Annotated in this window: 131 protein-coding genes and 11 pseudogenes; 72 read left to right on the top strand and 70 right to left on the bottom strand. The window is 71.6% G+C overall.

What is annotated here, in order from left to right; genetic code table 11:
• Positions 1–216: 216 nt before the first annotated feature.
• The 3 genes from ABZ725_RS28760 (at position 217) to ABZ725_RS28750 (ending at position 3,061) form a co-directional block, all read left to right on the top strand.
• The gene (locus tag ABZ725_RS28760) at positions 217–921 is read left to right on the top strand and encodes a hypothetical protein (RefSeq protein WP_358805437.1); all 705 of its coding nucleotides are present in this window, start codon (positions 217–219) and stop codon (positions 919–921) included.
• Between the two features lie 205 nt (positions 922–1,126).
• Positions 1,127–1,621 (top strand): hypothetical protein, encoded by a 495-nt coding sequence (locus ABZ725_RS28755; RefSeq protein WP_358805436.1) that lies wholly within the window; start codon positions 1,127–1,129, stop codon positions 1,619–1,621.
• Positions 1,622–2,578: 957 nt separating this feature from the next.
• Entirely contained in the window at positions 2,579–3,061 is a 483-nt protein-coding gene (locus ABZ725_RS28750) for a hypothetical protein (protein WP_358805435.1), read from the top strand.
• Positions 3,062–3,564: 503 nt separating this feature from the next.
• Here ABZ725_RS28750 and ABZ725_RS28745 read toward each other — a convergent pair.
• The 3 genes from ABZ725_RS28745 to ABZ725_RS28735 form a co-directional block, all read right to left on the bottom strand.
• Entirely contained in the window at positions 3,565–4,653 is a 1,089-nt protein-coding gene (locus ABZ725_RS28745) for an alkene reductase (protein WP_358805434.1), read from the bottom strand.
• 366 nt (positions 4,654–5,019) lie between these two features.
• Positions 5,020–6,132, bottom strand: coding sequence for an alkene reductase (locus tag ABZ725_RS28740; protein ID WP_358805433.1), 1,113 nt, complete (start codon positions 6,130–6,132; stop codon positions 5,020–5,022).
• A 503-nt stretch (positions 6,133–6,635) separates the two neighbouring features.
• A complete protein-coding gene (locus ABZ725_RS28735; protein WP_358805432.1) occupies positions 6,636–7,982 on the bottom strand; it encodes an aldehyde dehydrogenase family protein in 1,347 nt (448 codons plus the stop codon).
• A gap of 173 nt (positions 7,983–8,155) precedes the next feature.
• On the opposite strand from ABZ725_RS28735, the gene ABZ725_RS28730 reads away from it, so the two are divergent.
• The gene (locus tag ABZ725_RS28730) at positions 8,156–9,079 is read left to right on the top strand and encodes a helix-turn-helix transcriptional regulator (RefSeq protein WP_358805431.1); all 924 of its coding nucleotides are present in this window, start codon (positions 8,156–8,158) and stop codon (positions 9,077–9,079) included.
• 87 nt (positions 9,080–9,166) lie between these two features.
• On the opposite strand, the gene ABZ725_RS28725 is transcribed toward ABZ725_RS28730, so the two are convergent.
• The 4 genes from ABZ725_RS28725 to ABZ725_RS28710 are packed head-to-tail and all read right to left on the bottom strand — an operon-like array spanning position 9,167 to position 14,971.
• Complete coding sequence (locus ABZ725_RS28725; protein ID WP_358805430.1) at positions 9,167–9,577, bottom strand: hypothetical protein; 411 nt, start codon at positions 9,575–9,577, stop codon at positions 9,167–9,169.
• Positions 9,574–11,658, bottom strand: a complete 2,085-nt coding sequence (locus ABZ725_RS28720; protein ID WP_358805429.1) for a hypothetical protein — start codon at positions 11,656–11,658, stop codon at positions 9,574–9,576. Before ABZ725_RS28720 ends, ABZ725_RS28725 begins: the two co-directional genes overlap by 4 nt.
• Positions 11,658–13,472 (bottom strand): hypothetical protein, encoded by a 1,815-nt coding sequence (locus tag ABZ725_RS28715; protein ID WP_358805428.1) that lies wholly within the window; start codon positions 13,470–13,472, stop codon positions 11,658–11,660. The genes ABZ725_RS28720 and ABZ725_RS28715 overlap by 1 nt, the downstream gene beginning before the upstream one ends.
• On the bottom strand, positions 13,469–14,971 hold the full coding sequence (locus ABZ725_RS28710; RefSeq protein ID WP_358805427.1) for a site-specific integrase: 1,503 nt from the start codon (positions 14,969–14,971) through the stop codon (positions 13,469–13,471). Before ABZ725_RS28710 ends, ABZ725_RS28715 begins: the two co-directional genes overlap by 4 nt.
• A gap of 129 nt (positions 14,972–15,100) precedes the next feature.
• Between ABZ725_RS28710 and ABZ725_RS28705 the strand changes: the two genes are divergently transcribed.
• Both ABZ725_RS28705 and ABZ725_RS28700 read left to right on the top strand, forming a co-directional pair.
• Positions 15,101–15,706: an SMI1/KNR4 family protein gene (locus tag ABZ725_RS28705; RefSeq protein WP_358805426.1), complete on the top strand. Its 606-nt coding sequence runs from the start codon at positions 15,101–15,103 to the stop codon at positions 15,704–15,706.
• Between the two features lie 270 nt (positions 15,707–15,976).
• Entirely contained in the window at positions 15,977–16,354 is a 378-nt protein-coding gene (locus tag ABZ725_RS28700; protein WP_358805425.1) for a DUF4259 domain-containing protein, read from the top strand.
• A gap of 234 nt (positions 16,355–16,588) precedes the next feature.
• On the opposite strand, the gene ABZ725_RS28695 is transcribed toward ABZ725_RS28700, so the two are convergent.
• Both ABZ725_RS28695 and ABZ725_RS28690 read right to left on the bottom strand, forming a co-directional pair.
• Positions 16,589–17,779 carry a serine hydrolase domain-containing protein gene (locus ABZ725_RS28695; RefSeq protein WP_358805424.1) on the bottom strand — a complete coding sequence of 397 codons (1,191 nt, stop codon included), beginning with the start codon at positions 17,777–17,779 and terminating at the stop codon, positions 16,589–16,591.
• A gap of 356 nt (positions 17,780–18,135) precedes the next feature.
• Positions 18,136–18,621 (bottom strand): helix-turn-helix domain-containing protein, encoded by a 486-nt coding sequence (locus ABZ725_RS28690; protein ID WP_358805423.1) that lies wholly within the window; start codon positions 18,619–18,621, stop codon positions 18,136–18,138.
• Between the two features lie 123 nt (positions 18,622–18,744).
• Between ABZ725_RS28690 and ABZ725_RS28685 the strand changes: the two genes are divergently transcribed.
• Complete coding sequence (locus tag ABZ725_RS28685; RefSeq protein ID WP_358805422.1) at positions 18,745–19,578, top strand: alpha/beta hydrolase; 834 nt, start codon at positions 18,745–18,747, stop codon at positions 19,576–19,578.
• A gap of 226 nt (positions 19,579–19,804) precedes the next feature.
• Here ABZ725_RS28685 and ABZ725_RS28680 read toward each other — a convergent pair whose 3' ends face one another.
• From ABZ725_RS28680 to glnT, 6 genes are read right to left on the bottom strand one after another with little or no spacing between them, the layout of a single operon-like run.
• Entirely contained in the window at positions 19,805–20,419 is a 615-nt protein-coding gene (locus tag ABZ725_RS28680; RefSeq protein WP_351919687.1) for an XRE family transcriptional regulator, read from the bottom strand.
• Positions 20,420–20,428: 9 nt separating this feature from the next.
• A complete protein-coding gene (gene solA, locus ABZ725_RS28675) occupies positions 20,429–21,517 on the bottom strand; it encodes an N-methyl-L-tryptophan oxidase (protein ID WP_358805421.1) in 1,089 nt (362 codons plus the stop codon).
• On the bottom strand, positions 21,514–22,833 hold the full coding sequence (locus ABZ725_RS28670) for an FMN-binding glutamate synthase family protein (RefSeq protein WP_358805420.1): 1,320 nt from the start codon (positions 22,831–22,833) through the stop codon (positions 21,514–21,516). The genes solA and ABZ725_RS28670 overlap by 4 nt, the downstream gene beginning before the upstream one ends.
• Before the next feature lie 60 nt (positions 22,834–22,893).
• Positions 22,894–23,568 (bottom strand): glutamate synthase, encoded by a 675-nt coding sequence (locus tag ABZ725_RS28665; RefSeq protein WP_358805419.1) that lies wholly within the window; start codon positions 23,566–23,568, stop codon positions 22,894–22,896.
• Positions 23,556–24,413 (bottom strand): glutamine amidotransferase family protein, encoded by an 858-nt coding sequence (locus ABZ725_RS28660; protein ID WP_358805418.1) that lies wholly within the window; start codon positions 24,411–24,413, stop codon positions 23,556–23,558. Before ABZ725_RS28660 ends, ABZ725_RS28665 begins: the two co-directional genes overlap by 13 nt.
• Before the next feature lie 39 nt (positions 24,414–24,452).
• Positions 24,453–25,778: a type III glutamate--ammonia ligase gene (glnT, locus tag ABZ725_RS28655; RefSeq protein WP_358805417.1), complete on the bottom strand. Its 1,326-nt coding sequence runs from the start codon at positions 25,776–25,778 to the stop codon at positions 24,453–24,455.
• 409 nt (positions 25,779–26,187) lie between these two features.
• On the opposite strand from glnT, the gene ABZ725_RS28650 reads away from it, so the two are divergent.
• Entirely contained in the window at positions 26,188–26,910 is a 723-nt protein-coding gene (locus ABZ725_RS28650; protein WP_358805416.1) for an alpha/beta hydrolase, read from the top strand.
• 187 nt (positions 26,911–27,097) lie between these two features.
• Here the strand turns inward: ABZ725_RS28650 and ABZ725_RS28645 are convergent, their stop codons facing one another.
• From ABZ725_RS28645 to ABZ725_RS28635, 3 genes are all read right to left on the bottom strand, one after another.
• Positions 27,098–30,493 carry a S8 family serine peptidase gene (locus ABZ725_RS28645; protein ID WP_358805415.1) on the bottom strand — a complete coding sequence of 1,132 codons (3,396 nt, stop codon included), beginning with the start codon at positions 30,491–30,493 and terminating at the stop codon, positions 27,098–27,100.
• 61 nt (positions 30,494–30,554) lie between these two features.
• Positions 30,555–31,436, bottom strand: coding sequence for a L,D-transpeptidase family protein (locus ABZ725_RS28640; protein WP_358805635.1), 882 nt, complete (start codon positions 31,434–31,436; stop codon positions 30,555–30,557).
• 44 nt (positions 31,437–31,480) lie between these two features.
• Positions 31,481–32,764 (bottom strand): Ig-like domain-containing protein, encoded by a 1,284-nt coding sequence (locus tag ABZ725_RS28635; protein WP_358805414.1) that lies wholly within the window; start codon positions 32,762–32,764, stop codon positions 31,481–31,483.
• A gap of 660 nt (positions 32,765–33,424) precedes the next feature.
• Between ABZ725_RS28635 and ABZ725_RS28630 the strand changes: the two genes are divergently transcribed.
• From ABZ725_RS28630 to ABZ725_RS28605, 6 genes and pseudogenes are all read left to right on the top strand, one after another.
• Entirely contained in the window at positions 33,425–34,624 is a 1,200-nt protein-coding gene (locus ABZ725_RS28630) for an AAA family ATPase (protein ID WP_358805413.1), read from the top strand.
• Positions 34,625–34,643: 19 nt separating this feature from the next.
• A complete protein-coding gene (locus ABZ725_RS28625; RefSeq protein ID WP_358805412.1) occupies positions 34,644–36,254 on the top strand; it encodes a VWA domain-containing protein in 1,611 nt (536 codons plus the stop codon).
• A 272-nt stretch (positions 36,255–36,526) separates the two neighbouring features.
• On the top strand, positions 36,527–37,705 hold the full coding sequence (locus ABZ725_RS28620) for an FAD-dependent oxidoreductase (RefSeq protein ID WP_358805411.1): 1,179 nt from the start codon (positions 36,527–36,529) through the stop codon (positions 37,703–37,705).
• Positions 37,706–37,777: 72 nt separating this feature from the next.
• Positions 37,778–38,671: an RNA polymerase sigma-70 factor gene (locus tag ABZ725_RS28615; protein ID WP_358805410.1), complete on the top strand. Its 894-nt coding sequence runs from the start codon at positions 37,778–37,780 to the stop codon at positions 38,669–38,671.
• A 293-nt stretch (positions 38,672–38,964) separates the two neighbouring features.
• Positions 38,965–39,306, top strand: a pseudogene (locus ABZ725_RS28610) (transposase); the annotation flags it as partial.
• Positions 39,307–39,779: 473 nt separating this feature from the next.
• Positions 39,780–40,754, top strand: coding sequence for a pentapeptide repeat-containing protein (locus ABZ725_RS28605; protein WP_358805409.1), 975 nt, complete (start codon positions 39,780–39,782; stop codon positions 40,752–40,754).
• Between the two features lie 305 nt (positions 40,755–41,059).
• Here ABZ725_RS28605 and infA read toward each other — a convergent pair whose 3' ends face one another.
• Both infA and ABZ725_RS28595 read right to left on the bottom strand, forming a co-directional pair.
• The gene (gene infA, locus ABZ725_RS28600; RefSeq protein ID WP_358805408.1) at positions 41,060–41,284 is read right to left on the bottom strand and encodes a translation initiation factor IF-1; all 225 of its coding nucleotides are present in this window, start codon (positions 41,282–41,284) and stop codon (positions 41,060–41,062) included.
• On the bottom strand, positions 41,281–42,072 hold the full coding sequence (locus ABZ725_RS28595) for a GNAT family N-acetyltransferase (protein ID WP_358805407.1): 792 nt from the start codon (positions 42,070–42,072) through the stop codon (positions 41,281–41,283). Before ABZ725_RS28595 ends, infA begins: the two co-directional genes overlap by 4 nt.
• A gap of 481 nt (positions 42,073–42,553) precedes the next feature.
• On the opposite strand from ABZ725_RS28595, the gene ABZ725_RS28590 reads away from it, so the two are divergent.
• Positions 42,554–43,003, top strand: coding sequence for a spore-associated protein (locus ABZ725_RS28590; protein ID WP_358805406.1), 450 nt, complete (start codon positions 42,554–42,556; stop codon positions 43,001–43,003).
• 274 nt (positions 43,004–43,277) lie between these two features.
• Here ABZ725_RS28590 and ABZ725_RS28585 read toward each other — a convergent pair.
• A pseudogene (locus ABZ725_RS28585) lies at positions 43,278–43,895 on the bottom strand (SMI1/KNR4 family protein); the annotation flags it as partial.
• A gap of 256 nt (positions 43,896–44,151) precedes the next feature.
• On the opposite strand from ABZ725_RS28585, the gene ABZ725_RS28580 reads away from it, so the two are divergent.
• From ABZ725_RS28580 to ABZ725_RS28565, 4 genes are all read left to right on the top strand, one after another.
• On the top strand, positions 44,152–45,015 hold the full coding sequence (locus ABZ725_RS28580; protein WP_358805405.1) for a hypothetical protein: 864 nt from the start codon (positions 44,152–44,154) through the stop codon (positions 45,013–45,015).
• 508 nt (positions 45,016–45,523) lie between these two features.
• Positions 45,524–46,870 (top strand): S8 family serine peptidase, encoded by a 1,347-nt coding sequence (locus ABZ725_RS28575; RefSeq protein ID WP_358805404.1) that lies wholly within the window; start codon positions 45,524–45,526, stop codon positions 46,868–46,870.
• A gap of 9 nt (positions 46,871–46,879) precedes the next feature.
• Positions 46,880–47,161: a hypothetical protein gene (locus ABZ725_RS28570; RefSeq protein WP_358805403.1), complete on the top strand. Its 282-nt coding sequence runs from the start codon at positions 46,880–46,882 to the stop codon at positions 47,159–47,161.
• A 227-nt stretch (positions 47,162–47,388) separates the two neighbouring features.
• Complete coding sequence (locus tag ABZ725_RS28565; RefSeq protein ID WP_358805402.1) at positions 47,389–48,678, top strand: MFS transporter; 1,290 nt, start codon at positions 47,389–47,391, stop codon at positions 48,676–48,678.
• A gap of 573 nt (positions 48,679–49,251) precedes the next feature.
• On the opposite strand, the gene ABZ725_RS28560 is transcribed toward ABZ725_RS28565, so the two are convergent.
• Positions 49,252–50,481, bottom strand: coding sequence for a hypothetical protein (locus ABZ725_RS28560; RefSeq protein ID WP_358805401.1), 1,230 nt, complete (start codon positions 50,479–50,481; stop codon positions 49,252–49,254).
• Between the two features lie 301 nt (positions 50,482–50,782).
• Here ABZ725_RS28560 and ABZ725_RS28555 point away from each other — a divergent pair, with 301 nt between their 5' ends.
• Positions 50,783–51,937: a hypothetical protein gene (locus ABZ725_RS28555; RefSeq protein WP_358805400.1), complete on the top strand. Its 1,155-nt coding sequence runs from the start codon at positions 50,783–50,785 to the stop codon at positions 51,935–51,937.
• A gap of 124 nt (positions 51,938–52,061) precedes the next feature.
• Here ABZ725_RS28555 and ABZ725_RS28550 read toward each other — a convergent pair whose 3' ends face one another.
• Entirely contained in the window at positions 52,062–53,276 is a 1,215-nt protein-coding gene (locus tag ABZ725_RS28550) for an MFS transporter (protein ID WP_358805399.1), read from the bottom strand.
• 394 nt (positions 53,277–53,670) lie between these two features.
• Here ABZ725_RS28550 and ABZ725_RS28545 point away from each other — a divergent pair, with 394 nt between their 5' ends.
• On the top strand, positions 53,671–53,880 hold the full coding sequence (locus ABZ725_RS28545) for a hypothetical protein (protein WP_358805398.1): 210 nt from the start codon (positions 53,671–53,673) through the stop codon (positions 53,878–53,880).
• 301 nt (positions 53,881–54,181) lie between these two features.
• Here the strand turns inward: ABZ725_RS28545 and ABZ725_RS28540 are convergent.
• The 4 genes and pseudogenes from ABZ725_RS28540 to ABZ725_RS28525 all read right to left on the bottom strand — a co-directional run.
• Positions 54,182–54,350, bottom strand: a pseudogene (locus tag ABZ725_RS28540) (ISAzo13 family transposase); the annotation flags it as partial.
• A 63-nt stretch (positions 54,351–54,413) separates the two neighbouring features.
• Positions 54,414–54,791, bottom strand: coding sequence for a fic family toxin-antitoxin system, toxin component (locus tag ABZ725_RS28535; RefSeq protein ID WP_358805397.1), 378 nt, complete (start codon positions 54,789–54,791; stop codon positions 54,414–54,416).
• Entirely contained in the window at positions 54,791–55,030 is a 240-nt protein-coding gene (locus tag ABZ725_RS28530; protein WP_358805396.1) for a hypothetical protein, read from the bottom strand. Before ABZ725_RS28530 ends, ABZ725_RS28535 begins: the two co-directional genes overlap by 1 nt.
• A gap of 430 nt (positions 55,031–55,460) precedes the next feature.
• Positions 55,461–56,084, bottom strand: coding sequence for an NAD(P)H-binding protein (locus ABZ725_RS28525; protein WP_358805395.1), 624 nt, complete (start codon positions 56,082–56,084; stop codon positions 55,461–55,463).
• A gap of 104 nt (positions 56,085–56,188) precedes the next feature.
• On the opposite strand from ABZ725_RS28525, the gene ABZ725_RS28520 reads away from it, so the two are divergent.
• Together ABZ725_RS28520 and ABZ725_RS28515 are read left to right on the top strand one after the other, a co-directional pair.
• A complete protein-coding gene (locus ABZ725_RS28520; protein ID WP_358805394.1) occupies positions 56,189–56,575 on the top strand; it encodes a helix-turn-helix domain-containing protein in 387 nt (128 codons plus the stop codon).
• A gap of 375 nt (positions 56,576–56,950) precedes the next feature.
• The gene (locus ABZ725_RS28515) at positions 56,951–58,132 is read left to right on the top strand and encodes an alpha/beta hydrolase (RefSeq protein ID WP_358805393.1); all 1,182 of its coding nucleotides are present in this window, start codon (positions 56,951–56,953) and stop codon (positions 58,130–58,132) included.
• Here the strand turns inward: ABZ725_RS28515 and ABZ725_RS28510 are convergent.
• Positions 58,058–58,393 carry a hypothetical protein gene (locus ABZ725_RS28510; protein ID WP_358805392.1) on the bottom strand — a complete coding sequence of 112 codons (336 nt, stop codon included), beginning with the start codon at positions 58,391–58,393 and terminating at the stop codon, positions 58,058–58,060. The genes ABZ725_RS28515 and ABZ725_RS28510 overlap by 75 nt on opposite strands.
• Positions 58,394–58,809: 416 nt before the next feature.
• On the opposite strand from ABZ725_RS28510, the pseudogene ABZ725_RS28505 reads away from it, so the two are divergent.
• The 3 genes and pseudogenes from ABZ725_RS28505 to ABZ725_RS28495 all read left to right on the top strand — a co-directional run.
• Positions 58,810–59,184 (top strand): annotated as a pseudogene (locus ABZ725_RS28505) (hypothetical protein); the annotation flags it as partial.
• Between the two features lie 278 nt (positions 59,185–59,462).
• On the top strand, positions 59,463–60,182 hold the full coding sequence (locus tag ABZ725_RS28500) for a MerR family transcriptional regulator (protein ID WP_358805391.1): 720 nt from the start codon (positions 59,463–59,465) through the stop codon (positions 60,180–60,182).
• A 109-nt stretch (positions 60,183–60,291) separates the two neighbouring features.
• On the top strand, positions 60,292–60,627 hold the full coding sequence (locus ABZ725_RS28495) for a YnfA family protein (RefSeq protein ID WP_358805390.1): 336 nt from the start codon (positions 60,292–60,294) through the stop codon (positions 60,625–60,627).
• A gap of 113 nt (positions 60,628–60,740) precedes the next feature.
• Here ABZ725_RS28495 and ABZ725_RS28490 read toward each other — a convergent pair whose 3' ends face one another.
• Complete coding sequence (locus ABZ725_RS28490) at positions 60,741–61,217, bottom strand: DUF5994 family protein (RefSeq protein ID WP_358805389.1); 477 nt, start codon at positions 61,215–61,217, stop codon at positions 60,741–60,743.
• A gap of 285 nt (positions 61,218–61,502) precedes the next feature.
• Here ABZ725_RS28490 and ABZ725_RS28485 point away from each other — a divergent pair, with 285 nt between their 5' ends.
• From ABZ725_RS28485 to ABZ725_RS28470, 4 genes are all read left to right on the top strand, one after another.
• Positions 61,503–62,078, top strand: coding sequence for a DUF5994 family protein (locus ABZ725_RS28485; protein WP_358805388.1), 576 nt, complete (start codon positions 61,503–61,505; stop codon positions 62,076–62,078).
• Positions 62,079–62,083: 5 nt separating this feature from the next.
• Complete coding sequence (locus tag ABZ725_RS28480; RefSeq protein ID WP_358805387.1) at positions 62,084–62,269, top strand: hypothetical protein; 186 nt, start codon at positions 62,084–62,086, stop codon at positions 62,267–62,269.
• Positions 62,270–62,364: 95 nt separating this feature from the next.
• Entirely contained in the window at positions 62,365–62,631 is a 267-nt protein-coding gene (locus tag ABZ725_RS28475; RefSeq protein WP_351919407.1) for a hypothetical protein, read from the top strand.
• 53 nt (positions 62,632–62,684) lie between these two features.
• A complete protein-coding gene (locus ABZ725_RS28470; protein WP_358805386.1) occupies positions 62,685–62,852 on the top strand; it encodes a hypothetical protein in 168 nt (55 codons plus the stop codon).
• Between the two features lie 332 nt (positions 62,853–63,184).
• Here the strand turns inward: ABZ725_RS28470 and ABZ725_RS28465 are convergent, their stop codons facing one another.
• Positions 63,185–64,051 (bottom strand): alpha/beta hydrolase, encoded by an 867-nt coding sequence (locus tag ABZ725_RS28465; RefSeq protein ID WP_358805385.1) that lies wholly within the window; start codon positions 64,049–64,051, stop codon positions 63,185–63,187.
• Between the two features lie 768 nt (positions 64,052–64,819).
• Between ABZ725_RS28465 and ABZ725_RS28460 the strand changes: the two genes are divergently transcribed.
• Positions 64,820–65,635, top strand: a complete 816-nt coding sequence (locus tag ABZ725_RS28460) for an oxidoreductase (protein WP_358805384.1) — start codon at positions 64,820–64,822, stop codon at positions 65,633–65,635.
• A 69-nt stretch (positions 65,636–65,704) separates the two neighbouring features.
• On the top strand, positions 65,705–66,556 hold the full coding sequence (locus ABZ725_RS28455; protein ID WP_358805383.1) for an alpha/beta hydrolase: 852 nt from the start codon (positions 65,705–65,707) through the stop codon (positions 66,554–66,556).
• Between the two features lie 255 nt (positions 66,557–66,811).
• Here the strand turns inward: ABZ725_RS28455 and ABZ725_RS28450 are convergent, their stop codons facing one another.
• Complete coding sequence (locus ABZ725_RS28450) at positions 66,812–66,994, bottom strand: hypothetical protein (protein ID WP_358805382.1); 183 nt, start codon at positions 66,992–66,994, stop codon at positions 66,812–66,814.
• 250 nt (positions 66,995–67,244) lie between these two features.
• On the opposite strand from ABZ725_RS28450, the gene ABZ725_RS28445 reads away from it, so the two are divergent.
• Together ABZ725_RS28445 and ABZ725_RS28440 are read left to right on the top strand one after the other, a co-directional pair.
• Complete coding sequence (locus tag ABZ725_RS28445) at positions 67,245–67,808, top strand: sigma-70 family RNA polymerase sigma factor (RefSeq protein ID WP_358805381.1); 564 nt, start codon at positions 67,245–67,247, stop codon at positions 67,806–67,808.
• 5 nt (positions 67,809–67,813) lie between these two features.
• Positions 67,814–68,419, top strand: coding sequence for a hypothetical protein (locus ABZ725_RS28440; RefSeq protein ID WP_358805380.1), 606 nt, complete (start codon positions 67,814–67,816; stop codon positions 68,417–68,419).
• 112 nt (positions 68,420–68,531) lie between these two features.
• Here the strand turns inward: ABZ725_RS28440 and ABZ725_RS28435 are convergent, their stop codons facing one another.
• Both ABZ725_RS28435 and ABZ725_RS28430 read right to left on the bottom strand, forming a co-directional pair.
• Positions 68,532–69,326, bottom strand: coding sequence for a SpoIIE family protein phosphatase (locus tag ABZ725_RS28435; protein ID WP_358805379.1), 795 nt, complete (start codon positions 69,324–69,326; stop codon positions 68,532–68,534).
• Positions 69,229–69,657, bottom strand: a complete 429-nt coding sequence (locus ABZ725_RS28430) for a hypothetical protein (RefSeq protein ID WP_358805378.1) — start codon at positions 69,655–69,657, stop codon at positions 69,229–69,231. Before ABZ725_RS28430 ends, ABZ725_RS28435 begins: the two co-directional genes overlap by 98 nt.
• Positions 69,658–69,724: 67 nt before the next feature.
• On the opposite strand from ABZ725_RS28430, the gene ABZ725_RS28425 reads away from it, so the two are divergent.
• The 4 genes from ABZ725_RS28425 (at position 69,725) to ABZ725_RS28410 (ending at position 72,911) form a co-directional block, all read left to right on the top strand.
• Positions 69,725–70,306, top strand: a complete 582-nt coding sequence (locus ABZ725_RS28425) for a TetR/AcrR family transcriptional regulator (RefSeq protein ID WP_358805377.1) — start codon at positions 69,725–69,727, stop codon at positions 70,304–70,306.
• Between the two features lie 137 nt (positions 70,307–70,443).
• On the top strand, positions 70,444–71,424 hold the full coding sequence (locus ABZ725_RS28420) for an NADP-dependent oxidoreductase (RefSeq protein ID WP_358805376.1): 981 nt from the start codon (positions 70,444–70,446) through the stop codon (positions 71,422–71,424).
• Between the two features lie 153 nt (positions 71,425–71,577).
• On the top strand, positions 71,578–72,276 hold the full coding sequence (locus ABZ725_RS28415) for an SDR family oxidoreductase (protein ID WP_358805375.1): 699 nt from the start codon (positions 71,578–71,580) through the stop codon (positions 72,274–72,276).
• 35 nt (positions 72,277–72,311) lie between these two features.
• Positions 72,312–72,911 carry a CGNR zinc finger domain-containing protein gene (locus ABZ725_RS28410; RefSeq protein WP_358805374.1) on the top strand — a complete coding sequence of 200 codons (600 nt, stop codon included), beginning with the start codon at positions 72,312–72,314 and terminating at the stop codon, positions 72,909–72,911.
• A gap of 35 nt (positions 72,912–72,946) precedes the next feature.
• Here the strand turns inward: ABZ725_RS28410 and ABZ725_RS28405 are convergent, their stop codons facing one another.
• Positions 72,947–73,420, bottom strand: a complete 474-nt coding sequence (locus tag ABZ725_RS28405) for a helix-turn-helix domain-containing protein (protein ID WP_358805634.1) — start codon at positions 73,418–73,420, stop codon at positions 72,947–72,949.
• A gap of 139 nt (positions 73,421–73,559) precedes the next feature.
• On the opposite strand from ABZ725_RS28405, the gene ABZ725_RS28400 reads away from it, so the two are divergent.
• From ABZ725_RS28400 to ABZ725_RS28375, 6 genes are all read left to right on the top strand, one after another.
• Positions 73,560–74,573, top strand: a complete 1,014-nt coding sequence (locus ABZ725_RS28400) for an NADP-dependent oxidoreductase (protein WP_358805633.1) — start codon at positions 73,560–73,562, stop codon at positions 74,571–74,573.
• A 354-nt stretch (positions 74,574–74,927) separates the two neighbouring features.
• Positions 74,928–75,839 carry an alpha/beta hydrolase gene (locus ABZ725_RS28395; protein WP_358805373.1) on the top strand — a complete coding sequence of 304 codons (912 nt, stop codon included), beginning with the start codon at positions 74,928–74,930 and terminating at the stop codon, positions 75,837–75,839.
• 175 nt (positions 75,840–76,014) lie between these two features.
• The gene (locus ABZ725_RS28390; protein ID WP_358805372.1) at positions 76,015–77,904 is read left to right on the top strand and encodes a propionyl-CoA synthetase; all 1,890 of its coding nucleotides are present in this window, start codon (positions 76,015–76,017) and stop codon (positions 77,902–77,904) included.
• Positions 77,905–78,135: 231 nt separating this feature from the next.
• Positions 78,136–79,203: an alkene reductase gene (locus ABZ725_RS28385; protein WP_358805371.1), complete on the top strand. Its 1,068-nt coding sequence runs from the start codon at positions 78,136–78,138 to the stop codon at positions 79,201–79,203.
• 272 nt (positions 79,204–79,475) lie between these two features.
• Positions 79,476–80,048 carry a TetR/AcrR family transcriptional regulator gene (locus tag ABZ725_RS28380; protein WP_358805370.1) on the top strand — a complete coding sequence of 191 codons (573 nt, stop codon included), beginning with the start codon at positions 79,476–79,478 and terminating at the stop codon, positions 80,046–80,048.
• 147 nt (positions 80,049–80,195) lie between these two features.
• Positions 80,196–80,798, top strand: a complete 603-nt coding sequence (locus ABZ725_RS28375; protein ID WP_358805369.1) for a TetR/AcrR family transcriptional regulator — start codon at positions 80,196–80,198, stop codon at positions 80,796–80,798.
• Between the two features lie 125 nt (positions 80,799–80,923).
• Here ABZ725_RS28375 and ABZ725_RS28370 read toward each other — a convergent pair whose 3' ends face one another.
• Positions 80,924–81,763: an alpha/beta hydrolase gene (locus tag ABZ725_RS28370; RefSeq protein ID WP_358805368.1), complete on the bottom strand. Its 840-nt coding sequence runs from the start codon at positions 81,761–81,763 to the stop codon at positions 80,924–80,926.
• Between the two features lie 68 nt (positions 81,764–81,831).
• On the opposite strand from ABZ725_RS28370, the gene ABZ725_RS28365 reads away from it, so the two are divergent.
• Entirely contained in the window at positions 81,832–82,506 is a 675-nt protein-coding gene (locus ABZ725_RS28365; protein ID WP_358805367.1) for a TetR/AcrR family transcriptional regulator, read from the top strand.
• Between the two features lie 33 nt (positions 82,507–82,539).
• Here the strand turns inward: ABZ725_RS28365 and ABZ725_RS28360 are convergent, their stop codons facing one another.
• The 4 genes and pseudogenes from ABZ725_RS28360 to ABZ725_RS28345 form a co-directional block, all read right to left on the bottom strand.
• Complete coding sequence (locus tag ABZ725_RS28360) at positions 82,540–82,968, bottom strand: hypothetical protein (protein ID WP_358805366.1); 429 nt, start codon at positions 82,966–82,968, stop codon at positions 82,540–82,542.
• Between the two features lie 38 nt (positions 82,969–83,006).
• Positions 83,007–83,285 carry a PAS domain-containing protein gene (locus tag ABZ725_RS28355; RefSeq protein ID WP_358805632.1) on the bottom strand — a complete coding sequence of 93 codons (279 nt, stop codon included), beginning with the start codon at positions 83,283–83,285 and terminating at the stop codon, positions 83,007–83,009.
• A 71-nt stretch (positions 83,286–83,356) separates the two neighbouring features.
• Positions 83,357–83,440: pseudogene (locus tag ABZ725_RS28350) on the bottom strand (recombinase family protein); the annotation flags it as partial.
• Positions 83,441–83,730: 290 nt separating this feature from the next.
• Positions 83,731–85,209: an MDR family MFS transporter gene (locus ABZ725_RS28345; protein WP_358805365.1), complete on the bottom strand. Its 1,479-nt coding sequence runs from the start codon at positions 85,207–85,209 to the stop codon at positions 83,731–83,733.
• Between the two features lie 45 nt (positions 85,210–85,254).
• Between ABZ725_RS28345 and ABZ725_RS28340 the strand changes: the two genes are divergently transcribed.
• The 3 genes from ABZ725_RS28340 to ABZ725_RS28330 all read left to right on the top strand — a co-directional run bounded on the left by ABZ725_RS28340 (position 85,255) and on the right by ABZ725_RS28330 (position 87,345).
• The gene (locus ABZ725_RS28340) at positions 85,255–85,809 is read left to right on the top strand and encodes a MarR family transcriptional regulator (protein WP_358805364.1); all 555 of its coding nucleotides are present in this window, start codon (positions 85,255–85,257) and stop codon (positions 85,807–85,809) included.
• On the top strand, positions 85,806–86,366 hold the full coding sequence (locus ABZ725_RS28335; protein ID WP_358805363.1) for an NAD(P)H-dependent oxidoreductase: 561 nt from the start codon (positions 85,806–85,808) through the stop codon (positions 86,364–86,366). Before ABZ725_RS28340 ends, ABZ725_RS28335 begins: the two co-directional genes overlap by 4 nt.
• Positions 86,367–86,445: 79 nt before the next feature.
• Positions 86,446–87,345, top strand: coding sequence for an NADP-dependent oxidoreductase (locus ABZ725_RS28330; protein WP_358805362.1), 900 nt, complete (start codon positions 86,446–86,448; stop codon positions 87,343–87,345).
• Positions 87,346–87,350: 5 nt separating this feature from the next.
• On the opposite strand, the gene ABZ725_RS28325 is transcribed toward ABZ725_RS28330, so the two are convergent.
• The 3 genes from ABZ725_RS28325 to ABZ725_RS28315 form a co-directional block, all read right to left on the bottom strand.
• Complete coding sequence (locus ABZ725_RS28325; RefSeq protein ID WP_358805361.1) at positions 87,351–87,791, bottom strand: Tn3 family transposase; 441 nt, start codon at positions 87,789–87,791, stop codon at positions 87,351–87,353.
• Positions 87,792–87,796: 5 nt separating this feature from the next.
• Entirely contained in the window at positions 87,797–88,564 is a 768-nt protein-coding gene (locus tag ABZ725_RS28320) for a Tn3 family transposase (protein WP_358805631.1), read from the bottom strand.
• Between the two features lie 104 nt (positions 88,565–88,668).
• Complete coding sequence (locus ABZ725_RS28315; RefSeq protein WP_358805630.1) at positions 88,669–88,872, bottom strand: PAS domain-containing protein; 204 nt, start codon at positions 88,870–88,872, stop codon at positions 88,669–88,671.
• Positions 88,873–89,551: 679 nt separating this feature from the next.
• Here ABZ725_RS28315 and ABZ725_RS28310 point away from each other — a divergent pair.
• The 10 genes from ABZ725_RS28310 (at position 89,552) to ABZ725_RS28265 (ending at position 99,804) form a co-directional block, all read left to right on the top strand.
• Positions 89,552–90,349, top strand: a complete 798-nt coding sequence (locus ABZ725_RS28310) for an SDR family oxidoreductase (protein ID WP_358805360.1) — start codon at positions 89,552–89,554, stop codon at positions 90,347–90,349.
• 521 nt (positions 90,350–90,870) lie between these two features.
• On the top strand, positions 90,871–91,635 hold the full coding sequence (locus tag ABZ725_RS28305; protein WP_358805359.1) for an NAD(P)H-dependent oxidoreductase: 765 nt from the start codon (positions 90,871–90,873) through the stop codon (positions 91,633–91,635).
• Positions 91,632–92,093: a VOC family protein gene (locus ABZ725_RS28300; RefSeq protein WP_358805358.1), complete on the top strand. Its 462-nt coding sequence runs from the start codon at positions 91,632–91,634 to the stop codon at positions 92,091–92,093. Before ABZ725_RS28305 ends, ABZ725_RS28300 begins: the two co-directional genes overlap by 4 nt.
• A 198-nt stretch (positions 92,094–92,291) precedes the next feature.
• Entirely contained in the window at positions 92,292–93,440 is a 1,149-nt protein-coding gene (locus ABZ725_RS28295) for an FAD-dependent oxidoreductase (RefSeq protein WP_358805357.1), read from the top strand.
• A complete protein-coding gene (locus ABZ725_RS28290; protein WP_358805356.1) occupies positions 93,440–94,198 on the top strand; it encodes an enoyl-CoA hydratase-related protein in 759 nt (252 codons plus the stop codon). The genes ABZ725_RS28295 and ABZ725_RS28290 overlap by 1 nt, the downstream gene beginning before the upstream one ends.
• A 9-nt stretch (positions 94,199–94,207) precedes the next feature.
• Entirely contained in the window at positions 94,208–95,356 is a 1,149-nt protein-coding gene (locus ABZ725_RS28285; RefSeq protein WP_358805355.1) for an acyl-CoA dehydrogenase family protein, read from the top strand.
• The gene (locus ABZ725_RS28280) at positions 95,353–96,777 is read left to right on the top strand and encodes an AMP-binding protein (protein WP_358805354.1); all 1,425 of its coding nucleotides are present in this window, start codon (positions 95,353–95,355) and stop codon (positions 96,775–96,777) included. Before ABZ725_RS28285 ends, ABZ725_RS28280 begins: the two co-directional genes overlap by 4 nt.
• On the top strand, positions 96,774–97,613 hold the full coding sequence (locus ABZ725_RS28275) for a DUF6282 family protein (protein ID WP_358805353.1): 840 nt from the start codon (positions 96,774–96,776) through the stop codon (positions 97,611–97,613). Before ABZ725_RS28280 ends, ABZ725_RS28275 begins: the two co-directional genes overlap by 4 nt.
• A complete protein-coding gene (locus tag ABZ725_RS28270) occupies positions 97,610–98,650 on the top strand; it encodes an isocitrate/isopropylmalate family dehydrogenase (protein WP_358805352.1) in 1,041 nt (346 codons plus the stop codon). Before ABZ725_RS28275 ends, ABZ725_RS28270 begins: the two co-directional genes overlap by 4 nt.
• A complete protein-coding gene (locus tag ABZ725_RS28265) occupies positions 98,647–99,804 on the top strand; it encodes an aminotransferase class I/II-fold pyridoxal phosphate-dependent enzyme (RefSeq protein WP_358805351.1) in 1,158 nt (385 codons plus the stop codon). The genes ABZ725_RS28270 and ABZ725_RS28265 overlap by 4 nt, the downstream gene beginning before the upstream one ends.
• 16 nt (positions 99,805–99,820) lie before the next feature.
• Here the strand turns inward: ABZ725_RS28265 and ABZ725_RS28260 are convergent, their stop codons facing one another.
• Complete coding sequence (locus ABZ725_RS28260; RefSeq protein ID WP_358805350.1) at positions 99,821–100,678, bottom strand: LysR family transcriptional regulator; 858 nt, start codon at positions 100,676–100,678, stop codon at positions 99,821–99,823.
• Positions 100,679–100,746: 68 nt separating this feature from the next.
• Between ABZ725_RS28260 and ABZ725_RS28255 the strand changes: the two genes are divergently transcribed.
• Complete coding sequence (locus tag ABZ725_RS28255) at positions 100,747–101,676, top strand: EamA family transporter (protein ID WP_358805349.1); 930 nt, start codon at positions 100,747–100,749, stop codon at positions 101,674–101,676.
• A gap of 164 nt (positions 101,677–101,840) precedes the next feature.
• Here the strand turns inward: ABZ725_RS28255 and pruA are convergent, their stop codons facing one another.
• Together pruA and ABZ725_RS28245 are read right to left on the bottom strand one after the other, a co-directional pair.
• Positions 101,841–103,472, bottom strand: a complete 1,632-nt coding sequence (gene pruA, locus ABZ725_RS28250) for an L-glutamate gamma-semialdehyde dehydrogenase (protein WP_358805348.1) — start codon at positions 103,470–103,472, stop codon at positions 101,841–101,843.
• A 104-nt stretch (positions 103,473–103,576) separates the two neighbouring features.
• Positions 103,577–104,317: a GntR family transcriptional regulator gene (locus tag ABZ725_RS28245; RefSeq protein ID WP_358805347.1), complete on the bottom strand. Its 741-nt coding sequence runs from the start codon at positions 104,315–104,317 to the stop codon at positions 103,577–103,579.
• 54 nt (positions 104,318–104,371) lie between these two features.
• Here ABZ725_RS28245 and ABZ725_RS28240 point away from each other — a divergent pair, with 54 nt between their 5' ends.
• Both ABZ725_RS28240 and ABZ725_RS28235 read left to right on the top strand, forming a co-directional pair.
• Positions 104,372–105,397, top strand: a complete 1,026-nt coding sequence (locus tag ABZ725_RS28240; protein WP_358805346.1) for a helix-turn-helix domain-containing protein — start codon at positions 104,372–104,374, stop codon at positions 105,395–105,397.
• 232 nt (positions 105,398–105,629) lie between these two features.
• Positions 105,630–105,812 (top strand): annotated as a pseudogene (locus ABZ725_RS28235) (IS5/IS1182 family transposase); the annotation flags it as partial.
• A 15-nt stretch (positions 105,813–105,827) separates the two neighbouring features.
• Here the strand turns inward: ABZ725_RS28235 and ABZ725_RS28230 are convergent.
• Together ABZ725_RS28230 and ABZ725_RS28225 are read right to left on the bottom strand one after the other, a co-directional pair.
• Complete coding sequence (locus ABZ725_RS28230) at positions 105,828–106,289, bottom strand: GNAT family N-acetyltransferase (RefSeq protein ID WP_358805629.1); 462 nt, start codon at positions 106,287–106,289, stop codon at positions 105,828–105,830.
• A gap of 152 nt (positions 106,290–106,441) precedes the next feature.
• A pseudogene (locus ABZ725_RS28225) lies at positions 106,442–106,693 on the bottom strand (DoxX family protein); the annotation flags it as partial.
• A gap of 281 nt (positions 106,694–106,974) precedes the next feature.
• Between ABZ725_RS28225 and ABZ725_RS28220 the strand changes: the two are divergent.
• The 5 genes from ABZ725_RS28220 (at position 106,975) to ABZ725_RS28200 (ending at position 119,058) form a co-directional block, all read left to right on the top strand.
• Positions 106,975–107,844, top strand: coding sequence for a universal stress protein (locus tag ABZ725_RS28220; RefSeq protein WP_358805628.1), 870 nt, complete (start codon positions 106,975–106,977; stop codon positions 107,842–107,844).
• Between the two features lie 442 nt (positions 107,845–108,286).
• Entirely contained in the window at positions 108,287–116,416 is an 8,130-nt protein-coding gene (locus ABZ725_RS28215) for an SDR family NAD(P)-dependent oxidoreductase (RefSeq protein ID WP_358805345.1), read from the top strand.
• Positions 116,417–116,440: 24 nt separating this feature from the next.
• Complete coding sequence (locus ABZ725_RS28210) at positions 116,441–116,890, top strand: nuclear transport factor 2 family protein (protein WP_358805344.1); 450 nt, start codon at positions 116,441–116,443, stop codon at positions 116,888–116,890.
• Positions 116,891–116,940: 50 nt separating this feature from the next.
• The gene (locus tag ABZ725_RS28205) at positions 116,941–118,356 is read left to right on the top strand and encodes an enterotoxin (protein ID WP_358805343.1); all 1,416 of its coding nucleotides are present in this window, start codon (positions 116,941–116,943) and stop codon (positions 118,354–118,356) included.
• Between the two features lie 228 nt (positions 118,357–118,584).
• The gene (locus ABZ725_RS28200) at positions 118,585–119,058 is read left to right on the top strand and encodes a GNAT family N-acetyltransferase (protein ID WP_358805627.1); all 474 of its coding nucleotides are present in this window, start codon (positions 118,585–118,587) and stop codon (positions 119,056–119,058) included.
• Here the strand turns inward: ABZ725_RS28200 and ABZ725_RS28195 are convergent.
• A pseudogene (locus ABZ725_RS28195) lies at positions 119,056–119,163 on the bottom strand (NmrA family transcriptional regulator); the annotation flags it as partial. The gene ABZ725_RS28200 and the pseudogene ABZ725_RS28195 overlap by 3 nt on opposite strands.
• Between ABZ725_RS28195 and ABZ725_RS28190 the strand changes: the two are divergent.
• Positions 119,160–119,273, top strand: a pseudogene (locus ABZ725_RS28190) (winged helix-turn-helix transcriptional regulator); the annotation flags it as partial. The pseudogenes ABZ725_RS28195 and ABZ725_RS28190 overlap by 4 nt on opposite strands.
• Positions 119,274–119,317: 44 nt before the next feature.
• On the opposite strand, the pseudogene ABZ725_RS28185 reads toward ABZ725_RS28190, so the two are convergent.
• From ABZ725_RS28185 to ABZ725_RS28130, 12 genes and pseudogenes are all read right to left on the bottom strand, one after another.
• Positions 119,318–119,509, bottom strand: a pseudogene (locus tag ABZ725_RS28185) (helix-turn-helix domain-containing protein); the annotation flags it as partial.
• Complete coding sequence (locus ABZ725_RS28180; RefSeq protein WP_358805342.1) at positions 119,502–120,197, bottom strand: alpha/beta hydrolase; 696 nt, start codon at positions 120,195–120,197, stop codon at positions 119,502–119,504. The gene ABZ725_RS28180 and the pseudogene ABZ725_RS28185, both read right to left, overlap by 8 nt.
• A 71-nt stretch (positions 120,198–120,268) precedes the next feature.
• A pseudogene (locus ABZ725_RS28175) lies at positions 120,269–120,379 on the bottom strand (IS5/IS1182 family transposase); the annotation flags it as partial.
• Between the two features lie 127 nt (positions 120,380–120,506).
• A complete protein-coding gene (locus ABZ725_RS28170) occupies positions 120,507–131,762 on the bottom strand; it encodes a type I polyketide synthase (protein ID WP_358805341.1) in 11,256 nt (3,751 codons plus the stop codon).
• A complete protein-coding gene (locus ABZ725_RS28165; protein ID WP_358805340.1) occupies positions 131,759–141,928 on the bottom strand; it encodes an SDR family NAD(P)-dependent oxidoreductase in 10,170 nt (3,389 codons plus the stop codon). The genes ABZ725_RS28170 and ABZ725_RS28165 overlap by 4 nt, the downstream gene beginning before the upstream one ends.
• A 53-nt stretch (positions 141,929–141,981) precedes the next feature.
• Positions 141,982–148,647 carry an SDR family NAD(P)-dependent oxidoreductase gene (locus tag ABZ725_RS28160; protein WP_358805339.1) on the bottom strand — a complete coding sequence of 2,222 codons (6,666 nt, stop codon included), beginning with the start codon at positions 148,645–148,647 and terminating at the stop codon, positions 141,982–141,984.
• Positions 148,648–148,719: 72 nt separating this feature from the next.
• Complete coding sequence (locus tag ABZ725_RS28155) at positions 148,720–163,974, bottom strand: type I polyketide synthase (protein ID WP_358805338.1); 15,255 nt, start codon at positions 163,972–163,974, stop codon at positions 148,720–148,722.
• Positions 163,975–164,043: 69 nt separating this feature from the next.
• Positions 164,044–173,571 carry a type I polyketide synthase gene (locus ABZ725_RS28150; RefSeq protein ID WP_358805337.1) on the bottom strand — a complete coding sequence of 3,176 codons (9,528 nt, stop codon included), beginning with the start codon at positions 173,569–173,571 and terminating at the stop codon, positions 164,044–164,046.
• Between the two features lie 88 nt (positions 173,572–173,659).
• Entirely contained in the window at positions 173,660–212,029 is a 38,370-nt protein-coding gene (locus tag ABZ725_RS28145; RefSeq protein WP_358805336.1) for an SDR family NAD(P)-dependent oxidoreductase, read from the bottom strand.
• A gap of 104 nt (positions 212,030–212,133) precedes the next feature.
• Positions 212,134–212,328 carry a ferredoxin gene (locus tag ABZ725_RS28140; RefSeq protein ID WP_351920765.1) on the bottom strand — a complete coding sequence of 65 codons (195 nt, stop codon included), beginning with the start codon at positions 212,326–212,328 and terminating at the stop codon, positions 212,134–212,136.
• 8 nt (positions 212,329–212,336) lie between these two features.
• On the bottom strand, positions 212,337–213,527 hold the full coding sequence (locus ABZ725_RS28135; protein WP_358805335.1) for a cytochrome P450: 1,191 nt from the start codon (positions 213,525–213,527) through the stop codon (positions 212,337–212,339).
• A 131-nt stretch (positions 213,528–213,658) separates the two neighbouring features.
• Positions 213,659–214,048 carry a nuclear transport factor 2 family protein gene (locus tag ABZ725_RS28130; protein WP_351920761.1) on the bottom strand — a complete coding sequence of 130 codons (390 nt, stop codon included), beginning with the start codon at positions 214,046–214,048 and terminating at the stop codon, positions 213,659–213,661.
• A 648-nt stretch (positions 214,049–214,696) separates the two neighbouring features.
• Between ABZ725_RS28130 and ABZ725_RS28125 the strand changes: the two genes are divergently transcribed.
• On the top strand, positions 214,697–217,480 hold the full coding sequence (locus ABZ725_RS28125; RefSeq protein ID WP_358805334.1) for an AAA family ATPase: 2,784 nt from the start codon (positions 214,697–214,699) through the stop codon (positions 217,478–217,480).
• 276 nt (positions 217,481–217,756) lie between these two features.
• Here ABZ725_RS28125 and ABZ725_RS28120 read toward each other — a convergent pair whose 3' ends face one another.
• Both ABZ725_RS28120 and ABZ725_RS28115 read right to left on the bottom strand, forming a co-directional pair.
• Positions 217,757–219,355, bottom strand: a complete 1,599-nt coding sequence (locus tag ABZ725_RS28120; RefSeq protein WP_358805333.1) for an ABC transporter permease subunit — start codon at positions 219,353–219,355, stop codon at positions 217,757–217,759.
• The gene (locus ABZ725_RS28115; protein ID WP_351920027.1) at positions 219,352–220,254 is read right to left on the bottom strand and encodes an ABC transporter ATP-binding protein; all 903 of its coding nucleotides are present in this window, start codon (positions 220,252–220,254) and stop codon (positions 219,352–219,354) included. The genes ABZ725_RS28120 and ABZ725_RS28115 overlap by 4 nt, the downstream gene beginning before the upstream one ends.
• A 119-nt stretch (positions 220,255–220,373) precedes the next feature.
• On the opposite strand from ABZ725_RS28115, the gene ABZ725_RS28110 reads away from it, so the two are divergent.
• Positions 220,374–220,862 carry a MarR family transcriptional regulator gene (locus ABZ725_RS28110; RefSeq protein WP_351920028.1) on the top strand — a complete coding sequence of 163 codons (489 nt, stop codon included), beginning with the start codon at positions 220,374–220,376 and terminating at the stop codon, positions 220,860–220,862.
• A gap of 93 nt (positions 220,863–220,955) precedes the next feature.
• On the opposite strand, the gene ABZ725_RS28105 is transcribed toward ABZ725_RS28110, so the two are convergent.
• Positions 220,956–221,981, bottom strand: coding sequence for a hypothetical protein (locus ABZ725_RS28105; RefSeq protein WP_358805332.1), 1,026 nt, complete (start codon positions 221,979–221,981; stop codon positions 220,956–220,958).
• 126 nt (positions 221,982–222,107) lie between these two features.
• Here ABZ725_RS28105 and ABZ725_RS28100 point away from each other — a divergent pair, with 126 nt between their 5' ends.
• Positions 222,108–222,755, top strand: coding sequence for a helix-turn-helix domain-containing protein (locus tag ABZ725_RS28100; RefSeq protein ID WP_358805331.1), 648 nt, complete (start codon positions 222,108–222,110; stop codon positions 222,753–222,755).
• A gap of 199 nt (positions 222,756–222,954) precedes the next feature.
• Here ABZ725_RS28100 and ABZ725_RS28095 read toward each other — a convergent pair whose 3' ends face one another.
• From ABZ725_RS28095 to ABZ725_RS28080, 4 genes are all read right to left on the bottom strand, one after another.
• Positions 222,955–223,974 (bottom strand): NADPH:quinone reductase, encoded by a 1,020-nt coding sequence (locus ABZ725_RS28095; protein ID WP_358805330.1) that lies wholly within the window; start codon positions 223,972–223,974, stop codon positions 222,955–222,957.
• A 54-nt stretch (positions 223,975–224,028) separates the two neighbouring features.
• Complete coding sequence (locus ABZ725_RS28090) at positions 224,029–224,922, bottom strand: aldo/keto reductase (RefSeq protein WP_358805329.1); 894 nt, start codon at positions 224,920–224,922, stop codon at positions 224,029–224,031.
• Complete coding sequence (locus ABZ725_RS28085) at positions 224,919–225,476, bottom strand: TetR family transcriptional regulator (RefSeq protein ID WP_358805328.1); 558 nt, start codon at positions 225,474–225,476, stop codon at positions 224,919–224,921. Before ABZ725_RS28085 ends, ABZ725_RS28090 begins: the two co-directional genes overlap by 4 nt.
• A 404-nt stretch (positions 225,477–225,880) precedes the next feature.
• Positions 225,881–226,444, bottom strand: coding sequence for a dihydrofolate reductase family protein (locus ABZ725_RS28080; RefSeq protein WP_358805327.1), 564 nt, complete (start codon positions 226,442–226,444; stop codon positions 225,881–225,883).
• 235 nt (positions 226,445–226,679) lie between these two features.
• On the opposite strand from ABZ725_RS28080, the gene ABZ725_RS28075 reads away from it, so the two are divergent.
• Entirely contained in the window at positions 226,680–226,823 is a 144-nt protein-coding gene (locus tag ABZ725_RS28075; RefSeq protein ID WP_358805326.1) for a hypothetical protein, read from the top strand.
• A gap of 180 nt (positions 226,824–227,003) precedes the next feature.
• Here the strand turns inward: ABZ725_RS28075 and ABZ725_RS28070 are convergent, their stop codons facing one another.
• The 3 genes from ABZ725_RS28070 to ABZ725_RS28060 form a co-directional block, all read right to left on the bottom strand.
• Positions 227,004–228,476 carry a hypothetical protein gene (locus tag ABZ725_RS28070; RefSeq protein ID WP_358805325.1) on the bottom strand — a complete coding sequence of 491 codons (1,473 nt, stop codon included), beginning with the start codon at positions 228,474–228,476 and terminating at the stop codon, positions 227,004–227,006.
• A gap of 59 nt (positions 228,477–228,535) precedes the next feature.
• Positions 228,536–229,027 carry a hypothetical protein gene (locus ABZ725_RS28065; RefSeq protein ID WP_358805324.1) on the bottom strand — a complete coding sequence of 164 codons (492 nt, stop codon included), beginning with the start codon at positions 229,025–229,027 and terminating at the stop codon, positions 228,536–228,538.
• A 471-nt stretch (positions 229,028–229,498) separates the two neighbouring features.
• Positions 229,499–230,125, bottom strand: coding sequence for a TetR/AcrR family transcriptional regulator (locus ABZ725_RS28060; RefSeq protein ID WP_358805323.1), 627 nt, complete (start codon positions 230,123–230,125; stop codon positions 229,499–229,501).
• 80 nt (positions 230,126–230,205) lie between these two features.
• Between ABZ725_RS28060 and ABZ725_RS28055 the strand changes: the two genes are divergently transcribed.
• Entirely contained in the window at positions 230,206–230,595 is a 390-nt protein-coding gene (locus tag ABZ725_RS28055; protein ID WP_358805322.1) for a Dabb family protein, read from the top strand.
• Positions 230,596–230,686 lie beyond the last annotated feature (91 nt).

The raw sequence follows: 230,686 nt of genomic DNA, 5'->3' as shown, positions 1-230,686 counted from the left end.
TCCTGACGCGCAAGTAGGTGCCGGTGCAGCTGGGCGTGCGCAGCGCTGGTAGGGGTCCGGCCTGTGGGCCGAGGCGCGCGGTTTCCACCGCACATGACATGTGGTGCGGTGAAGTCACTCGGCCGAGGGACCGGATCGTCCGACGGGTCGTTCGGACGCTCTGCTTGTGAGGTGCCAGTGACGGCTTGTCGGGCAGGCGTACACCCGCTTCGGGTAGTGGCCGAGCTCACGCTGATCTGTGATCGCCAAGAGCGCTTCCAAGGCGAGATCCCAGGAGCCGTAGCAAACCTTCCCGCACCGGCACTGGCCGGCACCGTTCCCGCGCGAATCCTCGAGGGGGCCCAGGCGGCCCATGGCGAGATGCCGGCACACCTGCGGAAGGGTCCTGAGATCGTCAGGCGCCCGCAGCGACGACTCGGCCGCGCGGTGAAGGGCGGCGAACGTGGGGTGGGTCGCAGGCTCGACGATCTGGACTGCCCGGGAGAGCCGTCGGCTGGTCCACCCCAGCAGGGTCTCGGCGAGAGGGTGCGGCCGAGGAAACTCGCCGATGTCACGGACACGCTGCAGCAATTCACCCTCAGGGCCAGGCGGCAGACAGATCGTCACGTCGTCCGAGTGCTCTGCGGCCGCGATGCCCGCAAGTACGCCCAGCACGGCGGCCTCGTCGACGCTCCGCGCGAACTGACCGGTCCGGAATCCGAAGATCTTCTTGTTGCCCGGGCTGGCCTTCCGGCCGGCGAGAGTCCCGTCCGGCTTCCTCACGTTGACGATGCGACGTATGTGGCAAGTCGCCTCGCCGCCGGTCCACGCGGCCCACACGAAGATGCGGTGTTGCCTGCCGCCGCCCTCAAGAACGTGATCCATCGGATGATCTTCCTCCAAGCGGTGCTGCATCGGTATGGGGGCCGAAGGCGCAACTAGAGGATCTGGCCCCCACCCCGCTCCACCATCCCCCCACTTACGGCTTCCCCGACGTGGGCATGATTCAGCCAGGGACGGTACCGACACACGGGGGCGGCGCATGCTCGACGGCATCAGGGACAACCGCAGGCTCAGAAAGATCACTCAGGCATGGCTCCGGGAAGACACGTTCGACGCGGTGTCCGATTTCATACGGTCCCGCTCCATGTGGATAGTAGTGGGCAACGCGGGCACACTCCTCAGTGCCCTCGCCGGGTTGGCGCACTACTGGTCGCGCCCGCTCTCGTTCGCAGGCTGTGCCGTCGTCCAACTCGCCTGCCTGGTCTGCCAGGCGGTCGCCCTGATCCCGGTCGCGTGGCCGGGACGGACGGCGACGCCACGGGACGTCGCCGGCTTCTCCGATCTCCACCAGGGTCTGACGGTGACCACCCTCTGCGGTTCGTGGATCTTCGGCGTGTTCCCGGGCGCGGGCCTGTTCATCCTCTTCGACGTGGACGTGAACAGCCCGCCGTGGGCAGCCGTGTTCGTCTCGGGGACAACCCTCATGATGGCCTGCATAGCAGGTCTGATCACCGCGACGATCGTCTCCGACAAGGCGAGGACACAGCACCGCGAAACGGCCGGGCCGCCCGGCGGGTCCGACTGGGAGGACAGTGCAGACAGCGCCGGCGCGGACTCGGGCGGCTTCGACGGCGACTGAGCGGCGGCACCGAGCGGCGACGCCGTTCGACCGCCGAAGACACCAGCCCATCTGCACGATGCGCCGATCAAGGCAACCGACAAGCCCTGCCCTGGCCAGGACCTGTCCGGCCGATCATCGGCGCACGCAGCTCGCGCCGTCCCGGCAAGGCCGGGGCCCTGCAGCAGCTACAGGCACGTCGGCGGTGAGGTCACGGAGCGAAGTACCAGCAGTACAGGCTCAGGCCTCTCTCCGCCCGGCTGTCGGCCAGGGCTGACAGACGCTCGAGGAGGTCCACCGCTCTGTCCGGCGAGATCTCATGGTCTGGGCCGGAGGCACTCTCGGCCCACGCAACGCCTGCCGTTCGCAGTTGCTCCCTTTCCGCACCCGCCAAAGCCGTACACAGCGGCTCCGGAACAGCGAAGACGGTGAACCCGTCGTTGGTCATGGGCACCACGTCTCGGAGCGGACTCGCAGGCGCGCCCGTCAGCAGAGTCTCCCAGTTGAGAACCGCCTCATCTGGATAGATGCCCTCACACGGCACGGCAGGAAAATCGTGCCTCTTGCGCGGGCCCACCCGCGCTGTGGACGCATCGTCTCCGGCCAGGAAGAACTCACCTGCAAGCACCATCTGCCGAATCCTGTCACGCCCCGGCACCCGGGAGCCTGTTCAAGTGACTGCTCCGCTCCCAGAGCGTCAATGCAGGCATGGGAGGGGGTGACCCAGCGCACCGTCATCGCGCCCGGGATCTTATGGCGGCCCTGGAGAGGAGCGTCCAGGCCGCGAAGCCGCGGGGCGCGGAGATCAAGGAAGAGGCAGAGGTCAGATAGCACCCGGCTCGCAAGCCGACGAAAATGGCTACCGCCAAGGAGACGGCTGCAGGCAAGGCCACCAAGAAGGCGTTCTGCCTGCCCTGATGGACATCTCGGTCTGAGGCAGTGTCAAACTGCCTCCCGGATCCATGACCAGGGGGACGGATGAGCTACGAACTACGCGCGGTCATCGCAGACGACGACTTGCTCAGGAACGCGACGAGAGAAATCAGCACAGCCCGGCTCGCACCACTGCACCAGAACTTGTCGCTCCTCGCGGTCACAGACGATTTCTTCGATGCCGTCACCGACGGCTCCAGCAACCGGCCTCTGAACTTCCCGAGGATGCCGAGCGGATTCGACCTGCGCCTCGCACTCTGGTCGAGCACCGGCCCTGTCGCCTACGTCGAGGCTGAATACTTCGGCGGCGCAGGCGAGCAACAAGCGGCCCTCTGGAACAACGGCGCACTCGTCCTGGGTCCCCTGCTCCTGCCCGAAGGCTCCGCACATCCAGCGGGCGGCAGCCCGATCTCCCAAGCTCTGCACAGCCTCGGCGTCCGGCGGGCCGGCGCTTACGACGAATTCGAAGCCGCCGGACTGGGCCGACACCGCCACACAGCCGGCTGGGCAGCTTCATCCTCGAAGTGACCCACCACAGGCACCACACCTGTTGCACCGCCTCCAGGGCCATATGCCGCCCTCGACCTGCCGGCATCGATGCTGACCGCCCGACCGCCAACCCCGCCCGGCTGGGCTGCGGAACCGAAGTTATGGTTGGGGTTTTGTTCTGTCCGTTGTCCACTGCGGGCATGGGGCAGGGCCCTCCGGTGTGAAGGGCCCTGGACCAGTGGTGGCGTCGGTTCTGGCACCGTGCTCCGACGCGGTCGCGAACGCGTCGTCCAAGCTTTCGATGGTGCCCTGCGCGGCGATACGCAGGGCACCGTGTCCGGGATCGCCCGCGCCGCGAGCGCCGCCCGTCGCGGCCTCAAGCTCTTCTCTCAGCTGCCGGTTCCCCAAGGTGGCCCGCCAGATGTGGCAGGCGGCGAGTGCCGCCACCAGGCGCATAGGTCAGGACCAGAGGGACGCCGGTGGCCTGCGGCCTGAAACGCCGCGTCCTGCCTCCGCACTCGCCGGCGATGACCTTTTTCGGTTCACGCGCTGTCGGCGGGCAGCGTCGGGTAGTCGGTGTAGCCGCGGTGGTCGCCGCCGTAAAAGGTGGCCGCATCGGGGGTGTTGTAGGGGCCGCCGGCTGCGAGGCGGGCGGGCAGGTCCGGGTTGGCCAGGAACAGCGCGCCGAAGGCGATGATGTCCGCGGTGCCGTCCACGATGTGGTTGAGAGCGCCGGGGCCGGTGGTGGCGGGGTGGGTGAAGGGGTTGAGGATGAACGCCGTCGGCCAGTCCTTGCGCAGCCGGGCGGTCAGGACGCGGTCCGGGCTCTCGACCAGGTGCAGGTAGGCGAGGTCCAGCCGGGCGAGACCGGCGATCAGGCTGGTGTAGGTCTCCAGCACGTTGGCCGGGTCGGTCTCGGCGATGTCGTTGTAGGGGTTGCCCGGAGAGATACGGAAGCCGGTCCGGTGGCCGCCGATCGCCTCCGCGACCGCCGTGGCGACCTCGCTACCGAAGCGGGCCCGGTCTGCGGCACCGCCTCCCCAGCTGTCGGTGCGCAGATTGGTGTTGGGGGCGAGGAACTGGTGGATCAGGTAGCCGTTCGCCCCGTGGATCTCCACGCCGTCGAAACCGGCGGCGATCGCGTTGCGCGCGGCGTCGGCGTAGTCGGCGATCGTCTGGGCGATGCCGTCGGGGTCCAGTTCCTTGGGCGTGACGTAGTCCTGGGGGCCCTGGTAGGTGAACACCTGGCCCGCCGCCGCGACCGGGGAGGGGGCGACGGGGTGGAGTCCGTCGGGCAGCAGGCTGGGGTGGCTGATCCGGCCGGTGTGCATGAGCTGCGCGAAGATCGTGCCGCCCTGGGCGTGGACGGCGTCGGTCACCTTCCGCCAGGCGTCGACCTGCTGGGCGGAGTGCAGGCCGGGGGTGTTGGTGTAGCCCTGGCCGCCCACCGACGGCTGTATGCCCTCGGTGATGATCAGGCCGGCGCTCGCGCGCTGGGCGTAATAGGTGGCCATCAGCTCCGTCGCCGTGGCGGCGGGAGCATCGGCGCGGCTGCGGGTCATCGGCGCCATCGCGATGCGGTTGGCGAGCGTCTTGCCGCCCAGGTCGATCGGGTCGAACGCGGTGGTCATGGCAGCTTCCTTCGAAGAATGGTCAGGTGAAAGAGGCAGGCGGCGGCACGGTCCTGCGGGGTGGCGGAGAACTGGTGATCGGCAAGGCCAGGGTGGGCCGCCGCTGGAAAACAGTCATTGGCGTCAGCTGTGGCCGAAGGCTGCCGCGGTGGCCACGCACGAGAGCAATGTGCTCGCCGAGGTCACCGAACGCAGGCTGCTGACCAGAAATTTGCGGAACGTCAACGCCCTGACGGACCCGACGGTCCTCGAGCCGGTGATCGCCGCTGTGACCGCGCGCTCAAAGGGGGCGGGCACAGTGTCGCCGGTCGGGCGCCTGTCCATGCGTTCGTGGGGCTGCCGCATGGACAGGCGTGACCGTGGGCCTCAAGCCGCTTCGAGGAAGGGGTAGTCGGTGTAGCCCTCGGCGCCCGGCCCGTAGAACAGTTCCGGCCGCGGCTCGTTCTCCGCGTGGCCACCCTGCCAGCGCGCGACCAGGTCGGGGTTGGCGATGAGGGCCCGGCCCACGGCCACGGCGTCGGCGTGGCCGGCCTCGATCTGCTGGAGCGCCTGCTCGCGGGTCGTCTGCCCCCCGAAGGGGCCGTTGTTGACGATCAGCTTGCTGTCGAAGCGCCGCCGCAGCTCCTGTACGAGGTCGCCGCCCGGCTCGGTGTGCAGTACGGAGAGGTAGGCCAGGCCCAGCGGGCGCAGTTGGTCCATCAGGGTGCCGTAGGTGGCCAGGACGTCGTCCCGGTCGGTCTCGAAGACGTCCCCGAGGTCGACCTCCGGCGAGATCCGCAGCCCGACCCGCTCGGCACCGACGGCCTGGGCGACCGCCGTGACGACCTCGACGACGAAGCGGGCGCGGTTGTGCGGCGAGCCGCCGTACTCGTCGGTGCGCTGGTTGGCCGCCGGGGAGAGGAACTCCTGGAGCAGGTAGCCGTTGGCGCCGTGGATTTCCACGCCGTCCGCTCCCGCCTCGATGGCCCGGCGGGCCGCGGCGACGAAGGCCTCCACGGCTGCCCGGATCTCTGCGGTGGTCATCGCTTCTGGTACGGGGTAGGGCTGCTCGCCCTTCTCGGTGAACGTCTTGTTGTCGATGGCGATCGCGCTGGGGGCGAGGATGCGGCGGCCGCCGTTGATGTCGGGGTGGGTGCCGCGGCCGGCGTGCATGATCTGCAGGACGATGCGGCCGCCCTCTGCGTGCACCGCCTCGAACACCCGCTGCCAGCCGGCCGCCTGCTCGTCGGTGGCGATGCCCGGCTCGCCGACATACCCCTGCGACGCGTGGTCGGGGTAGGTGCCCTCGGTGATGATCATTCCGACGCTCGCCCGCTGCCGGTAGTACTCGACCATCAGGTCCCCGGGAATGCCGGAGGAACCGGCCCGGACCCGGGTCAGCGGTGCCATGACGATGCGGTTGGCGAGCTCGATCTTCCCGAGCGAGACGGGAGAGAAAAGCGACGGGACGGGTGAAACTTCTGAAATGTTGACAGTCATGGGTTTCTTTCTTTCTGCAATACGGAGGAGAACGGGATGAAGGCCTGCGACGCAGGGGGTCCACGCTGTCCCGGCAGAGGCGCGGATGCGGTCCTCGGGCATGCGCGGGCCCGCTGACGGTGACGCGGCTGCACGACCGCGATCGGGGTGTGGGCGGTGCTGGCGGCGAACGCGGCGAGAACCGCATGCCGTCGGCGTCGACGCCGGTCAAGCGCAACTTCCCGCCGCAGTAAAGGCGTTCGCTCCTTGCACACGATCAGCAGTCAGCCAGGTGACGAAGTCACGGGTGCCTCCGCCGGAGTCGGTACGGATCGGTGTCTGCAGCCCGCGCCGCGACCGACTCCCTCGACGTGCCCCCGCGAAGGACCGATACACGGCTTCACCTGGAACGCGCTTGCGGCGGTGACGGGAACAGCGATCTCAGCGCTCCTCATGCTCACCGGCCTGAGGCACTTCCGCCGGCCGATCGCCCCTCGGACAGCCTGCTCCACGAAAGCGAGGGCCTAGTTGAGCGGCACGTCCGCGACAGCCTTGAGGTGGCTGAACGTCTCCAGGGAGTACCGGCCGTGGTAGCGGCCCAAGCCGCTTTCGCCGACGCCGCCGAAAGGCAGTCCCGGCATGAGCAGCTGTATCACCGGCTGGCCCCAGGCGACGCCGCCGGAGGACGTCTCCTTCACGAGGCGCGACTTGGTGGCCTCGGAGGTGGTGAAGGCGTAGAGGGCGAGGGGCTTGTCGCGTTCGTTGATGAAGGCGATGGCGGCATCGAGGTCTTCGACTTCGACGACGGGGAGGATCGGACCGAAGATCTCCTCCTGCATGATGGGCGATGCGGGGTCGACATCGGTGAGCACCGTCGGTGCGATGAACAGGTCGTCACGGTCGTGCTGGCCTCCCACCGCCGCCCGGCCGGAATCCAGCAGACGGGCGAGCCGGTCGAAATGCCGCTCGTTGATGATCCGGCCGAAGTCGGCCGCGGTCTGCGGAGTGGAGCCGAACTGGGCGTCGACCGCCGCGCGCAGGGCGGGGACCAGCGCGGCCGCGGTGGCCGGATCGGCCAGCACGTAGTCCGGGGCTATGCACTGCTGCCCCGCGTTGCCGAACTTGGCGCCGACCAGCCGCTTCGCGGTCTCGTCCACATCGGCGTCAGGCGCCACGAAGACCGGCGACTTGCCCCCGAGCTCGAGCGTGACCGGGGTGAGGTACTTGGCTGCCGCGGCCATGACGATCCGGCCGACCGTGCCATTACCCGTGTAGAAGATCTGGTCGAAACGCTGCGCCAGCAGGGCCGTGGTCTCCTCGGCGCCCCCCTCGACCACGGTGAGCACGTCGGCGTCGAAGTACTGGCGCAGCAGGCGTGAAGCGACCGCCGAGGTGTGCACCGACATCTCGCTCGGCTTGGCCACCACAGTGTTCCCGGCGGCCAGCGCGCCGATGATGGGGTCGATGAGAAGGTGCAGCGGGAAATTCCACGGAGCGATCACCAGCACGACCCCGAGCGGGTCGTACGTGGTGTAGGCCGTGGTCGTGGGACCGAAGTGGGCGGGAACCTCGACCGGGCGGGGCTCAAGCCAGCTCTCGAGGTTCGCCAGTGCCTCGTCGATGTCGGCGATGGTGAAGTCGATCTCCTGCATTTTTGCCTCGGCGGCGTTCTTCCTCAGATCCGCCCAGAGCGCATCGAGCAGCTCCTGCTCGTTCTCCACCAGCAGGGCCCGCAGCCGCTGCAGCTGGTCGACGCGCCAGTCCAATGGGCGGGTGACACCGGTGTTGAACGTCGCACGAAGGCGGCCCACCACCTCCGTAGCCGTCTCACTCTGGTGCGTCCTCGACTCGATCCCCTGTGTTGCGCTCATGGGATGTACTCCGTTCTTGATCCAGGCCACGCCCCGGCCGTCTTCCAGCCGGGCACAGTGGCCAGCGTGCTGGACGATCCGGCATCCACCCAGGTCACGGCTTTGCGTACGCGCGCGATGCCTACCACTGGTTGGGTCAGGAAGGTGTGCGTGCGACCGTGGATACTCGAGACATGGACGAATACCCCGAACCGGTGCACGAGCTGGCCGCCGGCGCTCTGGACCCGCGTGCCGAGCTCAGTGAGTTCCTGCGCACCCGACGCGCCCGGCTGAAGCCGGAGGACGTGGGACTGCCGGACTACGGGCGGTACCGGCGGGTGCCGGGGCTGCGCCGCGAGGAGCTGGCGCAGCTGGCCGGGGTGTCCGTGGCGTACTACACACGCCTGGAGCAGGGCAACGGGCGGCACGTGTCGCCGGAGGTCCTCGACGCCATCGCCCGCGCGCTCAGGCTGAGCGACGCCGAGCACGCCCACCTCACACACCTGGCGAAGCCGAAGCAGCACAAGAAGAAGCCGGCCGGCCGCGCCCAGCAGGTGCGGGGCCCCCTGCGGACGCTGCTGGACACCATGGACGGTGTTCCGGCGATCCTCGTGGGGCGGCGCTCGGACATCCTCGTCTGGAACCGGATGGCCGCGGCGGTCTTCGGCGACTGGGCCGAGCTGCCGGCGAGGGAGCGGAACTGGGCGCGGCTGGTCTTCCTGAAGCCCGAGTACCGCGACCTGTTCGTGGACTGGGAGCACAAAGCGAGCGACGTCGTCTCTCAGCTGCGCATGGATGCCGGCTCCCATCCCAACGACCCCCGGCTGTCCGCGCTGGTGGGCGAACTCTCCGTCAAGAGCGAGGAGTTCCGGCGGCTGTGGGCCACCCACGACGTCAAGGAGCGGTGCCACGGTATCCAGCGCCTGCACCACCCGCTCGTCGGCGAACTCGATCTCCGCCTCGAGTCGTTCCACCAGGCCGACGCCCACGAGCAGATGCTGGTGACCTACCACGCCGAACCGAACTCCCCGTCGGCGGAGGCTCTGCGACTGCTGGCCAGCTGGGGCGCGGACGCGACCCGGGCGGGAACGAGCACGCCGTCGGCACGCACGGCTTGATCAACTCCCCTTGACCACCGGTAGTCGGCTGAGCGCCACGCCCAGCGACCTTATCCACGCCAGGCGCCTGCGGGGGGGGTGTCGCATTCAGGACGGCCCGGGTGGCGCGGGCCTGCTGCGGTTGGGCAGTGGAAGAACGGTGCCGCCGCTGCGCAGTGCGTCGTTTTCGAGAGCCAGTTGGCGGATCGCCTCCTCGTACAGAGCGAGAGTGCGGCGCAGGTCGGTGTTCTCCTTCCGTAGCCGACTCAGGTTGGCTTCCGTACGTGCCTCGGATCCGGAGGGTTCCGTCGGCGTCGCAGGCCGGGCCAGCACCGGGATGCGGGGCCGGAAGTGCACGTCGACCAGGTCGGCGTAGTGCCGGTGGAAGGTGGCGTGCGGGATGTCCAGGAGCCGCTCGATCGCGGTCACGGTGGGGTGCCGTCCGCGGGCTGCGGCCTCGGCAAGGACGGTGTCGATGGCGGCTCTGACGGTCTCGGTGCCGGGCAGGGCGCGTTTCACTCGGCGGTCTCCGGGGTGTGGCGGGTAAGGAACGCGGCGGTGGCGCGGTGCTGTTCCTCAAGGCGGTGACGGACGTAGGGGGCGAGGCGGTCGCTGTCGGCGAGGGCGTCCTCCAGGCGGGCGAAGTGACCGGTGAGGGCCTGCCGGTTGGCGGGCGTGAGAGCGGTGTTGCGGCAGACCAGCGGTTTGCAGTCGGCCATGACGGGCTGATCGGCGGGTCCCTCGGACATGCGGCACAGGGCACGGTCGGGGTTGTAGACGCAGGTGATGAAGGTGCCCGGGTACAGGCGGGTGTCGTGGCGGGCCAGGATGCGGCGCAGGCGGGCTTCGTCGGTGACGACCTGGCCGTCGAAGACGGTGTGGCGGGCGAGCTCGGCGAGCCGGGATTCGGCTTCCTCTCCGGCGGGGCCCGTCAGGGACGGCCGGTCGTCGTCGGCGCCCAGCTGGGCGAGGAACTGGCCGCGGGCGAAGGCTTCTTCGGCCTCGACCTCGTCGCGGAAACCGGAGTCGCTGGTGCCGGCGTAGCCCTCGAACATCTGGATGCGCTGGTGGCGGTACTGCAGGGCGCCGGCGATGGTGCCGCCGGGACGGCGGGCGATGAACCAAGCCAGGGTGCGGCGGAACTGCCGAGGTGTCAGTCGCAGCAGGCGTCCGTTGTCCTCGGGGATCGCATCCAGGCGTGAACGGGCAGCGCAGTAGGAGTTGATCCACTTGGCCAGTGCGGTGATGTCCTTGATGGTGGTGGCGCTGGTCCGCACGCGCCCGGCCACGTGGTGGCGTTGATGGTTGGCCGATTTGAGCGGGTGCGCGAACAGGTAGGGCTCGTCGGCCGGCTGGCAGCGTTCAAGGACAGCGACGGCTCGTGCGACGGGAGCGGTGACGACCCAGGTGGCAGCCGCGCCGTGGACGCCTTCGCCCTTGAAAGCCAGTCCGTGAAGCCGGTAGCGGTAGATGCGCCCGTCGGTGTCGCGTTGGGCGCTCACGCAGCCGCGCCGCAGGTGTTTGATCTCGGAGTCGCGCAGGCCGGAGAGGTAGGCGATGACGATCCAGCAGGACACCTGCAGCAGCCGTTCGAACTGGCCGACGTCGTAGTAGGAAATCTGCTCCAGCCACCGCTGCCCGTCCACCTGCGCTTGAGGAACGTGACGCAAGGGAGAGTCGGTGCCTGCGCCGAGGTCGCGGGCTGCTTCCTCGATCAGACGCCGGGGGCGGGCCTTTCTGAGCGGATATGACGGATGGCCTGCGAGCCGGGCCAGGTAGGCGAAGTTCGGGAAGCCCTCTTTGCCGCGCCATCCGGTGGCCAGCCGGGCGGGTGCAGTGGGCAGCCGCTGTCCGCGCCGGCGGAAGTCGTCCAGTACAGCTTGCAGGGCCACGAGCGGATCGGGGTGGGCAGGCGGGCGTGCGTCGATGCTGTCGCGCTCGGCGCGGGCGGCGAGCACGTCGTCGGCGAAGTCGTCCACCCAGCGCAGCGCCCAGGTCAGCAAAGGCCCTATGACATGTTCGGGGATGCGCTCGGTGAGGTTCTCGTCATACCGGCGCGGATTGGCGCGCGCCCATGCCTGCCACAGCGCACGCCGCAGCGGGTCCTGCCCGAGGTGGTCGGCAAGGCGGGAGCGGTAGGCCCACAGCAATCGCACGGCGCGGCGGTGGCGATACACCCCGCTGATCGACAGCCGCAGCGACGTCAGCTCGGCGTGGTAGGCGTCCAGGTCATCGCCCGTCATCTGCGCCAGCGGGAGCTGGCGACCCTGTGCCCACAGCAGGAAGTGGCGTACGCAGGTGAAGTAGGCGCGGATGCTGGAGATCGTGATCGGTTCTTCGCCGGGCGGGGTGTCCTCGATCAGCAGGGAGTAGAACAGGAGCTTGGCGGTGTCCCGGTGAGCGTGTGGGACCTGCGCGAAGTCGAGCCGGTGAGGCTTGCGGTCCGCGCGCAGCCATGCCGGCGTCAGCGTCCAAAGGTCATCGCCGTAGCGGGAGGTCTCTTCCAGCCGGGCCTCGGCGCGCAGCGGACGCGTGGCCAGGACCAGGGCGTCCTCGGGCACTGCGGCGCGGTGTGCGGGGGCTTGGGCCGCTCGCGTCATCACCACTGGGTGGGCCCTTCCAGAAGATCGAGCATCAGGTGGGGCTGCCTCTGCTGGGCAGCGGCGCGCTGGGCCGGGCTGAAGCGGGGCAGGATGTCGCGGGTGAGGATCTGCCAGGTCGTGCCGTACCGGGCCGTCCACTGCGCGGCATCCCGGCGCTGAAGGTCCTCGCGCAGGACCTCGGCCAGGGCAAGCAGGGCGGGCAAGTGGCGTTCCATCACCAGGGCGTTGGGGCAACCGAAGCAGGTCAGGAACGACTGGCGGCATCGTCCACCGCCGGGTGCGTGCTCGATGTCCGTGCACGCACAGGCCAGCGTGTCGAGCGCGCCCCCTGCCGCCTGCTCGCGCACCTGATCGGGCACGGCAGCAGCCGATCCGCCACCGAGGCGGACGACCACCGCGCGGGCGCTCTCCTCCGCGTCGGTGATCGCCTCCGTGAGCACGTCGGCCGCCCACTCGGCGACGAACGGGTCCTTGCTCAGGTAGTGGGTGAAGGAGGTGTCCGCCGTGTTCGTCGCCCGCGCGGACGGAAGATGCCCTCCGACCTGCTTCGCCGTGCGTACCTCGACGGTCTTCTTGATGCGCGTCACCATCATCTGCAGCGGCTTGCCGTCGTCGCCGACCAGGCCGTGGCGCTCGGCCCACGCCCCGAGCTTCAGCTTGCGGGCCAGCTCGGCATCGAAGGGCCCGATGTGCCCGCCGGTGGCGGCATTGAGAACACCGCCTCGGCCGTTGCCCGCCCAGATCGACCACACCGACCCGGTCCCGGAAAACGCCCGGCTGCGGCCCATCAACCGGTGCAGCAGCAGGTAGAGGCTGCCCATCGTCCGCAACGGGCGGTCCTCATCGACGCTCCAATGCACCGTCGTGCGGGAGTTGGCCTTGCCCCGGCGGCGCTTGGTCAGCGTGACCGCCACCGCGCGCTCCTCCAACAGCCGGTACTCGGCGGGCAGTTCCTTCAGTGTCTCCGGGTTGCGGCCGCTCAGCCCGGCCGCGTAGATGAGCAGCGGGGCAAGGTCCGGGTCGACCACGAACAGCTGCTTCGCCTGGGCGTAGCAGGCCGCCGGGTACTCGCCCACCGTCAGCCCGCGGTAGTCGACCTGGACCCGGCCCGTGGCCGCCATCGCCGCCAGCCGCGCCCCCTGTTCCCGCTCGGCCACCGACAGGCTTTCGTCGTTGTCGAGGAAACGCCCCAGCAGCTTCTCGCCTGCCATGATCCGGTCGCGGACGGCGGCCACGTCGGAGCGAGCGGCGGCCATGACGGCCTGGAACTCGCGATCGGAGTACCCCGGCCGCCCGGCCTGCTGGGCGTCCACGCCGTGCCCGGGCTGCCCGGCATAGTCCACCACAGCCCCGTCCAGCCGTTCCTGACCGGGCAGGACACGCACGATCCGCAGCAGGTCCTGTAGGTTCCGGCGGGCGGACTTCTCTCCACACGTCTGCCGCCTCGACATCAGGTACCGCTCCAGGTGACGCACCCGCAGCTCCTCCACCCGCCGCGGCGGTTCCGTAAGCTGGTCCAGGAGCAGCAGGAACCGCTTGATCGTCTGCCACTGGCTGCTCGCCGCCCGCTGTGTGCGGCGGCCGCCGCCGGGTCCGATCCGCACCCCCAGCGCGTGCGCGAAATCCCGGTGCAATCCTGGCAGCGGCAACTCCTCGAACCGGAACACGCACTCGCGGCCGTCTTCACCGGTGAACCGCGCCACCGGTGCCCCGCCGTCCTCAGGGAACTCCACGGTCGGAGGCGGCTCGTAGAAGCCGCCGGGAACAGCCGCGGCACGGCCGCGCCCCGCGCGGGGTGCCTCCTCGTTCACGCGACGACCTCCGACCGCTCCAGCCAGCCCTCGTCGCTGAAGCCCACCGGCTCCCAGGCCCCCTCCGGCACCAGTTCAAGCCGGGTACGCATCTCCAGCTCCTGCAAGGTGTGCAGATAGAGCGCCGTGGTCGTCGCCGACCGGTGACCGAGCCTGATCCGCACCCAGTTCAGCGGATCACCGAACACCCGCTGGTACGTCAGCCGCTGCTGCTCGTTCATCTCGCCCAGCGCCTGCAAATGGCCTCGCCACAGCAACTCCAGCGTGATCACCGCGTACGAGTGCCGCAGCATGTGCGGCGTCGCCCCCACGTCTACGCCCTGGGCACGGCACCGTGCGTTGGCGTCGGCGAAGACCTGCTTCCACCCGGACATCGTCATCGGCAGGCCCCACTGGTTCAGCCACACCATCGCCGGCTCCCACCTGCCATCGGCCGTCGTCACCAGCAGCCGGCGCCGCTCCTCCGCATCCAGGCGGGCCACCGGCACCCACCGGCCACCCACCCGCACCCGGGGCGCGGCCGGGTCCTCCACCAGCAGCGACCGGCGCGTCGGGTTGTAGAAGCCGCGCGAGCGCCCATAGTCGAGCATCTCGGCCCGGTCCCACTCCATGTAGTCGCGCACATCTCGCAGCACCGGCACCGGCCAGTACACCGCCCGGCCCGACCTCCCCTTGGAAATCGCGTGCGGCAGCACCGCTCGCGCGTTGACGATCCCTGACGCCGCAGGCGGCAGCTCCGGTAGATCGAACACCGTCAGCGCCGAGTGCTCGCACAACCGCAGCCCCGTACGGACCATCGAATCCGCGTACGCCGCGTTCCGCGCCGCCCACCTCCCACGGAACCCGCGCCTTGGCACCTCCTTCGAGTCGAAGCCGCATAGCCCGACATTGCGCCAAAGCCGATACGACTTCGGTGGCAGCCACTTCACCTCTCGCCGTGGCCCCATGTGCGACCTCTCGGCTGGCACTTGCCGCACCATCGTGCCGCCAGCCCCGCCCCGCCACGGCGACCACACCGAAGCCGCGCGCTGACGGATCGGATTTGCCCTGACGAGGTCCTGCTCGATCGCCCACAGGTAGAACTGGTTGACCGTGGACACCTCCCGGTCCCAACTCGTGTCTTCCAAACGAGATCCACGCTCATCACGACGCCGCCACCACTCGTACGCCGCCCGGTCGTCCATGGACGCATCACGCCAGTCCCGCCTGCCTCGCGCGAACCACAGGAAGTCGAAGTACGTGCGCAGGTCCCGGGCATGGGCGGCCTGGGTGTTCCACGGCGAAGACGCCAGCCACACCGAGAGATACCGGTTCAGCGCCACGTCGTACACGCCCGCCGGACTGATCAGGAACGGCTGCCCCTCGGGCACCCCCAGATCGTCCAACCCCTCACCGAGGTCGGCGAACAGGGCGCTGAACTCCCGCATGAACGGGGTCTTTTCGCGCGGCCACGCCATGTCTCGACGGGTGAAATGCACTCGCCAACCGGTGATCGACATGACGCTGGACGATAGTCCGTGGACAGCTCAACAGCGCATAACCGAAGTGGGACGGTTCTCCAGACATTCGGAGACGTCCCATTCGGGCGGGCCAGTAGAGTGACGGCGGACGAGAGAAGAGATCCTCCGATGGACTCCCGCATATCGCGCATACGCTCCAAGCTCGCGAAGGTCCCGTACCAGGCGCAGCGCAGCCACTCGATGGGCGCCGAGCGTCACGCGTTTCGCGTTGGCCCGCGCATCAGTTCCGCGCAGGCGAACGTCTTCGAGGGCGAACACCACATCGAGTTGCCGTCGGCCTACCGAAGGTTCCTCGTCGAACTTGGGGGCAGCGGTGCCGGCCCCTTCTACGGTCTGCTTCCGCTGGAGAAGTGCAGGCTGTTCACCATGGACCGGCAGCCGCCGGACGGCACCCCGCGGGGATTCCATCACGTGGACCACCCGGACGCGCTGCAAGGAGACCTGTTCCTCCACATCATCGAGATGGGCTGCACCGACCTGTGCCTCATCGGCGTGACCGGCCCTCTCACCGGCCGCATGCTCACCGGTAACGCGGACGGCTTCTGGTCCCCGAACGTCTCCTCGGCCCAGGACTTCCTCTCCTGGTACGAACGCTGGTTGGACCACATGCGGGACGGCAAGGACAACGACGCTCTGGGACTCACCTCCCCGGCGACCGTCGCAAGCGCCCCCTGGGGCCCCCGGGCCAGGGCTCGCAGAACTCTGCGGTCGTAAGCCGCACAGCGTTGAGGCGACAGGACTCGGAACCGAGATCCTCCCAGCGCCCTTGCCTCATGAGACAAGGCGAGGTCCGGAGAAGGACGGCCACCGTGCCCCGCTCGCCCGCCACCACGACGGTCGCCTACTGCTGCGCTCCCGCCACGGCACCGACATGACGCCGTCGTTCTGGGCATCCCTGCCTGCCGTAGCGGCGGGTGCGGCCCGGTTGTCAGTACACGCTGCTACAACTCTTGCTCTACCGACCCGGCGAGCAGAGGAGACCCCGTGGGCGACTGGGGCACTGGCAACTTCGACAACGACACGGCCGCAGACCACCTGTCGATCCTCACAGACCGGCTCATCACCGAGGTCGCGGACGCGATGACCGGCGACCCGGTCGAGATCGAGCCCGACGAGTACTGGGGAGTTGCGGTGCCGGCCAACCTGGAGCTACTGAGCCTCCTGGCCCGCCAGGGCTACGTGGGGACCTCGCTGCCCGAGGCGGAGACGGTCGAAGGGTGGAAGGAGGCGTACCTGGCGGTGTGGGAAAGCTCCATCGACGCGTTGGAGGCCTCCCCGGAGTACAAGGACGAGCGACGCGCAGTCCTGATCCGTACCTTCGACGAGCTGGCCCAGCTCAGGAGGAAGGAGGACTCGAACTGACGCCGCCCCCGAACAGACACTCGGACGACGTACAGGACACCTACAGCCCGGCTCTGTCACCAGCCCCTGGCGGGCCGTCGCCGTATCCGGAGACGGCCGCACCGCCGTTCACCCCCTTAAGACGCGCATCCGTGGTGCTTCGGAGGCCCGATACAGTCCGCGAGCGTCAGGGAACGTCGCCGTCCTCGCCGAACGCGCCTACGAGAGCCGGCCATGGGTGACAACGCCGTACGCTCACCGCCCGTCGCGCAGCAGCGCGCAGACGAAGTCTTCCTGGACGGCGCGCAGCTGCTCGAGCCGCGCGGGATCGTTGGTCCCGTTGATCTGGCTCGTGACCGAGAACGTCAGTGAGCGCCGGCCGTCGGGAGTGGCGGCCACGAGTTGTGTGTAGCCCGGGAAGTTGCCGGTGTGGCCCAGCACGACGCCGCACCGTGTCGTGTAGCGGAAGATGCCCAGCCCCGCGGTGTTGCGTCCCGGACCGGCGGGTACGGACGCACCCGCGATCCACCGGCGCTGCTCCCAGACGACGCCCTTGCCGTAGAGCGCGCCTGAGGCGTAGCCGCGGATGAAACGGGTCATGTCGACCGGAGTGGAGATGATGCCCCCGGATGCCCATGCACCGGAGGCACTGACGAGCTCGCTGACGTCCTGCGGGGACGCGGGGTCACTCATGTCGTACCCGTGCAGGTAGGGCTCGGGCATGCGGTAACCCTGCGGGAGGCTGGTGTCACGCAGCTCCAGCGGCCGGTAGACCAGTCGCCGCAGGAGTTGTTCGTACGGGGTACCGGTGACTGCTTCGGCCATCAGGGCGACGGCGATGTTGTCGGAGTTGGAGTACTCGTACCGGCTGCCCGGACTGAACCGCAGGGGCTCGTCGGCCACGTAGTCGAGCAGGTGGCGGGAGTCGAAGTGGTGGCGCGGGTCAGCCGCGACCACCGCGGTGAACGCGGGGGCCTGCGAGTAGTCCGGCAGGCCGCTGGTGTGGTTCAGCAGCTGCCGCAGCGTCACCTGGCCCCAGGCGTCCGGGAGCTGCGGGAGGCGCTCGCGCAGGGTGTCGTCCAGACCCAGTGCGCCGCGGTCGACGAGGGACAGTGCCACCGCTCCGCTGAAGGCCTTGGCCGTGCTCGCGATCCGCATATGGTCCTTCACATGCGGCAGGCTGCCCGTTGCCAAGTCGGCGACACCGGCCCGCAACACGCGGGTCTGTCGGCCGTCGCGCAGCACGGCGATGATTCCAGGCGGACCGCCCGGCTCACTCACGAGCCGCTCGATCTGACGCTGCAGCGTACGGTCGTCCGCCGACCCGGCGGCGGTGCCCGCGGTGGCCGGTACCAGTACCGCCAAAGAGGCGGCCGCGATGACGAACACGGGCCCCAGGCGTGATCGCGGGACGGCACGAAGAGGTCGTGCGGGGCGCAGAGGCATCGAGGCTCCTGAAGATGGGCGACGGCAGTGCAGGTCCAGCTTCACCGGCCGCGGATACCGGCGCCGCTTCCTGTTGCTGCAAACAGCCCAGTCGGGCATGGGTGGTCGGGTCGCCGCCTCCGTTCCGCTCCGGACACCGACCCGGCCAGTCCCCCGCCTTCAGCACGTGTTCGCGAATGGTGCCCTCTTCGACCATCCCGACGGCTGGCCAGAGCGGCGGCTGCCATGGGCTCCACCGACGCGACTCCAACTGGCCCGCCGATCCGGAGGGGCGTTCGGGGGTATTCAGGGGTGGTGGCGAGGCCGAGGCGAAGTGATCTCGCCTGAACAAGAAACAACGGAACGAGGTAACGGCCTTACTCTGACGACGGGGCGATGTCTGCACGGCGGGACTCCGGGACCCCCGTTTGCGGCAGGAGGTTCCGGGCGAGTACGTCCAACGCCTCCGAGATCTCCCTCAGCCGGCGCGGGTCATCGGATCCAAGTGCCTTGGCAAGAGCATCCTCGATGCCGGCGGCCCGGACCTGTGCCACTCGCTCGGACACCTCGGCGGCCTGACGCACCAGCACGCGGCGCCGGTCGGCGGGATCCGGCGCCGTCTGCACCGATCCGGCTTCCTTGAGCCGGGCGACGGCCGAGGACACCTGGCTCTGCGGCAGGCCGGTACGGACGGCGATCTCACCGACGGCGGTGTCGGGATGAGCGGCGATGTCACTGGCCACGATCAACACCAGCCGGGCGCTGCCGGCATAGCGGCCGGCGCCGCCCGGAGGCTCCGGCAGGGCCTCCTCGCCGATCTTCATCAGGGCGCGTCCCAGCAGGAACAGCTCGACTCCGTTCACACCGCTCAATATACATCGAACCAGATTCATCGAACTAGATTCATCGAGATTGATGTATCCAGTTCGATGGATTAGGTTGGTCGAAGGACGGCGGAAGGACCGCCGCTCGCAAGGGGGACCACCATGCCCAAGGCCACCGGCACGCTCACCGTTCCCGGCGCAGTCCTGCACTACCAGGTCCGCGGCACCGGCCCGCTGCTGCTCATCTCGCAGAGCGGAGAGGGCGACGCCGACCGCACCACCGACCTCGTCCCCCACCTCACCGATTCCTACACCGTGCTCACCTACGACCGCCGCGGACTGTCCCGCAGCCGAGCCGACGCCCCCGAACGAGGCGCAACACTGGCCGAGCACGCCGACGACGTCCACCGCCTACTGGCCGCTCTCACCGACACCCCCGCCCTCATGCTCGGCTGCAGCCTCGGAGCCGTCATCGGCATGCACGCCGCAGTGCGGCACCCCGAACAGATCCGCACCCTCATCGCCCACGAGCCCGTCGCCCCACGCCTGCTGCCCGACGACGAACGCGCCCGCCACGAGCGCGAACTCGGCGCCCTGCAGGACCTCTACCTCCGAGAGGGCCTGGCCGCCGCGCTCCCGGAGATCGCCAGGACCCTGGGCATCGACCCCGCCGCCACGGACACGGAACCCGATCTGACGCCCCAGCCGATGAACCCCCAGCGCGCCGCCAACTTCGACTACTTCATCCGGCACGACTTCACCGCGGTCGTCCACGACACCCTCGACATCGCCGCGCTCAAGGACGTCAGCACGCACATCGTGCCCGCCGCCGGGCGAACCACTCCGCGGACCGTCTTCGACTACCGGGCCGCGACAGCCCTGGCCGCACTCCTCGACCGCGAACTGCAGGAGCTGCCCGGCGGACACAACGGAAACACCAGCCACCCACGGGCATACGCCGCACGCATCAGGGAGATCCTGAACACCACGGGATGACACTGGCCGGATCCTCACGAATCATCCCCGAACCGGGGCCGGTTGGAGTCGCCCTGATGGAGCCATTGGCAGCCGCCCCAGCCAGGCAGCCCATCCTCGCCGACACCCGCAAGCCCGTCGAACTGCCCGCCGACCGGCTCACGAAGCACCTGATCGCCACCACACCGGAGAGGTGGCCGGAAGGCCGGCGGGTAGAGGCGGCTCCGTGGCTGGTCAGGGCCGGGGTTCAGTGCTGCGGGCTGTCGCCGAAGGCCGTCACGGTCAGGAAGCGGATCGGCAGTTCGACGAGGCGTTCAGGGCCGTGCGGCGCTTCGCCGTCGAACTGGAGGGCGTCGCCGGGCCGGAGGGTGTAGCTGGACTTGCCGTGGCCGTACGCCATGACTCCTTCCAGCATGTAGATGATCTCGGTTCCGGCGTGCTGGAAGAGCGGGAAGACCTCGCTCTGCTCGGTCAGCGTGACCAGCAGGGCGTCCATCCGCTTGTGGGCGCCCCGCAGCGAGCCGAGCTGGGCGTACTCGTGGCCGACCCTGGTGCCGCGCCGGACGATCCGGGCGCCGTGGCCGGCGGGGACGAAGACCGCCTCGCGTTCGTCGTCCATGCCACGGAAGAGGGCCGTCACCGGAACGTCCAGACCGCGGGCGAGCCGGGAGAGAGTGGTGAGGCTGCATGCGGTCTGGGCGTTCTCGATCTTCGAGAGCATGGCCTTGGAGATGCCGACCCGCTGGGCCATCTCACCGACCGAGAGCCCGGCCGCCTGCCGGTACTCGCGGGCCCGGACCGCGATGATGCGCTCCAGGGCCTTGTCGTCGGAGTCCTCTGCGGGGCTGGGGTGCTCGCTCACCGGCGAATTCTAGCCCCGGCGGTCCAGGCGGAAGCGCGGATGGGGCTCGGCGCGGCCGGTGGCGAGGTCAGCGGCCATGGCCCCGATGAGCGGGGCGAACTTGGCGCCATGGCCGCTGCACGCGGAGGCGATGACGAAGGGGCCGTGGCGGTCGAGGATGAAGTCCTCGTCGGGGGTGGTGGTGTAGAGGCAGCTCGCGTCGGCCACCGGGTCGGGTTCGAGACCCGGGAGGCGGTCCCGTACGAAGCCGCTGACCCGCGTCCGCGACGACTCGTCGACGACCCCGTCGCGGGTGCGAGCGGTGGTGGGCGTGCCACGATCGTGCTCGGCGACCTTGACGGCGGGGAACAGGCCGCCGTCGCTGCCCGAAGGCAGGCCGTACAGGTGCAGTGCCCCGTCCCAGATCAGGGTCGGCCACTTCGCGGACGGGTCCCGCTGCCGGAAGTGGAAGACCTGCTGCTGGGTCACCTCCAACGGCGTCAGCGGGACGGGAAGTCGGAGCTCCGGCAGCCAGGCGCCGGCGGCGATCACCACCGTGTCGGCGACGATCTCGCGGCCGTCGTCGGTGCGCAGGAGCACCCTCCCGCCGCCCTGGACGTCGATGCTCGTGACACGCGCGCCGATGATCGCGTCCGCGCCGTGTTCGATCGCCCGCCGGACGCAGGCCGCAACGGTCTGGTCGGCGTCGACCACGCCCGCGTCCGGGTGGTACAGCACCGGACCGGTGATGCGGATGTACGGCCAGCGCTCCGAGGCCTCTTCCGGGCCGAGGAGTTCGTGGGGTACGCCGGCCGCGGCAAGCAGGTCGGCGATCGCCTTCGGGTCGCGATCGTCGCCCATGTCGAGGCCGCCTGTCGTGCGCAGCAAGGGAGTGGAGCTGTCGTGTTCCAGTTCGCGCCACTGCTCGTACGCCTGCCCGGTCAGCCCGACGTAGAAGGGGTCGGCGTAAGCCCGCCGGACGATGCGTGAGCTGCCGTGCGAACTGCCGTGCTTGTGGCCGATGTCGTATGCCTCGATCAACGTGACCTCGTGGCCCTTCCGGGCAAGCTGCCAGGCGGTGGCCGCGCCCATGAGCCCGGCGCCGACGACGGCGATCACAGCCCGCTCCCAGGGATCCAGTCGGTACCGGCGAGGGGGACGCGGGCCATGGCCGCGGACTCGATGGTGAGGGCGACCAGGTCCTCGGGTTCCAGGTGGAGGAGGTGGGCCTTGCCGCAGGCGCGGGCGAGGGTCTGGGCCTCCATGGTCATGACCCGGAGGTAGTTCGCGAGCCGGCGGCCGCCCTCGACGGGGTCGAGGCGGGCGGCGAGTTCCTCGTCCTGGGTGGAGATGCCGGCCGGGTCGCGGCCGTCCTGGTAGTCGTCGAAGTAGCCCGCCGCGGAGCCGAGTTCGCGGTACTCGGCGTCGTACTTGGGGTGGTTGTCGCCGAGTGCGATGAGCGCGGCGGTGCCGATGGCGACGGCGTCCGCGCCCAAGGCGAGGGCCTTGGCCATGTCGGCGCCGGAACGGATGCCGCCGGAGACGATCAGCTGGACCTCTCGGTGGACGCCCAGCTCCTGCAGGGCACGCACCGCCTGGGGCAGGGCGGCCAGAGTCGGGATGCCGACGTGCTCGATGAAGACGTCCTGGGTGGCGGCGGTGCCGCCCTGCATGCCGTCGACGACCACGACATCGGCGCCCGCGTGCACGGCCAGCTTGACGTCGTAGTACGTACGCGTCGCGCCGACCTTGACGTAGATCGGCTTCTCCCAGTCGGTGATCTCGCGCAGTTCGAGGATCTTGATGGCGAGGTCGTCGGGGCCGGTCCAGTCGGGGTGGCGGCAGGCGCTGCGCTGGTCGATGCCGACGGGCAGGGTGCGCATGCCGGCGACCCGTTCGGTGATCTTCTGGCCGAGCAGCATGCCTCCGCCGCCGGGTTTGGCGCCCTGGCCGAGGACCACTTCGATGGCGTCGGCGGCGCGCAGGTCGTCGGGGTTCATGCCGTAGCGGGACGGCAGGTACTGGTGGACGAGGTGCTTGGAGTGCCCGCGCTCCTCGGGGGTCATACCGCCGTCACCGGTGGTCGTCGAGGTCCCGACGTCGGACGCTCCCCGGCCGAGGGCTTCCTTCGCCTGCGCGGAGAGGGCCCCGAAGCTCATGCCGGCGATGGTGACGGGGGTGGCGAGACGGAGGGGGTTCTTGGCGTGCCGGGTGCCGAGGACGACGTCCGTGTCGCAGCGCTCGCGGTAACCCTCGAGCGGGTAGCGGGACATGGAGGCGCCGAGCAGCAGCAGATCGTCGAAGTGCGGGAGCTTGCGCTTGGCGCCCCAGCCCCGGATGTCGTAGATGCCGGTCTCGGCGGCGCGCTGGATGGCGTGGATGGTGGCGCGGTCGAAGGTCGCCGACTCGCGCAGACCGTGGGATGCGGGTTCCAAGGCTGAACTCCTCCGGTAAGAGGTCTGGTACGAGGTCTAGGTCTAGTTCGAGGTCTAGGTCTAGTACGAGGTCGTGTTGTCGACCTTGAAGTGGTACAGCTGCCGGGCCGAGCCATAGCGGCGGAAGTCGGCGGGGGCCTCGTCCCGCTCGGCCGCCTTGAGCAACTCGGCGAGTTCGGCGAGGTGTTCGGCGCGCATTTCCTTCTCCACGCAGTCTGCGCCGAGGGACTTGACCGTGCCACGGACGTAGATCCGGGCCTCGTAGAGGGAGTCGCCGAGGGCGTCGCCCGCGTCGCCGCAGACGACCAGGCGTCCGGCCTGTCCCATGAAGGCGCTCATGTGGCCGACGTTGCCGCCGACCACGATGTCCACGCCCTTCATGGAGATCCCGCAGCGCGCCGAGGCGTCCCCGTCGATCACCAGCAGGCCACCGTGGGCGGTGGCGCCGGCGGACTGGGAGGCGTTGCCGTGCACCCGGACCGTGCCGGACATCATGTTCTCGGCGACGCCGGTACCCGCGTTGCCGTGCACAGTCACCGTGGCGTACTGGTTCATGCCGGCGCAGTAGTAGCCGACGTGGCCCTCGATGTCGACGGTGTGGTCCTCGCGGATCCCGCAGGCCACGGCGTGCGCACCGCGCGGGTTGAGGACCCGCCAGGACGTCGCGTCGGGGGCGTGCAGAGCCTGGTTGAGCTCCCGTACCGGCGTCTCCGCCAGGTCGATCAGCGTCGCCATACGTACACCTCTTCCGGCTCCGGTTCGAAGATGCGGGCGTTCTCGATGCCCGGCAGGACGTCGAGGGCCCGGTACTCGGAGGCCATCGCCACCCACGCGTCGGTCTCGGCGACGAGCGCCGGCTTGCAGGCGATGGCGTCGCGGACCACCGCGAAGGAGTCCCCGGTGGACACCAGCAGCGTGTAGAAGCCGTCGAAGCGTTCGCACAGCAGCTTCAGCGCCTTCTCCAGGTCGGCGCCCTGTTCCAACTGACGGGCGACGAACCGCGCACCCACCTCGGAGTCGTTCTCGCTGTCGAACTCGACGCCCTGGGCGCGCAGTTCACGCCGGATGGTGGCGTGGTTGGCGAAGGAGCCGTTGTGCACCAGGCACTGGCCGGGGCCGACGGAGAACGGGTGCGCACCCTCCGGCGTCACGGCCGACTCGGTGGCCATACGGGTGTGGCCGACGCCCTGCCAGCCGGTGACGTCGGCGAGCCTGAAGAACTCGGCCAGCGCGACGGGATTTCCGGTGCCCTTGAGTACGGCGAATCCGTCGCCGGAGCCGATCACCCTGGCGCCGGGAAGCGCGGCGGCGACCGAGGGGACGTCGGCGTGCACCACGGTCGTGGCGTCGGCATCGTAGGCCTGGACGCCTGGCAGTACAGCTTCCACCTCGGCCTTCGAGGTGCCCAGCAGCGATACGACGGTCCGTCCCGGCGGGGACAGCCGTGGGTCGCCGTAGACCGCGACGCCCGCCGAGTCGGGGCCGCGTTCGACGACCTGGCCGAGCATCGCGGTCAGCAGTTCGCCGAGCCGGGGTTCCAATGAGGGCTCCCGCAGGTGGAGCCCGACGATTCCGCACATCTCAAGTCCCTTCAGAAGGCGGCCAAATGCGGAAGGCGGTCAGAATGCGGTCAGATAGCGGTCGAGCTCCCAGGGGCCGACCGTGGCATGCCAGTCGAAGAACTCCTCGCGCTTGAGGTCGGCGAAGTACCGGCTCACCCCGCTCCCCGCCGCGTCCAGCGCGCCGCTGATCACCTCGTCCGCCTGGAGCGCCTCGACGGCGTGCAGCAGGGTCGGCGGGAGTTCCGGGCCCTTGCCGGCCGCGCCGGGCTCGCCCGGGTCGAGGCCGCGTTCGATGCCGTCGAGGCCTGCGGCGAGGGCGGCGGCAGCGGCGAGGTAGGGGTTGGCGGCGCCGTCTCCGCCGCGCAGTTCGATGCGGTTGCCGTCGGGGACGCGGACGAAGTGGGTGCGGTCGTTGCCGCCGTACCCGGCGACGCGCGGGGACCAGGTGGCGCCGGAGCGGGTGTTGACCGCGCCGGTGCGCTTGTAGGAGTTGACGGTGGGCGCGATGACGGCCTGAAGGGCACGCGCGTGCTCGACGATCCCGGCGACGAAGGAGTAGGCGAGCGGGGAGAGTCCGAGGCCGCGCTCGTCGGCGGCGTCGGGGAAGGCGGGTTGGTCACCCCGCCAGAGCGACATGTGCATGTGCATGCCGGTGCCGGTGCGGTCGGTGAACGGCTTCGGCATGAACGTGGCCGTCATGCCCCGCTGTTCGGCCAGCATCGACACCAGGTAGCGCATGGTGATGACCCGGTCGGCGGTGGTGAGGGCGTCGGCGTGCTTGAAGTTCTGCTCGAACTGGCCGTTGCCGTCCTCGTGGTCGTTGGCGTAGTTGCCCCAGCCGAGGGAGTTCATGGCACTGGAGACGGCGGTGAGGTGGTCGTACATCCGGGTCAACCCGCGTGCGTCGTAACAGGGTTGGGCGGCGGTGTCCCTGGAGTCGGCGACGCTCAGCACGCCGTGCTCGTCCCGGTTGACGAGGAAGTACTCGACCTCGGCGCCCACCGACAGCGACAGCCCCTGAGCAGCCGCCCGCTCCAGCAGCCGGCGCAGGATGACGCGCGGGGCGTAGGGCCAGGGCTCGCCCTCCACGTACGGATCGCAGTGGACGAGGGCGAGGCCGGGCTTGACGAAGGGGACGGGGGTGTACGAGGACGCGTCGGGGCGGGCGATCACATCGGGGTCGCTGGGCTGCTGACCGAGCGCACCGGCCGCGTACCCGGCGAACCCGACGCCCTCGTCCCGGAGTTCCTCGACGGCCTGGGCCGGGACGAGTTTGGCGCAGGGTTTGCCGGTCAGGTCGACGAAGACGGCGAGGACGAACTCGATGCCGTCGGCACGGACCAGTTCGGCGAGATCGGCGCGATCGGGGGCGGCGGTCACCATGGGCCCCTCCTTAGGGTGTCCACTGTGGTGAATCGTTGTTGCATACCAGTAGACCCGGTTGGCGTTACGAGGAAATTTCCGACGTGGAAGCTCCCGGTAAGCCTCCCCGGTGGGTCCCGTAAGCCACCCGTGCCGGCCGTCCGGGCGCTCTGGAACTGGGGGCTCTGGAACTGGGGGCTCTGTCGACGAGCACAGCTTCTGGATCGACGACAGCCTGCCGCACGAGGACAAGCAAAAAACCCGTTGGCGGACCACGGCGACCACTGTTAGCTTTCCGGAGGCCGTGCGAGAGAGCTAGGAGGTGGTACCCGTGAACACAGTGTCGACATGGGTGCTCCCCTCCGGGGTCACGGTCGGGCGATAGGTCGTCCGGGAGCGCCGTTCAAGAGCCCTCCCGAAAGGCACGATCGTGCAATTCACTTCTGAACACCGCCTCGACGACGGCGTCCTCGAGCGCGAATTCACCCTCGGCGAGATCCCCGGCACGCTGTGGACGCCTGAATCCCCCGCGCCGGCCCCGCTGATCCTGATGGCCCACAACAACGGCCTGCCCAAGAGCCAAGCCCGGCTGGTGGCCCGGGGCCGGCACACCGCGGCGTACGGCTACGCGGTGGCCACCATCGACGCCGCCGGGTGCGGTGAGCGGCCCCGTTCCGCCGCCGACGAGCAGGCCCGCGCCGACCTCCGCCGGGCGATGCAGGCCGGCGAGCCGGTCGACGAGATCTTCGAGTCCCTCGTCGGCCCGCTGGTCGAAAACGCGGTCCCGGAATGGCGGACCACCCTGGACGCCCTCCTTGCGCTGCCCGAGATCGGCGGCCCGGTCGGGTACTCGGGGTGGATGGCCCTCGGCATCCGGCTCGCGGTGGTCGAGCCGCGCATCGCCGCCGCCGGTTTCTTCGCCGGGGGATTCGTGCCCCGCGCCCAGCGCGAGGAGGCCCAGCAGGTCGCCGTTCCGCTGCTGATGCTGCTGCAGTGGGACGACGAAGGGAACCCCCGGCAGCGGGCCCTGGACCTGTTCGACGCCTTCGGCACCAAGGAGAAGACGTTGCACGCCAATCTGGGCGGGCACACCGGCACCCCGTGGTTCGAGGGGGAGGACGCGAGCCGGTTCTTCGGCCGACACCTGAAGTAGGGCCGGACCGCCAGGCCGGCACAGTGGGCGCGCGGGCGAGCTGCGGGACGAGCGGCCGCTGTGCCGCTCCGGCGACCGCGGCGGAGGCAGTGGCCTGCGTGGCGTAGGAAGCCGGTGAGACGAACTCGCCCGGGGCGGTGGTCGAACACCGCCCCGGGCGAGACCGGTTGAGAGGTACCGCGTCAGATCACCGGGTGGTGAGGTAGGCGCGCTCGATCGTCTGGACCAGGGTGTTGCCCGAGTCGTCGGTCAGCTCGGCCCGCAGGGAGACGGAGCCGGGCTCGGCCGGGTGCTGCAGCGACAGGTGGGTGCCGTCGACGGCCTCGGCGGACTGCCAGGTGGCGCCTTCGTCGTAGGAGACCTCGAAGGCGAGCTTCGCGGGCTGCCGGCCGGCGGACGCGCCCTCGACGGCGAACGGGACGTCGAACCGCTCGCCCGCCTTCGCCGTGCTGTCCAGGGACAGTTCGGGCGAGAAACGGACCACCGACAGCGGCAGTGCGGTCGGCTCGTCCTCGGGGGTCTTGGCGGAGCGGAAGGTCCACTCCGCCCTGACGCGGGTGCTGACCGGCGACAGTCCCGGATCACGGGAGTTGTCCAGGGTCAGCCTGTACGCGCCCGCCCGTTCGGGAACGGTGAACTCGGTGACGCTGTCGGCCGGGGAGGAGCTGAGGGGGATCTCCTCGCCGTCCAGCTGGAGCGAGCTCTCGGCCGAGGCGGGTCCACCGCCGCTGTCGTAGTGCCCGGCGCCGTCGCCGAACAGCGGCAGAAAGGCCGTGATGACATTCCCGGACCGCTCGACACCGGGTTTCCCCGTCACCACGGAGCCCGCGGAGTCCGCGGTGCCGCCCAAGGCCGGACCGAAGACGCCGACGTTGAACCGCTCGGTGTAGCTCTGGCCGGCCTGCCAGGTCCTGGGCGCCCCGTGGAGCAAGTACTCGAACTCGCCCTCGCCGCTGCTCTGCTGCATGTCGAAGGACCACCTGACGCCGTTGTCGAGGATGTATTCGGTCGTGCGCAGCGGCAGCTTCCCCGTCAGCAGGCTGTAGCGGCCGAAGAGGTCCCCATCGGGCATATGGGGACTGACAGCCACCTGGACGTCCTTGCCCGCGGCGGGTGCGCCTGCCTGGAAGTCGACCTTGGCAAGCTGCTTCTGCTCCACCTTGGCGGCGAAGCCGCCCAGGTCGCCGCGGCGGACCCAGGAAAGGTGGTAGGTGACCGGCCTGCCCTCGTCGTCCTGGGTCGTCCAGTCACCGGAGTACTGGGCGAACGCGGCGTCGGCGGACACCTCGGGGCCGAGTTGCCCGAACCGCATGCCCTGGAAGGTCGGGAGCCAGTACCCGTTCGTGTTCGTGGGCATCCCCGCGGCCTGTGTGTAGCGGTACGCGACTGTGGCCTCGGTGTTCTCGGCCGCTGGGTCGGGCACGGTGATGTCCAACGGCTGTGCCTGCCGGGCGTCGACGGTGACGGTGGTGTCCCGGTCCAGGGTCAGCTTCGGCTGCATCAGTACGGCCTGGGTGGAGGACGTGAAGTCGGGGTGGATCACACCGGTGAGGCCGTAGTCGCCCTTGGGCAGCCGTACCGTGAGTTCGCCGTCCGCCTCGTCGCTGTAGCGGGTGTAGAAGTCCCTGTCGAGGGCCTGCACGGTGGTGACGGCGTCGCTGGTCGGCTCGCCGTTCTCGTCGAGGTGCCTCAACGTCAGGTCGAACGACTCGACCTCGCGCTGCACCCCCACGGCGGTGCGCACCGCCACCTTGTCATCGGCCGAGACGGCCGACACCGAGCCGCCGAACGTGCCGTCGGCGCTGCCGGAACGGGTGTCCGCGGTCACGTCGACACTGGCCTCGCCGCCCACCGGGACGGTGACCCGCTGCGGGGACACGGCGAACATGCCCTCGGCGGCCGACTTGCCGTCCACCGAGAAGGCATCGACGGAGAGGTCCAGGGTGACCGGCTCCGTACCGAAATTCTCGTAGGTGAGCTGTTTGGTCACCGGTTCGTCGTCGTTGTGCGGCCACTGCTGCGCGCCGAAGTTGATCGGCCCCTGCTGGGTGATGACACCCTGCTCCAGCGCCCGCACCAGATCCGTACGGCCGGTGCCCTGCTGGAAGGAGCTGTACGCGCCCGGCTCGGCGGAGCCCGTGAGTACCGCCTTGATGCGCTCGCCGGTCCAGTCGGGGTGCTGCTGGGCGAGGATCGCGGCGGCGCCCGCGACATGCGGGGTCGCCATGGAGGTGCCGCCGATCGTGGTGTAACCGGGTGCCGGGGACGGTTTGGCGCGCTCCAGGACGCTGCCGGCGGCCGCGGCGGCCGTGATGGCGACGCCGGGTGCGGTCAGGTCGGGCTTGACCCCGCCGTCCCCGACGCGCGGGCCACGGCTGGAGAAGTCGCCGAGCGCGTCGGACTTGTCGACCGCGCCGACGGTGAGCGCGGCCTCGGCGCTGCCGGGCGAGCCGACGGTCCCCTCGCCGAACTCGCCCTCGGTACCCTCGTTGCCGGCCGCGATGACGAAGAGCGTGTCGGACTCGGCGGAGAGCCGGTTGACCGTCTCCTCCAACGGGTCGATGCCGGGGGAGTCCGTGCCGCCGAGACTGAGGTTGACGACGTCGGCGCCCTGCGCCACCGCCCACTCCATGCCCGCGATGATCCCGGAGTCCGAGCCCCAGCCGCCGTCGTCGAGGATCTTGCCGTTCAGGAGCTTCGCGCCGGGGGCGACACCCTTGTACGTGCCGCCGGACTTGGCGCCCGTCCCGGCCGTGATGGACGCCACGTGCGTACCGTGGCCGAACTTGTCGGCGGTGCCGGACTCGGAAGCGGTGAAGTCCTGCTCGGCGACGACCTGGCTCGCGAGATCGGGGTGGGTCGTGTCGATCCCGGTGTCCAGCACGGCGATCTTGACGCCGGTGCCGTCGTACCCGGCGGCCCAGGCGGTCGGCGCGCCGATCTGCGGGACGCTCTTGTCGAGGCTCGCCTTGCGCCTGCCGTCCAGCCACACCTTCTCCACCGCGGTCGAGGCGGTGAACGCGTCGGCGCCGGTATCGGTCACGGCGTCCCAGAAGTCGGTGCCGCGCTTCTTGACGGACCGCATCGCCTTCCCGTTGACGGCGGGCAGCGCACGGCCCAGCCGGGCCCCGGCCCCGGTGAACGGGGTCATCGAAGGAGCCTTCTTGCCCTTGAACGTGACGATCAGCGGTACGTCGGTACGGCCCGCGTCGTCGTAGCCGTCGGCGACCAACTGGGTCACGTCGAACAGCCGGGCGTCCAACTTGCCCTGCGCCAGCAGCAGTTCGGCATCACCGGGCACCACCTGGGTGTGTCCGTCGACCACCTGGACGGAGAACGGCACCCGCTCCCGGCCCTCCGCCCGCACCACGCCGGTGACCCTTCCGGCACCGTCCACCATGACCCGGTCACCGGTGACCAGCGTCACCGTCTTCAGCGGACCGGGCTGGGAACTCCCGGTGCCCGATGTACCGGCCGGGGCCCCCTGGGCGACCTCGCCAGGAAGGGCGGTCAGCAGCAGGGCGGTGGTGGCCAGCCCCGCCGCCGCGACCATCGCGCCTTTTCGTCTCGCGCCTAACTCCACCTGAGATTTCCTCTCGGTTCGTGCTCGTTCGTTGGTGCTTGTTCGTTCGGGATATTGGTCGTCACCGTTCGAGGGACGTGCGGTCCCCCATCACGACCACCGGGTGCAGCGCGGGGTCGAGTGCGAGCAGCAGCTCCTTCATGTGCTGCTTCGTCAGGCTCACGCAGCCGTGGGTGGGTCCCCCGTGGTCGACGTGCAGCCAGATGCCGCCGCCGCGACCCGTGCCGAGCGGGCGGGTCCAGTCGAGCGGGGAGGTGCCCGGCTTGCGGTTGTAGTCGATCGCGACCACGTAGTCGAAGGAGCCGGCGAGCGGCTCGCCCTCGAACCCGGTGCCGCCGACGGTGAAGGCCCGGGACCGGTCGTAGGGCAGCTTCGTGCCCGGGTCGGCGAGCAGTCCGCCTGCGTCGCTGAGGGTGAACACACCGATGGGCGAGTGCAGGTCGCCCGCGTAGTGGTCGTCGGTCCAGCCCTCGAGCGCGTTGTGGGCGGCCCAGGTCCGCCCGGCGGTCCAGCCGCTGTCGTCGGTGCGCTGGTACAGCACCACCTGCGACTGCGGGGAGTTCTTGTCCTTCCCGGTGACGACGACGACCTGCCGGGTGTTGTCGGGGATCTGGGCGAGGGTCCGGGGGCCGAGGCCCGGCAGGACGGCCGCCGCGGAAGCGCCCGGGTCCGCGGCTTCGGCGGCCGCGCCCGCTTCGCCGGTTTCACCGGCCGCGCTCGGCCCGGATCCGGCGGGAGCCGTGGCGGGCGCCGTGGCGGGCGCGACAGCCTGGACGTCCTGCGCACCGGCGGCGGCCGAGGGGACGCTCGCCGCCGTCCCGGTGCCGGGGCCGCCGCAACCCGCCAGGGTGATGGCCAGGGCCAAGACCGCGGCGGGAACCGGCAGACGGGAGCCCGCGGAGGAGAAGAGGTGCCACACCGGGGGCTTCACCGGATGCTGCACGAGGTGCTTCGCGGGGTGCTTCACGCGGTGTTTCGCAGGGTGCCTCATCGCGCCGAACCCGCCGTCCACTCGCTCCACGGCATGTTCCAGCCGTTGAGTCCGTTGTCGGCGGCGATCACCTTGTCGTCGGAGTTCTTCACCACGACCACGTCGCCGATGAGGGAGTTGTCGTAGAACCAGGCGGCGTCCTGGCCGGAGTCGCCCCCGCCCTTGGTGTCGTTGAGCCCCACACAGCCGTGGCTGATGTTGGACCGGCCGAAGACGGAGTCGTCCCCCCAGTAGTTGCCGTGGACGAAGGTGCCCGAGGTGGACAGCCGCATGGCGTGCGGGACGTCGGGGATGTCGTACTGCCCGGCGAAACCGACCGTGGCGCCGTTCATCCGCGTCGAGCTCAGCTTCTCGGAGATGACCATCTGCCCGTTCCAGGTGGGCGACGAGGCGGCGCCCGCGGTGATCGGTATGTTCCGCACGGTGGTGCCGTCCCGGACGACCTTCATGGTGTGCGCGGCGGCGTCCACGGTGGACACCTGACTGCGCCCGACCTTGAACCGGAGGGTCTTGTCCTGTTCGCCGTACGCGTCGGCGGCTCCCTTCACTCCGGCGAGGCGGATCCTGACGGTGACCGTGGAGTTGGGCTTCCAGTAGTCCTGCGGACGGAAGTCGAGGCGCTGCCCGCCGAACCAGTGGCCCACGACGGTCTGTCCGCTGTCGGCACTGACCTCGACGGCGGACTCGACGGCCTTCTTGTCCGTGATCGGTTTGTCGAAGGTGATCGAGACCGGCATGCCCACACCGACCGTGGAGCCGTTCTCCGGGGTGTAGGTGCCGGTGAACCGGTCGGCCTCGGCAAGGGTCTTGAACGTCACGGCCTTGGTCGTGCGGTGGCCGTCGGCACCGGTGGCCACGGCGGTCAACCGGTAGGTCGTCCCGTGCTTCAGTTCACCCGAGGGAGCCCAGCTCTTCTTGTCCGGGGACCGTTCGCCCGACACCGCCCGGCCGTCCGCGGTGGACAGGGACACCTCGGTGATCGTGCCCCCTGCGACCGTGACCCGGCCGCCGACCGTGACCGGGACATGCTCCTGCCCGTCGCCTGCATGCAGTTCCAGCCGGGGCCCCGTCGCCGCCCCGGCGGCCTGCACCGGTGTCTTCGCCGGGTCCCCGATGGGGTCCTTCGCGTCCGACGCCCCGGTGCTGCAGCCGACCAGCAGGCACACCGAAACCGACAGCAGCGCCAGGACGGACCGGGACGGGAGGGTGCGGCCCGAGCGCGGCGCGAACGCCGCTGCCGGGGCCGGGCATGTGTGATGTGTGGATGATCCATCGTGCATGGGGCCAGCGTGGAGCGCGGATATCAGGAAGTTGTCAGGGTGTGGGATGAACCGCACGAGGGCCCTGCTCCGTGCTGACGCCGCCTCAGCACCCCTAGGGTCAGCGGCGTGTGCGCGTATTCCTGGTACGGCAAGAGGTCACCGGTGACGGCGTGGCGGCCGGCAGAGGGCTCGAACAACCGCGTTTGTGACGACGAAGTATCCCGGGCTCACCCAACCGTCCTCCTTGCTCACGAGGCCCGGAGCATCGTCGCGGTAATAGCGACGCAACATGCGGTTGAGCAAAGGAGTCCCAGCCACGAGCAGGACTGGAGCGGCAACGACTGCCCCGACCGTCACGGCGAGCCGCACTGCCTGGACCCTGACGACGCTCTCGCTCCGCATCGCTCCAGTCTGCCTGACTTGGGTCTGCACCCGGCCCTGATCACCGCCGTCCACCGCCAGGCCCCCGGCGTCCAACTGGTGCTCGCCCTTCCGGACGCGATCACTCGCGCGGCCCGGAAGTAACTCGGCCTCATCACACTGCCACTGCTACTGCCTGCCATCCCGCTGTCGCGGTGTTCGATCGGACCCTCGGGGAGCTACTTTGTCACTTCGTCATAGCTGGGGTGAGAGGGCCGTCTCGTCAGCCCAACAGGGCGTCGCAGGAAAGGAGTTGAATTGGACCTACAGGACGCGCAGGACACGGCCAAGAGGCTGCGGGCGATCAGCGACGAGTTGTCGGACCGTTTCTACGAGCGGGCTGAAGTGGTGCGGACGCTGGTAGTGACGCTGCTGGCCGGGCAGCATTCGTTGGTGCTCGGCCCGCCCGGAACGGCGAAGTCCGAGATGGCCCGGGAGCTCACGGGCAGAATCGAGGGGGCGGCCTACTGGGAGATCCTCCTGTCGAAGTTCACCGCGCCGACGAGGATGTTCGGTCCCATCGACGTCGCCGCGCTGGCCCGGGGCGAGTACCGCCAGGTCTACGAAGGCCGCGCCACGACCGCGCATGTCGCGTTCATCGACGAGATCTTCAAGTGCTCCACGGCTGCGCTGAACGAGACATTGGGCTACCTCAACGAGCGGATCTACCACCCCGAGAGCGGCGGCGAGCCGATCCGCTGCCCTCTGATCGGGGCCATCACGGCGAGCAACGAACTACCCGGCGGAGAGGATTCGGCCGCGATCTACGACCGGCTGCTCGTACGGATCGAGGTCGGGTACCTGGAAGACCCCTCGAACTTCGCCGCGCTGGTCCGGTCCGCCGTCAGCCGCCCGGCGGCGCCGACACGGACCACCATCGAGCTGGCCGCGTTGCAGCACGCCGTGACCGAAGCCGTCCCGGCCGTGGAAGTCCCCGACCTGATCGTGGATGCGGTGTGTACGCTGCGGGCCGCCCTGCGCCGCAAGGAACTCGTCGCCTCCGACCGCCGCTGGCGGCAGGCGGTGGGCCTGCTCCAGGCGTCCGCGTACCTGGACGGCCGGCCGGCGGTCGCCGAGACCGACCTGTCGGTGCTGACGCACGTGCTGTGGGACTCCCCCGCCGAACGCCCGACCGTCGAGCGTGAGGTGCTGCACCTGGTCAACCCGGACGCCAAGGAGGCGCTCGACCTGGCCGACGCCATCGAGGAGCTGGAGGCCCAGCTCGATGCCATGGCCGGGCAGTCCCGCGAGGCGCTGAGCGAGTGGGTCATCAAGAAGGCCCACAACCAGCTGGCCACAGCGGGGAAGCGGCTGGAGAAGCTGCGCCAGGAGGCGGCGAGCGCCGGCCGCTCCACGGCTGCCATTGACCGAATCACCGGCCGCCAGCGAGCCGTCCGCGCCCGCGTTCTCACCGAGGCCCTCGGCGTCGACGCGAGCATGGTGCAGGCCCAACTCTGAACACCGGGGGATCAGAACCATGGGCACGGCAGACAGCACACCGCGCAGCATCGACGAGCCGGCGAGCCCGGCCGGGACTGGGCCGGGCCTGTCCGCCGCCGCTCCCGAGCGGCACACTGCGGCCGTGGTCGCGGACCGGTTCGACCGGATCACATGGCGCGACACCTACGAGCAGTCGGCCGGACTGCGCGATCTGGCCGAGGAGTTGAACAGACGCGACGACTACACCACCGACCTCCTGACCGACGTGTTCCTGGCTGCCTACAAGGTCAGGCCGCGATTGCGCGAGCGCGAGGAAATGGACCTCTCCCGGCTGGTCAACCACCAGGTCATCACCTCACTGGTCGAGTCACCGGAGTTCGCCGAGCTGCGCCGGGAGACGGCCGGCGACCCCTACGCAGCCGCCATGGCCGTGCTCGCCCAGGCCGCCGCACTGCGCCGGATGCTGGAACGCACCCGGGACGCCCGGCAACGGGCCGAGCAGGCGAAGAAGGCACAGCAGCACGCCGAAGGCGCGGCGACCGCCATGAGCGAGGCTCTTCAGCAGGCCTCCGACGAGGACGGCACCGTGTCGGCCCCGGCCGCCGACGCCGTACAACAGACGATCGAGGCCGCGAAGGCCGCTGCGCGGCACGCCGCCCAGGACGCCGCGCAGGCCCTCGCGGCAGCGACCCCCGGTGTCCGTGCCGCCGCGCGGAACGCGGCGGCGAAGGCCGCCGAGGCCGTGCGGGAGGAGGCCGCCCTGATGCGGGCGTGGGGCGTTGCTCCCGGCCGGCTGGAGCGGATGCCGTTCGACCAGCGTGCCCGGCTCGCCGCGCGCCTGCGCTCCGGCCGTCTCGCACAGTGGGCCGAGCTGATCGGTCGCTTCCGGCAGATGGCCGGCGGTGAGCGCGCCCGCAAGGTGGAGAACGCCGCCGGGGAACTGGTCGGCGTCACGCTCGGCGACGACCTCTCCCGCGTCATCCCCTCCGAGCTGGCCAACCTCGGCCTGCCCGCGCTGCGTGCGGTGTTCGCCGCGCGCTACGCCGCCGGGGAGCTGATGCTCTACGACAGCCAGGGAGAGCAGGCCACCGGCCGGGGCGCCGTCATCGCGTGCGTGGACACCTCGCACTCCATGTACGAGGCAGGGCCCGGCGGCGTCACCCGGGAGGCGTGGGCCAAGGCGTGCGCCCTGGCGCTACTGGATCAGGCCCGCCACGCGGGGCGTGACTTCGTCGGCATCCTGTTCTCCGCTGCTGACAAGATCCAGGTCTTCCGCTTCCCTGCCGACCAGCCTGCGGAGATCGCCCAGGTGCTCGACTTCGCGGAGACCTTCCTCGGGGGCGGAACCAGCTACCAGACGCCGCTGTCGGCGGCCGGGGAGTTGTTGGAAGAGGAGTTCAACGACACCGCCCGTGCGCGCGGCGACATCGTGATGATCACCGACGACGACTGCGGCGTCACCGAGGAGTGGATGCGCGGCTGGAACGACGCCAAGCACCGGTTGGGTTTCCGGGTCTTCGGCGTGGCCGTCGGCACCCCCCGCGTCGCCGAAGCCGACTCGGTCCTTCAGGCGCTGTGCGACAACCTCCGCTCCATCGAGGACCTCACCGACGTCCACGCCGCGGCCGACCTCTTCCGCGTGATCTGACCCGGCCTCCTCTCCCAGCCGGCCGCAGTGAGGGCCGTCGGGGCATCGGATACGTGCTGGCTTGGGCCGCAGTCGGGGACCGTCCTCTTCGGCGTCCTGTTCTGCCTCGGCCGGGCCCGGTACAGGGAGGCAACCGGCGGGTTCTTGCCGGCACATCAACGGCGCATTTGTTGTGACGTGGTTCACATCAACGACCTGTCACGTCCGGTGCGGGTTGCCTGTCCCATGGGCGTCACCGACACCGAAGTCGGTGCTCGACCTTGGGAGTTCCCATGAACAACGGCCACCGCATCGTCGTCCTCGGCGCCGGCTACACGGGCATGTTCAGCGCCATCCGGCTGGCCCACCGCACTCGTCGGACCGGCGTGAAGATCACCCTGGTCAACCCCTCCAGCCGGTTCGTCGAGCGGCTGCGGATGCACCAGATCGCCGCCGGGCAGGAGTTGGCCGACCATCAGATCCCCGACCTGCTCGCCGGGACCGGCGTCACCTTCGTCCAGGGCACCGCCACCGCCATCGACCCCGAGGCCCGGCAGATCACCGTCGACGGCGCCGAGACCCTCGGGTACGACACGCTCGTCTACGCGCTGGGCAGCTCGACCGACACCGGCAAGGTCCCCGGCGCCGACGCCCACGCGTTCACCCTCAACAACCCGGAGATCGCCGGTCGGTTCGCCGCGCGGCTCACCGAGGTCGCCGCGTCCGGCGGCACCGTCACCGTCTGCGGTGGCGGCCTGACCGGCATCGAGGCGGCCACCGAGATCGCCGAGAGCCACCCCGGCCTGCACGTCACGCTGATCAGCCTGGACGAGCCCGGCGGCATGATGGGCGCCAAGGCCCGCGCCTACCTCCACGGCGCGCTTGACCGCCTGGGCGTCACCCTTGAGACCGGCGCCCGCGTCACCAAGGTGCTGCCCGACGCCGTCGAACTGGCCGACGGCCGGCTCGTCCACTCCGACGCCTGCCTGTGGACCACCGGCGTCAAGGTGTCGCCGCTCGCCGCCGACGCCGGGATCGCCACCGACGACCGCGGCCTCATCCTGGTCGACGCCACCCTGCGTTCGGTCTCCCACCCGGAGATCCACGCCATCGGCGACGCCGCCGCCGTCCGGCTGGCCTGGGGACAGATCCACGGCACCTGCCAGAGCGGCCTGCCCACCGCCCAGTACACCGCCGACACCATCGCGCGGCTCGTGCGCGGCAAGGCCGTCAAGCAGTTCCGCTTCGGCTACTTCCACCAGCCGGTCAGCCTCGGCCGCCGTGACGCCGTCATCCAGTTCACCAAGGCCGACGAAACCCCCCGCCGCATGCACCTCACCGGCCGGAGCGCCGTCGCGTACAAGGAGACGGTCAGCGGCAGCCCGCTCACGACCTACCGGTTCAGCAAGCGCATGAACGTCACCACCATCGTCTCCAAGGGCGGCCGCGCGACCCGCAAGCCCACGGCATGACGGGCGCATCGGCTCCCCGCGCCATGTCCTCGGGCCTTGCCGCCCTGGCTACGGCGCTGGCAGCATGATCCGATGGTCGACGCCAGGGACGAGCAGGATCCGTACATCGAACACCGCAGGCTGCTGTTCGCCACCGCCTACCGCATGCTGGGCAGCGTCACCGACGCCGAGGACGTCCTGCAGGACACCTGGCTGCGCTGGCGCACCGCGGACCGCGACACGGTCCGCCACCCCAAGGCCTACCTGGTGCGCACGGTCACCAACCTCTCGTTGAACCGCCTCACCTCCGCACGGGCAACCCGCGAGACCTACGTCGGGCCGTGGCTCCCCGAGCCCCTGCTGACCTCCCCCGACATCGCCGCGGAGACCGAACTGGCCGAAAGCGTGTCCACCGCGATGCTGGTCGTCCTGGAAACCCTCAGCCCCGTCGAACGCGCCGTCTTCCTGCTCCGCGAGGTCTTCGGCTACTCGCACGCCGAGATCGCCGAGACCCTCGAGCGCCCCGAGCCGACGGTCCGCCAGATCGCCCACCGCGCACGCGAGCACGTCCAGGCCCGCCGCCCTCGCTTCGACGCCGACCAGAACCAGCGACGGCAGGTCACCGCCCAGTTCTTGGAGGCCTGCGCTGGTGGCGACCTGAACGCCGTCATGGAGCTGCTCGCCCCCGAGGTCACCGCCTGGTCCGACGGCGGCGGCAAGGTCACCGCGGCCCGCCGCCCGCTCCACGGCACCGACCGCGTCGCACGCTGGCTCGTGGGTTTCCTGGCCAAGCCCGAACTGGCCGACCTGACCATGGAGCCGGCCGTCATCAACGGCGAGCTCGGCGTCCTGGCCACCCTCGGCGGACACACGGTCGGCGCCCTCTCGTTCGACCTCGTCGACGGCCGCATCCAGAACCTGCGCTTCCAGGTCAACCCCGAAAAGCTCAGCGGCCTGACCCCCGACAACGGCTTGGCGCTGCCGTGAAGCGTTCGATCCTGAAGCAGTTCCGGCGGGCCCCTGGACCAAGACAAGACGAGCTGTCCAGGGCGAGCGCAGCCCGTCGCCTACGACGCCGAAAGCGCCCTTGACGAAGCCGAGTCGCCCCGAACCCTTCACTGGCGGGCGAATCGATCCCAGTTGAGGCAGGGCCCGGCATCGGCCTGGCAGAGAAGACCCTTCGGCCGATCTCCGTCTCCGAACAGCACCGCGTCGATGTCGAGCACGCCCCGTTCTACGGGCGCGCCCGCTCCTGGGTCCCGCCCCACGCGAAGACGCGGCCGCCCGCCCAGGTGGTCACGGGCGACAACACCAACGACTGCACACAGTTCGCCACGGTGATGGAAGCGATCCGCGTGCCTCGCATCGGCGGCCCGGGCCGGCCTCGGACCAGGCCGTCTCATGTCATCGGCGACAAGGGCTACAGCGCGAAAGCGATCCGTGCCTGGCTCCGCCGGTGGGGTATCCCGCACACGATCCCCGTGCGGGCCGACCAGGTCCGCAACCGCCTCCGGCGTGGCAGCGGCGGCGGTCGGCCCCCAGCCTTCGATCAGCAGATCTACAAACGGCGCAGCGTGGTGGTGCGGTGCTTCAACCGGCTGAAGCAGTGGCGCGGCATCGCCTGCGGCGAAGCGGCTGTGTGACCTGACGGACCGACTTGCTGTTCCCCCGCCATTCCCCGTGGTTCCCCTCACGACCTGGCACGCATCTGGCACGACTTCTTCGTCCCGAACTTTCGGCTGGAAGGTCTCGGATCCGGGTGTCGTTGCCTTCGTTGTGCCTTTCCCAGACCTGCGAACCCGCCCCGTAGCACTGTGGCCCTGGGCTGCCAACGGACAGGGCCACGTTACAACTGCCGTTCGGTCGATGGTGCACGTCCGTGCTTTGTGGCACGTTGCGGCTTGTGGACGCCCGTTCGTGTGCCCTGGCGGCGTGGTGCCGTAACTGCTTCGACCCTGTGGCGTGCCATGAGGAAGTGACCAGAAACCTTGACGTCGGACGGCTGCGGCGGATCTCAGATCGGCGTGCCGCGGGGCGACGTCGGCGGCGACGGAACCGACGTTTCGCGGCGGATGGTCCCACGGGCGGCAACCGCATGCAGTTGGTCGGACTGGTGGCGGTGAGCTTGCCGGGGTTCGCTGCGCTGACCGCGCTGTTGTTCACCTGGATGCAGGTGGGGCAGGCCAGTACAGAACTACGAATCAGTGAGCAGGGACAGATCACCAACCGGTACAACGCCGCGATCAACAACTTGGGGTCGCAATCCATAGATGTACGCCTGGGGGGAATGTACGCCCTGCAGCGCATCATGCAGGATTCCACGCGCGACCATCCCACGGTCGTTTCGGTCCTGTCCGCGTACGTACGTCAGCACGCCGCTCTTCCGGCCAATGACGCCAAGAAGTCACAGGCCACATCGGAAGAGCACTCGCCAGATGCGGATATTCAGGCGGTCATAAACGTATTGGCTCACCGCCGACCCGCCTTGGACAAGGGGACGACGGTCGATCTGAGTCACACCGATCTGAGCGGGCTGAAGTCCATGGGCACCGGAACCATCAACCTCCGCCAAGCGAACCTGACAGGGGCAGACCTCGGCGAAGCGGACCTGTCAGGGGTGGACCTCCGGGGTGCGGACCTGTCTGATGCGGACCTGAACCTGGCGTCGCTGTTCGGCGCGAACCTCACGCAGGCAACCCTGTTGGGAACGAATCTCGGTGGTGCGCACTTGAACAATGCCATCTTGACCAAGACCGTTGTCTGCGGCACCGACAGGTACCAACTAACTGAGAATGGGCCATATTTGCACTTTTGCCCTGATCTAACCGGTGCGGACTTGGGTGGAGCCAAACTGAGCGGCACGAGCCTGGCACACACGAAACTGATCGGCGCATCCTTGACCCACGCGGATCTGACCGGCGCAAATCTCAGTAACGCGGACCTCACCAACGCTGACCTAACCGGCGCAAACCTTACGAAGGCGAACTTCACTGGCGCACGTCTCAGGGGAGTGACGCTAGACGGAGCAAAGACGGAAGGGGCCCGAGGGCTGCCGTCATCGAGTCGCTAGAGATATTCAGAGATCCCATTGGTTGGGTTACGCGGGTCTGAGGTCGGGCTCGGCTTTCGACGCATCGGTCTGAGCCTCGGCCAACGGCAGTCAGTGGATGGTGGACGATGGCCCGTGGGCGCTGATCGCGCCGCTTCTACCGCCCTGGCCGAGAAGCCTCCAGGCCTGCGGCCGATGCCGGACCGGCTGTGCCTGCGGCTGGAGCGGCGGTCGCCGCGGCCGTGCGAGCCATGATGAGGGCCCCGGTCACGGAGACGTCGTGACCGGGGCCCAGGATCAGCTACCGCGGAGGGCGCCGACCGCCGCTAGTTCCGGTACCGGAACACGATCCGGCCGCGCGTCAGGTCATACGGCGGGAGCTCCAGCAGCACCCGGTCCTCCAACATGATCTTGATGTAGTTCTTGCGGATCTTCCCGCTGATGTGCGCGAGCACATGGTGGCCGTTCTCGAGCTCCACGGTGAACATGGCGCTGCGCAGGCACTCGACGACCTTGCCCTCGACTTCGATGACGTTCCTGTTCTTCGTCATCGCACCAGCTCCAGGTTGCTGCTCATCGGCCGGGCACCGATGCCCTCGAACAGCGCCGAGGCTGCTTGGTTGGACTCGTGGACTTCGGTCCAGGCCGCGGCGAGCCCGGAGCGGTGCAGCGTCCCCAGCGTGTGGGCCAGCAGCGCCCGCGCGATGCCGCGGCGCTGCTCGCCGGCCCGGACCGCGACCAGCCCGATGCGCGGCCGCTTCACCCGCACCACCCGGACCAGACCCAGATAGCGGTCCGGCGCCGCGGCCACCGCATACTTCGACGGATCGACGATGGTGTCGCCTTCGGGGCGGGGAATCACCTCCGCGGGCATCGACTGCCACCCGACGGTCGCCTCGACTTCGTCACGGATCGCGCGGTCCACCGCCCGCAGCAGACTCTCGTCCGCCTGACCGGCGGGCACGATCGTCACGCCCGAAGGCGGCAGGAGCGCGTCGAGCCCTGTGACCCGCGGGTCGGTCGGCACGACGTACTCCCACTCGCGGCGCCGGATCGTGAACCCGGCCCGCCGCCAGCCGGCCGTCAGCTCGACGTCGGCTTCGTCGACGACCGTGTACAGCGGCGCCGGCAGTTCCGCCAGCATCGCCTCGGCGAGCCGGTCGAAGGCGGCCTCGTGCCAGGCGTCGATGCTGACGAACAAACGCCCGTCGGGCCGGTGCTGCGCATGCCCGCGGCCGACCACCAGGTCGTCGTCCAGTGCATGCCATTGCCTGTCCGCGACGCGCGTGATCATCACCGCGTTCTCGCTCAGGCCAGATGTGAAAGGCTTCGTGTTCATCGGAGTCCCCTTCCAGGAGTGCCTCGATCTCAGGCGCTCCTGGCGACACCGAACGTCAGCCGCCGGACCGTGACGGGTTGAGGGAGCACCCACGGGTAACTGTGTTCACGGGGGCTCACCTCCATACGACGACTTCACGGTCCACCGCGAAAGTAGCAACGACAGCCGCCTCGCTCAAATCATTTCCCTGAGCTCGAGCTGTCCTGCTCGCCGCAGTTCCTCTACAGGCCTGCAGCAGGTCCGGCACGGTGCGTCGGCACCGTCACACGGCGCACCACGTCGCCGGGATGCCGGGACGCCGTCAGCCCATGCAGCCCGTACCTGGCGCGCACCGCTCACGCGCCTTCGGTTGCGTCCCAACTCGGCCAACCATGCCGCCAGTTATGACTGAAAACACCAGTAACTCCGACACAACCATCCGAAGGCCCAGCCCGTCACATAAGGCAGGAGCAACCAACTCCTAAGCACACAAGGGGGAAATATGCGCTTTACTCACTCCATGCTGGGCGCAGCCGCACTGGCCGCTCTCTCGGTGGGGGCCACCACCGCCCTCGCGGCGCCCGCCTCCGCCGCACCCAACACCACCCCGCAGAAGGTCTGCGGCAGCGGCTACAAGACCGTGAACTCCGCCGCCGTCGGCACGCTGGGCACCGTCTACCTCGCCTACAACTCCACCAACGGCAACAACTGCGTCGTCACCATCCGCAACAACCCCGGCACCGCCCTGGACATGTCCGCCTGGATCTACGTCCCCGAGACCAACGAAGGCGACGACGACTCCGGGCGCTACACCTCCTACGCAGGACCCTCCTACGTCATCGGCAAGGGCCTCTGCGTCGACTGGGGCGGCTCCATCGCCAACACCTATGTACAGGTGATCGGCTCCAACTGCGGCTCCCGCGCAGAACACCGGACCACCTACACCCGCTGACCCGCCGGGCGGACCGCCGGCCCTCGCCCTGCGACTACCGACCACCGCGCCGGACGCCACCCTGGCCTGCCGGAGGGCGCCCTGGTGGCGCAGGGCACCGCGGAAGGCCGTAACGAACCGAATCGCCCTGGCGGAGCCCACCCGGCTCCGCCAGGGCGACCCTGCACCCTCCGCAGGTCGTGGTCGGACGGCCGGTGTTCGCGCGATCGGCCTGAGCCGAGTCACAGCCCGACGGACGTCTGCAGGCCCGCCTGCCACCGAGGCCCCGCCCGGGTCAGGGCTGGCTCCGCCCGAAGCCGACATAGGCGCAGGCGAACCCCTCGCCCTCGCGCGGCGCCCGGGTCCACGACCGGGTGGTGAAGGTGCGGAGCCTGCCCCAGGTCAGCGCGAACCGGGGAAGCGACAGCCCGAGTTCGGCGTGCAGGGCCTCCAACACACGCAGCTCACCGTCCAGTTCACCTCCCTTTGGACGGAACAGCAGTGCGGGATCCAGGGCTTCGGGGATCGCGCCGGAGCGCTCGATCTGCATAGCCCGCACGGTGAACGCGTAGATCTCCTCCCCCTGTTCGGCCACCGACACGTGGAACGCGGCTGGGCTACCACCCGAGGACGAGCCCCTCGGATCGCGCCACACCACCACCGCACCGCCAGACGCGGAGGCGCCCGCAGCAGGGGAACAGAACAGCTTGCCCATCAGGCGCGAGCAGCCGTCGAAGGCGAAGGCCCACGCCTCGGCGGTACGGCCGACGGCGACCACGGCCCGGTCCTCCCAGAGTTCCACGCCCTCTCGCTCATGAGGCTTGCGCGCACGCCGCGACGCCTCACGCGGATCCGCCGGCGCGCTCAGTTCGGCGCCTTCCTCGCCTATCAGAGCGGGCAGGCAGGCGGGGTCGATCCCTATCTGCAGCAGCTCGTGAGACCTGCGAGTGATCGCAGTAATCTGCACCCTGGCATCAGATTCTGAAATCGCGTGCTGACTCTCGTGCTCCCGGCTCCGGAGCAGCGGGTCGTGACGGATCCGGCTGGCGTGTCTGTGGAGACCGGGCCCGTGGACGCAGTCACGCTGCGACGGCGGTACCAGGCGCGGATCTCGGTGCACGACGAGGAGCATGACGGATCAACTCCCATGTGGCTGGTAAGGATACAAATTGACGGTGGACGACCGCCGTCCGCCGTCAACCAGCGTCCATGTCGCGAACTCGCGTGACCTCCGAGGAGGAATTGTGGTCATTGAGGTCAGAGGGCTCTCCGGAGCCTGTGAGTGGCAGCACTGGTCCACAGTGGACCTCTGGTCCGATCGCCAACGCATGCCTGTCTACGGCGAGCAACCACTGACTGCAGCCGAAGAAAATCGGCTCAACGCCCTGCGCAGTGCCGGGGTGGGGGCGGATATTCCTCTTGCACTCAGCGGAGACTCGGCCCACGTCGCGGCCGGGGCTGCCGAGCATGCTGATCTGCTGGCCTACCTGGCCTCGGCCGACCAATCGAGGTGGTCCTATCACTTGGCGCGACTCGCGTGCTCCTTCAAAAAAGGCAAGGGTGAGTATTTCACCGGGGCTGATCTGACCGTCGAACTCTTTGGCGATGGTGATGACGAACTGCGTCCGACGATCTGGTCACTGACCCCTGCAAAGGTGCTCGACGGAGACGAGCGGAGCCACGAGTTCGGGTTCACGAGCAGTCTGAAGTTTCTCCAGGTCTCAACCACCCGGCACCATAAAGCCCCTCAGGGAAAGCTTGTCCAGGGATACGGCATGCTGACGTCGATGGCGAGATGGGAGTTCACTCCTACGGCAGTCGCACGACTGGAGGGAGATTTCGAACTCGGACTGATTGTGCGGGTCCCCCGAGATGTTCCCGCTCACGCCGTCGTGACGCTGGACATCGTTGTTGAGAAACCCAGGAAGCTGGCCATGAACAGGAAAGCCGAGGTCCGCGGGGCAGCCAGCAGGACCATCGTATTCGAAGGACCTGACCAATCCGCCCGGTCACATTCGGGTCCGCCGAGATGAGCAACCAGCGGCGGGAGAACGGCCTGTGCCGCTGATCAGACGGCTGACTGACGGGGAACCGGCGAGCAGGCTCGAGGGGCCCGATCGGAAGCCGGCCCGACGGCGCCCGCGACGCCCTCGGGCCGGTGGCGACACCGCGCACGCCTGAACCACGGCAAGGCCCCAAGCCCAGTGGGCGGCGATCCAGCGCCGGACTCGGCCGCGGCGCGGAAGCCGTCGTTCTGTACCGCAGGGTGGCGGTGCTGCGGCAGCAGGCGTCGGTCGGGCGGTGATGTGAGGCGCGCGCCGACAGACTGAGTCAATCCTTCTGCCCCTGGCATTTGCCAAAGGTCTTTCGCCTGGTTGGCGGTGCCGACGGGGACTCAAACCTGCCAGGGTGACCTGACCGATGACCGGGGATACGGCCACCGGTGAAGTCCCATCCCCCACAGAGGCGGCGCCAACGCCGGTTCGGTGTTGCCGGCCCCGCGGCTGCCTGCCCGAGCCTCAGGAGTCAACCGTGCGTGTCATGATCCAAATGCGTCCGGCGCCGGATGTGGTGGCCGCCGTCATCGACCCGGCCGTCACCACCACCGCCTCCGACGTCGCCGGCGACGTCCCAGGCGTCGCGCTGGACCCGGACTTCGCTCCGGTACCGGTGCCCCGTCCCCAGGCCGCGGCCCCCGGCGGTGACCCGCTGTCCCTGGAGCAACCGCTCACCTTCTCGATGGCCCCCGAGCACGCCGGTGTCCTCGTGCGTGGTGAGATCCAGGACTATGACGTAGCCAGTCGCTACGCGATGCTGGCCACCGCCCGACCGGACATCGTCGGCATCTCCTCCGACCCGGTCATCGAGTCCATGCCGACCTGCGGCGGCGACGGCCCGGTGGGCGACTGGCACGACGTCCAGGCCAAACTGACCGAACATCTCAAGGCGGAGGGCATGGACGGCGAAGGTGTCGCCCTTGCCATCCTCGACACAGGCATCAACGTCGCTCATGTCTCCGAGGCCCTGGGCCAGGAGGTGACCGTCGACGTGGCCAGAAGCTGGAAACCCTTCGGAGTATCCGGGCACTTCGGCCAGTTCCCCGTGGACCACGGCTCGATGTGCGCCTTCGACAGCAGGATCACCGCTCCGCGCGCCACGCTCCTGGACATCCCCGTCCTCCTGTCGCAGCGCCCCGTCATCCTCGGGCTGCTCTCCGACGCCATCGCGGCCTTCGCGCACCTGTGGACCGTTCTGGCGGCGATGCCGCAGGACCGCCGTGCGCTGGTGGTCAGCAACAGCTGGGGCTCGTTCAAGCCCAGCTGGGACTTCCCGCCCGGGCACCCCGGTAACTACTCGGACAACCCGGCCCACCCCTTCAACCTCGCCGTCAGCGCCCTCGAACAGGCGGGCGCGGACATCCTGTTCGCGGCCGGCAACTGCGGCCGGGAGTGTCCCGACGGCCGCTGCGCCTTCCCCGACCGCCCCATCAACGGCGCGAACTCGCACCCCCGCGCGCTGTCCATCGGAGGCGTGGACGTCCGTGGCGCCCGCGTCGGCTACTCCTCCCAGGGGCCCGGTCGGCTCAGCCGACGCAAGCCGGACGTCTGCACGTTCACGCACTTCGCCGGTTCGAAGGCGTTCGGCCCGAACGAGCCCGACTCCGGAACCTCGGCGGCCTGCCCCGTCGCGGCCGGTGTGGTCGCCGCGGTGCGCTCACAACTGCCCGCCGGTGAACTTTCCCCGGGCCAGCTGCGCACGCTGCTGCGCCGTACGGCGGACGACCTGGGGATGGCCGGCTTCGACTTCGACTTCGGGTACGGCACGATTGATGCGGCCGGCATTGTCGAGGCGGTGCGCCGGCGGAGGAAGAACGGCCGTCACCGCTAGGGAGTAGCCATGGTTTCCCAGGGCCCTGAAGTCCTCGTCACGGTGACGCTGCCGGAGGGGGCGACGCTCCAGGACGCACTACGCCGGTACGAGCTTTCCCCCGACCAGGTCGACGAGGGGTACGGACTCGTGTCCGTGGACCCGGCCCAGGGCCTGTACGCCATGCTGGTCAGCGAGGACGCCGCCGAGCGGATCACTGGCAGCCCCGGCGCGAAGGGGCCGTACGCGAACCCGAAGATCGAGCCCTTCGGGCCCCCGCAACCGGGACCGGAGCGCGGCCACGAAAGCTGACCGCCTCATCGAGGGCCGGGCCGGACTGACCACGGCCCGGCCCTCGACTCATGTGTTTCCTCCTCGGTGGGTGTGGGCACAGACCGGCCGGCTCAGGCACGGCCCCTTCGCCAGGGCCTTGGGCCGTTCTCGCCGACTGACGTCGCACTCGCTGTCGCCAGAAGGACCACGGCAGGTGACTTGTTCCGACATCGTCCGTCGGTGATCTTCACTGGTACGGTCCGGTCATGCCGCGCCTGGTGGAAGTTCCTGGGTACGTACGCTTCTGGACCGCCTCGGCTGTGTCTGCGTTCGGTTCACAGGTCACGGGGCTGGCCTTGCAGATCCTCACCGCTGTGGCGCTGAGCGCATCCGCCACGGAGGTCGGCATCGTCAACGCCGCCCGCTGGGTTCCGTATCTGCTCTTCGGACTCATGGCCGGGGTCGTGGTGGACCGCTGGCGGCGCAAGCCGATGATGGTTGCCACGGATCTCGGGAGGGCAGTCCTGCTCGGTGCGATTCCGGTGCTGTATGCGCTGGATCGGCTCACCATCCCCGCGCTGTGCTTGTTCGTCTTCGTGTTCGGGGTGCTGTCTTTGTTCTTCGAGGCGGCGAACCAGTCGTATGTGCCGCAGCTGGTACCAAGGGAGCTGCTCAACGCGGGGTACGCCCGTGTGCAACAGGCCGACGCGGTGGCCGGCTCGACCGGCCCTCTGATCGCCGGGGTACTGATCAAAATCATGGGCGCACCGCTGGCCGTGCTGGTGGACGCCCTCAGTTATTTGATATCCGGCCTGCTCCTCGCTTCGGTGAAGGCGACCGACCCCATCCCCGATCGAGGCACACGGAGCAGCCTGGGCAGCGAGCTGCGTGAGGGGGTGGCGTGGGTCTACCGGCATCGCACGCTGGCGTCCATCGCTCTGACCTCGCACGCGATGCTCCTCTTCAACAGCATGGTGAGCACGGTCTTCGTGGTCTTCGCCCTGCAGAGCCTCAAGATCGGGGAATTCGGGCTGGGGGTCACCTACGCCTTCGCGAGTGTCGGCGCGTTACTCGGCGGTGCGCTCTCCGGTCGCGTGGCCGGAAGACTGGACGTGGGCGCCACTCTGATCGCCTTCCGCCTGCTCGCCGCCATCGGCTGGCTGCCCCTGGTCCTGGCCGAGCGCGGACCGTGGGCGCTCGCCTCCGTGTCGCTCGGCTTCTTCCTCGTGTCCCTGGCCATCGGCGTCGAAAGCCCGGTGGAGATGAGCTACCGCCAGGCGGTGACACCCGACCGGCTGCGGGGGCGGATGAACGCGACGATCCGCTCGATGAACTGGGGAATGGTGGCGGTGGGGGCACCACTCGGTGGAGTGCTCGCCGACCAGGTCAGCTATCGCTTCGCGCTGTGGATCGGACTGTCGGGAGCGGTCGTCCAGGCGCTCGCGCTGGCGGTTTCTCGTACCCGCAGGGCCCGTACTGCCGACGAACTCGATCCTCCGACAGCTGAGCTGACACGTAGCGGCCCAGAAACCCCTGCCAGGGAAGGCAAAAACTGATCAGTTCACGGCAGCCTCGGTGGGAGGTGGCCGACTTGTGGATGGCAGCGAGGTCGATGTGCGGGTCGGCCTCGAAATCGCAGCCCCGCAGGGAAGCGAGTGCGGCGGCCGGGTGTCGGGCGGCAGGTGGGCCAGCAGCCGCTGGGTCAGGAGCGTCACCGTCGCCCGATCCGACCGGGCAGGGACGGGTGGCTCGTCCACGTCGTCGACCTCGGCTGCCTTCCTCGCCCTCCGGCGCGACCGCGACCGCGACCGCGTCCGCGGGCAATGCGCCGGCCCGCAGAGCGGTGGCGAGCCGGGCGACCATGTGCTCGTGGATGGGGTGGCGGCCCAGCAGCAGGACCTCGATCAGGGCCCGGGTGCCGTCCCGGTCCCCGTGGGCCTTGCAGGCCTCGGCCCACCAGACGTCATGGACCGGGGTGAACTTGTCCGGGGACTTCGCCGGTTCCAGAGGCGGTCGCGGCCGGCAAGACACCGGGCCTTTTGACCAGGGCCTCCGGGCAGTGGTCCAGTACGAGGCGGGCCTGCCCGCACGCGTCGCGTGTCACGTCGGCAGAGAGCACAACGCTGTGCTCACAGGATGCGGAACTCCTTCACGGCCGGGTACGTCACGTCGGTGCAGCCTCGCCGCTTGGTGATGTCGTCGACGTATGCGCGGAACAGGGTGTTCAGCCGCTGGGAGCCGAGGATGTCGTCGTAGGTGTAGCTGGAACTGAGGGTGTGCAGGGCGGGCTTGCCGTCGCAGACGGAGGAGGCCCACCACCCTCCCTTGGTGTGTCCGGTCGTTCCCGGCTCGATGATCGCGTCGTCGGCGCCGAGGAGCTCGTATCCCACCGTGCTCGCTTCCGGGCCGAAGTAGGAGACGGTGCGCAGCCACCAGGGCGAGTGGGTGAGTGCGCTGCGTGCGTAATCGCGCTGGTCGTCGTCGAGGCCGTCGGCGATCCGGCCCACCTGGTCGGGGCTGACGGCCAGGAGGCAGCCTTCGAGGGGATTCGCTTCCTGGACGGGTACCGCGAGGGCGCGGTCGGGCAGCCTGTCCTGTCCCTGCTGCGTGAGGTGTGCGGCGAACCAGCGGCAGGAGCCGTCCGCTGTCTTGGCGGGGCGAAGGGTGGTCGGCACGGAGGCGAGCTGCCTGCTGGGCAGGGCGGCCAGCCGGGCCTTGCAGCCGATCCGGTCGGCTGCCGCTTCGGCGGCGGAGCGTGCGATGCGGGCGAGGCGTTCACGGTCCGCTGCGGAGACGTCGTCGTAGTCGGCGCGGGCGGTGACGTTCAGCAGCTCGGGGGCCGTCGCACGGCTGCCCGGGCCGCATTCGGCGCGGACGGTCGTGTACCAGTTCCCGTACCGGCCCAGGGTGCCGTCGCCGACCGGCCATGATTCGGAGCGCCGGTCTGCGACCGCCGTGACATCGCTCTTGTCGCTGACGCCACTATCGTAGAAGGGCTCGAGTCCGCTGTCGTCACCGATCCAGTTCATCGGCTCGGAGGCGTCGCTGCGCCGTACCGCCAGCGTGAACAGACTCGTGGTCCTGCCGGGGCCGGGCACTTTGTAGACGGTGCAGGAACTGTGCAGTTCGCTCGTATCGATCCGGTACTCGTCGTAGTCGCTGGCCTTCGCCCGGACCGTCCCTCCTTGCAGGTCCATCACCGCGGCTCCCGAGACGAGTCCGTCGCACGCCGCGCTGATGTCGCGCTCGCTGGACGCGCGGTCGCGGATGTCATCGGCCGTCAGCCAGCCCGCATACAGGCTCAGGCCTATCCCGCCCCACGCCGTCCACCGCCACAGCCTGTTCAGTCCCGCGCGCACTGCACACTCCCCCTCGTGAAACCCGTCCGGCGTGATCAATCTGCGCCGGTCGACGAGCGTAGAGGGCCGCCTGCCGGCAGGTTCAGGGCGGGGTCCGCGGCGGTTGTGGAGGGAGAGTCCCCACAGGCCCGCGGGTTCCGCGGCCACGCCGGCCGGAGCGCCTGCGAGATCGACGTCCTGTGTCGCTTTCTCACTCGCCCAGGGGCAGGACACACGTTCCGCGTAGTCCTGCGGGCGCGGAGGCCGCTCGTAGTCTGGTCGGGTCTCGTCGCCCGTGGGAGAGGAGTGTGCTCGTGTCGCCATGCGAGCCAGGGGCTTCCGGCTGGGCTGCGCGATGCCGTCTGCCGTGAACGTCGTCGGTCGCCGGAGCCGTCCGGCGTTCGGCGGGCTGCGTCGGCTGCGTCGGCTGACCGTGCAGGAGGTACGGGGCGGGGCCCGCATGATGGTGTGCGCCACGCTGTCGTGGTACCTGGCGGTCGAGTTGGGCATCAACAGTGCCCCCGTCGCTGCCGTGCTGCCCGCGGTGTTCACCCTGTCCGGGATCCCGCTGTGGGCCCCTCGGCTGGGGCTGTACCGCCTGGGCAGTGTCCTGCTCGGGGTCTGCATTGCGGCGGTTGCGCTGCGCTGGCTGCCCGTGTCCACGCTCTCCCTGGCCGTCGTGGTGAGCGCCGGATATCTCGCCAGTCTCCTGCTGCGCATCGACGGTGTTCCCAGCCAGCAGGTCCTCGTCAGCGCCGTGCTCGTGTTCGGTGTGCCCGTCTCCGGCTACCCGGAGCAGCGCGTCCTGGAGAACCTGGTCGGGATCGCGGTGGTCGTCCTCCTCGGCCCCCTGCTGTGGCCTCCCGACCCCTGCCGTCTCCTCTCCAGCCGGCTCGACGCCTACCGCGACCGCCTCGACGACCTGCTCAAGGACGACCTGCTCAAAGACGTGGGCCGCCACCCCGACCGGTCCCCGCTTCGTCAGGAGGCAGGGCGGACCGAGGGCCTGTGGCAGCAGCCGCACGACCTCGCACGGGATCTGGACCGGGCCCGGGCGGCGCTGCGCTGGAGTGTGACCCACCGCCGTTCGATCTCCGCGCTCGACAAGCTCGGCCACCGCATCCACCTGGCCGACCGCACCGCGGCTCCCCTGCACTGCCTCAGCGCGCAACTGCAAGCCTCAGACGGGCCGTCGGCGGCCGACCCCGCTGCCAGTCTCGCTGCCGGTCCCGCCTCGGACAGCCCCGGCCCCTTCCTGGAGGCCGTACGGCACGCACTCATCGTCGCGCTGGAAGGCGCCGACCCCACAGAGCCGATCAACCGGGCCCGGATGATCAGCCGACGGTACCGGCCTGCCTGTACCAGCCCCGGCCCCGGCCTCGGACCCGGCCCGCACGACAGCTTGCTTCGCGACATCCTGCTGCTCGTCCTCGACAACCTCGACGACTACCGCGCAGCGCATTTCACCGGCCGATGACCTCAAGTGGGCTGTCTGGGTGAAGACGGCGGCCCGGAGGTCATGCTCTGGGCGTGCTCAGGCTGGAGGACCGAAGACACAGGCCGACTGTGCTGCCGTCCCACGGCCATCCGTTCACGCGTCGTCAGACTGTCGGGACCTGTCCGACCTCTGCCGGGGCTTCGGTCCCCGATGAAGTGATGACTTCGGAGCTCCCGTTCCCGCGGTCGGTGAGGCCTCCGAGGAAGGCGAGGCCGAGGCCGGCGGCGGCGAGGGCCGCGCCGACCAGGGCGGGTGAGGCCCAGCCCCAGCCGGCCGAGATGGCCAGGCCGCCGAGCCAGGCGCCGCCGGCGTTGGCCAGGTTGAAGGCGGAGTGATTGGAGGCCGCCGCCATCGTCGGGGCGTTCTTCGCCTTGGCCATGAGCAGCATCTGCACGGGTGTGGTGACCAGGGCGCCCATCGCGCCCATGAAGGCGAGTGTCACCAGGGCAGGAACGGCGCTGTGGACCGTGAAGTAGAACGTCACGAGCGACGCGCCGAGCAGGGCGAGCCCGCCGTACAGCGTCGGACGCAGGGCGCGGTCGGTCAGCGGGCCCGCGATCAGTGTGCCCAGCGTCATTCCGATGCCGTAGAGCGCGAGGACCCAGGTGGTCGAGGAGTCGGAGAAGCCCGTCAGGTGGGTCAGGATCGGAACGAGGTAGCTGTAGACGGCGAAGAAGCCGCCGAATCCCACGACGGCGGTGGCCAGGCCGAGGGCGACCTGCTTGTTGCCCATGGCCCGCAGTTCGTGCCGGATGCCGGCCTGGCTGCTGCGGGGCTGGTGGGGAACGAAGGCGGCCAGTGCGGCCAGCGCGATGAGGCCGATGACGGCGACGGCGCAGTAGGCGTAACGCCAGCCCAGTTGCTGCCCGAGGGCCGTGCCGGCCGGGACGCCGACGATGTTGGCGATGGTGAGTCCGAGGAACATCCTCGACACGGCCCGCCCGGCTCGTTCGGGTGCGACCAGCCGGGAGGCCACGACGGCGCCGACGCCGAACAGCGCTCCGTGGGGCAGGCCCGCCAGGAATCGTGCGGCGAACAGCAGGCCGAAGTTGGGAGCGAGGGCGGACGCGACGTTGCCGACCACGAACAGAGCGGACAGCAGGAGCAGGAGTCGTTTGTGGGCGATGCGCGCGCCGATGCCCGTCAGCACGGGGGCGCCCACGACGACGCCGAGCGCGTAGGCGGAGACGATGTTGCCGGCGTGCGGCACAGATACGCCGACCCCGTCGGCGATCTGGGGCAACAGCCCCATCGTGGCGAACTCGGTCGTACCGATTCCGAACGCAACGAGGGCAAGGGCCAGCAGGGCCAGTGGCATAGAGCGGGAGTACCTTTCACGGGCGGCGATCCGGATGCGGCGGAGCAGACGGAACGATAGGTGTCCTGTGTCCTGCTCCTGTGTCCTGCTCCTGTGGCCAGTCGCGCCGGCCACCATTGCCCGGTGCGCCCCCCCAGGACAGGGAAGGCCCACAACGAGTGCAGCGACTGCACAGGCTCACGCATTCCAAGATCGGCCGACAGAAGCTATGGCCTGCATCACACCCTGAAGCGGCTCACCCGCGTGAGCAGTCGGGTTCGCCGGCCGCGTTCAGGAACTGTTGCAGGCGGGGCGGAGGTGGTGCTGCATGGACTCGGGCGGGTTCTTCGGCACGAGGTCCATCCTGCAGGGACACTCCCCGGGTAAGCCATCATCGTCGCTCTGGGGAGGGCGAGTGGGTGCGCTGGGGACGGACACGATGGTCGCGGTGGGCACGGGCAGGACGGTCGCGGTCGAGCTGGACGAGACGGCGTGCGAGTGCCTGGTCCGCACAGCGGTCTCGCTCAAGGAACAGGTCAGGGCGGTGATGAGGGCGCGGATCGTCCTGGCAGCGGCCGACGGCCTGAGCAACGGGCCATCGCGCGGTAGCCGGCGGTTCACGTGAACACGGTCCCCAAGTACGGTCCCCAAGTGGCGCGGCCGGTTTGCCTCCCAGGGCCCGGACGGGCTGAAGGACGCATCCCTCTCGGGCCGCCCCAAGCCCCATGGACCACGGGTCGCGTTGACGATCGCGGCCACCGCCACCAGCGCGCCCCCGCCCCCGCACCCACCCCCGGAGGCCGCCTGGTCGCATCGGGCGATCGCCGTTCTTGGCTGCGTTGGTGGTGTCGCGAGGTTGAGGGTGGAGGGGGTAGTTCCGGTCGCCGTGGAGCGGTGCCGATGCATGGGCAAGCGTCGATGCCGCTGTCGGTGTCGGTGACCTTGTTGCCGGTGTCGTAGCTGCCCGGGTCGAGTTCGGCGTAGGCCTTCAGCCCGGGTTCGGGTGCTGGTCGCTGCGATGCTGTTGACGATGACGTCGCGGCTGGCCAGCGGGCGGCCGCGCCAGTTCATGGAGATGTGGGAGAAGAGCCGGTGCCCGCTCAATCTTCCAGACGCGGTGCGAAGGTGACGGCGGCGGCCGGGCAGCCCGCCAGGGGTTCAGGTGGCCTTTGGCCAGCCGCGCAGTTGGGTGGCGATCCTCGCAGCGGTGCAGGTGGGGTCTCGCAGCAGGTCACGCAGGGCGACGGCGTCCTCCCGGGCGGGTTTGACCGGGATCCCTGAGGCCTCCAGATACATCACGCCCGTCGCCGCGGCCACAGCCATGTTGGAGCGCTCCAGCCATCGGCAGCGGCCGAGGATATGCACCAGGGCGGCGGCGCGGGCGTAGGGGCCGTCGTAGACGGGCTGGTCCAGCAGTTCGGCCCGGTGACTGGCGACCGCGGCCACCGGCACTCCGTAGTCGTCGGGGGCGGGATCTCCCGCGCCCGCGATCTCCGCGACCTGCAGGATCCAGGGGACGTCGATGTGCAGGTCCATTACGCGGCGTGGGTTCCGCGGGTGCGGCGGTCGGCGTCTTCGGCTTCGTCGAAGACGTCCTGGTGCTCGCTGAGGAAGCGCTCCGCGGCGTCCAGACCCCGCTGCCGCAGTCCTTCGGTGTCTTCCTGTACGAGGACGGCGATGTAGTCGCCGAGGCTCAGGCCCCGGTCCCTGGCCCGGGCTTCCGCCAGTTGCTTGATCTCGCTGTCGACGCGCGCGCCCAGTTGTGTCTTCGCCATACCCTGATGGTAACAGCTGTTACCATCACGCGGGGTCTCTGGAGGACCTCGCGACGCGGGCGGGCACGCGGCCCCGTGCAGCACCCCGGGCGCTGCAATTGCGGGGCGGTCGCTTCCTCCCGCCCGCACCAGGCCGCCGGAACCGGTCGAACTGAGCCCTGGACGCCACGTCAGCCTCGCCGGAGCCGAGGAGGAACTCGCCCGGCTCGGCGCCGGAACTCCTCCGGCCGTAGCGTCGTTGACCGCTCCGGCCGCCGCCAGCCAGACGACACGAAGGGGAGCAGCGACCATCCGTAGCGCTCGCCCGTCTTCTGGGGGGATCCCCAACCTCGCGGAGTTCGTCGCGAGCACCGGCGACGCGGCTCAACCACAGGCGTGATCGCTCCACTGGAGCGGCATCTCAGGCCCCGGGTGTTGTGGACCTCGGGTGTCACGCCTCCCGCACGCTGACAGCGGCGCGGTGATGGCGAGGCGCCTCGATCTCGTCGAGTAGCGCGATCGCCAGGTCCTCATATGTGATTCGGCTGGCCGGGTCGCCATGCTCGGCGATCCGGTACCGGCCGGCGCGCGTGCCCTCATGGTCGAAGTCGCCCGCCGGGGCCATGTACGTCCAGTCCAGGTCACACGTCCGCAACTCGTCGAGGCCCGCCGCGTGGCCGAGAGAGAAGACGCGGTACTCGTCCGGGAAGCCGGGCTCGTCCATCAGGGGAACACCGGACGCACCGGGCATGACCGACGCGAGCCCGACCACCACCAGGCGGCGCACGCCCGCCTTCGCCAGGCCGGTGGCCAGAGCGCGGGACGACACGGGGAAGAACTCGTGCGGTGGCACGGACAGGGTCGCGGCGGCGCTGATGGCGGCGTCATGCCCGGCGGCCGCATGCTCGATGCTCACGGTGTCTGTGACGTCGCCCGCCACGACCGGCACGTCGGTCAGGTCGCTGTAGCTCGCGGGGTCGCGCACCACGGCGGTAACCTGATGGCCGCGGCGGTGCGCCTCAGCGACAGCCTGCCGCCCCGCCCGGCCGCCCGCGCCGAAGACCACGATGTTCATGAGAACCACCTCTCGACAGAGCCGGAGCCCGTGCGCCCCGGCCGGTTCTCGGACGCTAGCGAAGGCCATGGTTACCGCTGGGATATCGGGGCTAGGGTGAAGCCATGAGGGAACCCCTGCCCGCCGACATGTTCGACGAACTGTGCCCTTCCTCGCTCAACCCGATCCGATTCGGCGACAAGTGGGCAGCGTTCATCATCCGTTGCCTTGAGCACGGGCCGCGCCGGTTCTCCGAGCTGCGTGTGCCGCTGAGCCGCGTCACTCCCAAGGTCCTCACTCAGTCGCTGCGGTCCCTCGAGCGAGATGGTCTGGTCAAGCGCACCGTCTACGCCGAGGCCACTCCGCATGTCGAATACGAGCTGACGCCGCTGGGCCGCAGCATGCTCCAACCGATGGCGGTCGCCCGCGCCTGGGCGGAGGAACACTGGGACGAACTACTCAACGCCCGCGAGTCGTACGACGACGCCACCCGCCTCGACCGCGCCGGATAACGCAGCGCGAAGTGGTCCTGCGCTGCAAGAAGTCAGGCTCACACAGACCGCCGCTTACGGACTGCCGGGCAGCGAATCGATCTCGGGTGTCCGTTCCAACGGGTCCGATCGAAGGAGCAGGCGAGGCGGATCGGTCTGGGCCAGATCCGCAGCCTCAGACGACCAGTTCAGAGAAGCCCACCGTGACCAGGACCTCGTCCACCTCTGCCACCGCGGCCTTGCCCACCGTAGTTCCTTCCGCCACGCCGTCGGGAAAGCGGTGCCCGCCGGAGCAGCGCGGGCAAGACCGCGAGACGAGGTCAGACCATCGAGGTACGCCCAAGTACCGCTGTGGATGGACGTGTTGGGGGCAACCGGAGGCCTAGCGTCGGCTGCATGACCACCAGACGTCGCAGAGCCGCTGCAGCTGCTCTGCTCACCCTCGCCCTGTCCGTCCCGCTCCTGGGCGCCGCACCCGCCGCCTCCACCGAGGGCGCGCAGACTCCCTCCCAGGTTCCGTACACGAGCGGGCCGGCGTTGCCGCTTCCCGCCGGTCCGTACTCGGTGGGCCGCCGCGTCCTGCACCTGGTCGACAGGCACCGCACTGACCCGTGGGTGCCGGCGGCCGGGAACCGGGAGCTGATGGTGTCGGTGTCGTACCCAGCGCGCGGGACGAGCGGTTCCCCGGCGGCATACATGACCGATGCGGAGGCGCAGCTCCTGTTGGAGGCCAGAGGGCTCGGCGGCGTGGTGCCCGCCGCAACGGTCGCAGGTGTTCGTACTCATGCTCAGGAAGGCGCACTCCCGGCGTCGGGGCGTTTCCCGTTGGCGCTGCTCTCTCCGGGGTTCTCGATGCCGCGCACCACACTCACGTCGATCGCCGACGATCTTGCGAGTCGCGGTTACGTCGTTGCCGCCGTGGACCACGCGTACGAATCCGTCGGCACGGCCTTTCCTGGGGGTCGGATGCTGACCTGTGTGGCCTGCGAGCGGGTCGACACGTCCGAGGACCGGGCAGCCGTGGTGCGCGGCCGGGCCAAGGACCTGTCCTTCGTGATCGACGAGCTGACGAAGGGCCGACAGGCGGGGGCGCTGTCCCTCGCGATCGACCCGAGCCGGATCGGGATCGCGGGGCATTCGATCGGGGGCGCGAGCGCCGCGGCAACCATGGCCGCCGATCACCGTGTGCGGGCCGGGGTTGACCTGGACGGTGACTTCTTCCTGCACCCTGCTGCTGCAGGGCTCGCCCGGCGCCCGTTCATGATGCTCGGCGCCGCGTCCACGCATCGCCCTGACAGTGAGAACACCGACTGGTCTGAGGCATGGAAGAACCTGAGCGGTTGGAAACGCTGGCTGACGGTGACCGGCGCTGAGCATTTCTCCTTCACGGATCTGCCTTGTCTTGCCGGTCAGTTGGGTCTGTCGGACCCCGCTGTGCCGCTCTCCGGAGAACGCGGTTGGTACATAACTCGCGACTATGTGGCAGCCTTCTTCGACCTTCATCTACAGGGCATACCGCAGCCGATCCTCGACGGGCCCGGGGCCGCGTATCCCGAGGTCGTTGTCCGGCAGCCGTGAGGCGACCGCACGGCGGGTCACGGCGGGCCAGGGCGTCCCGTGCGGCTTCGGCGGCGAGCTCCTTCTGGACGAGGACGACGTCGTCGGCGTCCGGGTCGTGACCGTGCTCAGGGCCACGGTGGCGAGCAGCTGGGCGATGCGCTCCCGCTTCGCGAGCTCCGCCCGACCGCGCTCGTCGTCAGCGAAGTGTTCGAGGTGGGAGTCCGGGCGCGCATCGAAGCAGGCATCCTTGATGGCCGCCGCCACGGTGGCCGCGGTCACCCCCTTCGCCCGTCGGCGCACCCCGCGCCGGCCGATGCGGGCTTGGTCGACCGGCTGGCTCGCGGGGCACGGTCGCGTGGAGGAAACGGGACGGCAGACGGTGCGCCGGGGCGGCCAAGGGCTGCTCGTCACGGCGTCGCAATCGGGGTGCGAATAAGGTGCGGGCCACCGCCAGAGCGCTGTGCGGCGGCCCGCCGAATATGGTTTATAGCAGGCCTAGAATTCCGTGTGGTCAGAACTGGAAATCTATGGACCGCCCGTGCGTGAAATCCACTCGGAGGCCTTCTGAGCTTTTGCGCATTTCGGCGTGTGCCGGGTGAACACCCTTTGCTCCGCCCGCGTCAGGGCCTCCAGGACCTTCCCACGGCGCGGGGCCTGCCGCTCGGCACCCACGTCTCACCCGGCGCCCTCGCCCCGCGATCGGCAGCCGGCTGTGGCTCGCCGACCAGTTGCTCGCCACGGTCGACGTCCCGATACGGCACGCCATTCTGCTCACCGACGACCGCACTGAGCACAAGGCGCGCGGGAGCTGTGGGCCGTGCTCGACGCCTGCGCCGGACGTTTCACCTGTGACGCCCGAGGCGTCGGTACCGGCTGGGAGGTCAAGGAGCTCGCCGGGATCGCCTCGGCGCTGCTGGGCTCCGTCGACATCGTCGCCGACCCCGCCGGCCTGGCCGACGACTTCCGGCAGATGATGGAGAACGCGCTGGGCAAGGGCGTGGCCGATGTGGCGCTGGCGCGTCTGGACCCCGCAGGGCTCCGAGGTCAAGTGGGTCAAGCAGGTCGCCCCCAGGGCTGCGGCCATGAGCACCATCAACGCCGCCAACACCCTGTAGAGGGTGGCACTGCGCATCCGTACCCGCCCAGGACGCCCCCGTCCCGGCGCCCAACAGGCTGCCGGCCAACAGGCTGCCGGCCGCTGACATCGGCCCCGGGCCTCGCCGCGTCGGCACGGACCGCAGGCCTGCGCCCCACCGCGATCGCCGTGGGAGCACACGCCTGCGAGCCGCCGCTGTCGAACCCCCTCGCCTTGACCTTCGAGCCAAGTGGAAGGTCTACCGTCGAGGGCATGAGAGCCATGCGGATCTCCCAGCTGGCCCAACGCAGCGGCGTTCCGGCCACCACCCTGCGCTTCTACGACAGCGCCGGACTGCTGTCCGCCGACCGGACCCCGGCCGGATACCGGTCCTACGCCGAGGACGCCCTGGAGCGTCTGGCCTTCATCGGCGCAGCCAAGAACCTCGGCCTGCCCCTGGAAGAGATCGGCGAACTGCTCGCCGTGTGGGAAAGCGGAGCCTGCCACGAAGTGAAAGCCGACCTGCGCCCCCGGATCGCCGCCCGCCTGGACGAGGCCGGACGCCGCGTCGCGGAACTGACCGCGTTCACCGCCTCCCTGCACTCCACACTGGAACACCTGGACGCACTGCCCGACCGGCTCGGACGATGTGATCCGGAGTGCGGCTTCCTCGCCCCTGCCGCCCACCAGCCCACGGCCACCCCGGTCGATGTGACGCTCGCCCCCGGCCGCAAGGCCGCAGAACAGCAAGTGGAACTCCGGGGAAACGCACCCGTGGCCTGCTCGCTGACCGGCGACGGCATCACCGAGCGGGCCGGCCGATGGCACCAGATCCTCGACGGAGCCGACCGAGTCGCCATCGCTGACGGGCATACGACTGACCTTGCCCGCCGACCGAGCCGCGGCGGCAGCCGAACTCGCCGCCGCCGAGAAGCAGTGCTGCCCGTTCCTCGACTTCCGCCTCCACCTCGACGGCCGGTGCCTCCACCTTGAAGTGCGTTCCCCCGCCGACGGCGCGGACATACTCGCCGACCTGTTCGGCACAGCCCCCTGACCCGGCCCGCACCACCTTCAAAGCCGCCCTGCCAGAAAGACCACTGACGTGCTCGTCGCCCGCTCCATCGCCCTGTTCGTCGTCGCCGCCCTGTTCGAGATCGGAGGAGCCTGGCTGGTCTGGCAGGGCATCCGCGAACACAAGGGATGGATCTGGATCGGCGCCGGCGTGATCGCCCTCGGCCTTTACGGAGTCGTGGCCACCTTCCAGAGCGACGACAACTTCGGGCGCATCCTGGCCGCGTACGGCGGGATCTTCGTCGCAGGGTCGATCGCCTGGGGCATGATCGCCGATGGCTACCGACCCGACCGTTTCGACGCCATCGGCGCCCTGGTCTGCCTCGCCGGAATGGCAGTGATCATGTACGCCCCGCGCGGCAACTGACCCATCAGGCTACCGGCCTTCAGCGCAGGGCGGATTCTCGCCGGCGTGCCACCACCCGAGCGGACCCGGTCTCACCATCCGCTGGTCAGCGAAGCCCAGTTCAACGACCTGGCCTACTCGGGTTCGGGTGTGGTGGCGATGAGGATCTGTGCGGCCTGGGTGACGTTGTCGGCGCGGACGGCGCGGGCCATCGCTTCGCGGGCGGCGTCGGCTGTGGTGTCCGGGGGAACCACCAGCAGGGCGAAGTGGTCGTTGTCGCCGCGGGTGATGAGGACGGTGTCGTCGCCGACCGGGTCGGAGTCGAGGTGCACGACCTGGTCGTCGATGACCAGGCGGGTCGGGAGCTCCTTCCAGGCGGACGCGTCCACGCCCACCCTGGTGATCGGCCCGAGATGCCCGGTCAACACGCTGATCAGCGCGGGCAGTTCGGTCTCGATGTCGCGCGTGCGCGGCCACCACGCGCCGTCCAGGAGCCCCTCCCGGGAGCGTGTGGTCTCCAGCCGCAGCAGGGCCGCACCCGGTTTGACCGCCTGGTGGATCGCATCCGGCAGCAGCAGTGGGGGCGTGTGGGGGAGGTCGGTGTCAGCCATGTGGGTCCGCCCGTCTACGGGGTGCGGCTGTGCGTCGTCGCAGTTCGCAGCCGACGCCGGTACCCGCCCGGCGGCATGCACGAGCCCGCCGTCATTTCACGATACTCCCGCCGGCAGATCCAGCGTCTGCTGGAAAATACCTGGTCACGACGGTCATAGCCCGCCGAACAGGCGTACAGTGAAAGCACCGGAGGTACTTCGCACACCGGCTTTCACGCGGGTGTCATTTCCGGCGACCACGAAAAACCGGGCTGTCGACGGACAGCCCGGGGGCAGGTCCTCATCATGACCACGACCCTCGACCGGACCGCGCCCCGCGACCTCGCCGCAGAGCTTCCGGCACGCTTGTCCCTCACCCCGAAGACCACGCTCGCAGGCCAGCTGGATGGGGCTTGGTGGCCCTACTCCCGCGACCTCGAAGCCGAGCTCCCACCGCTCGCCGCCGCCCTGGAGGAACCCTGGGGGCGCATCACGCGCGTCACCGTGAACCCCACCCGCTGGCCCGTCGTCCCGCACAAGGTTGCCGTGGACGGGCGCATGCTGCACGTGGGCTGGTTCACAGAACAGGACCCCGACAAGCTCATCCTGCTTTCCTACACCGTCGGACGCTGGGACCTCCTCGTCATTCCGCCCGAGACCGCACCCGCAGCTGCGGCCCGCCTGATGGCCGCCGCAGCGATCCCTGGCAGCGTCCTCACCGCGGGCGTCCTGATGACCAACGACGTCGTCACGGGGCGCGGCATCCGTGACGCCGTGCGCCGGGAAGCCACCTGGGAGGGCGAAGGCGGAGCCTGCATGTCCCCGTTCGGGAGCCCGATGAGGCGAAGCGCCCTCCCGCTGCCCGGAAGCGGCTGGAGGTGAGTTCCGTGGAGACCCTCGTCATCATCGCGGTGATCGTCCTCGCGATCGGCATCGGGATGCGCCTGATCCACCTGCTCAATGCCCAGCACGACGCACGGATCGCGGCCCACCACTTCAGCGACCCCCTGCCGAGACCTCCCGGCCTGCCGGACGACACCGGTCGTCGCACCCACCGCACGGATGACCGGTGAGGAACGGAACCTCCTCCGACCGGGGGCAGCGGGCGGGACGCCACGGCGTCCCCACCCCGTCGGCTTCTCGCCCACCCCGAAGGGAACACGCCCACGTGAAGTACATCGAGACCCAGACACTGGCCTCGCTCGGGCACGCCGAGGTACGGATCATCGCGCACACACCCCAAGCCGCCCGAGCGGTCGCGGAGGCGCTTCGCCACTGCTTCGCCGGAACGGAACAGCGCAGCTATCCCGGCTTGGACGGCGCCACCCGCCTCCACCTCACCGTGGACACTGCAACACCCGCCGGCCCCGCCCGCTCCTGGCTGGCCGCCAGCCGGAGCTCCGTCGGCACCGGCGCCCACGCCGACGAGACCTGAGAGCCTCCACGGGCCCCGGAACCGACCCTCGCACACGGAAGGAAGCGGCGGTCATGGCCACACTGCGCGAGCGCAAGACCTACCGCGATCAGGTGCTCCGGGTCCTGAACGACGCCGTCGAAGGCAACCGCCTCCTCGGCATCACCGGAGCACGAGAACGGGGCCTAATCCTCCCGGACCGGCACCACCGGGGAGACCCCCGTTCAACTTCAACACACTGAACTCGACAGGGAACGCACCTGGTCCGACGACACCACCCATGTGATCCACGAATCACAGACCCTGCGCATCGAGCGCGTCCACGAAGCCCCTCACCGACGCCGGTTGGAAACACACCGTCGACGGACGCTGGATCCGCTGGACGAGTCTGTCCACAGACGTCGGCATCCAGCTCGACGCCTTCGCCGCCCTGGGCGAGGGATGGCAGAACCGGCGATCCCCGCAGTTGCCGCGGCGGGGATCATCCGATGTCGGGCAACGCCGGGGAACGACTGGGGCCTGTCTTCAGTCGCTCCTCGGCCTCGGCCGAAGCGATGGCCGCACTTCACCCCCTCTACCGTTCGAGGAACTCTAGAGCCGTCTCCACGAACTGCCGGTGGAACTGGAAGATGCCGCCGTGCCCGGCGTCGGGGTAGATCACCAACTCGGCGTTCGGCAGTCGCCGCGCGAGGTCGGCCGAGTTCTTCGACGGAACCATCCTGTCGTTGTCGCCGTTCGCGACGAGCACGGGCTGGTGGACGACGGAGAGATCCTGGGGCTTTTCCAGGCCCCAGCGGTGTATGGCCTTGAGCTGGTTGTTGTACGCGATGGGGGACATCGTCTTGTCCCGGTCGACGGTGCGCTCCTTCAGGCGGGCCAGGAACTCCTTGCCGGCCCGGCGCCCGCCCGCGGTGCGGGTGAAGAAGAGGAACTGCTTCGGATCCTGGAAGGTGAGCAGGGCTCGGGCGGTGTCGAGATGGGACAACACCGTCACGTTCTTGATGCCCTCGCCCCCTGCGGGACCGGTGCCGCTGAGGATCAGCCTGCGGACGAGCTGCGGATCGGTCTGCACGATCACCTGCGCGATCATGCCGCCCATCGAGAAGCCGTGGATGTCGACGTGCTCCAGCCCGAGCGCCCGGATGAAGGTGACGGCGTCCTTGGCCATCTCCTGGATGGTGCGCGGGGTCGAACCGGTGGAAGTGCCGACGCCCCTGTTGTCGAACGTGATGACCCGGCGCTTGGCGGCGATGCCGTCGACGACCCGGGGGTCCCAGTTGTCGAGGACCCCGTAGAGGTGGTTGAGAAAGACCACCGGGACGCCGGAGCGGGGACCGAGCTCGCGGTAGGCGAACGTCACTCCCCCGGCGGTGACGGTGCGGGTCGGTGCGTTCTTGTACGACGTCACCACGTCGCCTCGTACTTCCTGTGAGTCACTCACGGTCGTGCCCTTCAGCTTGGGGTTTCTGCGACGACGCCGCCCCGCCTCCTCGGATGGCGAGGGCACAGAGCAGACAACCGCGTCTCCCGGCTGCGGCTGCAGGCGCGGGGTCGACGTCACAGGCGTGGGCATCGGAACCCTGAGCGGTCGAGCCTCTCAGCATCACGTCGACGATTAAAGTATGACCGTAATTCTATCGAGCGGCAAGCCGCCTGCTCGGCCGTCCGGACTCGGGAGACCTCGAGACACTCGCCGCTGTTGAGGCTGACCAGCTCACAGTTGGGCCTGTTCCAGGAGGTCAGGCAGGGAGAGGTCGCGGGCCTGCGGCTTCTTGGCGTCCTGGCCCTGTTGGAACAGTCATCGATGGGCATTCGAGAGCGCGACCGCAAGGCGCACCGGCCGCCGCGGCGGACCGACCACGCGGCGCCCCGAACCGGTTGATGTCGGCGGGTCGTTGGATGTCATACCGGCAGGAGAAACCGCAGTCCACCTGGGACAGCCGCCTGGCGCGCCGAGCAACAGCCACCCGCTGAACCACAGACGAGCGGAGACGACCAGCCGGACGGCCGTGCACAGCTCGGCGATCCGACCACCCCATTCCGCGTCCACATCCACGACTCGGAAGTCAAGCAGTCACAGAGCCGCACCGGCCGTCTCCACAGGCACTCGACGCGGTCACTCCTCTCTCGACCACAAGGCCACTTGCCAACAACCGACCCCTCATGCATAAAATTATGAACGTAATTTAATTAACCAGGGAGGCCAGTGATGGCGACAACTCGGCCGGTAGCACTCGTGACGGGTGCGTCCTCCGGTATCGGAAGGGCGGCCGCGCTCGCGCTCGCCGCAGCAGACTTCGAGACGGTGGGAACGAGCCGGAGGTCATCGGTGATCGCCCGTCGCGACGGCGTGACTTTCCTCGCCCTCGATGTGACCGACGACGAATCGGTCGCTGCCGCGGTCGGGGAGGTGATCGATCGGTTCGGGCGGATCGACGTCCTGGTCAACAACGCCGGCATCGGTTCCTCGGGCGCCGACGAGGAGAACTCCGTCGCGCAGGCTCAGCGCGTCTTCGACATCAACGTCTTCGGTGTGATGCGCATGACGAAGGCCGTCCTGCCGCACATGCGCACCCAGGGAAGCGGGCGCGTCATCAACATCTCGTCCATCCTCGGGTTCATCCCCCAGCCCTACATGGCCGCCTACGCGGCCTCCAAGCACGCGATCGAGGGGTACACCGAGTCCCTGGACCACGAGATCCGCGAACACGGGGTCCGAGCCCTTCTCGTCCAGCCTGCCGGCACCAACACCTCGTTCGAGTCGAACGCCGTCGCGCCCGACATGCCCATGCAGATCTACGCGGAGCAGCGGCGCATCGCCGACCAGCTGGCAGCGGCGTTCAACGATGACGGCGACGACCCCGCCACCGTCGCGAAGGCGATCGTCGCGGCCGCCACCGACGCCAAGCCGAAGCTGCGGTACGGCGCCAGCCGGAACGCGCGGCGCATCAGCACAGCGCGCCGCATGATTCCCGCCGGGGCCTTCGACGGACAGATCCGCAAGATCAACAAGCTCGTCACCTGAAAGCAGCGGACAACGCCTCACGGCACCCGCGAAATCTCGCGCACGCCCGTCGAACAGGAGAAGGACTTCATGAGCACGTATCTGGCAGACAACGCCGAGGACCTCACCGTCGAGGGCCCTTCCGCGACGTTCACCTACCGGCGGTTCGGGCCGCGGGGCGGTGTCCCGCTGGTCCTGCTGAACCGCTTCCGCGGCACCATCGACTGGTGGGACCCGGAGTTCCTGGACCGCCTGGCCGGCGGCCACGACGTGATCGTGTTCGACAACGTCGGCGTCGGCTACACCGACGGCGAGCCGCGCGACTCCCTCGATGGATTCGCCCAGGGCGCCGTCGAGTTCATCGACGCCCTCGGCCTCGCGCAGGCCGACCTCCTCGGCTGGTCCCTCGGCGGCATCGTCGCCCAACGGGTGGCCGTGCGCCGCCCCGAACTGGTGCGCAAGCTCGTCGTGGCGGGCAGCGGACCGGCCGGCTGGGTGCCCGACGCACCGCCCTTCAGCGAGAAGGTCCTGGGCATCATGGCCAAGCCCGATGCCGACCTGGAGGACATGCTCTACCTCTTCTACCCCGAGACGGAGACCGCCCGCGCAGCCGGCCGCGAGCACTTCGACCACGTCTCCACCCGGCTCGCCGCAGGCGGCCCCGCGGTCTCCGAGACGGCCGCCCAGGGCATGCTCACCGCCGCCGCCACCCTCCTGGCGGCACCTTTCGACGAGGTGGTGGCGGAACTCGAGGCCATCCAGCAGCCCGTCCTCTACGCCAACGGCCTGCACGACGTGATGATCCCCGCCCACAACTCCTACGTCGCGGTCCAGCACCTCGCCAACGCCACCCTCGTCCTCTACTCCGGTGCCGGCCACGCCTTCCTCTTCCAGTACGCCAAGGCCTTCACCAAGCAGGTCACCGACTTCCTCGCCAACTGACCACGCCCGACGACCCGAGTGACGCCGAGTCGGCGGCCCAGCCAGTGGCACATCTGACGGGGCACCGCTTCACCGGGCCGGCCGAGCCTGCGCCGACCTCCCGGGGCGTCCTACTCACACTTTCGTGCCCTCGCTTCACGGCTCACGCCGCTCTACCCCACCGGCTACCAGATCATGGTCAGGGCAGGGCGCATTGTGCATCCTCCAGCGCTGCGTCAGTCCAGGATCTGCGGGACCTGCACAGAGGCTGCGGAACTACCCCCGCACCCTGAGGCGGACCACGACCCGCCGCGAGCCCAACGGTCTCTCGTCGAGGCTGCGGTGGTACGAACTGTGGACGCGCCTCGCCTGCTTCCGGCAGTCCGGGCACCGGCCCGCACTGCCGGTGGACACCGCCTCGACCACCAGGGCGCCGGAGGAGTCGCTGACACGCTCCACGCACACCGATCCTGGGAAACAGCACATCCTCAACCGTCTTACTCGCCACGGCAGGAAGCACACTGCCGTGGCGATCCCCCGTTCCCGTTCCTGACCTGGGGACTCACCGAACTGCGGCAAGAGGTTTGAAGGGCCCTGTCCTGGCGGCGTGTGACGATTTCGCGGCGGATCGGCAACTAGGGGTGTGAGTAAGTCGACGACACAACCACGACAGAAGCTGATTCAGCCGCGGCATCCACCACGGCCTCCCGTGGGCGATGCCCCCGACAGCGCCAAGGACGGCACCGCTGACTCCGCCGCCGAGTTCGAACGGCTCTACCGGTCGCACGTGGACGCAGTAACCGCGTACTTCGCGCGACGCAGTGTCGATCCGCACACCGTGGCGGATCTGACTGCAGACACTTTCGTCCAGGTGATCACCTCGTTCGGCACCTTCGACCCACGCAAGGGCACTGCGCGGTCCTGGGTCTTCGGCATCGCGCGGAGGATCTACGCCGCGCATTGCCAGGCGCACAGCCAGCAGCGGGAGAAGACCGTGCGCCTGGCCGGGCGCAGGGAACTGGACGGCGATCAGGTGGAGGAACTGCTCGACCGGATCGACGCGGAGCGCGCCGGACGGAGGGTGGTGACCGAGCTGACCGCGCTTCCCGCGCTGGACCGTTCGGTGGTGGAGCTGGTGGACATCGCGGGGCTTCGCCCGAAGGAGGCCGCCGCCGCGCTCGGCATGTCGCCGGGGGCGCTGCGGATGCGGCTGATGCGGGCGCGCAGCCGGTTGCGGAAGACGACGGAAGACGACCGACAGGACCAGGAGTGATGACGATGACCAGGTTCGCAGACCAGCTCTTCGCCGACTTGATGGAGGAGCACGGGCCGACGCTCCAGCGCACGCAGCCGCCCGCGCCCGCGACGCGCCGGGGAAGCCGCCCGATGTGGCTCACCGCCGGCGCTCTGGCCACCGCGGGCGTGGCCGCCGCCGCGATGGTGACGCTGACCGGCAGCAGCCCTGCCTACGCGGTGACGCAGAACGCCGACGGCACGGTGACCGTCCAGGTCGCCCGGCCCTCCGGGATGGCCGGAGCCAACGCCAAGCTCCACACCCTGGGCCTGCCGGTGGTCGCAGTGCCGGTGCGCTCGGGCTGCACGAGCATCGACGCGCTGGCGAAGGCCGCAGCCGGCCACCAGGCGACCAACGTCACGGCCGCCACCGGTGGCGACGGCTCGGTCACCGTCGATGTGAAGGGGGTCCCGACCGGGTACACCGCGGTCGTCGCCTTCGGCAAGTCCTCCAGCGGGATCACCGGCTCGATGGTGCTGGTCAAAGGCAAGGCGCCCCACTGCGTCAGCCTCCCCACCGGCGGCACCGGCACTTCGACCTCCAAGACCGGTGACTCCGGCAACGCCGGCACCGACAGCAGCGCGAACTAGACAGTTGCCACGGAGGACGAAGGATCCCGCCCGATCGGCTCGATCTGACGGGATCTCGTCAACCTCTCCCAAACTGACTCGTGAACCGCCCGACTGTCTCTGAACTGGGGATTCACGGAACTGCGGTCCAGAGCCGGTTTAAAGGCAGCGCTCCCAGGCCGAGTGGCGGGCCGATCGGCAGGTCCGGGAAGACAACCGTATGGGGCGCCGGCGCATCACCAGGAGTCACCACGGCCGGCAGCACGTGTCCGGCGCCGGCCAGGGAGCACACGCGGGAGACGGGGTCGTAGACCGCGTACAGGCAGGTGGCGCTGATCTCGCCCATGGCCCTTTGCTCGGTGCGCTGCAGCCGGATGACCACGTCGTCGAGGTGAGTCAGCAGTTCGTCGGGGGTGAGGTCGATGTCCGCGAGAATGATGTTCACCGCTGCTCTGGAGGCGATCTCCTGGGCGAGGAGCAGATCGTCGTCCTCGAAGGGATCCGCCGTGTGACGGCGACAGAACTGGGCCAGCCCCAGCGGATTTCCACGTGCCCACAGCGGGACCAGAAGCATGGAGTGGATGCCGCCCGCGTCCGACGGATCGCTGTCGTCCGCAGGCATCTCCAGCCATGTCGGAGCGTCGGAGACTTCGATGCCGAGGCGGAGGGGTTGCCCGGTGGCCAGTGCGACGGCCGGCTCCGAGCCTTCCGGATAGATGTGCCGCGGTCCTGGGACGTCGACCGGCTCCGTGCGGTCCGTGCTGCCGTCCGAGGCGGACTGCGCGATCCGACGGACAACGGCCGGACCGTCGTCCGGGTGCGTTCCTTCGTCATGGAGAGCGACGTCGAGAAGGTCGACGGTGACGAGGTCCGCGAGGTGGTCGGTACCGACCTCTGCCAGTTCCTGGGCGGTGCGGGTGGTGTCCACCGACGCCGCGGTCGTCGGGGTGACGCACCGCGACATGATCGGCGCCGGCCTCCACATGGGCGTGGAGCTTCTCGACGATGGTGTCCAGATCGCCCCAGAAGACGAGGTCGTCGACGATGCGGTCGCTGCCGCTGGAGATCTCCTCGGGGTCGGACTCGAACAGCACCGCGTGCTCCACGCCCAGGAACGCGTCCGGCCCCAGGAGGGCTGCGCCGGGAATCCACAGCGCCCGCCAGCCTCTCTCCTCGAGTTCCTGGGCCGATTCGCGTATCCGCGCCGCCGGTTGGGCCTCGAAGCCGAAGGTGCAGAGCCCGAACGTCCCGATGTCCAAGCCGTCGATGCTGCCGATCCGACGCCTCCTCGTTGCCGTAGACAGACCTGTCTGTTAACTTACCGGCATGAGCACCGCGACCGAGCGACGCCCGGCCCGGGACCGCATCCTCGACACCGCCAGCAAGCTGTTCTACGCCCATGGCATCCACGCCGTGGGGGTGGACCGGCTCATCGCCGAGTCGGGGGTCGCCAAGGCCACGCTGTACAAGCACTTCCCCAGCAAGGACGACGTGGTCGCCGCCTATCTGCGACGGATGGACGACAGCTGGCGGCGCCAGTTGCGCTCAGCCGCTCTCGCGGCCGGGGACGACCCGCGCGAGCAGCTCTTCGGCCTCTTCGTCGCACTGGAACAAGCGGCGCGAGCGGGCACGCTGGGCTGTGCGTTCATCAACGCGGTGGCGGAGTACGACCCGGGCAGCACCGCGCACGCCATCACCGTGGAGCACAAGGGCGCCGTCCGCGCCTGGGTGCGCGACCTGGCCGCCGCGGCGGGTGCCGCAGACCCGGACACGCTCGCATTCCAGCTCACCGTTCTCATCGACGGCACACTGGCGGCGACGCGCGTCGACCAGGCCGATACCGCCGCCGAGGCCGCCAAGCGGGCGGCGCGCGACCTGCTCGACGCGGCCTGCCCACAGTCCGACTGAACCCCGCCGGGCCCGCACCGACACTCAACGGGTCGGAGCGGAAGCGCATCGGGAGCGATCCGAACAGACCTTTCTGTTCAGTAGACAGACCTTTCTGTACACGTGAAGTCCGACCCCACTGAAGGGACCTGATCCACATGTCCGAGCAGACTCTGCCCACCACCGCCCGCGCATGGCACCTGGACTCCCGCCCCGAGGGCTGGCCGGCGGCCTCCAACTTCTCGCTGCGCGAGGTCGACCTCCCCGCGCCCGGTCCGGGGCAGCTACTGGTCGCCAACGAGTACCTGTCGGTCGACCCCTACATGCGCGGCCGGATGAGCGACAAGAAGTCCTACATCGAGCCGTACGAGGTGGGCGCGCCGCTGGACGGCCCTGCGGTCGGCCGTGTCCTGGTGTCCAACGCCGAGGGTTTCGCACCCGGCGACCACGTGGTGCACGTGCTCGGCTGGCGCGACCACGCGGTCCTCGACTCGGCCACAGCCCAGAAGGTGGACCCGAACCTGGCGCCGCTCACCGCGTACATCGGACTCGAGCGCTTCGCGAAGATCAAGGAGGGCGACGTCGTCTTCGTCTCCGGGGCGGCGGGCGCGGTCGGCAGCCAGGTCGGCCAGATCGCCAAGCTGAAGGGTGCCGGACGGGTGATCGGCAGCGCGGGCTCGGACGAAAAGGTCAAGGTACTGGTCGAGGAGTACGGGTACGACGCGGCGTTCAACTACAAGAACGGGCCGGTGGCCGAGCAGTTGGCCCTGGCCGCACCGGACGGCATCGACGTCTTCTTCGACAACGTCGGGGGCGAGCACCTGGAGGCGGCGATCGGTGCGCTCAAGCTGCACGCGCGGATCGTCCTGTCCGGCATGGTCTCCCAGTACAACGACGAGAAGGTCGTGGGCCCGCGCAACCTGTGGAATCTGTCCGTGACACGTTCGGACATCCTGGCGTTCATGTTCAGCGAAGAGCTGGACCTCCAGCCGGACTTCGTCCGCGAGGTCGGCGGCTGGCTCGCCGAGGGCAAGCTCCGCTACCGCGAAACCGTGCGGGAAGGCCTCGGCAACACCCTGGACGCCTTCCTCGCGATGATGCGGGGCGAGAACGTCGGAAAGATGATCGTGAAGCTCTGACTCCGTCCCGGCGGACAGCGTGAAGGGCCTGCCGTGCGCACGGCAGGCCCTTCACGCGTCGATCACAGGCAGTGCGCTTGCGATCAACAACCCCAAAGTTTTAATATTACGATCGTAATTTAATGACTCCACACCTACCACCAGGAACTCCCCATGGACTTCTCCACCAGTACCGCCCTTGTCACCGGAGCCAACCGGGGCTTCGGCCGGGCCCTCGCCGCCGAACTGCTCCGCCGCGGCGCCACCGTCTATGCCGGCGCCCGCAACCCCGACCAGGTCGACCTGCCCGGCGCGAAGCCGATCGCCCTCGACATCACCGACCCCGCCTCCGTCGCGGCCGCCACCGAGGCCACCGGCGATGTGACCGTCCTGATCAACAACGCGGGCTCGGCCACCGGCGCCGACCTGCTCACGGCCGACCCGGACGACATCCGGCTGGAGATGGACACGCACTACTTCGGCACCCTCTCGGTGGTCCGAAGCTTCGCGCCCCAGATCGCGGCCAACGGTGGCGGGACGATCCTCAACATTCTGTCCGGCCTGTCCTGGGTCAGCTTCCCGGAGATCGGCGCCTACTGCGCCGCCAAGTCCGCGGAGTGGTCGCTCACCAACGCCCTGCGCGTGCAGCTCGCCGGCGAGGGCATCCGAGTGGCCGGACTGCACGTCGGTTACATGGACACCGACATGGTCCGGGACGTCGACGCGGCCAAGTCCGACCCTGCGGACATCGCCCGGATCGCCGTCGACGGCATCGCCTCGGGCGCTTACGAGATCCTCGCGGACAGCGCTGCCCGCCAGGCCCAGGCCGCGCTGGCCGGAGGCGTCTCCATGCTCTATCCGCAGCTCCCGTGAGAGCCGGCCGCTCCTAGTCAGTGGGGCCGGGCGGGATGTCGCACGCCTTGAGGTTCTGTCCCGGCATCCACATTCATCGCCCCATCGCCAGGTACGTCTGCCAAGGGCGGGCGACGCCTCGAGAGACGCTGCGGAATGCGGGCGACCTGGCCCTCTGGCTCCAGGAAGCCGAGTTGCTCACCCCGGACGCCCAACCCCCCACCACTGCCGCCGCCCTGGCATCGGGCCGACGCCTGCGCGAGACCGTCGACCGGGCCGTGCTCGCGGTCGCCGACGGCCGGCTGCCTTCGTCCGGCGACATCGCGCTGCTCAACCGGTCGACAGCGGAGGCCTTCCGGCCCGCCCCGCAGATCGCCGTGACGGGCGGACGCCTGGAACCCTTGAGGACGACGAACCTCGCCACCGACCCCGCAGCCGCGCTGGCACTCGTCGCCCAGGACGCCGTCGACCTGCTCCTGTCCGCCGAGATCCGGCGCGTACGCGTGTGCGGCGCGGATACGTGCGCCCTCCGCTTCCTGGACCGCTCCCCCGCCCGCAATCGGCGCTGGTGCTCCATGTCCCGCTGCGGCAACCGCACCAAGGTCCGCCTCCACCAGGCCCGCACCAGACAGAGTGGGCACACTCCGCAGGACTGAGACCCTCCCGACTTCCTGGCGCGACGGCACTCAGCTCACTCGGCGGGCCTCATACGGAAAGCGGGGCCGGGGACGCTCTCGATGTCTTCCGCCTGCACGGCGTGGCCTCGTTCGCAGCGGATCTGGGCGTCGACGTGTGCGCCGCATCCGCGATGCCGTGTGAGCATGGCCGGTCCCTCCGGGTCGGCGCGGTAACGGTCGCCCCACTGCAGAAGCCCCATGACGGCCGGGACCAGATCCATCCCCTTGGGAGTGATCACATACTTCGGCCGGCTCCGCGAGCCCGGCTCCCGGTAGGTCTCGGTGGCCAGGATCCCTTCCTCCACCAGCATCTTCAGCCGCGCCGCGAGAAGGTTGCGGGGACAGCCGAGGACACGCTCGAAGTCGCTGAAGCGGGACGAGCCGTACCAGACCTCGCGCAGGATCAGGATCGTCCACTTCTCCCCCACGACCTCAAGGGTCCGGGCGATCGAGCAGTTCGACACGTCCCGGTCCAGACGGGGGTCCATGCCGGTGTCCTGGAGAACTTCGGTCCACGCATCCATGCCGGTGATTCTAACCTCACCTGAGTTTACTTTTCCATACTCAGCACGTAGCGTCATGACCAGCACATCCACCACCGAGGAATCGCACAGAAAGACAGCCGACATGAAGGCATTCGTCGTCGAGAAGTACGGCAAGGACGGCGCACGCGCCGCCGACGTACCCGAGCCCACCCTCGGGGACCGCGACGTCCTGGTCAGAGTGAGCGCCACCAGCATCAACCCGCTGGACAAAATGGTCCGCAACGGGGAGTTCAAGCAGCTCCTGAAGTACAAGGCCCCGTTCGTGCTCGGCCACGACGTGGCCGGCGTCGTGACCCGGGTCGGCTCCGCCGTACACAGCTTCAAGGCCGGCGACGAGGTCTACGCCCGTCCGCGCGACCTGCGGATCGGAACCTTCGCCGAGTCCATCGCCATCGACGTGGACGACGTCGCGCCGAAGCCTGCCTCACTCACCTTCGAAGAGGCGGCCGCGGTCCCGCTGGTGGCCCTGGCCGCCTGGCAGATCCTCGTCGACCGCGCCCACCTGAAGCCGGGCCAGAAGGTCCTCGTCCACGCCGGCGCCGGCGGCCTCGGATCGACCGTCATCCAGCTCGCCCAACACCTCGGCGCCACAGTGGCGACGACGACGAACACCGACACCGAGAAACTGGTCAGAAGCCTCGGCGCAGACATCGTCGTCGACTACACCAAGGAAGACTTCTCCAAGGTCCTGTCCGGCTACGACCTGGTACTGGACTCCGTGGGCGGGGCGAACCTGGAAAAGTCGCTGACCGTACTGAAGCCCGGCGGCCTGGCCATCGGTGTCGTCGGCCCGCCGGACGCCGCGTTCGCCAAGCAGCTCGGCGCGCCCGCATTTCTGGGCCTGGTCATGAACGCGCTCAGCCGCAAGGTCCGCAAGCGGGCAAAGACCCTGGGCGTGCGCTACGAGTTCTTCTTCATGCAGGCCAACGGCTCCCAACTGCGCAAGCTCGGCGCCCTCTACGACAGCGGGCAGCTCCGCCCCGTCATCGACACGACCTTCCCCTTCGATCAGACGCTCGAGGCGATGGCGTACGTCGAACAGGGCCGCACCAAAGCCGGCAAGGTCGTGGTCTCGATGACGCCCGACCGCAACTGAGATCAAGCCGGCCACAGACTTCGGGCCGGCACGAACACTCACGCCGACAGCGTCCGTCCGGACTCTGCGGCGAGGCGGACTCCAAGGCGACGAGCACGCCTGCCGCCCGGGGCGTGTCGAGGCGGAGCAGACGCTTCTCGATCTCACCGAGGGTCGGCGCGCCGAACGCCCGGTCCACGTTCCCGCGTACCTCCGCCAGCTTGCCGTCGGCCACCGGGGAAGGGCCGGCAAGGCCGTTCAGGACCCTCAGCTGAGTTTACTTTCATATACTCAGCAAGTAGCGTCGGCACCGGTACATCGATCCGGCTGCACGCAGGAAGCGGGCGTGGCAGCAACCTGTGAAGGAGCACCACCATGGGAGCAAGCCCAGAGGCACAGCAGTTCGCGCAGTTCCTCGAGAGCGTGAGCGCCAAGTCCGCGACGCCGGGCCTCGATCTGGCCATCGTCCGCGACATAGTCGACTCCAACCACAAGGCGTCGACCGAGCCGGAAGGCGTCACCTACGCCGAGGTGGACGCGAACGGCGTCCCCGCCCTGTGGGCCATCCCCGAGGGCGCCGACCCCGACCGGGCCCTGCTCCACTTCCACTTCGGCGGGTCGGTCACGGCCTCGATGCACTCGGACCGCAAGGCCGCCGGTCACATCGCGAAGGCGGCCGGCGCCCGCTCCCTCGTCGTGGACTTCCGGCTGGCGCCCGAGCACCCCTATCCGGCGCAGCTCGACGACGCGGAGACCGCCTACCGGTGGCTGCTCTCCCAGGGCTACGAGCCGCGGAACATCGGCAGCACGGGCCACTCGATCGGCGGAACACTCGCGGTGCTGCTGCCGTTGCGTCTCCTCGCGAAGGGCGAGGCGACCCCGGGCGCGATCGTGAGCGTCTCTCCGTGGGCCGACCTCACCCTCAAGAACCCCGCGATCGACAGGAACGAAGAGAACGACAAGATGCTCAGCAGGGGCATCCTCGAGCTCTTCCGGGGGGCCTGGCTCCAGCAGCCCGGAGTGGACTTCGCCGACCCGCTGTTCAACCTCGCGAACGCCGACCTGACCGGTCTGCCGCCCACGATCGTCCACTACGGCGAGTACGAGACCCTCGCCGACGACGGCGCCCAGCTCGGCCGCCGCCTCGCGGACTTCAAGGTCACCTCCGAGGTCCACCCGCTCCCGGAGGGACAGCACTCGTTCGTCCTGGGCGCGGGGCGGGTACCCGAGGTGGACCGGGCCATCCAGCAGATGGGTCAGTGGCTCCGCGAGCACCTCGGCGCGTGAGCGGACGCCGCATTTGGTCTACGGGAGGCCTCTGCACCACCGGGATGCCGGAGACCGGGCGCGCCCGGTCTCCGGCATCCTGCTCGACCATGCCGGCCGATATGCGGTACTTGTATCCGGCACCGTTCCGCACGCCGCCACACCCCCGTCCCCCGATGCCACAAAGGAGTGCGCGATGGGAACGTACGAGGACGTCTTCCGCTCAAGTACCGAAGACCCGGAGAGCTTCTGGCTGAAGGCGGCGGAGGGCATCGACTGGGATGTCCCTCCGCGACGCGCCCTGGACTCCTCGGGCGCACCCTTCTACCGCTGGTTTCCCGACGGGCGGCTCAACGTCTGTTTCAACGCGCTCGACCGGCACATCGAAGCCGGTCGCGGCGAGCAGGCCGCGCTCATCCACGACTCACCCGTGACCGACACCCTGCGCACCTACACCTACACGCAGCTGCGGGACGAGGTGGCAGCCTTCGCCGGCGCGCTCGCACAGCTCGGCGTGGGGCGCGGCGACCGGGTGGTGATCTATATGCCGATGGTCCCGGAGGCCGCGATCGCGATGCTGGCCTGCGCGCGCATCGGCGCGGTCCACTCGGTCGTCTTCGGCGGATTCGCACCGCGCGAACTCGCCCTCCGCATCGATGACGCGGCCCCCAAGGTGGTCGTCTCCGCGTCCTGCGGCATCGAGGGCAGGCGGGTCATCGCGTACAAGCCGCTGCTCGACCGGGCGATCGAACTCGCGGTCCACAAGCCCGAGAGGAGCGTGATCCTGCAACGTCCGCAGGAACGTGCCGAGTTGGGGCCCGACGATCTCGACTGGTCCGGCCTGGTCGCCGCCGCGCCTCCAGCCGACTGCGTTCCCGTCTCCGCCACCGACCCCCTCTACATCCTCTACACGTCCGGAACGACCGGAAAGCCCAAGGGAGTCGTGCGTGACTGCGGCGGCTACGCGGTCGCCCTCCGCTGGTCGATGGGAGCCGTCTACGACGTGGGCCCGGGCGAGACGATGTTCACCGGCTCCGACGTCGGCTGGGTGGTCGGGCACTCGTACATCGTGTACGCGCCCCTGCTGGCCGGCGCCACGACGGTCCTGTACGAGGGCAAGCCGGTCGGCACCCCGGACGCGGGCCAGTTCTGGCGCGTGGCCGCCGACCACCGCGTCAAGACCATGTTCACCGCCCCCACCGCCTTCCGGGCCATCCGCAAGGAGGACCCCGAGGGAACACTCGTCGCCGACTACGACCTCACCGACCTGCGCCACCTCTTCCTCGCCGGCGAGCGCCTGGACCCCGAGACGTATCACTGGGCGAGCGACCTGCTGGGCATCCCGGTGATCGACCACTGGTGGCAGACCGAGACCGGCTGGCCCATCGTCGCCAACCCCGTGGGCATCGAGGCCGCTCCTCTCAAGCCCGGCTCCCCGACGCGACCGCTGCCGGGCTGGGACGTCCGCGTTCTCGACGCCTCGGGCGAGCCGGCGCCCGCCGGCGTCGACGGCGCGATCGTCGTGAAGCTGCCCCTGCCTCCCGGCGCGCTCCCCACTCTCTGGCAGGACGACGACCGCTACGTCGCCTCCTACCTCTCGGCCTACGACGGCTACTACCTCACCGGCGACAGCGGGCACATCGACGACGACGGCTATGTCTTCGTCATGGGCCGCACCGACGACGTCATCAACGTCGCCGGACACCGGCTGTCCATCGGCAGCATGGAAGAGGCCCTGGCCGCCCATCCCGACGTCGCCGAATGCGCCGTCATCGGCGTCACCGACGCCCTGAAGGGGCAGGTACCGCGCGGTTTCGTCGTCCTGAAAGCCGGCGTCGACCGCGAGCCGGGCGAGGTCGAGGCCGAACTCGTCCAGCTCGTGCGCGAGCGCATCGGCGCCGTCGCCTCCCTCAAGGACGTCGCGGTCGTGGCCGCCCTGCCCAAGACCCGCTCGGGAAAGATCCTGCGCAGGACGATGCGCGGCATCGCCGACGGCCACGACGAACCCATCCCCTCCACGGTGGACGACGCCGACGTCATCGAGGCCCTGCGCCCTGTTCTCCGCCGTGCCGCCCCTACCCCGTAAGCGGCCGCCGCACAGCCTGACCGGCCTGACCGACAGCGGGTGAGCTCATCCCGCATACGTGGGGTGCGGCGTGTTCGACGTCTCCACAGTCGGTCGCCCACCCCCTTGCGATCACTCGCACGCAAACATAGTATTATGTTCATAATTCTATGGCGCCCCGATCGGTCACGCCCCTACGGCGGTCGCCCTCTCCCTTCAGCGATCCACCGCCCACCATCCGAGGAATCACTCATGCTCAACGCCCTGTGGAACCCGACCACCGTCGGAGAGATCCCCCTGCCGCACCGGCTGGCCATGGCTCCCCTGACCCGCAGCCGCGCCACTCCGGACGGTGTGCCGACCGAGCTGAACGCCGAGTACTACGCCCAGCGCGCCTCGCACGCGCTCATCATCACCGAGGGCACCCAGCCCTCGGCCGACGGTCAGGGCTACCCGGTGACCCCGGGCATCTACACCGAGGAACACATCGCCGGCTGGCGCAAGGTCACCGACGCCGTGCACAGGGCCGAGGGACGCATCGTCATCCAGCTGATGCACGCCGGGCGCATCGCCCACCCGGACAGCACCCCCCACCACCGGCAGCCGGTGGCTCCCTCCGCGATCAAGCCGGCGGGCCAGACGTTCACCCCGTCCGGGCTCCAGGAGATGCCGGAGCCGCGCGAGCTTTCCACCGAGGAGGTCGCCACGACGGTCGACGACTTCCGGCGCGCCGCCGCGGCCGCCATCGCGGCCGGCGCCGACGGCGTCGAGATCCACGGGGCCAACGGCTACCTGGTCAACCAGTTCCTCTTCCCCAGTGCCAACCAGCGCACCGACCGGTACGGCGGGTCGCTCGACAACCGCATACGTTTCGCGGTGGAGGTCGCCACGGCCGTGGCCGACGAGATCGGCGCCGACCGCACCGGTATCCGGCTCTCTCCCGGCAACCCCTACCAGATCAACGACCTCGCGGAGAGCGACCCCCACGAGCTCTACCCGCACCTCCTGCGCGCCCTCGCGCCCCTCAACCTCGCCTACCTGCACATCGGCCACGGCGGCGACGAGGAACTCCTCTTCACCCTCCGCAAGTTGTGGCCGACCACCCTGCTCCTCAACCGGGGCGGCGCCGACATCGCCACCCGCGCAAAGGACGTCGAAGACGGCCTGGCCGACGTCGTCACCGTCGGCACCATGGCCCTCGCCAACCCCGACCTCGTCGAGCGCCTGCGCTCCGGTGCCCCCCTGAACACCCCCGACCCCAACACCTTCTACGGCGGTGGCGCGGCCGGCTACACCGACTACCCCACCTACACCGCCTGACGGAAAATCCGGCGCCCGAGGAGAGGATCGACATCGGGCGCCTCAATGCGGTCACGGCGTAAATACGGTCACGGCGTGCGGCGGTGGCAACCCGAGGATCGGGCCACCGCCGCCGTACGCCGTGGCCTTTCGTCTCGCACCCCTGCGTTCCGCGCCCAGCAGGACCGTGGATCGCCGGCCCAATGGCCTGACGCTCGTAATATTACACGTGTCAGGCCACGGCTTAGGCTTGAACGCGAGGCGACGGCCTTACCGAGCGAATGGAGACGACCGTGGTGCGCTATGCCAAGGAACACAAGCAGGTGACGCGGCAGCGGATCATCGAGAAGGCCGGTCACCGGTTCAAGCAGGACGGCATAGACGGCTCGGGCATCTCCACGCTGATGTCGGATGCCGGACTCACCAACGGGGCCTTCTACGCCCACTTCGCATCCAAGGACGACCTCGTCGCCCATGTCGTGGCCGACGAACTGCGCACGCAGGTCGCGAGGTACGGCACACTGCGGCCCGGCCGCCCGGGGCTTGAGGACCTCATTCGCGAGTATCTGTCGCCCGAGCACCGGGACCACCCCGGTCTCGGCTGCCCGTCCGCCGCCCTCCTCGACGAGATCGGCCGCTGCGAGAACCAAACCAAGCAGGCCTACACCGACGGCGCGCAGGACATCCTGGACGAGATCGCCGCCCGCCTGGAACCCGGGAACCCGCAGTCCGCCCGCGGCAAGGCCATCGGCCTCTTCACCATGCTGGTGGGGACGATGCAGCTGTCCCGAGCCCTCGCCGACCAGAAGTCGGCCGACGACGTCCTTGAGCGGGGCATCGAGAACGCCCTCACCTTCACGCGTTAGCCGTATTGATCACGAGGGCGGTTGACACACCCGCGGCGCTTGATCATGGCGAAGACCTTCGAATATAAAATTATGATCAACATTCAATGTGGGGAGGATGTCGATGGAGGGCGAGCAACTCCCCTGGCAAGCGAAGGAGCATGTGCGGTGCGCTACGGGAAAGAGCACAAGCAGACGACCAGACAACGGATCATCGAGACGGCCGGACGCAGGTTCAAGCGGGACGGCATCGACAGCTCGGGCATCTCGGCACTCATGAAGGACGCGGGGCTGACCAACGGCGCCTTCTACACCCATTTCCCCTCGAAGGACGACCTCGTCGCGAACGCAGTCTCCGACCAACTGCACAGACAGAACGCGAACATCGTGGCGCATGCGGCACCCGGCCGCGCGGGACTCGAACAGATCGTGCGGTGGTACCTGTCCCCCCAGCACCGCAACAGCCCCGTCGACGGCTGCCCCTCCGCCGCCCTGCTCGACGAAATCGGGCGCTGCACAGACCCGACCCGGCAGGCGTACACCGACGGCGTACTGCTTGTCATCGACGGCATCGCCGCCCGCCTGGCGCCCGACAATCCGCACTCGGTCCGCACCAAGGCACTCGGCGCCTACGCCATGATGGCCGGGACGCTACAGCTCTCCCGCGCCCTCACCGACCGGCAACTCTCCGACAACCTCCTCGAGCAGGGCATCCACAACGCCCTCGCCCTGCTGGGCGCCGAGCACGAACCCGCCACGGCATCGAACTGACCCACCCACGGAGCCCGCTCGTTCATGGTCCACCTTCCTTCGACCAGCCCGGACGGCAGCGACGGTTCGCCAGTCGACCTGGCGAACCGTCACGGCATGCAGGGGTGGCACGTGTGCCGTCGACGCTACTCGTCGAGGAACTGGACAGCGTGCTTCAGGAACCGCTCGGGGTACTGGAACTGCGCTCCGTGCCCGGCGTCGGGGTAGATGATCAGCTGGGCGTCGGGGATGTTCTGGGCGAGGTGCCAGGAGTTGATCGAGGGGATCATCACGTCGTTCTCGCCGTTGAGCACCAGCGTCGGCTGGGTGATCGCGTTCAGGTAGACGAAGGGCGTCTCATCCGGCCGCAGCGGCGAGTAGACCGCGACCGCCTCCGCCTGCGCCATCATGAGTTCGGGCGAGCTCGGCGGGTCCTGGTCGACCCGCTGGTGACGCCGCTCCCAGAAGGCCTTGCCCGCTTCCTGCGCAGCCTCCGAAGGGCCGAAGAAGAGGTAGAGGAAGTCCTCCACGGCGGGGACCGGATGCGTCGCGACTTCAGGCACCTTGGGGTCGACGGCCCCCTCCCCGCCCCGCAGGCCGGTGCCGATCAGCAGGAGCTTGCGCACCAGCTCGGGGTGGCGCAGCGCGACCTCCTCGGCCTGGATACCGCCGATCGAGAAGCCGAGCAGATCGACCTGCTCCAGCCTCAGGGCCCGGATGACCGCGGCGATGTCGTCGGCCATGTCCTCGATCCGGTTGCGCGGCGCGCCGGACGACGAGGCGGTGCCACGACCGTTGAACAGGATCACCTCACGGCCCTCCGCCAGGCCGTCGGTGATCAGCGGGTCCCAGTTGTCGAGGCCTCCGCGGAAGTGCTGGACGAAGAAGAGCGGAACGCCGGAGGGCTTTCCCCAGCGCCGGTAGGCGAACCGGTCGCCGTCGACCTCGATGTACTGAGTCGGTGCTGTCACATGCGTGTCACTCATGGCCTGACCCTTTCCGCAGTCGGTGGACTTTACGATGATGGTCATAATCTGAAAAGTCAACTGCTTAGATGTCGATCGACATCTATGTATGCTGGACTGTCGAGCGTCGACAGAGGGGCGGGCAGGACATGCGGGTGACCAGGGCACAGGCAGAGCAGAACCGTGCGCACATCGTCGCGACAGCCGCGAGACTGTTCCGTGAGCGCGGCTACGACGGCGTCGGCGTGGCGGAGCTGATGGCAGAGGCCGGGTTCACCCATGGCGGGTTCTACAAGCACTTCCGCTCCAAGGCCGCCCTGATGGCCGAGGCATCCGCGAGCGGGCTCTCACAGACTGCGGCACGGACAGAAGGTCTGGAGATCGCCAAGTTCGTCGAGTCCTACGTCTCCCGGGAACATCGCGACAGACGCGGTGAGGGTTGCACCATCGCGGCCCTCAGTGGCGACGCCGCACGTCAACCCGAGGACGTCAGGACGGAGTTCGCGGCCGGCATAGAGAGCCTGACGACGGCCCTTCAGGCCGGAGGCGACCCGCCGCCGGACACGGACCAGCGCACGGCCCGCGCCACGGTGATCGACGTGCTGGCCCACTCGGTCGGCGCAATCATGCTGTCGCGGGCATGCCAGGACGGCTCTCCACTGGCGGACGAAATCCTCGATGTCTGCCGTGAGGCAATCCTCGCGTCACTGGCACACGGAGACGGCGACCGACCGACGACAGAGGGCCTGGTGAGCCGGTCCTGAGGTCTCGCTTCGCCACGTGAGCTGCGTTCTGGTTCAGATCGCGACCAGGCTTGATCCGCTTTGCCGGACATCTGAGATCAGGGGTGCTGCCTGTGGGTCAGCAAGACCGAGGCCGACGCGGCCGAGGGCGCTGGCCCGACCAGCAGCGAACGCGAGAAACTGACCGCGCTGCGGCGGGAGAACCGCCGACTGCGAGAGGACGCGGAGATCCTCAAGCGGGCCACGGCCTCCTTCACGAAGGAGACCCGGTGAGGGGTGGCGGTGTGCCTCGCCGAGGCTCGGGCCGACTTCTGGCGGCTGCGAGAACGCTGACCGGTGCGCCGCCCGGCGCAGCACGGCGGAATTTCGAGGGAGGACCGGCGCGGGCAGTTCGCCGTGAAAGACAGGATCCAGTAGATCGACACTGACGTGGTCGGCGAAGCGGGGCACCGCGACCTCGGTGAGTTCCCTGGCGGTCGTCACGATGTCAAGGCTGGAGCCGATGCTGGTTCGAGCCTCGCTCAGCAGAGCGATTCGCTCCCGCGAGGCGTACTGCTGGGAGTAGTCGGACGCCGCCCGGCCACTGCATGTGTCTGACCTGTCGCGTCCTTGAGCGGAAAGATGTCGACGGCCCAAGCATGTGCCCTCGGCTCGCCCGGGAGCTTGACGAAAGGCTCGGTGAACTCCGGCTCCCCCGTTGTCGCAACCTGTAGGACCCGTCGCGCCACTTCCTCTGCCACACGGTCCTGATCCGGGACGAGCCTGGCCGGGAGCCGGCCGCGGGCTTCCTCCTGACACATCCCGATGGTCCGCCCTCGCGCAGGTAGTCGAGGGCCTTCCACAGTTCCTCACGTTCGGCGTTCTTGCCGGACTTCTTGTCGGAGAAGATCCGGATGCAGCCCGCTGTGTTGAGTGCGTGGATCTGCCGGTCGAGCAACTGCCCCTTGGTGGACACGCGTGCGTATCCCACGAGGCGGCCTGTCCGTACGGCCGGAACGGGTGCGAGGAGATCAGCGGTGTCGTCGTCCTGGGGTGGCCGCACCCGCCAGATCGTACAGAAAACGGTGCTCCTCAAGTTCTTGAGCACATCGACTTTCTGACACCGTTTTTATGGGCATGATCCGGCGTCGATCCGGTCACGCGCCGGCCACTTATCGATCTTGCTCATCAATCGGTCGATTCTTGAGCGGCCACGACAAGCCCAGGCACCCCTTGATGCTTCGCCGTGATTTGGTGAGAGCTGTATCAGGCCAGTGGTCCGTGCTCGGGTGTCGGATCCGTATCGGCGGGCTGTGCCGTACCACCGAGCCTCAGAGGCGGACGCTTGGACCGGGGCCCTGGGAGGAGGGCGGCGGGGATGAAGCTGATGAGCGTGAAGGTCAGCATCCACCAGAAGCTGTTGCCGTAGGCGCTCGCGATGTCCCGGGTTCCGGGCGACGCCGACGTGTTCGGGAGCTGGATGGCCAGGATGATGGCGATCACGGCGGTGCCGAATGACGCGCCGAGCCGTTGGACGACGCTGATCATGCCGGTCGCTCTGGCGATGGCCGTCACGGGGATGTCGCGGTAGGCCCCGGCAGTGATGGCCACCCCGACGAATCCAAGCCCGAGACCTCGTACCGACAATGAGACGCTCAGCAGGATGGTGTCCGGCGCGGCGGAGAGCTGGGTGAAGGCCACGGTTCCGAGAGCGGTAGCGACCGTGCCCCACAGCACCAGCGGTCGCGATCCGTATCGGTCGGCCAGCGCGCCGGCGAACGCGATGGCCAGCATGGTTCCCAGTCCTTGTGGTGCAAGTAGCCATCCGATGGTGCCGGCGTCGTAGCCGCGGGTGCGGGCGTAGAACAGGGGTAGCAGGAAGAGCGGCCCATAGACGGCCATGCCGTGGAGGAAGATCAGCATGGAGGAGGCGGAGAGCGCGCGGGAGGAGAACAGCCGCAGGTCGAGCAGCGGATTCGCGGTTCGCAGGGCATGGACGGCGAACGCGCCCAGGAGTGCGATACCCGCGAACAGGACCAGCATGGTGACAGGGCTGAACAGGCCCGCAGTGTCGTGGAAGCGGGAGAAGCCGTAGACCAGGAGGCCGAGACCGGTCGGCAGGAGCAGCAAGCCGATCCGGTCGACGGGGGCGTCATGACGCCCGCCTGGTGCTGGGAGCATCCGCCAGGCCAGGACCAGCGCGACGATACATATCGGCACGTTGACGAAGAAGATCCAGCGCCAGCCGAGCTGATCGATGATGAAGCCGCCGAGTACCGGACCGACGATCGGCGCGAGTTGGGCGGGCAGGGCGATCAGGCTCATGACCCTGCCGAACCGCTGGGGCCCTGCGGCCTGGGCGAGGATCGCCTGGCACAGCGGGAGGATCATGCCGCCGCCGATGCCCTTGACGATCCGGAAGACGACGAGGCTGGTGATCGACCACGCGGTGCCACAGAGCGCCGAGCCGAGCATGAACAGAGCGATCGAGAACATCCACATCGGCCTGGCGCCGAAGCGGTCGGCAGTCCATCCGACGAGCGGAGTGACCAGAGCGAGGGTGAGCAGATAGGCGGTGCTGACCCACTGGAGCGAGTTCTCGGAGGCGTCGAAGTCCCGGGCGATGGACTCCAGGGCGACGCTGACGATCGTCGTGTCCAGCAGGGAGGCAACAGCGCCGGCGAGCAGGACGGCGGCGAGCACGATCAGTCCGCGATCCAGTCCCGGCGACTTGATTGTTGGCATGCCAGCAGAATAGATGGCATGCCAACAAAGTGTTAGCGTTGGGCTATGCCCAGCGCATCGCTCAATCCCCCACTTCCCGAACGGGAACCGCCGAGCGGCCGTCACGGCACAGGCGTTCACGTATCGGAGGCTCCGGTCGGCTCCGCTCTCCTGCGGCTACTGCGGGCGCACGCTCAGCTCGGTACCGCTCTACTGGCCAGGATCGGTGTCCCACCGCCGCAAGAGCTCGTTCTGCTGCGCCTGGAGGAACTCGGGACGCTTCCGCAAGGTGACCTCGTCCGCTACCTCAACCGCGACCGGTCGACCACGAGCGCGACCCTGCAAGCGATGGAGCGGGCCGGGCTGATCACTCGCAGTCCGTCGCGCAGCGACCGCCGGGCTCTGGACGTCAGCATCACCGACGCCGGGCGTGCCCTGTGTCCTGCGGTGCGGGATGCGTGGGCGGAGCTGGAGGAGACGGCCTTCTCCCACCTCTCGTCCGATGACCGCGCCGCCCTGATTGCCGCTATGGACGCCTCCCAACAGGCTCTCGCCGTGACCCTTGAGGAACGCTCTCATGACAGAGCGTCCGTACCTTCTGATGGCCGGAGACAACAGTGACCCGTCCCCAGCTCACCGTGGTGATCGCCAGCACCCGTACGGGACGGTTCGGTCCCACCGTTGGGCACTGGTTCGCTGACATAGCCCGGAAGGATGAGACATTCGACGTTGATGTCCTTGACCTGGCCGACGTCGACCTGTCCCCGTCTTTCGACGCCGGCCCCGCGCTGGCGCGCTTCAGCGAGCAGGTCGGCGCCTCGGACGCCTTCGTGATCGTGACTCCCGAGTACAACCACAGCTTCCCCGGGCCTCTCAAGATTGCGCTCGACAGTGTCCGGACCGAATGGCAGGCCAAGCCCGTCGCTTTCGTCTCGTACGGCGGTCTCTCCGGCGGACTACGTGCCGTCGAGGCACTGCGTCAGGTCGTTGCTGAACTCCATATGGTCAGCGTCCGCGCCAGCGTGAGCTTCCACGGGGCCCACACTCTGTTTGACGCCGATGGGCAGCTGCTCGCCCCGGACGCCCCGCTCCACGCGGCCACCGAACTGCTGGGTCAACTCGGCTGGTGGACGAAGACCCTGAAGCAAGGCCGCACCGAGGAGCCCTACCCCGCCTGACGGCTTTCCCGTCCGATCCGTCCTTCCGCCACGAGATCCCTCAACCACAGAACGAGGAACTGCCACTATGCACGCTGTCGTGATCGACGGCTACGGCGGCCCCGAAGTCCTCCGGCTCTCCGAGGTCCCAGTCCCCGTTCCTGGCCCCGGCCAGGTACGGATTCGAGTACACACCGCCGGCGTCAACCCGGTCGATGTCAAACTGCGCGGCGGGTACTTCTCCGCCTTGGCCCAGGCCCAGTTCCCGCTGCGCCTGGGCAATGAATACGCGGGCGTCGTCGACCAGCTCGGGGACAGGGTCGAAGACATCGCGGTCGGCGACGAGGTGCTCGGTTCGGCCACCGGCCAGTGCTACGCGGACTGGGTCGTCATCGAGGCCGCGGACACCGTCGCGAAACCGACGTCGATGGACTGGGACGTTGCCGGGGGAATCGCGACCGTTGGGCAGACCGCATACACCGCGCTGACACAGATCGGTGGTGGGAACGCCGGCGACACGCTGCTCGTGCACGCCGCCGCGGGCGGTGTCGGCACGATGGCGGTGCAGATCGCCAGGCTGTGGGGCACCACCGTCATCGGTACCGCGAGTGACCGTAACCACGACTACCTGCGTTCCCTTGGCGCGATACCGGTGGTCTACGGGCCCGGACTCGTTGAACGTGTCCGCGAGATCGCACCGCAAGGACTCGACGCCGCACTCGACTTGATCGGCGGCGCTGCCACCGCCGCCTCGCTGGAGCTGGTCGCCGACCGTGACCGCATCGGGACCACCATCGATACCGAAGGCGCTGAGAAATACGGATTCCACCGTGTCGGCGGCCGAACGACGCCTGGTCTGCGGCAGGTGGTCGACTGGTACCGCACGGGCGCGGTCAAGATGCCCAGCGTCACCGTCTACCCACTCGATCACGCCGCCGCCGCCCACCGCCACGTTGAAGCCGGTCACACCCAAGGCAAGGTCGTCTTGCAGGTCAGGTAGGCCCGTCACGCATGCCCGACACGGCACTGCGTCGGGTCGGCAGCCGGACGGTGAGTCCTGCAGAGCTGACTCCGGACCAGTGCCGACCCTACGGCCTGCCTTGACTGAGCCGGATGCCGGTCGTCCACGGGGGTGCGCGATGCGGGAACGGCGGCAGCCGCGGTGAGGTTCAGGCGGGTGTCCATGTCGAGGTTCACCTCCCCGTACGGGCGCACGTGGGACCAGAACAGCGGGGTCAGACCGCGCCGGTCGGCTGGCGTCAGCAAGTCCGCCCACTCCGGCTCGTCCAGGACGTCCTGGAGCATGAGGGTGTTCACGTAGACCAGGGCCGATTGGAGAATCCGCAGGCACAGCACGAACATCTCCTGCTCGTCGCGCCGGTTCGAGGCGATCTCCCCACCTTTACCGTAGGCGATGACGGAGTTCGCGCCGTTGGAGGACTCCATGACGTTCAGGCCCCCTCGATCTCCCGCTGGAGGTCGCGCAGTCGCAGGTAGCGGGCTACGAAGATGGTCTTCTGGACGCGGCCGACCTCCAGCATCGCCGCGTAGGTGGGGTGGGAGGCGTTGCGGGTGAAGCGGCGCAGGATCGCCTCGGTGGACGCGGTGCGGGTACGGATCGCGGTCGCGCACTTGATCATCTGGTCATACTGCTGGGCGATGAGCTCCCAGCGGATCGGCCGGGTCAGCGCCGGGGTCAGCTGCGGGTAGGCGTCCGGTTCGCCGGCCACCGGCCGGTACAGCTTGACCTTGTTGATCCGCTTGATGCGCGGCAGCAGGTCGAAGTTCGGCAGCCGTGTGATGCCGAACCCGATCTCCGACTGGCCGTGCGAGTCGGTGTAGTTGGCCTCGACGTCCATGGTGGTGCCGTGCCGCATCGCGCCTTCGATCATCGCTGCGACCTCGGAGGCGGTGCAGTTGATCAGCTGGGAGTGGATGGCCAGCGACTTCTTCTCCACGTGCCAGTAGATGAGCACCCCGCGGCGGCCGTAGCGCGAGTGCCACTCGGTGAACAGGTTCTGGTCGTAGGCGCGCACGTGGGTGGATTCGGAGGCGACCGCGGTCGAGCCCTGTCCCCACAGCTCGGTGCTGCGGGCGGCGAAGGTGGCGTTCGCGATCTGGACGGCGATGGCGCGAGCGGCCTCCGCCGACAGATACCGGCGGCGTACGCAGCGCAGCTCGTCCTCGGTGTGGCCGTGGCCGCCGGACGCCTCGACGATCGTCCCCGCAGAGCTTCACCCACCGCAGCCGTACGGCCCAGGACTCACCCACACGGGTGACGCCGTCGCAAGATCACTGCCGTTTGCGGCTGGTGACACGGTTCTTACCGGCACCCCATCCTGCCGTCGGCAGCGGCCAGGTCGCCCATCGGCCTGCCGATGATCTCTGCGGGACTGTACCCGAGAACAGATTCCGCCCCTTCGCTCCAAAAGGTCACCCGCCCGTCCCGGTCCGTCACCGCGACGGAGACGGAGACGTCGGGACCGACGCCGGTGAGCGGAGAGACCTTCCGGCCGGATCCGCCCATCACGTTCCTGCCCCTGCTGCCGCACAAGCAGGCACCCTCGACGATGCTCTGGGGAGCATCTGATGGCAAGACGGGCACGGATGCGAAGCGCCCATGAGGACAGCGTCACCGCGAGCATCAGGGCCGCACCGTTGACCAGCAACTTCGTGCCCACGGCCACGAACAGGGCGGCCACGTTCTGGCTACCGAAAGTGAAGGCGGTGGAGCCCAGGAAGACCGTGGCGAAGATCGTGGCGAGGTCGGCCCCGCTTGCCCAACCCCACTCGCAAAGCGGGCCGCCCCCGTCAGGACCGGTGACCGCGCCGAGCGCGCACCCCTGGCGGCAGGTCGTGGGTGATCTCGGACAGCCGTTCACTGGCGCTGCCAGCGCAGCAACGCAAAGGAGGAGCCGCCAAAGAGGATCAGCATCCACAGCATGACCTACCGAAGGGCTGCGCCGCACCCTGCCGGTCCGTCTCCCGGCCGCCGCCCCCGAGGCGATCTACCGAGCGAGGGCGCTGACGAGGACGGATTTCATGTTGCCCTCCCTGGAAACACTGGACACGCTGGATGCGGGCGTGCAAGACGGGTACGCGCCGCACGCTGCTGCATGCCCCGGGCGGACGCTTCGATGTGCGTCCCCGGCGCGCTTCCCCGAGCAAGGGGTGCACCGCAGATGCACAGAACGGGAGTTTCCTCCATGACGCAGCTCGATCTCACCGGCTCCACCGCCCTGGTGACCGGTTCCACGCAGGGCATCGGAGAGGCCATCGTCGTCGGGCTGGCCCGGGCGGGCGCCCGCGTGGCAGTGAACGGGCGGACCCCGGCGAAGGTCACGGCGGCCGTCGAGCGCGTCCGCGCCGCCGTGCCGGGCGCGGACGTCGTGCCCGTCGTGGCGGACGCCGCCTCCGACGAGGGCGCCCGACGCATCGGGGACGCCCTGGAGCATGTGGAGATCCTGGTCAACAACCTGGGCATCTTCGGCGCACAGCCCGCCCTCGAGATCACCGACGACGAGTGGCGGCGCTACTTCGAGGTGAACGTGCTGGCCGCGGTCCGGCTCACCCGCCTGTACCTGCCCGGCATGATCGACCGCGGCTTCGGACGCGTCCAGTACATCGCCAGCGACTCCGCCGTGGTCACGCCCGTCGAGATGATCCACTACGGAGTGACCAAGACCGCGCTCCTCGCCGTCTCCCGCGGCTTCGCCAAACAGGCCGCGGGCAGCGGGGTGACAGTCAACTCCGTCATCGCCGGCCCCACGCACACCCAGGGCGTGGAGGAGTTCGTCTACCAACTCGTCGACGCCGACCTCCCCTGGGACGAGGCCCAGCGCGCCTTCATGCGGGACCACCGGCCGCAGTCCCTGCTCCAGCGGCTCATCGAGCCCGAGGAGATCGCCAACATGGTCGTCTACCTCAGCTCGCCCCTGGCCTCCGCGACCACCGGCGGGGCCATCCGCGTCGACGGCGGTTACATCGACTCCATCACCCCGTAGCGCCGGGCTGCGAGGGCTGAGCGAGTACCGCTCCAGCACCCTGTCAGAACGACTTCGAGAGCACGGTGCAACTGAGTGCCGACGCCGCGCAGGGAACATCCCCGCGGGCGCGGGACCACAACCTCTAACCCCGTGAATCGGATCGGGTGACGGGTGGTGCGGGATGAGGCTTGTTCCTGTCTCATGCCAGGACGCCGGGTTCTTCTGCGTGCTTCCGCCGTTACTGATGTGCGCCTGGGCGCACTTGGTCCGGAGCGGTACGCCGGAAGCATGCCTGCCACCCGAGCGCGTATCCCAGCGGCAGCAGTCGGCGGACGGCATGAAGAACAGCACGTCGATCTCCCGTAGCGAAGCTCTGCTCCGGGCCCGCATGCAATGGCCTAACCATTGACGAGTCGGGTGCAGAACGGCACACTTTGCAGGTCGGGAGTGCCGGCTCAAGACGATGCATGGCCGGAGCTCGCCCTGCCTTCGGCTCCTGCTCGACGCCGGCCCATGGCCCAACCGCGGAGAATCCCCACGTGAACGTGCTGATCGTATTCGCCCACCCGGAACCCCACTCGTTCAACGGCGCGCTGAAAGACAGAGCCGTACAGGTGCTCGAACAGGCCGGGCACGAGGTGGTGGTGAGTGATCTGTACCGGCTTGGTTGGAAGGCCGCTCTCGACGCCGATGACTTTCCGGGAACGCGACTCGCCCCCGGCTTCCTCGACGTCTCCAAGGAGCAGGAACGCGTGTCGGCGTCCGGGCTCACCCCGGCCGATGTTCGGGCGGAGCAGGAGAAGGTCGCCTGGTGCGATCTGGTTGTCTTCCAGTTCCCGATGTGGTGGTTCGGAATGCCGGCCATCCTCAAAGGGTGGGTCGACCGGACGATGGCCCGCGGGTTCGCCTATGGGGCGGGGCGGAAGTACGACACCGGAATGCTCAAGGGCCGGCGCGCCATGGTGTGCGCGACAACCGGCACGGCGTCGAGCCTGTACGAACCCGACGGCATCGACGGGGATATCAACCACATCCTGTGGCCCGTGCACAACGGCATCTTCCGCTATCTCGGCTTCGACGTCCTGCCGCCGTACGTCGCCTGGATGCCGGGCCGCGTGTCCCCCGAGGAACGGGAGGCGTACCTGGAGGAGTACGGCAAGTGCCTGCTGACTCTGGAGGACACGGAGCCCCTGTTCTTCCACCCCGCCGAGGACTACGGCCCCGACGAGCGGCTCAAGCCCGGAGTCGTGGCCCGCAGCGGCTTCCAGTGGAATCCGGCAGGCGAGAGGGGGGCGACCTCGTGAGTGACACACCTTTGTTCCAGACGCTGCACCACATCTGCGTCGTCGTGCGCGACATCGAGAGGTCCGTCGCCTCCTACGAGTCGAGGGGCGTGGGCCCGTGGCACGACTTCCCGTCTCTGGATGCCTTCAAGGACGACCTTCAGGTACCTGACCAAGGCGCGTTCTTCGACCTCACCTACAAGTACGCCGACCTCGGCAACATCCAGCTCCAGCTCTGCCGACCGGGAACGGGTCCGAGCCCCCAGCGGGACTTCCTGGAGATGCACGGCGAGGGGGTCTTCCACCTCGGCTTCAGCGTGCCCGAGTGCGACGCCGCCGAGGACCGGGCGGCGGATCTCGGCCTGGAGGTCCTGCTGCGGGGGCGACGGCCCGACGGCAGCGGGTTCACCTACTTCGACACCGCGGGCGACGGCGCGGGGGTGGTCCTGCAGATCCGCTCCACCAGCCCGTCCCGATAAAGGGTTCCCGTCCCGACGAAGGGCTTCAGGCGCGACTGTCCCGCTCCGGCATTGCGGAGCGGGACAGTCGCGTTGTGCGGCCGAGCCGAGGCGTTTCGACACCTGTAGGAATCCGGCGGCCGGCTTCCCGTCTCCGCTCCGAAGCGCCGCGTCGGCACCCGGCCGTAGCGTCCTCCCATCCCGATGGACGGAGGGCTGATGGCCGTGCAGAACCGTACCGATGTGGTTGTCGTAGGCGCAGGGGTGGTCGGCGCCAGTTGCGCGTTCCAGCTCGCCCGCAGTGGGCTGAACGTCGTCGTCCTGGAGACGTACGACGGCCCGGCGGAGGGCAGCAGCGGCCGATCGTTCGCGTCGGTCCGCGCCCAGTGGGCGGACGCGCTCAACATCGACCTGTCGTGGCGGAGCATCCAGGCATACCGCGACTTCGAGCAGACCCATGGTTTCGACGTCGGCTACCGGGCGTCGGGCTACCTCCTGCTGGTCCCCGAGCACGCCTGGGCGGACCACCTGGAGGCCGTGGAGCTCCAGCGGGCGCACGGCGTGCCCGTCGACGTGCTCGACGTCGCCGCCGCCCAGGCGATCACCCCGTTCTCGGCCGACGGGATCGCCGGGGCGACCTGGGGTCCGGCCGACGGGGTCGTCGACCCGCACCTGGCCGCGGGCGCCTGGCTGACGATGGCCCGCGCTCTGGGCACCCAGGTCCGCTTCCGCCGGCGCGTCACCTCGGTCGAGCGGGCCGGCGACGGCTGGCGCGTCACCGCCGGTGGCGAGGCCGTCGACTGCCGGTACGTCGTCAACGCGGCCGGCGGCTGGGGAGGGGAGGTGGCTGCGCTGGCGGGCCTTGAAGTCCCGGTGGTGCACTCGCGGCGCAATGTCTACGCCACCGCGCCCGGCGCACTGGCCGGCCCGCTGCCCATGACCATCGACGTGGGCTCCGGGGTCTACCTGCGCACTGAGGGCGAGCGGCTGCTGTTCGCCGGCGCCAAGCCGGACGAGGTCGACGGCCACAACGTCAGTGTCGACTGGCCGTGGATGGAGAAGGTGCTGGAACTGGGCAGCGCCCGCTTCCCGTGGCTGGCCGATCTGCCGCTGGACCGCGCAGGATGCTGGGCGGGCACGTACGAGAACACCCCCGACCACCATCCCGTGCTGGGCGAGGCCCCGGGCGCGCCGGGCTGGATCAACGCCTGCGGGTTCTCCGGACACGGGGTGATCCAGGCCCCGGTGGCGGGGCAGTTGGTGACCGAGGAGATCATCGACGGCGGTGTGCACAGCGTCGACATGAGCGCACTGCGCCTGGAGCGCTTCGCCGAGGCGCGTGTCGACACCGCCGGGCTGGTGTTCTGATGGCGGCCACACGAATCGACGTCGAGACGAAGGACGGCGTCGTCTGGATCACCCTGGACGGGCCCGAGACCCGCAACGCGCTCGATGCGCGGGCCTCGCAGGATCTGATCGCCGCCTGCGACCGGATCGACGCCGATCCGGAGGTGGGGGCAGCGGTGATCACCGGAGCCGGGCGGGCGTTCTGCTCGGGTGCGGACACCGATGTGCTGACCTCGCTGCGCTCGGCCCGCGCCGATGAGGGCTACGAGGGCCTGGACGTGCTGTACGCGGGGTTCCGGCGGTTCGCCGGCCTGCGCGTGCCGACGGTCGCCGCCGTCAACGGCGCCGCGGTCGGGGCGGGGCTGAACCTGGCGCTCGCCGCCGACCTGAGGGTGGTGGCGGAGGACGCCCTGCTGGTGTCCGGGTTCGCCGCCGTCGGCATCCATCCCGGTGGCGGCCACCTCCACCTGCTCGCCCGCGCGGCCGGCTCGACGGCCGCCGCCGCGATGGGCGTGTTCGCCCGGCGTGTACGGGGTTCCGAGGCGGTCGGTCTCGGGCTGGCCTGGGCCGCCGTACCCGCCGACGACCTGCACCCGACCGTCCGCGAAGTGGTCGCGCACCTGGCCGCGGACCCGGAACTCGCCCGCGCTCTCAAGGCCGACCTGCGCCTGACCGTGCTGGACACCGCCGCCTGGGAGCGGGCCGTCGAGATCGAGCGGGCCCGCCAGCTGTGGTCGCTGACCCGATGGCCCAACTCCCGCCAGAGCAAGGACAGTTGAGGAGACCAGATGTACCCGACGTTGCGTACCGACGCCCGCGGCAGGACCTGGATCGACACCACCGTCGCCACCCTCGCCGCCTTCGGTGAGGAGCACCGCGCACGCCTCGACGCGGCCAACCGCGCCGGTGAGTTCCCCCGTGACCTGTACGCCGAGTTCGGCAAGCTCGGCTTTCTCGGGCCGCTCGTCCCCACCGAACACGGGGGAATCGGCGGTGGCGTGGCCGAGTACGTGGTGATCAGCGAGGAAGTCGGCCGCCACGGGCTCGTCTCCGGGCAGATCGCGGCCCAGGGGCAGCGCTGGCTGCTCGACTGGGGCACCGAGGAGCAGAAGGAGCGGTGGCTGCGTGGGATCGCCACCGGGGAGGTCGTCTTCTCCGAGTCGATCAGCGAGAAGAACGCCGGTTCGTCGTTCAAGGCGATGAAGTCGACGGCGGAGCGGGACGGTTCGGACTGGATCCTGACCGGGACCAAGACCCATGTGAACCTCGGTGCCGACTGCGATGTCACGCTCGTCTACGCGATGGCGCCGGAGGGGCTGACCAGCTTCCTCGTCGACATGACCCTGCCGGGCATCAGCACCAAGGTCACCGACCCGGTCGGGCTGCGGCTGATCCGCACGGCCGACGTCGACTTCGACCACGTACGCGTCCCCGACAGCGCGCTGCTGGGCCCGGCGGGCGGCGGCCTGAAGACCTTCCTGTCCACCTTCAACATCAGCCGGCTGGGCAACGCGTCGGAGCTGATCGGGCTCGGCCGGCGGGCGCTGGAGCTGGGGCTCCGGTACGCGGGCGCGCGCCAGGTCGGGGACAACATGGTCACCGACTTCCAGGGCATCCAGTGGATGGTCGCCGACGCCTGGTGCGACCTTCAGGCGGCCTCCCTGGCCCGGGACGACGCCGCGCTCGCCCACGCGCGCGGCGAGGACATCGCCCTGCACACCTCCACCGCCAAGCGGCTCGCGATCCGGGCCGCCGAGCAGGCGAGCGACGCCTCCTACAGCCTGGTCGGCGGGCACGGCCTGTACTTCGACGAGCCGTACACGGACATCGTCAACGACATCAAGGTCCTGAAGGTCGCCGGGGGTTCGGCGGAGATCCTGCGCAACTACGTCGCGCGCCGCATCCTGAAGGACCCCGGCCACGAGGGGCTCGCATGACCACCACCAGCACGAGCATCGCGGGCATGCTGACCGACCGGGCGGCGAGCCGTCCCGGGCTGCGGCTGGGCACGGTGGACGACCAGCTCCGGCTCGACGAGGCTCTCGCGCTCGCCGCCGGACGGGCGAAGCGTCTCCTCGACTCGGGCGTCCGTCCCGGCGAGAAGGTCGCGCTCGTCGCCCCGACCTCCACCGACCACCTGCTGACCTGGATGGCGTGCGTCCTCGCCGGCGCCCCGGTCGCACTCGTCAACCCGACCTACCCCAGCGACCTGCTGGAGCAGATGCTGGGCCGGCTCGCCCCGGCCCTGGTGATCGGGCCGGACGAACTCGCGGCCGCCCGCACCTCGGGCACCGCGGACCCGGCCGGACTGCCGGGGACGGCCGCCGGTCCCTTCGACACCGTGTCGTACATGCACACCTCCGGTACGACGGGACTGCCCAAGTTCTGCGTCCAGACGAACGAGTACTTCCTGCGCCTGGCCCGCGCCATGGGCGCCGCACTCGAACTCGGCCCGGACGACCGGGTGTTGGCACCGCTCCCTCTCTTCCACATCAACCCGATGGGCTACGGAGTCCTCGGCGCCCTGTACGCGGGGGCCGACGCGCTCACGGTGGAGAAGTTCTCCGCGAGCCGCTTCTGGCCCGACGTAGTGGAGCAGGGCGTCACCGCGCTCGTGCTGCACGCCCCGCCGGTGGAGATCCTCAAAAGGGCGACCACCGGCGAGGACGCGGCCGGGCACCGGGTGCGCACCATGTTCTACGCCGACGGCGAGTTCCTGAAGCGGTTCTCGGTCCCGGCCGCCGTGTCCGGGTACGGCTCGACCGAGGCGGCCGGGGTCACCCACCTCAAGCGGTGGCGCGCCGAGGACCACCTGCCGCCCGACGCCAGCCGCCACGGCGGCCCGGCCCGCACGGACATCGAATGGCGGCTGGACGGCGACGGGTTGATCCAGGTACGCGAACGGGAGCCCGGAACCCTGTTCGGCGGTTACCTCACCGAGGACGGCGTCGACCCACACCGGGACGCCGACGGCTGGTTCGACACCGGTGACTTCGGGCGCGTGGACGCCGACGGCCACCTGGTGTTCGTGGAACGAGGTTCGGAATCGATCCGGGTCAAGGGCGAGTTCGTCCCCATCCCGTTCGTCGAGAACCACCTCGCGAGCGTGCCGGGCCTGGCCGACTTCGCCCTGTGGAAGCGTCCGGGCGAGCTGGTCGACGACGAGGTGGTGCTCTACGCGGCGGCCGACCCGCTGCCGTACGACGAGATCACCGAGGTCGTCGCCCACCTGCCGCTGTTCATGCGGCCCGTGACCATCGCCTGCGTCGAACGGATTCCCCGTGACGCGGCGGCGGGCAAGGTACAGCGCCGTCTGCTCGCCGAACAGGAGGTGATCCGATGGGTGGAGTTGGCATGAAAATCCCTCAACTCCCAGACTGGGCCGTCGACATGACGGACCTCCACGTCCACGCCTCACCCAGCCTGCTGCCCCGCCACGGAGACGACGCGGCCACCGTCGCCGCCGAACGCCAACAGGGCTTCCGCACGGTCGTGTTGAAGGCGCACGAGGGCAGCACCGTGGAGCGCGCCGCGACAGCGGGCGAGAACGTCTACGGCGGCATCGTCCTCAACAGCCCGGTCGGCGGGGCCAATCCGGACGCCGTGGAGGTCGCGGCGCGGCTCGGCGGGCGGGTCGTGTGGATGCCGACGGTTTCCTCGCGCACGCACAGGGCCGCAGCCGCCTCACCCGAGCTGTCCGTGCACCGTGGCTTCGAACTCCGCCCGGTCGACGTCGTCGAGGACGGTCGACTGCGCCCGGAGTGGTACGACGTCCTCGACGCCGTGGCCGCCCACGACCTGCTCCTTGCCAGCGGGCACCTGTCGGCCGAGGAGACGGTGGTGCTGTTCACCGAGGCCCGCCGCCGGGGCGTACGACGGCTGCTGGTCAACCACCCCAAGATGGCGTTCCTGCACTGGAACGACACCGCCGCCGAGGAACTCCGGCGACTGGACGCCCACCTCGAACTCGGCATCCTCCCGGACCTGTTGGGCACACCGGAGCACTCCAGCCTCACCCTGACCGGAAGCTACCCCTCGTCCCTGCTGGTGTTCGGCGGGGACCTCGGGCACGCCCACCACGCCACGCCCGCCGACGCCGTCGCCCCCTGGCTGCACCGCCTCGAACAGCGCGTCGGCGCCCGTAACGCCGCAGCCATCATGACCACCACGTCGCGGAGCCTGTTGCTGCCATGACCACCATCGCTCTTCTCCCCGGAGACGGAATCGGCTCGGAAATCCTCGACGGGCCCCTCACCTGTCTACGCCGCCTCCAGTCCGACGGCGCGCCCCTCACCCTCACCGGCCCCTACCCGTACGGCACCACCGGCTGGATGCAGACCGGTTCGATCCTCCCCCCGGAGACCGTCGACGCCTGCCGCGAAGCCGACGTCGTGCTCTCCGGCGCCGTCGGCGCCCACCCCGGAGTCACCTCCGCCCAGTGCCCCAACCCCGAGGCCGCGCTGATCGAGCTGCGGCACATCTTCGACCTGCGCGTCAGCATCCGTACGGTGTGGGTGCCCGGCGGAGACGACGTCGTCATCGTCCGCAACATCACCGGCGGCGCCTACGCGAGCCCCGACCAGCGGCAGGAGTCCGACGGTGACCGCGCGGCCGAGGACCTCGTGGCGCTCCGGCCGGACCGGGTGCGCGAGGTGTTCGCCATCGCCGCCGACTACGCGGCCCGGCAGCCGGGCCGGCGGGCGATCAGCGTGGACAAGGCGAGCGTCTTCGCCACCTCCCGGCTGTGGCGCCGGATCGCCCACGAGAGCGGTACCGCCTTCGCCGACGTCAACGTCGACCGCGCCGCCTACGAGCTGGTCAAGTACCCCGAACTGCCGGGTGTGATCGTCACCGAGGGCATCTTCGGCGACATCCTCTCCGACATCGTGTGCGCCCGCGCGGGCTCGCCCGCCCTGTGCGGCTCGGCGACCGTCAACCCGGACCGCGCCTTCGGCAACGGCGTCACGGCGCTCTTCGAGCCCGCCCACGGCACCGCCCCGCACCGCACCGGCAGCCGCCGCTCCAACCCCACCGGCTCCTGGCTGGCCCTGGCCGACCTGCTCGACTGGTGCCCGGACCTGCAACCCCTCGGCCTTTCCGGCAGGATACGGGCCGCCCTGGAAGCCGCGGTCGCAGACGGACCACCCACCTACGACCTCGCCCCGGCCCATGCGACCGACCTGTCGGACATGGACCAGTTCAACAAGCGCGTCCTGGGAGCCCTGGAATGACCACCCACGCCCTCTCCTTCCAGCCCTCCGAAGCGGTCCAGCGCGTGGAACGCACCTCGCTGCGCACCGCCCAGCCGCAGTCACGCGGAGGACTGATCTCCCTCGCCATGGGCGAACCGGACTTCGCCACCCCGCCCCGCGTCCGTGCGGCGGCGGCCCAGGCCCTCGAGGCCGGTCACACCCACTACACCGACCCGCAGGGCGACCCCGAACTACGCGCCGCGCTCGCCGAGCGCGTAGGCGGCCTCAAGGGCTCCGGCGTCACCCCGGGCCAGGTCCTCGTCACCCACGGCGGCAGTGCCGCCCTCGCCGCTGCAATCCTGGCCGTGGTCAACCCCGGCGACCGCGTGGTCTTCCCCGACCCGACCTACTCGCTCTACTCCGACCTGGTCAATCTCGCCGGCGGCCACTGCGTGCCCGTACCGCCGGCCCCGGACCTGCACTGGGACCTGGACGGCCTGGCGGAGGCTCTGCGCGGCGCGGCCCTGTTCGTCTTCTGCAACCCCTCCAACCCCACCGGCGCGGTGCACACCGCCGAGGAACTCGCCGGCCTCGCGGACATCACCGCCGCCACCGGCACCCTGGTCCTGGCCGACGAGGCCTACGGCGAACTCGTCTACACCGACGCCCCGTTCGTCTCGGCCCTTCAGGTGCCCGGCCTCGCGGAGCGCACGCTGTACTGCCAGACGTTCTCCAAGAGCTACGCAATGACCGGCTGGCGGCTCGGTTACCTCACCGGCCCGCAGGAGGCGATCTCCGCCGCCGCACGCATCCACGCCACCGTCAACGGCTCGGTCAACTCGGCGGTTCAGCGGGCCGCGCTGACCGCGCTGAGCACCGCGGACGCGGACATCCGCCGCATGCGGCAGGCGTACGGGGCACGGCGCACGCTGATGCTCGACGAGCTGTCCCGGATCCCGGGACTGCACACGCACACCCCGCAGGGCGCGTTCTACGCCTTCCCCTCCTACGACGCTGCCGTCCCGTCCGCCGACCTGGTGCGGCACCTGCGCAAGCACGGGGTCGCGGTCCGGCCCGGCAGCGAGTTCGGCGCGGCGGGAGAGGGACACCTGAGACTGTCCTACGCCGCCGCCCCGAAGGACATCGTCGAGGGGGTGCGCCGACTCGGGCGCGGGCTGGCGGCGCTGATGTAGCACCACCCGGAGCCGGTCAGCCGTTGCGGTAGAGGGCGGTGAGCAGTTCGATCGCCGCCTGGGTGGCGGGGTGCGGGTCGTCCCGCCACCGGACGAGGCGTACGGCGATGGGTTCGGCATCACGGACCGGCCGGTAGACGATGCCGGGCCTGGGGTACTGGTGGGCGGTGGATTCCGCCGTCATGCCGATGCAGCGGCCGCTGGAGATCACGGTGAGCCAGTCGTCGACGTCGGACGTCTCCTCGGTCGCCGGGCGGGCGTCCGGCGGCCAGAGCTCGGTGGTCGTGGTGCCGGTCCGCCGGTCGATCAGCAGGGTGCGCCCGCTGAGGTCCGCGAGCCGGATCGAGCGACGTCCGGCCAGGGGGTCGTCGGCGGCAAGGGCACACAGGCGCCGCTCCAGCCCGACGATGGCGGAGTCGAACCGCCGGTTCTCCTCCAGCGGCCTGCGCACGACCGCGAGATCACAGGCGCCTTCCGCAAGTCCGGCGGTGGCGGAGTTGACGCGGACCAGGCGCAGATCCGTCTCGGGTTGTGCCTTGGCCCAGCGGCGCTGGAAGGTCGGCGTGTGGCGGCCGAGCGCCGACCAGGCGTAGCCGATCCGCAGGCGGGTGTGGCCCGAGGTGGCCTCCTGGACCAGATCGGCCACCTCGCCGAGCACCCGCCGGGCCTGTGCCACCGCACGCAGTCCCGCCGGGGTCGGCGCCACCTCGCGCGAGGTGCGGCGCAACAGCCGTACGCCCAGGGCGCGTTCGAGTGAGGCCAGGGTCCGGGACACGGCCGCCTGGGACACGCCGAGCGCGATGGCCGCGTCGGTGAAGCTGCCTTCGTCGACGATCGCGACGAGACAGCGCAGCTGCCGTAGCTCCACATCCATGATTCAAGCGTATAGATGCTTCACCTCACGCATTTTGCGCAAGCGCTCCCATGTCACACGATCGAGACATGCGAGCCGCACCCGCACCTGCCACCGCCCCCGTACGTCCCACAGCGTCCCCGCGCCTGACCTCGCCGGGTCTCCCGGGCCCACAGCCGGCCGGACGGTCGCGGCGCCTCGCCGGTGCGGCCGCGATGATCGGCAGCGGCCTGTCCACCCAGACCGGCGCGGCGATCGGCTCCCTCGCCTTCCCCGTGCTCGGTCCCGTCGGAGTCGTCGCGGTCCGCCAGTACGTCGCCGCGGTCGTCCTGCTGGCCGTGGGCCGGCCGCAGCTGCGGGCCTTCACCTGGTGGCAGTGGCGGCCGGTGCTGCTGCTGGCTCTGGTGTTCGGGACGATGAACCTGTCCCTGTACACCGCCATCGACCGCATCGGCCTGGGACTGGCGGTGACCTTGGAGTTCCTGGGACCGCTCGCCATCGCCCTCGCCGGCGCGCGCCGCCGCGTCGACATCTGCGCCACGGTCATCGCCGCCGCGGGCGTGGTGACGCTGATGCGTCCGCAGCCCTCGACCGACTACGCCGGCATGGCCCTGGGCCTGCTCGCCGCCGCCTGCTGGGCGTCGTACATCCTCCTCAACCGCACCGTCGGCCGGCGCGTCCCCGGCGCGCAGGGTTCGGCTGCCGCGTCGGGACTCTCCGCCCTGATGTTCCTGCCGGTCGGCATCGTCCTGGTCCTACGGCAGCCGCCGACCGCCGAGGCCGTCGGTTACGCCGTCGCCGCCGGGGTGCTCTCCTCGGCGGTGCCGTATCTCGCGGACATGTTCACCCTGCGTCGCGTACCCGCCCAGGCCTTCGGGCTTTTCATGAGCGTCAACCCCGTCCTCGCCGCCGTCGTCGGCTGGATCGGCCTCGGTCAGAACCTGGGCTGGACGGAGTGGGCGAGCATCGGGGCGATCGTCGCCGCGAACTCACTGAGCATCGTCACCCGGCGCGGCTGACCGGCGCGTGGCCCTCACCTGACGGCCGGCTCGTACGTCGCGAACCGCCCCCGCCGGCCGGCTTCCCACGGGCGTCGGAAGCGGCTCCGGGGGCTTGCTCCCTCTCCGGGCAGGCACAGCTGGATCTGGATGTTCCCGAGGTCGGCGTCCTTGTGGTGCGCCCCTCAGGCGTCCAGGTGCGGGTAGCGGTAGTCGGTCGCCGGGAGGTGGTTCTCCTTCGTCGTGCGGGGGCTGGCGAAGCGGATGAGGTTCCAGACGGTTCCGGCCTTGTCGTTGGTGCCGGAGGCGCGTGCGCCGCCGAAGGGCTGCTGGCCGACGACCGAGCCCGTGGGCTTGTCGTTGACGTAGAAGTTGCCGGCCGTGTAGCGCAGCGCCGCGTCGGCCTGTTCGACGGCGGCGCGGTCCTGGGCGAACACCGCGCCGGTCAGGCCGTAGGGGGTGGAGCTGTCGACGAGTTCCAGGACCTCGGTCCACTTGGCGTCGTCGTACACGAACGTCGTAAGGACGGGGGCGAAGAGTTCCTGGATGAGGAACGGCGAGTGGGGGTCGTCGACTTCGAGGATCGTGGGGTCGACGAACCAGCCGACGGAGTCGTCGGTGTTCCCTCCGACGACGACGAGCTTGTCCGCCCGCGCCTTCGCCAGGGCCTCGGCGTGCTTGGCGTGCTGGCGGGCGTTGATGACGGCGCCCACGTACGTCTCGGGCCGGGTCGGGTCGCCGACGGTCACCGATTCGGTGAGCGCGACGAGCCGCTCCTTCAGCGCCGGCCACAGGCTGCGCGGAACGTACAGGCGGGAGGCGGCCGAGCACTTCTGGCCCTGGAACTCGTACGCGCCGCGGACGCAGGCGACGGCGAGGGCCTCCACGTCGGCGCTGGGGTGGGCGAGGATGAAGTCCTTGCCGCCGGTCTCGCCCACCACACGCGGGTAGTTGCGGTAACCGGAGACGTTCTCGCCGACCGTGCGCCAGATGTTCTGGAACGTGGTCGTGGAGCCGGTGAAATGGACGGCGGCCAGGTCGGGGTGGGCCAGGGCGGGCGGGCCGAGGTCGGGCCCGGTGCCGTACACGAGGTTGATGACGCCGTCGGGCAGGCCGGCCTCGCGCAGCAGCTGCAGGGAGAGGTGGGCGACCAGGGAGGCACTCTCGGCGGGCTTCCAGACCACCGTGTTGCCCAGCAGGGCCGGACCGAAGGCCAGGTTGTTCATGCAGGTGAAGTTGAACGGGGTCACCGCGAACACGAAGCCTTCGAGCGGGCGGTACTCGACGCGGTTCCAGGCACCCGGGTTCGAGCCGGGCTGGACGTCGTACATGTCGAGCATGTTCTTGACGTTGGCGCGGATGAAATCGACCGTCTCGCAGGCGGCGTCGATGTCGGCCTGGTACGTCGTCTTGGACAGCTCCAGCATCGTGGCGGCGTTGAGCCGGTCGCGCCACGGACCGTGCTCGAGCATGTCCGCGGCCCGCAGAAACGGGGCGGCGCGCTCCTCCCACGGCAGGTTCCCCCACCAGGCCGAGGCGCGGGTGGCCGCCTCGATCGCGCTCGCCATCTCCGCCGGACCGGCGTGGTGCACCCGGCCGAAGGAGTACGCGTGTTCGTGCGGGGTCACGATCGGCGCCGTGCGACCGGTGCGAACCTCGCGGCCGTCGATCACGTTCGCGACGTCGAAGTCCGCGGAGCGGATCTTTTTCAGGGCGGCGGAGACGCGCTCGCGCTCCGGCGAGCCGGCGCCGAAGGCCAGCGGGTCGGTCGGGCCGATGGGAAACAGGGCCGTGCGGCCGGCCGGTGTCGCGGTCATCACTACCTCCGAGCGGTTCCGGATGCGGGCACGTCCTGTCTGCGGACATGCCCCGACGCTCGGAGAATCGCAGCGGAATCCCCTGCCTGTCAATGGCTAGGCCATTACGCCCGGAGGGGGCGGCGCGGCAGTGCCGACGGGTCGTCGACCCAGCGGCTCATGTGCTCACGCATGGCCTGCTGTGCCGCGGCGGGGTCGCCGTCCAGGACGGCGGAGGCGACGGCGATCGTGTCGTCGCGCAGGATCTGGACGGATGAGGGCTGCGGCTCGGTGCGCTCGAAGACGCGCAGTACGGCGTCGTGGATGCCCTGGGAAATGGCGACGCGGACGGAGTTGCCGGACGCCACGGCGAGCAGTTCGTGGACGGCGAAGTCGATCTGCTCGACTTCCTTCCAGTGCTTCGCGACGCGCGCGGCCGCCAGCAGTTCCGCGAGGTTCCCCCGCTGGTCGGCGGTGATGCGTCGGGCCGCGAGTTCCGCGTTGTCCTGCTCGAAGGTGAACCGGAACTCGGCGAGCTCGGCCTCCGTCGTGGCCTGCAGGGTCAGCAGCGACGAGAGCGCGAGGCCCATGACGTCCGGCCCCGGCTTGGCAACGAAGGCGCCACCGTGCGCCCCCAGCCGCACCTGCACGATGCCGGAGGCCTCCAGGACCCGGATCGCCTCCCGTACGGTCGCCCGGCTGACACCGAACACCTCGGCCAGCTCCCGTTCGCTGGGCAGCCGCCCACCGTCCGGGACGCGCCCGCTCAGCACAGCCTGTCGCAGCTGGGCCACGACGTCGTCCACCGAGCGGGTGCGGGCGAGCTCCTTGAACAGTTCCCGGGCGGGCGTCCTTGGTGTAGTCACACGGCCTTTCTAGCACCCTTCCCTTCCGCCGAACATTGGCCTTACCATTGCCGTGTGGGATCGGGAGACACCCTGCAGGCAGTAGTGGACTCGTTGGCCGAGCGCCTCGAGCTCTCCGTGCTGATCGAGGACGCGAGCTTCCACGCACTGAGCTGGAGTGTTCAGACCGAGGTCGACGACGTGCGCCTGCACAGCATCCTGCGGCGCGGTGTCACCGCGGCGACGCTCGACGCGGTCGACCGCCTCGGACTGGCTCATGCCACCGCCCCCGTCCGCACGCCCGCCGTCCCCGAGGCGGGCATGGAACAGCGCTGGTGCGTTCCCCTGCGCGTCGCCGAGCACCTGGTGGGCTACCTGTGGGTGCTGGATCCCCACGAACGCGCCGGACCGGACGCCCTGCCCGCCCTGGCTGCGGCGGCCGATCGCGCCATCAGCGTGATCGCCGCGGGGGCGGCACCCGAGGACGACGACAGACAACTCCGCGATCTCCTTGGACGCCTCGAACGGGGCCCCGACGAGGAAGCCGCACGCAGGCTCACGATCCTCGCCCGGCTGCCCGACGGCGCCCTGATCGTCGTCGACGAACATCCCCGGCGTGACGGATGGCCCCTGCCCGGAGGGCTCACCGCCTTCCCGGTCGGGCCGGGACATCCGGGAGCGACGAGCGGACCGCCCCTTCCGCTGGTGGAACTGCACGAGGCGGTCAGGCGTGCCCGGCTCACCCTCCAGGCGCTGCGCGCGGGCGCCCTCCTCACCCGACCGAGCTGGGACTGCCTGCACGGGTGGCGAATGGTCGTCGAAGCGCCGCCAGGACTGGACCCGGCCGAGATCCACCCCGGCGTGGACGAACTGCACCGGCAGAAGACCCCCGACCTGCTGATCACCGCCCGGACCTTCCTGGACCTCGGAGGGGATGTCCAGGCGACGGCGCACGCACTCCACTTGCACCGGACCACGCTCTACTACCGCCTGGACCGGATCAAGGCCCTGACCTCCGTAGACCTGCGCACGGGCCCCGACCGCCACGATCTCGACCTCGCCCTGCGCCTTGCCGCATTCCGCGCGGCGGCCGCGCAGTAGCGGCAGCTGCCAATGACGTGCAAGAGAGCCGCGGTGCGGGCGTAGGCGCCGTGACCGCCGGCCCCCGTCAAGGCGCACCGTCGACTTGCCGGGAGCCGGACAATGCGCCTTGACCTGCCGCGTGCCCCCCGCGCGTCGGCCGCCTGGTACTCGCGGTCGGCGTCAGCAACTACTGTGCAGAAGCACGACGACGGCTCCCTGCCCACCGGCGACTTCCTCCCAGGCCGGCAACCGCAAGAAACGCGGTTCGCACGGCGGCCGGCCGCCGAAGTTCGACCCACGGGACTACAAAGCTCGGCACGCAGTCGAGTGCCGCATCAATCGCCTCAAAAGGCACCGGGCCGCGGCCACGAGGAACGACAAGCTCGCGGTCCGCGACGAGGTGACCGTCCTCGTCGCGGCCATCAACGAGTGACTATGACTGACCACGTCACGACGGCGCTGCGTAACAGCGGATGGCAACCGTCCGGTGCAGACTCCACTGCTGCTCGACTGTGGCCATCAGCTCCCAGCCCAACCGCTCGTACAGGGCTGCCGCCGCGGTATCGGATGCGACGACGTCGAGCACCGGATGCAGGCCACGACGCCGCGCTTCCTCCACTGCTTGGCCGATCAGCAGCGCGCCGATCCGATGTCCCCTCGCCTGCGGGGCCACGAACAGTCTGCTGACCACGGCGGTCATACCCCGTGCCGCCCCGTTCCGCTCGCTCCACACCATCGGGGCCAGATCGCCTTCGCCGCCTTGCGACAAACCGACATGCCCGACCAGACCGCCTTCGAGTTCGGCAACCCAGGAGCCCAGCAGAGGACCTTGTGACAGCCACTCGCCGGGCTGGTCCGGCCAGTTCACCGGATAGCCGTCGCGCGCATGGACCTCCGCGAGGACCCGCACGCACTCGTCGACATCGCCATCGGCCCTCTGCCGGACCCAGCGGCTCGGCCTCTCGTCCGGCACCCCGGAGCCCTCGATATTCACTCCGGCATAGAAACACAGGCCGCAGAGTCACAGCCAGCCACTTTCGATACAGACCCTGACCCAGCCGGTCACCAGGGGCCGTGGTGGATCAGGCTCAGAGTCAGGGCGGCCGCCGCAGTGGCGAGGAACACGATCCCGCCGACGATGTTGCGGGAGCCCACCCGCAGGTGGGCGATGATCGCGCCGATGAAGTACAGCACGAGGCCGCCGGCGGCGAGGGTTCCCAGGAGCGGCACGGCGAGCCGGGCCAGCAGCCCCACGGTGCCCGCTGCCAGCAGCATGCCCAGCACCGGCACCCACCTACGAGGTATGCCCTTCATGTGTTCGACCTGATCGTGGGCATTGGCCGTGCCGTCATCACGAGGCGGCTCAGCCCACCGTGCGCGTCGGATGCCAGAGCGTGTGGAAGAGGTCTCGCAGGGTGATGCCCGCCGTCCTCCGCCGTGGCTCCACATGCGCCGAGGAGGGGATTGAGGTACTCCTCGAAGGAGAGAAGTACCGCGGTCGGCATGCCTGCGACGTCCGGAGCATGCACGCCATCGGAGTCGTTCACCGTCATCCACCGTCGTATCCAGCTTCGTACGAGACGGAGGCCGCCGCCATGCAACCAGTCGTCACTGTGGGCCTCGACGGTTCACCCGGAAGCCTGACGGCTGCCCGGTGGGCCGCCGACGAGGCCGAGAAGCGCAGGCTCACGCTGCGCCTGCTGCACGCGTGGCCCATGCTCGCGCCGGAACCGGCCGGCGTTCCCTCGGAAGTCGATCAGAACTACTGGGCCAAGCGTCTCGTCCACACCGCGCAAGCCGAGTTGCAGGCCCGCCATCCGGGCCTGACCGTCGTCGGGAACCTGGTCGCCGAAGACGCCCAGGAGGCGCTGCTCCATGCGGCCTCCGATTCCGAGATGCTCGTGCTCGGTTCACATGGGCTGGGGTCCATCGCGAGCTACTTCATGGGCGACGTCAGCATGCCGATCGTGGCACGGGCCGAGCGGCCGGTGGTAGTGGTTCGCGCCGAGACCCATGACGAGGGAACTGCCTCCGCGCCCGCCGGTCGCGTGGTGGTGGCGTTGAAACTGCGCGAATCCTGCGACGAGGTAATCGACTTCGCGTTCCACAGTGCCGCCGCCAGGAGTGTTCCCCTCCTGGCCGTCCACGGCCGAAGTGTGCCGCTCCACGCGCGCACGCCCTGGGGAGTGGACCACCACGTCAGCGAAGAAATGACGAAGGACGCGCGTGAGGAGCTGGACAAGGTCCTCCGCCCCTGGCAACAGAAGTACCCGCAGGTGGACGTGGCCGACGACATCCGTCTCGCGAGCCCCGCCAAGGCCGTCCTGCATGCCTCTGAAGGCGCCGCGCTCCTGGTCGTCGGCCGTCGCGCTCACCGGCACGGTGTGGCACCCCACCTGAGTCCCGTCGCCCACGCCGCCCTCCATCACGGACGCTGCCCTGTCGCCGTCGTCCCCCATGAGTGAGTCCGACCACCCCGGCGGGCAGGCTCCGCACGCGTAGGTGTGCGAGACCCATACCGCGCGCTTGACGCCTGGCTTGCGTGCCGCGCAGTGCTCAGAGGCCGCACGTTGTGGCTTCGTCGCCGTCCAGCCGGCCTTCGGCCGACGCACGATTCTGTGCGTCTGCCGAAGGCCGGCCGTCTGTGTCGTCCTGCTCAAAGCGTGGTGAGCCTGCGCCTCGAAGTCCGGTCGGGCTCGGCTGCCTGCGGCAGTCGGTAGGGGGTGTGGGTCGGCGATCAGGGGTCGGGCCTGGCAAGTGTGGGGTTGGGGTCGCGTATTCGGCTCACTAGGTTCAGCGGCAGCCCTGTTGCGATTGTCCCCCTCCCCCCGTGGTCCGTCTCAGGGGAACGGGCATCCGGTCGAGGAGCCCTGCCTCGGTCTGCCACTGCGACGAGCGGAGTTCGTCATGACGTCCCCTCCCGACCGGCTCGTCGACGCGCTTCGGGCGTCGCTGACGCAGAACGAACGGCTGCGCGCGCAGAACGAGGAACTGGTCGGCGCCGCCCGGGAGCCGATCGCGATCGTCGCGATGGGCTGCCGTTACCCCGGGTCCGTGTCCTCGGCCGAGGATCTGTGGCGGCTGGTCGCCGACGGCGCCGACGCCATCGGCGATCTGCCCGACGATCGGGGCTGGAAGCAGCAGGTACTCGACCTCGCGGCCGCCGGCGACGGCATCGGGCCCGTCCCGCAGGGCGGCTTCGTCGACCGGGTCGACCGCTTCGACGCCTCCGTCTTCGGCATCGCGCCCCGCGAGGCGCTGGCAATGGATCCGCAGCAGCGGCTGCTGCTGGAGACGTCCTGGGAGGTTTTCGAGCGGGTCGGGATCGTGCCGTCCTCGCTGAAGCACAGCCGGACCGGCGTCTTCATCGGCGCCACGGCCACCGGCTACGGCACCGGAGTCACGACGCTGCCCGACGGCGTGGCCACGTACATGGCCAGCGGCACCTCCAGCAGCGTCATCTCCGGGCGGCTCTCCTACGTCTACGGGCTGGAGGGCCCGGCGGTGACGGTGGACACCGCCTGCTCCTCCTCCCTGGTCGCGCTGCACCTGGCGGTGCAGGCGCTGCGCAACGGCGAATGCTCGCTGGCCCTGGCCGGCGGGGTGACCGTGATGTCCAACGCCAGCATCTTCCACGGGTTCAGCAGCCAGGGGATGATGGCCCCGGACAACCGCTGCAAACCGTTCGCCGCCGCGGCCGACGGGACCTCCTGGGCCGAGGGCGTGGGCCTGCTGCTGGTCGAGCGGCTGTCGGACGCCCGCCGCAACGGCCGGCGCGTGCTAGCCGTGCTGCGCGGTTCGGCCGTCAACCAGGACGGCGCGTCGAACGGGCTGACCGCGCCCAACGGCCCCTCCCAGCAGCGGGTCATCCGCGCCGCCCTCGCCAACGCCGGGCTCTCCCCCGACCAGGTGGACCTGGTCGAGGCGCACGGTACCGGGACCACGCTCGGCGACCCCATCGAGGCGCAGGCCCTGCTCGCCACGTACGGGCAGCGACGCGAGCCCGGACAACCGCTGTGGCTCGGGTCGATCAAGTCCAACATCGGGCATTCCCAGGCCGCTTCGGGTGTCGCCGGAGTCATCAAGACCGTGATGGCGCTGCGCAACGGGCAGGTGCCGCGCACGCTGCACGTCGACGCCCCGTCACCGCACATCGACTGGTCCGCCGGGGAGGTGCGCCTCGCCGTCGAGTCGCGTGAGTGGCCGCGGACCGGGCGGCCGCGCCGCGCCGCGGTCTCCTCGTTCGGTCTCAGCGGCACCAACGCGCACGTCGTCCTCGAACAGGCCGCGCCCGAGGACGCATCCCCGGCAGTCGAGTCCCGCGAGCCGCGGACGGACGATCCGCTGAGCCACGGGCCCGTGCCGTGGCTGCTGTCGGCGGCGACGCCGGAGGCGCTGCGGGCCCGCGCCCGGCAGTTGGCGCGGTGGTGTGTGCGCGAGCCGCGGGCGGACCCCGCCGCCGTGGGCGCGGCTCTGGCCACCGGGCGGACCGCCTTCGAGCACCGGGCGGTCGTCCTCGTCGACGACCTCGACAGCGCCCAGGAGCCGTTGCGCGCGCTCGAACTGGGCACTGGGTCGGCGCAGTTGGTCGAGGGGCTGGCCGCCGTGCGCGGCAAGGCCGTCTTCGTCTTTCCCGGGCAGGGCTCCCAGTGGACCGGGATGGCGACCCGACTGCGCGACGAGTGCCCGGCGTTCGCCGCCCACCTCAGGGCGTGCGAGGAGGCCCTCGCGCCGTGGACCGACCTGCGGCTGAGCGAGGTGCTGGACGACGAGGCCGCGCTGGCGCGGGTCGACGTCGTGCAGCCCGCCCTGTGGGCGGTCCTGGTGTCCCTGGCCCGGCTGTGGCAGGACCACGGCGTTCGGCCGGCCGCCGTCCTGGGCCATTCGCAGGGGGAGATCGCCGCGGCCTGTGCGGCGGGGGCGCTCTCGCTGGCGGACGGCGCGAAGGTCGTCGCGCTGCGCAGCCGGGCCATCGCCGCGGAGCTGGCCGGGCGCGGCGGGATGGCCTCGGTGGCGCTGCCGGCCGACGCGGTCCTGGCGCGCTTCGACCAGGGCGGGCTTCGGCTCTCGGTCGCCGCGCACAACGGCCCCCGCTCCACGGTCGTCTCCGGCGCGGCGGGCCCGCTGGACGAGTTCGTGCGGGCCTGCGAGGCCGACGGGGTGCGGGTGCGCCGTATCCCCGTCGACTACGCCTCGCACTCCGAGCAGGTCGAGTCGCTGCGCGAGCGGCTGGCGGCGGACCTCGCCGACATCGAGCCCCGCACATGCGAGGTGCCGTTCTGGTCGACGGTCACCGGTGACTGGATCGACACCGCGGAGCTGGACGCCGGGTACTGGTACCGCAATCTTCGCCGGCCCGTGCTGCTGGAGCAGGGGGTGCGCGCCCTGCTCGCCTCCGGGCACGGCGTCTTCGTCGAGACCAGCCCGCATCCGGTGCTCACTGCGGCCGTCGAGGAGTGCGCGGAGTCCGTGGAGGCGGACGCCTGCGTCGTCGGCACACTTCGGCGGGACGACGGCTCGCTGGCCGGCATGCGCGGCTCGCTGGCCCAGGCGGCGGTGCGCGGTACCAGGATCGACCTGGCTCCGCTGTTCGCGGCGGCCGGAGCCAGAGCCGGGATCGATGCCGCGGACGTGGACGTGGAGCTGCCCACCTACCCGTTCCAGGGCGTCCGCTACTGGCTGTCGTCCGGCGCGGCGGTCGCCGAACCCTCCGCGCTCGGCGTGGACGCCGCCGACCACCCGGTGCTCGGCGCCGCGGTGGAGCTGGCCGACCGTGACGCGGTCGTTCTCACCGGAGTCCTCGACCTCTCCGGACCGGCACTGCGCCACGACGTCCGGGGTCTGCCCGTGGTGGGCGCCGCCGCTGTGGCGGAGCTGGCGGTGCGGGCCGCCGACGAGGTCGGCGCCGCCGTGGCGGGGCTGGTCCTGGAGCGGCCGCTGGTGCTGAGCAAGGCCGGCACCGGACGCGTGCAAGTGACCGCCGACGGGGCAGGCGGCGGTGACCGCACCCTCACCGTGCATGTGCGTCACCCCGCCGTGGCGGGCGGCCGATGGGTCCGGCACGCCACGGCCGCGCTCACCGCCCCGCCGCCTCCGCCGGCTCCGGACGGCGACAGTTGGCCGCCCCGGGACGCCGTCCCGCTCCCGGTAACGGTCCCGATCCCGGTAGCAGTCCCGGTCTCGGGGGAGGACGCCACGTCCGACGCGGCGGTGATCCGCGGGATGTGGCGGCGCGGCGACGAGGTGTTCGCCGACGTGGTCCTCGACGACGCGGCACGCGAGGTGCGGGGCTACCGCATCCACCCCGCATTGCTCGACGCGGCGCTGCGGGCCTGGCACCTCGCCCGGCCCGCGCAGCTGGACGACGGCGACGGCCGCCCCTGGCTGCCGACCTCGCTGGGCCGCGTCGTCGTTCACGCCGCCGGTGCCGACGCCGCGCGCGTCAGGCTGCGTCCGGGCGTCGACGGCACGGTCGTCGTGACGCTCGCCGACGCCGCCGGGCAGCCGTTGGCCGAGCTCGGACCGGTGGCGTTCGGGCCGGTGAAGGTGGCGGACCCGCAGGCCCCGGAGGGGTTGCCGCGCGATGCGTTCTTCGCCGTCGACTGGGCGCCGGTGGACCGGTCGGCAGCGGGACCGGCGGGGCGATGGGCGCTGCTCGGCGACGACCCGGGGCACGGCGCTCTGGCCGCCTCGCTGCGCGAGGCCGGCGCCGAGGTCGCCGTTCACCGCGACCTGTCCGCGCTGATCGCGGCCGTGGCCGCGGGCGCCGGCGCGCCGGACGTCGTGGTCGTCCCGGCCGCCGCCGCGGGTCTCGGACCCGAGGCCGCCGCGGTCGCAGCGCTGGACCTCCTGCAGGCGTTTCTGGCGGCGGAGCGGCTCGGGGACGGTCGGCTGGTGCTGCTGACCCGTGACGCGGTCGCCGTGGGCGACGGTGCGGCGCCCGATCCGGAGGCCGCGCCGCTGTGGGGGCTCGTGGGTTCGGCCGACGCCGAACACCCGGGGCGGGTCCTGCTGTTGGACGCCGACGCTCCGGTCTCGGCCGACGCCCTGCGCGAGGCTCTGGCGGCGGGCGAACCCCGGCTGGCCCTGCGCGCGGGCACGGTGCGCGCGCCCCGGCTCAGCCGTGCCTCCACCGCCGCCGCCCCCGACCACACCCCGCTCGACCCGGCCGGCACGGTGTTGATCACCGGCGGCACCGGCACCCTCGGCGCGCTCGTGGCCCGCCATGTGGTGCGCGGGCACGGGGTGCGCCGGGTGCTGCTGCTCAGCCGTCGGGGCCCGGACGCTCCCGGGGCCCGGGAACTCGTCGACGAGCTGGGCGAGCTGGGCGCCCAGGCCACCGTCGTCGCGTGCGACGCCGCCGACCGGGACGCGCTCGCCGCCGTCCTGAACGCGGTGCCCGCGGCGCACCCCCTGACCGCCGTCGTCCATGCTGCGGGCGCGCTCGACGACGCCGTCCTGGACGCGCTGACCCCGGAGCGGATGGCGCGGGTCTTCCGCCCCAAGGTGGACGCCGCTCTCCATCTCGACGAGCTGACGCGCGAGCTGCCGCTGACCGCGTTCGTGCTGTTCTCCTCGGCCGCGGGCGTGCTCGGCACCGCCGGCCAGGCCAACTACGCGGCCGCCAACACCTTCCTGGACGCCCTGGCCGCTCGCCGCCGCGCGGCCGGCCTGCCCGCCACCTCGGTGGCCTGGGGCCTGTGGGAGGAGCTGAGCGAGCTGACCCGGGGAGTGCAGGGCGCCGGCCGGGAGCGGATGACCGGCGCCGGCTTCGGCAGCCTGTCCAGCGCGGACGGCCTGGCCGTGCTCGACGTCGCGGTGCGCACCGGCGGCGCGCTGTTCGTGGCGCTGCCGACGGACCTCGGCGCGCTCACCCGGCAGCTCGCCGGGCATCCGGCGCCGCCGCTGTACCGCGGTCTGATCCGGACTCCCCTGCGTCGTGCCACCGGGGCCCGCGCGGACGGCAGCCCCGAGCTGGCCGCCCGGCTGACCGGTGAACCCCCCGCCGAACGCACCCGTATCCTGCTCGACCTCGTGCGCGAACAGGCCGCGGCCGTGCTCGGCCACCCCGGCGGCGACGCGGTCGCGCCCCGGCGGCTCTTCCGCGATCTGGGTTTCGACTCGCTCAGTTCGGTCGATCTGCGCAACCGGCTGGCCGCCGCCACCGGGCTGCGGCTGCCGGTCGGCCTGGTCTACGACCACGCCACCCCCGACGCCCTCGCCCGGCATCTGCGCGCCCGGCTCACCGGGGACGAGGAGGAGCCCGTCGCCCCGGTCGCCGCACCCCCTGCCGGGTCCGACGAGAGCGATCCCGTGGTCGTCGTCGGGATGAGCTGTCGGCTGCCCGGTGGCATCGAATCGCCGGACGAGCTGTGGGAGTTGCTGGTGTCCGGCGGCGACGCGATCGGACCCGTCCCGGACGACCGGGGCTGGGACCTGGACCGGTTCGCCACCTGGAACGGCGCCCTGCGCGGCGTCGGCCTGCTGTCCGAGGGCGGTTTCATCGCCGGCGCCTCGGGGTTCGACCCGGCGTTCTTCGACATGAGCCCGGAGGAAGCGCTGGTGATCGACCCCCAGCAGCGGCTGTTGCTGGAGCTGGCCTGGGAGGCGTGGGAGCGCACGGGTGAGGATCCGCGCCGGCTGCGCGGGTCGCGTACGGGTGTCTACCTGGGCACCTTCTTCCAGAACTATGTCTCCGACCTGCGGCAGGTGCCCGAGGCGAGTCTGCCCTACGTGTCCTCCGGCAGCGGCTCCCCCTTCGCCTGCGCCCGGGTGGCCTACACCTTCGGTCTGGAGGGGCCGACCCTCACCGTCGACACCGGCTGTTCGTCCTCCGGCGTCGCGCTCCATCTGGCCCGCGAGGCGCTGCTGCGCGGGGAATGCTCCTCCGCGCTGGTCGGCGGTGTGACGGTGATGGCGTTCCCGGTCGCCTTCGACAACCTCGGCGGCATCGCCCCGGACGGTCGCTGCAAGTCCTTCTCCGCCGCCGCCGACGGCACCGGCTGGGGCGAGGGCGCCGGGATGCTGGTCGTCGAACGCCTCTCCGAAGCCCGTCGGCGCGGTCACGAGGTGCTCGCGGTGATCCGCGGGTCGGCGCTGAACCACAACGGTGCGAGCAACGGGCTGACCGCGCCGCACGGCCCGTCGCAGAGCCAGGTGATGCGGCTCGCGCTCGCCGACGCCGGCCTGGGTCCGGCGGACGTCGACGTCGTCGAGGGGCACGGCACCGGCACCCCGCTCGGGGACGCCGTGGAGGCCGAGGCCGTCATCGACGCCTACGGCCGGCACAGGAGCGCCGACCGTCCGCTGTGGCTCGGCAGCGTCAAGGCCAACATCGGCCACCCCCATGCCGCTTCGGGGGTCGTCGGCGTCATCAAGACGATCCTGTCCCTGCGGCACGGCACCGTGCCACAGGCGCTGCACACCGCCGAGCCGCTGGCCGAGGTCGACTGGGAAGGCGGCGGCGTCGCACTGGCCCGGCAGACCGTGGCCTGGCCCGAGACCGGGCGACCACGGCGCGCCGGGGTGTCGTCGTTCGGCGGCAACGGCACCAAAGTGCACCTCATTCTCGAACAGGCGCCCGACGAGCCGTCCGTGGAGGTCTCCCCCGACGCCGCCGGGTCGGCTCCGCCGCTCTGTCTGCTGTCGGCCCGCACCGGGCCCGCCCTGGCCGCGCAGGCGCGACGCCTGCACGCGCGGCTGTCCGGCGACGACACCGTCACCCCGGCGGAAGTCGCCTGGTCGCTGGCCACCACCCGCACCCCGTTCGAGGAGCGCGCCGTCATCCTGGCGCGGGACCGGACGGAACTCCTCGACGCCCTGGCCGCGCTGGCCGCCGACGCCCGCCATCCCGGCCTGGTCACCGGCCGGTCCGCCGACGAGGGCGCGCGTCTGGCGCTGCTGCTGCCCGACGCCGAGGAGCGACTGCCCGCCGCCGAAGCCGAGCTGTACGCCGCCCTCCCCGCCTACGCCCGCGCCTGGGACGAGGCCGCCCACGCCCTCGCTCCCCACCTGGACGGGCCGCTGCCGACGCCGGGCGCGCAGGACGGCGTACCGCATGCGCACGCCGACGCGGCCGCGTTCGCGGGCCAGGTCGCCGCCGGCCGGCTGCTGGAGAGCCGGGGCGTGCGCCCGGACGTCGTCGTCGGCCGCGGCATCGGGCAGATCGCCGCCGCCCACCTCAGCGGCAGCCTGACGCTCGGTCAGGCCGCCTGCGTGGCCGCCGGACGGACGGACGTCCTGGACGACCGCACGGCGGCGCCCGCGCAGACGGCCGCGCTGGTGGCCGGAAGCGGCGCGAAGATCGACGTCGAAGCCCTGCTCGCCGGCGTCACGCCGGCCACCGGCACGGCCGACGCGGCCGAGGCAGCGGACGCCGACCTCGTCCTGCACCTCGGCGCCTCCCGCGAGGACCGTCCGGACTCCGGCGCAGGCGTCACCGTCCACCTGTACCGGGAAGGCGTGCCCAGGCCCCGGGCGTTCGCGCTCGCGCTGGCCCGACTGTGCGCGGCCGGCGCGGACCTGGATCCCGCCGTGCTGTTCGAGAGCGCCCCCGCCCGGCGGATCGACCTGCCGACGTACCCGTTCCGGCGCGAGCCGTACTGGCTCGGCGCGTTCCGGCCGAGCGCCACCGACGAAGGGAACACCATGACCGACGAGCCCACCCGCAAGAAGATCATCACGGAGTACTACCGCCGGCTCAACGCGGGCGACGTCGACGGCGTGGTCGCCATGTTCGCCCCGGACGGCTTCATCGAGGATCCGATGGGCCTCTCCGTCTCACGCGGCCCCGAGGCGCTGCGTCACTTCTACGACGTCACCATGAACCAGGCCGACATCAAGGACACCGTCAAGTCGATCGTCTGCGCCCAGGACGACCGGCACGCCGCCGCCTCGCTCACCGCCGACGTCGTCAACATCACGGATCCCGACCGGGGGCGGATCACCGTCGAGGCGGTGATGACGTTCCGGATCGGCGACGAGGGGCTCATCGAAGAGGTCAGGAGCTTCTGGGGCGCCACCGACGTGAGCATGTGACGACGAGGATCCCGGGAGACCGCCGTGCCCGACGAGAAGCTGTGCAAGCACCTGGTGGTGGAACACTGCCGCCGGGTCAACGCCGGCGATCTGGAGGGGCTGCTCGCCCTCTACTCGCCCCAGGTGACGTTCGAGGACCCGGTCGGCACCGGGTCGCAGACCGGGATCGAGGCGCTGCGCGCCCACGCGGGCGCGGCCATCGAGTGCCGGGCCTTCGAGGACTTCGGCGTGCCGGTCGCGGCGCAGGACGGTGCGAGCGCCGCCGTGCCGGTCGTCACCACCATGAACTACCTGCCCTGGGGGCCGAATCTGGTGCGCCTGGGGTTCATTCCCGCGCCGCCCGCGGACAGCGGCCCCGGCACCCGCATCCGGTTCGACTACGTGATGGCCGTCAAGGTCTCGGCGGCCGGGCTGATCACCGGGATGCAGGGCTACTGGGGCCGCTCCGACGTGGTGTTCCTGGGCCCCGGATGACGCGGGACCCGCACGGCCTCGATCGACGACTGGAAGGGTGTGGCGTACCGATGACCGACTCGAAGCGCGCCGTGGTGCTGGGCGCCGGGCTCGCGGGGATGCTGACAGCGCATGTCCTGGCGGGCCATGTGGACTCCGTCACCGTGCTGGAGCGCGACACGGTGCCCGACGGGCCGTACCTGCGCAAGGGCCTGCCCCAGGCGCGTCACGCGCATCTGCTGATGTCCGGCGGTGCGCGCACGATCGACGGTCTGCTGCCCGGCACCACCGACCGCCTGCTCGCCGCAGGCGCGCACCGGATCGGTCTGCCCGCGGACGTGGTGTCGCTGACGGCCTACGGCTGGCAACAGCGGTTCCCCGGCGCCGAGTTCATGATCACATGCAGTCGGGAGCTGCTCGACTGGACGGTGCGCGACGCCGTGCTGCGCGATCCCCGGATCACCCTGCTCGACGGGGTGGACCTGCTCGGCCCGCTCTCCGCGGCCGGCCGCGTCACCGGGGTCGCCCTCCAGCCACGGGACGGTTCGGCCGGGCCGACGGAGCTGGCGGCGGACTTCGTCGTCGACTGCACGGGCCGGGGTTCACCGGCCAAGAAGTGGCTGGCGGAACTGGGGCTGCCGCCCGTCCGGGAGGAGACCGTCGACTCGGGGCTGCGCTACTCCAGCCGTATCTTCCGCGCCCCGGCCGGAGCGGAGCGGGACTTTCCCGTGGTCAGCGTCTATCCGGACCACCGCTCGGGGCGCCCGGGGCAGAGCGCGGTGCTGGTGCCGATCGAGGGCGGCCGGTGGATCGTCACCGTCTCGGGGACCCGGGGCGCCGAACCGCCGGGCGGCGAGGAGGGGTTCGCCGCGTTCGCCGGAGCGGTCCGGCATCCGATCGTCGGCCGGCTCATCGCCTCCGCCGAACCGGTCACCGACGTCCAGGGCTCACGCAGCACCCACAACCGTCGACTGCACTACGAACAGCTCACCCCCTGGCCGGAAGGGTTCGCCGTGCTCGGCGACGCGCTGGCGGCCTTCAACCCGGTGTACGGGCACGGGATGAGCTGCGCCGCCCACGGCGTGCTCGCCCTCGACGGCGAGCTGCGCCGGCTCGGCGGCCTCGCTCCGCAGCTCGCCCGGCGCGTCCAGCGGGCGGTGAGCGCGGCGATCGACGACGCGTGGATCCTGGCGACCACCCAGGACCTCGGCTACCCGGGCTGCCGCGCGGAGGTCACCGACGCCCGGCTGGCCAACCCCTCCCCCGCGGGACGGCAGTTCGCGGACCTGGTCTCGACGGCCGCGCTCTCCCAGCCCGTCGTGGCGGCGGCGACGATGGAGGTCACCACGCTGTCCGCGCCCCTGACCCGGCTCCGGGCGCCCGAGGTGCTCGCCGCCGTCCAGCGACTCGCCGGCGGCCCGGCCGGCCGTCCTGTCTCCGCCGAACCGCCGCTGCGCAAGGAGGAGTTGGCGTTCCTCGGCCGCTGAGGGAAACGGAAGGAAGCGGAAGAGGGGGCGGTCGGGGGTGCGGAGGCCGCGCGTCGTCTGGCGCAGACAGGTCTCTACGAGTTCGAGCCGGGGCTGACGGGCGCCGAGTTCGCTGTGGCCACCGCACGGCTCCGGCTTGCAGATGCGCCGGTGCTCGTACCGGTGTACTTGCGTCACAACTTGCCCAACCCGTGCGGACCTTCGCCTGTGACGGCCAAAGGGCCTGCCATGATCGTCGTCATGGGGATACACATCGCACCGGCCCAGGTGGGCGACTTCCACCAGGTCCTGACTGATCACTCCCGTTACTGGGGCGAACGCGACCTTCGGTCGCTGCACCTTCTGGCACTGGTGCAGGAGTTCGGTTCCACCTGCCTGGTCGCCCGAGCCCAGGACGGAATCCGTGGGTACATCTTCGGGTTCGTCACCCCGGACGGCACCGGCTACGTGCATCTGATCGCCACGCGGGACGATGCCCGTGGCACCGGTCTCGGGCGTCGTCTGTATGCAGCGTTCGCCGAAGCAGCGGAGCGTCACGGTGCACGGCAGTTGAAGGCGATCACGTCAATCGAGAACACCGGCTCGATCGCCTTCCACCGCAGCCTCGGCTTCGACACGAAGATCGTCGACGACTACAACGGCCCCGGCCGGGCCATGGCCGTCTTCCACCGAGATCTGCCGTTCAACGTCTCGCGCTCCTAGGCCGACGTCACCGAACGGCGCGGCGACCGTCCGCTGGGTACGCACCGACTCGCCCCAGGCATACGGGTTGGAGTTGAAGCCACCCGGCCGCAGGATCGTCCAGTCCGCCGATCCTGTGGACCCTCAACATGCACGGTCGACAACGGTTCGTTGAGCTGGAACGACGGATCACCAAAATCACGCCAAAGGTGTTGACCCAGCGGCTGCGGCAACTCGGATTCACGGGTCTCTGGAGCCGTGTGCGCAGGTTCTCGACGCGCTATCGCGCCGAATCGGTGTCGTAGTCGTGGCGGGCCCGCTCGACGCTGTCGAGGTGGGCAGCGGCCCATTCGGCGAGATGGGCGAAGAGCGGAGCGAGGCCGCGGCCGAGGTCGCTGATCTCGTATTCGACCCGAGGGGGGATCTCCGGGTGGTAGGTGCGCACGATCATGCCGTCGCGTTCATCAAGTCGTAGTAGCGAGTTGGACGAGGTGCCGGGCTGTGTCGGCAGGATCGATGATCTGATGGAGGTGTGCACCGGGCAGGTGTGCCACATGCCAGCCGCGTTCAAGCGCCTCGGCGGCGAGGTCGTCATACGGAGGGCCGAACAGCAAGTAGGAGCAGGGGTGATCATCCCAGCCGTCGGGGACCGGGATGTGTTGCTCGTAGTAGGACAGCGGCAGGGTCGGCTGCTCCTCGATGATGGTCTGCCGCACCATCGGATCAGCGAACATGGGTGCGACCTCTGCCTCGTCCCACCAATCGGTCCAGCGTGGCAGCCTGCCGTTCACAGCCATCGGGCGAAGGAACTCCAGCAACTCGGGTGAGGCGACAGGGGTCGGTCCGGTCCGGGCCGGCAGCGCGGCGTCGACGAAGATCGAGCCGGCTACCGGATGGTCGAGACCCGAGCGGATCGCCGGGAGAAACAAGCCTGCGTTGCTGTGTGCCACCAACGTGACGGGGCTGTCGGCCGGGACCTGCCGGAGGTCGTCGTGGATGGCGTCGACGACGCTCGGCCAGAAGGGCGGAGCGCCGGCGCCTATGTGCAGCAGGGACGGCACCCGCACCTGATGTCCCGCCGCCGTCAGGTGATCGGCCGTAGGGTGCCAGGTCGAGGGGCCTACGGACGGACTGTGCACGAGAACGAAGATCGGCTGCATGCGACGATCCTGTCGCCCATGCCATGGGAGGCGCGACAGTCTTGGCCGACAGCAGAACGCTTCGCCTCAAAACCGCGCTTCTTGCGGTTGCGGGCCTGGTCGGCCTGGTCGGCCTTGTCCGGGATGGTGCAGCGGATCCCGCGCCGCCGCAGGTGAGCGCGGTTCCTGCGAGAGGCGTATGCCACGGTCAATGCGACCCGTGAGCGGACGCAACGAGACCAGTGCTCCGAACGGCGCCAGTGTTTTGATCAGTCCAGGCTGCTTTCTCTTGCCCTTGGCCGACCGCCCCTCTTCGTGTGCCCTGGGGCGTCAGGAGTCGTGCGAGCCGTCCAGGGCCAGGCGGATGAGGTCGTCGGCGTTCATCGAGGCGATGGCCGCCGCGGGGTCGGCGTCGGGCGTGGCGTAGGCGGGTTCCGGGGTCTCGGCGGGTTCCGGGGCGAAGTCCTCCAGGAGGCGGCGGGCGAGGTCGGACGGGCTGGGGTGGTCGAAGACCAGGGTGGCGGGCAGCCGCAGGCCGGTGTCCGCGCTGAGGCGGTTGCGCAGTTCCACGGCGGTGAGCGAGTCGAAGCCGAGGTCCCGGAAGGCCAGGTCGGGATCGACCGCGGCCGCGGAGCCGTGTCCGAGGACCGCGGCGACGCCGGCCAGGACCAGATCGAGCAGGAGTTCCTCCTGCTCGGCCGCCGACAGTGCGGACAGCCGCCGGTCGAGCGGAACGCCCGTCGTCGGCAGGCCGGCCGAGGCGGAGCGCCGGGTCCGCCCTCGGGCGAGTCCGCGCAGGATCGGCGCGGTCAGGCCGGGCTGGAGCACGGCGCTGTCGATGCGCACCGGCGCCAGCAGGGCTTCGTCGATGGTCCGGGCGGTGTCGAAGAGGGCCAGTCCCAGGTCGGTCGGCAGCGGGATGACGCCGCCGCGCGCCATCCGCGCCACGTCCGCCTCGGCGAGCCCGCCGGTGAGCCCGCTGGCCTCGGCCCACAGGCCCCAGGCCAGTGAGGCAGCGGTCAGGCCCCGCGCGTGGCGGTCCTGGGCGAGGGCGTCGAGGAAGGTGTTGGCGGCCGCGTAGTTGGCCTGCCCCGCGCTGCCGAGCAGTCCGGCGAGGGAGGAGAAGAGCACGAAGGCGGAGAGGTCCTGGTCGGCGGTGAGTTCGTGGAGATGGACGGCGCCGTCGACCTTGGCGCGCAGCACGCGCCGCAGCCGGTCGGGCGTCATGGAGTCGACGAGGCCGTCGTCGAGGGCGCCGGTGGCGTGCACCACGCCGGTGAGGGGATGCTCGGCCGGGATGCGCCGCAGGACTGCGGCCAGTGCCTCCCGGTCCGCCACGTCGCACGCCTCCACGGTCACCTGGGCGCCCTCGGCGGCGAGTTCCGCGACCAGTTCCTCGGCACCCGGGGCGTCCGGGCCACGGCGACCGGTCAGCACCAGGTGGCGCACGCCCTGCCGGGAGACGAGGTGACGGGCCAGCAGCCCGCCGAGCGTGCCGGTGCCTCCGGTGATCAGGACCGTGCCGTCCGGGTCGAGCGGCCGGGGCATCCGCAGCACCAGCTTGCCCGTGTGCCTGGCCTGCGACATGAACCGGAACGCCTCCGGCGCCCGCCGCACGTCGAAGGTCCGCACCGGCGCCGTCTCCAGCGCCCCCGATCCGAACAGCGGCATCAGGACCGAGAACAGCCGGGCGATCCCGTCGGCGCCGGCCGCCGCGATCAGATCGAACGCCTGATACGACACTCCCCCATGGTCGGCCGCCGCCTGCTTGGCGTCCCTGACGTCCGTCTTCCCCATCTCCACGAACCGCCCGCCGGCGGCGGTCAGCCGCAGCGACGCGTCCACGAACTCCCCCGCGAGGGAGTTGAGCACCACGTCGACGCCTCGGCCGTCGGTGGCCGCGCGGAACTGCTCCTCGAAGTCGAGCGTGCGGGAACTCGCGATGTGTGCGTCGTCCAGACCGAGGGAGCGCAGGGTGTCCCATTTGCCCTCGCTCGCCGTGGCGAACACCTCGGCGCCCAGGTGACGTGCGATCTGCACCGCGGCCATGCCCACACCGCCCGCACCCGCATGGATCAGCACCCGCTCGCCCGCGCGCAGCCCGCCCAGCTCCACCAGCCCGTAGTAGGCCGTGGTGAACGCCACCGGCACCGACGCGCCCCGCTCGAACGACCATCCGTCGGGCAGCTTCGTCACCATGCGCTGGTCGGCGACGGCGTGCGGGGCGAACCCGCCCTGGAACATGCCCAGGACGCGGTCGCCGACCGCGAACCCCGACACACCGGGCCCCACCGCGGTCACCACGCCCGCGCCTTCGCCGCCCATCGTGGCGTCGGCGTCCGGGTAGACGCCCAGGGCGATCAGCACGTCCCGGAAGTTGAGCCCTGCGGCCCGGATCCCGATCAGCAGGTGCCCCTCGCCCAGTTCCTCGGCCGTCGGCAGCGCCGGTGCCGGGACCAGGGCGAGGTTGTCCAGGGTCCCGGCCCTGACGGTGTCCAGCCACCAGGCTCCGGGCGGCGGTGCCAGCGCGTCGGACTCGGCGATCCTTCCCAGCCGGGGTACCCGCAACTGGCCTTCGCGGACGGCGAGTTGCGGTTCGCCGAGGGCGAGGGACGTACGGACCGCGACGGGCAGCAGCGCACCGGAGCCGGCGGCGGCATCCCGGTCGATCAGGATGCAGCGGTCGGGCTGTTCGCTCTGTACGGCCCGGACGAGTCCGACGATCGCGGCGCTGCCGAGGTCGGCGACCGCTTCGCCGTGCGCCGTGGCCAGCGCTCCGTGCGTGAGGACGACGAGCCGCGCGTCGGCCAGCCGCCGGTCGGCGAGCCAGGCCTGGAGGTCGGTCAGCGTGCGTGCGGCCGCGGTGTGCACGCGTTCGGCCAGTCCCGGGTGCTGGTCCGTGGCCTCCTTCGGCGGGGCGTCGGAGGTCGTGAGAAGGGCGAAGTCCGGTACCGGAGCGCCCGCTTCGACGGCGGCGCCGAGGGCGGCGGGGTCCGGGTACACGGCCGGGGCGATCCCGGCGGCGGTGAGCTCGGCGAGGAGCTCCGCGGTGTCCGGGGCGTCGGGCTCGCCCAGGAGCGCCCAGGCGGCCTCGCTGCCGCTTGTGTCGTCGGCGGGCGGTGCGGTGACGGGCTTCCAGTCGACGGTGAACAGCGCGTCCCGGGTGGCGTCCCGGCCGCCCGCGAGTTGGTCGACGGAGACGGGGCGCAGCACGAGGGAGTCGGCGCGCAGGACCGGCATGCCTTCGCTGTCGCCCACCAGCACGGTGACCGTGTCGGCGCCGTCCGGGACGAGCCGTACGCGCAGCCTTTGGGCGCCCGAGGCGTGCAGCGAGACGCCGTTCCAGGTGAACGGAAGCAGGATCCTGGCGTCCCGGCCGCCGGAACCGGCCAGGCCGTACGCCTGGAGCGCGGCGTCGAGCAGCGCGGGGTGCAGACCGTATCGTCCCGCCTCGTCGCGCTCGCGTTCGCCGAGCGCGACCTCCGCGCAGACCTCGTCGCCGACCCGCCAGACGCGTTCCAGGCCCTGGAAGGCCGGCCCGTAGGCGTAGCCGGAGGCGGCCGCCTGCTCGTAGAAGCCGGTGACGTCGAGGGGGACGGCGTCGGCGGGGGGCCAGGCGGTCAGGTCGAAGTCGGCGGGCGGAGTGGCGGGGGCGAGTACGGCACTGGCGTGCCGCTCCCAGCCGTCGGCGTCGTCGGCCCGGTCGGCGGCGGGACGGGAGTGGACGGTGAGGGCGCGGCAGCCGGTGTGGTCCGGGGGGCCGACGACGAGCTGGATGCGGACTCCGCCGGTCGGCGGGAGGATCAGGGGCGCCTCGAGGGTGAGTTCGTCGAGTCGGCCGCAGCCCGCTTCGTCGGCGGCGCGGACGGCGAGGTCCACGAAGGCGGTGCCGGGCAGCAGGACGGTGCCGGCCACGGCGTGGTCGGCCAGCCAGGGCTGGGTGCGTGCGGAGATCAGGCCGGTGAGCACGAGGTGGCCGAGCTCGGACAGGGTGGTGCCGGCGAGCAGCAGCGGGTGGTCGACGGGGGCGAGTCCGAGTCCGGCGGCGTCGCCGGCTCCGCTGCGGCCGGTGCCGGACTCCAGCCAGAACCGCCGGTGTTGGAAGGCGTAGGTGGGCAGCGGGACGCGGCGGCCGAAGCCGGCGCCGAGGACCGCGGTCCAGTCGACCGGCAGCCCGTGGGCGTGGGCTTCGGCGAGCGAGCCGAGGAAGCGGTCGACGTCGGGTTCGTCGCGGCGCAGCAGGCCGAGGGCCACCGGGGGCCGGTCCGTGTCGTCCAGCACCTCCTCGATGCCGGCGACCAGCACGGGGTGTGCGCTGATCTCGACGAAGGCCGTGTGTCCGGCGTCGACGAGGACGCGTACGGCGTCCGCGAAGCGCACGGTCCGGCGGAGGTTGCGGTACCAGTAGTCGGCGTCCAGGCCGGTGGTGTCCTGTGCGGCGGCGGTGACGGTCGAGTAGAAGGGGATGCGGGCCGGGCGTGGCTCGATGCCGACGAGAAGGTCCGCGAGGCGGTCCTCGATCTCCTCCACGTGGGCGCTGTGCGAGGCGTAGTCGACGGGGATGCGCCGGTGGCGTACGTTCTCGGCCTCGCAGCGGGCGGCGAGTTCGTCGAGTGCCTCGGTGTCGCCGGAGACGACGGTGGAGCCGGGGCCGTTGACCGCGGCGATCGACAGCCGTCCGTTCCACTGCTCCAGTCGGGCGGCTGCCCGCTCGGCGGGTTCGCCGACGGAGAGCATGCCGCCGCGTCCGGACAGGGCCCTGATGGCCTGGCTGCGCAGGGCGACGACCTGTGCGGAGTCCTCCAGGCTGAGGGCGCCCGCCACATAGGCTGCGGCGATCTCGCCCTGCGAGTGTCCGACGACGGCGGCGGGTTCGACGCCGCAGGCGCGCAGCAGTTCGGCGAGGGCGATCATCACGGCCCACAGCACCGGCTGGAGGACGTCGACCCGGGCGTACCGTGCCTGCGCTGCGGCGCCCTCGGCGCGCAGCACCTCCTCCAGGGACCAGTCGACGTACGGGGCGAGGGCCTGCTCGCAGGCGGCGATCTGCGCGGCGAACACCGGTGCGCTGTCGAGCAGTCCGACGGCCATGCCGATCCACTGCGAGCCCTGGCCGGGGAAGACCCATACGACCCGTTCGCCGTGCCGGGCCTGGCCCTCGACGACGCCCGCGGCCGGCGTGCCGGCGGCGAGGCTCTCCAGTCCGTGCAGGAGCCCCTCGCGGTCCGCGGCCAGGACCACGGCGCGGTGGCGCATCGCGGAGCGGGTGGAGTGCAGGGAGTGGGCCAGGTCGGTCAGGGAGACGTCCTGGCCGGGGTCGCTCGCCAGGTGGGCGGCGAGTCGGGCGGCCTGGGCGCGCAGCCCCTCGGGGCTCCTCGCGGAGACGGGGAAGGGGATCGTGCCGACGTCGCTCAGGGCCGGCGCGCCGGGCGCGGGATCCGGCGGCGCGGTGGCCGGGGCGGTGTCGTCGGGGGGCTCCTCCATGATCAGGTGGGCGTTGGTTCCGCTGATGCCGAAGGAGGAGACGCCGACGCGGCGCGGCTGCGGTCCGGCGGGCCAGCTCCGGGCCTCGGTCAGCAGTTGGACGGCGCCCGCCGACCAGTCCACGTGCGGGGTGGGCTCGTCCACGTGGAGGGTCTTGGGCAGGACTCCGTGGCGCATCGCCATGACCATCTTGATGATTCCGGCGGCGGCCGCTGCCGTCATGGTGTGGCCGATGTTGGACTTCACCGAGCCGAGCCACAGCGGGCGCTCGGGGTCGCGGTCCCTGCCGTAGGTCGCGATGAGCGCCTGGGCCTCGATGGGGTCGCCGAGGCTGGTGCCGGTGCCGTGGGCCTCGACCGCGTCGACATCGTCGGCGGCGAGGCCCGCGTCGGCGAGGGCGGCGCGGATCACCCGCTGCTGGGAGGGGCCGTTGGGGGCGGTCAGGCCGTTGCTGGCGCCGTCCTGGTTGACGGCGCTGCCGCGGACGACGGCGAGCACGGGGTGTCCGTGGCGGCGGGCGTCGTCGAGTCGTTCGACCAGCAGCAGACCGACGCCTTCGGACCAGCCCATGCCGTCGGCCGACGCGGCGAACGCCTTGCAGCGGCCGTCGCCCGCGAGGGTGCGCTGCCGGCTGAACTCCACGAAGCCGCCGGGGGTGGAGGTCACCGACACCCCGCCGGCCAGGGCGAGGGAGCACTCGCCGCGGCGCAGGGCCTGGGCGGCCAGGTGGAGGGCGACCAGGGAGGAGGAGCAGCCGGTGTCCACGGTCATGGCCGGGCCTTCGAGGCCGAACTGGTAGGACAGCCGCCCGGAGATGACGCTGCCGGCGGTGCCGGTGAGCACATAGCCCTCGACGCCGTCGGGCATCCGGGCCACGTCGGTGCCGTAGCCGGTCGGGGTGCCGCCGACGAAGACGCCGGTGGCGCTGGCGCGCAGGGACTCCGGGTCGATGCCCGCCCGTTCGAACAGCTCCCAGGTCGTCTCCAGCAGCAGGCGCTGCTGTGGGTCCATGGCGAGCGCCTCGCGGGGGCTGACGCCGAAGAAGTCGGCGTCGAAGTCGCCGGCCGCGTCCAGGAATCCGGCCTCGTCGGTGTAGAAGGTGCCGGGGCGGTCCGGGTCGGGGTCGTAGAGCCCTTCGACGTCCCAGCCGCGGTCGGCGGGGAAGCCGCCGACCGCGTCCGTGCCGGCGGCTATCAGGTCCCAGAGCTCCTCCGGGCCGGTGACGCCGCCGGGGTAGCGGCAGGCCATCGCGACGATCGCGATCGGTTCGTCGGCCCGTGCGGCGGCCGGCTCGACGGGCCCGGCGACCGGCTCCGTCGCCCCGCCGAGCGTGGCCAGGATGTGCTTGGCGAGCAGTTGGGAGGTCGGGTAGTCGAAGAGGAGTGTGGTCGGCAGGGCGAGGCCCGTCTCGTCCTTGAGCCGGTTGCGCAGGTCCACGGTGGTGAGGGAGTCGAAGCCGAGGTCGCGGAAGGGGCGGTCGACGGGGACGGCCATCGGGGCGGAGTGCCCGAGGACCTGGGCGACCTGCGCCCGCACGATGTCCAGGACGATCGCCTCGTGCTCGGCGGGGGTGGCCCGGGCGAGTCGGCGGGCCAGTTCGCCGGCGGCGGGGGCGGCGGTGTCCTGTGCGGCGGCGGCGCGCAGCACGCGTTGTGCGTCGGGGAGTTCGTCGAACAGCGGGCTGGGCCGCAGCGCGGTGAAGCCGGTGAGGAACCGTTCCCAGTCGATGTCGGCGGCGACGACCGTCGTCTCGTCGAGTTCCAGGGCGCGGTCCATCGCGGCGACGGCGCTGCGCGGGTCGATCATGCGCAGACCGCGGCCGGCCAGTGCCTCGCGGGCCCGCTCGTCGTCGGCCATGCCCGAGCCGGCCCAGGGGCCCCAGGCGATGGAGGTCGCCGTCAGGCCGCGGGAGCGGCGGTGCTCGGCCAGGGCGTCGAGATAGGCGTTGGCGGAGGCGTAGACGCCTTGCCGGCCGCTGCCCCACAGGCCGGCGATCGAGGAGAAGAGCACGAAGGCGTCGAGCGGTCGGTCGCCGAGCACGGCGTCCAGCACCCGCGCGCCGACGACCTTGCCGGCGGACAGCCGGTCGCTCTCGGCGAGATCGGTGTCGACGAGCGCGCCGGCCTGGCCGAGGCCGGCCGCGTGGACGACGACCCGCAGCGGGGGGCCGTCGGCGTCTATCTCGGCGACGAGCCGCGCCACCGCCTCCTGGTCGGCCATGTCGCACGCGGCGACGGTGACCTGCGGACCGAGCGCGGTGAGCCGCTGGGCGAGTTCGCGGGCGCCGGGCGCGGAGAGTCCGGATCGGCTGGTCAGTACGAGCCGTTCGGCGCCCTGCTCCGCGGCCCACTGCGCGATGTGCGCGCCGAGACCGCCGGTGCCGCCGGTCACCAGGACGGTTCCGGTGGGCCGCGGGTCGCGTACGGGCGCGCGGTCGGCGGCCGGGGCGCGGACCAGGCGCCGGACGAGGACGCCGGAGTCGCGTACCGCGGCCTGGTCCTCGTCGCCCGGGCCGGCCAGTACGCCGACGGCGCGGGCCCAGGCGCGGGCGTCGGGCCGCTCGGGCAGGTCGACGAGGCCGCCCCACAGCCGGGGGAACTCCAGTCCGACGACCCGGCCGAACCCCCAGATCCGGCCTTGGTCCGGGCGGGTCAGCGGGTCCCGGTCGGCGACGGAGACCGCGCCGCGGGTCAGGCACCACAGGCGGCCGCCGGGTTCGGTGTCGGCGAGGGCCTGGGCGAGCGCGATGGTCGCGGCCATGCCCCGGGAGAGCGCCGGGCGGTCCGCGCGGGCCCGCCCCTCCATGCCCAGGAGGGAGACGACGCCGGCGAGGCCGTCGTCCGGGAGTCCCGCGCGCAGTTCGGCGATCCGCTCGGCCAGCGTCGCGCGGTCGACGTCGGCCGTGGCGACCGGCAGCCGTACCACCCGCGCACCGTGCGCGGCCAGCGCGTCGACGCAGTGCGTGTCGAGGTCGGGCCTGTCGAGGTCGGGCGTGTCGAGGTCGGTGCCGTCCGGGTCCTCGGCCGACACGACGAGCCAGGTGCCGGTGAGCGTCGGCTCGGGGGGTGCGGTGAGCGGCCGCCAGGCGACGCGGTAGCGGCATGCGTCGACGGTCGCGCCGAGTCGGCGGCTGTCGCGCCAGGCGGCCAGTGAGCCGAGCGCCGGCTCCAGCGCGGCGCGTCCCGAGGGGCCGGGCAGGTCGAGGAGGGCGGTGAGGGCGTCGAGGTCCTGGTCCTCGACCGCCGCCCAGAAGCGCGCCTCTTCGGGCCGCGCGCTGTCGGTGACCTCGGCGGGAGCGGCCTGCGCGCCGGGCGCGTTCTCCAGCCAGAACCGTTCCCGCTGGAAGGCGTAGGTGGGCAGGTCGGCACGGGCCGCGCCTTGGTGGGCGAGCAGCGGACGCCAGTCCACGTCGAGACCGCTGGTGAACGCCTGGGCGAGCGCGGTACGCAGTCCCGTGCTGCCGTCGTCGGGGCGCAGGGTGGCGAGCGTGACCGCTGCGGCCTGCACGGAGTCGATCGTGCCGCGCAGGGCGGTGCTGAGCACGGGGTCGGGCCCGACCTCGATGAAGGCGTCGTGCCCCTGACGCAGCAACAGGCGGACCGTTTCCTCGAAGCGGACGGTCCGGTGGAGGTTGGCGTACCAGTGCTCCGCGTCGAGCGCGTCGGTCTCCACCCGGCCGGCGGTGACCGAGGAGTAGAGGGGCACGGTGGGGGCGGTCGGCCGGATCTCGGCCAGCTGGGTCAGCAGCCGCTCGCGCAGCGGCTCGATCCGGGCGGAGTGCTCGGCGTGGCGGGCCGGGAGTCTGCGGGCGGGTACGTCGGCTGCGGCGCAGTCGGCGAGAAGTTCGTCCACAGCGGTCCGGTCGCCGGAGACGAGGACGGACGCCGGGCCGTTGACCTCGGCGACGGACAGACGGCCGGCGTAGGCGGCGATGAGCTCGGCCACCTGCTCCACCGGGGCGTCGACCGACGCCGTGCCACCGTCTGCGGGCAGCTCCGCAACGGCCTTGCCGCACAGGGCGACGATCTTCGCGCCGTCCTCCAGCGACAGCGCGCCCGCGACGCACGCGGCCGCGATCTCGCCCTGGGAGTGGCCGACCACGGCGGCGGGCCGTATGCCGAAGGAGTCCCAGAGCGCGGCGAGCGAGACCGTCACCGCCCACAGGACCGGCTGCGCGACGTCGGGCCGGTCCGGCCACTGGTCGGCCCCCGAGCGCAGGACGTCGGTCAACGACCAGTCGACGTACGGCGCGAGCGCCGTCTCGCACGCGGCGATCCGCTCGGCGAAGACGGGGGCGGAGTCCAGCAGATCGACGGCCGTGCTCAGCCAGGGCGCACCCTGGCCGGGGAAGACGAACACGGGGCGGGTGACCTGGCGCGCCGGGCCCCGCACGACATCCGGTGCGGGCTCCCCCGCGGCCAGGGACTCGAGGCCCGCGACCAGCTCGGCGCGGTCGGCGGCCAGGACCACCGCGCGGTCGTCGAGGGCGGAGCGGTGCACGGCGAGGGTGAGCGCGATGTCCGGGAGCGGGGTGTCCGGGTCGATCCGCGCGAAGCGGGCCAGCCGGGCGGCGTGGGCCCGTAGCCCGTCCTCGCCTCGGGCGGAGACGACGAAGGGCAACGCTCCCGACGGCGTTGCCGTGGCGCGGCTGCTCTCCTGGTCCACCGGGGCTGCGGGCTCCTCCAGGATCACGTGGGCGTTCGTGCCGCTGGCTCCGAACGCCGAGACGCCGGCCCGGCGGGGTTCGCCGTTCGCCGCGCGAGGCCAGTCGACGGTGTCGGTGAGCAGCTCGACCGTGCCGGACGACCAGTCCACGCGCGGTGTCGGCTCGTCCACGTGGAGCGTCTTGGGCAGGGCGCCGTGGCGCATCGCCATGACGGTCTTGATGACGCCGGCCACTCCGGCGGCGGCCTGGGTGTGTCCGAGGTTGGACTTGACCGCGCCGAGCCGCAGCGGCCGGTCGGGCGAGCGGCCGGGCCCGTAGGCGGCGATGAGGGCCTGCGCCTCGATGGGGTCGCCGAGGCGGGTGCCGGTGCCGTGCGCCTCCACGGCGTCGATGTCCGCCGGGGCCAGGCCCGCGTTGGCGAGGGCCTGCTCGATCACCCGTTGCTGGGAGGGGCCGTTGGGGGCGGTCAGGCCGTTGCTCGCGCCGTCCTGGTTGACCGCGGTGCCGCGGACCACGGCGAGCACGGGGTGTCCGTGGCGACGCGCGTCGGAGAGCCGCTCGACCAGGAGCATCCCGGCGCCCTCGGCCCAGCCCGTGCCGTCGGCGGAGGCGGCGAAGGGCTTGCAGCGGCCGTCGGTGGACAGGCCGCGCTGCCGGCTGAACTCGATGAACGCGGCCGGGGTCGCCATCACGGTCACCCCGCCGGCCAGGGCCAGGGTGCACTCGCCCTGCCGCAGGGCCTGGACCGCGAGGTGCAGGGCGACCAGCGACGACGAGCACGCGGTGTCCACGGTCACCGCGGGTCCTTCGAGTCCGAGGACGTAGGAGACCCGGCCCGACATCACGCTGCCCACGCTGCCGGTGAGCGCGTATCCCTCGACGCCGTCGGGCATCCGCTCCACGCCGGCTCCGTAGCCGGTGGGCGTGCCGCCGACGAAGACGCCGGTGGGGCTGCCCTTGAGCGCGCGTCCGTCGACCCCGGCGCGTTCGAAGGCCTCCCAGGCGGTCTCCAGCAGCAGCCGCTGCTGCGGGTCCATGGCCAGCGCCTCGCGCGGGCTGATCCCGAAGAAGCCGGGGTCGAACTCGCCCGCGCCGTCCAGGAAGCCGCCCTCGCGCACATAGCTGGTGCCCAGGTGGTCGGGGTCGGGGTGGTAGAGGTCGTCCAGCGGCCAGCCGCGGTCGACGGGGAAGCCGCCGACCGCGTCCGCGCCGTCGGCGACCAGTCGCCACAGGTCCTCGGGCGAGCGGACGCCGCCGGGGTAGCGGCAGGACATGCCGATGACGGCGATCGGCTCGGGCCGCTCCAGCTCCGCGATCCGGGCGCGGGCCCGCTGCAACTCGACCGTGGCGCGCTTCAGGTAGTCCCGCAGCTTGTTGTCGCCGCCGCTGTGTTCGCCGCTCGTGTTGTCGCCGCTGGTGTGGTCGCCGCCGCTCATGAGGGGTCACCTTTCGGGGCCTGCCCGGGGGCTTCGAGATGGTGGTCGAGAAGTGCGAACAGTTCGTCGTCGGAGGCGCTCTCCACGCCGGTTCCGTCCGGCGGCGCGGTGTCCTCCCGGTCGAGGGCGGAGAGCCGTTCCAGGAAGCGCCGCATGCGCAGCGTGACCCGGGCCCGCAGTTGCGGGTCCTCGTCGGCCACCCGGCCGAACGCCGCTTCCAGGCCGTCGAGTTCGGCGAGGACGGGGGCGAGCACGGAGACATCGCCGTCGGTGAGGTCGGCCCGTAGCCGGGCGGCCAGTTCGACGGGGGTCGGGCAGTCGAACACCACGGTGCTCGGCAGGTCGACGCCGGCGGCGCGGCTGAGCCGGTCCCGGAGTTCTACGGCGGTGAGGGAGTCGAACCCGAGGTCGCTGAAGGCCTGGTGGTCCTGCACCTGACCGGCCGAGTCATGGCCGAGGACGGCGGCGACCTCGCCGCGCACCAGGTCCAGCAGCAGCGTGTCGCGTTCCGCGGGTCCCACGGCGGCCAGCCGGGCGGCCAGTGCGGGGCCCGCCCGCCCCGGGCCGGCGGCCGAGGCGTCCCGGGCTTCCCGGGCCTCCCGCGCGGCGAGGGCGGCGCCGACCTCGGGCAGGTCGGCGAGCAGGGGGCTCGGACGCAGGGAGGTGAAGCGGGGGGCGAAGGCGGTCCAGTCCACGTCGGCGACGATCAGCTCGGTGTCGCCCAGGCCCACCGCGCGCGCCATGGCGTCCACGGCAGACCCCGGGTCCATCGAGCGCAGACCGCGCCGGGCGAGCTGGTCCGCGCCGTCCTGTTCGGCCATGCCGCCGCCCGCCCAGGGTCCCCAGGCGATCGACGTGGCGGTCAGTCCGCGGGCCCGCCGGTCCTGGGCCAGTGCGTCGAGGTGGGCGTTGGCGGCGCCGTAGACGCCCTGGGCGCCGCTGCCCCAGGCGCCGGCCACGGAGGAGAACAGGACGAACGCGTCCAGCGGCCGCTCGCCCAGCACGGCGTCGAGGTGGCTCGCGCCCGCGGCCTTTCCTCCGGTGATCGCGGCGGCCTCGGCCGGGCCGGTGTCCGTGATCGGGGCGGTCTGGGTGACTCCGGCGGCGTGCACCACCGCGCGCAGCGGCGGTCCGGCGGCGTCGATCCGCTCGACGAGGCCTGCCACGGCGGTCCGGTCGGCCAGGTCGCAGCTCTCGATGAGCACGTCGGCGCCCGCGGCGGTCAGTTCGGCCGCGAGGTCCTCGGCCCCCGGGGTCCGCGCGCCCCGCCGGCCGGCCAGGACGACGCGCTGCGCGCCCGCCGTGGCGGCCCAACGGGCCATGTGCGCGCCCAGGCCGCCGGTGCCGCCGGTGATGAGGACCGTTCCGGCGGGCTGCCACGGCCGGTCGTCGGCGCCGACCGCCGCACGGGTCAGGCGCCGTACGTGGACGCCGTCGGGACGGATCGCGACCTGGTCCTCGGCGCCGTGGGCGATGACGTCGGCGAGGCGGGACGCCACGGACTCGTCCGGCAGGGGCGGTTCGGCGCCGTCGGGGGCCGTGATGTCGACCAGTCCGCCCCAGACGCCGGGCAGTTCGAGCGCGGCGCTGCGGCCGAGCCCCCAGATCTGGGCCTGTTCGGCGTGCGTGACCGGATCGTCGTCCCCGCTGGACACCGCGCCGGAGGTCACGCACCACAGGCGACTGCCGGGGTGGACGTCGGTGAGCGCCTGGAGGAGTTCGAGGGTGGCCGCCAGGCCGTGGGTGAGACCGGGCAGGCCGGCGCGCTCCCCCGGCAGGTCGGCCAGCAGGGAGACCACGCCGTCGAGGGGGCCGAGGCCGCGCAGGCGGTCGGCGAGCGTGCCGCGGTCGCACTCCGGCGCGTCGATGCGGAGTCGGGTCACCGAGGCTCCGCGTTGTTCGAGGCCGCGCGCGCAGGCGTCGGAGAGGCGGCTCTCCGGGTGGCTCACCACCGCCCAACTGCCGGACAGTGCGCCGCCGTCGGCCGACCGCCCGGTCCACGGCGTCCACTCGGCGCGGTAGCGCCAGGTGTCCGGCGTGCCGCCGGGAGCGGTCCCTGGATCGGACAGCGGTTGCAGCCAGTAGCGCCGGCGCTGGAAGGCGTAGGTGGGGAGGTCGACCGGGGTGCGGCGGCCTTCGAAGAAGGCCGACCAGTCCACCGGGGTTCCGTGGACGTGCAGCGTGCCGAGAGCGGCGACGAGCGTGGCCCGTTCCGGTCGGTCCCGGCGGACGGTCGCGACGGCGAGGGTGTCGGAGGCGGGGTCGAGGCACTGGCGTGCCATCCCGGTCAGCACTCCGTCGGGCCCGACCTCCAGCAGCAGGGCTCCGCCCTGGGCGTCCAGGGCGGCGACGCCGTCGGCGAAGCGCACGGCGCCGCGTACCTGGCGTACCCAGTACTCGGGTTCCTCCAGCTCGCCCGGCTCGGCGACGGCCCCGGTGAGGTTCGAGACCAGCGGGATGCGCGGGGCCGCGTACGAGACGCTCTCCAGGACGGTGCGGAACTCGGCCAGCATCGGTTCCATGCGCGCCGAGTGGAAGGCGTGGCTGACCGAGAGCCGTCGGGCGTTGTGGCGCTGCTTCGTGAAGCGGGCCGCCATGGCGAGGACGGCGGCCTCCGCACCGGAGACGACCACCGAGGTCGGCCCGTTGACGGCGGCGATCTCGACGGCCTCCACCCCCTCCAGCGCCGACCTCACCTCGTCCTCGGTCGCCCGCACCGCCACCATCGCGCCGCCGGTCGGCAGCGCCTGCATCAACCGCCCCCGCGCCGCCACGACGACAGCGGCGTCCGGCAGTGACCACACCCCTGCCACATGCGCCGCCGCGAGCTCGCCGATCGAGTGTCCGAGGAGGAGGTCCGGTCGCACGCCCAGGGACTCCAGGAGGCGGAACAGCGCGACCTCGACGGCGAACAGCGCGGCCTGGGTGAACACCGTCTCGTCCAGCAGCCCCTGCGTGCCCTCGGCTCCGAGGACCACGTCCCGCACCGAGTGCGTGACATGCCCCGCCAACTGCCGGTCCAGCTCGAACACCGTCGCGTCGAAGGCCTCGGCGAACACGGGGAAGGCGCTGTGGAGTTCACGGCCCATGCCGACCCGTTGGCTTCCCTGACCGCTGAACAGCAGGGCCAGCGGGGCGTCGGAGCGCACGCTGCCCGTCACGACACCGCCGGTCCCGCCTTCCGGGGTGAGGTCGGCGAGTGCGGTGAGTGCGGCGAGCAGTTCGGTCCGGTCCCCGGCCGGGACCACGGCACGGTGGTCCAGTGCGGTGCGGGTGGTGGCCAACGCGGCGGCGAGGTCGGCCGGGGCGAGGTCGGCGCCGTCCGCTTCCAGGTGGGCGCGCAGCCGCTCGGCCTGGGCCGCGAGGGCCTGGGGCGTCTTGGCGGAGAGCAGGTACGGCAGGACGCCCGGGTCGGCCTGCGGTGGTGCGGTGGACGGGGTCGGGTCGTCGCAGGGCTCGGGTGCGCAGTGTTCGAGCACGGTGTGCGCGTTGGTCCCGCTGATCCCGAACGCCGACACGGCGGCGCGGCGCGGGCGGCCGGTCTCCGGCCAGGGGCGTGCCTCGGTCAGCAGTTCCACCGCGCCCGCCGACCAGTCCACATGCGGCGTCGGCTCGTCCACGTGCAGCGTTGCGGGCAGCACTCCGTGCCGCATCGCCATGACCATCTTGATGACGCCCGCGACCCCGGCGGCGGCCGTGGTGTGGCCGATGTTGGACTTGAGCGCGCCCAGCCAGAGCGGTTCGTCCGGGCGCCGTTCCCGGCCGTAGGCGGCCAGCAGTGCCTGGGCCTCGATCGGGTCGCCGAGTGCGGTGCCGGTGCCGTGCGCCTCGACGGCGTCCACGTCCGGTGCGCTCAGCCGTGCGTCGGCCAGCGCCCGGCGGATGACCCGCTGCTGCGAGGGTCCGTTGGGCGCGGTCAGGCCGTTGCTGGCGCCGTCCTGGTTGACCGCCGAGCCGAGGACGGTCGCCAGGACGCGGTGGCCGTTGCGCCGTGCGTCGGAGAGGCGTTCGACGAGCAGCATGCCGATGCCCTCGGCCCAGCCGGTGCCGTCGGCGGCGGCCGCGAAGGGCTTGCAGCGGCCGTCGGCGGACAGCACGCGCTGTCGGCTGAAGTCCACGAACAGGCCGGGGTTGGCCATCACCGTGACGCCGCCGGCCAGCGCCATCGTGCACTCCCCGGCGCGCAGCGCCTGGACGGCGAGGTGGAGGGAGACCAGGGAGGAGGAGCAGGCGGTGTCGACCGTGACGGCGGGGCCCTCCAGGCCGAAGGTGTAGGCGAGGCGGCCGGAGGCGACGCTCGCGGCGTTTCCGGTGCCGAGGTAGCCGCCGAGTTCGTCGGGCAGCTCCATGCCGGCCAGGTAGCCGATGTTGGCGGCGCCGACGAACACGCCGGTGGCGGAGCCGCGCAGGGCGGCCGGGTCGATGCCGGCCCGTTCGAACAGCTCCCACGAGGTCTCCAGGAGCAGCCGCTGCTGCGGGTCCATCGCCAGCGCCTCGCGCGGCGAGATCCCGAAGAAGCCGGCGTCGAAGTCGGCCGCGTGTTCGACGAAGCCGCCCTCGCGGACATAGCTGGTGCCGGGATGGTCGGGGTCGGGGTGGTAGAGCCCTTGGACGTTCCAGCCGCGGTCGGTGGGGAAGCCGGTCAGTCCGTCGCGGCCGTCGACCAGCAGCTGCCAGAGGTCCTCGGGGGACATGACGCCGCCGGGGAAGCGGCAGGCCATGGCGACGATGGCGATCGGGTCGCGGTCGGCGCCCGGCGTGGCCGCGGGCGTGGGGGCGGCGGGCGGGGTCTCGGCGCCGAGGAGTTCGGTGCGCAGGTATCCGGCGAGCGCGGTGGTGGTCGGGTGGTCGAAGACGAGGGTGGCGGGCAGTCGGCGTCCGGTGAGCGCGGCGAGCCGGTTGCGCAGGTCGACCGCGATGAGGGAGTCGAAGCCGAGGTTCTTGAAGGCGGCGGTGACGTCCACGGCTCGGGCGTCGTCGTGGCCGAGGACCGCGGCGACCTGGGCGCGGACCAGGTCGGTGAGCGTCCGTTCCTGGTCGGCCGGGTCGAGGGCGAGCAGGTCGCGGACGAAGTGGTCGGCGGCCGGGCCGCCGCTCGCGGCCGAGGCGGTACGGCGTACGGGTCCGCGGACGAGGCCGCGCAGCAGTCCCGGCAGCACGCCGGCGTCGGCTTGGGCGCGCAGGGCGGCGCGGTCCAGCCGGAGCGGCACCGCCACGGGCTCGTCGGCCGCGGTCGCGCGGTCGAACAGGTCGAGGGCGGTCGCGGAGGACAGGGGGACGACGCCGGAGCGGGCCATCCGCCGGCGGTCGGCCTCGGCGAGCCGGCCCGTCATGCCGCTGGCCCGCTCCCAGAACCCCCAGGCCAGCGAGACGGCCGGCAGTCCTTGTGAACGCCGTTGCTGGGCCAGGGAGTTGAGGAAGGCGTTGGCGGCGACGTAGTTGCCCTGGCCCGCGCTGCCGAGGATGCTCGCGGCCGAGGAGAAGAGGACGAACGCGGACAGGTCGAGGTCGCGGGTCAGCTCGTGCAGATGGACGGCCGCGTCGACCTTGGGCCGCAGGACCGCGGTGAGCCGCTCGGGGGTCAGCGAGTCGATGACGCCGTCGTCCAGGACGCCCGCGGCGTGCACGACCGCGGTGAGCGGCCGGTCCGCGGGGATCGCGGCCAGCAGCCGTTCGAGCGCGGCCCGGTCGGCGGCGTCGCAGGCGGCGATGTCGGCGGTGGCGCCGAGCGCCGCCAGTTCGGCCCGCAGTTCGGCGCAGCCGTCGGCGTCGGGGCCGGTGCGGCTGGTGAGCAGCAGATGCCGTACGCCGTGTTCGGCGGCCAGGTGGGCGGCGATCAGCCGGCCCAGGGTGCCGGTGCCGCCGGTGACGAGGACGGTGCCCTCGGCGCGGAACGGCCGGGTCGAGGCGCGCTGTCCGCCCTGGTGGGCGGTGAGGCGCGGGGCGAGGAGGTCGCCGTCGCGTACGGCGACGGCGGGTTCCCCGCAGCCGGGGACGGCGGCCAGCGCCCGGCCCCAGGTCTCGGGCTGCGCGGCGGGCAGGTCGGCCAGGAGGAACTGGTCGGGGTATTCGGTCTGCGCGGAGCGCAGCAGCCCCCAGGCCGCGGCCGACGGCAGGTGCGGCACGTCCTCGTCCGGTGCGGCGGCGACCGCGCCGCCGGTCGCGACGACCAGCCGTGCGGTCGCGAAGCGGGGGTCGCCGGTCCAGGTGTGCAGGACGGGCAGCAGGTCGGCGGCCGCCGCGTGGGCCGCCGCGGTGAGCGGCGCGTCGCCCGGCTCCACCGGGTACAGGACGGTGTCCGGCAGTGCGGCTCCCTGGTCCAGGGTGGCGGCCAGCGTTTCGAGGTCGGGGAAGGTGTGCACGTGGGCGCCCGAGTCGCGCAGCGCGTGCGCGAGGCCGCGGGGGTCGGCGCCGAGCACCGCCCAGGTCGCGTCGGCCGAAGCCGCGCAGGCGGCGGTGGAACCGACGGACACCCACTCGACCCGGTACAGCGCGTCGGGCCGGTGTTCGAGGGCGGCGCGTGCCGGCTCGGCGGCGGCGCGGGCGGACACGGTGTCGATGCGGGCCACCGGCTGCCCGGTGGGGTCGGCCAGCAGCACGGCGTGCCGCACGGGTCGGTCGGCGGGGCCTTCGAGGGGGCGCACCCGGACCCGTAGGGCGGTGGCGCCGGCCGCGTACAGGGCGATCCCGCCGAGCGTGTCGGGCGACGCGGGTGCGGCGGGTACGGCCGGGTCGTCGTCGCACAGCCGCAGGCGCAGCGCGGCGTCGAGCAGGGCGGGGTGCAGGCCGTATGCGCCCGCGTCCTCGGCGTGTTCCTCGGGCAGGGCGACCTCGGCGAAGAGCTCCCCCTCGCGTCGCCAGGCCGCGCGCAGGCCGCGGAAGGCGGGGCCGAGGGTGTGTCCGGCGGCCGTCGACCGGTCGTGGAGGCCGGCCGGTTCGAGGGGTTCGCTGCCGGGCGGCGGCCATGCCTCGTCGTCGGCGTGGGGCGCGGGCCGGCCCGGGCGCAGCAGGCCGGTGGCGTGCCGGGTCCAGGACGCTTCGGAGTCCGCGTCGGACGGCCGGGAGAACACGGTGAGCGAACGGCGGCCGTCCGGCGCGGGCGCGCCGACGGCGACCTGCAGCCGTAGCGCCTCGGCGCCCAGTTCCAGGGGCGCTTCCAGGGACAGTTCCTCGATCTGGTCGCAGCCCGCCTCGTCGCCGGCGCGGATCGCCAGCTCGACCAGGGCCGCGGCCGGGAGCCGTACGGCGCCGTCCACGGTGTGGTCGGCGGGCCAGGCCAGGGCGCGGGCGGTGAGCTGTCCGGTGAGCAGCAGACCGCCGCCGTCCGCGAGTGCCGCGGTCGCGCCGAGCAGGGGATGCCCGGTCGGCAGGAGGCCGAGTCCGGCCGCGTCGCGGGCCGGGTCGGTGGGGGGCTGGAGCCAGAAGCGGCGGCGACGGAAGGGGTAGGTGGGCAGGTCGACGCGGCGCGGCGGGCCGGCGTGTCCGGCGAACAGGCGGCGCCAGTCGACGGTGAGGCCGTGCGTGTGCGCCACGGCCAGGGCCTCGGCGAAGCGGCCGGGGCCGCCGTCGCCTCGCCGCAGGGTGTCGAGGACGACCGCGGGCGCGTCGGCGGCCTCGACGGCGTCCTGCAGCGCCACGGTGAGCACCGGGTGGGCGCTGACCTCGATGAACGCGGTGTGGCCGGCGGCGAGCAGCGCGCCGACGGCGGTGTCGAAGCGCACCTGTCGGCGCAGGTTGTCGTACCAGTAGTCGGTGTCCAGGGCGGCGGTGTCCAGCAGGGCGCCGGTGGTCGAGGAGTAGTAGGGCACGGTGGCGGCGGTCGGGGCGAGCCCGGCGAGCTCCTTGGTCAGCCGGTCGTGGATGGCCTCGACCTGTGCGGAGTGCGAGGCGTAGTCGACCGGTATGCGGCGGGCCCACACGCCCTGGGCCTCGCACACGGCGAGGAGTTCGTCGATGGCGGGCTGGTCGCCGGCGACGGTGACCGAGTGGGGGCCGTTGACCGCGGCGACGGTGAGTTCTCCGTCGAGCGGGCCGATCAGCTCGTGCGCACGGGCGGCCGGCAGCGAGACCGAGGCCATGCCGCCGCGGCCGGCCAGCTCCAGGAGGGCGCGGCTGCGCAGGGCCACGACCTTGGCGCCGTCCGCGAGGGTCAGGCCGCCCGCGACGCAGGCCGCCGCGATCTCGCCCTGCGAGTGGCCCACCACGGCGGCGGGGCGCACTCCGTGCGCCTGCCAGAGCCGGGCGAGGGCGACCATGACGGCCCACAGCACGGGCTGGACGACGTCGACCCGCTCCAGCCACTCCTCGTCCGCGGAGCGCAGCACGTCGGTGGCCGACCAGTCGACATGGGGAGCGAGGGCTGCCTCGCACTCGGTGAGCGTCGCGGCGAACTCCGGTGCGGTGTCCAGGAGTTCCCGGGCCATGCCCGCCCACTGCGCGCCCTGGCCCGGGAAGACGAAGACGGGGCGCCGGTCGTGTCCGGCCACGGCGGTGGCGCCTTCGCCGCGGGCCAGGGCGCGCAGCCGTTCGGCGAAGCCGTCGAGGTCGGCGGCGGTCACGACGGCGCGGTGTGCCAGCGCCGACCTCGTGGTGGCCAGGGAGAAGGCGACGTCGTCGGGTGCGAGGCCGGCGGGTGCGGCGGCGACGAAGGTCGCCAGCCGGTCCGCCTGGGCGCGCAGGTCTTCGTCGTCGCGCGCGGACAGGATCCAGGGTGCGGGCGGCCGGTCCGCCAGCGCGGCCGGGTGGGGCGCGGGTCCGTCGTCGTCCGGGGCCTGTTCGAGGACGACGTGGGCGTTGGTGCCGCTGATGCCGAAGGAGGAGACCGCAGCGCGCCGGGGCCGGCCCTCCGTGTCGGGCCAGGGCCGTGTCTCCGTCAGCAGGCGTACGGTGCCGGCCGACCAGTCGACGTGCGGGGTGGGTTCGTCCACGTGCAGCGTCCGTGGCAGCAGGCCGTGGCGCAGGGCCATCACCGTCTTGATCACCCCGGCCACGCCGGCGGCGGCCTGGGTGTGGCCCAGGTTGGACTTGACGGCGCCGAGCAGCAGCGGCCGTCGCGGGTCGCGGCCCTGCCCGTAGGTGGCGAGCAGGGCCTGGGCCTCGATCGGGTCGCCGAGGGTGGTGCCGGTGCCGTGGGCCTCGACCGCGTCGACGTCGTCGGCCGTCAGCCGGGAGTTGGCGAGCGCCTGCCGGATCACCCGGCGCTGGGAGGGCCCGTTGGGGGTGGTGAGGCCGCTGCTGGCGCCGTCCTGGTTGACCGCGCTGCCGCGTACCACGGCGAGCACCCGGTTGCCGTCGCGGCGCGCGTCGGAGAGTCGTTGCAGCAGGACCAGTCCGGCGCCCTCGGACCAGCCGGTGCCGTCCGCCGCGGCGGCGAACGCCTTGCAGCGGCCGTCGGGGGCCATCCCGCGCTGTCGGCTGAACTCGCTGAACATGCCGGTGTTGGACATGACGGTGACCCCGCCGGCGAGCGCCATGGTGCACTCGCCGGCGCGCAGCGCCTGGACGGCGAGGTGCAGCGCGACCAGGGAGGACGAGCACGCCGTGTCGACCGTGACGGCGGGCCCTTCGAGCCCGTACACGAAGGCGAGGCGGCCGGACAGCACGCTGATGATGGTCCCGGTGCCCAGATAGCCGCCGACGCTCTCGGGCACCTGCTGGAAGCCGGTGCCGTAGCCGGAGGAGCCGGCGCCGACGAACACGCCGGTGCGGCTGCCGCGCAGCGCGTCGCGGTCCAGGCCGGCGCGTTCGAACAGCTCCCATCCCACTTCGAGCAGGACCCGCTGCTGGGGGTCCATCGCCAGTGCCTCGCGCGGGCTGATGCCGAAGAACTCGGGGTCGAAGTCCGCCGCGTGGTCGAGGAAGCCGCCGCTGCGGGCGTAGCTCTTGCCGGGGGCGTCGGGGTCGGGGTCGTAGAGTCCTTCCAGGTCCCAGCCGCGGTCGTCGGGCATGGGGCCGATCGCGTCCTCGCCCTCGGCCACCAGCCGCCAGAGGTCCTCGGGCGAGGCCACCTGGGCCGGGTAGCGGCAGGCCATGGCGACGATCGCGATCGGCTCCGTCTCCCGCTGCTCGGCGCGGCGCAGCTCGGCCCGCGCGTCGTGCAGTTCCGCGGCCACCCGCTTGAGGTAGCCGACCAGCTTCTCGCTCTCCGGCGTGTCGCCATCCTGCATCGTGGTGTCGCTCCTTCCTGGACTCGACGGGGAGGGGGAAGCGGCAAAGGCGCTCACGCCAGGCCGAGTTCGCGGTCGATGAAGTCGAGCACCTCGTCGGCGCTGGCTTCCCTGAGCTGCTCCGCGGCGGTCTCCGGCGCGTCCGACGCGGCGGGGGCGGAGTCGGGGTCCTGGTTGCGCCACACCGTCAGGAGCCGGTCGATCCGCTGGGAGATGGCGGCGCGGTCGTATGCGTCGGCGCGCAGCTGGGCGAGCCGGGACTCGATGCGGTCGAGCTCGTCCAGCAGCGCGGGCACCGCGGCGGCGGTGTCGGGCGCGAGTTCCTCGAAGAGGTGCTCGGCGAGGTCGGCCGGGGTGGGGTAGTCGAAGACGAGGGTGGCGGGCAGCCGCAGTTCCGTGGCGGCGTCGAGCCGGTTGCGCAGTTCGACGGCGGTCAGCGAGTCGAAGCCCATCTCGGTGAAGCCCCGGCGCGGGTCGACGGCGTCCGCGCCGCCCAGCGCGAGCACGGTGCTCGCGTGGTCGCAGACCAGGTCGGTCAGCAGCCTGCGCCGGTCGTCCTCGGCCAGCTCGGACAGCCGCTGTACGAGCCCGGCGGGCTCCGGCCGGGCGGCGGACCGCGCGGTGCGCCGGGCCGGGCCACGGACCAGGCCGCGCATGGCCGCGGGCACGGCGGCGGCGCCGGACCCGCGGCGCAGGGCGGCGCCGTCGACCCGGACCGGCAGCAGCAGGGGCTCGGGCGTGTCGGCGGCGGCGTCGAAGAGGGCGAGGCCCTGCGCGGCCGACAGCGGCAGCATTCCGGAGCGCGCCGCCCTCGCCCGGTCGACCCGGTCCATGCCGGCCGTGATCTCGCCGGCCTGGTCCCACAGTCCCCAGGCGAGCGAGGTGGCGGGGCGGCCGGCGGCCCGGCGGTGGCAGGCGAGCGCGTCGAGGAAGGTGTTGGCGGCGGCGTAGCCGCCCTGGCCCGCGCCGCCCAGCACACCGGCCGCCGAGGAGTAGAGGGCGAACAGGGCGAGGTCCGCGTCGGCGGTCAGCCGGTGCAGGTTCACGGCCCCGTCGATCTTCGGGCGCAGGACGCGACGGAGTTGATCGGAGGTCAGCGAGGTGACGACGCCGTCCTCGACCACCCCCGCGGCGTGCACGACCGCGGTCAGCGGATGCTCGGCGGGGATGCGGGACAAGACGTCGGCGAGCTGGGCGCGGTCGGCGACGTCGCAGGCCGCGAGCTCCACATGGGCGGCGCCGAGGTCCGTGAGCTCCTCGCGCAGTCGATCGGCGCCGGGCGCCCGGTCGCCGGCCCGGCTGGTGAGCAGCAGTCGCCGGGCGCCGTGCTCGGTCACCAGGTGGCGGGCCAGCAGGGCGCCGAGCGCGCCGGTGCCGCCGGTGATCAGGACCGTGCCGTCGGGGTCGGGGGCGGCGGGCAGGGTGAGCACGATCTTGCCGATGTGCTTGGCCTGGCTCATGTACCGGTAGGCCTGGGACGCCTCCCGGATGTCCCAGCTGCGCACCGGGAGCCGGCTGAGCGCGCCGCTCTCGATGAGTTCGACGACGTGGGTGAGGATCTCGCCGATGCGCTCGGGTTCGGCGTCGACGAACGGCTGGTAGCCGACCCCGGGGTACAGGACGGCCGTCTCTCCGGGGTCGCGCAGGTCCGTCTTCCCGATCTCGATCAGTCGGCCGCCGGGGGCCAGCAGCCGCAGCGAGGCGTCCACGTACTCGCGGGCCAGCGAGTTCAGGACGACGTCGACGCCGTGGCCGCCGGTCGCGGCGGTGAAGTCGTCCTCGAAGTCGAGCGAGCGGGAGGAGGCGATGTGCTCGTCGTCCAGGCCCAGTTCCCGCAGGGTGTCCCATTTGCCCGGGCTCGCCGTGCCGTAGACCTCGGCGCCGAAGTGCCGGGCCAGCTGGACGGCGGCCATGCCGACGCCGCCGGCCGCCGCGTGGATCAGTACGGACTCGCCGGGTTTGAGGCCGGCGAGGTCGAACAGGGCGCGGTAGGCGGTCAGGAAGGCGATCGGCATCCCGGCGGCCTCGGCGAAGGTCCAGTACGGCGGGACGCGGACGACGGCGCGGTGGTCGCAGACCGCGACCGGGCCGAGCGAGGCGGGCACCACGCCCATCACCCGGTCGCCGGGCCGCCAGTCACCGGCCGCCGAGCCCGCTTCGACGACCACTCCGGCGCCCTCGGTGCCCATGCCGACCTGGCCGGGCACCATGCCGAGACCGACCAGCACATCACGGAAGTTGAGGCCGGAGGCGCGGACGGCGATCCGGATCTCGTGCGGGGCGAGCGGCCGGGCGGCGGGCGGGTACGGCAGCGGCGCGAGCCGGTCCAGGTCGCCCGCGGAGGCGGTGTCCAGCAGCCAGGGCCCGTCGGGGGCGGCGGGCAGCAGCCGGGCGGTGTCCGCCCGGACGATCCGCGGCGCAAGGGCGGCCCCCGCGCGGACGGCCGTCTGCGGTTCGCCGGTGGCCAGCGCCGCCTGGATCGCGTCGGGCAGGGCGGCCCGGGAGGCGGCGTCCGTGTCGAGGTCGGCGAGGAGGATCCGGCCGGGGTGCTCGGCCTCCACGGAGCGCAGCAGGCCCCAGACCGGCGCGTGGGCCAGGTCGGTGACGCTCTCGCCGTCGCGGGCGGCGACCGCGCCCGACGTGACGACGACCAGCCGGGTCGCCTCCCACGCGGAGTGGGCCAGCCAGCCCTGCACGGTGTGCAGCATCCGGTCGACGGCCCGGTCGGCCGCGCTCGGCAGTCCGGCGACGGAGACCGGGGCGAGCGGGAGCAGGACGACCGCGGGGGCCGCGGGCTCCTCGGCGAGCGTGGCGACGTCGGGATACTCGCTCGCCGTGATCCCGGCCGCCGCCAGCGCGTCGGTCAGGCCGAAGGGGTCGGGCCCGAGGACGGCCCACGGTTCCGTGGCTGGGGTCGGCGGTTCCTCGGAGGGGGACTGCGGGACCCACTCGAGCCGGAACAGCGCACCGCCGTCGGCCGGTTCGGCGGACACGGCCGGGTCTGCGGGGGCGGGGCGCATCACCAGTTCACGCACCGAGACCACGGGGTTGCCCAGGCCGTCGGCGGCGGTCAGTTCGACCGTGTCGGGCCCGGTGGCCGACATCCGCACCCGCAGCGCCGCGGCGCCGACGGCGTGCACGCTCACCCCGCTCCAGGAGAACACCAGCCGGGCCTGCCCGGTGTCCTGCCCGAGCCCGGTCAGCCCGCTGGCGTGCAGCGCGGCGTCGAACAGCGCGGGGTGCAGGAGGAAGTCCGCGGCGGCTGCGGCGTGTTCGTCGGGCAGCGCCACCTCCGCGTACACGGCCCCGTCGTGCCGCCAGGCGGCACGCAGGCCCTGGAACGACGGACCGTAGCCGAATCCGCCGGAGGCGAGGTCGGCGTAGAAGTCGCCGACGTCGACCGGCACGGCCCCGGCGGGCGGCCAGACCGCCTGCGGGGCAAGGTCGGGTGCAGGCTGTGGCGCGCTTGCCTGTGCGGGGGCCGCGGCCGTCGCGGCGCCGGGGTCGGGGTCGGTCATGAGGACGCCGGTTGCGTGTCGGGTCCATTCGGCGTCGTCGGGGGCGGTGGAGTCCGCAGGGCGGGAGTGGATCTCCACCCGGCTGCGGCTGCCGTCGTCGTCGGTCGGTTCGACGGTGACCTGGAGTCGGACCGGGGTGTCCGCAGGGAGCGGGAGGGGCGCCTCCAGCATGAGTTCGGCCAGGTGGGGGCAGCCCGCGCGGTCCCCGGCCTGGACGGCGACCTCGACGAACGCGGTGCCGGGGAAGAGCACGACGCCGCCCACCGCGTGGTCGGCCAGCCAGGGGTGGGTGCGCGGGGACAGCCGCCCGGTGAGGACCAGGCTGCCGCGGCCCGCCATGTGCAGCTCCGCGCCGAGCAGGGGGTGACCGGTGGCGGTGAGGCCGAGGCCGGCCGCGTCGGGGGGCGTGGCCGTGCCGTCCAGCCAGTAGCGCTTGCGCTGGAAGGCGTAGGTGGGCAGGTCGGTGCGGCGGGCGTCGAGGCCGGCGAAGAACCGCTCGCCGTCGATGCGGCCGCCGCAGAGGTGGAGCGCGCCGAGGGCGCGTACGGCGGCGGCGGGTTCGGGTCGGCCGGCGCGCAGGGCGGGGACGCAAACGGGGGTCGGTGTCGTCCTGCGGGCGGCAAGGGTGTCCTGGGCGAGTGCGGTGAGGACTCCGTCGGGGCCCAGCTCGATCAGGGCGGTGGCGCCGGCGTCGGCGAGCGCGGCGACTCCGTCGGCGAAGCGGACCGTCGCGCGCACATGGCGAACCCAGTAGTCGGCGCTGCCCAGTTCGTCGTCGGTGGCGGGAGCGCCGGTCACGTTGGAGATCACCGGGATGCGGGCGGGCGAGGCCGCGACGCCGGCCGCCGCCTCGCGGAAGCGGTCGAGCATGCCGTCCATGTGCGCGCTGTGGAAGGCGTGGCTGGTGCGCAGCCGCCGGGTCTTGCGGCCCTCCGCGGTGAAACGGTCGGCGAGCGCGAGCAGCGGCTCGCTGTCGCCGGAGAGCACCACCGCGGACGGTCCGTTGACGGCGGCGAGATCGACGGCGCCGTCGTACTCGGCGAGGGCGGCCCGTACCTCCTCCTCGGCGGCGGCGACCGCGAGCATCGCGCCTGCGGCAGGCAGTTCCTGCATCAGGGTGGCGCGGGCTGCCACCAGTGCCGCCGCGTCGGGCAGCGACCACACGCCGGCCAGGTGCGCGGCGCTCAGCTCGCCGATGGAGTGGCCCAGCAGCAGGTCGGGGCGTACGCCCCAGGACTCGTAGAGGCGGAAGAGGGCGACCTGGAGGGCGAACAGACCGGTCTGCGCGTACACGGTCCGCCCGAGCAGTTCCGCGGTCTCCGGATCGTCGGGGGTCAGCACGACCTCGGCCAGCGGCCGGTCGACGTGCCCGGCCAGCCGGGCGTCGAGTTCGGCGGCCACGGCGTCGAAGGCGTCGGCGAAGGCGGGCCAGGTCGCGTGCAGTTCGCGGCCCATGCCGGGGCGCTGGCTGCCCTGGCCGGTGAACAGGAAGGCCGAGCGGCCGCCCGGGACGGCCCGGCCGTGCGCGGCGTTCGGCGCGTCCCCGCCGAGCGCCAGCGCGTCGAGACCCGAGAGGAACTCGTCGGGTTCGGCGCCCACGACGACCGCCCGGGAGTCGAGGGCGGCGCGCGAGGTGGCCAGCGAGTAGCCGACGTCCGCCGGGCGGAGGTCGGGCCGTTCCCGCAGGTGGGCGGCGAGCCGGGCGGCCTGCGCGCGCAGGGCGTCGTCGTTACGGGCGCCGAGGACCCAGGGCACGACGGGAGCGGGGGCCCCCTCGGCGGGGACGTTCTCGGCGGCGGCCTCCTCCGTGGCGGGCGGCGCCTCCTCCACGATCACATGGGCGTTGGTGCCGCTCACGCCGAACGAGGAGATCCCGGCCCGGCGCGGACGGCCGTTGCGCTGCCACGGGGTGGGCCGGGTGAGCAGCTCCACCCCGCCGGCCGACCAGTCGACGTGCGGCGTCGGCTCGTCCACGTGCAGGGTCCGCGGCAGCAGTTCGTGCCGCATGGCCTCGATCATCTTGATGACCCCGGCGACACCTGCCGCCGCACCCGTGTGACCGATGTTCGACTTGACGGCGCCCAGCCACAGCGGCTTCCCGGCGGGCCGGCCCTGGCCGTACGTGGCCAGCAGCGCCTGCGCCTCGATGGGGTCGCCCAGGGTGGTGCCGGTGCCGTGCGCCTCGACCGCGTCGACGTCCGGGGCGGTCAGCCGCGCGGAGTCGAGGGCCTGGCGGATCACGCGTTCCTGCGCCCGGTCGTTGGGGGCGGTCAGGCCGTTGCTCGCCCCGTCCTGGTTGACCGCACTGCCCCGGACGACGGCCAGCACGGGGCGCCCGGCCCGGCGGGCGTCGCTGAGCCGCTCCAGCAGCAGGACGCCCGCGCCCTCGGCCCAGCCGGTGCCGTCGGCCGCGGCGGCGAACGCCTTGCAGCGCCCGTCGGGGGCGAGGCCGCGCTGGCGGCTGAACTCGATGAAGATGCCCGGCGTCGACATCACGGTCACCCCGCCGGCCAGCGCCATCGTGCATTCGCCCTGGCGCAGCGCCTGGGCGGCGAGATGGATCGCGACGAGTGAGGAGGAGCAGGCGGTGTCGATGGTGACGGCCGGCCCTTCGAGCCCGAGCGTGTAGGCGATCCGCCCGGACGCGACACTGGTCATGCTGCCGGTGCCGAGATACCCCTCGACCGCCTCCGGAACGCTGGTGAGCCGTTCGGCGTAGCCCGAGGAGATGGCCCCCGCGAACACTCCGATCCGACTGCCCTTCAGCGAGGTCGGGTCGACGCCCGCACGCTCGAACGCCTCCCAGGAGGTCTCCAGGAGCAGCCGCTGCTGCGGGTCCATGGCCAGGGCCTCACGCGCGTTGATGCCGAACAGCTCGGCGTCGAAGTCGGCCGCGTCGTCCAGGAAGCCGCCGCGCCGGACGTAGGTCTTGCCGGAGCGTTCGGGGTCGGGGTCGTAGATGCCGTCGACGTCCCAGCCGCGGTCGTGCGGGAAGTCGCCGAGCGCGTCGACTCCGTCGGCGACGAGTCGCCACAGCTCCTGCGGTGTGCGCACACCGCCGGGGTACCGGCAGGCCATGCCGACGACGGCGACGGGCTCGGCCGCGGCCGCCTCGATCTCGCGCAGCCGCTGCCGGGTCCGGCCGAGGTCCGCGGTGGCCCTCTTGAGGTAGTCGAGGAGTTTCTCTTCGTTGGTCGACACGCGAGCCCACTTTCACCGGGTGCCCGGGGAGAAGCCGGTAGGAATACGTCCAGGTCGGGGTCAGGTCAGGGGTCAGGCGCTGCCCAGCTCCCGATCGAGCAGGTCGAAGATCTCGTCGGCGGAGGAGGCGGCGAGCGCCTCTCCGCTGAGGGCGGGCGCCGGGGCGTCGGCGTCGGCCGGGTCGCGCCACTTCCACAGCAGGGTCTCCAGCCGCCGGGTGACGGCCGCCCGGGTCCCGTCGTCGTCCGGCAGCCGGGTGAGGGCGTTCTCCAGTCGGCCGAACGCGACCGCCGCGGGACCGGCCGCCGTCGCCTCCTCCAGCCCGAGTTCGGTGACGAGATGGGCGGCGAGGGCCGCGGGGGTGGGGTGGCTGAACACGAGCGTCACCGGAAGCCGCAGGCCGAGGGCGGCGCCGAGCCGGCCGCGCAGTTCGATCGCCGCCATCGAGTCCAGGCCGAGGTCGCGCAGCGGCCGGTCCGCGGCCACATCGGACGCGGCATGGCCGAGGACGCCCGCGACCTGGGCGACGACCAGGTCGCTCATCGCGCGCTGCCGGTCCTCCTCGCCCAGCGCGCTCAGCCGCCGCAGCAGCGCCTCGCTCCCCGCGGTCCCCGGCTCGGTCCCTGACGCGGTGTCATCGGCCGGACGGGACGCAAGGGGCCGCAGTACCGGCACCGAACCGGCCTGCGCGGCGCGGGGCTCCCGCTCGGCGAGCGCGTCTTCGAGCCGGCCGGGCGAGACGGCCCGCAGGGCGAGGGAGCGCACGGTGAGGGCGAGTGCTCCGGTGTCGGTCGCGGCGGCCAGGGACAGCGTGTCCGGCGTGTCGCCGGCCGCCTCCAGCCGCACCCGCAGCGCGGTCGCACCGGGCTCGTGCAGGGTGACGCCGGACCAGGCGAACGGCATCCGGATCTCGCCGTCGCCTCCGGCGCCGGTCTCGGCGGCCATCGCGTGGACGGCCTGGAGGGCGGCGGTCAGGAGCATCGGATGCAGTCCGTAGCCGGCGGCGCTCTGGCGCAGTTCGGCGTCGAGGGCGACCTCCGCGTAGAGGGCGCCGCCGGACTTCCATACGCCGCGCAGCACTTGGTGGGCGGATTCCCCGGGGGCGGCGGGCGGCAGGGGCACGGGCACGGCTCCGGCCGGGGGCCAGAGGGCGAGGTCGTCCGCGACGTCGTCGGCGAGGTCGTCAGCGAGCGCGCTTTCGCCGTCGTCCTCGTCCTCGTGCTCGGGCGCGTGGTGCGGGGCCGGGGCGAGCAGGCCGTCGGCGTGCCGGGTCCAGGTGCCGGCCGTCTCCGGGTCGTCCGGGCAGGAGTGGACGGCCACGGGGTGGCGGCCGTCGGCCTGTGCGGCGCCCACCGAGACCTGGAGCTGCGCGCCGCCGCGCTCGGGCAACGGCAGCGGGGCGTGCAGGGTGAGTTCCTCGAGTGTGCCGAGGCCGGTCAACCGGCCTGCATGGAGGGCGAGTTCGACGAAGGCGGCACCGGGCAGGAGCGCGGTCGCCGGGGTCAGGTGCTCGGCGAGCCACGGGTGGGTGCGCCGGCTGACGCGTCCGGTGAGCACGACCCCGTCCGCGTCGGCCAGGTCGACGGCGGCGCCCAGAACGGGGTGCCCGGACGGGATGAGTCCGAGCGTCTGCGCGTCGGCCGCGCCGCCGGAGTCGCCGGCCAGCCAGTACCTCTCGCGCTGGAAGGCGTAGGTGGGCAGGCCGGTCAGCCGCGGCGCGGCGCCTTCGAAGGCGGCCTGCCAGTCGACGTGGACGCCGCGGACGTAGGCATGTGCGAGGGCGGTGGTGAAGCGGTCGGGGCCGCCGTCCCCGCGTCGCAGCGTGCTCAGGACCGCGGCCCGGGAGCCGGCCGACTCGACGGTCTCCAGGACGCCGGTGGTGAGCACGGGATGGGCGCTGGCCTCGATGAACGCGTCGTGGCCGGCGTCGAGCAGGGCCCTGACGGCCTCGTCGAAGCGGACGGTCTGCCGCAGGTTGACGTACCAGTACTCGGCGTCCAGGGCGGTGGTCTCCAGCGGGCCGCCGGTGACCGAGGAGTAGAAGGGGATGTCGGCGGCGCGCGGTGCGACGCCCGCCAGGGCCGCGAGCAGGGGTTCGCGGACCGACTCGACCTGCGGGGAGTGCGAGGCGTAGTCGACGGGGATGCGCCGGGCCCAGACGCCCTGTTCCTCGCTCCGCTCCACCAGTTCGGCCAGGGCGTCCGGGGCGCCGGAGAGCGTCACGGAGTGCGGGCCGTTGACGGCCGCGAGGGAGATCCGGTCGCCGTAGGGCGCGGTCAGTTCGGCGACGTCCTCGACGGACAGGCCGACGGAGGCCATCGCGCCCTTGCCCGACAGGTCGAGGAGGGCCTTGCTGCGCAGGGCGACGATCTTCGCGCCGTCCTCGAGCGAGAGCGCGCCGGCGACGCACGCGGCGGCGATCTCGCCCTGCGAGTGACCGACCACCGCGGCGGGCCGCACGCCGTGCGAGATCCACAGCTGGGCCAGCGAGACCATCACCGCCCACAACACCGGTTGCACCACATCGACCCGCTCCAGCCACGCGTCCGACTCAGAGCGCAGGACCGAGGTCAACGACCAGTCGGCGAACGGCGCGAGCGCCTCCTCGCACGCCAGGATCTGGGCGGCGAACGTGGGTGACGCCGTGAGCAGCCCGCCGGCCATCTCGGCCCACTGCGAACCCTGACCGGGGAAGACGAACACCGGACGGGCTCCAGACTGTGCCACCCCTACGGCGGCGTCGACCCCAGAGTCCCCGGCCGCCAACCCCGCAAGGGCCGTCAGCAACCCCTCCCGGTCGGCCGCCGTGACGACGGCCCGGTGGGCGAGCCCGGCCCGGGAGAAGGCCAGCGAGTAGGCGAGATCGGTCAGTTCCGCGCCGGTGGCGGCCGGCGCGGGCGGGGCCGCGAGATGGTCGGCGAGCCTGCGGGCCTGTGCGCGCAGCGCCTTGCCGGAGTGGGCGCAGAGCAGGAAGGGCAGGGCGCTGCCGGGGGCGTCGGCGGGGCGGGGTTCGGCCGGCTCCGTCGGCGCGGCGGGCGGCTGTTCGAGGACGACGTGTGCGTTCGTGCCGCTGATGCCGAAGGCCGAGACGCCCGCGCGGCGCGGCCGGCCGAGGTTGGGCCAGGCGCGGGAGGCGGTGAGCAGCGCGACGCTGCCGGCCGACCAGTCGACGTGCGGGGTCGGCCGGTCCACGTGCAGGGTCGCGGGCAGGACGCCCTCGCGCATCGCCAGCACCATCTTGATGACGCCCGCGACGCCGGCCGCGGCCGTGGTGTGCCCGATGTTGGACTTCACCGAGCCCAGATACAGCGGGACCTCCTCCGGCCGGTCCCGGCCGTAGGTGGCGAGCAGCGCCTGCGCCTCGATGGGGTCGCCCAGGGCGGTGCCGGTGCCGTGCGCCTCGACGGCGTCCACGTCGCGGGCGGTGAGCCGGGCGTCGGCGAGCGCCTGGCGGATGACCCGCTGCTGGGACGGTCCGTTGGGGGCGGTCAGGCCGTTGCTGGCGCCGTCCTGGTTGACGGCGCTGCCGCGCACCACGGCCAGGACGCGATGCCCGTTGCGTCGGGCGTCCGACAGGCGCTCGACCAGCAGCAGGCCGACGCCCTCGGACCAGCCGGTGCCGTCCGCGGCTTCGGCGAAGGCCTTGCAGCGGCCGTCCGGGGAGAGTCCGCGCTGCCTGCTGAACTCCACGAATCCGGTCGGGGTGGCCATCACGGTCACGCCGCCGGCCAGCGCCATCGTGCACTCGCCGCGTTGCAGCGCGCGGCCGGCCAGGTGCAGCGCGACCAGTGAGGAGGAGCAGGCCGTGTCGACGGTGAGTGCGGGGCCCTCCAGGCCGAAGGCGTAGGCGACCCGGCCCGAGAGCACGCTGCTGACGCTGCCGGTGAGCGCATACCCCTCCACGCCCTCCGGCAGCTCCCCGGCGCCGGACCCGTAGCCGCAGGCCGCGCCGCCGACGAAGACGCCGACGGCCTCGCCCTTGACCGAGGTCGGGTCGATCCCGGCGTTCTCGAACGCCTCCCAGGAGGTCTCCAGGAGCAGCCGCTGCTGGGGGTCCATGGCCAGCGCCTCGCGCGGGGAGATGCCGAACAGCGCGGCGTCGAACTCGGCGGCGGCAGTGAGGAATCCGCCCTCGCGTGCGTAGCTGGTGCCGGGGTGGTCGGGGTCGGGGTCGTAGAGCGCGTCGAGGTCCCAGCCGCGGTCGGCCGGGAACTCCGACACGGCGTCCACCCCGTCGGCGACGAGCCGCCACAGGTCCTCGGGTCCGCCGACCCCGCCGGGGTAACGGCAGGCCATGGCGACGATGGCGATCGGCTCGGTGTCCAGCGCTGTACCGGGTGCAGCCTCGATGTCGGCGGGCCGGGCGCCGGCCAGTTCGTCGCGGAGGAAACCGGCCAGAGCGGTCGGCGTGGGGTAGTCGAAGACCAGGGTGGCGGGGAGCTCCACCCCGCTGCTCAGGGTGAGCCGGTCGCGCAGTTCCACGGCGGTGAGCGAGTCGAAGCCGAGGTCGCGGAAGGCCCGTTCCGACGAGGGCGGTTCACCGGCCGGCAGGCCGAGTACGGCGGCGACCTCGCGGAGTACCAGGTCGAGCAGGATCCGCTGCCCCTCGCCCGCCGTGGCCGCGGCCAGCCTGCGGGCCAGCTCCGGTTCGTGGGTCGGCCTGCCGTCGGGGCGCGGGTCGGAGCGTTCGGCCAGGTAGGCGCGGGTCTCCGGCAGATCGGCGAGTTGGGCGCTGGGGCGCAGGGCGGTGAAGCGGCGCAGGAACTGCGGCCAGTCCACGTCCGCGAGGACGGTGACGGCCTCGGCGCGGGTCACGGCGCGCGCCATCAGGGCGACGGCGGCCTGCGGATCCATCGCGCGCAGTCCCCGGCGGGCCAGTTGCTCTCCGCTCTCGCCCGCCGCCATCCCGGCCCCGGCCCATGGGCCCCAGGCGACGGCGGTGGCGGTGAGCCCGCGGGAGCGGCGACGGCAGGCGAGGGCGTCGAGATAGGCGTTGCCCGCCGCATAGGCGCCCTGGGCTCCGCTCCCCCACACGCCCGCGATCGAGGAGAACAGAACGAACGCGTCGAGCGGACGGTCGCCGAACAGCGCGTCGAGGTGCGCCGCGCCGAGCACCTTGCCCTCGGTGATCCGTTGGCAGGCGGCGAGATCCGTCTCGGCGACGGTGGCGGCCTGGCCGATCCCGGCGGTGTGCACGACGGCCCGGATCGGCGGTCCGTCCGCCTCGACGGCGGCGACCAGCCGGTCCAGCGCGTCACGGTCGGCGACGTCGCAGGCGGTCACGGTGACGCGGACGCCGTGGGCGGTGAGTTCGGCGGTGAGCTCATCGGCCCCCGCCGCCTGCGGGCCCCGGCGGGCGGTCAGCACCAGGTGTTCCGCGCCGTGTGCGGCGGCCCAGCGGGCCACTTGGGCGCCGAGGCCGCCGGTGCCGCCGGTGATCAGGACGGTGCCGACGGGCGTCCAGCCCGTTTCCGGGCCGCGCTGCCCGGCGGCGCGCACGGCACGCGTGCGGCGCAGCCGGGGCACCCAGGCGCCCGAGGCGCGCAGCGCGATCTGGTCCTCCGTGCCGCCCGCGAGCACCCGGACCAGCCGGGACCACACCCGGTCGTCGGCGCCCAGCGGGACGTCGGCCAACCCGCCCCAGGAGGTGGGCAGTTCGAGCGCGGCGGCCCGCCCGAAGCCCCAGATCTGCGCGGCTGCGGGCTCGGGTACAGGCTCGTTGCCCACGGCCACGGCCCCTTCGGTCACGCACCAGAGACGGGCGGTGCGGCCCGCCTCGGAGGGCGTGAGGGCGATTGCCTGGACGAGGACCACTGTGTCGGCGAGCCAGGTGGTCAGCGCCGGGTGCCGGGGGTGCTGTCCCGGATCGCCGGTGAGCAGCGACACGATCCCGGCGACCGGGCCTGCCTCGCGGATCCGCTCGGCGAGTTCGTCGCGCTCCAGGTCTGCGGGGCGCAGCCGCAGCGTCTCGACCTGGGCGCCGGCCGCGGTGAGCGCATGGGCGCAACGGTGCGCGGGATCGGCGTCGGGGTCGGTGCCGGTGTCACCGCCGGTGTCGGTTGCCTCGGGGGTGCGGGTGATCAACAGCCAGGTTCCGGTGAGGCGTTGACCGTCCTGCGGTGCCGTCCAAGGCTGCCACGCGGTCTCATAGCTCCAGGTGTCCAGCAGGGTGCGCTCGTGCTGGAGGCGACGCCAGGAGGCGAGGGCGGGCAGCAGGTCGGCGAGCGAGCCACGCCGGGTCTCGTCGCCGACCTCCAGTGCATCGGCCACGTGGTCGGCGTCGCCGCGATCGACGGCCGCCCAGAACTCCGGGTCGGCGTCGGCCGGCACGGCGGGCGGGACGGCGACGGGGGCCGTCGGTTCGAGCCAGAAGCGGCGGCGCTGGAAGGCGTAGCCGGGAAGGTCGGTGAGGCGCGCTCCGGTGCCGGTGAAGAAGGCCGGCCAGTCCACCGGGACGCCTGCGAGATGCACGGCGCCGAGCGCGCCGACGACCGTCGCCGACTCCGCCCGTTCGGCGCGCAGCAGGGGCACTGCGGCGGTACCCGGCCGCGCGACGGTCGTCTCGCGGGCCATGGCGGTGAGGACGCCGTCGGGTCCCGCTTCGAGCAGCGCTGTCACCTGGGCGCTTTCGAGCGCCGAGACGCAGTCGGCGAAGCGCACCGGCTCGCGTACCTGACGTACCCAGTACTCCGGGTCGGTCAGTTCGCCGGCCTGGGCGATCCGGCCGGTGAGGTTGGAGAGGACGGCGGTCGTGGGCTCGCGGAAGGACACCGTCTCCAGGACGCGGCGGAACTCGTCGAGCATCGGCTCCATACGGGCGGAGTGGAAAGCATGGCTGACCGTCAGCCGCTTGGTCTTGCGACCCCGCCCCGCGAACTCCGCCGCCACCCGCAGCACCGGCTCCTCATCACCGGACACCACCACGGACATCGGCCCATTGACCGCGGCGACACAGGCTGCGGGGACGTCGTCCAGGACCGCGCGGACCTCGTCCTCGTCCGCCTGCACTGCCACCATCGCGCCACCCGTCGGCAGCGCCTGCATCAGCCGGCCCCGGGCCCCGACCACGACAGCGGCGTCGGCCAGCGACCACACCCCCGCCACATGCGCCGCCGCAAGCTCCCCGATCGAGTGCCCGAGGAGGAAGTCGGGCCGCACTCCGAAGGACTCCAGGAGACGGAACAGCGCCACCTCGACGGCGAACAACGCGGCCTGAGTGAACACCGTCTCGTCCAGCAGCCCATCGGGGCCCTCCGCACCCTCGGCGCCCTCCGCGCCTTCGGTCCCGAACACCACATCCCGCACCGAGTGCGTGACATGCCCCGCCAACTGCCGGTCCAGCTCGAACACCACCGCGTCGAACGCCGCCGCGAACACCGGGAAATCGGCGTGGAGTTCACGGCCCATGCCGACCCGCTGACTGCCCTGACCGCTGAACAGCAGCGCCAGCCGTCCCTCGGCCCGGGCCGGGCCCGCCGGCACACCGGGTGCGGTCTCGCCGCGGCCGAGCGCGTGCAGGTTCCGCAGGAGTTCGGCCCTGTCGACGGCCGTCAGCACGGCTCGTTCGGGCAGGGCGGCGCGGGTGGTGGCCAGCGTGTAGGCGACGTCCGGCAGGGCGGGGGCCGGCGTCGTTCCGAGGAACGCCGCGAGGTTGCGGGCCTGTGCGTACAGCGCCTCGGCCGTGTGGCCGGAGAGCACCAAGGGCAGCGCGGCTCGGCTCGCCGACGGCCGGTGCTCCGGCAGGTCGGAGGGCGGCGCGCAGTCGGAGGTCTGTTCGCTTTCGGGGGCCTGTTCCAGGACGACGTGCGCATTGGTGCCGCTGATACCGAAGGAGGAGACGGCGGCCCGGCGCGGGCGGCCGGTGACGGGCCACGGCGTGGCGTCGGCCAGCAGTCGTACGGATCCTGCGGACCAGTCCACGTGCGGGGTGGGCTCGGCGACATGCAGGGTGGGTGGCAGCACGCCCGCGCGCATCGCCTGGACCATCTTGATCACGCCCGCCACACCGGCCGCGGCCTGGGTGTGGCCGATGTTCGACTTCACGGAGCCGAGATAGACGGGGAGTTCCTCGGTCCGCTCCTGGCCGTAGGTCGCGATGAGGGCCTGGGCCTCGATGGGGTCGCCGAGCGCCGTTCCCGTCCCATGGGCCTCGACCGCGTCGACGCTCTGTGGCGACAGGCCCGCGTCGGCCAGCGCCTGCCGGATGACCCGCTGCTGGGAGGGGCCGTTGGGGGCGGTCAGGCCGTTGCTGGCGCCGTCCTGGTTGACGGCGCTGCCGCGCACGACGGCGAGGACGCGGTGTCCGTTGCGCACGGCGTCCGACAGGCGCTCCACGACCAGGACGCCGACGCCTTCGGCCGGTCCGAATCCGTCGCCGTCCGCCGAGAACGCCTTGCAGCGGCCGTCCGCAGCGAGACCGCGCTGACGGCTGAACTCGACGAACAGCCCGGGCTCCGCCATCACGGTCACGCCGCCGGCCAGCGCCATCGAGCACTCGCCGCCGCGCAACGCGCGCACCGCCAGGTGAAGGGCGACGAGCGAGGAGGAGCACGCGGTGTCCACGGTCACGGCGGGCCCCTCCAGCCCGAAGGTGTACGCGACCCGGCCGGAACCGACGCTCGGCGTGTTGCCGGTGCCCAGGTACCCCTCCAGTTCCTCGGGAGCCCGGTCGAGCCGGCCGGCGTACCCCTGGGCGACCAGCCCGGTGTACACACCGGTCCGGGTGCCGGCGAGGGCGTCCGGCGAGATCCCGGCGTGTTCGAGGGCCTTCCAGGAGGTCTCCAGGAGCAGCCGCTGCTGTGGATCCATCGCCAGGGCCTCGCGGGGGTTGATGCCGAACAGGTCGGCGTCGAACAGGTCCGCGTCGTGCAGGAAGCCGCCGGAGCGGGTGTAGCTCGTGCCCGCGTGGTCGGGGTGCGGATCGAACAGACCGGCGAGGTCCCAGCCTCGGTTGGCGGGGAACTCGGAGATCGCGTCCGTACCTTGTGCGACCAGCCGCCACAGGTCGTCGGCCGAGGCCACGTCCCCGGGGAAGCGGCAGGCCATGCCGATGATCGCGATCGGCTCGTGGGCGGCGGTCTGCGCCACCATGTCCTGTGCGGCGGCCTGCACCGGCTGCGCGCCGGACAGTTCGGAACCCAGGTGCCGGGCCAGCGCGGCCGGGGTCGGATGGTCGAAGACGAGGGTGGCGGGCAGCCGCAGCCCGGTCTCGGAGGTGAGCCGGTTGCGCAGTTCGACGGCGGTCAGCGAGTCGAAGCCGAGGTCCTTGAAGCCGCGGTCAGCGGCCACGGCCGTCTGGTCGCCGTGGCCCAGTACGGCGGCGACGTGCGTACGGACCAACTCCAGCAGTGCGCGTGAGCGTTCGGAAGGGTCGAGCGCCGCGATACTCCGCTGCCAGGCCGACCCGTCCGTCCCCACGCCGGTCTCCCCGCCGGCCGCCGCGACACGCCGGGTCGTCCCTCGGACGAGACCGCTCAACACGCCGGGCAGCGCACCCGCCCCGGCCAGGGTGCGCAGCGCGGCCGTGTCCAGCCGGAGCGGCACGGCGAGGGCGTGCGGGAGAGCACGGCCGGCGTCGAAGAGTCGCAGTCCGAGGTGCGGGGTGAACGGCAGGATGCCGCCGCGCGCCATCCGGTCCAGGTCGCCGCGCCCGAGGTGGCCGGTCATACCGGTGGCCTCTCCCCACAGGCCCCAGGCGAGCGAGGTGCCGGGGAGGCCGGCGGCCTGTCGGCGGGCGGAGAGTGCGTCCAGGAAGGTGTTCGCGGCGGCGTAGTTGGCCTGGCCGGGGCCGCCGAGGACTCCGGCGACGGAAGAGAACAGGACGAAGGCGGAGAGGTCGAGGTCCGCGGTGAGTTCGTGCAGGTTGACCGCTCCGTCGACCTTGGCGCGCAGCACCCGCGCCAACCGGTCCCGGGGCATGGACTCGATGAGGCCGTCGTCGAGCACACCGGTGGCGTGGACGACGCCGGTGAGGGGACGGTCGTCGGGGATACGCGTCAGGGTCGCGGCCAGTGCCTCCCTGTCCGCCGCGTCACACGCTTCAACGGTGACGTCGGCTCCGAGAGCCGTGAGTTCCGCCGCCAACTCCGCCGCGCCGGGGGCGTCCGGACCGCTGCGGCTGAGCAACACCAGGCTGCGGACGCCGTGTTCGATGACGAGATGCCGGGCGACCAGGCCGCCCAGGGTACCGGTGCCACCGGTGATCAGGACCGTCCCGTCCGGATCCAGCGGCCGGGGCATCCGCAGCACCAGCTTCCCCGTGTGCCTGGCCTGCGACATGAACCGGAACGCCTCCGGCGCCCGCCGCACATCGAACGACCGCACCGGCACCGGCTCCAGGGCGCCCGACTCGAACAACGGCATCAGCGCCGCGAACAGCTCCGCGATCCCGTCCGCGCCGGTCGCCTCGATCAGATCGAAGGCCTGATACGACACCCCGACCCAGGCGGACTCCACCTCCCCCGCATCCCGGACGTCCGTCTTCCCCATCTCGACAAACCGGCCGCCCTCGCCGAGCAGCCGCAGCGAGGCGTCCACGAACTCCCCAGCCAGGGAGTTCAACACGACGTCCACGCCCCGCCCACCACTGGCCGCCCGCACCCGCTCCTCGAAGTCGAGCGACCGCGAATCGGCGATATGGGCATCGTCCAGACCGAGGGAACGCAGCGTGTCCCACTTGCCACGGCTCGCCGTCGCGAACACCTCGGCACCCAGATGCCGGGCGATCTGCACTGCGGCCATCCCCACACCACCCGCACCGGCGTGGATCAACACCGACTCACCCGCGCGGAGTTCGCCCAGCTCCACCAGCCCGTAGTACGCCGTCAGGAACACCACCGGCACCGACGCCGCCTGCTCCCACGACCAACCGTCCGGGATCGGCGCGACCATGCGCTGATCGGCGACGGCGTGCGGACCGAACGCGTCCGGGAACATCCCGAACACCCGGTCTCCCACAGCGAATCCGGTGACCTCCGGGCCGACCTCGGTGACGACACCTGCGCCTTCGTTGCCCATCGACGCCGCGCCCGGATACATCCCCAACGCGATCAGCACATCCCGGAAGTTGAGCCCCGCCGCCCGAACGGCCACCCGCACCTGCCCCGCGCCCAACGGCTCCACCGCCTGCGGAGCCGCCCCCAACACCAGACCCTCCAACGTCCCCGAACCCGCCGACTCCAGCCGCCACACCTCCGACGACGGGACCAACGCCTCGGCGGACCCGCCGGTCCGTGCCAGCCGGGGGACGAGCAAGTTGCCCCCGCGGAGGGCGAGTTGCGGTTCGCCGCTGTGGACGGCGGCGTCCAGTGCCTCTGCGGACTGCTCGCTGTCGTCGGTGTCCACCAGGACGAACCTGCCGGGGTGCTCGCTCTGTGCCGTCCTGACCAGACCCCACACCGCCGCGTGGACGAGGTCGGAGACGACTTCGCCCGGGCCCGCGGCCACCGCACCGTGCGTCACCACGACGAGCCGCGAGACCGTTTCGGCCGTATCCGTCGCCCCCTCGCTCACCAGCCATTCCTGGATGCGCTCCAGCACGTCGGCCGTCGCACTCGCCACGGCGTCCGCGAGCCCCACGCCCGCCGGGGACGCCGTGGGCGGGCAGTCGAGGACGGTCGTACGGTCGGCGAGGGCGCGCGGCTGCTCGGTCGGCCGGGTCGGGGCCGGGACCCAGTCCAGGCGGAAGAGGCTGTCGGCCGTCTCGTCGGCCACGCGGGACAGCTGCTCGACCTCGACCGGCCGGAGAGTCAGGCCGTCCGCGGAGAACACCGGACGGCCGGTGCCGTCGACGGCGTCCACGGCCACGGAGTCGCCGCCATGGGTGGAGAGGCGGACGCGCAGCGACGACGCGCCGGAGGCCCGCAACCGTACGCCGCTCCAGACGAACGGCAGGCGGACCGCGGTGCCGTCGGCGCCGATGTCGGTCAGCGCGGCCGCCTGGAGCGCGGCGTCCAGGAGTGCCGGGTGCAGTCCGAAGCGGTTGGCGTTCTCCCGCTGCTCGGCGGGGAGAGCCACGTCGGCGTAGACGTCGTCGCCGAGCCGCCAGGCCGCCCGCAGCCCCTGGAAGGCGGAGCCGTAGCCGTAGCCGGCCTCGGCGAGGTCCGTGTAGAAGGCATCCAATGGGACGGGCTGCGCGCCGGCCGGTGGCCACGTCGTCGGCTCGAAGTCGGCGTCAACGGGTGTGGTGTGCTCGGGAAGGAGCAGGCCGTCGGCGTTCCTGACCCATTCGCGGTCGGTGCCGTCGTCCGGCCGGGAGAACACGGAGACCGTGCGGCTGCCGTCGGCGTTCGGCGCCGCGACCATCACCTGGAGCTGCACGCCTCCGTGTTCGGGCAGCACCAGCGGTGCTTCCAGGGCGAGTTCGTCGAGGATGCCGCAGCCGACGGAGTCGCCTGCGCGGATCGCCAGTTCCACGAAGGCCGTGCCCGGCAGCAGTACCGTCCCGGCGACGGCGTGGTCCCGCAGCCAGCCGTGCGAGGACAGCGACAGCCGTCCGGTGAGCAGGTAGCCCTGCCCGTCGGCCAGGGACACCGAGGCGCCGAGCAGCGGGTGCCCCTCGCCGATCAGCCCGAGCCCGGCGGCATCGTCGGCTCCGGCGGCGGATACATCGCGCAGCCAGTACCGCTGGTGCTGGAAGGCGTATGTGGGCAGGTCCACCGTCCCTGTGCCGGTCTCGGGCAGCAGTGGCCGCCAGTCCACCGACAGCCCCGCCGTGAACGCTTCGGCGAGTGCGGCGGTGAAACGGTCCAGGCCGCCCTCGCCCCGACGCAGCGTGCCCAGCACCACCGCATCAGCCCCCACCGCCTCGACCGAGCTCTCGATCGGCGTCGTCAGCACAGGGTGCGCACTGACCTCGACGAACGCATCGAAACCCTGAGCCAGGAGCAGGCGGACGGTGTCCTCGAAGCGGACCGTCTGACGAAGATTCGTGTACCAGTACCCGGCGTCCAGAGCGGTCGTCTCCAGCCGCCCGGCCGTCACCGTCGAATAGAACGGAACCGTCGCCGCCACCGGCTCGATGCCCGCCAGATCCGACAACAGCCGCTCACGAATCGACTCCACCTGCGCCGAGTGCGAGGCGTAGTCCACCGGAACCCGCCGCGCCCACACACCCTGGGCCTCACAGGCCGCGAGCAGCTCGTCCAGCGCGCCGCTCTCACCCGCCACCGTCACCGACGACGGACCGTTCACCGCCGCCACCGACACCCGACCACCGAACTCCGCCAGCAACACCTCCACATCGGCCACCGGCAACGACACCGACGCCATACCGCCCGACCCGGCCAGCTCCAGAATCGCCCGGCTCCGCAACGCCACGACCCGCGCCGCATCCCCCAACGACAGCGCCCCGGCCACACAGGCCGCCGCGATCTCCCCCTGCGAATGACCCACCACCGCCGCCGGCACCACACCCACCGACCGCCACAACTCCGCCAACGACACCATCACCGCCCACAACACCGGCTGCACCACGTCGACTTGGCCCAGCCACTCATCCGACTCAGAGCGCAGAACCTCGGTCAACGACCAGTCCACGAACGGCCCGAGCGCCTCCTCGCACTCCCCCAACCGCACCCCGAACACCGACGACGACTCCAACAACTCCGCCGCCATCCCCACCCACTGCGACCCCTGACCCGGAAACACCAACACCGGCCGACTCACCGAACGAGCCGACCCCGCCACCAACGCCTCCAACCCCGACACCAACTCACCCCGACCCGCCGCCAGCACGACACCCCGGCACTCCAACACCGAACGCCCACCGACCAGAGCACGCGCCACCCCCGCCAGGTCGACGTCCTCCCGCTCCCCGACGAACCTCGCCAACCGCTCCGCCTGCGCCCGCAGCCCCGCCTCAGACCGCCCCGACACCACGAACGGCAACAGTGAAGGCACAAGGACCATGGGCGGCGCGCTCGGCACCGCTTCGGTGTCCGGGGCCTGCTCGATGATCACGTGTGCGTTCGTGCCGCTGATCCCGAAGGAGGACACGCCCGCCCGCCGCGGACGGCCGGAGTCGGGCCACTCCCGCGCTTCCGTCAGCAGTTCGACCGCGCCCGCCGACCAGTCGATCCGGGTCGAGCGTTCCTCGGCGTGCAGGGTCCGCGGGAGCGTCCCGGCGCGGATCGCCTGGACCGTCTTGATGAGGCCCGCGACGCCGGCGGCGGCGCCGGTGTGGCCGATGTTCGACTTGACCGAGCCGAGCCAGAGGGGGTGGCCCGCGGGGCGGTTCTGGCCGTAGGCGGCGAGGAGGGCCTGTGCCTCGATGGGGTCGCCGAGCGCCGTGCCCGTGCCGTGCGCCTCCACGGCGTCCACGTCGGTGGCCGACAGACCGGCGTTCGCCAGCGCGAGCCGGATGACCCGCTGCTGCGAGGGGCCGTTCGGCGCGGTGAGGCCGTTGCTCGCGCCGTCCTGGTTGACGGCGCTGCCGCGGACCACCGCGAGCACCTGGTGGCCGTTGCGCTCGGCGTCCGAGAGGCGCTCCACCAGCAGGACGCCCACGCCCTCGGCGAGGCCCATGCCGTCGGCAGTCTCGGCGAACGCCTTGCAGCGGCCGTCCTCGGCCAGTCCTCGCTGGGCGCTGAAGCCGAGGAACTGGCCGGCGGAGGCCAGCACCGTGACGCCGCCGACGAGGGCCAGCGAGCATTCGTCGCCGCGCAGCGCCTGGACGGCGAGGTGGAGGGAGACCAGCGAGGACGAGCAGGCGGTGTCCACGGTCACGGCGGGGCCTTCGAGGCCGTACAGGTAGGACAGGCGGCCGGAGACGACGGCGGCGGCCGTGCCGGTGGTGAGGTGTCCGGCGTATTCGTCGGGCACCCGGCCGGATGTCCAGCCGTACTCCAGGTTGTTGGTGCCGATGAACACGCCGGTCTGGCTGCCGCGCAGGGTGGCGGGGAGGATGCCGGCGTGCTCGAACGCCTCCCAGGAGGTCTCGAGGAGCAGTCGCTGCTGCGGGTCCATCGCCAGCGCCTCGCGGGGCGAGATCCCGAAGAAGGCGGCGTCGAAGCCGGCGGCGTCGGTGAGGAAGCCGCCGGAGGCGGTGTAGATGGTGCCGGGGTGGTCGGGGTCGGGGTGGTAGAGCCGGTCCAGGTCCCAGCCGCGGTCCTGCGGGAGCGGGCCGATGGCGTCCGCTCCCCGGTCGACGAGGTCCCAGAGGTCCTGCGGTGAGGCGACGCCGCCGGGAAAGCGGCAGGCCATGCCGACGATCGCCACGGGTTCGGTGGTCTGGGCCGCGGCCTCGAACGCCTCGATCCGCTGCTGTGCCTCGTGCAGTTCGGCCGTGGCCCATTTCAGATACTCGCGAAGGGTCTCTTCATTGGCCACAGCAGCAGTCCTCCGGTACTGGGGTCGCGGTGTTCTTGGGGCCGGTGTGGCTCATGGGGGTCATCTGGGTCATCCGGCGGGGGTGTTGCGGCGCAGCCGGGTGTTGATGAACGCGAGCATCTCGTCGTCGGAGGCGGCTTCCAGTTCCTCGGCGACGCTGCGTTCGGCGGGCGGCCGGGGGCCGGTGTCCGAGTCGGTGGCGGTGGCGGTGGCGGTAGTGGTGGGGGTGGCGGTCCAGGTGGCCAGGAGCGTCTGGAGCCGTTTGGTGATGCTGGCCCGGTCGGTCTCGCCGACGGCGGCGGAGGCCAGTCCGGTGGCGAGGGCGTCGATCCCCGCGTGGACGGAGGCCGCGCCCGTCATGCCGTCCTCCAGCAGTTCGGCGAGGAGCAGGTCCACGAGGGCGAGGGGGGTGGGGTGGTCGAAGAGGAGCGTGGCCGGCAGGTTGAGGCCGGTGAGCCGGTTGAGCCGGTTGCGCAGGTCGATCGCGGTGATGGATTCGAAGCCGAGTTCTTGGAAGGCGCGGTCGGGAAGGATCTCGTCCAGGGAGTCGTGGCCGAGGGCCGCGGCCGTGTGGGCGCGTACCAGTTCCAGCAGGCGGTGTGCGCGCTCCGGGGCGGTCAGTTCGGTCAGTTCGCGGCGCAGGTCGTCGGCCGCGTCGGCGGCGGTGCGCGCTTCCTCCGCCAGGGCGGTCAGGGCGGCGCGGGCCTCGGGGAGGGTGTCGATCAGTCGGCTGGGGCGCTGCCCGGTGAAGGCGGTGGTGAAGAGCGGCCAGTCGACGTCGGCGACGGTCACGCAGGTGTCGTCGTGGTCCAGTGCCGCCTGGAGTGCGGCCAGGGCGTGCGCCGGGTCGAGCAGGCGCAGGCCGCCGAGGCCGATCCGCCGGACGGCGCGGGCGGCTTCGGGGTCGTCGCCGGCCGGTGTCTCGGCCAGCAGGTCCCAGACCGGCCAGGCCACCGAGAGGGCCTGGCGGCCCTGTGCGCGGTGCTGCTGTGCGAGGGCGTCGAGGTGGGCGCAGGCGGCGGCGTGGGCGGCGTGTTCGCCGCTGCCCCAGAAGGCGGCCACCGACGAGAAGTGCACGACGGTGTCCAGTTCGGCGGGGTCGAGGAGTTCGTCGAGGAGCCGGGCGCTGTGCGCCGTGTCGGCGAGGACGCGGGCGACCGCGGCGGGGTCGGTGTCGCGCAGGGGGGCCAGGCCGGGGTCGCCTGCGGTGTGCATCAGGGCGGTGATCCGGTGGCCTTCGGCGCGAAGGCGGTCCAGCAGGTCGGTCACTTCCTGGCGGTCGGACAGGTCGCAGTCGGCGAAGGTGAGCCGGGTGTCCGAGGCGCCGACGTCCGCCTGGAGTCGGGCGGGCGCGTCGGGGTCGACGCGGCCGGTCAGGACGAGGTGTTCGGCGCCGCGCTCGGTCAGCCAGTGGGCGATGCGCGTCTGGAGCGGTCCGGTGCCGCCGGTGATCAGGACGGTGCCGGTCGGCCGCCAGTCCCGTACGGCGTCGGTGGTGGGCAGTGGCGCGCGGACCATGCGGCGTACGGAGGTCCCGGCGGCGCGCAGGGCCAGTTGGTCCTCGTGTGCCGCGTTGGTGAGGGCCTGGCGCAGCCGGTCGACGTCAGCCGCGGTGAGGTGTTCCGGGAGGTCGACCAGACCGCCCCAGCGGTCGGGCAGTTCCAGTGCCGCGACCCGGCCGAGTCCCCAGAGGCGGGCCTGGTCGGCGTCCCGGGGTGCGGGTTCGGCGCCGTCGACGGCGACGGCGCCGCGTGTGAGGCACCACAGCCGTGTCTCGGCGTCGAGGTCGGCCGCGGCCTGGGTGAGCAGCAGTGTGCCCGTGAGACCTGCCGCGACCGTCGGGTGGTGCGGGTCGGCGGTGGTGTCGAGGCCGAGGAACGAGAGGATCCCGATCGGGCGGCCGGGGCTGTCGGGGCTGTCGGGAATTTCGAGCAGGGCTGCTTCGAGGCTGTCGGCCAGCCGGGTCCGGTCGGTGCGGGTGGGGTCGACGGTGACCGTGGTGACCGTCAGACCGCGCTCGCGCAGAGCCGTGACCAGGTCGGCGATCTCGCCGTCCGCCGCGCGGGCCGCCGGTACGACGGCCAGCCAGGCGGTGGGCGCGGCGGGGTCGGTGGGCAGGTCGGGGGCGGGCTGCCAGACGGCGCGGTAGCGTCGGCCGTCGGCCGTGCGCTGCTCGTGAGCACGACGACGCCAGGAGCGCAGGGCGGGCAGGACCGTGTGCCACGGTTGTCCGTCGGGGGCGTCGAGCAGGTCGGCGAGTGCCTGCGGGTCCTCGGTGTCGACCAGTTCCCAGAAGCGGGTCTCGGTCGCGTCGCCGCTCGCGCCGGGCGTGTCGGCCGGGCTGCTCGCCGGGTCGAGCCAGTAGCGCCGTCGGTGGAAGGGGTAGGTCGGCAGGTCGACGGCGGCGGGCCGCGGGCCCGGGAACAGGGTGGTCCAGTCGGGTGCGACGCCGAGGACGGCGGCCTCGCCCAGGGAGAGCAGGAAGCGTTCCAGGCCGCCCTTGTCGCGGCGCAGGCTGCCGATCACCGCGTGGTCCGCGCCGAGGGACGCCGCCGTCTCCTGGATCGGGGTGACCAGGGTGGGGTGGGGGCCCAGGTCGAGGAAGGCGTCGTGGCCCTGCTCCAGCAGGCCGCGGACGGTCTCCTCGAAGCGGACCGTCCGACGCAGGTTGGTGTACCAGTACTCGGCGTCCAGCTCCGTGGTGTCCAGCGGGCCCGCGGTCACCGTGGAGTGGAACGGCACCCGGCCGGCGGCGGGTTCGATGCCGGCGAGGTCGGTGAGGAGCCGGTCGCGGATCTTCTCGACGTGGTCGGAGTGGGAGGCGTAGTCCACCGGGAGGATCCGGGCGCGTCCGGCTTCGGCGGCCAGGGCGCGGACGGCCTCGGGCTCTCCGGAGACGACGACCTGGCCGGGGCCGTTGGCCGCCGCCAGGAACAGTCGGCCGCCCATCGTCGCGATGCGCTCGGCGGCCTCCTCCTGTGACATGGCGAGCGAGACCATCAGGCCGCTGTCCGCGAGGTCGAGGAGCGCCTTGCTGCGCAGGGCGACGATCTTGGCGCCGTCCTGGAGGGTGAGCGCGCCGGCGACGCAGGCTGCCGCGATCTCGCCCTGGGAGTGGCCGACGACGGCGGAGGGCCGCACTCCGTGGGCGCGCCAGAGTTCGGCCAGGGAGACCATCACGGCCCACAGGGCGGGCTGCACCACGTCCACCCGTTCCAGGGCGCTGCCCTCGGGGTCGCGCAGCACGTCGGTGAGCGACCAGTCGACGTACGGGGCGAGTGCCGTCTCGCAGCGCGCGATGTGCTCGGCGAACAGGGGGGCGTCCGCGAGGAGTTCGGCGGCCATTCCGGGCCATTGGGATCCTTGGCCGGGGAAGACGAACACGACGCGTTCGCGCGTGGGGCCGGAGCCCTCGGCGGTGCCGGGGCGCGCCTCGCCCGCGGCGAGGCCGTCCAGCGCGTGCAGCAGTGCGTCCCGGTCCGGGGCGACGGCGACCGCGCGGTGGGCGAGCACGGTGCGGGTGGTGGCCAGGGAGAACGAGACGCCGGCCGGGTCGAGTTCGGGGTGCTGCGCGAGGTGGTCGCGGAGTCGTCCGGCGACCGTGCGCAGGCCGCGCTCGGTGCCGGCGGAGAGAAGGTACGGCAGCGGTGCGCCGGAGCTCTCGGGTGCGGCTGTGTCCGGGCGGGCGGGCTCGGTGGGCGCCTGCTCGACGATCACGTGTGCGTTGGTGCCGCTGATCCCGAACGAGGAGACTCCGGCGCGGCGCGGCCGGTCGGTGTCCGGCCAGGGAGTCTGCTCCGTCAGGAGTTGGACCGCGCCGCCGGACCAGTCGATGTGCGGTGAGGGCGCATCGACGTGCAGGGTCTTCGGCAGAGTGCCGTGCCGCAGTGCCATGACCGTCTTCACCAGGCCCGCCAGGCCTGCGGCGGCTGCCGCGTGTCCGAGGTTGGACTTGACCGAGCCGAGCCGCAGCGGCCGGTCGGCGGGCCGGTCCCGGCCGTAGGCGGCGATCAGCGCGTGGGCCTCGATCGGGTCGCCGAGCGAGGTGCCGGTGCCGTGTGCCTCCACCGCGTCCACCTGGTCCGGCGTCAGGTCGGCGTCGGCGAGGGCGAGTCGGATGACGCGCTGCTGGGCCAGTCCGTTCGGGGCGCTCAGACCGTTGCTGGCGCCGTCCTGGTTGACCGCGCTGCCGCGCACGAGCGCCCACACCCGGTGCCCGTTGCGGCGTGCGTCGGAGAGCCGTTCGAGGAAGAGGACGGCGGCGCCCTCGGACCAGCCGGTGCCGTCGGCGGCCGCGGCGAAGGACTTGCAGCGGCCGTCCCCGGCCAGCCCGCGCTGGCGGCTGAACTCGACGAAGCCGGTCGGGACGGCCATGACGGCGACGCCCGCGGCCAGGGCGGCCTCGCACTCGCCGCGGCGCAGTGCCTGGACGGCGAGGTGCAGCGCGACCAGCGAGGAGGAGCAGGCGGTGTCCACCGTCACCGCCGGGCCGTGAAGCCCGTAGGTGTAGGCGAGTCGGCCGGACAGGACGCTGCCCGCGCTGCCGGTCAGCGCGTAGCCCTCGGCGCCGTCCGTGGCGCGCGCGCCGGTGCCGTAGCCGGAGGGCGAGCCGCCGACGAAGACGCCGGTGGCGGTGCCCTTGAGCGCCGCCGGGTCGAGTCCGGCCCGCTCGAACGCCTCCCAGGAGGTCTCGAGGAGCAGCCGCTGCTGCGGGTCCATGGCGAGCGCCTCGCGCGGCGAGATCCCGAAGAAGCCGGCGTCGAAGTCTGCGGCGCCGGCCAGGAAGCCGCCGTGGCGGGTGTAGGAGGTGCCGGGGTGGTCCGGGTCCGGGTGGTAGAGCCGGTCGAGGTTCCAGCCCCGGTCGGCCGGGAACGGGCCGATGGCGTCGGCGCCGTCGGCGACCAGCCGCCACAGGTCCTCCGGGGACGCGACGCCGCCGGGGAACCGGCAGGCCACGCCGACGACGGCGATCGGCTCGTCGGAAGGGGTCCGGGCGGTCCGGGCGAGCGGGACGGGCCGGCCGTCGGCCGCCTGCTCGCCCGCCAGTTCCTCGCACAGGTGCGCGGCCAGCGCGGTGCACGTCGGGTGGTCGAACACGGTGGTGACGGCGAGCGGGAAGCCGGTCAGCGCGCTGAGCCGGTCGCGCAGGTCGATGGCGGTGAGCGAGTCGAAGCCGAGGTCGCGGAAGGCACGGTCGGCGTCGACCGCCTGCGGTGAGCCGTGGCCGAGCACCTGGGCGACCTGGGTGCGCACCGCGTCCAGGGCGAGGGCGGGCCGGTCGTCGGGCGGAGCCTCGGCGAGGAGGCGGCCGAGGGCGGAGTCCCCCGGGGTCGGGCGCGCGCCGCCGGCCGCGGGCGCTGCGGCGGCGGCCGGGGCGAGTGCGCCGAGGAGCGGGCTGGGGCGCAGCGCGGTGAAGGCGGCGGTGAACCGCTCCCAGTCCACGTCCGCCACGGCCACCGCCGCCTCGGGGCGCCCGACGACGTGGGCGAGTGCGGCCAGCGCGTCGTCGGTGGCGAGCGGGCGCAGGCCGCGCCGGGCCAGCCGCTGCACATCGCGTTCCGCGCCGACCATGCCGTCCTCGGCCCAGGGCCCCCAGGCGATCGACGTGGCGGCCAGTCCGCGCGTCCGACGCTGCTCGGCGAGCGCGTCCAGGGCGGCGTTGGCGGCGGCATAGGCGCCTTGGACACCACCGCCCCAGACCCCGGCGATCGAGGAGAACAGCACGAAGGCGTCCAACGGGCGGTCGCCCAGCACCGCGTCGAGGTTCGCCGCGCCGACGGCCTTGCCCGCGAGGACGTCCGCGCAGCCGCGCGGGTCGGTGTCGAGGACGGCGCAGTCCTGGGCCAGCCCGGCGGCGTGCACGACGGCGCGGATCGGAGCGCCGTCCGCCTCCAGGTCTGCGACGAGCCGGGCGAGCGCGGCCCGGTCGGCGAGGTCGCAGGAGGCGACGGCGGTCCGGGCGCCGAGCTCGGCGAGCTCGGCCACGAGCCGCTCGACGCCGGGCGTTTCGGCGCCGCGCCTGCTGACCAGCACCAGTTCGTCGGCACCGCGTTCGGCGGCCCAGCGGGCGACCCGGGCGCCGAGCCCGCCGGTGCCCCCGGTGACGAGGACCCGGCCGGCGGGCTGCCAGTCGGCGTACGAGCCACCGGTCGGCGCGGCGGACAGCCGCCGTACCCAGGGGCCGGCGGCGCGCACGGCGATCTGGTCCTCGCCGCCGTCGGCGATCATCGCCGTCGTCCGGGCCCAGGTCTGGGCGTCGGGCGCGTCGGGCAGGTCGATCAGGCCGCCCCACAGGGCGGGGTGCTCCAGCGCGACGGTGCGCCCGAGGCCCCAGACCTGGGCCTGTTCGACGTGGCGCAGCGGGTCGGAGGGGCCGGTGGTCACCGCGCCCTGGGTGAGGCTCCACAGTCTGCTGTTCAGCCCGAGGTCGCACAGGGCCTGCACGAGCGCGAGCGTCGCGGCCATGCCTCGGCTCAGCTCCGGGACGTCGAGGTCGGGCCCTGTCTCACGGCTCAGGAGCGAGACGACGCCCGTGAGGTCGGTGAGGCCTGCGTGCTCGCGCAGGCGGGAGGCGAGTGCCTCGCGGTTCAGCGCTCCGGGCGCCGGCTCGACGGCGAGGTGTTCGACGCACGCGCCACGGTCCTCGAGGGCCTGCCGGCAGGCCGCGGCGAGCCCGGACTCGTCGGCGTGGGACGACAGCAGCAGCCAGCGGCCGGTCAGCCTGCCGGTCGGCGGTTCGGCGACCGGCTGCCACCGGATCGTGTAACGCCCCGCCCCGGGGGTCGTCGCTTCGGCCCGGCGGGCGGGGTGCTCGGTCGTGAGCCAGTAGTGCTGCCGCTGGAAGGCGAAGGTGGGCAGTTCCACCCGTCGGCCGCCGCGTGCGGCGAGGATGCCGGGCCAGTCGATCCGGATCCCGGCGGTGTGCAGGGCGGCCAGGGCGGTGGTCGCGGTGCGCGTCTCGGGGTGGTCGCGGCGCAGCAGCGGCACGACGGTGGGCTCCGCCTGGTCCGGCCGGGGGGCGAGGGTCTCGCGCGCCATCGCACCGGCCACGCCGTCGGGACCGAGTTCCGCGAAGGCGGTGGCGCCCTGGGCGAGGAGGGCCGCGACGCCGTCGGCGAAGCGGACGGGCTCGCGTACCTGGCGCACCCAGTAGTCCGGGTCGGTCAGTTCGGCGACTTCGGCGATCCGGCCGGTCACGTTGGAGATCACCGGGAGCTGGGGGGCCGCGTACGGGACACCCTCCAGGACCGTGCGGAACTCGGCCAGCATCGGTTCCATGCGGGCCGAGTGGAACGCGTGCCCGACCTTCAGTCGCCGGGTTCTGCGCCCCTGCGCCGTGAAGTGGGCGGCGATTCGCAGCACGTCGGCCTCGTCGCCGGAGAGCACCACGGACGTCGGCCCGTTGACGGCGGCGACACAGACTGCCGGGACGTCGTCCAGGACCGTGCGGACCTCGTCCTCGTCGGCCTGCACCGCTGCCATCGCGCCGCCCGTCGGCAAGGCCTGCATCAGCCGCCCGCGCGCCGCGACCACGACAGCGGCGTCGGCCAGTGACCACACCCCGGCCACATGCGCCGCCGCAAGCTCGCCGATCGAGTGCCCGAGGAGGAAGTCCGGCCGCACGCCGAAGGACTCCAGCAGGCGGAACAGCGCCACCTCGACGGCGAACAGCCCCGCCTGCGTGAACACCGTCTCGTCCAGCAGCCCCTGCGTGCCCTCGGCGCCCTCGGCCCCGAACACCACATCCCGCACCGAATGCGTGACGTGTCCCGCAAGCTGCCGGTCCAGTTCCAGGACGGCGGCGTCGAACGCCTCCGCGAACACCGGGAAGGCGGTGTGGAGTTCACGCCCCATCCCGGCCCGCTGACTCCCCTGACCGCTGAAGAGCAGCGCCAGGCGGGCGTCGGGGCGGACGTTGCCCAGCCGGACGTCCGGCGCGGGAGTGCCGTCGGCCAACGAGGCCAGCCCTGCGACGAGTTCGGCTCGGTCGGCGCCAAGGACGGCGGCGCGGACGTCCAGCGCCGAGCGCGTCGCGGACAGCGAGTACGCGAGGTCGAGCGGTGCGGACTCCGGGTGCGCCGCGACGTGGTCGAGCAGTCGGCGGGCCTGGGCGCGCAGTCCCGGCTCGGAGCGGGCGGAGACGAACCACGGTACGAGGCCGCCGTCCGGGCGGGGGTGCGTATGGGCGTCGCGAACCGCCGCCGGTGTGCCCTGTTCGACGACGACGTGTGCGTTGGTGCCGCTGATGCCGAAGGAGGAGATCGCGGCGCGCCGCGGGCGGCCGGTCTCCGGCCAGGGGCGTGCCTCGGTCAGGAGCTCCACCGCGCCCGCCGACCAGTCCACATGCGGCGTCGGCTCGTCCACATGCAGCGTTGCGGGCAGCACTCCGTGCCGCATCGCCATGACCATCTTGATCACCCCGGCCACGCCCGAAGCGGCGGCGGAGTGGCCCAGGTTGGACTTGAGCGCGCCGAGCCACAGCGGCTGGTCCGGGGCACGGTCGCGGCCGTAGGTGGCCAGCAGCGCCTGGGCCTCGATCGGGTCGCCGAGCGTGGTGCCGGTGCCGTGCGCCTCCACCGCGTCCACCTGGTCCGCGGTGAGCCTGGCGTTCTCCAGCGCCTGTCGGATCACCTGCTGCTGCGAGGGCCCGCTGGGCGCGGTGAGTCCGCTGCTGGTGCCGTCCTGGTTGACGGCGCTGCCGCGCAGCACGGCGAGCACCTGGTGGCCGTTGCGCCGGGCGTCGGCCAGCCGCTCGACGAGGACGACGCCCACGCCCTCCGACCAGCCGGTGCCGTCGGCGGCGGCCGCGAAGGCCTTGCAGCGGCCGTCGGGCGCCAGGCCGCGCTGGCGGCTGAACTCCACGAACAGCGCCGGGTCGGACATCACCGTCACCCCGCCCACCAGCGCGAAGGAACACTCGCCGGACCGCAGGGCCTGCGCCGCCAGATGCAGGGCCACCAGCGAGGACGAGCACGCCGTGTCCACGGTCACCGCCGGCCCCTGGAAGCCGTAGGTGTAGGAGAGCCGCCCGGACAGGACGCTGGAGACGTTCCCGGTCATCGAGTAGCCCTCGACGGCCTGCGGCAGGTCGCGTGGGTTGTCGATGTACCGGGTGGCGCCGGCCCCGACGAAGACGCCGGTGCGGCTGCCCCTCAGCGCGGCCGGGTCGATCCCGGCCCGCTCGAAGGCCTCCCACGACGTCTCCAGCAGCAGCCGCTGCTGCGGATCCATGGCCAGCGCCTCACGCGGCGAGATCCCGAAGAAGCCGGCGTCGAACTCGGCCGCGTCGTGGACGAAGCCGCCTTGGCGCACATAGCTCTTGCCCGTCGCGTCGGGATCGGGGTCGTAGAGGTCCTCGACGTCCCAGCCCCGGTCGGCCGGGAAGTCGGAGATGACGTCGGCCCCGGACGCCACCAGCCGCCACAGGTCCTCGGGTGAGCGCACGCCGCCCGGGAACCGGCAGGACATGGCCACGATCGCGATGGGCGCCCGGCCGTGCGCCTCGACGGCGGCCAGGCGTCGCCTGGTCTGCTGGAGCTCCTCGGTCACGCGCTTGAGGTAGTCCCGCAGCTTCGCTTCAGTGCCGGTCTCGTTCATCGTCCACGCTTTCCAGAGGGTGGCGGGGTCCGGGTCGGTCGGCGGCCGGGTCTTCGGGCGCTTGCGGGCGCGGTCGGCCGGGCACGGGTCAGTCGAGACCCAGCTCCTTGTCGATCAGGGAGAACATCTCGTCGTCGGTCACGGAGTCGAAGCCGCCGGGGCGGTCGTCGTCGCCGGGTTCGGCTCCGGGAGTTGCGTCCGGCTCGTCCTCGAACCGCCACAGGAGCGCCTGGAGTCGGCGCACCACCGCGGCGCGATCGTCCCCCGCCCCGGGCAGGGCGCCGGCGAGCGCCGCTTCGAGCCGGTCGATCTCGCCCAGCAGCGGGGCCGCGTCCGCCAGGCTCACCGGGCCCAGTTGCTCCCTCAGATGCCGGGCGAGCGCTTGTGGCGTCGGGCAGTCGAAGGTCACGGTGGCGGGCAGTCGCAGCCCGGTGGCGGCGCCGAGCCGGTTGCGCAGTTCGACCGCGGTGAGCGAGTCGAACCCGGACTCCAGGAAGCCGCGTTCGGAGGAGACCGCGTCCATCGAGGCGTGCCCGAGGACCGCGGCGCAGTGGTCGCGGACGAGGTCGACCAGGATGCGTTCCTGCTCCGTCTCCGTCCGGCCGGCCAGTTGCCGGGCGAGCGTCGTGCCGTCCTGTGCCGCCAGGACGGCGGCCTGCCTGCGCGGGACGCGCACCAGGCCGTGCAACGGTGCGGGAAGGTCTCCGGACTCGGCCGCCCTGCGCAGCGCGCCGAGGTCCAGTCGGGCGGCGGCCGGGTTGGCGTCGACGAGGTTCAGCGCCGCGTCGAACAGTCCGAGGGCCTGTGCAGCCGTCATCGGCGCGACTCCTGAACGGCGCATCCTGGCGAGCTCCTGCCGTCCGAGCTGTCCCGTGATGCCGCTCGTGTCCGCCCACAGGCCCCACGCCACGGAGGTGCCGGGGAGGCCGGCGGCCTGTCGGCGGGCGGCGAGTGCGTCCAGGAAGGTGTTCGCGGCGGCGTAGTTGGCCTGGCCGGGGCCGCCGAGCGTGCCGGCGACGGAGGAGAAGAGGACGAAGGCGGAGAGGTCGAGGCCAGCTGTGAGTTCGTGCAGGTTGACCGCTCCGTCGACCTTGGCCCGCAGCACCCGCTCCAGCCGGCCGGGGTCCATCGCCTCGATCAGGCCGTCGTCCACGGCTCCCGCGGCGTGGACGACGGCGGTGAGCGGGGTCGTCGTGTCGGCGACGCGTGCGAGGACTGCGGCCAGCGCCTCACGATCGGCCGCGTCACACGCTTCTACGGTGACGTCGGCTCCGAGAGCCGTGAGTTCCGCCGCCAACTCCGCCGCGCCGGGGGCGTCCGGACCGCTGCGGCTGAGCAACACCAGGCTGCGGACGCCGTGTTCGGTGACGAGATGCCGGGCGACCAGGCCGCCCAGGGTGCCGGTGCCACCGGTGATCAGGACCGTCCCGTCCGGATCCAGCGGCCGGGGCATCCGCAGCACCAGCTTCCCCGTGTGCTTCGCCTGCGACATGAACCGGAACGCCTCCGGCGCCCGCCGCACATCGAACGACCGCACCGGCACCGGCTCCAACACCCCCGACCCGAACAACGGCAACAGGTCGTCGAGCAGCACCCGCATCTGCTCGGGAGCGACCGTCATCAGGTCGTAGGGGAGGTACGCAATCCCGGGGTGCTCGGCATGGACTGCGGCCGGATCGCGCAGATCGGTCTTGCCCATCTCCAGCAACCGGCCGCCGTCGGCCAACAGCCGCAGCGAGGCGTCCACGAACTCCCCGGCGAGGGAGTTCAGGACCACGTCCACACCCCGGCCGGCCGTGGCCGCCCGCACCCGCTCCTCGAAGTCGAGCGACCGCGAATCGGCGATATGAGCGTCGTCCAGACCGAGGGAACGCAGCGTGTCCCACTTGCCACGACTCGCCGTCGCGAACACTTCGGCACCCAGATGCCGGGCGATCTGCACCGCGGCCATCCCCACACCACCCGCACCGGCGTGGATCAGCACCGACTCACCCGCGCGGAGTTCGCCCAGCTCCACCAGCCCGTAGTACGCCGTCAGGAACACCACCGGCACCGACGCCGCCTGCTCCCACGACCAACCGTCGGGCAGCTTCGTCACCATGCGCTGGTCGGCGACGGCGTACGGGCCGAACGCGTCCGGGAAGAGCCCGAACACCTTGTCCCCCACGGCGAGTCCGGAGACTCCGGCACCCATCTCGGTGACGACGCCGGCGCCTTCGCCGCCCATCGACGCGGCGCCCGGGTAGACCCCGAGCGCGATCAGGACGTCCCGGAAGTTGAGGCCGGCGGTCCGGACGGCGATGCGGATGTCGTGCTCGCTGAGGGGCCTTGATGCGGTGTCGCCGTCGGGGAGGAGGGCCAGGCCCTCCAGGGTGCCGGTGCCCGTGGTCCGCAGGGCCCAGTCACCGGGCGGCGGCGCCAGGACTCCGCCGTCACTGCGTCCACTGTCCTGGGTGTCGTGACTGTCGTCGCTTCCTGCGCGCACGAGGCGGGGCACCTGCGCCTGTCCGTCCCGGAGCACCAACTGCGGCTCGCTGCTGCGGGCGGCCGCCTGGAGCAGTTGCGCGGACTCGGGGCTGTCGTCCGTGTCGACGAGGGTCAGCCTGCCGGGGTGCTCGCTCTGCGCCGAACGCACCAGCCCCCACACGGCAGCGTGGACGAGGTCCGGCACCGCGTCGCCGGCCGACGCGGCCAGCGCGCCGTGGGTGACGACCACCAGCGGCTCGGGGCCGACGTCACCGGCGAGCCACTCCTGAACGCCCGCCAGTACATCGGCGGTCGCCGCCGACACCGCGTCCGCCAACCCGGCACCGTCCACGGCCGCGGGAGGAGCGCAGTCGAGGACGGCGAGCTCGCCGTGTACATCCGTTCCCGCGGGCACGTCGGTCAGGCCGACCGGAACCCACCGCATTCGGTAGAGGGACCCGGCCGTCTCGTCGCGGGCGCTGCCGAGCTGCTCGGGGGACACGGGGCGCAGCACCAATTCCCTTATGCCCAGCACGGGTTGGCCGGTGCCGTCGACGGCGTGGATCGACAGTCGCTCGGGGCCCGTGACGGACAGGCGCAGCCGCAGGGCCGAGGCGCCACCGGCCAGGAGGGTGATGTCGTTCCAGGCGAACGGCAGCCGGAGCAGTCCGTCCTCGACTCCCGCGCCGGTGAGTTTCGCGGCGTGCAGGGCGGCGTCGAGGAGCGCCGGGTGGAGCCCGAACGTGCTGGCCGACTGCGCCAGTTCGTCGGCGAGCGCCACCTCCGCGTAGACGTCGTCACCGAGCCGCCAGGCCGCCCGCAGCCCTCGGAAGGCGGGCCCGTAGCCGTATCCGCTCTCGGCCAGCTCCTCGTAGAAGCCGTCCAGACTCACTGGCTGGGCGCCGGCCGGAGGCCATGCGGTCAGGCCGAAGTCGAAGCCGAAGGAGTCACGGTCCCGGTCCTGTTCCTGGTCCCGGTCCCGGTCCGCAGCGGTGCCCTGCTCCGGCTCCGGCTCCAGATCCGTGGAGAGGGTGCCGGTGGCATGGCGGGTCCAGGCGGCCCCCTCGCCCGGGTCGGCGTCGTCGGCGGTCTGGGGGCGGGAGTACAGCTCGACGCTGCGACGGCCGTCCCCCGGATCGCCGCCGATGACGACCTGCACCTGCACACCGGATCGTTCGGGCAGTGTCAGCGGTGCTTCGAGGGTCAGTTCCGTGACTCGGGAGCAGCCGACGATGTCGGCGGCGTGCACGGCCAGTTCGGCGAGCGCCGAGCCCGGCAGCAGTACGGTCCCGGCGACGGCGTGGTCCGCGAGCCAGGGGTGGGTGCGTACCGAGAGCCGTCCGGTGAGCAGCATCTGGTCGGTTCCGGCGAGCGGGACGGCTGCCCCGGCCAGCGGGTGACGACCGGCGGCGACACCGAGGCCGGCGGCGTCCGCGATCGGCCCCGAGGCGCTGTCGAGCCAGTAGCGACTGCGCTGGAAGGCGTACGTCGGCAGCTCCACGGCACCGGATGCGGTCCCGTTGCCCACCCTGGTGAGGAGCGGCTCCCACCGGACGGGCACCCCGGCCACGTGGACGACGCCCAGCGCGCCGACGGCCGTCTCCGCCTCGGGTCGTTCGCGGCGCAGGATCGGAACGGCGGTGAGGGCGGTGCCGGTGCCGACGCCGGTCCCGGCGTCCAGGGTGTCGCGGACCATCGCGGTCAGGACGCCTTCGGGGCCGAGTTCGAGGAAGGCAGTGATGCCTTCCGCGTCCAGCGCGGCGACCCCGTCGGCGAAGCGCACTGCCTCGCGCACCTGCCGCACCCAGTACTCGGGCGTGCGCAGTTCGTCGGGCGCCGCGATCTCCCCCGACAGGTTGGAGACCAGCGCGATGGTGGGCTCGCCGTAGGAGACGGTGGTCAGGATCCGCCGGAACTCCTCCAGCATCGGCTCCATCCGCGCCGAGTGGAACGCGTGGCTGACCCGCAGCCGCCGCGTCTTGTGCCCGGCGTCCGCGAACCGGGCGGCGACGGCGAGCACCGGTTCCTCGTCCCCGGACAGGACCACCGAGGTCGGACCGTTCACCGCGGCGACGCAGACGGCGTCGGCTCCCGGCACGTCGTCCTGCCGTGCGGCGGCCAGTCCGTCCGACGCCTCCTGCTCGGAGACCGAGACGGCCGCCATCGCTCCGCCCGTGGGCAGCGCGTGCATCAGCCGGCCCCGCGCGGCCACCACGACGGCCGCGTCCTGCAGTGACCACAGACCCGCGACGTGGGCCGCGGCGAGTTCGCCGATCGAGTGCCCCAACAGGAACTCCGGCCGCACCCCGAACGACTCGACGAGCCGGTAGAGGGCGACTTCCAGGGCGAAGAGGCCCGCCTGGGTGAAGACCGTCTCCTTCAGGAGACCGTGGGTGTCGTCGGCTCCGAAGACGACGTCCCGTACCGAGTGGTCCGTGTACCCGGAGAGCTGCCGGTCGAGTTCGAAGATCGCGGCGTCGAACGCCTCGGCGAAGACCGGGAACGCCTCGCACAGCTCGCGGCCCATGCCCGGATGCTGGCTGCCCTGACCGGTGAACAGGAACGCGACGCGAGCGTCGGGGCGGGCCGCGCCGACCACCAGGCCGGGCGCGGGCCGGTCCGCGGCGAGAGCGTCCAGCCCGGCCAGCAGTTCCTCGCGGTCGCGCCCGGTCACGACGGCGCGCTCCTCGAACACCGCGCGGGTGACAGCCAGCGCGTGCCCGACCTCGGCCGCGCCGAGTGCGTCGTCGGCCCGCACGAGTGAGGCAAGACGCTGCGCCTGACCTGCGAGGGCATGCCGCGTACGGGCGGACAGCAGCCAGGGCAGGACACGACCCTGAGTCTCGGGGTCCTCAAAGTCCTCGTTCTCAGCTCCGGGCCCGGCATCGGCATCGGCCATGTCCTCTGCAGTGGGGTCCGGGTCGGGCCCTTGTTCCAGAACGACGTGCGCGTTGGTGCCGCTCGCGCCGAAGGACGAGACACCGGCCCGGCGGGGACGGCCGGTGTCCGGCCACTCGTGTGCCTCGGTCAGCAACTCCACCGCGCCGGCTGACCAGTCCACATGCGGGGACGGCTCGGTCACGTGCAACGTCTGCGGCAACACGCCTTCGCGCATCGCCATCACCATCTTGATGACGCCCGCCACACCGGCGGCGGCCTGCGCATGACCGATGTTCGACTTCAACGAGCCCAGATACAGCGGACGTTCATCAGCGCCCCGCTCCTGCCCGTAGGCGGCGATGATCGCCTGTGCCTCGATGGGGTCGCCGAGGGTGGTGCCGGTGCCATGGGCCTCCACGGCGTCGATGTCCTGGGCGCTCAGACGCGCGTTGGCGAGCGCCTGGCGGATGACCCGCTGCTGGGACGGACCGTTCGGCGCGGTCAGGCCGTTGCTTGCACCGTCCTGGTTGACCGCCGTGCCTCGTACGGTCGCCAGGACGCGATGGCCGTTGCGCCGCGCGTCGGACAGCCGCTCCACGAGGAGAACGCCCACACCTTCGGACCAGCCGGTCCCGTCCGCCGCGGCCGAGAACGCCTTGCAGCGCCCGTCCGGTGACATTCCGCGCTGCCGGCTGAACTCGACGAACAGACCGGGGTTGGTCATGACGGTGACACCGCCGACGAGGGCCATGCTGCACTCGCCACTGCGCAGCGCCTGACCGGCCAGATGCAGCGCCACCAGCGACGACGAGCATGCCGTGTCCACCGTGACCGCGGGGCCTTCGAACCCGAACGTGTAAGCCACCCGGCCCGACACCACACTCGCCGACGAACCGGTGCCGATGTAACCCTCCACCTCCTCGGGGACCTCGGCGAGACGGGCCGCGTAGTCGTGGTACATGACCCCGGCGAACACGCCCGTCTGACTGCCGCGCAGCCCGGCCGGATCGATCCCGGCCCGCTCGAACGCCTCCCACGACGTCTCCAACAGCAGCCGCTGCTGCGGGTCCATGGCGAGCGCCTCGCGCGGCGAGATCCCGAAGAAGCCCGCATCGAAGTCACCCGCGTCGTACAGGAACCCGCCCTCGCACGCGTAACTCTTCCCGGGCACGCTCGGGTCCGGGTCGTAGAGATCCTCCAGATCCCAGCCCCGGTCGGCGGGGAACCCGGAGATCGCGTCCCGCCCGTCCGCCACCAGACGCCACAACTCCTCCGGCGACTGCACACCTCCCGGGAACCGGCACGCCATGCCCACGATCACGACCGGATCCCCGTCCACCACCCCACCACCGGCGGCAGACGGCCCCCGCACAGCGACAGCGTCCGAACCCACCAACTCCGCACGCACGTAGCGGGCGATCGCCGCCGGAGTCGGATGGTCGAACACCAACGTCGCCGGCAACCGCAGGCCCGTCACCGCACTCAACCGATTCCGTAGATCCACCGCCAGCATCGAGTCGAACCCGAGCTCCTTGAACGCCCGCCCCGCGCCCACCGACTCCCCCGACTCATGACCGAGGACGGCGGCTACGACTCCGCACACGAGCTGGACCAGCTCGCGCTCCTGCTCGGCAGGCGGCAGCGCCGCGATGCGCCGGGCGAGGGCGGAGGTCTCATGGTCGTCGCCGACAGGAGCGGAGACCGTGCGCTTGGCAGCGCGGACCAGGCCGCTCAGCAGCGGCGGCAGCAGTCCGGCGGCGGACTGCTCGCGCAGCGCGTCGGCGTCGAGGCGGATCGGCACGCTGAGAACGGGGGCTGTCTGGGCGAGGGCGGCGTCGAAGAGCGCGAGACCCTGCTCCTCGGTCAGCGGCACGATCCCCCTACGGGCCAGGCGGGCCGTGTCCGCGTCGGCCAGATGCCCGGTCATCCCGCTGGCCTTCTCCCAGAAGCCCCAGGCCATGGACGTGGCGGGCAGCCCGTCGGCACGGCGGACCTGCGCGAGCGCGTCCAAGTAGGTGTTGGCCGCCGCATAGTTCGCCTGCCCGGGGCCGCCCAGGATCCCGGAGGCGGAGGAGAAGAGGACGAAGGCGGAGAGGTCCATGTCACGCGTCAGCTCATGCAGATTGACCGCGCCGTCCACCTTCGCCCGCAACACACTGTGCAGCGCCCCATCCGTCAGGGCTTCGACCAGAGCGTCGTCCAGCAGACCGGCGGCGTGCACGACACCGGTCAACTCGCCCTGGACTCGCGCCAACACACCGGCCAAGGCATCCCGGTCGGCCGCATCGCAGGCCTCCACCACCACCGACGCACCCAGCGCCCCGAGCTCCTCCGTCAACTCCCCTACACCCGGGGCATCCTGACCCCGACGACCGAGCAGCACCAGGCTCCGCACACCATGCCGGGAGACGAGATGACGGGCGACCAGACCGCCCAGCGTCCCTGTGCCACCGGTGATCAACACCGCGCCGTCACCGAACGGCACCTCCTCGCCACCAACGGCGTGCCGCACCAGCCGGGGCACCAGCAACTCCCCGTCACGTACCGCCACTTCCCGCTCATCCAGCGCCACAGCGGCCGTCCAGTCGCCCTCATCGACGTCCACCAGCGCGAACCGGCCCGGATGCTCCGTCGCAGCCGACCGCACCAACCCCCACACACCCGACGACCCCACATCCGACACACCACCCACACCCACACCCACCGCACCCCGCGTCACCACCACCAACCGAGAAGCCGCCAAGCGAGGCTCAGCCAACCACGCACGCAGGACGGCCAGAACCCGCACCGCAGCAGCATGCGCGACCGCCGCATCCGGGACGGCCTCCGCCATGCCTCCGACACACGGCAGCACAACCGTCGCAGGAACAGCAGCACCCGCATCCAACGCCGCCACCAAAGCCGCAACGTCCGCATGACGGCCCGCCACCCGATCCACGGGCAACGGCCCGAACGACTCCGCACCCAGCACCACAATGTCGGCCGCCCGGACCTCAGCCGGCTCCGCCACAGCCGCCCGCACCCACTCGACGGCGTACAGCGGCTCCTTGACGCTGACGGAGTCGCGCAGTTGCGCGGCGTCCACCGGACGCAGGGTCAGCGCGGCGACCTGCGCGAAAGGCTGTCCGGCGGCGTCGGCGAAGGACAGGGTCACGGTGTCCGCATTGAGCCGTGAGATCCGTACTCGGGCGGTGTGCGCGCCGGTCGCGGTCAGGGCGACGCCGTTCCACGCGAACGGCAACCGCAGTCGGCCGTCGTCCGCGTCGGGGTGCCCGGTCGTCGCGACGGCGTGCAGCGCGGCGTCCAGCAGCGCCGGGTGCAACCCGAAGCGAGCGGCCTCTTCCCGGTGCTCGGTCGGCAGCGCCACCTCGGCGTAGACGTCCTCGCCGAGCCGCCAGACCGACGTGAGCCCCTGGAAGGCCGGGCCGTACTCATAGCCGCGCGCCGCCAGGTCCTCGTAGAAGTCGTACAGGTCCACCGACTCGGCTCCGGCCGGTGGCCATACGGAAGCGTCGCGGTCGCCGACGGTCCCCGGCAGGGCGGACGACACGGTGAACGGCTCATCCGACAGCCGACCGACCGCATGGCAGATCCACTCGGCGCCGAGGTCCTCGTCGCCGGTCCGCGAGTGGACCGAGAGCGCCCGCCGGCCCTCCTCGTCCGGCGCGGACACGACGACCTGGATCGCCACGGTCTCCTGCGTGGGGACGGCCAGCGGTGCCTGGAGCGTCAGTTCGTCCAGGCTGCCGCACCCGGCCTCGTCTCCGGCCCGTAGTGCCAACTCCACGAAGGCTGCGCCCGGCAGCAGCACCGTCCCGGCGACCGTGTGGTCCGTCAGCCACGGCTGCGCGGCGAGCGACAGTCGCCCGGTGAGCACCACACCGCCGTCCACGGCCGGCACACAGGCCCCGACCAACGGGTGCTCCGCGTCCCGCAGGCCCACCGCGCCGAGATCGCCGGGCGCGCCGGGAGGGGCCTGCAGCCAGTAGCGGCGGCGCTGGAAGGCGTATGTGGGCAGGTCCACCGTCCCGACACGAGGCTCGGGCAGCAGCGGCCGCCAGTCCACCGACAGCCCTGCCGTGAACGCTTCGGCGAGTGCGGTCATGAACCGGTCCGGACCGCCCTCACCCCGACGCAGCGTGCCCAGCACCACCGCGTCGGCCTCCACCGCCTCGACCGTGCTCTCGATCGGCGTCGTCAGCACAGGGTGCGCACTGACCTCGACGAACGCATCGAAACCCTGGGCCAGAAGCAGACGGACCGTCTCCTCGAAACGGACCGTCCGACGAAGATTCGTGTACCAGTACCCGGCGTCCAGAGCCGTCGTCTCCAGCCGCCCGGCCGTCACCGTCGAATAGAACGGAACCGTCGCCGACGTCGGCTCGATGCCCGCCAGATCCGACAACAGCCGCTCGCGAATCGACTCCACCTGCGCGGAGTGCGAGGCGTAGTCCACCGGGACCCGCCGCGCCCACACGTCCTGGGCCTCACAGGCCGCCAGCAACTCGTCCAACGCGGCGTCCTCACCCGCCACCGTCACCGACGACGGACCGTTCACCGCCGCCACCGACACCCGACCACCGAACTCCGCCAGCAACACCTCCACATCGGCCACCGGCAACGACACCGACGCCATACCACCCGACCCGGCCAGCTCCAGAATCGCCCGACTCCGCAACGCCACGACCCGCGCCGCATCCCCCAACGACAGCGCCCCGGCCACACACGCCGCCGCGATCTCCCCCTGGGAGTGACCCACCACCGCCGCCGGCTCCACACCCACCGACCGCCACAACTCCGCCAACGACACCATCACCGCCCACAACACCGGCTGCACCACATCCACCCGGCCCAACCACTCATCCGACCCCGAACGCACAACCTCGCTCAACGACCAGTCCACGAACGGCGCGAGCGCCTCCTCACACTCCCCCAACCGCGCCCCGAACACCGACGACGACTCCAACAACTCCGCCGCCATCCCCACCCACTGCGACCCCTGCCCCGGAAACACGAACGCCACCCGCCCCGAAGAGCGGGCCACACCCGACGCCGTCTCCCCTGCGCTCAACGCCTCCAGCCCGGACACCAGCTCACCCCGGCCCGCCGCCAGCACAACACCCCGGCACTCCAGCACCGACCGCGTACCGACCAGAGCATGCGCCACGGCAGCCAGCTCAAGATCCTCCCGCTGCCCCACGAACCCGGCCAGCCGAGCCGCCTGCGCCCGCAATGCCGCCTCAGACCGCCCCGACACCACGAACGGCAGCGCCGTAGCCGGATCCCCGGTCGCCGCCGACGGCTGTACGGCCACCGGAGCGGCAGCCGCCTGCTCCAGCACCACATGGGCGTTGGTACCGCTGATGCCGAACGACGAGACACCCGCCCGCCGCGGACGGCCCGCGTCCGGCCACTCCCTCGCCTCGGTGAGCAGTTCCACCGCCCCCGCCGACCAGTCCACGTGCGGGGACGGTTCGACCACGTGCAGCGTCTTGGGCAGCAGACCCTCACGCAACGCCATGACCATCTTGATGACACCGGCGACACCGGACACCGCCTGGCCGTGGCCGAGGTTCGACTTCAGCGAGCCGAGCCACAGCGGGAGGCCGGGTTCGCGGTTCTGGCCGTAGGTGGCGATGATCGCCTGTGCCTCGATGGGGTCGCCGAGGGTCGTGCCCGTCCCGTGCGCCTCCACGGCGTCCACGTCCTGGGCGTTCAGACGTGCGTTGGCGAGCGCCTGCCGGATCACCCGCTGCTGGGAGGGGCCGCTCGGTGCGGCCAGGCCGTTGCTCGCGCCGTCCTGGTTGGTGGCGCTGCCGCGGACCACCGCGAGTACCCGGTGGCCGTTGCGCTCGGCGTCCGACAACCGCTCCACGAGCAGCACGCCCACGCCCTCGGCCCAGCTCGTGCCGTCCGCCGTGGAGGAGAACGCCTTGCTGCGGCCGTCCGACGCGAGTCCGCGCTGACGGCTGAACTCGACGAACAGTCCTGGGGTCGGCATCACGCTCACGCCGCCCACCAGCGCCATCGAGCACTCTCCGCCGCGCAGCGCCTGGACGGCCAGGTGGAGCGAGACCAGCGAGGACGAGCAGGCCGTGTCGACGCTCACCGCGGGCCCTTCGAGGCCGAAGGTGTACGCGACCCGCCCGGACCCGACGCTGCTGGCGTTTCCGGTGCCGAGGTAGCCCTCGACGTCCTGCGGAGTGCGGTCGAGGCGCGCGGCGTAGTCCTTGGCGAGCATGCCGAAGTAGACGCCGGTCTGGCTGCCGCGCAGGGTGGCGGGGGCGATCCCGGCCCGCTCGATCGCCTCCCACGAGGACTCCATGAGAAGCCGCTGCTGGGGGTCCATGGCGAGCGCCTCGCGCGGGGAGATCCCGAAGAACTCGGCGTCGAAGTCGGCGACGGAGTCGAGGAATCCGCCGGTGCGCACGTAACTCTTGCCGTGCCGGCCGGGGTCGGGGTCGTAGAGGTCGTCCAGGTTCCAGCCGCGGTCGGTCGGGAAGTCGGCGATCGCGTCGCGGCCCTCGGCCACCAGCCGCCACAGGTCCTCGGGGGACTCGACCCCGCCCGGGAACCGGCACGCCATGCCGACGATCGCGATCGGCTCGTTGTCAGTCGCTGGCCTGGTGCCAGAGCTCCCCGCGCCGCCGACCTCCGTCGTCCCGAACGCGGTACCTGGCGTCGTTCCGGCCGTCGTTCCGGACATCGTGCCCAGCAGTCGCTCGCGGAGGAACCCGGCCAGGGCGAGCGGGGTGGGGTGGTCGAAGACGAGGGTCGTGGGCAACCGCAGGCCGGTGGCCGCGTTGAGGCGGTTGCGCAGTTCGACGGAGGTGAGGGAGTCGAAGCCGAGATCCTTGAACGTGCGCTCGGTGTCCGCCGCTTCGGCGGAGGTGTGGCCGAGGACCACGGCGACGTCGGCACGGACGAGGTCGACGAGGAGACGGGTCTGCTCGGCCTCGGTGACCGCTGCGAGTTCGCGGGCCAGCGGATTGTGCTGTCCGACGGCGACGGCTTCGACGGCGCGACGCGCCTCGCGGGTGCGCACGAGGCCCTGGAGCGGCCTCGGCAGTGAGCCGGCCGCGGCCTGGGTGCGCAGCGCGGTGTGCTCCAACCGGACGGCCACGAGGTGCGGTTCGTCGATGCTCACGGCGGCGTCGAGCAGCGCGAGCCCTTCGTCGGCCGTCATGGCGGCGATTCCGGAGCGGCGCATACGGGCCAGGTCCTGCCGACCGAGCTGTCCCGTCATACCGCTGGCCGGTGCCCACAACCCCCACGAGACAGACGTCGCGGCCAGGCCGTCCCCGTGCCGACGTCGTGCGAGCGCGTCCAGGAAGGTGTTGGCCGCGGCGTAGCCCGACTGGCCGACGTTGCCCAGGACTCCGGCGAGGGAGGAGAAGAGGACGAAGGCGGAGAGGTCGACGTCCGCGGTGAGTTCGTGCAGGTTGACCGCCCCGTCGACCTTGGCCCGCAGCACCCGTTCCAGCCGGTCCGGCGTCATCGCCTCGATCAGGCCGTCGTCCAGAACGCCTGCGGCATGCACGACCCCGGTGAGGGGACGGTCGTCGGGGATACGCGTCAGGGTCGCGGCCAGCGCCTCCCGGTCTGCCGCGTCACACGCTTCTACGGTGACGTCGGCGCCGAGGGCTGTGAGTTCTGCCGCCAGGTCGCCCGCGCCGGGCGCGTCGGGACCGCTGCGGCTGAGCAACACCAGGCTGCGGACACCGTGTCCGGTGACCAGATGCCGGGCGACCAGGCCGCCCAGGGTGCCGGTGCCGCCGGTGATCAGAACCGTGCCGTCCGGATCCAGCGGCCTCGGCATCCGCAGGACGATCTTGCCGACATGCCTGGCCTGCGACATGAACCGGAACGCCTCCGGGGCCCGCCGCACATCGAACGACCGCACCGGCACCGGCTCCAGAGCGCCCGACCCGAACAACCCCATCAGGTCATCGAGCAACACCCCGATCCGCTCAGCGCCCGCCTCCAACAGGTCATACGCCCGATACGACACCCCGGCACGGGCAGACTCCACCTCCTCGGCGTCCCGGATGTCCGTCTTGCCCATCTCCAGGAACCGGCCGCCCTCGCCGAGCAGCCGCAGGGAAGCGTCCACGAACTCCCCGGCGAGGGAGTTCAGGACCACGTCCACGCCCCGCCCACCACTTGCCGCCCGCACCCGCTCATCGAAGTCGAGCGACCGCGAATCGGCGATATGAGCGTCATCCAGCCCCAGCGAACGCAAGGTGTCCCACTTGCCGCGACTCGCCGTCGCGAAGACTTCCGCCCCCACCCAGCGGGCGATCTGCACCGCGGCCATGCCCACGCCGCCCGCACCGGCATGGACCAGCACCGACTCACCCGCCCGCAGACCCCCCAGCTCCACCAGCCCGTAGTACGCCGTCAGGAACGCCACCGGCACCGACGCCGCCTGCTCCCACGACCAACCGTCCGGGATCGGCGCCGTCATCCGGCTGTCGGCGACCGCGACCGGGCCGAAGGCGTCCCGGAACATCCCGAACACCCGGTCCCCCACAGCGAATCCGGCCACCTCCGGACCGACCTCGGTGACGACACCGGCACCTTCGCTGCCCATACCGCTCTGACCCGGCACCATGCCGTGTCCGATCAGCACATCGCGGAAGTTGACTCCCGCCGCTCGGACGGCGATCCGTACCTCGAGCGGGCCCAGCGGCCGTTCCGCCGTCGGGGCGGGCAGGAGAGCCAGATCGGACAACGTGCCGGCACGGGCCGTCTCCAGACGCCAGGCGCCGGAGAGCGGGGGCAGCAGGCCGACGCCCGACTCGGTACGGGCCAGCCGCGGCGCGAGCAGAGCGCCGCCACGCACCGCGACCTGCGGTTCCCCGCAGTCGAGAGCCGCGGGGAGCAGCGCTGCGAAGGGCCCTGCGGGGGACGGATCGTCGGGGTGGTCGACGGGGTGGTCGTCGGGGTGGTCGTCGGGGTGGTCGTCGGGGTCGAGGTCGACGAGGACGAAGCGGTCCGGGTGCTCGTTCTGCGCGCTGCGCAGCAGCCCCCAGACAGGTGCGTGCGTGAGGTCCGTGTCATCGGTGCCGTGCGTCGTTCGGGCGGCGCCTCGGGTCACCGCCACCAGGCGGGACTGGGCGAAGCGCTCATCGGCGAGCCATTCCTGGACGATCGCGAGGAGGTTGGTGAGGGTCTCCACCACCTCGTCGGCCGTAGCGGGGGCCGTGCCCCGGTCGTGGACGACGCCGTCGGCCGAGGGAAGGCAGGCGACGGCGACGACGTCCGGGACGCCGCCTTCGGACTCGTCTTCGGACTCGTCTGCGGACTGGCGGAGTGCGTGCAGGTCGGCGTACACCTCGGCGTCGACGTTCGCGCCGCGCAGCCCCTCGACCACGTCCGCCGCGCCCGCGCCGAGGACGGCCCAGGTCCGGTGGACCGAGGCGGTGTCGGTCGTCGGTCCGACCGGGACCCAGTCGAGGTGGAAGAGGGAGTCGTGGGCGGGGTGGCGGGCCAGGTCGAGCCGGTCCAGGGCCATCGGGCGCACGGTCAGACCACTCGCGGAGAACACCGGACGGCCGGAGGAGTCCGCCGCGTGCATCGCCAGGGTGTCCGGGCCGGTGACGGAGAGCCGGACGCGCAGTGCGGTCGCGCCGGTCGCGTGCAGTGTCGCGTCCGTCCAGACGAACGGCAGCCTGACCGTGCCGGACGGGGCGACGTCCAGGCCGCTGTGACCGGCGGCGTGCAGGGCGGCGTCCAGCAGTGCCGGGTGCAGTCCGAACCGCTCGGCCTCCCCGACCAGTTCGGCGGGCAGCGCCACCTCCGCGTACACGTCGTCGCCCGAACGCCAGGCGGCCCGCAGGCCCTGGAACGCCGGGCCGTAGCCGTAGCCCGTGGCCGCCAGGTCGGAGTAGAACCCGTCCAGCGCGACGGGCCGTGCTCCGGCGGGCGGCCAGTCGGCCGGATCGGCCGCCGCTTCGGCGGAAACCGGCGCCAGCACACCCGTCGCGTGGCGGGTCCACGTGTCGTCGAGGGCTCCGCCGTTCTCGGCGGCGCGTCCGTACACCGATACGCCGCGCTCGCCCCCGTCATCCGGGGAGTCGACGAACACCTGAAGCTGAACGGCTCCGTGCTCGGGGACCACCAATGGTGCTTCCAGGGCGAGTTCGGCGATGCGTCCGCAGCCGACCTCGTCCCCGGCACGTACCGCCAGCTCCACGAACGCGGTGCCGGGCAGCAGGACCGTCCCGGCGACCGCGTGGTCGCGCAGCCAGGCGTGGGACTGGAGGGAGACCCGGCCGGTCAGCACGGCACCCTGTCCGCCGCCGAGCCGCACGGCCGCGCCGAGCAGCGGATGGTCCGCCTCGGCCAGCCCGAGCTCCCGCGCATCGCCGGCCGAGCGCGTGCGCTGCAGCCAGTACCGCTCGTGCTGGAAGGCGTACGTCGGGAGATCGACGTATCGGGTGGCGGGGCTGCCGGCGAAGTCGCCGAGCAGCGCTGACCAGTTCACGGTGAGACCGCTGACGTACGCCTCCGCCAGTGCCATGGTGAAGCGTTCGAGTCCGCCCTCGCCACGGCGCAGCGTGCCCACCACCACCGCCTGGACGTCGACGTCCTCGATCGTCTCCTCGATCGCAGTGGTCAGGACAGGGTGGGCGCTGGCCTCGACGAAAGCGTCGTGCCCCTGCTCAAGAAGCAGGCGGACGGTGTCCTCGAAGCGGACCGTCCGACGCAGGTTGGTGTACCAGTACTCGGCGTCCAGAGCGGTCGTCTCCAGCCGCTCGGCCGTCACCGTCGAGTAGAAGGGAACCGTCGGCGCCATGGGCTCGATGCCGGTCAGGTCCGTCAGGAGCCGTTCGCGGATCGACTCCACCTGGGCGGAGTGCGAGGCGTAGTCGACCGGCACGCGACGCGCCCACACATCCCGTGCCTCACAGGCCGAGAGCAGCTCGTCCAGCGCGCCGCTCTCACCCGCGACCGTCACCGACGACGGACCGTTCACCGCCGCCACCGACACCCGCCCCTCGAACGGCGCGATCAATTCGGTCACTTGTTGCACGGGAACCCGCACCGACGCCATGCCGCCCGACCCGGCCAGTTCCAGGATCGCCCGGCTCCGCAACGCGACGACCTTCGCCGCGTCTCCCAACGACAGGGCCCCGGCCACACAGGCCGCCGCGATCTCCCCTTGGGAATGACCCACCACCGCGGCGGGCCGCACGCCGTGCGACAGCCACAACTCGGCGAGGGACACCATCACCGCCCACAGCGCCGGCTGCACCACATCCACCCGGTCCAGCCACTCATCCGACTCCGAGCGCAGAACGTCGCTCAACGACCAGTCGACGAACGGCGCCAGCGCCGCTTCACACTCCGTCATCCGCGCCGCGAACACCAGCGACGACTCCAGCAGCCCAGCCGCCATCCCCACCCACTGCGAGCCCTGTCCCGGGAACACCAACACCGGCCGGCCCACCGGACGCGCTGTGCCCGACACGACACCCGGCACTGTCTCGCCGGCGCTCAGCGCCTCAAGCCCGGACACCGACTCGCTCCGGCCCGCCGCCAGTACGACACCTCGGTGCTCAAGAGCCGACCGAGCGCTGACCAAGGCGTGCGCCACCGCGGCGAACTCGGCCTCGGCGTCGGGACGCTCGGCAAGGAACGCTGCCAGTCGAGCCGCCTGCGCCCGCAGCGCAGCCTGCGACTTGGCCGACACGACCAACGGAAGCGGCAGGGCAGCGGCAGGGGGAGCGCTCGGCCCGGCCTCGGCAGTGGGTTCCGGGTCGGGTCCCTGTTCCAGAACGACGTGCGCGTTGGTGCCGCTCGCGCCGAAGGACGAGACACCGGCCCGACGGAGACGGCCCGTCTCGGGCCACTCCCGCGCCTCGGTCAGCAACTCCACCGCCCCCGCCGACCAGTCCACATGCGGGGACGGCTCGGTCACATGCAACGTCTGCGGCAACACACCCTCACGCATCGCCATCACCATCTTGATCACGCCCGCCACACCGGCGGCGGCCTGCGCATGACCGATGTTCGACTTCAACGACCCCAGATACAGCGGACGTTCACCAGCGCCCCGCTCCTGCCCATAAGTCGCGATGATCGCCTGCGCCTCGATCGGATCGCCGAGCGTCGTCCCCGTCCCGTGCGCCTCCACGGCATCGACGTCCCGCCGTGTGAGGCCAGCGTTGGCGAGCGCCTGGCGGATGACCCGCTGCTGGGAGGGCCCGTTCGGCGCGGTCAGGCCGTTGCTGGCGCCGTCCTGGTTCACTGCGGTACCCCGCACCGTCGCCAGCACTCGATGACCATGACGCCGCGCATCGGACAGCCGCTCGACGAGGAGGACACCGACGCCCTCCGACCAGCCCGCCCCGTCCGCCGCAGCCGAGAACGCCTTGCAGCGCCCGTCCGCCGACAGACCACGCTGCCGGCTGAACTCGACGAAGACCTCCGGCGTCGACATCACCGTCACACCGCCGACGAGGGCCATGCCGCACTCGCCGCTGCGCAGCGCCTGGCCCGCCAGATGCAGCGCCACCAGCGACGACGAGCATGCCGTGTCCACCGTGACCGCGGGACCTTCGAACCCGAAGGTGTAGGCGACCCGCCCCGAGACGGCACTGCCCGACTTGCCGGTCAGCGCGTAGCCCTCCACCTCCGCGTTCGCCGGGCCGGTGCCGTCGGCGTAGTCGTGGTACATGACCCCGGCGAACACACCTGTCTGACTGCCGCGCAGCCCGGCCGGATCGATCCCGGCCCGCTCGAACGCCTCCCACGACGTCTCCAACAGCAGCCGCTGCTGCGGGTCCATGGCGAGCGCCTCGCGCGGCGAGATCCCGAAGAAGCCCGCATCGAAGTCACCCGCGTCGTAGAGGAACCCGCCTTCGGAGGCGTAACTCTTGCCCACAGCCGTGGGGTTCGGGTCGTACAGGCCGTCCAGATCCCAGCCCCGGTCGTCGGGGAACCCGGAGATCGCGTCCCGCCCGTCCGCCACCAGACGCCACAGGTCCTCAGGCGACCCGACCCCGCCCGGGAACCGGCACGCCATGCCCACGATCACGACCGGATCCCCGTCCACCACCCCACCACCGGCGGCAGACGGCCCCCGCACAGCGACGGCAGCGTCCGAACCCACCAACTCCGCACGCACATAGCGGGCGATCGCCGCCGGAGTCGGATAGTCGAACACCAGCGTGGACGGCAACCGAAGGCCCGTCACCGCACTCAACCGATTGCGCAGATCCACCGCCAGCATCGAGTCGAACCCGAGCTCCTTGAACGCCCGCCCCGCGCCCACCGACTCCCCCGACTCATGACCGAGCACGAGTGAGACGTTCGTCCGGACCAGGTTGAGAATCTCGGCGTCGCGCGCCTCCTCGTCGAGCGCCGCCAGTCGCGAGGCCAACGTGGATCCGGCCGATTCCTCCGCGGTGGCCGCAGTCCGACGGCTCGTCGCGCGCACCAGACTGCGCAGTACGTCCGGCAACGCGCCCGAGGCGGCACGGGTCCGCAAGGCCACCGGGTCCAGCAGGACGGGGAGCAGGTGCGCCACGTCGGAGCGCAGCGCGGCATCGAAAAGGGCGAGCCCTTCGTCGTTCGTCAACGCCCGGACACCGCGCCGCAGGACGCGGGAGGCCGCGCTGTTCTCCGTGGCTCCGGTCAGACCGCTGGCCTGGGCCCACGGACCCCAGCCCAGCGAGATGCCGGGCCGGCCGGACTGACGGCGATACTCGGCCAGGGCGTCGAGGAACGCGTTCGCCGCCGCATAGTTCGCCTGCCCGCTGTTCCCGAACACGCTCGCGGCGGAGGAGAAGAGGACGAAGGCGGAGAGGTCCATGTCACGCGTCAACTCATGCAGATTGACCGCGCCGTCCACCTTCGCCCGCAACACACTGTGCAGCGCCTCATCCGACATCGCCTCGACCAGACCGTCGTCCAGCAGACCGGCGGCATGCACGACACCGCTCAACTCCCCCTGGACACGCGCCAACACACCGGTCAAGGCATCCCGGTCAGCCGCATCGCAGGCCTCCACCACCACCGACGCACCCAGCTCTGCGAGGTCTTCAGTCAACTCCCGTACGCCCGGGGCATCGTGACCCCGACGACTGAGCAGCACCAGGCTCCGCACACCATGCTGAGAGACGAGATGACGGGCGATCAACCCGCCCAGCGTCCCTGTGCCACCGGTGATCAACACCGCGCCGCCACCGAACGACACCCCCTCACCACCAGCAGCGTGCCGAACCAGACGAGGCACCAGCAACTCCCCGTCACGTACCGCCACTTCCCGCTCGTCCAGCGCCACAGCGGCCGTCCAGTCGCCCTCATCGACGTCCACCAGCGCGAACCGGCCCGGATGCTCCGTCGCAGCCGACCGCACCAACCCCCACACACCCGACGACCCCACATCCGACACACCACCCACACCCACACCCACCGCACCCCGCGTCACCACCACCAACCGCGAGACCGCCAAACGAGGCTCAGCCAACCACGCACGCAGGACGGCCAGAACCCGCACCGCAGCAGCATGCGCGACCGCCGCATCCGGGACAGCCTCCGCCATGCCCCCGACACACGGCAGCACAACCGTCGCAGGAACAGCAGCACCCGCATCCAACGCCGCCACCAAACCCGCAACGTCCGCATGACGCGCCGCCACCCGATCCACAGGCAACGACCCGAACGACTCCGCACCCAGCACCACAATGTCGGCCACCGGGACCTCAGCCGGCACCGCCACAGCCGCCGACACCCACTCGACGCGATACATGCCCCGCCCGATATCGCTCCGGGCCTCCTGGAACTCCTCGATCGAGACGGACCGGACCACCAACGAGTCGACGTTCATGACCAGTTGGCCCGTACGGTCGGCGAGTTCGACGGCGATCTCGTCGGGGCCGAGGTGAGCGAGCCGTACGCGCAGTGCGGTGGCGCCGGTCGCGGCCAGGGACACGCCGGCCCAGCGGCTCGGCAGCCGCAGCCGTCCTTCCTCGTCGCCTGTGAGGGCGACGCCGTGCAGCGCGGCGTCCAGCAGCGCCGGGTGGATGCCGAACCCGGACGGAATGTCCTCCCCCGGCGGCAGCGTGACGTCGGCATAGAGGTCGTCGCCGACGCGCCAGGCCGCCGACAGCCCGCGGAACAGACCGCCGTAGCCGTGCCCGGCCTCGGCGAGACCCTCGTAGAAGCCGTCGAGGTCGATCGGCCGCGCCCCGGCCGGCGGCCAGACCGCGAATCGGTCGTCGGCTTCCCGGCCCGCAGCGGAACCCGTTCGGGTCGCCAGTACGGCTGTGGCGTTCCGCGTCCAGGGCTCGGCGGAATCCGCGTCGGCCGGTCGCGAGTGGATGCTCAGGCCGTACGTCTCGGAGGTTTCTGCCTGTTCCACCCGGACCTGGACGCGTACGGCGCCATGCTCCGGGATCCGCAGTGGCGTCTCCATGACGAGTTCCTCGAGGACCTGGCAGCCCGTTTCGTCCGCGGCGCGGATCGCCACGTCGACGAGGGCCGCACCCGGCAACACCACCGATCCGGCGACCCGGTGCCCGTCCAGCCATGGGTGCGAGGAGAGGGAGAGCGAGCCGGTGAGGAGCAGGCCGTCGGAGTCCGCCAATCGCACCGCGGCACCCAGCAGCGGATGATCGGCCACGGCCAGACCGACCGCTGTGATGTCGCCTCCGGTCGAGGCACCGGTGACCGGCCAGTAGCGCCTGCGCTGGAAGACGTACGTCGGCAGGTCCACCGTCCCGGTGCCGGTCTCTGGCAGCAAGGGCCGCCAGTCCACCGGCAGCCCCGCGGTGAACGCTTCGGCGAGTGCGGTCATGAACCGGTCCGGACCGCCCTCGCCCCGACGCAGCGTGCCCAGGGCGACCGCGCGGGCGTCGGCGGAGTCGATGGTGTCCTCGATCGCCGTGGTCAGCACGGGGTGGGCGCTGGCCTCGACGAAGGCGTCGAAGCCCTGGGCCAGGAGCAGGCGGACGGTGTCTTCGAAGCGGACCGTCTGACGAAGATTCGTGTACCAGTACCCGGCGTCCAGAGCCGTCGTCTCCAGCCGCCCGGCCGTCACCGTCGAATAGAACGGAACCGTCGCCGACGTCGGCTCGATGCCCGCCAGATCCGACAACAGCCGCTCGCGGATCGACTCCACCTGCGCGGAGTGCGAGGCGTAGTCCACCGGAACCCGCCGCGCCCACACGCCCTGGGCCTCACAGGCCGCGAGCAGCTCGTCCAGCGCGCCGCTCTCACCCGCCACGGTCACCGACGACGGACCGTTCACCGCCGCCACCGACACCCGACCACCGAACTCCGCCAGCAACACCTCCACATCGGCCACCGGCAACGACACCGACGCCATGCCACCCGACCCGGCCAGCTCCAGAATCGCCCGACTCCGCAACGCCACGACCCGCGCCGCATCCCCCAACGACAGCGCCCCGGCCACGCACGCCGCCGCGATCTCGCCCTGCGAATGACCCACCACCGCCGCCGGCACCACACCCACCGACCGCCACAACTCCGCCAACGACACCATCACCGCCCACAACACCGGCTGCACCACGTCGACTTGGCCCAGCCACTCATCCGACCCCGAACGCAGAACACCCGTCAACGACCAGTCCACAAACGGCGCAAGCGCCTCCTCACACTCCCCCAACCGCACCCCGAACACCGACGACGACTCCAACAACTCCGCCGCCATCCCCACCCACTGCGACCCCTGCCCCGGAAACACCAACACCGGCCGACTCACCGAACGAGCCGACCCCGCCCCCAACGCCTCCAACCCCGACACCAACTCACCCCGACCCGCCGCCAGCACAACCCCCCGGCACTCCAACACCGACCGCCCACCGACCAGAGCACGCGCCACCCCCGCCAGATCGACGTCCTCCCGCCCCCCGACGAACCTCGCCAACCGCCCCGCCTGCGCCCGCAGCCCCGCCTCAGACCGCCCCGACACCACGAACGGCAGCGCCGCAGCCGGATCCCCGGTCGCCGCCGACGGCTGTACCGCCACCGGAGCCGCAGCCGCCTGCTCCAGCACCACATGGGCATTCGTACCGCTGATGCCGAACGACGAGACACCCGCCCGCCGCGGACGACCCGCGTCCGGCCACTCCCTCGCTTCCGTCAGCAGCTCCACCGCACCAGCCGACCAGTCCACGTGTGAAGACGGCGCGTCGACGTGCAAGGTGCGCGGCAGCAGGCCCTCGCGCAACGCCATGACCATCTTGATCACGCCGCCGACGCCCGAGGCGGCCTGCGCGTGGCCGAGGTTGGACTTCAACGACCCCAGGTACAGCGGCCGTTCGTCGGGACGGTCCTGGCCGTAGGTGTCGATGATCGCCTGCGCCTCGATCGGGTCGCCGAGCGTCGTGCCCGTGCCGTGGGCCTCCACGGCGTCGACATCGGTGGCCGACAGACCGGCGCTCGCCAGTGCCTGCCGGATCACCCGCTGCTGCGACGGACCGTTGGGCGCGGTCAGCCCGTTGCTCGCACCGTCCTGGTTCACCGCCGAGCCCCGGAGCACCGCGAATACCCGGTGGCCGTTGCGCTCGGCGTCCGACAACCGCTCCACCAGCAGCACGCCGACGCCCTCGGCCCATGCCGTCCCGTCGGCGCTGTCCGCGAACGCCTTGCAGCGGCCGTCGTCCGAGAGGCCGCGCTGACGGCTGAACTCGATGAACATCTCGGGGCTGGACATGACGGTCGCGCCGCCGGCCAGGGCCATCGTGCATTCGCCCCGGCGCAGGGCCTGGGCCGCCAGGTGCAGGGCGACGAGCGAGGAGGAGCACGCGGTGTCGACGGTGACCGCGGGGCCCTCGAAGCCGAAGGAGTAGGCCAGTCGGCCGGAGGCGACGCTGCCGGTGGTGCCGGTCAGGCGGTAGCCCTCGACCGGGTCCGCCGCACGGCTCAACAGTGGGCCGTAGTCCTGCGACACCGCGCCGATGAACACTCCGGTCGCGCTCGCCCTGAGCGGGGACGGGTCGATCCCGGCTCGTTCGAACGCCTCCCACGAGGTCTCGAGGAGGAGCCGCTGCTGGGGGTCCATGGCGAGCGCCTCGCGCGGGGAGATCCCGAAGAACTCGGCGTCGAAGTCGGCGACGGAGTCGAGGAATCCGCCGGTGCGGACGTAGGTCTTGCCCGAACTGTCGGGGTCGGGGTCGTAGATGCCGTCGAGGTCCCAGCCGCGGTCGGTCGGGAACGCGGTGATCGCGTCGCGGCCCTCGGCCACCAGGCGCCACAGGTCCTCGGGGGACTCGACTCCGCCCGGGAACCGGCACGCCATGCCGACGATCGCGATCGGCTCGTCCTGTCCGACCGCGGCGCCGGGCGCGGCCATGGCGGGCGGGGTCGCTGCGCGCCGGCCGAGGAGCCGGGACTTCAGGTGCCGCGCCATCGCGACGGGCGTCGGGTGATCGAAGGTGAGTGCGCCGGAGAGTTGCAGGGCGGTCGCGGCACCGAGCCGGTTGCGGAGTTCGACCGCGGCTAGGGAGTCGAATCCGGCGGCCTTGAAGGTCTGTTCCGGCCCGATCAGGTCGGCTGAGGTGTGGCCCAGCACCAGGGCGGCCTGCGTCCGCACCAGGTCGGTGAGCGTCTGGTCCTGTTCCGCCTCGGACAGCCCGGCCAGGCGCTGCGCCAGCGCCGACTCTCCGCCGGCCGCCGCAGCGACGGTCTGAGCCGCACGACGCAGCTGAGCCCGTATCAGACCGCGCAGCAGCGCGGGGGTCTGGCCTTGGACGGTCCGGGCGCTCTGGGCAGTCCGGGCGCTCTGGGCGGCTTGGGCTTGGAGTGCCGTGTGGTCGAGGCGGACGGCGGCGAGGTTCGCGTCGCCGACGTTCAGGGCGGCGTCGAGCAGCGCGAGCCCTTCGTCGGCCGTCATGGCGGCGATTCCGGAGCGGCGCATACGGGCCAGGTCCTGCCGACCGAGCTGTCCCGTCATACCGCTGGCCGGCTCCCACAGCCCCCAGGCCACAGAGGTGCCGGGGAGTCCGGCGTCCTGTCGGCGGGCGGCGAGCGCGTCCAGGAAGGTGTTCGCGGCGGCGTAGTTGGCCTGGCCCGGGGTGCCGAGCAGACCCGCGAAGGAAGAGAAGAGGACGAAGGCGGCCAGGTCGAGGCCGGCTGTCAGTTCGTGCAGGTTGACCGCTCCGTCGACCTTGGCCCGCAACACCCGCTCCAGCCGGTCCGGCGTCATCGCCTCGATCAGGCCGTCGTCCAGGACCCCCGCGGCATGCACGACGCCGGTGAGGGGGCGGTCGGCAGGGATACGTGCGAGCACGGCGGCCAGCGCCTCCCTGTCCGCCGCGTCACACGCCTCTACGGTGACGTCAGCGCCCAAGGCCGTGAGTTCCGCCGCCAGCTCGCCCGCGCCGGGCGCGTCCGGACCGCTACGGCTCAGCAACACCAGCCGACGGACGCCGTGCCCGGTGACCAGATGCCGGGCCACCAGGCCGCCCAGGGTGCCCGTGCCGCCGGTGATCAGGACCGTCCCGTCCGGGTCCAGCGGCCGGGGCATCCGCAGCACCAGCTTCCCCGTGTGCCTGGCCTGCGACATGAACCGGAACGCCTCCGGCGCCCGCCGCACATCGAACGACCGCACCGGCACCGGCACCAACACCCCCGACCCGAACAACGGCAACAGGTCGTCGAGCAGCGTCCGTATGCGCTCCGGAGCCAGCGTGATCAGGTCATACGGGAGATAGGCCGTCCCGCGATGCGCGGCACGGACCTCGTCCGGATCGCGCAGATCGGTCTTGCCCATCTCCAGCAACCGGCCGCCCTCGGCCAGCAACCGCAGCGAGGCGTCCACGAACTCCCCGGCCAGGGAGTTCAACACCACATCCACGCCCCGCCCACCACTGGCCGCCCGCACCCGCTCCTCGAAGTCGAGCGACCGCGAATCGGCGATATGAGCGTCATCCAGCCCCAGCGAACGCAGCGTGTCCCACTTGCCACGGCTCGCCGTCGCGAACACCTCGGCACCCAGATGCCGGGCGATCTGCACCGCGGCCATCCCCACACCACCCGCACCGGCATGGACCAGCACCGACTCACCCGCCCGCAGACCCCCCAACTCCACCAGCCCGTAATACGCCGTCAGGAACACCACCGGCACCGACGCCGCCTGCTCCCACGACCAACCGTCCGGAATCGGCGCCACCGTCCGCGCATCCGCCACGGCCAAGGGGCCGAACGACGCGAACATCCCGAACACCCGGTCCCCCACAGCGAGTCCGGTCACCCCCGGACCCACCTCGCACACCACGCCCGCGCCCTCGCCGCCCATCGACGCGGCACCCGGGTAGACGCCGAGCGCGATCAGCACATCCCGGAAGTTCAGTCCCGCCACCCGCACCGCCACCCGCACCTGCCCCACGCCCAACGGCTCCACCGCCTCGGGAGCCGCCCCCAACACCAGACCCTCCAACGTCCCCGACCCTGCCGACTCCAGTCGCCATACGTCCGACGACGGGACCAGCGTCCCGCTTCGGCCTGCACGGGTGAGCCTCGGCGCGAGGACGGCGCCGGCTCGCACGGCGACCTGGGTCTCACCGGCGGCCAGGGCGACGCGCGCCGCCTCCACCGGGTCCGCCGCATCGGCGTCGTCGTCCGGGTCGGCGTCGATCAGCAGGAACCGGTCCGGGTGCTCGCTCTGCGCGGACCGCACCAGACCCCACACCGGCGCGTGGACGAGGTCGGAGACCGGATCGCCGAGGGCCGTCGCGATCGCGCCGCGCGTCACGACGACGAAGCGCGCCGCGGTGTTCTCACCGGTCGTCGCCTCCGCGAGCCACCCCTGCAGCTCCGCCAGGAGCCGAACGGCCGCCTCCTCGGCAGCGCGCGCGAGGTTCTCGTCGTCCACCAGCGGCGACGTGCAGTAGTGGAAGGTCAGGTCGGTGTCGGTGTCGGTGTCGGTGAATTCGATCGGCGCGCTGTCCGACGTCGGCCGGGCGACCGGTGTCCAGACCACCGGGTACAGGGAGTCCGCCGCCGAGGAGGCGGAGACCAGCAGCTGTGCCGGGTCGGCCGTACGCAGTTCGAGAGCCTCCGCGGTGAGGACGGCCTGCCCGGTGACGTCAACCGCCTGGATCCCGATCGTGTCGACGTTTCCGTCGACCGGCGCCAGGCGAACCCGGAGCACGGCCGGCCCCGCCGCGTGCAGGGTCACGCCGTGCCAGGCGAAGGGCAGGCGCAGTGCCGGCTCCTCGCCTCGGGGTGCCGCGTCGAAGCCGGCTGCGACCAGAGCGTGGAGGGCGGCGTCGAGCAGGGCGGGGTGGACTCCGAATCGGCCTGCGTCGGCGGTCAGTTCCGTCGGAAGCCCGACCTCGGCGAACAACTCGCCGTCCACGCCCCGGTACAGCGCGCGCAGGCCCTGGAAGGCGGGCCCGTAGCCGTATCCCGCAGCCGCGGCACGGACGTAGAAGCCGTCGATGTCGACCGGCCGCGAGCCGACGGGAGGCCAGACGGCAAGTTCCACCACTGCCTCAGCCGCCCCAGCCGCCTCGGCCACCCCAGCCGTCTCGGCCGCGTCCTCGACGTCGTCGTCAGCGCTCTCGGCCAGGAAGCCGACGGCGTGGCAGGTCCACTCGCCGTCCTCCCCCGCCGCGTCGTCCCGGGAGTACACGCCCACCGGCCGACGGCCGTCCGCGCCCTGCGGCTCGACGTGCACCTGGAGGGCGAGGGCGCCCTGCCCAGGGATCACGAGCGGGGTCTGAAGCGTCAGTTCGTCCACGCGTCGGCAGCCCACCCGGTCGCCCGCCCGGACGGCCAGGTCGGCGAAGGCCGCCCCGGGCAGCAACACCCTCCCCGCGACAGCATGGTCACGCAGCCACGGCTGGGCCTGGAGTGAGATCCGCCCGGTCAGCATCACGCCGCCGCCGGTCCCGGCGAGGCGTACGGTCGCCCCGAGCAAGGGGTGCCCGGCAGCCACCAGCCCGAGCCCGGCGGCGTCGGCCGACGCGCCCACGGTGCCGTCGAGCCAGTAGTGCCGACGCTGGAAGGCGTACGTGGGCAGGTCGAGGTCGGGACGGGCGGTCGGCAGGGGCAGCGCGGACCAGTCGGTCGGGCAGCCGCGGGCATGTCCCAGGGCGAGGGCCGAAAGCAGCGATTCGCTCTCCCCGCGGCCGGCGCGCAGCACGGGGGCGGCCGCGACGTCGGGCACGGTCACCCCGGAGACGGTCGTGTCGGAAACCGTCGCGTCGGATACCGGGGTGCCGGTCTCGTGGACCAGGGCGCTCAGCGGGCCGTCCGGACCCAGCTCCAGAAACGTCTTGGTTCCGGCCGAGCGCAGGTACTGCACGCCGTCGGCGAAGCGCACGGCCTCACGGACCTGCCGTACCCAGTAGTCCGGGCTGCCCAACTCCTCGGCTCCGGCGGGCCGTCCGGTCAGGTCGGAGACGATCGTCAGCTCCGGCCGACCGAAGGTCACACCCTCCAGGACGGCGCGGAACTCGTCGAGCATCGGCTCCATACGGGCGGAGTGGAAAGCATGGCTGACCGTCAGCCGCTTGGTCTTGCGACCCCGCCCCGCGAACTCCGCCGCCACCCGCAGCACCGGCTCCTCATCACCGGACACCACCACGGACATCGGCCCATTGACCGCGGCGACACAGGCTGCGGGGACGTCGTCCAGGACCGCGCGGACCTCGTCCTCGTCCGCCTGCACTGCCACCATCGCGCCGCCCGCAGGCAGCGCCTGCATCAACCGCCCCCGCGCCGCCACGACAACCGCCGCATCCGCCAGCGACCACACCCCCGCCACATGCGCCGCCGCAAGCTCCCCGATCGAGTGCCCGAGGACGAAGTCGGGCCGCACTCCGAAGGACGCCACCAGCCGGAACAGCGCCACCTCTACCGCGAACAACGCGGCCTGCGTGAACACCGTCTCGTCCAGCAGCCCCGCCGTGCCCTCCGCACCCTCGGCACCCTCCGCACCCTCGGTCCCGAACACCACATCCCGCACCGAGTACGCGACATGCCCCGCCAACTGCCGGTCCAGCTCGAACACCGCCGCGTCGAACGCCGCCGCGAACACCGGGTAGACGTCATACAGCTCACGCCCCATCCCGACCCGCTGACTGCCCTGCCCGCTGAACAGGAAGGCGAGGTCTCCCGACCCGAGGACCGACCCGCGTACGACGCCCGTGCCGGGTACGCCGGTGGCGAGCGCGTCGAGTCCGGCCAGCAGGGCCGTGCGTGAGGAGCCGATCACCGCGGCACGCTCTTCGAGAGCCGCCCGTGAGGTGGCCAGTGCCGAGGCGACAGCGGTGAGATCGGCTTCGGGACGGTCGTGCAGGAACGTGGACAGGGCGGCCGCCTGAGCCCGGAGCGCGTCGTCCGACTTAGCCGAGAGCAACCAGGGCAGGACGCGCGCCGTGTCGCTCGTGCCGTCGCCGGTCTCCGTGAGCACCGGATCGGTTCCGCCGGTTCCCTGCTCCAGGACGACGTGCGCGTTGGTCCCGCTCGCGCCGAAGGACGAGACACCGGCCCGACGGAGACGGCCCGTCTCGGGCCACTCCCGCGCCTCGGTCAGCAACTCCACCGCACCCGCCGACCAGTCCACATGCGGGGACGGCTCGGTCACATGCAACGTCTGCGGCAACACACCCTCACGCATCGCCATCACCATCTTGATCACGCCCGCCACACCCGCAGCGGCCTGCGCATGACCGATGTTCGACTTCAACGACCCCAAATACAGCGGACGTTCACCAACGCCCCGCTCCTGCCCATAAGTCGCGATGATCGCCTGCGCCTCGATCGGGTCACCCAGCGTCGTACCCGTGCCGTGCGCCTCCACGGCATCGACATCCCGCTGTGTGAGGCCCGCGTTGGCGAGCGCCTGGCGGATGACCCGCTGCTGCGAGGGCCCGTTCGGCGCCGTCAGCCCATTGCTCGCACCGTCCTGGTTCACCGCCGTACCCCGCACCGTCGCCAGCACACGATGGCCGTTGCGCCGCGCATCGGACAGCCGCTCCACCAGCAGCACGCCGACACCCTCCGACCAGCCCGTCCCGTCCGCCGCAGCCGAGAACGCCTTGCAGCGCCCGTCCGCCGACAGACCACGCTGACGGCTGAACTCGACGAAGACCTCCGGCGTCGACATCACCGTCACACCGCCGGCCAGCGCGAGCGAGCACTCGCCGCTGCGCAGCGCCTGTACCGCCAGGTGGAGGCCCACCAAGGAGGAGGAGCACGCGGTGTCCACCGTGACCGCGGGGCCCTCGAAGCCGAAGGAGTACGAGAGTCGGCCCGAGGCGGCGCTGCCGGTGTTGCCCATCAGCAGGTAACCGTCGACGCCCTCGGGCACCTTCTGCATGCCCGACGCGTAGTCGTGGTACATGACGCCGACGAACACGCCGGTCCGGCTGCCGCGCAGAGTGGCCGGGTCGATCCCGGCCCGCTCCAGCACCTGCCAGGAGGTCTCGAGGAGCAGCCGCTGCTGCGGGTCCATCGCCAGCGCCTCACGGGGCGAGATCTCGAAGAATCCGGCGTCGAAGTCGCCCGCGTCGTGCAGGAACCCGCCCTCGCGGGTGTAGCTCTTCCCGGAGACCGCGGGGTCGGGGTCGTACAGGCCTTCCAGGTCCCATCCCCGGTTGGCGGGGAACGGCGAGACGGCGTCCCGGCCCTCGGCGACCAGGCGCCAGAGGTCCTCGGGCGACTCCACTCCGCCGGGGTAGCGGCACGCCATGCCGACGATCGCGATCGGTTCGTCGTCCACCGCCGCTCCGGCGTCGGCGGCGGAAGGCACCGTGTCGTCCTCGGCGCCGAGTAGTTCCTGACGGACCATGCGGAGCAGCGCGGTCGGCGTCGGGTGGTCGAAGACGAGCGTGGCGGGCAGCCGCAGTCCGGTCGCCGTGTTCAGCCGATTGCGCAGGTCGAGTCCGGTGAGGGAGTCGAAGCCGAGGGACTTGAACGTGGCGGACAGGTCGACGTCGTCGCCCGTGGCCAGGCCGAGCACGGCCGCCACCTGTTCGCGGACCGCGTCCGTCAGAGCGCGTTCCCGCTCCGCCGCCGACGCCGTGGCCAGCCTCTGGGCGAGGGCGGATCGCTCCTGTCCGGCAGCCGCGGGCGCGCTGCTCGCGGTACGGCGCGGCGGTGTGGGGACGACACCGCTGAGCATCCCGGTCAGCGCGCCCTCCCCGGCGCGAACGCGGAGTGCGGGAAGGTCCAACGCAACGGGCACCAGCAGCGGTTCGGCGGACGCGAGTGCCGCGTCGAAGAGGTGCAGGCCCTGCTCCGAGGCGAGTTGCCCGACGCCGAGCCGGCTCATCCGCTGCCGGTCGACCGTGCTCATCGCACCGGTCATCCCGCTCGCCTCGGCCCACAGTCCCCAGGCGATGGAGGTGGCGGGCAGTCCGTCGGCACGGCGGACCTGCGCGAGCGCGTCCAAGTAGGTGTTGGCCGCCGCGTAGTTCGCCTGACCGGGGCCGCCGAGGATCCCCGAGACGGAGGAGAACAGAACAAACGCGGCGAGGTCCAGGTCACGCGTCAGCTCATGGAGATTGACGGCGCCGTCCACCTTCGCCCGCAACACACTGTGCAGCCGTTCACCGGTCATGGCCTCCACCAGACCGTCGTCGAGCAGACCGGCGGCATGCACGACACCGCTCAACGAGCCCCTGACCCGCTCCAGCACACCGGACAACACCTCCCGGTCGGCAGCGTCACCCGCCTCCACCACCACCGACGCGCCCAACCCCGCAAGCTCCTGCGTCAACTCGCTCACGCCCGGCGCATCCTGGCCCCGACGGCTGAGCAGCACCAGGCTGCGCACACCATGCCGGGAGACAAGATGACGGGCGATCAACCTGCCCAGCGTCCCTGTGCCACCGGTGATCAACACCGCGCCGTCACCGAAGGACGCCTTCTCGCCACCAGCGGCGTGCCGGACCAGCCGCGGCACCAGCAACTCCCCGTCGCGCACCGCCACTTCCCGCTCGCCTACCGCCAGAGCCTGCGGCACAGCGGCCGTCCAGTCGTCCTCGTCGACGTCCACCAGCATCAGGCGGTCCGGGTGCTCCGTCGCGGCCGACCGCACCAAGCCCCATACCGCGGCCGCGTCCAGCCCCGCCAATCCTGCGCCGGTGCCCGTGCCGACGGCGCCCCGGGTCACCACCACCAACCGCGAGCCGGTGAATCGGTCGTCGCCCAACCACTCACGCACCACGGCCAGCACACCGGCCGCCGTCCGATGGACCGAGGCGGCATGGTCGTGCCGCGGTCCCGGTTCGACGGGGCAGGGCAGGACGACCGCCTCGGGTACGCCGACTTCGGCCACCGCGTCCAGGTCGGGGTTGCCGGGGTCGAGCGTCTCGACCCGACCGGTGAAGGCCGCGCCGATCGGGCGGGCCGGAATCCACTGGACGCGGAACAGGCCGTCCGCCGGGGTGGGGCGCGCTGCGCTGAGCGCTTCGGCGGCGATCGGGCGCAGGGTCAACGAGTCGACGGACGCCACCGGCTGCCCCGCCGCGTCGGCCAGCGTCAGGCGGACCGCGTCCGGACCGACGGGCGACAGCCGCACCCGAAGCTGGGCGGCGGCGCCGGCGTGAAGGGTCAGCCCCTTGAAGACGAACGGCAGACGCACCTCGTCCGCCGTGCCTTCCTCGCGCTGAGGAAGAACGGCGTGCAGCGCGGCGTCCAGCAACGCGGGGTGCAGCCCGAAGCGGGCCGCGCTCGGTACCAGGTCCTCGGGCAGCGCAACCTCGGCGAACAGCTCGTCACCGGCGCGCCAAGCCGCACGCAGCCCCTGGAACGCGGCTCCGTACCCGTACCCGGTCCGCAGCAGGTCCGGGTAGAGCGTGTCGAGGTCCACCGGCTCCGCACCGGGCGGCGGCCAGGCTCCCGCGGCGAAGGACGCGTCCCCCGTGGAATCGAGTGCGGAGTCATGCTCGGAGAGGGTTCCGGCAGCGTGCCGGGTCCAGCCAGGGCCCGCCGATTCGTCGGCGTCCCGTGAGAACACGCTGACCGTCCGGGACCCGTCGGGCTCCGCCGCCCCGACCACGACCTGGAGCTGCACTCCGCCGTGCTCGGGCAGCACCAACGGTGCTTCCAGGGCGAGTTCGTCGACGCGTCCGCACCCCACCTCGTCGCCGGCGCGTACCGCCAGCTCCACGAGGGCCGCACCCGGCAGCAGGACGGTCCCGGCCACCCGGTGATCCCCGAGCCAGGGGTGCGAGGACAGCGACAGCCGTCCGGTCAGTACGACCCCCTGCCCGCCACCGAGTTCCACGGCCGCGCCCAGCAGCGGATGGCCCGCCTCGGCCAGCCCCAGCCCACGCGCATCCCCGGCCGGAGCCGTGCGCTCCAGCCAGTACCTCTGGTGCTGGAAGGCGTAGGTCGGCAGGTCGACGGCGGCACCGGCAGCGCCGTCGCCCAGGAGCGGCGACCAGTCGACGGAGAGGCCGTTGACGTATGCCTCGGCAAGTGCGGCGGTGAAGCGGTCCAGGCCGCCCTCGCCCCGACGCAGCGTGCCCAGCACCACCGCGTCGGCCTCCACCGCCTCAACCGTGCTCTCGATCGGCGTGGTGAGGACGGGGTGGGCGCTGGCCTCGACGAACGCATCGAAGCCCTGGGCCAGGAGCAGGCGGACGGTGTCCTCGAAGCGGACCGTCTGACGAAGATTCGTGTACCAGTACCCGGCGTCCAGAACGGTCGTCTCCAGCCGCCCTGCCGTCACCGTCGAATAGAACGGAACCGTCGCCGACGTCGGCTCGATGCCCGCCAGATCCGACAACAGCCGCTCGCGAATCGACTCCACCTGCGCCGAGTGCGACGCGTAGTCCACCGGAACCCGCCGCGCCCACACGTCCTGGGCCTCACAGGCCGCCAGCAACTCGTCCAACGCGGCGTCCTCACCCGCCACCGTCACCGACGACGGACCGTTCACCGCCGCCACCGACACCCGACCACCGAACTCCGCCAGCAACACCTCCACATCGGCCACGGGCAACGACACCGACGCCATACCACCCGACCCGGCCAGCTCCAGAATCGCCCGACTCCGCAACGCCACGACCCGCGCCGCATCCCCCAACGACAGCGCCCCGGCCACGCAGGCCGCCGCGATCTCCCCCTGGGAGTGACCCACCACCGCCGCCGGCTCCACACCCACCGACCGCCACAACTCCGCCAACGACACCATCACCGCCCACAACACCGGCTGCACCACGTCGACTTGGCCCAGCCACTCATCCGACCCCGAACGCACAACCTCGCTCAACGACCAGTCCACGAACGGCGCGAGCGCCTCCTCACACTCCCCCAACCGCACCCCGAACACCGACGACGACTCCAACAACTCCGCCGCCATCCCCACCCACTGCGACCCCTGCCCCGGAAACACCAACACCGGCCGCCGCCCGACAGGAGCAACCCCGCGCACCACCCCCGTCGCAGACTCCCCCGCCCCCAACGCCTCCAGCCCAGCCGCCAACTCACCCCGGCCCGCCGCCAGCACGACACCCCGGTGCTCCAACGCCGACCGCGACGCCACCAGCGCCGACGCCACCGCCGTCAAGGGAAAGTCGGGCTCGTCCCGCATGAACTGGGACAGTCGTGCCGCCTGTGCTCGTAAGCCGGACTCGCTCCGGCCGGAGACGAAGAACGGAAGCAGAGCGGCCGACGGGTCCGTGGGCGTGGGCTCGGTGGGCGCGGGCTCCGGTTCCATCTGCTCGATGATCACGTGGGCGTTGGTCCCGCTGATCCCGAAGGACGAGACGCCCGCCCGCCGCGGACGGCCCGCGTCCGGCCACTCCCTCGCCTCGGTGAGCAGTTCCACCGCCCCCGCCGACCAGTCCACGTGCGGGGACGGTTCGCTCACGTGCAACGTCTGCGGCAACACGCCCTCACGCATCGCCATCACCATCTTGATGACGCCCGCCACACCCGCAGCGGCCTGCGCATGACCGATGTTCGACTTCAACGACCCCACAAACAGCGGCTGTTCGCCAGCTCCCCGCTCCTGCCCGTAGGTCGCGATGATCGCCTGCGCCTCGATCGGGTCGCCGAGCGTCGTGCCCGTCCCGTGCGCCTCCACGGCGTCCACGTCGGCGGCCGACAGACCGGCACTCGCCAGCGCCTGCCGGATCACCCGCTGCTGCGACGGACCGTTCGGCGCCGTCAGCCCATTGCTCGCGCCATCCTGGTTCACCGCCGTACCCCGCACCGTCGCCAGCACCCGATGACCGTGCCGCCGCGCGTCCGACAGCCGTTCCACCAGCAGCACTCCGACGCCCTCCGACCAGCCCGTCCCGTCCGCCGCCGCCGAGAACGCCTTGCAGCGCCCGTCCGCCGACAGCCCCCGCTGTCGGCTGAACTCGACGAACATGCCGGGGGTGGACATCACCGTCACGCCGCCGGCCAGCGCCAGCGAGCACTCGCCGCCGCGGAGCGCCTGGACGGCGAGGTGCAGGCTCACCAGGGACGACGAGCATGCCGTGTCCACCGTCACCGCGGGGCCCTCGAAGCCGAACGTATAGGCCAGTCGGCCGGAGACGACGCTGCCGGTGGTGCCGGTGAGCAGGTAGCCCTCGGAGCCGCCCGCGCTCTCGTCGAGCCGCGCGCCGTAGTCCGTGTTCATCGCGCCGACGAACACGCCGGTGCGGCTGCCGCGCAGCCCGGCCGGATCGATCCCGGCCCGCTCGAACGCCTCCCACGACGTCTCGAGCAGCAACCGCTGCTGCGGATCCATGGCCAGCGCCTCACGCGGCGATATCCCGAAGAAGCCGGCGTCAAAGCCGGCGACGCCGGACAGGAAGCCGCCGTGCCGGGTGTAACTGGTGCCCGATTTCCCGGATCCGGTGCCGGAGCCGGTGCTGGAGCCGGTGCTGGAGCCGGTGCCGGTGCTGGAGCCGGTGCCGGTGCTGGAGCCGGGGTCGAGGTCTGGGTCGTACAGCCCCTCCAGGTCCCAGCCGCGGTCGTCGGGGAACGGCACGATGGCGTCGCCGCCCGCTGCCACCAGGCGCCACAGTTCCTCGGGCGAGCCGATGCCGCCGGGCAGTCGGCAGGCCATCCCGACGATGGCGATCGGGTCGTCGTCGGCCGGCCGGGTGGTCGCGGACGGCAGAGCGGTCGGTTCCGTCGCGGGTCGGTCGGTGTCCGTGTCGACGAGCAACTCGGCGAGGTGCCCTGCGACGGCGATCGGGGTCGGGTGGTCGTAGGCGAGCGTGGTCGGCAGGTGGAGACCGGTGTCGGTGTTGATCCGGTTGCGGAACTCGACGGCGCTCGGCGAGTCCAGGCCCAGGTCCTTGAACGTCTGCTCGCCGTCGGCGGGGCTGAGTGCGGCGCGGCCCAGGACCGTCGCGGCGTGCGCGAACGTCAGGTCGCGTACGGCCTGCTCGCGCTCCTCCCGGGACAGCCCGACGAGGCGCCCGGCCAGGACGGAGCGTTCCTGGCCGGTGTCGGCGGCGGACGCGTCGGGCGTGCTGCCCAGCCAGTGGCGTTCGCGCTGGAACGCGTACGTGGGCAGGTCGACCCGGTGTGCCCCGGCCGGCAGTGCCTGCTGCCAGTCGACGGTGACCCCGCGGACGTGCGCTTCGGCCAGCGCCGTGCGGAAGCGCTCGAAGCCGCCCTGGTGGCGACGCAGCGTCCCGAACGCGTCGGCGTCCGCCCCGGCGTCCTCGATGGTCTCCAGGATGCCGGTGATCAGGACGGGGTGGGCGCTGGACTCGACGAAGACGTCGTGGCCCTGGTCGAGGAGGGTCCGTACGGCGTCCTCGAAGCGGACGGTCTGGCGCAGGTTGGTGTACCAGTACTCGGCGTCGAGGGCGGTGGTGTCCAGCAGCGCGCCGGTCACCGACGAGCAGAAGGGGATCCGGGACGGGCGCGGCTCGATGCCGGCCAGGGCGCGCACCAGGGACTTGCGGAGCCGGGTGATCTGGGTGGAGTGGGAGGCGTAGTCGACGGCGACGCGCCGGGCCCAGGTGCCCTGTGCTTCGCAGATGGCGAGGAGTTCGTCCAGCGCGCCCTGCTCGCCGGAGACGACGACGGACGCCGGGCTGTTGACCGCGGCGACCGACAGCCGCTTCTTGAACGGTGCGATCAGTTCGGCGATCCGGTCGACGGAGACGCCGACCGATGCCATTCCGCCCCGGCCGGCCAGGGCGAGGATGGCTCGGCTGCGCAGTGCGACGACCTTCGCGCCGTCCTCCAGTGAGAGCGCCCCGGCGACGCACGCGGCCGCGATCTCGCCCTGGGAGTGGCCCACCACGGCGGCGGGCCGCACACCGAAGGACTCCCAGAGCCCGGCGAGCGAGACCATCACCGCCCAGAGCACGGGCTGTACGACGTCGACGCGGTCGAGCCACTCCTCGGACTCCGAGCGCAGGACGTCGGTCAACGACCAGTCGACGTGCGGCGCGAGTGCCGTCTCGCAGGCGGCGATCCGCTCGGCGAAGACAGAGGCGGAGTCCAGCAGGCCTGCGGCCATGCCGAGCCACTGCGAGCCCTGGCCGGGGAACACGAGCACCGTCCGGCCGTCGGCTCGGGACGCTCCGGTCACCACGCCCGGGGCGGGTTCTCCGGCGGCGAGCGCGCTCAGGCCGTCGGCCAGTTCGGCTCGGTCCACGGCGATCACCACACTGCGGTGGGCGAGTCGGGAGCGTGCCGACAGGAGCGAGTGGGCCAGGTCGGGCAGAGCGAGTTCCGGCCGGTCGGTGATGAACCGGGCGAGCCGGGCGGCCTGGGCTCGCAGCGCCCGGTCGGTGTGACCGGAGAGGAGCAAGGGGAGCGCCCTGGGCGACGGCGCTTCACTCCCGGTCCCGGTCCCGGGATCGCCGAAGCCAACGCCAACGGCTTCGGCTTCGGCTTCGGCTTCGGCCACCACGATGTGGCAGTTGGTCCCGCCCATGCCGAACGAGCTCACGCCTGCGATTCGGGGCCCGTCAGGGTCTCCCGCGGCGGGCCACTCCGCCAGCTCGGTCTGCACCCTCAGGCGCAGTTCGGCCAGCGGGATGTCGGGGTTCGGCTGCTCGTAGTTGAGGCTGGCCGGGATCTCCCTGTGGGAGACCGCCAGGGCGGCCTTGATCAGGCCGATCACCCCGGCCGCCGCCTCCAGGTGTCCGACGTTGGTCTTCGCGGAGCCCACCGACAGCGGCCGGTCGGCGTCCCGGGCGGCGCCGAGGACGGCGCCCAGCGCGGTGGCCTCGACCGGGTCGCCGAGCCGGGTGCCGGTGCCGTGCAGTTCGACGTAGCCGACCCTGGCCGGGTCCACGTCCGCCTGTTCGTACGCCCGGCGCAGCACGTCCTGCTGGGCGGCGGCGCTGGGTGCGGTCAGCGTCTCGCCGCCGCCGTCGTTGTTGACGGCGCTGCCGCGCAGGACGCAGTGGACGCGGTCGCCGTCCGCGAGGGCGCGGCGCAGCGGCTTGAGCACCACTACGGCGCCGCCCTCGCCGCGGACGTAGCCGTTGGCCCTGGCGTCGAAGGTGTAGCAGCGGCCGTCCGGGGACAGTGCGCCGAAGCGCTCCATGCGGGCGGTGGACTGCGGGGTCAGGACCAGGTTCACGCCTCCGGCCAGGGCCGTCTCCGACTCGCCGGAGCGCAGGCTCTCGCAGGCCATGTGCACGGCGACCAGGGAGGAGGACTGGCCGGTGTCGACGGTCAGGCTGGGGCCGCCGGCGCGCAGGAAGTAGGAGACGCGGTTGGCGATGATGCTGCGGTGCAGGCCGGTGGTGCTGTGGGAGGTCACCGCCTCGGGGCCGTCGGCCTGGAGCAGCAGCGAGTAGTCGTCGGAGAAGGCGCCGACGAACACTCCGGTGCGGGTGCCGGCGAGGGTGGCGGGCACGGTGCCCGCGTCCTCGAGTGCCTCCCAGCTCAGTTCCAGCATCAGTCGCTGGTGGGGGTCCATGGCGGCGGCCTCGCGCCCGGAGATGCCGAAGAAGGCGGGGTCGAAGCCGTCGACCGAGGCGAGGAAGGAGCCCTGGCCCGAGACGCCGCCGATGCCCGGGCGGTCCGCTGCGGGCGGTGCGACGGTGTGGGCGCCGTCGCGCAGGAGCCGCCAGAAGTCCGACGGGTCGTTCACCCCAGGCAGTCGGCATGACATGCCGATGACGGCGATCGGCTCGTGGCGGGCCGGACCGGAGGCCCGGTGCGTGGACGGGTCGATGCCGGAGCGGTCCCCACGTGCCATGTCCAACCCTTCGGTTCTCAGCCGGTCGCGGCGGCGGCCGCGGCGGAGCCCTCGGGTCGCCCCGAAGGTGCTTGCCGATCACTTTCGTCACCCGCTGCCCGGGGTCATTCGAGGAGCTTGACCGCTCCTGACGGGCAGGATCGGGCCGCGTCGCGGACGCGGTCGTGCAGTGCGCTCGGCGGGTCCGGCAGAATCAGGACGACCAGGCCGTCGGTCTCGTCCTGGTCGAACACGGCGGGCGCCTCCAGGGCGCACATCCCTGCGCCGCAGCAGCGGTCGCGGTCGACGTCGACACGCATCGGCCGCGCTACCAGGCGACCGGCATCGAGCTGACGCCGTAGATCAGCATGGTGTCCCGCATCCGGACCTCTTCCTTCGGTACGGCCAGGCGCAGTTCGGGGAAGCGGTCGAGGAGGGCCTGGAAGCCGATCCGCATCTCGATCCGGGCCAGTTGCTGGCCGATGCACTGGTGGATGCCGTGTCCGAAGGAGAGCTGGCCGCGGCCGCCGCGGGCGAAGTCGAGGCGGTCGGGGTCGGCGAAGTGCTTGGGGTCCCGGTTCGCCGCGAAGGCCGACAGGGTGACCGTCTCGCCGGCCTTCATCGGGCAGCCCTCGAACTCGAAGTCCTCCAGGATGCCGCGGATCGGGCCGTAGTGGTTGACCGTCAGATAGCGCATCAGCTCCTCGACGGCGCTGTCCATCGTGGTCTCGCCGGAGCGCAGCATCGCGAGCTGGTCGGGGTTGGTGAGCAGGGCGTAGGTGCCGAGGGAGAGCATGTTGGCGGTGGTCTCGTGCCCTGCCGCCAGCAGCAGGAAGCAGATGTTGGTGACCTCCTCGACGGTCAGTTCCTCGTGTGCGGCCAGGCCGCCGAGGATGTCTTCGGAGGGGTCGGGGCCGCGGCGTCGTTCGACCAGGCCGCTGAGGTATTTCTGCATCGCGTCGAGGGCGGCGTACGCCTGGTCGAGCGGGGTGTTGATGTCCTGGATGACGGTGGAGTTGTGCTGGAAGACCTCGCGATCCTCGTAGGGGACGCCGAGGAGTTCGCAGATCACCAGCGACGGGAGGGCCAGCGCGAAGGCGGGCACCAGGTCGACCGGCGGGCCGGCCTCCTCCATGGCGTCCAGGGCGTCCGCTGCGATCTCCTTCACGCGTTCGGCGAGTTGGGACATCCTGCGCAGGGTGAACAGGCCGGTGAGCAGGCGGCGGTACTTGGTGTGCTCGGGCGGGTCGGTGTAGACGAAGAAGCCGGGCGCGGCCGGGGTGGGTTCCTGCGGCTGGATCGGCGAGCGCAGCAGGTACTTCTGCGAGCTGAAGCGGGCGTCGGCCAGGGCCGCGCGGACCTGGTCGTAGCCGGTGATGAGCCAGCCCTCGCTGCCGTCGGGGTAGCGCAGCCGGTCGACGGGGCACTGCTGCTGACGCTCCAGCAGTTCCGGCGGCGGGTCCAGCGGTGTCGTGCGGGTGGTGGGCAACGGTCGGGCCCCGGCCGGAACCTCGGTCATGGCGTGTTCCTTCCTGTCGGCGTGGTGTCGCGGTGTCGCGGTCTTCCGGCGGTCGGGCCAGTCGGTCAGTCGTTCGGTTCGGTCAGTCGGGCGGTCAGCCAGTCGGGCGGTCAGCCAGTCGGTTCAGTCAGTCAGTCGAGGACCTTCATGTCCGTGTCGCCCCACAGCGCGCGCAACTCCCGCACCAGGCCGTCCTCCCGGAAGCGCACGATCCCGATGATCGAGATCTCGATCCGCTTGGGGTAGCTGCGGGGGCTCAGTTCGACGGTGGCCGGAAGGACCACGGTCTCCCCGTCGTGCGCGGCCACCGGAGTGCCGGGGCGTTCCTGGGCGCGGTCGTCGACGAGGGCCCGGGTGATGTGCGCACGGAGTGCTTCGAGGCCCACCTGTTCGCCGGAGCCGACCGGGTCCTCGAACACCACGTCGGGGGCGAACAGTTCGAGGACGCCGTCCACGTCGCCGGCGTTCATCCGACGGCAGTACTCGAGCGCCAGGGCCTTGCGGGTCACCTCGTCGGGCACGCGGACTCCTTCCGAGCGGTGCAGCGGTGCCGCGGGGCAAACGGTGCGGCGGTGCGGCAGTGCGACGTGCGGCGGTTCAGCGGCGAAGGTGCGGGCGCGGAAGGATCGCGAGCTCGCGTCGCACGGATCAGCCGCTCGGGTCGTCGCGGCCGGACCGGGGACACCTGTCTCGATCCACGACTCAGTGTTCGATCACCTACCGCGCGGACGCCACCCCTGTTCACACCCCTGCCGACCCCTGGTGGGCCGCTGACCTGCACGGAAGCCGGATCAGGGGCTCGACTTCCGCCGCCTCCCCGGAAATGGCGGGGTTGCTCCCTTGAGCGACACCCGGTCGTGTGCGAAGGAGCCTCGAACGGCCCTGAGCCCCCTGCTAGTGTGGTTCAACCAATCCCAACAACCACAACGCTGTCTCAACGCCGAGGCAGCGAGCGGCCCCCTGCGCCTGCCCGCATCCGTGATCTCGATGCGACTCGCGACGCGGTCGGCGTTTACGTCTCCCCGTCACTGGCGTGAAGGAGAGCACATGAAGACCATCAACCGCCGTCAACCTCACCTCACCTCCTTCGCGAGACCCGATCCGCACCTGTGTCGACGGCCGTGCCGTCGCCCCGCGTGGGTCGCCGCCGTCCGCGATGAGACCGGACCGTGAGCGCGGGCGAGCGTTCCGAAGCGACCGCCTTACTGACCGGTCTCCTCGACGGTGCGCCGGCCTGTGACAGCGGCATCGCCGTGATCAGCGGCTCGGTGGCCATGGGAAAGACAACGTTGTTAGCGGGGTTCGCGCAGCAGGTGCGGGCCGCCGACGGCGTGGTGCTGACCGCCGTGGCGTCCGAGTCCGAGGAGGGCATACCGCTGGGCGTGGTCGCCCAACTGCTCGAGGAGGCCGCACTGTCGGCCCCGGTCGGTTACCAGGTGAACCAGCTGCTCGCGATCGGCAGGGCCCATATGACGGCCTCGCCGGGCGGACCACCGACGAAGCTGTCCGCGGTGGACGCCCAGATCGTGCAGTCCCTGTGCGCGATCCTGCTCGGCCTGGCCGGGCCCCGGCCGCTGGCCATCGTGGTCGACGACATCCACCACGCCGACGCCGCCTCGCTGGCCTGTCTCGCCTATCTCACCCGCCGGATGCACAGCACCCCGCTGCTCGCGGTCTTCAGCCACAGCTGTCTACCCGGGGACCGGTGCGCCGGCTTCGTCGAGCAGCTGCTGCGGCTGCCGCACGCCCACGGTGTCCGCCTGACTCCGCTCGACCTGGAGCAGGTACGCGAAGCCGCGGCGGCCCGGCTCGGCGCGGAGAGCGCGGAGCGGGTCGCGGCCTGGGCGCTGAGGGTGAGCGGCGGCAATCCACTGCTGCTCGACGGAGTCCTCGACGACGTCCAGCGCGCCGCGCCCTCGTCGCTCTCGTCGGCCCTGTCGTCCGCCGGCTACCGGCGGGCGATGCTGTCGTGTCTGCACCGCGGCCCGGCGCTTGCGGCGCGGGTGGCGCAGGCGCTGGCCGTGCTCGGGAAGCCGGAGCCGATCGCCCGGCTGTTGGGCCTGGAGGCCGGTGAGGTGGCGCAGTGTCTCGCGGTGCTCGACGCCTCCGGTCTGCTCGAACAGGGTCGGTTCCGGCATCCCTCGGCGGCGTCGGCGGTCCTGGCGGACGTCGGCCCCGAGGCCACGGCGGCGTTGCACCGGGACGCGGCGGAACTGATGTACGCGGAGTCCGGTTCGGCGTCCGCGATCGCCGAGCATCTGCTGGCGGGTCAGGGGGTGCGGGCGCCCTGGGCGGTGCCCGTGCTCGACGCGGCCGCCGCACAGGCGCTGACCGAGGGGCGGGGTGCCACCGCCGTCGAATATCTGCGCCTGGCCTGCACGTTGAGCGTGGACGAGAACGAACTGGCCCGGATCAGGGCCGCGTTGCTCCAGGCGGAGCGCCGGATGGGCGGCGGTGTCTCCGAACCGCAGATCACCGCCCTGCTGCAAGCGGTGCGCGGCGGCCATCTGGGCGGCGGCGAGACGCTCGGCGTGGTCAGGGTGCTGCTGTGGAGCGGCCGGTTCGAGGCAGCCACCGAGGCGTTGCGGCATCTGCCCGGCTCGGGGCAGACCGCGTCCCCCACGACCACGATGGAGCTGTGCGCCGCCCGGCGGTGGATGCGCTGCTCGTACGCCCCGCTGCTGGGTCTGCTGCCGGACGCCGTGGAGGACGACGGGGAACTGCACCGCACGCCCTCCACTACCGAGAGCCGCCGCCGGTACGACGCGGCGACCGTGCTGGAGTCGGTGCTGACCCAGGGGCCTTCGGAGCGTACGGTGCCCAAGGCCGAACGGATCCTGCACGGGAGCCGGTTGCACGGCACCGACCTGGACACCATCGAGTGCGCGCTGCTCGCCCTGACGTACGCCGAGCAGCCCACGCTGGCGCTGCCGCACTGCGACGAGCTGATCGCGGCGGCGCAGGAGCGGGGCGAACCGGGCAGTGCGGCCCGGCTGCACGCGCTGCGGGCGGAGATCTGTATCCGGCTCGGTGATCTGCCGGGCGCCGTCGAGCACGCGACCGCCTCGTTCGACGTCGTGCCGATCGGCGAGTGGGGGGTGGCGGTGGGCTCGCCGCTGGCCAGCCTGCTGATCGCGCTCGCCTCGATGGGCCGGGAGGACGAGGCCGCGGAGCTGCTGTATCTGCCGATCCCCGAGACGCTGCTCCAGAGCCGTGCCGGACTGCACTACCTGCACGCTCGGGGGCGGTACAGCATGGCCGTCCAGGACTGGGAAGGCGCGCTTTCGGACTTCCTCGGCTGCGGTGAGCTGATGGCCCGCTGGGGTGTGGACGTGCCGGGTCTGATCGCGTGGCGCAATGACGTCGGCGAGGCGTGGCTGCGGATGGGTGAGCCGGATCGTGCCCGCGGCCTCCTGGAGGAGCAGTTGCGGCGCAGCGAGCAGAGCGGTTCGCCGCGCACGCGCGGGGCGACGCTGCGGCTGCTGGCGGGGACGCATGAGCCCCGCAGGCGTCTCTCCTTGCTGCGGCAGGCCGTCGACGCGCTCCAGGAGAGCGGGGACCGTTACGAGTTGGCTCGCGCGCTGGCCGACCTCACCGACACGTACAACGCCGTCGGCGAGACGCGACGGGCCCGGGTGATCGGCTCCCAGGCGAAGATCATCGCGGACAAGTGCCAGGCGGAGCCGCTGAGCAGGCTTCTTCCGGCGGACCGGGACCGGCCCGACACCGAGTCCAAGGGTCCGACGGCGGTGCTCACGGACGCGGAGCAGCGGGTCGCCGACCTGGTGGCGCTGGGCCATACGAACAGTGAGATCGCCAAGCTGCTCTACATCACGGTGAGCACGGTGGAGCAGCATCTGACGCGCATGTACCGCAAGGTCGGTGTCAACGACCGGGCGCAGCTGGCGTCGGCGCTGTTCACCGGGCCGCCCAAGCAGGCGATCGAGGCGTAGGGCGAGGAGCGCGGGGCAAGGCGCGCAGGGCAAGGAAGAGGCGCCCGGCCGGGGTTCTCCGGCCGGGCGCCTCCTCGTGTGCCGACGCTGCTGTGCGGGTCTCTACGGGGGCCGGTCGGCATGGCCTCACCGGATCGCATGCCCCGCCGGACCGGACGACCCCGCCCCCTGCCCGTCACCCCTCACTCCCCCGCCTCGCCGCTGAAAGGGCTGGAAGGGGAGCGAGGGAGGGACGGGCGGGTCGGCGAGGACGGGTGGAGGGGAGGGGAGCGCCGGTTACGCGAGCAGGTCGCGGCGGCGGAAGGCGACCAGGGTCGCGGCCACGCCGACCACGGCCAGGGCGGCCATCACCACCAGCGGCGTCGCGGAGACGTCGTTGCCGGGGAGCTTGGGCACATGGGTGAACGGTGAGACGTCCAGGACGTACTGGCTGACCTTCAGCTGCGGCCCGACCAGGGTCAGGAAGGCGAAGAGGCCCAGCATGCCCCAGCCCGCGCTGGTCCAGCGGGGGACCACCGCGAACAGCAGGACCGCGAGCGCCGCGATCAGCACGACGGCCGGAAGCTGCGCGGACACGGCGCCGAAGGCATCGCCGAGTGCCCCTCCCACGTCGTGCGCGCCCAGCCCCTGGGACAGGCCCATGCCGAAGGCCGCGGCGACGAGGATCACCACGGCGCCTGCCACCGCGAACACCAGGTGGCTCAGCAGCCAGCGCGCCCGGCTAGGGGTGCCGGCGAAGACGAGTTCGATCCGGCCGCCGGCTTCCTCGCCGCGGGCCCGCACGATCACGGTGAGCGCGAAGACGGCTGCCAGGATCCCGAACACGCCCACGATGGAGGACACATACGCGTCGGCCATGTTCTGTGAGCCGCCGAGTTCCGCCATGATCTCCTGCACCCGGTCGCTGTCGGTGAGAAGGTCGACGTCCTTGACGAAGGAACCGAACACCAGTGCCGCGACCAGCACGCCGATCGACCAGCCGAACAGGGAGCCGCGGTGCATGCGCCAGGCGAGGCCGAAGGTGCCGAGGGTGCCGGCGCCGGCGTAGGCGGGGCCGGGTCGGCCGGGCAGCACACCGGAGGCGAAGTCCCGTCGGTCCAGCAGCCGCAGCGCCACCGCGATCAGCGCGGCGGCCGCCACCACGGGGATCGCCAGGGCCCACCAGCGGTCCCCCGTGTAGGGCTGCACCTCCTCGGCCCAGCCGACCGGTGAGAGCCACCGCAGCCACTGGGCGTCGTCGCTCATGTCCCCCGCCGCGCGCACCAGGTAGAAGGCGGCGAGCAGGGTCAGGGCGACGGAGTTCGCGGTGCGTGACGCCTCGAAGAGCTGGGCGCAGACGGCCGCGATGCCGGCGAAGACGATGCCGCAGGCCGCCATGGACAGGCCCAGGGCGAAGGCGCCGGCCGCCCCGAGGCCGATCACGGGCAGGACGGCGCCGATGATCAGGCCGACGCCGAGGTTGACGCCGATCACCAGCCGGAGCACGGCGACCAGCGGCGCCCTGCGGTCCACGACGCCGGACGCCACCAGTTCCTGGCGCCCCGTCTGCTCCTCCGCGCGGGTGTGCCGCACGACGAGCAGGATGGACATGATCGCGGCCAGGACCGCTCCGAGCACCAGCGAGCGCCAGGTGGTGATGGCGCCGAGCGAGTTCTCGTCGAGCCGGCCGTAGAGCGCGATCGCGCCGGACGCGGCCCCGATCCCTTCGGCGAAGTCCTGTCGCGACGACGCGTCGGGGAAGAGCCCCTTGATGCTGTAGGCCGTCGAGGCCGCGCTGCCGATCAGGGCGTACGCCCACAGCGGCAGGATGATCCGGTCGCGGCGGGAAGCCAGCTTGGACAGCTCGCGCAGACCGGCGAGCCCGCCGTCGCTCACTGCTGCTCCCCGGAGTAGTAGCGCATGAACAGCTCTTCGAGCGTAGGGGGTCGGCTGATGAGCGACGACACGCCGGCGTCGGTGAGCATGCGCAGCACCTTGTCCAGGGCGTCGGGGTCGACCTGGCAGCGCACGGAGCCGCCGTCGACGTGCAGGTCGTACACACCGCCTATGGCGCTCAGGCCGTTCACCGGCCGGGACACCGTGGCGGCGATGGTGGTACGGGAGAGGTGCCGTAGTTCGTCGAGCGTGCCGGAGTCGACCCGGCGACCCGCGCGGATGATGGAGACCCGGTCGCAGAGGTCCTCGACCTCGCTGAGGATGTGGCTGGACAGCAGCACGGTCGCGCCGCGGTCCTTGGCCTCGGCCACGCTCGCGCTGAAGACGGCCTCCATCAGCGGGTCGAGGCCGGAGGTCGGCTCGTCGAGGATGAGCAGTTCGGCGTCGGAGGCGAGGGCCGCGACGAGCGCCACCTTCTGGCGGTTGCCCTTGGAGTAGGCCCGGCCCTTCTTGGTGGTGTCCAGCTCGAACCGCTCGACCAGTTCGTCGCGCCGCGCCTTGTCCAGGCCGCCGCGCATCGAACCGAGCAGGTCGATCGTCTCGCCGCCGCTGAGGTTGGGCCAGAGGCTGACGTCGCCGGGCACGTAGGCCAGTCTGCGGTGCAGTGTCGTGGCTTCCTGCCAGGGGTCACCGCCGAACAGGGTGGCGGTGCCGCCGTCCGAGCGCAGCAGTCCCAGCAGGACCCGGATGACGGTGGACTTGCCCGCGCCGTTCGGCCCGAGCAGGCCGTGCACCTCGCCCTGGGCCACTTGAAGGTCCAGGCCGTCAAGGGCGACGGCCCGGCCGAACTGCTTGCGCAGCCCTAAGGTGTTGATCACATCGCTGTCGATTGCGTTCACGGGCTGGACGCTACAGTCATTTCACTAGTTTGTGAAGCTTCGCGATGTCATGAAATGATGCGTGCACAGGCACGTGTGCGCGGGGTGCGCGCACCGAAGCGGCGGAGGAGCTGGTGATTGTGGCTGACGGCAGGGACGAGGACGCCGCGCGGCATTTCATCGAGCAGATGGCGATGCTGTTCGCCGACTGGGGTTTCCCGAGGATGAGCGCGCGTGTACTGATCACCCTGATGGCGGCGGAGGAGCGGGGGTTGACCGCCGGCGAGCTGGCCGAGCGACTGGGGGCGAGCGCCGCCGCGATCTCGGGCGCGGTCCGCCATCTCACCCAGTCCGGGCTGATCACCCGTGAGTCGGTGCTGGGGTCGCGCAGCGATCTGTATCTGCTGCCCGACGACGCCTGGTACACCGGGACCGCGACCAAGCAGAGCCTCTTCGCGCAGATCATCGCCGCGACCGACAAGGGCATCGAGCCCCTCGGCGGCCCCGACACGAAGGCGGGCGCCCGGATGGTGGAGATGCGCGACTTCTTCTCCTTCGCCCAGCACGAGATGGCGGGCGCTCTGGAGAAGTGGCGGAGCATGCGCGCGCAGGCCGCGTCGGAGGAGTGATTGGAGCAGTGATTGGAGCAGGGCCCCCACGATCCCGCAGGCTGCCGCTCGGCCGGCCGCTCCGAGACCGGAGCCGGTGACCGAGCGGCGGGCTCAGTCGCGGTAGTGGTCGGCGACTGCGGCGAAGGCGGCCTTGGGTTCCCAGGGCAGGCCGGGGTAGGTGTCGCCGTGGCGGTCTTCGAGGATCTTGACGATGCCGAGGCTGGCGAGGTCGAGGTCGTCGCGAGGATCGCCGTCGGGGCGGTGGGGCAGGTTGTAGAGCGCGAAGAGGAACACGAAGGCGCTGTCGACGCCCTCGCTGTCGAAGATCTCCAGCAGTTCGCTCAGGTATGCGGCTTGGCCGACCTCGTCGCGTTCGTATGTCCCCGTCAACCGGAGCGGCGCGCCGGTGACTTCGTCGGTTTCGAGGATTTCCATGCTGCGGGGTGCGACGTCACCCGCTCCGCGCCAGGTGGCGGTGCCGAAGCCGGTGATGGCGACCGGTTTGGGCTGTGCGACGAGGCTGCGCACGGCGTCTCGGAATCGGTCGGCCACCTCCGCGGACCGGATGAGTTCGAAGGTCGTGAAGTCGAACAAGTCCCAGTCGACGCCTTCGAACTGGATGGCGGCGTAGGTGACCTTGCCGTGGAAGCGCTCGCGGACCACCGCCACGGCTTCGCGGAGGAAGGCGTTGAGGCGGGTGCCGACTGCGGCAATCCTCTCGGGCCGACGGGCCGGGTCGCTCAGTAGCCGGCGGATTCGCTCGTCGACGCTGTCGCCTTCGAGGAACCCATGGTTCATGACGCTCAGCTCAGCGCCGGTGACGAGCACGACCTCGGCCCCTTGCGTCCGGAGTCGCTCGGCCCGCTCCGCGCAGTCGGCGATCAGGATGAGGATTTCGTCGGTCGTCAGCTCCAGCGGGTAGGGCGAGAACCAGATCTCCAGTCCGAGCTCGGCGGCGTGACGGGCGGCGAGCTCCAAGCGCTCCGGGTCGCCGCCGGTGATGTGGACGGCGGTGCAGTGGAGATCGTCGCGGATGATGGTCAGCTCCTTCCTGACCAGGTCGGGGTCGAAGTGCTCCCGCGAGTAGCCGCCGTTGCGGAGGAAGCCGGTGTCGTAGCAGATGCCCTTGGCCCGCATGCGTCTGACCTTTCCGTAGGGGGCTTGAGCGTAGAAGCAAATATTGCGTGCACGCAAGTTTTCGGGAACGAAAGTTTGCGTGGACGAAAGTTTGCGTGCACGCACCGAAGCGGGGATACTGCGAGGGTGACGACAAGACGGACCGGGCTGCGGGAGCAGAAGAAGCAGGCCACCCGAGTGGCATTGCGTGAAGCGGCACTTCGGCTGGCCCTCAAGCGCGGGCCCGACAACGTCCGCGTCGACGACATCGCCGAGGCAGCCGGGGTCTCGCCGAGGACCTACAACAACTATTTCTCCAGTCGTGAACAGGCCATCGTCGCCGCCGTCACCGCCGAACGGGAATCCCGGGTCGCCGCCTCGGTGGCAGCCAGACCCGCCGATGTGCGCCTCGCCGACGCCTTGGCCGAAGCGATCCTGGAGCAGTACACCGAACCGCGTGACCACGACGAGCTGCTGCTGATCACGGCCAGCCCCGCGCTGCGTGACACCTTCCTCGACACCGTCGCAGCGATCGAACACCCCCTCGCCGCGGCGATCGACCAGCGCCTCGGCCACACCGGCACGCCTACCGCCCGGGTGCTCGCGGCGAGCGTGGCCGCTGCGGTTCGCATCGCACTGCAGCAGTGGCTCCAGCCTCCGGCCGCACCCCTCACAACCAGCGGGCTTGTCGTGCCGTCCGGCTCGCTGCCGGACCTGCTCCGCTCCGCGCTCGCCACACTCGAACCCGCACTTGACGCCGCCGAAGAACAGGCACAACAGCGCTTGCGCCAGTGAGTCCGTTCCCCCGACGGCTCCGACGTCGCGGTGGGTCCGGCACGAGCCGCGCTGCCGTCACAGATCGACGGCAGCGCTTCATAGGCGGTCCCCGTTGCAACTCCCGGCGCCGACGCCGTTGTTGCAGGTCGGCCACGGCGGTGAGCGCCTGATCAGCCCGCTACTCTGCGGCTGGCGTTGGGCTGGGCCTCCGGGGCCGTCACGATGTGACGTCCACCAGGACCTTGCCGACGGTGCCGCTCTCCACCGCCCGGTGCGCGTCGGCGGTGCGGTCGAGCGGAAAGCGGACCAGCGGCAGGCCGTGCTCCTCGCCGACCGGCAGGGCGCCGTCGCGGACTGCGGCAGCGACGTCCTCGGCGGCCGCGGCGCGTGCCTGTGGTCCGGCCGTGTAGAGCACCAGGAACTGGAAGCGTGTGTTCAGCACCATGTTCTGCAGCACGTTCAGTTCGACGGGCTTGCCACCGTCGTTGGCGTAGGTCGAGATCGTGCCGCGTGTCCGCAGCACGGCCAGGTCCAGTGCGAGGTTCGCGCCCAGCGCCACCTCGGCGACGATGTCGACACCGCCCGGGACGATCCTGCGGATCTCGGCGGCCGGGTCGCCCTCGCGATAGTTGATCACATGGTGGGCCCCGGCCGCGGTGGCCAACCGGGCCTTCTCCGGGCTGCTGACCGTGCTGACCACGGTGGCGCCGGCCCATCGGGCGAGCTGGATCACCGCGTGCCCGACCGCCCCGGCCCCGCCCGCGGCGAGCACCACCTGGCCGTCGAGCGCCCCGGGCCGCAGACGGCGCGGCCCGTCCTCGGCGACGGTGAGCGCACGGTGCGCGGTGAGCGCGGGGACGCCGAGTGAGGCGCCGACGTCGAACCCGGCGTCGTCGGGCAGCGGCACGGCCTGTTCGGCGGGGACGACGGTGAACTCGGCGGCGGTACCGGTGGGCCGCCCGGCGGCGGCCATGAACAGCCAGACCCGCTGACCGACCCGGCTCCGGTCGATCCCCTCCCCGACGGCGTCGATCGTGCCGGCGCCGTCGAGGTGCGGGGTGACCTCGGAGAAGTGCTTGGGATGGCCGGGGCCGGAACGGGCCTGCCAGTCGGTCGGGTTGACTCCGGACACGGCAACCCGGACGCGAACCTCGCCGGGGCCGGGCGCGGGCAGGTCACGGTCGACGAGCCGAAGAACGTCGGGGCCGCCGTTGTCGCGGTAGATGATGGCTTTCATGATGCGTCCTTCTCGGAACCTCAGGGCCTGGTAATGGGGTCCTGTCGGTCCCCGTCAACCGATGGGGACCTCGTTGGAGCGGGACTCGACGGCGTCGAGGGCGGCCAGGGTCGCGGCGTCGAGGGCGATCTCACCGGCCGCCATGTTGGCCTCGAGGTGGGCGGTGTCGGCGGTGCCGGGGATGAGCAGCACGTGTGGGGCGTGGTGCAGCAGCCAGGCGAGGCCTACCTGGGAGGGCGTGACGCCCAGGGACTCGGCCGCGGCGTGCACGGCCGGCTCGTCGGTCGCCTTGGGCAGGCCCGGGAAAGCGCCGCCGAGCGGGAAGAACGGAACCCAGGCGATGCTCTCGGCCGCACACAGCCGCAGCAGATCCTCGTCGTCGCGGGAGACGAGGCTGTAGGCGTTCTGCACGCAGGCGACTCCGGCCGGCAGGGCGCGGCGCAGGACGTCGAGGGTGACGCTGCTCAGGCCGATCGCGCCGATCTTGCCCTCGTCGCGCAGGGCGGTCATCACCGCGAGCTGGTCGTCGAGTTCGACGACCTGGTCGCCCTCGGGACGCAGACCGGGGCCGGAGTCGAGGCGGCGGAGGTTGACCACGGGGAGCTGGTCGACGCCGAGGCTGCGCAGGTTGTCCTCGACGCTGGCGCGCAGCTGCTCGGGCCGCTGCGCCAGACGCAACGGCACGTGCCCGCCCGGGTCGGGGTCGGCGCCGACCTTCGTGACGACCAAGACGCGGTCCTCGTCGCGCAGCGCCTCGCGGATCACGTCGTTGGCGAAACCGAAGCCGTAGAACTCGGCGGTGTCCACATGGTCGACGCCCAGCTCGACCGCGCGCCGCAGCAGCGCGACGGCCTCGCCGCGGCGGTCGTGCAGGCGCTCGAGCTGCAGCGCGCCGTAGCCGACGCGTAAGACGGTGCGACCGGCGAACGTAGCGGTCAGGGCGGTCATGGCTGTGCCTCCTCGGTCGGTGACTGCAGGGCGGTGTACAGCAGTTCGGCCTGGTAGAGCGCCATCACCCGGTGGGCGATCGGGGCGGCGCTCTCCCGGGCCTCGGCCGGCTCGTGGTGCTCGACCTTGACGAGCCAGGCGGTGACGCAGTCGTGCAGCATCGCGCGCATCCGGTCGGTCATGTCGACGACGATGTCGCGGATGGCCGGGTTGGTGGTCGCCTCACCCCAGGTCTGCACGCCGACCCGGGCCTCTGCGGGGTCGATCGCGGCGATCAGACGGGCGAGCAGTTCGTCGGGGTCGGGCGGGGCGTCGCTCGCGGCGTGCGCGCCAAGGACCTTGGCGCGCTCGGCGAGCACCCCGCGAGCGGCTGCCTGGACCAGGTCGGCCTTGTTGCGGTAGTGGGCGTAGATCGATCCGGCCGAAAGTCCGGACTCAGTGATGATGTCGGCGATCGAGGTCCGCTCCAGGCCATTGCGCCCGAAGCAGCGCACGGCGGCCTCCGCGATCTGAGCGCGCCTCAGTTCCTTGCGCGCGTCGGTGAGCCGGGGCATCACGGTCCTCCCTCAAAAAGAACGGCGGTTCTGCTTGTAGCCACTCTACAAGCAGAACCGCCGTTCTTTTTCCCGCACTTCCCACCGGACGTCGCATGAATGGGCGCAGCCGGACAGACGGGTTCTTCGGACAGCGCTCCGCGCGGACCTTGCACGGGCAGCCTGGCGCGACGACCACTTGCTGCGGTACTGGGAGTGTCACGACCGGTCCCCCTGGCGGCCATGGGCGGCGCCCTGCCCGCGCTCCCCGCCGGCGGGCGATGCATGCGCTGCGGCGCCGCCGCGCCACGCTCGTCTTCTTCGCCGTGCCCTTCTCAGCCAACTGCGTCTTCGCAGCCGTCCTCCCGGAGGCCGCCTCCTTCTTCGGGCCGGCCCGTTCTGCCCAGGCTCGGCGGACGAGCCGACTAACGCGCCACGCGGTAGCGGAGGTAGACGACCTTCGAACTGAAGGTGCGGGTCTCGACGAGTTCGAGATCCACCCGGCGCTCGTGTCGGGGAAAGAACGGAGTGCCACCGCCGACCAGCACCGGGTAGACCACGGCCTGGTACTCGTCGATCAGACCCGACGCGGCCGCCTCGGCGGCGAGAGTCGCGCCGCCGATCGCGATGTCGCCCTCCCCCGGTTCGGCTCGCAACCGCTCGATCTCTTCCGCCAGGCCGCCGGAGGCCAGCCGGGCATTGCCCTGCACCGCCGACAGCGTGGTCGAGAACACCACCTTCGGGAGCGGATTCCAGAGCGAGGCCCACTCGCGCTCCGAGTCGTCGAGCGTTCGCTCCTGGTCGACGGTCTCCCAGTACAGCATCGTCTCGTACAGCCGTCGTCCCAACAGGTGGACGCCGACCTCTCGAATCTCGTCGATCCAGAAGCGAAAGACCTCCTCGTCGGGCCCCGTCCAGTCGAAGCCGCCGTCCGGCCCGACGATGTAGCCGTCAAGTGAGACACCCATCGAATAGGTCACCCTGCGCATCAGAAGTCCTCCTCGGTAACGGGTTCGACAGTACGACCGCCGGACGCCACAGGACTCATCGCAACTTGCGGAATCACCTGGGCCGAATCACCCCACGAGATCATTTCGTTGAGAAAACCTCAATGAGCCGCGACCGGCAGCACCCGGTTTTCCAGCAAGGAAGGCGAACACCGCCAACTCCTTGAGCACTTCAGCACCTGGCACCAGATGCGACGCCTCCGAGAGGGGCAAGCACTTGGTGCGCGACATCGGCACCTTCGCCGCGGGAGGGATGATGGGCGGACTGTCCACCAAGGCCCGCCGTACCTGGCTCAGGGATCTGCCGGCGCTGCGGCTGCGCCTCAACCCTTGTTGTCTCAATGCCGCATCGCCGGCTTGAAACAACAGGGGGAAACCCCCTATCAGATCAGCGGCGAATACTTGCATGCCAGATCGCCAGCTGACGCGCCGCACGGCACGCCCACCGACCGGCAGTCGCACTGCACGCCGAGCCGTCCTGGCTCCGCACGGGGTGACGGCCCCGCTCCCGCGACCCGACGAACCTTGGGCGACATGACGGCTACAGGCCCGCCCGGGTCAGTAGCCACTCCATGCGCTCGACGGGAAGGAACGGCGAGGCGCCGGCGGCCTCCGCGACGCGCCCCGAGGGGTCGGCCAGGAGCCGGAACAGGGATGGGAGCGGGAGATTGCGGTGGGGCGCGACCGCGCGGCGGACGCGGTCTTCGGGGTCGGAGGCCAGCTTCTCGGCGAGTTCCGACGGCAGATTCGGATCGCGGGGAGCGAAGGATCGGAGCCGGGGTTCAGGATCGGTGGCGAAGCGGCGCAGGACCTCTGAGGGGAACGTCAAGACCTCCTCCTGGTCCCACCAGAACGTGAACTTGTCCCGTCTGCGGTAGCGGCGCTCGATGTTCTCGGCGGTCGCGGGATCAACCAGGTGCGGGGCGGTGCGAGCCATGGTGAGGCGAACGATCTCCTCCTCGTCGTCGAGCAGTCGGGCCACCTCGTCGGCGGGAAGGGCCTTGCTGACGGCCGCTGAGACTCGGAAGCTGACATAGGGCGAGTCGATGTGCGGCAGCGGATCGGCGGTAACCCATGGCAGGCGCAGGATCCGAAGCTCCGTGCGTGCGGCGACGTCTCGATACCACTGCAGGACTGCTTCGTCGTCGGCGTCGGGGCTCGGGTCGGCCATCGAACGCGAAAGCTCGTGGACCGCGGTGTGGATCTGTGCCCGCACGTGCTCCGGCGTGTCAGGTCGGGCGAAGACCTTAACCCGGACGCTCAAGGCCGGATCGACGGCAAGGACCTCGCGGATCGACGGCGGCAGGTCGGGATGCCGGGCGAGCTCAGCGCGCACCTCGCTGTCCGGATCACCGGCGAGCTGCTGGAGAGTGTCCGCGTCGAGAACGGCGTGAATCACCGCGCCCGCCCGAGTCACAGGGTCGGCCAACAGCACCGGCAGTAGGTCGGAGGGCGGTATCGGATGCGGCCGATGCGCGAAGTAGGTCGAACAGGCCGCGGCGCGGACCTCGGCCTCGGGGTCGGTCAGCAGGATCCGATGGACCGCTTCCGGCGCTTGTGTCCAGTACTTCGCCAACGCGGCGCGGATCGCGGGGTCGGAGTCAGCGGCGAGGCGGGCCCGGAGATCCGGTGGCGTGTGATGCCCCTGGGCCAGGTACTCGCGGACCTGTGGGTCGGGATCGTCGATGAGCTGCTCCAGCATCTCCCTCGGTGCGGTCGCGGCGCGGATGACGAGCGCGGACCGCACCGCCTTGTCCGGATGGGCGGCCAGACGGATGCGAAACCGGTCCGGCAGCCGGTCGTTGAGCGCCAGGCTGTGCAGGAGCCAGTGGTCGTCGATCGCGAGGATCTCGGTGAGCATGTCCTCGGTAAGGTCCGGACGCCCCGCCACCTTCCCCCCACCCCGCCGCCATGCGAACAGTCGCCGGACCATGGGAGCCGGCAAGGCGGAATTCATCGCCAATCCGTCCATCACCTCGTCGAGGTGAACCGGAGTCAGAGCGTCAGCGTCCATGCGGGCCAGGATGCCAGGCGGGCCGCGATGCGAAGCCGCCGGGCTGCGGCCGGCAGCGGTCAAGGCGTTCGAGCACGAGGATGCTGCGTGAGTCGAAGAGCTTCGGTAGTGACATCGGCGTCGACCTGCGCCTGTGTTCTGTCGCCGTATTCGAGGACGTCGTAGTCGTCGTCCAGGTTGGCGAGTCGTTCGGCCAAGGGCAGCTCGTGCCCGAAACGCCAGTGGATCCGGAAGGCCAGCTCACGTGGTGTCAGCTCCCCGGCCAGCATCCGGGCGGCAAGTGCTCGCACGGCGGCTTCCTGTCCTGCAACGCTGCCGGCCGGGTGGCAGGTGAGGCCCAGTTCGTCGAGTGCTGGGGAAAGGAGGTCGGGGACGTCGTAATCCGCCTCTGCGCGTGTGCACGCGGCCAGGATCCGCAGGGCAGGACTGTCGAGGCCGGCAACGAGTGCATCACAGGCAGCAGTGACGACGTCGGTTGCGGGGATCTCGCCCATGCTCCAGAGAACGGCGCGGTCCTGAAGTTCGCGGGCTGCTGGTTCGGTCGACGGCATCTGCCCATGATCTCGTCAGTGGGTTGAGCGGGTCGAGTGGGTTTCACTGGGATGCCTGCTCGGCAGCTTCTCTCAGAAGCGCGCATGCTGAGTCCGCGTAGCGGATGGCGGTCTTCTCGTCGATGCCGCAAGCGCGAGCGAGATGGAGCGGGTCGGAGCCATGTCCGAGGGGGCAGGGAAGAGGTGGCCTCCTCCACGCCGGCCCCACCCGTGATCGAACCCCTGCTGGACTACCTCGACAGCCTCAGCACCGGCCGCGTGTGGCTACCGGGACGACCAGCCCATCGAATAGCCGCACCCAGGGCACCAGGCCCCGGGTAGCTGCCTCCCACTGCCGGGCAACCGCAACGACTGCACTGCCGGCCGACGCGATCCGCGGGAGCGGTGCGAGCATCGCCGGGTGTCTGAGGCGATCACGTGGGAGGACCGGGCCTGCCGGTGCGTCGAGTTTCGCGGTCGCAGGTTGAGGGGTCACTTTCCGTAGGCGCGCAGGAAGACGTCCATCGCGGTGTCCACGACGGTGTCCGGGGCGGCGTCGGGGCGGTACTCCAACGGGCCGGTGAGCAGGGAGAGAAAGTGCTCGGCAGCGAGCTCCGGGTCGCACGGGCGCAGGTGGCCGGCGAGGGCCAGGCGGGCCAGACGGTCGGCGAGGGCGGAACGTACCCGCAGGGCTGTGCGCTCGCGCACGCTCACCGCCAGATCGGGGAATTGAGCCGTCTCGGCGCAGGCCAACCGCCGTACGGCGCGGGCGTCCTCGTCGCTGAACGCCTGCAGCAGGCCGCGGGCCACGGCCGTGAGTCGGGCGCGCGGGTCGCCGTCCGCGGCAGCCTCGCGCAGCTGCTCGACGACGGCGAGGCTCTGCGCGCCGATCCGGTCGGCAGCGGCCTCGACGGCCTCGCGGTAGAGGCTCTCCTTGTCGTTCAGGTGGCTGTAGACAGTCGGCTTGGCGACGCCCGCCTCCAGCGCGATCTCCTTCACACATGCCTGGGCGTAGCCCTGCCGCGCGAATACCGCGAACGCGCCGTCCAGGATCGCCTGCCGCCGCTCGATCCGTCCACGGGCCGTACGCCCGCCCCCGGTTGACACTTCTGAACCCATGGGTTCAGTGTAATGACTGAACCGTACGGAACAGATTCCTGAACCCTTGGGTTCAGTTACGTTGGAGGGGTGGGACAGTCGTGATCGTCCACATGCTGCGCTTCACGTTCAAAGAGACCGTGACCGAGGAGGAGCGCGAGCACGTACTCGCGGCGATGCGGCGCACGGCCTCTGTCGATTCGGTGTCTTTCTCGACGGTGGGCCAAAACCTCGGCGATCCCGACGGTTTCACGCACGCCTACTGCGTGGGCATCACCGACCTGCCGGCCCTGCGGCGCTACATGCACGACCCGGTCCACCTGGCCGGCGACCCGCAGATCATGCCCCACCTGGCCAGGATCGCCATCGGCCCGGACTTGTCCGATGACATGACGCCCACCCTGGCCAGGGACATCCTCGCCCTGCATGAGGAGAAGGCCGCGCTCTATCCGGAGTGGGCCGCCGAATTCGGCCCGCTGCTGGCGACCTAGGGGCTGTCTCTAGTTGTGATCAAGTGGCTTGGGATGGGGACCGGTGCGATAAGACTGTGGTGTGACGCGCGCGCAACTCACCGACAGTGAG

The organism is Streptomyces sp. NPDC006872, assembly GCF_040635845.1.
Lineage (GTDB): Bacteria > Actinomycetota > Actinomycetes > Streptomycetales > Streptomycetaceae > Streptomyces.
The sequence above is the reverse complement of the archived record's forward strand: the minus strand, read 5'-3'. Positions and strand labels throughout refer to the sequence as shown.

Bases quoted from the DNA above. Each gene is read 5' to 3' on its own strand.
- ABZ725_RS28665 (WP_358805419.1), bottom strand. From the start codon at position 23,568: ATGGCGACGCTGATCGACCTGGCGGAGACGCCGGTACGGGAGCTCAAC.
- pruA (WP_358805348.1), bottom strand. From the start codon at position 103,472: ATGACCGCGACACCGGCCGGCCGCACGGCCCTGTTTCCCATCGGCCCG.
- ABZ725_RS28060 (WP_358805323.1), bottom strand. From the start codon at position 230,125: ATGGGTTCAGAAGTGTCAACCGGGGGCGGGCGTACGGCCCGTGGACGG.
- ABZ725_RS28460 (WP_358805384.1), top strand. From the start codon at position 64,820: ATGGCGACAACTCGGCCGGTAGCACTCGTGACGGGTGCGTCCTCCGGT.
- ABZ725_RS28570 (WP_358805403.1), top strand. From the start codon at position 46,880: ATGGTTTCCCAGGGCCCTGAAGTCCTCGTCACGGTGACGCTGCCGGAG.
- ABZ725_RS28695 (WP_358805424.1), bottom strand. From the start codon at position 17,779: ATGCCTCTGCGCCCCGCACGACCTCTTCGTGCCGTCCCGCGATCACGC.
- ABZ725_RS28620 (WP_358805411.1), top strand. From the start codon at position 36,527: ATGAACAACGGCCACCGCATCGTCGTCCTCGGCGCCGGCTACACGGGC.
- ABZ725_RS28285 (WP_358805355.1), top strand. From the start codon at position 94,208: ATGTACCCGACGTTGCGTACCGACGCCCGCGGCAGGACCTGGATCGAC.
- ABZ725_RS28260 (WP_358805350.1), bottom strand. From the start codon at position 100,678: ATGGATGTGGAGCTACGGCAGCTGCGCTGTCTCGTCGCGATCGTCGAC.
- ABZ725_RS28205 (WP_358805343.1), top strand. From the start codon at position 116,941: ATGACCGACTCGAAGCGCGCCGTGGTGCTGGGCGCCGGGCTCGCGGGG.
- ABZ725_RS28425 (WP_358805377.1), top strand. From the start codon at position 69,725: ATGAGCACCGCGACCGAGCGACGCCCGGCCCGGGACCGCATCCTCGAC.
- ABZ725_RS28255 (WP_358805349.1), top strand. From the start codon at position 100,747: ATGCGAGCCGCACCCGCACCTGCCACCGCCCCCGTACGTCCCACAGCG.
- ABZ725_RS28390 (WP_358805372.1), top strand. From the start codon at position 76,015: ATGGGAACGTACGAGGACGTCTTCCGCTCAAGTACCGAAGACCCGGAG.
- ABZ725_RS28500 (WP_358805391.1), top strand. From the start codon at position 59,463: ATGAGAGCCATGCGGATCTCCCAGCTGGCCCAACGCAGCGGCGTTCCG.
- ABZ725_RS28455 (WP_358805383.1), top strand. From the start codon at position 65,705: ATGAGCACGTATCTGGCAGACAACGCCGAGGACCTCACCGTCGAGGGC.
- ABZ725_RS28340 (WP_358805364.1), top strand. From the start codon at position 85,255: ATGCCCAGCGCATCGCTCAATCCCCCACTTCCCGAACGGGAACCGCCG.
- ABZ725_RS28625 (WP_358805412.1), top strand. From the start codon at position 34,644: ATGGGCACGGCAGACAGCACACCGCGCAGCATCGACGAGCCGGCGAGC.
- ABZ725_RS28400 (WP_358805633.1), top strand. From the start codon at position 73,560: ATGAAGGCATTCGTCGTCGAGAAGTACGGCAAGGACGGCGCACGCGCC.
- ABZ725_RS28590 (WP_358805406.1), top strand. From the start codon at position 42,554: ATGCGCTTTACTCACTCCATGCTGGGCGCAGCCGCACTGGCCGCTCTC.
- ABZ725_RS28355 (WP_358805632.1), bottom strand. From the start codon at position 83,285: ATGTGTCAGGAGGAAGCCCGCGGCCGGCTCCCGGCCAGGCTCGTCCCG.
- ABZ725_RS28485 (WP_358805388.1), top strand. From the start codon at position 61,503: ATGACCACGACCCTCGACCGGACCGCGCCCCGCGACCTCGCCGCAGAG.
- ABZ725_RS28420 (WP_358805376.1), top strand. From the start codon at position 70,444: ATGTCCGAGCAGACTCTGCCCACCACCGCCCGCGCATGGCACCTGGAC.
- ABZ725_RS28735 (WP_358805432.1), bottom strand. From the start codon at position 7,982: ATGAGCGCAACACAGGGGATCGAGTCGAGGACGCACCAGAGTGAGACG.
- ABZ725_RS28090 (WP_358805329.1), bottom strand. From the start codon at position 224,922: ATGACCGCCCTGACCGCTACGTTCGCCGGTCGCACCGTCTTACGCGTC.
- ABZ725_RS28660 (WP_358805418.1), bottom strand. From the start codon at position 24,413: ATGTGCGGAATCGTCGGGCTCCACCTGCGGGAGCCCTCATTGGAACCC.
- ABZ725_RS28440 (WP_358805380.1), top strand. From the start codon at position 67,814: ATGACCAGGTTCGCAGACCAGCTCTTCGCCGACTTGATGGAGGAGCAC.
- ABZ725_RS28740 (WP_358805433.1), bottom strand. From the start codon at position 6,132: ATGACTGTCAACATTTCAGAAGTTTCACCCGTCCCGTCGCTTTTCTCT.
- ABZ725_RS28520 (WP_358805394.1), top strand. From the start codon at position 56,189: ATGAGGGAACCCCTGCCCGCCGACATGTTCGACGAACTGTGCCCTTCC.
- ABZ725_RS28170 (WP_358805341.1), bottom strand. From the start codon at position 131,762: ATGAGCGGCGGCGACCACACCAGCGGCGACAACACGAGCGGCGAACAC.
- glnT (WP_358805417.1), bottom strand. From the start codon at position 25,778: ATGGTGACCGCCGCCCCCGATCGCGCCGATCTCGCCGAACTGGTCCGT.
- ABZ725_RS28295 (WP_358805357.1), top strand. From the start codon at position 92,292: ATGGCCGTGCAGAACCGTACCGATGTGGTTGTCGTAGGCGCAGGGGTG.
- ABZ725_RS28265 (WP_358805351.1), top strand. From the start codon at position 98,647: ATGACCACCCACGCCCTCTCCTTCCAGCCCTCCGAAGCGGTCCAGCGC.
- ABZ725_RS28710 (WP_358805427.1), bottom strand. From the start codon at position 14,971: ATGTCGATCACCGGTTGGCGAGTGCATTTCACCCGTCGAGACATGGCG.
- ABZ725_RS28515 (WP_358805393.1), top strand. From the start codon at position 56,951: ATGACCACCAGACGTCGCAGAGCCGCTGCAGCTGCTCTGCTCACCCTC.
- ABZ725_RS28470 (WP_358805386.1), top strand. From the start codon at position 62,685: ATGGCCACACTGCGCGAGCGCAAGACCTACCGCGATCAGGTGCTCCGG.
- ABZ725_RS28215 (WP_358805345.1), top strand. From the start codon at position 108,287: ATGACGTCCCCTCCCGACCGGCTCGTCGACGCGCTTCGGGCGTCGCTG.
- ABZ725_RS28490 (WP_358805389.1), bottom strand. From the start codon at position 61,217: ATGGCTGACACCGACCTCCCCCACACGCCCCCACTGCTGCTGCCGGAT.
- ABZ725_RS28555 (WP_358805400.1), top strand. From the start codon at position 50,783: ATGCGAGCCAGGGGCTTCCGGCTGGGCTGCGCGATGCCGTCTGCCGTG.
- ABZ725_RS28415 (WP_358805375.1), top strand. From the start codon at position 71,578: ATGGACTTCTCCACCAGTACCGCCCTTGTCACCGGAGCCAACCGGGGC.
- ABZ725_RS28325 (WP_358805361.1), bottom strand. From the start codon at position 87,791: ATGGAGTCCTCCAACGGCGCGAACTCCGTCATCGCCTACGGTAAAGGT.
- infA (WP_358805408.1), bottom strand. From the start codon at position 41,284: ATGACGAAGAACAGGAACGTCATCGAAGTCGAGGGCAAGGTCGTCGAG.
- ABZ725_RS28385 (WP_358805371.1), top strand. From the start codon at position 78,136: ATGCTCAACGCCCTGTGGAACCCGACCACCGTCGGAGAGATCCCCCTG.
- ABZ725_RS28750 (WP_358805435.1), top strand. From the start codon at position 2,579: ATGAGCTACGAACTACGCGCGGTCATCGCAGACGACGACTTGCTCAGG.
- ABZ725_RS28270 (WP_358805352.1), top strand. From the start codon at position 97,610: ATGACCACCATCGCTCTTCTCCCCGGAGACGGAATCGGCTCGGAAATC.
- ABZ725_RS28085 (WP_358805328.1), bottom strand. From the start codon at position 225,476: ATGCCCCGGCTCACCGACGCGCGCAAGGAACTGAGGCGCGCTCAGATC.
- ABZ725_RS28135 (WP_358805335.1), bottom strand. From the start codon at position 213,527: ATGACCGAGGTTCCGGCCGGGGCCCGACCGTTGCCCACCACCCGCACG.
- ABZ725_RS28720 (WP_358805429.1), bottom strand. From the start codon at position 11,658: ATGACGCGAGCGGCCCAAGCCCCCGCACACCGCGCCGCAGTGCCCGAG.
- ABZ725_RS28145 (WP_358805336.1), bottom strand. From the start codon at position 212,029: ATGGCACGTGGGGACCGCTCCGGCATCGACCCGTCCACGCACCGGGCC.
- ABZ725_RS28150 (WP_358805337.1), bottom strand. From the start codon at position 173,571: ATGAACGAGACCGGCACTGAAGCGAAGCTGCGGGACTACCTCAAGCGC.
- ABZ725_RS28080 (WP_358805327.1), bottom strand. From the start codon at position 226,444: ATGCGCAGGGTGACCTATTCGATGGGTGTCTCACTTGACGGCTACATC.
- ABZ725_RS28565 (WP_358805402.1), top strand. From the start codon at position 47,389: ATGCCGCGCCTGGTGGAAGTTCCTGGGTACGTACGCTTCTGGACCGCC.
- ABZ725_RS28595 (WP_358805407.1), bottom strand. From the start codon at position 42,072: ATGAACACGAAGCCTTTCACATCTGGCCTGAGCGAGAACGCGGTGATG.
- ABZ725_RS28065 (WP_358805324.1), bottom strand. From the start codon at position 229,027: ATGCCGTCGACCGAACCAGCAGCCCGCGAACTTCAGGACCGCGCCGTT.
- ABZ725_RS28635 (WP_358805414.1), bottom strand. From the start codon at position 32,764: ATGCACGATGGATCATCCACACATCACACATGCCCGGCCCCGGCAGCG.
- ABZ725_RS28220 (WP_358805628.1), top strand. From the start codon at position 106,975: ATGCAACCAGTCGTCACTGTGGGCCTCGACGGTTCACCCGGAAGCCTG.
- ABZ725_RS28165 (WP_358805340.1), bottom strand. From the start codon at position 141,928: ATGCAGGATGGCGACACGCCGGAGAGCGAGAAGCTGGTCGGCTACCTC.
- ABZ725_RS28755 (WP_358805436.1), top strand. From the start codon at position 1,127: ATGTGGATAGTAGTGGGCAACGCGGGCACACTCCTCAGTGCCCTCGCC.
- ABZ725_RS28365 (WP_358805367.1), top strand. From the start codon at position 81,832: ATGTCGATCGACATCTATGTATGCTGGACTGTCGAGCGTCGACAGAGG.
- ABZ725_RS28525 (WP_358805395.1), bottom strand. From the start codon at position 56,084: ATGAACATCGTGGTCTTCGGCGCGGGCGGCCGGGCGGGGCGGCAGGCT.
- ABZ725_RS28395 (WP_358805373.1), top strand. From the start codon at position 74,928: ATGGGAGCAAGCCCAGAGGCACAGCAGTTCGCGCAGTTCCTCGAGAGC.
- ABZ725_RS28535 (WP_358805397.1), bottom strand. From the start codon at position 54,791: ATGGACCTGCACATCGACGTCCCCTGGATCCTGCAGGTCGCGGAGATC.
- ABZ725_RS28370 (WP_358805368.1), bottom strand. From the start codon at position 81,763: ATGAGTGACACGCATGTGACAGCACCGACTCAGTACATCGAGGTCGAC.
- ABZ725_RS28730 (WP_358805431.1), top strand. From the start codon at position 8,156: ATGGACGAATACCCCGAACCGGTGCACGAGCTGGCCGCCGGCGCTCTG.
- ABZ725_RS28685 (WP_358805422.1), top strand. From the start codon at position 18,745: ATGCCCAAGGCCACCGGCACGCTCACCGTTCCCGGCGCAGTCCTGCAC.
- ABZ725_RS28745 (WP_358805434.1), bottom strand. From the start codon at position 4,653: ATGACCACCGCGTTCGACCCGATCGACCTGGGCGGCAAGACGCTCGCC.
- ABZ725_RS28345 (WP_358805365.1), bottom strand. From the start codon at position 85,209: ATGCCAACAATCAAGTCGCCGGGACTGGATCGCGGACTGATCGTGCTC.
- ABZ725_RS28095 (WP_358805330.1), bottom strand. From the start codon at position 223,974: ATGAAAGCCATCATCTACCGCGACAACGGCGGCCCCGACGTTCTTCGG.
- ABZ725_RS28180 (WP_358805342.1), bottom strand. From the start codon at position 120,197: ATGCAGCCGATCTTCGTTCTCGTGCACAGTCCGTCCGTAGGCCCCTCG.
- ABZ725_RS28310 (WP_358805360.1), top strand. From the start codon at position 89,552: ATGACGCAGCTCGATCTCACCGGCTCCACCGCCCTGGTGACCGGTTCC.
- ABZ725_RS28290 (WP_358805356.1), top strand. From the start codon at position 93,440: ATGGCGGCCACACGAATCGACGTCGAGACGAAGGACGGCGTCGTCTGG.
- ABZ725_RS28280 (WP_358805354.1), top strand. From the start codon at position 95,353: ATGACCACCACCAGCACGAGCATCGCGGGCATGCTGACCGACCGGGCG.
- ABZ725_RS28200 (WP_358805627.1), top strand. From the start codon at position 118,585: ATGATCGTCGTCATGGGGATACACATCGCACCGGCCCAGGTGGGCGAC.
- ABZ725_RS28405 (WP_358805634.1), bottom strand. From the start codon at position 73,420: ATGGACCCCCGTCTGGACCGGGACGTGTCGAACTGCTCGATCGCCCGG.
- ABZ725_RS28575 (WP_358805404.1), top strand. From the start codon at position 45,524: ATGATCCAAATGCGTCCGGCGCCGGATGTGGTGGCCGCCGTCATCGAC.
- ABZ725_RS28315 (WP_358805630.1), bottom strand. From the start codon at position 88,872: ATGGGCGGATCCGGCCGGAAGGTCTCTCCGCTCACCGGCGTCGGTCCC.
- ABZ725_RS28275 (WP_358805353.1), top strand. From the start codon at position 96,774: ATGAAAATCCCTCAACTCCCAGACTGGGCCGTCGACATGACGGACCTC.
- ABZ725_RS28615 (WP_358805410.1), top strand. From the start codon at position 37,778: ATGGTCGACGCCAGGGACGAGCAGGATCCGTACATCGAACACCGCAGG.
- ABZ725_RS28550 (WP_358805399.1), bottom strand. From the start codon at position 53,276: ATGCCACTGGCCCTGCTGGCCCTTGCCCTCGTTGCGTTCGGAATCGGT.
- ABZ725_RS28105 (WP_358805332.1), bottom strand. From the start codon at position 221,981: ATGCGGGCCAAGGGCATCTGCTACGACACCGGCTTCCTCCGCAACGGC.
- ABZ725_RS28530 (WP_358805396.1), bottom strand. From the start codon at position 55,030: ATGGCGAAGACACAACTGGGCGCGCGCGTCGACAGCGAGATCAAGCAA.
- ABZ725_RS28140 (WP_351920765.1), bottom strand. From the start codon at position 212,328: ATGCGTGTCGACGTCGACCGCGACCGCTGCTGCGGCGCAGGGATGTGC.
- ABZ725_RS28705 (WP_358805426.1), top strand. From the start codon at position 15,101: ATGGACTCCCGCATATCGCGCATACGCTCCAAGCTCGCGAAGGTCCCG.
- ABZ725_RS28070 (WP_358805325.1), bottom strand. From the start codon at position 228,476: ATGGACGCTGACGCTCTGACTCCGGTTCACCTCGACGAGGTGATGGAC.
- ABZ725_RS28410 (WP_358805374.1), top strand. From the start codon at position 72,312: ATGTCGCACGCCTTGAGGTTCTGTCCCGGCATCCACATTCATCGCCCC.
- ABZ725_RS28605 (WP_358805409.1), top strand. From the start codon at position 39,780: ATGCAGTTGGTCGGACTGGTGGCGGTGAGCTTGCCGGGGTTCGCTGCG.